Annotated in this window: 217 protein-coding genes, 4 tRNA genes and 4 pseudogenes (2 of these 225 running past the window's edge); 103 read left to right on the forward strand and 122 right to left on the reverse strand. The window is 67.0% G+C overall.

Translation table 11 applies throughout. The features are described from left to right. A protein-coding gene (locus BACI71_RS01495) for an alpha-N-arabinofuranosidase (RefSeq protein WP_159754101.1) crosses the window boundary here: on the forward strand, positions 1 to 1,418 show its 3' portion. Its footprint begins 190 nt before the window's first position; 1,418 of the gene's 1,608 nt are visible here — the last part of the coding sequence; its start codon lies off the left edge, out of view; its stop codon occupies positions 1,416 to 1,418. A 284-nt stretch (positions 1,419 to 1,702) separates the two neighbouring features. Here the strand turns inward: BACI71_RS01495 and BACI71_RS01500 are convergent, their stop codons facing one another. From BACI71_RS01500 to BACI71_RS17790, 3 genes are read right to left on the reverse strand one after another with little or no spacing between them, the layout of a single operon-like run. After that, positions 1,703 to 2,290, reverse strand: coding sequence for a PEPxxWA-CTERM sorting domain-containing protein (locus tag BACI71_RS01500; protein ID WP_159754104.1), 588 nt, complete (start codon positions 2,288 to 2,290; stop codon positions 1,703 to 1,705). Between the two features lie 59 nt (positions 2,291 to 2,349). Beyond that, positions 2,350 to 4,167 (reverse strand): DUF6055 domain-containing protein, encoded by a 1,818-nt coding sequence (locus tag BACI71_RS01505; RefSeq protein WP_159754107.1) that lies wholly within the window; start codon positions 4,165 to 4,167, stop codon positions 2,350 to 2,352. A gap of 50 nt (positions 4,168 to 4,217) precedes the next feature. Then, on the reverse strand, positions 4,218 to 4,838 hold the full coding sequence (locus tag BACI71_RS17790; protein ID WP_236553090.1) for a hypothetical protein: 621 nt from the start codon (positions 4,836 to 4,838) through the stop codon (positions 4,218 to 4,220). A 31-nt stretch (positions 4,839 to 4,869) separates the two neighbouring features. Here BACI71_RS17790 and BACI71_RS01510 point away from each other — a divergent pair, with 31 nt between their 5' ends. Together BACI71_RS01510 and BACI71_RS01515 are read left to right on the forward strand one after the other, a co-directional pair. Beyond that, complete coding sequence (locus BACI71_RS01510; RefSeq protein WP_236553047.1) at positions 4,870 to 7,587, forward strand: TonB-dependent receptor domain-containing protein; 2,718 nt, start codon at positions 4,870 to 4,872, stop codon at positions 7,585 to 7,587. A 155-nt stretch (positions 7,588 to 7,742) separates the two neighbouring features. Continuing rightward, positions 7,743 to 9,047: an NF038122 family metalloprotease gene (locus BACI71_RS01515; RefSeq protein ID WP_236552763.1), complete on the forward strand. Its 1,305-nt coding sequence runs from the start codon at positions 7,743 to 7,745 to the stop codon at positions 9,045 to 9,047. Here BACI71_RS01515 and BACI71_RS01520 read toward each other — a convergent pair. The 3 genes from BACI71_RS01520 to BACI71_RS01530 all read right to left on the reverse strand — a co-directional run bounded on the left by BACI71_RS01520 (position 8,996) and on the right by BACI71_RS01530 (position 12,357). Continuing rightward, the gene (locus BACI71_RS01520; protein ID WP_159754113.1) at positions 8,996 to 9,853 is read right to left on the reverse strand and encodes a DUF4394 domain-containing protein; all 858 of its coding nucleotides are present in this window, start codon (positions 9,851 to 9,853) and stop codon (positions 8,996 to 8,998) included. The genes BACI71_RS01515 and BACI71_RS01520 overlap by 52 nt on opposite strands. Positions 9,854 to 10,255: 402 nt before the next feature. After that, on the reverse strand, positions 10,256 to 10,966 hold the full coding sequence (locus BACI71_RS01525) for a DUF2161 domain-containing phosphodiesterase (protein WP_159754115.1): 711 nt from the start codon (positions 10,964 to 10,966) through the stop codon (positions 10,256 to 10,258). Further along, complete coding sequence (locus BACI71_RS01530; protein ID WP_201297269.1) at positions 10,963 to 12,357, reverse strand: hypothetical protein; 1,395 nt, start codon at positions 12,355 to 12,357, stop codon at positions 10,963 to 10,965. The genes BACI71_RS01525 and BACI71_RS01530 overlap by 4 nt, the downstream gene beginning before the upstream one ends. Before the next feature lie 142 nt (positions 12,358 to 12,499). On the opposite strand from BACI71_RS01530, the gene BACI71_RS01535 reads away from it, so the two are divergent. Together BACI71_RS01535 and BACI71_RS01540 are read left to right on the forward strand one after the other, a co-directional pair. Further along, positions 12,500 to 12,901, forward strand: coding sequence for a hypothetical protein (locus BACI71_RS01535; RefSeq protein WP_159754118.1), 402 nt, complete (start codon positions 12,500 to 12,502; stop codon positions 12,899 to 12,901). A gap of 566 nt (positions 12,902 to 13,467) precedes the next feature. Then, a complete protein-coding gene (locus tag BACI71_RS01540) occupies positions 13,468 to 14,877 on the forward strand; it encodes a tyrosine-type recombinase/integrase (protein ID WP_159754121.1) in 1,410 nt (469 codons plus the stop codon). Between the two features lie 83 nt (positions 14,878 to 14,960). Here BACI71_RS01540 and BACI71_RS01545 read toward each other — a convergent pair whose 3' ends face one another. Then, positions 14,961 to 16,505, reverse strand: a complete 1,545-nt coding sequence (locus tag BACI71_RS01545; RefSeq protein WP_159754124.1) for a Fic family protein — start codon at positions 16,503 to 16,505, stop codon at positions 14,961 to 14,963. A 291-nt stretch (positions 16,506 to 16,796) separates the two neighbouring features. On the opposite strand from BACI71_RS01545, the gene BACI71_RS17795 reads away from it, so the two are divergent. From BACI71_RS17795 to BACI71_RS01590, 9 genes are all read left to right on the forward strand, one after another. Continuing rightward, the gene (locus BACI71_RS17795; RefSeq protein WP_236552764.1) at positions 16,797 to 17,219 is read left to right on the forward strand and encodes a helix-turn-helix domain-containing protein; all 423 of its coding nucleotides are present in this window, start codon (positions 16,797 to 16,799) and stop codon (positions 17,217 to 17,219) included. Continuing rightward, on the forward strand, positions 17,216 to 17,470 hold the full coding sequence (locus BACI71_RS01555; RefSeq protein WP_236552765.1) for a hypothetical protein: 255 nt from the start codon (positions 17,216 to 17,218) through the stop codon (positions 17,468 to 17,470). The genes BACI71_RS17795 and BACI71_RS01555 overlap by 4 nt, the downstream gene beginning before the upstream one ends. A gap of 220 nt (positions 17,471 to 17,690) precedes the next feature. Further along, complete coding sequence (locus tag BACI71_RS01560; RefSeq protein WP_159754127.1) at positions 17,691 to 18,353, forward strand: DNA methyltransferase; 663 nt, start codon at positions 17,691 to 17,693, stop codon at positions 18,351 to 18,353. 303 nt (positions 18,354 to 18,656) lie between these two features. Further along, complete coding sequence (locus BACI71_RS01565) at positions 18,657 to 19,403, forward strand: LuxR family transcriptional regulator (RefSeq protein ID WP_159754130.1); 747 nt, start codon at positions 18,657 to 18,659, stop codon at positions 19,401 to 19,403. Between the two features lie 134 nt (positions 19,404 to 19,537). Beyond that, entirely contained in the window at positions 19,538 to 20,173 is a 636-nt protein-coding gene (locus tag BACI71_RS01570) for an acyl-homoserine-lactone synthase (RefSeq protein WP_159754133.1), read from the forward strand. Beyond that, complete coding sequence (locus BACI71_RS01575; RefSeq protein ID WP_159754136.1) at positions 20,170 to 21,084, forward strand: phytanoyl-CoA dioxygenase family protein; 915 nt, start codon at positions 20,170 to 20,172, stop codon at positions 21,082 to 21,084. The genes BACI71_RS01570 and BACI71_RS01575 overlap by 4 nt, the downstream gene beginning before the upstream one ends. Then, positions 21,081 to 21,686: a GntR family transcriptional regulator gene (locus tag BACI71_RS01580; RefSeq protein ID WP_159754139.1), complete on the forward strand. Its 606-nt coding sequence runs from the start codon at positions 21,081 to 21,083 to the stop codon at positions 21,684 to 21,686. Before BACI71_RS01575 ends, BACI71_RS01580 begins: the two co-directional genes overlap by 4 nt. A 295-nt stretch (positions 21,687 to 21,981) precedes the next feature. Beyond that, positions 21,982 to 22,299 carry a helix-turn-helix transcriptional regulator gene (locus BACI71_RS01585; RefSeq protein ID WP_236552766.1) on the forward strand — a complete coding sequence of 106 codons (318 nt, stop codon included), beginning with the start codon at positions 21,982 to 21,984 and terminating at the stop codon, positions 22,297 to 22,299. Next, complete coding sequence (locus BACI71_RS01590) at positions 22,296 to 23,597, forward strand: type II toxin-antitoxin system HipA family toxin (RefSeq protein WP_159754145.1); 1,302 nt, start codon at positions 22,296 to 22,298, stop codon at positions 23,595 to 23,597. Before BACI71_RS01585 ends, BACI71_RS01590 begins: the two co-directional genes overlap by 4 nt. A gap of 222 nt (positions 23,598 to 23,819) precedes the next feature. Here BACI71_RS01590 and BACI71_RS01595 read toward each other — a convergent pair whose 3' ends face one another. Genes BACI71_RS01595 through BACI71_RS01605 form a run of 3 tightly spaced genes read right to left on the reverse strand, consistent with a single transcriptional unit; the run spans position 23,820 to position 26,874 of the window. Continuing rightward, complete coding sequence (locus BACI71_RS01595) at positions 23,820 to 25,214, reverse strand: hypothetical protein (RefSeq protein WP_159754148.1); 1,395 nt, start codon at positions 25,212 to 25,214, stop codon at positions 23,820 to 23,822. Then, positions 25,211 to 26,278, reverse strand: coding sequence for a hypothetical protein (locus BACI71_RS01600; protein WP_159754151.1), 1,068 nt, complete (start codon positions 26,276 to 26,278; stop codon positions 25,211 to 25,213). Before BACI71_RS01600 ends, BACI71_RS01595 begins: the two co-directional genes overlap by 4 nt. Next, entirely contained in the window at positions 26,278 to 26,874 is a 597-nt protein-coding gene (locus BACI71_RS01605; RefSeq protein ID WP_159754154.1) for a hypothetical protein, read from the reverse strand. The genes BACI71_RS01600 and BACI71_RS01605 overlap by 1 nt, the downstream gene beginning before the upstream one ends. Positions 26,875 to 27,417: 543 nt before the next feature. Between BACI71_RS01605 and BACI71_RS18180 the strand changes: the two genes are divergently transcribed. From BACI71_RS18180 to BACI71_RS17800, 3 genes and pseudogenes are all read left to right on the forward strand, one after another. Further along, the gene (locus tag BACI71_RS18180; protein WP_443018444.1) at positions 27,418 to 27,609 is read left to right on the forward strand and encodes a transcriptional regulator domain-containing protein; all 192 of its coding nucleotides are present in this window, start codon (positions 27,418 to 27,420) and stop codon (positions 27,607 to 27,609) included. Between the two features lie 229 nt (positions 27,610 to 27,838). Continuing rightward, complete coding sequence (locus BACI71_RS01610) at positions 27,839 to 28,174, forward strand: DUF2285 domain-containing protein (RefSeq protein WP_236553048.1); 336 nt, start codon at positions 27,839 to 27,841, stop codon at positions 28,172 to 28,174. A gap of 97 nt (positions 28,175 to 28,271) precedes the next feature. Beyond that, a pseudogene (locus BACI71_RS17800) lies at positions 28,272 to 28,499 on the forward strand (helix-turn-helix transcriptional regulator); the annotation flags it as partial. Here BACI71_RS17800 and BACI71_RS01615 read toward each other — a convergent pair. Continuing rightward, positions 28,446 to 28,682 (reverse strand): annotated as a pseudogene (locus BACI71_RS01615) (MFS transporter); the annotation flags it as partial. The pseudogenes BACI71_RS17800 and BACI71_RS01615 sit on opposite strands and share 54 nt — an antisense overlap. A gap of 267 nt (positions 28,683 to 28,949) precedes the next feature. Beyond that, positions 28,950 to 29,024, reverse strand: a tRNA-Thr gene (locus BACI71_RS01620). A gap of 87 nt (positions 29,025 to 29,111) precedes the next feature. Here BACI71_RS01620 and BACI71_RS18015 point away from each other — a divergent pair. Then, a complete protein-coding gene (locus tag BACI71_RS18015) occupies positions 29,112 to 29,246 on the forward strand; it encodes a hypothetical protein (RefSeq protein WP_268894052.1) in 135 nt (44 codons plus the stop codon). Positions 29,247 to 29,256: 10 nt separating this feature from the next. Here BACI71_RS18015 and BACI71_RS01625 read toward each other — a convergent pair whose 3' ends face one another. After that, positions 29,257 to 31,056, reverse strand: coding sequence for an aminopeptidase P family protein (locus BACI71_RS01625; protein WP_159754160.1), 1,800 nt, complete (start codon positions 31,054 to 31,056; stop codon positions 29,257 to 29,259). Between the two features lie 462 nt (positions 31,057 to 31,518). Here BACI71_RS01625 and BACI71_RS01630 point away from each other — a divergent pair, with 462 nt between their 5' ends. The 9 genes from BACI71_RS01630 (at position 31,519) to BACI71_RS01665 (ending at position 38,278) form a co-directional block, all read left to right on the forward strand. Beyond that, positions 31,519 to 32,088 (forward strand): HNH endonuclease, encoded by a 570-nt coding sequence (locus BACI71_RS01630; protein WP_159754163.1) that lies wholly within the window; start codon positions 31,519 to 31,521, stop codon positions 32,086 to 32,088. 16 nt (positions 32,089 to 32,104) lie between these two features. Continuing rightward, entirely contained in the window at positions 32,105 to 32,533 is a 429-nt protein-coding gene (locus tag BACI71_RS01635) for a hypothetical protein (RefSeq protein WP_236553049.1), read from the forward strand. A 72-nt stretch (positions 32,534 to 32,605) separates the two neighbouring features. After that, entirely contained in the window at positions 32,606 to 35,278 is a 2,673-nt protein-coding gene (gene ppc / locus BACI71_RS01640; protein ID WP_159754169.1) for a phosphoenolpyruvate carboxylase, read from the forward strand. Between the two features lie 3 nt (positions 35,279 to 35,281). Then, the gene (locus BACI71_RS01645; protein WP_159754172.1) at positions 35,282 to 35,911 is read left to right on the forward strand and encodes a LysE family translocator; all 630 of its coding nucleotides are present in this window, start codon (positions 35,282 to 35,284) and stop codon (positions 35,909 to 35,911) included. A gap of 63 nt (positions 35,912 to 35,974) precedes the next feature. After that, entirely contained in the window at positions 35,975 to 36,937 is a 963-nt protein-coding gene (locus BACI71_RS01650) for a glycoside hydrolase family 43 protein (RefSeq protein WP_159754175.1), read from the forward strand. Between the two features lie 167 nt (positions 36,938 to 37,104). After that, on the forward strand, positions 37,105 to 37,230 hold the full coding sequence (locus BACI71_RS18020) for a hypothetical protein (RefSeq protein WP_268894053.1): 126 nt from the start codon (positions 37,105 to 37,107) through the stop codon (positions 37,228 to 37,230). Continuing rightward, the gene (locus tag BACI71_RS01655) at positions 37,227 to 37,487 is read left to right on the forward strand and encodes a hypothetical protein (protein ID WP_159754178.1); all 261 of its coding nucleotides are present in this window, start codon (positions 37,227 to 37,229) and stop codon (positions 37,485 to 37,487) included. Before BACI71_RS18020 ends, BACI71_RS01655 begins: the two co-directional genes overlap by 4 nt. Further along, positions 37,468 to 38,097: a hypothetical protein gene (locus tag BACI71_RS01660; protein WP_159754181.1), complete on the forward strand. Its 630-nt coding sequence runs from the start codon at positions 37,468 to 37,470 to the stop codon at positions 38,095 to 38,097. Before BACI71_RS01655 ends, BACI71_RS01660 begins: the two co-directional genes overlap by 20 nt. 10 nt (positions 38,098 to 38,107) lie before the next feature. Next, positions 38,108 to 38,278, forward strand: a complete 171-nt coding sequence (locus BACI71_RS01665; protein WP_159754184.1) for a hypothetical protein — start codon at positions 38,108 to 38,110, stop codon at positions 38,276 to 38,278. A gap of 323 nt (positions 38,279 to 38,601) precedes the next feature. Here the strand turns inward: BACI71_RS01665 and pepN are convergent, their stop codons facing one another. Further along, complete coding sequence (gene pepN / locus BACI71_RS01670) at positions 38,602 to 41,199, reverse strand: aminopeptidase N (RefSeq protein ID WP_159754187.1); 2,598 nt, start codon at positions 41,197 to 41,199, stop codon at positions 38,602 to 38,604. A 118-nt stretch (positions 41,200 to 41,317) separates the two neighbouring features. Here pepN and BACI71_RS01675 point away from each other — a divergent pair, with 118 nt between their 5' ends. Together BACI71_RS01675 and BACI71_RS01680 are read left to right on the forward strand one after the other, a co-directional pair. Then, a complete protein-coding gene (locus tag BACI71_RS01675; protein ID WP_159754190.1) occupies positions 41,318 to 42,958 on the forward strand; it encodes a M28 family peptidase in 1,641 nt (546 codons plus the stop codon). 59 nt (positions 42,959 to 43,017) lie between these two features. Then, on the forward strand, positions 43,018 to 43,608 hold the full coding sequence (locus BACI71_RS01680) for a hypothetical protein (protein WP_159754193.1): 591 nt from the start codon (positions 43,018 to 43,020) through the stop codon (positions 43,606 to 43,608). A gap of 150 nt (positions 43,609 to 43,758) precedes the next feature. Here BACI71_RS01680 and BACI71_RS01685 read toward each other — a convergent pair whose 3' ends face one another. Together BACI71_RS01685 and BACI71_RS01690 are read right to left on the reverse strand one after the other, a co-directional pair. Next, positions 43,759 to 45,060 (reverse strand): UDP-glucose dehydrogenase family protein, encoded by a 1,302-nt coding sequence (locus BACI71_RS01685; protein WP_159754196.1) that lies wholly within the window; start codon positions 45,058 to 45,060, stop codon positions 43,759 to 43,761. Between the two features lie 84 nt (positions 45,061 to 45,144). Then, on the reverse strand, positions 45,145 to 45,531 hold the full coding sequence (locus BACI71_RS01690) for a hypothetical protein (protein ID WP_159754199.1): 387 nt from the start codon (positions 45,529 to 45,531) through the stop codon (positions 45,145 to 45,147). Between the two features lie 89 nt (positions 45,532 to 45,620). Here BACI71_RS01690 and BACI71_RS01695 point away from each other — a divergent pair, with 89 nt between their 5' ends. After that, positions 45,621 to 46,691: a polysaccharide pyruvyl transferase family protein gene (locus BACI71_RS01695; RefSeq protein ID WP_159754202.1), complete on the forward strand. Its 1,071-nt coding sequence runs from the start codon at positions 45,621 to 45,623 to the stop codon at positions 46,689 to 46,691. After that, positions 46,684 to 48,045, forward strand: a complete 1,362-nt coding sequence (locus BACI71_RS01700) for a Coenzyme F420 hydrogenase/dehydrogenase, beta subunit C-terminal domain (protein ID WP_236552767.1) — start codon at positions 46,684 to 46,686, stop codon at positions 48,043 to 48,045. Before BACI71_RS01695 ends, BACI71_RS01700 begins: the two co-directional genes overlap by 8 nt. Positions 48,046 to 48,093: 48 nt before the next feature. On the opposite strand, the pseudogene BACI71_RS18115 reads toward BACI71_RS01700, so the two are convergent. The 10 genes and pseudogenes from BACI71_RS18115 to BACI71_RS01745 form a co-directional block, all read right to left on the reverse strand. Further along, a pseudogene (locus tag BACI71_RS18115) lies at positions 48,094 to 48,201 on the reverse strand (PEPxxWA-CTERM sorting domain-containing protein); the annotation flags it as partial. 186 nt (positions 48,202 to 48,387) lie between these two features. Continuing rightward, a pseudogene (locus tag BACI71_RS01705) lies at positions 48,388 to 49,584 on the reverse strand (esterase-like activity of phytase family protein); the annotation flags it as partial. A 111-nt stretch (positions 49,585 to 49,695) separates the two neighbouring features. Continuing rightward, a complete protein-coding gene (locus BACI71_RS01710) occupies positions 49,696 to 51,369 on the reverse strand; it encodes an FAD-dependent oxidoreductase (protein ID WP_159754208.1) in 1,674 nt (557 codons plus the stop codon). Then, the gene (locus BACI71_RS01715) at positions 51,366 to 52,178 is read right to left on the reverse strand and encodes an aldo/keto reductase (RefSeq protein WP_159754211.1); all 813 of its coding nucleotides are present in this window, start codon (positions 52,176 to 52,178) and stop codon (positions 51,366 to 51,368) included. Before BACI71_RS01715 ends, BACI71_RS01710 begins: the two co-directional genes overlap by 4 nt. Continuing rightward, positions 52,175 to 53,041, reverse strand: coding sequence for a glycoside hydrolase family 16 protein (locus tag BACI71_RS01720; protein WP_236552768.1), 867 nt, complete (start codon positions 53,039 to 53,041; stop codon positions 52,175 to 52,177). The genes BACI71_RS01715 and BACI71_RS01720 overlap by 4 nt, the downstream gene beginning before the upstream one ends. Before the next feature lie 8 nt (positions 53,042 to 53,049). Then, positions 53,050 to 53,943, reverse strand: coding sequence for a glycosyltransferase (locus tag BACI71_RS01725; protein ID WP_159754218.1), 894 nt, complete (start codon positions 53,941 to 53,943; stop codon positions 53,050 to 53,052). Next, positions 53,940 to 55,238, reverse strand: coding sequence for a lipopolysaccharide biosynthesis protein (locus tag BACI71_RS01730; RefSeq protein WP_159754221.1), 1,299 nt, complete (start codon positions 55,236 to 55,238; stop codon positions 53,940 to 53,942). Before BACI71_RS01730 ends, BACI71_RS01725 begins: the two co-directional genes overlap by 4 nt. A 34-nt stretch (positions 55,239 to 55,272) precedes the next feature. Continuing rightward, the gene (locus tag BACI71_RS01735; RefSeq protein WP_159754224.1) at positions 55,273 to 57,390 is read right to left on the reverse strand and encodes a GumC family protein; all 2,118 of its coding nucleotides are present in this window, start codon (positions 57,388 to 57,390) and stop codon (positions 55,273 to 55,275) included. A gap of 32 nt (positions 57,391 to 57,422) precedes the next feature. Beyond that, positions 57,423 to 58,748: an outer membrane beta-barrel protein gene (locus tag BACI71_RS01740; protein WP_159754227.1), complete on the reverse strand. Its 1,326-nt coding sequence runs from the start codon at positions 58,746 to 58,748 to the stop codon at positions 57,423 to 57,425. 17 nt (positions 58,749 to 58,765) lie between these two features. Further along, positions 58,766 to 59,347, reverse strand: coding sequence for a polysaccharide biosynthesis/export family protein (locus BACI71_RS01745; RefSeq protein WP_159754230.1), 582 nt, complete (start codon positions 59,345 to 59,347; stop codon positions 58,766 to 58,768). A 229-nt stretch (positions 59,348 to 59,576) separates the two neighbouring features. On the opposite strand from BACI71_RS01745, the gene BACI71_RS01750 reads away from it, so the two are divergent. Continuing rightward, a complete protein-coding gene (locus tag BACI71_RS01750) occupies positions 59,577 to 60,713 on the forward strand; it encodes a glycosyltransferase (protein ID WP_268894072.1) in 1,137 nt (378 codons plus the stop codon). 90 nt (positions 60,714 to 60,803) lie between these two features. Next, positions 60,804 to 61,796, forward strand: coding sequence for an NAD-dependent epimerase/dehydratase family protein (locus BACI71_RS01755; RefSeq protein ID WP_159754236.1), 993 nt, complete (start codon positions 60,804 to 60,806; stop codon positions 61,794 to 61,796). 42 nt (positions 61,797 to 61,838) lie between these two features. Here BACI71_RS01755 and BACI71_RS01760 read toward each other — a convergent pair whose 3' ends face one another. The 4 genes from BACI71_RS01760 to BACI71_RS01775 form a co-directional block, all read right to left on the reverse strand. Beyond that, on the reverse strand, positions 61,839 to 63,230 hold the full coding sequence (locus tag BACI71_RS01760) for an oligosaccharide flippase family protein (RefSeq protein ID WP_159754239.1): 1,392 nt from the start codon (positions 63,228 to 63,230) through the stop codon (positions 61,839 to 61,841). 105 nt (positions 63,231 to 63,335) lie between these two features. After that, complete coding sequence (locus BACI71_RS01765; protein WP_159754242.1) at positions 63,336 to 64,664, reverse strand: DUF1996 domain-containing protein; 1,329 nt, start codon at positions 64,662 to 64,664, stop codon at positions 63,336 to 63,338. Continuing rightward, positions 64,661 to 66,025, reverse strand: coding sequence for a DUF1501 domain-containing protein (locus BACI71_RS01770; RefSeq protein ID WP_159754245.1), 1,365 nt, complete (start codon positions 66,023 to 66,025; stop codon positions 64,661 to 64,663). Before BACI71_RS01770 ends, BACI71_RS01765 begins: the two co-directional genes overlap by 4 nt. A 12-nt stretch (positions 66,026 to 66,037) precedes the next feature. Beyond that, entirely contained in the window at positions 66,038 to 67,987 is a 1,950-nt protein-coding gene (locus tag BACI71_RS01775; RefSeq protein ID WP_159754248.1) for a DUF1800 domain-containing protein, read from the reverse strand. 52 nt (positions 67,988 to 68,039) lie between these two features. Between BACI71_RS01775 and BACI71_RS01780 the strand changes: the two genes are divergently transcribed. Next, on the forward strand, positions 68,040 to 68,249 hold the full coding sequence (locus BACI71_RS01780; protein WP_159754251.1) for a hypothetical protein: 210 nt from the start codon (positions 68,040 to 68,042) through the stop codon (positions 68,247 to 68,249). Positions 68,250 to 68,504: 255 nt separating this feature from the next. After that, on the forward strand, positions 68,505 to 69,125 hold the full coding sequence (locus BACI71_RS01785) for a hypothetical protein (protein ID WP_236552769.1): 621 nt from the start codon (positions 68,505 to 68,507) through the stop codon (positions 69,123 to 69,125). A gap of 36 nt (positions 69,126 to 69,161) precedes the next feature. On the opposite strand, the gene BACI71_RS01790 is transcribed toward BACI71_RS01785, so the two are convergent. The 3 genes from BACI71_RS01790 to BACI71_RS01800 form a co-directional block, all read right to left on the reverse strand. Next, a complete protein-coding gene (locus BACI71_RS01790; protein WP_236552770.1) occupies positions 69,162 to 69,854 on the reverse strand; it encodes a sugar transferase in 693 nt (230 codons plus the stop codon). 145 nt (positions 69,855 to 69,999) lie between these two features. After that, on the reverse strand, positions 70,000 to 71,109 hold the full coding sequence (locus BACI71_RS01795) for an acyltransferase family protein (RefSeq protein WP_159754257.1): 1,110 nt from the start codon (positions 71,107 to 71,109) through the stop codon (positions 70,000 to 70,002). Positions 71,110 to 71,184: 75 nt separating this feature from the next. Next, entirely contained in the window at positions 71,185 to 71,655 is a 471-nt protein-coding gene (locus BACI71_RS01800; RefSeq protein ID WP_159754260.1) for a PilZ domain-containing protein, read from the reverse strand. Between the two features lie 163 nt (positions 71,656 to 71,818). On the opposite strand from BACI71_RS01800, the gene BACI71_RS01805 reads away from it, so the two are divergent. Then, positions 71,819 to 72,013 carry a hypothetical protein gene (locus BACI71_RS01805; protein WP_159754263.1) on the forward strand — a complete coding sequence of 65 codons (195 nt, stop codon included), beginning with the start codon at positions 71,819 to 71,821 and terminating at the stop codon, positions 72,011 to 72,013. Positions 72,014 to 72,053: 40 nt separating this feature from the next. Here the strand turns inward: BACI71_RS01805 and BACI71_RS01810 are convergent, their stop codons facing one another. The 4 genes from BACI71_RS01810 to BACI71_RS01825 all read right to left on the reverse strand — a co-directional run bounded on the left by BACI71_RS01810 (position 72,054) and on the right by BACI71_RS01825 (position 76,299). Then, positions 72,054 to 73,328: a DUF1996 domain-containing protein gene (locus BACI71_RS01810; RefSeq protein ID WP_159754266.1), complete on the reverse strand. Its 1,275-nt coding sequence runs from the start codon at positions 73,326 to 73,328 to the stop codon at positions 72,054 to 72,056. Positions 73,329 to 73,473: 145 nt separating this feature from the next. Further along, the gene (locus tag BACI71_RS01815) at positions 73,474 to 74,124 is read right to left on the reverse strand and encodes a hypothetical protein (RefSeq protein WP_159754270.1); all 651 of its coding nucleotides are present in this window, start codon (positions 74,122 to 74,124) and stop codon (positions 73,474 to 73,476) included. Positions 74,125 to 74,128: 4 nt separating this feature from the next. Then, positions 74,129 to 75,322: a glycosyltransferase family 4 protein gene (locus tag BACI71_RS01820; RefSeq protein WP_159754273.1), complete on the reverse strand. Its 1,194-nt coding sequence runs from the start codon at positions 75,320 to 75,322 to the stop codon at positions 74,129 to 74,131. Beyond that, positions 75,319 to 76,299 (reverse strand): glycosyltransferase family 2 protein, encoded by a 981-nt coding sequence (locus BACI71_RS01825; protein ID WP_159754276.1) that lies wholly within the window; start codon positions 76,297 to 76,299, stop codon positions 75,319 to 75,321. The genes BACI71_RS01820 and BACI71_RS01825 overlap by 4 nt, the downstream gene beginning before the upstream one ends. 128 nt (positions 76,300 to 76,427) lie before the next feature. On the opposite strand from BACI71_RS01825, the gene BACI71_RS01830 reads away from it, so the two are divergent. After that, a complete protein-coding gene (locus BACI71_RS01830) occupies positions 76,428 to 77,534 on the forward strand; it encodes a glycosyltransferase family 4 protein (RefSeq protein WP_159754279.1) in 1,107 nt (368 codons plus the stop codon). A gap of 69 nt (positions 77,535 to 77,603) precedes the next feature. Here the strand turns inward: BACI71_RS01830 and BACI71_RS01835 are convergent, their stop codons facing one another. Continuing rightward, the gene (locus tag BACI71_RS01835) at positions 77,604 to 78,560 is read right to left on the reverse strand and encodes a UDP-glucuronic acid decarboxylase family protein (RefSeq protein ID WP_159754282.1); all 957 of its coding nucleotides are present in this window, start codon (positions 78,558 to 78,560) and stop codon (positions 77,604 to 77,606) included. A gap of 120 nt (positions 78,561 to 78,680) precedes the next feature. Further along, positions 78,681 to 79,859 (reverse strand): glycosyltransferase family 2 protein, encoded by a 1,179-nt coding sequence (locus BACI71_RS01840; RefSeq protein ID WP_236552771.1) that lies wholly within the window; start codon positions 79,857 to 79,859, stop codon positions 78,681 to 78,683. Between the two features lie 253 nt (positions 79,860 to 80,112). Here BACI71_RS01840 and xrtV point away from each other — a divergent pair, with 253 nt between their 5' ends. Next, on the forward strand, positions 80,113 to 81,036 hold the full coding sequence (xrtV, locus tag BACI71_RS01845) for an exosortase V (protein ID WP_159754285.1): 924 nt from the start codon (positions 80,113 to 80,115) through the stop codon (positions 81,034 to 81,036). Next, on the forward strand, positions 81,026 to 81,724 hold the full coding sequence (gene epsI, locus BACI71_RS01850; protein ID WP_159754288.1) for an exosortase-associated protein EpsI, V-type: 699 nt from the start codon (positions 81,026 to 81,028) through the stop codon (positions 81,722 to 81,724). Before xrtV ends, epsI begins: the two co-directional genes overlap by 11 nt. 19 nt (positions 81,725 to 81,743) lie before the next feature. Here epsI and BACI71_RS01855 read toward each other — a convergent pair whose 3' ends face one another. Next, on the reverse strand, positions 81,744 to 81,992 hold the full coding sequence (locus tag BACI71_RS01855; RefSeq protein ID WP_159754291.1) for an XrtV sorting system accessory protein: 249 nt from the start codon (positions 81,990 to 81,992) through the stop codon (positions 81,744 to 81,746). Positions 81,993 to 82,086: 94 nt separating this feature from the next. On the opposite strand from BACI71_RS01855, the gene BACI71_RS01860 reads away from it, so the two are divergent. Both BACI71_RS01860 and BACI71_RS01865 read left to right on the forward strand, forming a co-directional pair. Further along, the gene (locus BACI71_RS01860; RefSeq protein ID WP_159754294.1) at positions 82,087 to 82,938 is read left to right on the forward strand and encodes a SurA N-terminal domain-containing protein; all 852 of its coding nucleotides are present in this window, start codon (positions 82,087 to 82,089) and stop codon (positions 82,936 to 82,938) included. 105 nt (positions 82,939 to 83,043) lie between these two features. Beyond that, the gene (locus tag BACI71_RS01865; protein WP_159754297.1) at positions 83,044 to 84,126 is read left to right on the forward strand and encodes a DUF5694 domain-containing protein; all 1,083 of its coding nucleotides are present in this window, start codon (positions 83,044 to 83,046) and stop codon (positions 84,124 to 84,126) included. A 36-nt stretch (positions 84,127 to 84,162) separates the two neighbouring features. Here BACI71_RS01865 and BACI71_RS01870 read toward each other — a convergent pair whose 3' ends face one another. From BACI71_RS01870 to BACI71_RS01885, 4 genes are read right to left on the reverse strand one after another with little or no spacing between them, the layout of a single operon-like run. Beyond that, on the reverse strand, positions 84,163 to 84,963 hold the full coding sequence (locus BACI71_RS01870; protein ID WP_159754301.1) for a CpsD/CapB family tyrosine-protein kinase: 801 nt from the start codon (positions 84,961 to 84,963) through the stop codon (positions 84,163 to 84,165). Further along, positions 84,963 to 86,438 (reverse strand): GumC family protein, encoded by a 1,476-nt coding sequence (locus BACI71_RS01875; protein WP_159754304.1) that lies wholly within the window; start codon positions 86,436 to 86,438, stop codon positions 84,963 to 84,965. The genes BACI71_RS01870 and BACI71_RS01875 overlap by 1 nt, the downstream gene beginning before the upstream one ends. Continuing rightward, on the reverse strand, positions 86,435 to 87,667 hold the full coding sequence (locus BACI71_RS01880; RefSeq protein WP_159754307.1) for a hypothetical protein: 1,233 nt from the start codon (positions 87,665 to 87,667) through the stop codon (positions 86,435 to 86,437). The genes BACI71_RS01875 and BACI71_RS01880 overlap by 4 nt, the downstream gene beginning before the upstream one ends. After that, positions 87,667 to 88,284: a polysaccharide biosynthesis/export family protein gene (locus BACI71_RS01885; protein WP_159754310.1), complete on the reverse strand. Its 618-nt coding sequence runs from the start codon at positions 88,282 to 88,284 to the stop codon at positions 87,667 to 87,669. Before BACI71_RS01885 ends, BACI71_RS01880 begins: the two co-directional genes overlap by 1 nt. 183 nt (positions 88,285 to 88,467) lie before the next feature. On the opposite strand from BACI71_RS01885, the gene BACI71_RS01890 reads away from it, so the two are divergent. The 12 genes from BACI71_RS01890 (at position 88,468) to BACI71_RS01945 (ending at position 100,903) form a co-directional block, all read left to right on the forward strand. Next, on the forward strand, positions 88,468 to 89,910 hold the full coding sequence (locus BACI71_RS01890; RefSeq protein ID WP_159754313.1) for a tetratricopeptide repeat protein: 1,443 nt from the start codon (positions 88,468 to 88,470) through the stop codon (positions 89,908 to 89,910). Between the two features lie 41 nt (positions 89,911 to 89,951). Beyond that, on the forward strand, positions 89,952 to 91,391 hold the full coding sequence (locus BACI71_RS01895) for an undecaprenyl-phosphate glucose phosphotransferase (RefSeq protein WP_236552772.1): 1,440 nt from the start codon (positions 89,952 to 89,954) through the stop codon (positions 91,389 to 91,391). After that, a complete protein-coding gene (locus BACI71_RS01900) occupies positions 91,381 to 92,160 on the forward strand; it encodes a WecB/TagA/CpsF family glycosyltransferase (RefSeq protein ID WP_159754320.1) in 780 nt (259 codons plus the stop codon). The genes BACI71_RS01895 and BACI71_RS01900 overlap by 11 nt, the downstream gene beginning before the upstream one ends. Positions 92,161 to 92,195: 35 nt before the next feature. Continuing rightward, positions 92,196 to 92,711 (forward strand): hypothetical protein, encoded by a 516-nt coding sequence (locus BACI71_RS01905; protein WP_159754323.1) that lies wholly within the window; start codon positions 92,196 to 92,198, stop codon positions 92,709 to 92,711. 344 nt (positions 92,712 to 93,055) lie between these two features. After that, positions 93,056 to 93,595 carry an FxDxF family PEP-CTERM protein gene (locus BACI71_RS01910; protein ID WP_159754326.1) on the forward strand — a complete coding sequence of 180 codons (540 nt, stop codon included), beginning with the start codon at positions 93,056 to 93,058 and terminating at the stop codon, positions 93,593 to 93,595. A gap of 167 nt (positions 93,596 to 93,762) precedes the next feature. Next, positions 93,763 to 94,794: a beta-1,6-N-acetylglucosaminyltransferase gene (locus tag BACI71_RS01915; protein WP_159754329.1), complete on the forward strand. Its 1,032-nt coding sequence runs from the start codon at positions 93,763 to 93,765 to the stop codon at positions 94,792 to 94,794. Positions 94,795 to 94,809: 15 nt separating this feature from the next. Beyond that, positions 94,810 to 95,580 carry a metallophosphoesterase family protein gene (locus tag BACI71_RS01920; RefSeq protein WP_159754332.1) on the forward strand — a complete coding sequence of 257 codons (771 nt, stop codon included), beginning with the start codon at positions 94,810 to 94,812 and terminating at the stop codon, positions 95,578 to 95,580. Positions 95,581 to 95,623: 43 nt separating this feature from the next. Next, positions 95,624 to 96,091: a dihydrofolate reductase gene (locus tag BACI71_RS01925; protein ID WP_159754335.1), complete on the forward strand. Its 468-nt coding sequence runs from the start codon at positions 95,624 to 95,626 to the stop codon at positions 96,089 to 96,091. A gap of 24 nt (positions 96,092 to 96,115) precedes the next feature. Then, complete coding sequence (locus tag BACI71_RS01930) at positions 96,116 to 97,042, forward strand: bifunctional riboflavin kinase/FAD synthetase (RefSeq protein WP_159754338.1); 927 nt, start codon at positions 96,116 to 96,118, stop codon at positions 97,040 to 97,042. 24 nt (positions 97,043 to 97,066) lie between these two features. Beyond that, complete coding sequence (gene ileS / locus BACI71_RS01935; RefSeq protein WP_159754341.1) at positions 97,067 to 99,943, forward strand: isoleucine--tRNA ligase; 2,877 nt, start codon at positions 97,067 to 97,069, stop codon at positions 99,941 to 99,943. Next, positions 99,940 to 100,443 carry a signal peptidase II gene (lspA, locus tag BACI71_RS01940; RefSeq protein ID WP_159754344.1) on the forward strand — a complete coding sequence of 168 codons (504 nt, stop codon included), beginning with the start codon at positions 99,940 to 99,942 and terminating at the stop codon, positions 100,441 to 100,443. The genes ileS and lspA overlap by 4 nt, the downstream gene beginning before the upstream one ends. Continuing rightward, entirely contained in the window at positions 100,436 to 100,903 is a 468-nt protein-coding gene (locus BACI71_RS01945) for a DUF3035 domain-containing protein (protein ID WP_159754347.1), read from the forward strand. Before lspA ends, BACI71_RS01945 begins: the two co-directional genes overlap by 8 nt. A gap of 181 nt (positions 100,904 to 101,084) precedes the next feature. Here BACI71_RS01945 and BACI71_RS01950 read toward each other — a convergent pair whose 3' ends face one another. Genes BACI71_RS01950 through BACI71_RS01960 form a run of 3 tightly spaced genes read right to left on the reverse strand, consistent with a single transcriptional unit; the run spans position 101,085 to position 104,409 of the window. Beyond that, positions 101,085 to 102,392 carry a mechanosensitive ion channel family protein gene (locus tag BACI71_RS01950; protein WP_236552773.1) on the reverse strand — a complete coding sequence of 436 codons (1,308 nt, stop codon included), beginning with the start codon at positions 102,390 to 102,392 and terminating at the stop codon, positions 101,085 to 101,087. After that, positions 102,371 to 103,564 (reverse strand): cystathionine beta-lyase, encoded by a 1,194-nt coding sequence (gene metC / locus BACI71_RS01955; RefSeq protein ID WP_159754350.1) that lies wholly within the window; start codon positions 103,562 to 103,564, stop codon positions 102,371 to 102,373. Before metC ends, BACI71_RS01950 begins: the two co-directional genes overlap by 22 nt. Then, positions 103,561 to 104,409 (reverse strand): sulfurtransferase, encoded by an 849-nt coding sequence (locus BACI71_RS01960; RefSeq protein ID WP_159754353.1) that lies wholly within the window; start codon positions 104,407 to 104,409, stop codon positions 103,561 to 103,563. Before BACI71_RS01960 ends, metC begins: the two co-directional genes overlap by 4 nt. A 75-nt stretch (positions 104,410 to 104,484) precedes the next feature. Here BACI71_RS01960 and queF point away from each other — a divergent pair, with 75 nt between their 5' ends. From queF to BACI71_RS01975, 3 genes are all read left to right on the forward strand, one after another. Then, positions 104,485 to 104,931 (forward strand): preQ(1) synthase, encoded by a 447-nt coding sequence (gene queF / locus BACI71_RS01965; protein WP_159754356.1) that lies wholly within the window; start codon positions 104,485 to 104,487, stop codon positions 104,929 to 104,931. Positions 104,932 to 105,056: 125 nt separating this feature from the next. After that, on the forward strand, positions 105,057 to 107,330 hold the full coding sequence (locus tag BACI71_RS01970; protein WP_159754359.1) for a glycosyltransferase family 4 protein: 2,274 nt from the start codon (positions 105,057 to 105,059) through the stop codon (positions 107,328 to 107,330). 46 nt (positions 107,331 to 107,376) lie between these two features. Continuing rightward, complete coding sequence (locus BACI71_RS01975) at positions 107,377 to 108,657, forward strand: glycoside hydrolase family 130 protein (protein WP_159754362.1); 1,281 nt, start codon at positions 107,377 to 107,379, stop codon at positions 108,655 to 108,657. A gap of 223 nt (positions 108,658 to 108,880) precedes the next feature. Here BACI71_RS01975 and topA read toward each other — a convergent pair whose 3' ends face one another. Continuing rightward, a complete protein-coding gene (gene topA / locus BACI71_RS01980; protein WP_159754365.1) occupies positions 108,881 to 111,448 on the reverse strand; it encodes a type I DNA topoisomerase in 2,568 nt (855 codons plus the stop codon). A 146-nt stretch (positions 111,449 to 111,594) separates the two neighbouring features. Here topA and BACI71_RS01985 point away from each other — a divergent pair, with 146 nt between their 5' ends. From BACI71_RS01985 to BACI71_RS01995, 3 genes are all read left to right on the forward strand, one after another. Continuing rightward, on the forward strand, positions 111,595 to 112,089 hold the full coding sequence (locus BACI71_RS01985; protein WP_268894073.1) for a shikimate kinase: 495 nt from the start codon (positions 111,595 to 111,597) through the stop codon (positions 112,087 to 112,089). Beyond that, on the forward strand, positions 112,086 to 113,186 hold the full coding sequence (gene aroB, locus BACI71_RS01990) for a 3-dehydroquinate synthase (protein ID WP_159754368.1): 1,101 nt from the start codon (positions 112,086 to 112,088) through the stop codon (positions 113,184 to 113,186). Before BACI71_RS01985 ends, aroB begins: the two co-directional genes overlap by 4 nt. Positions 113,187 to 113,342: 156 nt before the next feature. Further along, positions 113,343 to 114,167 carry an alpha/beta fold hydrolase gene (locus tag BACI71_RS01995; RefSeq protein WP_159754371.1) on the forward strand — a complete coding sequence of 275 codons (825 nt, stop codon included), beginning with the start codon at positions 113,343 to 113,345 and terminating at the stop codon, positions 114,165 to 114,167. Between the two features lie 250 nt (positions 114,168 to 114,417). Here the strand turns inward: BACI71_RS01995 and BACI71_RS02000 are convergent, their stop codons facing one another. Then, positions 114,418 to 114,732, reverse strand: coding sequence for an FtsB family cell division protein (locus BACI71_RS02000; protein ID WP_159754374.1), 315 nt, complete (start codon positions 114,730 to 114,732; stop codon positions 114,418 to 114,420). Positions 114,733 to 114,777: 45 nt separating this feature from the next. Continuing rightward, positions 114,778 to 116,058, reverse strand: a complete 1,281-nt coding sequence (gene eno, locus BACI71_RS02005) for a phosphopyruvate hydratase (protein ID WP_159754377.1) — start codon at positions 116,056 to 116,058, stop codon at positions 114,778 to 114,780. A gap of 134 nt (positions 116,059 to 116,192) precedes the next feature. Between eno and BACI71_RS02010 the strand changes: the two genes are divergently transcribed. From BACI71_RS02010 to BACI71_RS02030, 5 genes are all read left to right on the forward strand, one after another. Beyond that, complete coding sequence (locus BACI71_RS02010) at positions 116,193 to 116,729, forward strand: hypothetical protein (protein ID WP_159754380.1); 537 nt, start codon at positions 116,193 to 116,195, stop codon at positions 116,727 to 116,729. Between the two features lie 4 nt (positions 116,730 to 116,733). Next, on the forward strand, positions 116,734 to 117,072 hold the full coding sequence (locus BACI71_RS02015; protein WP_159754383.1) for a phage holin family protein: 339 nt from the start codon (positions 116,734 to 116,736) through the stop codon (positions 117,070 to 117,072). Then, the gene (locus BACI71_RS02020) at positions 117,069 to 117,401 is read left to right on the forward strand and encodes a hypothetical protein (protein WP_159754386.1); all 333 of its coding nucleotides are present in this window, start codon (positions 117,069 to 117,071) and stop codon (positions 117,399 to 117,401) included. The genes BACI71_RS02015 and BACI71_RS02020 overlap by 4 nt, the downstream gene beginning before the upstream one ends. After that, entirely contained in the window at positions 117,398 to 117,847 is a 450-nt protein-coding gene (locus BACI71_RS02025) for a hypothetical protein (protein ID WP_159754389.1), read from the forward strand. Before BACI71_RS02020 ends, BACI71_RS02025 begins: the two co-directional genes overlap by 4 nt. A 185-nt stretch (positions 117,848 to 118,032) precedes the next feature. Further along, positions 118,033 to 118,263, forward strand: coding sequence for a DUF4170 domain-containing protein (locus tag BACI71_RS02030; RefSeq protein WP_159754392.1), 231 nt, complete (start codon positions 118,033 to 118,035; stop codon positions 118,261 to 118,263). Positions 118,264 to 118,362: 99 nt separating this feature from the next. Here BACI71_RS02030 and BACI71_RS02035 read toward each other — a convergent pair whose 3' ends face one another. The 4 genes from BACI71_RS02035 to carA form a co-directional block, all read right to left on the reverse strand. After that, the gene (locus BACI71_RS02035; protein ID WP_159754395.1) at positions 118,363 to 119,142 is read right to left on the reverse strand and encodes an APH(3') family aminoglycoside O-phosphotransferase; all 780 of its coding nucleotides are present in this window, start codon (positions 119,140 to 119,142) and stop codon (positions 118,363 to 118,365) included. A gap of 1 nt (position 119,143) precedes the next feature. Beyond that, positions 119,144 to 119,620, reverse strand: coding sequence for a transcription elongation factor GreA (gene greA / locus BACI71_RS02040; RefSeq protein WP_159754398.1), 477 nt, complete (start codon positions 119,618 to 119,620; stop codon positions 119,144 to 119,146). Between the two features lie 87 nt (positions 119,621 to 119,707). Then, positions 119,708 to 123,052, reverse strand: coding sequence for a carbamoyl-phosphate synthase large subunit (gene carB / locus BACI71_RS02045; protein WP_159754401.1), 3,345 nt, complete (start codon positions 123,050 to 123,052; stop codon positions 119,708 to 119,710). Positions 123,053 to 123,359: 307 nt separating this feature from the next. Next, on the reverse strand, positions 123,360 to 124,556 hold the full coding sequence (carA, locus tag BACI71_RS02050) for a glutamine-hydrolyzing carbamoyl-phosphate synthase small subunit (RefSeq protein ID WP_159754404.1): 1,197 nt from the start codon (positions 124,554 to 124,556) through the stop codon (positions 123,360 to 123,362). A 95-nt stretch (positions 124,557 to 124,651) separates the two neighbouring features. Here carA and BACI71_RS02055 point away from each other — a divergent pair, with 95 nt between their 5' ends. From BACI71_RS02055 to BACI71_RS02080, 6 genes are all read left to right on the forward strand, one after another. Then, positions 124,652 to 125,104: a GatB/YqeY domain-containing protein gene (locus BACI71_RS02055; protein WP_159754407.1), complete on the forward strand. Its 453-nt coding sequence runs from the start codon at positions 124,652 to 124,654 to the stop codon at positions 125,102 to 125,104. Positions 125,105 to 125,358: 254 nt separating this feature from the next. Beyond that, complete coding sequence (dnaG, locus tag BACI71_RS02060; protein ID WP_159754410.1) at positions 125,359 to 127,254, forward strand: DNA primase; 1,896 nt, start codon at positions 125,359 to 125,361, stop codon at positions 127,252 to 127,254. Beyond that, positions 127,254 to 129,281 (forward strand): RNA polymerase sigma factor RpoD, encoded by a 2,028-nt coding sequence (gene rpoD, locus BACI71_RS02065; protein ID WP_159754413.1) that lies wholly within the window; start codon positions 127,254 to 127,256, stop codon positions 129,279 to 129,281. The genes dnaG and rpoD overlap by 1 nt, the downstream gene beginning before the upstream one ends. Positions 129,282 to 129,469: 188 nt before the next feature. Continuing rightward, positions 129,470 to 130,129 (forward strand): DUF6975 family protein, encoded by a 660-nt coding sequence (locus BACI71_RS02070; protein ID WP_236552774.1) that lies wholly within the window; start codon positions 129,470 to 129,472, stop codon positions 130,127 to 130,129. Positions 130,130 to 130,200: 71 nt separating this feature from the next. Next, on the forward strand, positions 130,201 to 131,052 hold the full coding sequence (locus tag BACI71_RS02075) for an AAA family ATPase (RefSeq protein ID WP_159754416.1): 852 nt from the start codon (positions 130,201 to 130,203) through the stop codon (positions 131,050 to 131,052). Beyond that, a complete protein-coding gene (locus BACI71_RS02080) occupies positions 131,052 to 132,230 on the forward strand; it encodes a vWA domain-containing protein (RefSeq protein WP_159754419.1) in 1,179 nt (392 codons plus the stop codon). The genes BACI71_RS02075 and BACI71_RS02080 overlap by 1 nt, the downstream gene beginning before the upstream one ends. A gap of 230 nt (positions 132,231 to 132,460) precedes the next feature. Here BACI71_RS02080 and BACI71_RS02085 read toward each other — a convergent pair whose 3' ends face one another. Further along, a complete protein-coding gene (locus BACI71_RS02085) occupies positions 132,461 to 132,859 on the reverse strand; it encodes a hypothetical protein (RefSeq protein WP_159754422.1) in 399 nt (132 codons plus the stop codon). Between the two features lie 135 nt (positions 132,860 to 132,994). On the opposite strand from BACI71_RS02085, the gene BACI71_RS02090 reads away from it, so the two are divergent. Further along, positions 132,995 to 136,147 carry a TRCF domain-containing protein gene (locus BACI71_RS02090; protein ID WP_159754425.1) on the forward strand — a complete coding sequence of 1,051 codons (3,153 nt, stop codon included), beginning with the start codon at positions 132,995 to 132,997 and terminating at the stop codon, positions 136,145 to 136,147. A 429-nt stretch (positions 136,148 to 136,576) separates the two neighbouring features. Here the strand turns inward: BACI71_RS02090 and BACI71_RS02095 are convergent, their stop codons facing one another. From BACI71_RS02095 to BACI71_RS02115, 5 genes are all read right to left on the reverse strand, one after another. Beyond that, the gene (locus BACI71_RS02095; protein ID WP_159754428.1) at positions 136,577 to 137,878 is read right to left on the reverse strand and encodes an OmpP1/FadL family transporter; all 1,302 of its coding nucleotides are present in this window, start codon (positions 137,876 to 137,878) and stop codon (positions 136,577 to 136,579) included. 107 nt (positions 137,879 to 137,985) lie between these two features. Beyond that, positions 137,986 to 140,313, reverse strand: a complete 2,328-nt coding sequence (locus tag BACI71_RS02100; protein WP_159754431.1) for a 3-hydroxyacyl-CoA dehydrogenase/enoyl-CoA hydratase family protein — start codon at positions 140,311 to 140,313, stop codon at positions 137,986 to 137,988. Beyond that, a complete protein-coding gene (locus BACI71_RS02105) occupies positions 140,313 to 141,449 on the reverse strand; it encodes a thiolase family protein (protein WP_159754434.1) in 1,137 nt (378 codons plus the stop codon). The genes BACI71_RS02100 and BACI71_RS02105 overlap by 1 nt, the downstream gene beginning before the upstream one ends. Before the next feature lie 211 nt (positions 141,450 to 141,660). Further along, the gene (locus BACI71_RS02110; RefSeq protein WP_159754437.1) at positions 141,661 to 142,386 is read right to left on the reverse strand and encodes a TorF family putative porin; all 726 of its coding nucleotides are present in this window, start codon (positions 142,384 to 142,386) and stop codon (positions 141,661 to 141,663) included. A gap of 7 nt (positions 142,387 to 142,393) precedes the next feature. Then, on the reverse strand, positions 142,394 to 142,828 hold the full coding sequence (locus BACI71_RS02115; RefSeq protein ID WP_159754440.1) for a hypothetical protein: 435 nt from the start codon (positions 142,826 to 142,828) through the stop codon (positions 142,394 to 142,396). A 155-nt stretch (positions 142,829 to 142,983) separates the two neighbouring features. Here BACI71_RS02115 and BACI71_RS02120 point away from each other — a divergent pair, with 155 nt between their 5' ends. From BACI71_RS02120 to BACI71_RS02130, 3 genes are read left to right on the forward strand one after another with little or no spacing between them, the layout of a single operon-like run. Continuing rightward, positions 142,984 to 143,433, forward strand: coding sequence for a DUF2721 domain-containing protein (locus BACI71_RS02120; RefSeq protein ID WP_159754443.1), 450 nt, complete (start codon positions 142,984 to 142,986; stop codon positions 143,431 to 143,433). A gap of 25 nt (positions 143,434 to 143,458) precedes the next feature. Then, positions 143,459 to 145,258 (forward strand): copper resistance system multicopper oxidase, encoded by a 1,800-nt coding sequence (locus tag BACI71_RS02125; RefSeq protein WP_159754446.1) that lies wholly within the window; start codon positions 143,459 to 143,461, stop codon positions 145,256 to 145,258. Then, on the forward strand, positions 145,255 to 146,313 hold the full coding sequence (locus BACI71_RS02130) for a copper resistance protein B (RefSeq protein ID WP_236552776.1): 1,059 nt from the start codon (positions 145,255 to 145,257) through the stop codon (positions 146,311 to 146,313). Before BACI71_RS02125 ends, BACI71_RS02130 begins: the two co-directional genes overlap by 4 nt. A 77-nt stretch (positions 146,314 to 146,390) precedes the next feature. Here BACI71_RS02130 and lldD read toward each other — a convergent pair whose 3' ends face one another. The 3 genes from lldD to BACI71_RS02145 form a co-directional block, all read right to left on the reverse strand. Further along, a complete protein-coding gene (gene lldD, locus BACI71_RS02135) occupies positions 146,391 to 147,536 on the reverse strand; it encodes an FMN-dependent L-lactate dehydrogenase LldD (RefSeq protein ID WP_159754449.1) in 1,146 nt (381 codons plus the stop codon). 171 nt (positions 147,537 to 147,707) lie between these two features. Beyond that, complete coding sequence (locus BACI71_RS02140) at positions 147,708 to 148,520, reverse strand: TrmB family transcriptional regulator (RefSeq protein WP_159754452.1); 813 nt, start codon at positions 148,518 to 148,520, stop codon at positions 147,708 to 147,710. Between the two features lie 192 nt (positions 148,521 to 148,712). After that, positions 148,713 to 148,799 (reverse strand) — tRNA-Leu (locus BACI71_RS02145). Positions 148,800 to 148,971: 172 nt separating this feature from the next. On the opposite strand from BACI71_RS02145, the gene BACI71_RS02150 reads away from it, so the two are divergent. The 6 genes from BACI71_RS02150 (at position 148,972) to gltB (ending at position 157,629) form a co-directional block, all read left to right on the forward strand. After that, positions 148,972 to 149,901 (forward strand): complex I NDUFA9 subunit family protein, encoded by a 930-nt coding sequence (locus BACI71_RS02150; RefSeq protein ID WP_159754456.1) that lies wholly within the window; start codon positions 148,972 to 148,974, stop codon positions 149,899 to 149,901. A gap of 35 nt (positions 149,902 to 149,936) precedes the next feature. Next, positions 149,937 to 150,746 (forward strand): undecaprenyl-diphosphate phosphatase, encoded by an 810-nt coding sequence (locus BACI71_RS02155; protein ID WP_159754459.1) that lies wholly within the window; start codon positions 149,937 to 149,939, stop codon positions 150,744 to 150,746. Between the two features lie 155 nt (positions 150,747 to 150,901). Further along, positions 150,902 to 152,341, forward strand: a complete 1,440-nt coding sequence (locus tag BACI71_RS02160) for an NAD(P)-dependent oxidoreductase (protein WP_159754462.1) — start codon at positions 150,902 to 150,904, stop codon at positions 152,339 to 152,341. Further along, complete coding sequence (locus BACI71_RS02165) at positions 152,338 to 152,634, forward strand: hypothetical protein (protein WP_159754465.1); 297 nt, start codon at positions 152,338 to 152,340, stop codon at positions 152,632 to 152,634. Before BACI71_RS02160 ends, BACI71_RS02165 begins: the two co-directional genes overlap by 4 nt. Then, positions 152,631 to 153,122 carry a nucleotidyltransferase substrate binding protein gene (locus BACI71_RS02170; protein ID WP_159754468.1) on the forward strand — a complete coding sequence of 164 codons (492 nt, stop codon included), beginning with the start codon at positions 152,631 to 152,633 and terminating at the stop codon, positions 153,120 to 153,122. The genes BACI71_RS02165 and BACI71_RS02170 overlap by 4 nt, the downstream gene beginning before the upstream one ends. After that, positions 153,109 to 157,629 (forward strand): glutamate synthase large subunit, encoded by a 4,521-nt coding sequence (gltB, locus tag BACI71_RS02175; protein WP_159754471.1) that lies wholly within the window; start codon positions 153,109 to 153,111, stop codon positions 157,627 to 157,629. The genes BACI71_RS02170 and gltB overlap by 14 nt, the downstream gene beginning before the upstream one ends. Before the next feature lie 82 nt (positions 157,630 to 157,711). Here gltB and BACI71_RS02180 read toward each other — a convergent pair whose 3' ends face one another. The 7 genes from BACI71_RS02180 to BACI71_RS02210 all read right to left on the reverse strand — a co-directional run bounded on the left by BACI71_RS02180 (position 157,712) and on the right by BACI71_RS02210 (position 164,838). After that, the gene (locus BACI71_RS02180; RefSeq protein WP_159754474.1) at positions 157,712 to 158,224 is read right to left on the reverse strand and encodes a hypothetical protein; all 513 of its coding nucleotides are present in this window, start codon (positions 158,222 to 158,224) and stop codon (positions 157,712 to 157,714) included. A 228-nt stretch (positions 158,225 to 158,452) separates the two neighbouring features. After that, the gene (mmsB, locus tag BACI71_RS02185) at positions 158,453 to 159,349 is read right to left on the reverse strand and encodes a 3-hydroxyisobutyrate dehydrogenase (protein ID WP_159760754.1); all 897 of its coding nucleotides are present in this window, start codon (positions 159,347 to 159,349) and stop codon (positions 158,453 to 158,455) included. A 10-nt stretch (positions 159,350 to 159,359) separates the two neighbouring features. Further along, positions 159,360 to 160,136, reverse strand: a complete 777-nt coding sequence (locus BACI71_RS02190) for an enoyl-CoA hydratase (protein ID WP_159754477.1) — start codon at positions 160,134 to 160,136, stop codon at positions 159,360 to 159,362. 297 nt (positions 160,137 to 160,433) lie between these two features. Then, the gene (locus tag BACI71_RS02195; RefSeq protein WP_159754480.1) at positions 160,434 to 161,474 is read right to left on the reverse strand and encodes an enoyl-CoA hydratase/isomerase family protein; all 1,041 of its coding nucleotides are present in this window, start codon (positions 161,472 to 161,474) and stop codon (positions 160,434 to 160,436) included. A 109-nt stretch (positions 161,475 to 161,583) separates the two neighbouring features. Then, positions 161,584 to 162,729 carry an acyl-CoA dehydrogenase family protein gene (locus tag BACI71_RS02200; RefSeq protein WP_159754483.1) on the reverse strand — a complete coding sequence of 382 codons (1,146 nt, stop codon included), beginning with the start codon at positions 162,727 to 162,729 and terminating at the stop codon, positions 161,584 to 161,586. 10 nt (positions 162,730 to 162,739) lie between these two features. Beyond that, positions 162,740 to 163,291: a hypothetical protein gene (locus BACI71_RS02205; protein ID WP_236552777.1), complete on the reverse strand. Its 552-nt coding sequence runs from the start codon at positions 163,289 to 163,291 to the stop codon at positions 162,740 to 162,742. 14 nt (positions 163,292 to 163,305) lie between these two features. Continuing rightward, positions 163,306 to 164,838, reverse strand: coding sequence for a CoA-acylating methylmalonate-semialdehyde dehydrogenase (locus BACI71_RS02210; protein ID WP_159754489.1), 1,533 nt, complete (start codon positions 164,836 to 164,838; stop codon positions 163,306 to 163,308). Positions 164,839 to 164,919: 81 nt separating this feature from the next. Between BACI71_RS02210 and BACI71_RS02215 the strand changes: the two genes are divergently transcribed. The 4 genes from BACI71_RS02215 (at position 164,920) to BACI71_RS02230 (ending at position 167,942) form a co-directional block, all read left to right on the forward strand. Next, on the forward strand, positions 164,920 to 165,819 hold the full coding sequence (locus tag BACI71_RS02215) for a LysR family transcriptional regulator (RefSeq protein WP_159754492.1): 900 nt from the start codon (positions 164,920 to 164,922) through the stop codon (positions 165,817 to 165,819). Positions 165,820 to 166,034: 215 nt separating this feature from the next. Further along, positions 166,035 to 166,679 carry a PEPxxWA-CTERM sorting domain-containing protein gene (locus tag BACI71_RS17805; protein ID WP_236552778.1) on the forward strand — a complete coding sequence of 215 codons (645 nt, stop codon included), beginning with the start codon at positions 166,035 to 166,037 and terminating at the stop codon, positions 166,677 to 166,679. Next, positions 166,676 to 167,269: a L,D-transpeptidase family protein gene (locus BACI71_RS02225; RefSeq protein ID WP_159754495.1), complete on the forward strand. Its 594-nt coding sequence runs from the start codon at positions 166,676 to 166,678 to the stop codon at positions 167,267 to 167,269. Before BACI71_RS17805 ends, BACI71_RS02225 begins: the two co-directional genes overlap by 4 nt. 142 nt (positions 167,270 to 167,411) lie before the next feature. Further along, a complete protein-coding gene (locus tag BACI71_RS02230) occupies positions 167,412 to 167,942 on the forward strand; it encodes a CAP domain-containing protein (RefSeq protein ID WP_159754498.1) in 531 nt (176 codons plus the stop codon). 282 nt (positions 167,943 to 168,224) lie between these two features. Here the strand turns inward: BACI71_RS02230 and BACI71_RS02235 are convergent, their stop codons facing one another. Beyond that, on the reverse strand, positions 168,225 to 168,476 hold the full coding sequence (locus BACI71_RS02235) for a DUF2171 domain-containing protein (RefSeq protein WP_159754501.1): 252 nt from the start codon (positions 168,474 to 168,476) through the stop codon (positions 168,225 to 168,227). Positions 168,477 to 168,535: 59 nt separating this feature from the next. Here BACI71_RS02235 and BACI71_RS02240 point away from each other — a divergent pair, with 59 nt between their 5' ends. Together BACI71_RS02240 and BACI71_RS02245 are read left to right on the forward strand one after the other, a co-directional pair. Further along, positions 168,536 to 168,745 carry a hypothetical protein gene (locus tag BACI71_RS02240; RefSeq protein ID WP_236552779.1) on the forward strand — a complete coding sequence of 70 codons (210 nt, stop codon included), beginning with the start codon at positions 168,536 to 168,538 and terminating at the stop codon, positions 168,743 to 168,745. Between the two features lie 54 nt (positions 168,746 to 168,799). Beyond that, positions 168,800 to 169,858: a ribonucleotide-diphosphate reductase subunit beta gene (locus tag BACI71_RS02245; RefSeq protein WP_159754504.1), complete on the forward strand. Its 1,059-nt coding sequence runs from the start codon at positions 168,800 to 168,802 to the stop codon at positions 169,856 to 169,858. Positions 169,859 to 170,099: 241 nt separating this feature from the next. Here the strand turns inward: BACI71_RS02245 and BACI71_RS02250 are convergent. After that, positions 170,100 to 170,176 (reverse strand) — tRNA-Arg (locus tag BACI71_RS02250). An 83-nt stretch (positions 170,177 to 170,259) separates the two neighbouring features. On the opposite strand from BACI71_RS02250, the gene BACI71_RS02255 reads away from it, so the two are divergent. After that, positions 170,260 to 170,760: a hypothetical protein gene (locus BACI71_RS02255; RefSeq protein ID WP_159754507.1), complete on the forward strand. Its 501-nt coding sequence runs from the start codon at positions 170,260 to 170,262 to the stop codon at positions 170,758 to 170,760. Here BACI71_RS02255 and BACI71_RS02260 read toward each other — a convergent pair. From BACI71_RS02260 to hemB, 4 genes are all read right to left on the reverse strand, one after another. Beyond that, entirely contained in the window at positions 170,757 to 172,949 is a 2,193-nt protein-coding gene (locus tag BACI71_RS02260; protein WP_159754510.1) for a fused MFS/spermidine synthase, read from the reverse strand. The genes BACI71_RS02255 and BACI71_RS02260 overlap by 4 nt on opposite strands. Further along, positions 172,942 to 173,478, reverse strand: a complete 537-nt coding sequence (locus tag BACI71_RS02265) for a GNAT family N-acetyltransferase (protein ID WP_159754513.1) — start codon at positions 173,476 to 173,478, stop codon at positions 172,942 to 172,944. Before BACI71_RS02265 ends, BACI71_RS02260 begins: the two co-directional genes overlap by 8 nt. A 585-nt stretch (positions 173,479 to 174,063) precedes the next feature. Next, the gene (locus BACI71_RS02270; protein ID WP_236552780.1) at positions 174,064 to 174,585 is read right to left on the reverse strand and encodes a GNAT family N-acetyltransferase; all 522 of its coding nucleotides are present in this window, start codon (positions 174,583 to 174,585) and stop codon (positions 174,064 to 174,066) included. Then, the gene (gene hemB / locus BACI71_RS02275; RefSeq protein ID WP_159754516.1) at positions 174,582 to 175,574 is read right to left on the reverse strand and encodes a porphobilinogen synthase; all 993 of its coding nucleotides are present in this window, start codon (positions 175,572 to 175,574) and stop codon (positions 174,582 to 174,584) included. Before hemB ends, BACI71_RS02270 begins: the two co-directional genes overlap by 4 nt. A 77-nt stretch (positions 175,575 to 175,651) precedes the next feature. Between hemB and BACI71_RS02280 the strand changes: the two genes are divergently transcribed. Further along, the gene (locus BACI71_RS02280) at positions 175,652 to 176,533 is read left to right on the forward strand and encodes a diacylglycerol/lipid kinase family protein (RefSeq protein WP_159754519.1); all 882 of its coding nucleotides are present in this window, start codon (positions 175,652 to 175,654) and stop codon (positions 176,531 to 176,533) included. A 142-nt stretch (positions 176,534 to 176,675) separates the two neighbouring features. Here the strand turns inward: BACI71_RS02280 and BACI71_RS02285 are convergent, their stop codons facing one another. The 3 genes from BACI71_RS02285 to xseA are packed head-to-tail and all read right to left on the reverse strand — an operon-like array spanning position 176,676 to position 179,132. Continuing rightward, positions 176,676 to 177,503, reverse strand: coding sequence for a M23 family metallopeptidase (locus tag BACI71_RS02285; RefSeq protein ID WP_159754523.1), 828 nt, complete (start codon positions 177,501 to 177,503; stop codon positions 176,676 to 176,678). Then, entirely contained in the window at positions 177,503 to 177,703 is a 201-nt protein-coding gene (locus BACI71_RS02290) for a DUF2093 domain-containing protein (protein WP_159754526.1), read from the reverse strand. Before BACI71_RS02290 ends, BACI71_RS02285 begins: the two co-directional genes overlap by 1 nt. A gap of 13 nt (positions 177,704 to 177,716) precedes the next feature. Beyond that, positions 177,717 to 179,132, reverse strand: coding sequence for an exodeoxyribonuclease VII large subunit (gene xseA / locus BACI71_RS02295; RefSeq protein ID WP_159754529.1), 1,416 nt, complete (start codon positions 179,130 to 179,132; stop codon positions 177,717 to 177,719). Here xseA and purD point away from each other — a divergent pair. From purD to BACI71_RS02310, 3 genes are read left to right on the forward strand one after another with little or no spacing between them, the layout of a single operon-like run. Continuing rightward, a complete protein-coding gene (gene purD, locus BACI71_RS02300) occupies positions 179,131 to 180,390 on the forward strand; it encodes a phosphoribosylamine--glycine ligase (protein ID WP_159754532.1) in 1,260 nt (419 codons plus the stop codon). The genes xseA and purD overlap by 2 nt on opposite strands. Positions 180,391 to 180,421: 31 nt before the next feature. Continuing rightward, complete coding sequence (locus tag BACI71_RS02305; protein ID WP_159754535.1) at positions 180,422 to 181,117, forward strand: hypothetical protein; 696 nt, start codon at positions 180,422 to 180,424, stop codon at positions 181,115 to 181,117. Then, positions 181,114 to 181,578 (forward strand): GreA/GreB family elongation factor, encoded by a 465-nt coding sequence (locus BACI71_RS02310; protein ID WP_159754538.1) that lies wholly within the window; start codon positions 181,114 to 181,116, stop codon positions 181,576 to 181,578. The genes BACI71_RS02305 and BACI71_RS02310 overlap by 4 nt, the downstream gene beginning before the upstream one ends. Before the next feature lie 441 nt (positions 181,579 to 182,019). Here the strand turns inward: BACI71_RS02310 and BACI71_RS02315 are convergent, their stop codons facing one another. Further along, positions 182,020 to 183,315 (reverse strand): hemolysin family protein, encoded by a 1,296-nt coding sequence (locus tag BACI71_RS02315; protein WP_159754541.1) that lies wholly within the window; start codon positions 183,313 to 183,315, stop codon positions 182,020 to 182,022. 145 nt (positions 183,316 to 183,460) lie between these two features. On the opposite strand from BACI71_RS02315, the gene BACI71_RS02320 reads away from it, so the two are divergent. After that, a complete protein-coding gene (locus BACI71_RS02320; protein WP_159754544.1) occupies positions 183,461 to 184,144 on the forward strand; it encodes an OmpA family protein in 684 nt (227 codons plus the stop codon). A 9-nt stretch (positions 184,145 to 184,153) separates the two neighbouring features. On the opposite strand, the gene BACI71_RS02325 is transcribed toward BACI71_RS02320, so the two are convergent. Both BACI71_RS02325 and BACI71_RS02330 read right to left on the reverse strand, forming a co-directional pair. After that, positions 184,154 to 184,603, reverse strand: a complete 450-nt coding sequence (locus BACI71_RS02325) for a nucleoside deaminase (protein WP_236552781.1) — start codon at positions 184,601 to 184,603, stop codon at positions 184,154 to 184,156. A 139-nt stretch (positions 184,604 to 184,742) separates the two neighbouring features. Further along, on the reverse strand, positions 184,743 to 184,970 hold the full coding sequence (locus BACI71_RS02330; RefSeq protein ID WP_159754549.1) for a hypothetical protein: 228 nt from the start codon (positions 184,968 to 184,970) through the stop codon (positions 184,743 to 184,745). A gap of 142 nt (positions 184,971 to 185,112) precedes the next feature. Between BACI71_RS02330 and rpmB the strand changes: the two genes are divergently transcribed. After that, entirely contained in the window at positions 185,113 to 185,409 is a 297-nt protein-coding gene (gene rpmB, locus BACI71_RS02335; RefSeq protein ID WP_159754552.1) for a 50S ribosomal protein L28, read from the forward strand. Positions 185,410 to 185,480: 71 nt separating this feature from the next. On the opposite strand, the gene BACI71_RS02340 is transcribed toward rpmB, so the two are convergent. Beyond that, entirely contained in the window at positions 185,481 to 186,419 is a 939-nt protein-coding gene (locus tag BACI71_RS02340; RefSeq protein WP_159754555.1) for an esterase-like activity of phytase family protein, read from the reverse strand. Between the two features lie 171 nt (positions 186,420 to 186,590). On the opposite strand from BACI71_RS02340, the gene BACI71_RS02345 reads away from it, so the two are divergent. Then, positions 186,591 to 186,959: a glycine zipper 2TM domain-containing protein gene (locus BACI71_RS02345; RefSeq protein WP_159754558.1), complete on the forward strand. Its 369-nt coding sequence runs from the start codon at positions 186,591 to 186,593 to the stop codon at positions 186,957 to 186,959. Positions 186,960 to 187,388: 429 nt separating this feature from the next. Here the strand turns inward: BACI71_RS02345 and phbB are convergent, their stop codons facing one another. Genes phbB through BACI71_RS02360 form a run of 3 tightly spaced genes read right to left on the reverse strand, consistent with a single transcriptional unit; the run spans position 187,389 to position 191,385 of the window. Then, the gene (gene phbB / locus BACI71_RS02350) at positions 187,389 to 188,111 is read right to left on the reverse strand and encodes an acetoacetyl-CoA reductase (RefSeq protein WP_159754561.1); all 723 of its coding nucleotides are present in this window, start codon (positions 188,109 to 188,111) and stop codon (positions 187,389 to 187,391) included. 56 nt (positions 188,112 to 188,167) lie between these two features. Beyond that, positions 188,168 to 189,172 carry a ferrochelatase gene (gene hemH / locus BACI71_RS02355; RefSeq protein WP_159754564.1) on the reverse strand — a complete coding sequence of 335 codons (1,005 nt, stop codon included), beginning with the start codon at positions 189,170 to 189,172 and terminating at the stop codon, positions 188,168 to 188,170. Next, complete coding sequence (locus tag BACI71_RS02360) at positions 189,172 to 191,385, reverse strand: xanthine dehydrogenase family protein molybdopterin-binding subunit (protein WP_159754567.1); 2,214 nt, start codon at positions 191,383 to 191,385, stop codon at positions 189,172 to 189,174. The genes hemH and BACI71_RS02360 overlap by 1 nt, the downstream gene beginning before the upstream one ends. 290 nt (positions 191,386 to 191,675) lie before the next feature. Between BACI71_RS02360 and BACI71_RS02365 the strand changes: the two genes are divergently transcribed. Both BACI71_RS02365 and BACI71_RS02370 read left to right on the forward strand, forming a co-directional pair. Then, on the forward strand, positions 191,676 to 192,584 hold the full coding sequence (locus BACI71_RS02365) for a hypothetical protein (RefSeq protein WP_159754570.1): 909 nt from the start codon (positions 191,676 to 191,678) through the stop codon (positions 192,582 to 192,584). A gap of 106 nt (positions 192,585 to 192,690) precedes the next feature. Then, positions 192,691 to 193,920 carry an alpha/beta hydrolase gene (locus BACI71_RS02370; protein WP_159754573.1) on the forward strand — a complete coding sequence of 410 codons (1,230 nt, stop codon included), beginning with the start codon at positions 192,691 to 192,693 and terminating at the stop codon, positions 193,918 to 193,920. A gap of 233 nt (positions 193,921 to 194,153) precedes the next feature. Here the strand turns inward: BACI71_RS02370 and BACI71_RS02375 are convergent, their stop codons facing one another. Beyond that, entirely contained in the window at positions 194,154 to 195,833 is a 1,680-nt protein-coding gene (locus BACI71_RS02375; RefSeq protein ID WP_201297274.1) for a class I adenylate-forming enzyme family protein, read from the reverse strand. 65 nt (positions 195,834 to 195,898) lie between these two features. Between BACI71_RS02375 and lgt the strand changes: the two genes are divergently transcribed. The 5 genes from lgt (at position 195,899) to BACI71_RS02400 (ending at position 199,344) form a co-directional block, all read left to right on the forward strand. Further along, the gene (gene lgt, locus BACI71_RS02380; RefSeq protein WP_201297275.1) at positions 195,899 to 196,786 is read left to right on the forward strand and encodes a prolipoprotein diacylglyceryl transferase; all 888 of its coding nucleotides are present in this window, start codon (positions 195,899 to 195,901) and stop codon (positions 196,784 to 196,786) included. Then, positions 196,786 to 197,820, forward strand: coding sequence for a class I SAM-dependent methyltransferase (locus tag BACI71_RS02385; RefSeq protein WP_236552782.1), 1,035 nt, complete (start codon positions 196,786 to 196,788; stop codon positions 197,818 to 197,820). The genes lgt and BACI71_RS02385 overlap by 1 nt, the downstream gene beginning before the upstream one ends. Beyond that, positions 197,817 to 198,332, forward strand: coding sequence for a GNAT family N-acetyltransferase (locus tag BACI71_RS02390; protein ID WP_159754576.1), 516 nt, complete (start codon positions 197,817 to 197,819; stop codon positions 198,330 to 198,332). Before BACI71_RS02385 ends, BACI71_RS02390 begins: the two co-directional genes overlap by 4 nt. After that, entirely contained in the window at positions 198,329 to 199,090 is a 762-nt protein-coding gene (gene pgeF / locus BACI71_RS02395) for a peptidoglycan editing factor PgeF (RefSeq protein ID WP_236552783.1), read from the forward strand. Before BACI71_RS02390 ends, pgeF begins: the two co-directional genes overlap by 4 nt. A gap of 104 nt (positions 199,091 to 199,194) precedes the next feature. Continuing rightward, a complete protein-coding gene (locus BACI71_RS02400; RefSeq protein ID WP_159754579.1) occupies positions 199,195 to 199,344 on the forward strand; it encodes a hypothetical protein in 150 nt (49 codons plus the stop codon). Here BACI71_RS02400 and BACI71_RS02405 read toward each other — a convergent pair. From BACI71_RS02405 to hslV, 4 genes are all read right to left on the reverse strand, one after another. Then, a complete protein-coding gene (locus BACI71_RS02405; RefSeq protein WP_236552784.1) occupies positions 199,323 to 200,156 on the reverse strand; it encodes a PEPxxWA-CTERM sorting domain-containing protein in 834 nt (277 codons plus the stop codon). The genes BACI71_RS02400 and BACI71_RS02405 overlap by 22 nt on opposite strands. Positions 200,157 to 200,280: 124 nt before the next feature. Further along, the gene (locus BACI71_RS02410) at positions 200,281 to 201,390 is read right to left on the reverse strand and encodes a helix-turn-helix transcriptional regulator (RefSeq protein ID WP_159754582.1); all 1,110 of its coding nucleotides are present in this window, start codon (positions 201,388 to 201,390) and stop codon (positions 200,281 to 200,283) included. Between the two features lie 36 nt (positions 201,391 to 201,426). Continuing rightward, on the reverse strand, positions 201,427 to 202,728 hold the full coding sequence (hslU, locus tag BACI71_RS02415; protein ID WP_159754585.1) for an ATP-dependent protease ATPase subunit HslU: 1,302 nt from the start codon (positions 202,726 to 202,728) through the stop codon (positions 201,427 to 201,429). A 198-nt stretch (positions 202,729 to 202,926) separates the two neighbouring features. Beyond that, positions 202,927 to 203,484, reverse strand: coding sequence for an ATP-dependent protease subunit HslV (hslV, locus tag BACI71_RS02420; protein ID WP_159754587.1), 558 nt, complete (start codon positions 203,482 to 203,484; stop codon positions 202,927 to 202,929). Positions 203,485 to 203,624: 140 nt separating this feature from the next. Between hslV and BACI71_RS02425 the strand changes: the two genes are divergently transcribed. Then, positions 203,625 to 203,813 carry a hypothetical protein gene (locus BACI71_RS02425; RefSeq protein WP_159754590.1) on the forward strand — a complete coding sequence of 63 codons (189 nt, stop codon included), beginning with the start codon at positions 203,625 to 203,627 and terminating at the stop codon, positions 203,811 to 203,813. A gap of 138 nt (positions 203,814 to 203,951) precedes the next feature. Here the strand turns inward: BACI71_RS02425 and BACI71_RS02430 are convergent, their stop codons facing one another. The 5 genes from BACI71_RS02430 to folE form a co-directional block, all read right to left on the reverse strand. Then, complete coding sequence (locus BACI71_RS02430) at positions 203,952 to 204,359, reverse strand: 3TM-type holin (protein ID WP_159754592.1); 408 nt, start codon at positions 204,357 to 204,359, stop codon at positions 203,952 to 203,954. A gap of 2 nt (positions 204,360 to 204,361) precedes the next feature. Continuing rightward, the gene (locus BACI71_RS02435; protein WP_159760774.1) at positions 204,362 to 204,913 is read right to left on the reverse strand and encodes a glycoside hydrolase family 108 protein; all 552 of its coding nucleotides are present in this window, start codon (positions 204,911 to 204,913) and stop codon (positions 204,362 to 204,364) included. A gap of 172 nt (positions 204,914 to 205,085) precedes the next feature. After that, positions 205,086 to 205,436 (reverse strand): dihydroneopterin aldolase, encoded by a 351-nt coding sequence (locus BACI71_RS02440; RefSeq protein ID WP_159754595.1) that lies wholly within the window; start codon positions 205,434 to 205,436, stop codon positions 205,086 to 205,088. Next, a complete protein-coding gene (locus BACI71_RS02445; protein ID WP_159754598.1) occupies positions 205,429 to 206,157 on the reverse strand; it encodes an SDR family oxidoreductase in 729 nt (242 codons plus the stop codon). Before BACI71_RS02445 ends, BACI71_RS02440 begins: the two co-directional genes overlap by 8 nt. 5 nt (positions 206,158 to 206,162) lie before the next feature. Further along, positions 206,163 to 206,789: a GTP cyclohydrolase I FolE gene (gene folE, locus BACI71_RS02450; RefSeq protein WP_159754601.1), complete on the reverse strand. Its 627-nt coding sequence runs from the start codon at positions 206,787 to 206,789 to the stop codon at positions 206,163 to 206,165. A gap of 102 nt (positions 206,790 to 206,891) precedes the next feature. Here folE and BACI71_RS02455 point away from each other — a divergent pair, with 102 nt between their 5' ends. Next, positions 206,892 to 207,098 carry a DUF2945 domain-containing protein gene (locus BACI71_RS02455; protein ID WP_159754604.1) on the forward strand — a complete coding sequence of 69 codons (207 nt, stop codon included), beginning with the start codon at positions 206,892 to 206,894 and terminating at the stop codon, positions 207,096 to 207,098. 199 nt (positions 207,099 to 207,297) lie between these two features. Here the strand turns inward: BACI71_RS02455 and pncB are convergent, their stop codons facing one another. From pncB to rplN, 26 genes are all read right to left on the reverse strand, one after another. Next, positions 207,298 to 208,602 (reverse strand): nicotinate phosphoribosyltransferase, encoded by a 1,305-nt coding sequence (gene pncB / locus BACI71_RS02460; protein WP_159754607.1) that lies wholly within the window; start codon positions 208,600 to 208,602, stop codon positions 207,298 to 207,300. Positions 208,603 to 208,604: 2 nt separating this feature from the next. Beyond that, positions 208,605 to 209,888, reverse strand: coding sequence for an Hsp70 family protein (locus BACI71_RS02465; protein WP_159754610.1), 1,284 nt, complete (start codon positions 209,886 to 209,888; stop codon positions 208,605 to 208,607). A gap of 20 nt (positions 209,889 to 209,908) precedes the next feature. Next, positions 209,909 to 209,985, reverse strand: a tRNA-Arg gene (locus BACI71_RS02470). A gap of 51 nt (positions 209,986 to 210,036) precedes the next feature. Further along, positions 210,037 to 210,384 carry an ArsC family reductase gene (locus tag BACI71_RS02475; RefSeq protein WP_159754613.1) on the reverse strand — a complete coding sequence of 116 codons (348 nt, stop codon included), beginning with the start codon at positions 210,382 to 210,384 and terminating at the stop codon, positions 210,037 to 210,039. Between the two features lie 37 nt (positions 210,385 to 210,421). Further along, positions 210,422 to 211,024 (reverse strand): anthrone oxygenase family protein, encoded by a 603-nt coding sequence (locus tag BACI71_RS02480; protein WP_201297276.1) that lies wholly within the window; start codon positions 211,022 to 211,024, stop codon positions 210,422 to 210,424. 128 nt (positions 211,025 to 211,152) lie between these two features. Further along, positions 211,153 to 211,722 carry an NMCC_0638 family (lipo)protein gene (locus BACI71_RS02485; protein WP_159754616.1) on the reverse strand — a complete coding sequence of 190 codons (570 nt, stop codon included), beginning with the start codon at positions 211,720 to 211,722 and terminating at the stop codon, positions 211,153 to 211,155. A gap of 387 nt (positions 211,723 to 212,109) precedes the next feature. Then, positions 212,110 to 213,663, reverse strand: coding sequence for a glutamine-hydrolyzing GMP synthase (guaA, locus tag BACI71_RS02490; RefSeq protein ID WP_159754619.1), 1,554 nt, complete (start codon positions 213,661 to 213,663; stop codon positions 212,110 to 212,112). 190 nt (positions 213,664 to 213,853) lie between these two features. Next, positions 213,854 to 214,633, reverse strand: coding sequence for a type I methionyl aminopeptidase (gene map, locus BACI71_RS02495; RefSeq protein WP_159760778.1), 780 nt, complete (start codon positions 214,631 to 214,633; stop codon positions 213,854 to 213,856). A gap of 5 nt (positions 214,634 to 214,638) precedes the next feature. Further along, positions 214,639 to 214,833, reverse strand: coding sequence for a ParD-like family protein (locus BACI71_RS02500; RefSeq protein WP_159754622.1), 195 nt, complete (start codon positions 214,831 to 214,833; stop codon positions 214,639 to 214,641). 254 nt (positions 214,834 to 215,087) lie between these two features. Continuing rightward, complete coding sequence (gene rplQ, locus BACI71_RS02505; RefSeq protein ID WP_159754625.1) at positions 215,088 to 215,513, reverse strand: 50S ribosomal protein L17; 426 nt, start codon at positions 215,511 to 215,513, stop codon at positions 215,088 to 215,090. 260 nt (positions 215,514 to 215,773) lie between these two features. After that, positions 215,774 to 216,838, reverse strand: a complete 1,065-nt coding sequence (locus BACI71_RS02510; RefSeq protein WP_159754628.1) for a DNA-directed RNA polymerase subunit alpha — start codon at positions 216,836 to 216,838, stop codon at positions 215,774 to 215,776. A gap of 94 nt (positions 216,839 to 216,932) precedes the next feature. Next, positions 216,933 to 217,322, reverse strand: coding sequence for a 30S ribosomal protein S11 (rpsK, locus tag BACI71_RS02515; protein WP_019516037.1), 390 nt, complete (start codon positions 217,320 to 217,322; stop codon positions 216,933 to 216,935). An 82-nt stretch (positions 217,323 to 217,404) separates the two neighbouring features. After that, positions 217,405 to 217,773: a 30S ribosomal protein S13 gene (rpsM, locus tag BACI71_RS02520; RefSeq protein WP_056637528.1), complete on the reverse strand. Its 369-nt coding sequence runs from the start codon at positions 217,771 to 217,773 to the stop codon at positions 217,405 to 217,407. 165 nt (positions 217,774 to 217,938) lie between these two features. Continuing rightward, positions 217,939 to 218,196: a hypothetical protein gene (locus tag BACI71_RS02525; protein WP_159754631.1), complete on the reverse strand. Its 258-nt coding sequence runs from the start codon at positions 218,194 to 218,196 to the stop codon at positions 217,939 to 217,941. Positions 218,197 to 218,439: 243 nt separating this feature from the next. After that, positions 218,440 to 219,096: an adenylate kinase gene (locus BACI71_RS02530; RefSeq protein WP_159754636.1), complete on the reverse strand. Its 657-nt coding sequence runs from the start codon at positions 219,094 to 219,096 to the stop codon at positions 218,440 to 218,442. A gap of 43 nt (positions 219,097 to 219,139) precedes the next feature. Then, positions 219,140 to 220,486 carry a preprotein translocase subunit SecY gene (gene secY / locus BACI71_RS02535; protein WP_159754639.1) on the reverse strand — a complete coding sequence of 449 codons (1,347 nt, stop codon included), beginning with the start codon at positions 220,484 to 220,486 and terminating at the stop codon, positions 219,140 to 219,142. A 217-nt stretch (positions 220,487 to 220,703) separates the two neighbouring features. Beyond that, complete coding sequence (gene rplO, locus BACI71_RS02540) at positions 220,704 to 221,225, reverse strand: 50S ribosomal protein L15 (protein ID WP_159754642.1); 522 nt, start codon at positions 221,223 to 221,225, stop codon at positions 220,704 to 220,706. Between the two features lie 96 nt (positions 221,226 to 221,321). Beyond that, positions 221,322 to 221,501 (reverse strand): 50S ribosomal protein L30, encoded by a 180-nt coding sequence (rpmD, locus tag BACI71_RS02545; RefSeq protein ID WP_028966606.1) that lies wholly within the window; start codon positions 221,499 to 221,501, stop codon positions 221,322 to 221,324. A 6-nt stretch (positions 221,502 to 221,507) separates the two neighbouring features. Further along, positions 221,508 to 222,290, reverse strand: a complete 783-nt coding sequence (gene rpsE, locus BACI71_RS02550; RefSeq protein ID WP_159754645.1) for a 30S ribosomal protein S5 — start codon at positions 222,288 to 222,290, stop codon at positions 221,508 to 221,510. Between the two features lie 3 nt (positions 222,291 to 222,293). Then, positions 222,294 to 222,644, reverse strand: a complete 351-nt coding sequence (gene rplR, locus BACI71_RS02555) for a 50S ribosomal protein L18 (RefSeq protein WP_159754648.1) — start codon at positions 222,642 to 222,644, stop codon at positions 222,294 to 222,296. Then, entirely contained in the window at positions 222,644 to 223,177 is a 534-nt protein-coding gene (rplF, locus tag BACI71_RS02560) for a 50S ribosomal protein L6 (RefSeq protein WP_159754651.1), read from the reverse strand. Before rplF ends, rplR begins: the two co-directional genes overlap by 1 nt. Further along, positions 223,177 to 223,572: a 30S ribosomal protein S8 gene (gene rpsH, locus BACI71_RS02565; protein ID WP_159754654.1), complete on the reverse strand. Its 396-nt coding sequence runs from the start codon at positions 223,570 to 223,572 to the stop codon at positions 223,177 to 223,179. Before rpsH ends, rplF begins: the two co-directional genes overlap by 1 nt. Before the next feature lie 9 nt (positions 223,573 to 223,581). Next, positions 223,582 to 223,887: a 30S ribosomal protein S14 gene (gene rpsN / locus BACI71_RS02570; RefSeq protein WP_028966611.1), complete on the reverse strand. Its 306-nt coding sequence runs from the start codon at positions 223,885 to 223,887 to the stop codon at positions 223,582 to 223,584. A gap of 35 nt (positions 223,888 to 223,922) precedes the next feature. Continuing rightward, positions 223,923 to 224,507: a 50S ribosomal protein L5 gene (rplE, locus tag BACI71_RS02575; protein WP_028966612.1), complete on the reverse strand. Its 585-nt coding sequence runs from the start codon at positions 224,505 to 224,507 to the stop codon at positions 223,923 to 223,925. Further along, positions 224,500 to 224,817, reverse strand: coding sequence for a 50S ribosomal protein L24 (gene rplX, locus BACI71_RS02580; protein WP_159754657.1), 318 nt, complete (start codon positions 224,815 to 224,817; stop codon positions 224,500 to 224,502). Before rplX ends, rplE begins: the two co-directional genes overlap by 8 nt. Then, positions 224,817 to 225,090, reverse strand: the 3' portion of a protein-coding gene (rplN, locus tag BACI71_RS02585; RefSeq protein WP_007406105.1) for a 50S ribosomal protein L14. Its footprint extends 95 nt past the window's final position; 274 of the gene's 369 nt are visible here — the last part of the coding sequence; the start codon falls outside the window, past its right edge; the stop codon is at positions 224,817 to 224,819. Before rplN ends, rplX begins: the two co-directional genes overlap by 1 nt.

The raw sequence follows: 225,090 nt of genomic DNA on the forward strand, positions 1-225,090 counted from the left end.
ATTCGCCGATCCCGAACGTCCGCGGCATCCGCACCGATGTCGTGGCGGCGCTGAAGGCGCTCAAGGTGCCGAGCGTTCGCTGGCCCGGCGGTTGCTTCGCTGACGAATATCACTGGCGGGACGGCATCGGTCCGCGCGCGAAACGCGCTGTCACGGTGAACGGCAGCTGGGGCAACGCGCTCGAGAAGAACGACTTCGGCACCGACGAATTTTTCGACTTCATCGGCCAGATCGGGTCGGAGGCCTATCTATCGGTCAACATGGGATCGGGCAGCGTCAAGGAGGCCGCCGACTGGATGGCCTATATGACCGCCGATCCGGGCACGACGGCGGGCGCAGAGCGGGCCGCCAACGGTCATCGGGCGCCCTATCGCGTGAAGTTCCTGGGGCTCGGCAACGAGAGCTGGAGCTGCGGCGGCGCCTATACTCCGGATTACTATGTCGACGAAATGAAGCGTTACGCCCGCTTCGCGCGCAACCTGAACCTCCAGCAGAACGGCACCGACAATCCGGCGGGCGGATCGGTAGCGGGGTCCGACCCGATGCGGCGCATCGCGGTGGGTCCGGGCGGCCCCGACACCGCCTACACCGAAGCGGTGATGCGCGCCTGGAAGGGGCACGATTGGGCGTGGAGCATCGAGGGGCTATCGATGCACCAATATACTTGGGTCGCCTGGCCGCCGAAATTTGCCAGCACCGGCTTTGGCGAGCGCGAATATGCCACGCTCGTCAAGGACACGCTGAAGATGGAGGATATGATCCGCATCCATTCGGCGGTCATGGACAAATACGATCCCGAGAAGAAGGTGCCGCTGGTCATCGACGAATGGGGCGTCTGGCTGGCAAAGCTGCCGGGTAGCCGGGACGGCTTCCTCCACCAGCAGAATTCGATCCGTGACGCGATCATCGCATCGATCAATCTCAACATGTTTACGCGCCACGCCGACCGCGTCCGCATGACCGCAATCGCGCAGATGGTTAACGTGTTGCAGGCGATGATCCTGACCGACGGGCCAAAGATGGTGCTGACGCCGACCTATCACCTATTCAGGATGTATGTGCCGTTTCAGGATGCGACGCGGCTGCCGATCACCTTCGATGCCGGTACCTACCGCCTCGGCGACGTCACGCTGCCCCGCATCGACGCGATCGCCGCGCGCGCCACCGACGGAAAGCTTTGGCTTGCGCTGACGAATGTCGATCCCGATCAACCCGCCCCGATCGACGCGCGGATCGATGGTATTCGTGTCGGCGCTGCGTCGGGCACTGTGCTGACGGCCGACCGGGTCGATGCGATCAACACTTATGACCGGCCGGACATGGTCGCGCCGCGGCCGATCACCGCACGCGTGGAGCAGGGCAGGATCGCCGTCACCCTGCCACCCAGATCAGTCACCGTCCTTTCCGTGTCGCAATAGGAGGATGGCAGAGCGATCGGTTCGGCTCTGCTTCTTCAAACCTTTGAAGCAACCACATGAGACGACGGCGCTATCTGATCGACCCAGAATCCAGTCGGCTTGCCAGATGGAAGCGTTAAGGATCCAAGCGACAATGGCCTGTCGACCGATCGTCAGCAGGCGCTTCCCAGGCCCTTGGCGCCAGGCGGAAGGCATATCGGGAGAAATGATGGGCGTCAGGACTTACGCTCGAGGCAGCTGCGGCTCCCCTTAAGAAGGGTCGATGCTTCGCGGGAAGGTCGTGTTTAGCAGAGCCGCAGTCGGTTCCCCGAGGCTGGCCGGTATCGGCGCATTGCTGCGCCGGCCAGCGCGAAGCCCAGCACCATCGTCAGCCATGTTGCGGGTTCGGGCACGGCGGAAGGGCTTTCATAGTCGACGTTGAACCAGCCCTTCCAGTCGCTGTGATACGTCGTGCGGTCAGTGTTGTAGTAATCCGCCCAGTTATCGGCGAATTGCAGCCTGAGAATACCGTCGTCCTCAAGCCAGAAGTCGCTGTCGATGGCCCGCAAGTCGATCCTGCCGGAATATATCGCCGTACCGATTTCTTCATTTGAGCGGTCAGGCCTAAATTGCACAAATGCATCGCTTGTCGAGCCGAACCAGATGAGGGCGCCTCCGAGCCCGGTCGGCGATGTTAATGTCACCGAATAGCTGATTCCCTTGATCCGGCTATAGGGATCAAGCTTGGTTTCAATGGTCGTATTCTCATCCGAATAGTCCACTGCCGAATAACCATGCGCATCGTTCACGTCGATAAGGATAGTCGCCGCCTGCGTGGAAGGCGCGAGGACAAGAGTCGAGAATGCAAGAGCTGCCCTGACGAAGGTGTTCATCGTCGATCATCCTTGAGAGAGGAGAGAATTGGTCTGTTCCATCGTCGATTGGGGGCAGCTCAGCAGGGCCACCAGCCTCCACCATTGCCGTTCAGATTCCAGTTCCCGGCCCAGAGGCCCGGAGCGCTGTCGAGATCGCAGGAACGGGCGGCTGCGATCCATGGCGTCGCGCCCTCAATCCGAACGGAATAAGGGAAGCGGGTCCCCACCGCTGGCTCCCCGGCCGGCTGGTCTGGCAGGCTCTCATACTTATACGGCGTCGCGGTGACGGCCAGATAGGCCTTGGCGCCAGCGGGGATCGTGAGCGATGCCGCGCCGCTGCCCGTCCCCTCCGCCTTGGCGAGCGCCGAATAGACGGGGACGTCACCGGGCTTAACCGTCACCAACGCGAAGCGCCACGCGGCCTGATTGCGGGTCGTGCCACCGGTCAGCGTGACCGTGACGCGTCCGCCGGCCGGCGTCAGCGGAATGATGTGGGTGCCCCATTCGAGCAGCGAGCGTTCGGCCGGCGCGGTATAGACGGTGGGATCGTCGCCGGAACGTGCGAGTGGCGTATGGAAATGCCCGATCGACGAAGTGGTCTGGGTCGGACGCATCCCGTCGAGCAGGAGGCGCTGGTTGAAAAAGTCCATCGCCACCAGCCGGGCGCCGTACCAGCCCATTTCTTCCGCGAAGGACTTGTAGCCGAGCGGGAGGAAACCGCTCCGCTGCCCCGATGCCACGACCTGGTCGATATAATCGCGGGGACGGGCACTCCAGCCGTTGGCTGACTTCAAAGCCTTCCAGACGTTCCACACGAGATCGCGCGTCCGGTCGTTCTCGTAGAGATAGGTCATGAACGGATGCTGGTCATAGCGCGGATGGGAGAAAGCCGGTCCATATTCCAGCTGATTGAGATAATTGTCGTACCAGTTGAAGCTGGGGCTGATGACGAAGGAATTGAAATTGGCACCCGTTTCCACGAACCCGATATTGCCCCCATAGCTTGGGTAATTGCCTGCGCTGAACTGGATCAGGTGGCTGAATTCATGGGCGAGAGACTGGGATCCCTTCTTCATCGCCCAGCCGGAGATCGACATGACCTGCCCGGAGACACTGGCACCGCAGCCGCCATGGTCCCCGTCCGGAACGTCGGGACGCCCGGTGCCGCAGATGACGATGTTCAGCTTCTGCTTCTTGCCGGCGTCCGCGAAGGGCATCGGCGCGTTGATGACGTCGCGGCTGATGACCCATGCTTTTTCGAGCCATTCGCCGGTTTCCTGCAACGCGGTTTCCAGGCTGCGGTTGTCCCAGCCCATCGTCCGCATGAAGTCGTAGCTGTCGTCCAGGCCATTGCCGTACCAGAGCGCGAAATGCTGCGTCTCGTAGACGTGAAGCTGGCCGTTCGCGAGTTGTTCGGCGGTCGCCGACTGCTGGTCCGCGTCTCCCCCGAGATTGACCCGCTCATAGGTGGCCGGGTCTATGGCGGCGGGATGCTGGTCGATTTGCGTCTGGATGTAGCTGTTGTCGTCATCGGAGAAGAAACTGGCCAGATATTGCCGGCGGCAGCCATCCTCCTGTTCGACGATGAAGGATCGGTGCGCCTGGCCGTAATCCTCGCCATAAGCCTGTATGAGGCGGCCCTGAAATGGCGGGCTGTTGGGAGCGCCCGCGGACGCGTTCGGATGTTCGGGAACGCTCGCGACGTTCGGCGTCCAAGTTCTCAGTTCGCCCTTGCCCCACGGGTAGCGGCTCGAGCGTGCCTGGCAGCCAAAGGATACCTCCTCATCCAACGTGTGATGCGCGATGCCGCCGAGCGCCGCCCCCATCTTGCTGCCAGAGAGAGTATGCGCTGTATCGCCATTATCCGGCCCACAGCTTGTCAGCAACGCCAGCATGGCTGCCCCGACAAAAAGTTTTGATCGTCCCACTTTATTCCCCTGTCGGACTAACAGGGGCAGATCATCATCGATAGATAATGGGTGTCAACTCTCACGCGCTTCGGGTTTAAGACATCTGGTATCGGATCGATGGCAGTACATACTCGCTCATGAACGCAGGAACGTGAGGGTTGCGGAATAAGGGCTGCGGTGATGCATTGTATAACATAGGGTTGCGCAGCGGCCTCATGGATGAACGGACCGATGGCATCGTCGTGATCGATGCCTATCCTGTCAACAGTCAGACGATAATGAATGAATAGTTTGGCTGAGACAAGATAAAGCATATTCAGTTGAACAAACTGGCTGGCAATATCCGCCCCCGGGAAGCAAAAGGGGGGAATTGTGCCAATATACTGTAGAGCATTGCTTTTATGCGGCGCCGCGGTCGTCGCGAGTTCGTCAGCGCAAGCCCGGTCGGGGTCGGATGGGGCGAATAGCCCATCGGCGTCCTCGGTGATCGCCGACCGGCAGATCTCAACGAGACGCCAGTCCCAGAACGCGACCAGCGCTGATGCCGACGTACCGCCCGACAACCCTGAGCAGGCTGACCGCGCAACCTCCGACATCGTCGTAACGGGCACGCGAATCGTTCGGCCGAACCTGAAGAGCAATGCGCCGATCACCACGATTGATCAGTCGTATCTTCGGGAACGAGGTCTGGCCCGGATCGAGGATGCGCTATCACAGCTGCCGCAGATCACGCCGATGCTGGGGCTGCAGGGGAACGGCGTCACGCAGCGCACCGAGGTCAACCTGCGCAAGCTGGGCGCCGGGCGCACGCTGACCCTGTTGAACGGCCAGCGTGTCGATAACGACGTGAGCATCATTCCCGGCGCGCTGGTCGAACGGATCGACATTCTCACGGGCGGCGCCTCCGCGGTCTACGGCTCGGACGCGATCGCGGGCGTGGTCAATTACGTCCTCAAGCGCCGCTTCAACGGCATCGTCCTCGATGCGGAGACCAACGCGTTCCAGCATCGCAACGACAATCGCGCGATCCTCGATGCAGCGAAAGAGGCAGGCTATGCCCTGCCGCCACGCAACTATTTCGGGCGGAGCGACGAATATGCTTCGCTTGCCGCCGGTACCGATCTGTTTGATAAACGCCTCAACATCAGCGGCTTCGTCGAATGGAGCCATATCGAGCCGATCCGGGCCTCGTCGATCGACACGGTGGCCTGTCCGCTGTTGATGAACCCGCCCGGGGTCAAGCCGGTCCGCAACGATCACTGGTCCTGCAACCTGCAGGACTATTCACGCTATGGTCAATTCACGCTTGGCAACTACGCGACCGACTTTGCGCTGGCGCGCGACGGATCGCGCGCCTGGCGCACCTACGATCCGAACGACATGATCCGGACCCCCAATCACGATTATCTGCAACGCGCCGACACGACGGTGACTGCTGGCGCGTTCGCCACCGCCGACCTCCCCGGATCGCTGCGGCTAGACGCGAGCTTTCTGCGCACGCACTTTCGGCAGGGGTCGCAGAAAGACCAGAGCAACTACCCTTACTTCGCAGAAGGAGCCTCGATCACCTGCGACAACCCGTTCCTCGGCCGGCAACAGGCGGAAATGCTGTGCGGTGAGGCGGCGGGTCAGCCGGTTCTTTCCGATCCCGTCTCACTACAATTCTGGCGTCCCGCGATGCCGGAAAGCCTGGTTCCGACCCTGACGGACTGGCGCGGTTCGGCGCAACTCTCCGGACCGGTGACCGACAAGATCCGCTTCGAAGTCGGGTATCAGCGATCACGCAACAGCTTTTCGAATCAGTTGACCAACGTCAATGATTATACCTCTGGCGAAAGATTGCCGCGTGGGTTGCAGGTCCGGAACGTCAATGGCGTGCCGACCTGCCTGTCGAAGATTGACGGCACCGATCCGACCTGCCTGCCCGTCGACGTCTTTTCGTCAACCGCAACCTTGGCTCCGGAAGTCTGGCACTGGCTCACCGCCAACGGCGTCTTCCACGACAAGCGCGACAGCGAGATCATCAGCGGCGTCCTCTCGGGTACGCTGGAGGAATACGGCCTGAAAAGCCCGTGGGCGCAGAGCGGCATCGGTTTTGCGCTGATTGGCGAACAGCGCCGCATCCATATCGATTCGGGCGGCACGGAGGGTCTGGAAGGCGTGCACGACTATGCCGCCGGCGCGCGCGTTCGCGAGATTGGCGGGGAGCTGGACGCCCCGCTGATCGAGGACAAGCCGTTCGTCCGCTCCCTGTCCGTCAATGGTGGCTATCGCCTGTCGCGCTACACCACCTACGACCGGCTGGTGCCGACTTGGAAGATCGAGGGCAGCTATGCGCCCGTCGAGGGGGTACGTGTGCGCGGCAGCGTCAACCGCGCGGTGCGGGTGGCTATGCTGGAACGGCTGGAGGCCGAAACCTATCAAGGCAATACAATGGCGCTCGATCTGTGCGCGCCGCCGCGCGACGGGAGCACCAAGACGCGATATACCTATGAGCAATGCCAGTTCGGAGGCGTGACCCGCGAGCAATATGAGGCGCTGACCGATTATCATGGCTGCGACCGCAATGGCGCGTGCCCGGGCCGGCTGATCTACGGCGGCAATCCGAACCTCCAGCCGGAGCGCGGCCGTAGCTATACGCTCGGTCTGGTGTTGCAGCCCACCGGCGTCCCCGGCCTCACGGGATCGGTCGACCTGTACGATATCCATGTCGAGAAGGGCTTCGAGTCCGCACGCTGGGAAATGGCGTTCGATGGCTGCTACACCCAACGCGTCTCGTTCTGGTGCAGCTTCTATCGTCGCGATCCGAAGACCGGCGTCCTCAAGGACATCGACGCGCGCTGGACCAATGGCGGCGACGTCCACAGCCGCGGTGTGGATTTGGCGCTCAACTACGCACTCGATCCCAAAAAGATCGGCGTGCACGGCGAAATCGGCTCGTTCGCCGTCAGCCTCAACGGCTCGCTGGCGACCCGCCAGGATTATCAGATCGCGCCGGGAACCCCGATGCGGGCCTGTTCGGGCTATTTCGGGTTCCTCTGCGGCAGTCCCACGCCGAAATGGCGCCATGTCGTCGGCCTCCACTGGCGGATGCCGCAGGATCGTGGCGGTATCGGGCTGACATGGCGCTATACCGATGCGGTCAGGCTGACCACAGTGTCGCGACCGGTCGATGTGCCGTTTCCGCTGATTAGCCGCATCCCGGCCTACAGCTATTTCGATGCGTCTGCCAACGTACGAGTCACCCGCTTTCTGGATCTGCGCGTCAATGTCCAGAACCTGTTCGACAAGGACCCGCCGCTGCTCGAAACCGGCGCCGTGTGGAACGGGTTCTGGAACACCTTCCCGGCCTATTACACGGTTACGGGCCGCGTGATCCGTGCCGGTTTGACGGCACATCTCTGACCGAAGCGCATGGGTGCCCGGCAGTCGGAAATGCCAAGGATCCTATTCGGGTTCTTTGGTCCGACGTGTTGATCGGTGTGCCGGGGCCCCAGCCTCCAATCACGAATTCAACCGAAGGTGTCCGGTTCGAACCGGACTTGGAAAGGGGATCAGCGATGCGGCTGAACATACGACGTGTGATGCTTGCCTGTGGTGCTGCAATGATAGCGCTGGTGCCGACAATCGGCGAGGCCGCGACTATCAACCTGGTGGACATCGGGGGCGTTGCGGGTTCGCGTGCGGAACAGGGCTTCAACATCGCAGCCGCTTATTGGGGGTCGGTGCTGACCAACAATGTCACGATCAATCTGGGCGTCGGCTTCTCCCATCTGGGCGACGGGGTGCTCGGTGCGACGGACGTAACCGTAACTGACTACAACGTCCGCGACTGGGAAGGCGCGGTAGGCAACAGCAGGAGTAGTTCGACACTGGATCGTACCGCGATCCTGCCGGCCCTGAATGCCGAGGGCGGAGTGAGTTTCATCTCCACCGGACTGAATGCCGATGGCAATGACGATGCGCGGAACGTGGATTATATCGCGGGCGACACGGTCAGCAGCCGGACGCTTTCCCTGAACACGGCGTTGGTGAAAGCCATAGGGGGTACGACCGACGCGCTGACTTCCGCGCTGGACGGAGCGATGGCGTTCAGCAACAGGTTCGCGTTCGATTTCGATCCGATCGACGGCATTTCGGCAAATTGCATCGACTTCCTCGGCACCGCGATCCATGAGATGGGTCATGCGCTGGGTTTCATTTCCGGTGTCGATACTGTCGATTATTACAGCTACCCGGATGGAGCAGAGGCGGGCACGCTGGGGTCCAGCGTGAACGAGGCGGCGATCTACAGCGCGCTCGACATGTTCCGGTATAGCAAGGACTCGGCCGGTCTGCTCCGTGGCAGTGATGGCGTGCTCGATCTGTCGGTCGGGACCGAAAGCTACTTCTCGATTGACGGCGGCAAGACCGCGCTGTTCGACAACGGTTTCGCCACCGGCGGCTATAATGGCGACGGCGGTCAGGCGTCGCATTGGAAGGACTCGATCAGCGGTCCGCAACTTGGCGTCATGGATCCCACGATCGGTTACGGCCAGATGGGGGAGGTCACCGCGCTGGATCTTGCCGCCTTCGATGCGATCGGTTGGAACATCTCCTTCGATGTGCTGACCAGGCCAGACTATCGGGCGACGAGCTCCGCGATCTACGCCACCTTCGCCCCCCCGGCCGTGCCGGAACCGCCGACGTGGCTGACGATGATCCTGGGCTTCGGCCTGATTGGTGGCGTTCTGCGCCACCGCGGGCGCAAGGTTCGCCTGAGAAAGGCAGAAGCGCCGCGGCGCAGCCGAATGCTGACCGCGGCGCTTCCGCTTCAGACGATCTGCTGCGTGAAGCGGGCCCGTGGGCGGCGACGCATCGTGTAGCCGATCACCCCGAAGCCGAGGATCATCATGCCCCAGGTTGCGGGCTCGGGTACGGGCGCGACAGCGATCCCGAAGAGCTGGCGTGAGGTGTTGCCCAGCGACGACAGCGCACCGGTCGACAGGTTGACGCTGTACAGTGACTTCCCGTTGAACGCGAAAGCGTCGTTGCCGGCGATGTCGAAGCTCGTGCGCGAGCCGAGGTCGACGCCCACCCCACCGACGGTCGTCAGCACGCCGCCATTGTTGTTCTGCTTGGCGAGCACGTCGAGATCGGTGTCGAGCACGTAGAGCTGCGTGGAAGTGCCCGGCGCGCCGAAGCTCGACGTTGTGTAGGCGGCGCCGCTGACGCCCGGATCGCGCCCTTCGTTCGGGTCGCCGGCCGCATAGCCAAGCGGGCTGGTCGTCGGCGAACCGGTCAACGATCCGTCGTTCGGATTGTAGACGTAATTGTTGTTGGTGTTGCTGACGACGCGAACGCGATCAATCGTCGGGTTGAAGTCGAAACCGAAAACGGTCCCCTCGACGCCAAGCTTCGCACTGGCAGCGGTGGCGACACCGGTCAGCGCGTTGATCGTGTAGACGATCCGGTCGACGCCCAGTCCGTAAAGCATCCCGTTAAGCGGGCGAAAGTCGAGCGCCTCGATACTGCTGCTGGTCCCGGTAATCTTCACCGACGAGGTGAACGTCCCCGGCGCTGCACTGTTGAAGGTGACCAGCTGGTTGTTCTCATCTACGCCGAAGATGGTCGCCGCCGACGCGACCCCGGGCGCGAGCAATGCTGCGGCAGCCAGTGATAAAGTCTTCATCATAACCACAGTCCCTCTGTTATGCAGGGCAAGAAGCCGGCTCGGAAATGAGCTGAGTCGCTTTCGCCGGTGAGCAGAAGTTTATCGATTAACAATGTGTTGATGTCTGAACGACCAAATAACGTCTTTTTAAGATTACATTTTGTGTCCGGCGTTGCGGTGCATCTATTACCGTCTGAGGCCCGTATCTGTTCTTTTTGCATCAAGACTGCCGGCGTCCTCTCGGGCCAACCCGCAATTCGAAGCCGAGTGGATCAGAGCAGCCGCTTGGGCTGCCCTTTCCTTCTGTTATCACCGATCGATCGCTGCGCGCCGGTGCCGTGTCGTCGCGGTCGCGATGATCGATCATCGACTTCTCCTCCGCCGCTCAGGCGCAACGGGGGCGCGGCTCGTCCAGACCGGTCACGGCGCCGCCGGCCTTGCGTCTGCGGCACGCGCGATCATCGCTCTTCCTTGCTCTGACAACCGATAATGACCCGGCCGCACCCGCTCGAACCAGCCGTAGACGTTGCGCGACAGAATGGTGCCGGCGTCCTCCGCCAGATGCCGCAAGTCACGCGGCCGCGCGCCGACATCGCGCATTGCCGCAGCGCAGGCGAGCGCGCGCTGGCGATAGGCGGTCATGATCGGCTGGCGCGACGATCCCCCGGCGTTCGGGTCGCCCTCACGCATGGTATGCTCCCGCACGAGCCGGCGGCGCAGCGGCAGGTTGGGGCGCGGCCGGTAAGGAACGGGTTCGCAGAGAACCGCGACCCGGTCGAGCCGCAGGTCGACCGCGAGCAGCCCCACGCCCAGCAGGCGACACAGGCGTGTGACCCGCTGGTCCTGGTCGCGCCCGCGGCGCGAAGCGATCACCGCGAGATAGACGATGTCGGCACCGCGCATTCGGTCGACTGCCTGGAGGACCAGCTCAAGCGTGAATGAAAGCTTGAGCTCCGCAATCACGATCAGCGGCGGGTCGCCGGCGCGAAGGCCGACCGCGTCGCAGCCGCAGACCTCACCCTTCACCGCGAAACCTTGTGCCTCGAGGAATGCCTTGACCGGAGCGTACAAAGCGGTCTCGCGCCAGTCGAGGTTGCGAGGCGGGCACCCGGTCGCGTCTGCCACGCTCATGCCACCCCACGCACCGCGACCGCGAGATCGCGCCGGACCCGGCCCACGGCGGCGAGGAGCTTGCCGCCAGCGCTCTCGGCGCGAGAGTGGTCGATCACAGCGCCGCTAAGCGTGTCGTAGCAGACGACGTCATACGCGCCGTCGGCCAGCCCCTGGACCCGGAGCAGGGTGGCTTCCGCATCGTCGCGCGGGCGGATCATGCCGTCAGCGCCGGTCGCGTCGGTCCGCACGAGCCATGCGAGCGCCTGCCGGGCATCGCCGCAACCGATCGTCGCGACGCCGCGATCCGTGCACCCCAGTTCCGCGGAGAGATTGCGCCGGTAAAAGGTGTTCCAATTGATGTGCGGCAGGAAGTCCGCCAGCGCCCTCTGGGCCTCGCGCATACCCGGGGTGAGGACATGCGGATGACGGTTGGGCCAGCGCATGCCACCGCCCGCGCCGCCGCTCGCCAGGTGCGCCCATTGAATGTGGCGGAAATATTCGTCGTCAAAGGCGCTCGGCAGCGTTCGCTTCCGATCCTTGAAGCTGTGGATCGGCCCGTGTTCCGAGTCGAACACCGGCCGCGCCGGTCCAGCGGCCGTCACCGCGTCGCGCATCAACCGGGCGGCGGCGAGCGCGGGCGCTACGGTGTCCCGCGGGTCGTCGATCGTGCCATGCTCGTAGAGGTGCGTGTTGGCGAAATCGAGCGAGGGATGGCGGAAGATCGGCTCCGCCAGCGCGGGGTAGCGGATCAGCTCGGGTCCGAAGATCGAGACGGTCTGGAGATTGGCATGACCAAGCCGTTCGCGCTCGTGCGCGCGTAGCCATGTCGAGAGGTCGTCGATGAAGGGCGCGATGGCGGCGGGGTCGTCGCCGCCATGCGCCGGGTGGATCTCGTTCCATAGGTCCCAGGCGAACAGCGCCGGGCTACTGCCCCAGCGGTCGCTCGCGAACGCCAGCCGGTGCTTGATCGCGCGCCGCGTGTCGGGGCAGGTCAACCACGTGTCCCGACCGCCGCATGGGCCACCGTTCGCGCGCGCATAGGGGTGACGTTGCCAGCGGATCCACATGAAGAAGGTGTCGTAGGGCGTGAGCAGCACCCTGAGCCCGACCCGCTCGAGCAGCTGGAACAAGTCATCCCACAAGCGCACCATGGCCGGTACGAAGCGCCCCGCGGGCCGTTCGAGATAGCGGTGTTCGCCATGGCAATATTCCAGCATGAGCCGGATACAGGTGACGCCGTGCGCGCGCAGCTCGAGCAGGTGCCGCTCCACTGCCGCCAGGTCGCGGCGGCGAAATAGCGGTGAGAGATCGGGCCAGGTGATCGCGTCATTGTGCCCGACCGGGGTCCAGGACGCGCCGTCCTCGGTGATGAAATAGGGCGAGCCGGGCACCACACGGATGCGGGCCATCGCCGGAGCGAGCGAACCTAGCGGAACATGCACCGGCGCCGAGTAGACACTCCGCCGTGCCGGCACCATCGAGAAATCACCGAAGCAACGCAGCGGCTCGGCTTACTTGATGTCGAGCAGTGAGATTCTCGATGGATAGGAGGTGGTTCGACAGCTCTCCACGCCCGGCCCATCAGCCAGCCGCTTCCGTCAGCGCCGCCAACGCCGCCTGTCCGGCCTGTTCGAGAGCGCGAATGTCGTCGGCAACGCCAAGCTGTTCTACACGCTCGGCCCGGTCACGGTGGAAGGTGCCTCGAACCTCCTGTCGTCGATCCGCTACTCGGTCTCGTCCATCGATCCGCTGGGCGACCGCCGCTACGCACCGAGCGACCTCTTCGACGCGCAATTCCGCGTGAAGATGAGCCGGCTCTCGATGATCGTCGCGCAGGGCGAGAACCTGACCGTTTTCCAACCGCAGCGGTTGTTCGGCCCGGGCTTCGGGCTGCTCCGCGAGGAGATCGACAACGGCCGCGCCTTCTACGTCGAGGCGCTGGTCTGCTACTGAGAGGTTTTGCCGCGCCGCCAGGCGCTAACCGTAGGCGCAGCGGCTCGACGATGCGCGACGTCGAGGACCTGCTCGCCGCCTGCCACGAGGAAGCGCTCCGCGACGATGCGCTGGCGGGGGGGGGGGGCGGAACCGTCTGACGCACCACGCGCGAACGCCGCACCCGTATGCTCGTCACGGTCGCCCTGATTACGCAGCACTCGCTCTACGCGATCGAGAACGCGCGCCCCGTCGGCTACGCCGGCCAGCTGCGCCAGGTCGCTTGGAGGCGGCTGGCCATCACGACTCGCACCCCACACAGCGGAGCGGCAACTCACTGACAAATTCTAGAAAATGATGCTGCCGGTGAGGATTGAACTCACGACTTAAGCCTTACCAATTTGGGAAATATAGTTCGCCATTCTACGCTACATTTCGCTAAAGCACTTTAGTTAAACGACTATTCCAAATTGATCCTACGCCACTGATCTCTACGAAACGCTGCGTTTTTATCGAATCTGCTGACAATATGCTTACAATTTTGCCCCTCCGCGCTATTGTCAGCAAAACGCGCGGAGGTTTTGCTTATGGCGAGGCTCACCAGGACCCGGATCGAGGCGCTGCCCATCCCGGCGTCCGGACAGGAAACACACTGGGACAGCGAGTTGCGCGGCTTTGGCGTGCGTGTCCTCCCGTCCGGGCTCAAGACGTTCGTCCTTCAATATCGCAATGCCGATGGCCGCAGCCGCCGTCTGACGCTTGCCCGCTATGGCGTACTGACAGTCGAGCAGGCGCGGGTCGAGGCGAAGAAGCGGCTGGGGGACGTTGCGCGCGGCGACGATCCGATCGAGACGCGCGATGCCGCACGGGCGGCACCCACCGTGGCAGACATCTGCGACTGGTATCTGGAGGAGGCGGAGAGCGGCCGGTTGCTGGGGCGGCGCCGGCGGCCGATCAAGATGTCGACGCTGCGGATGGATCGCAGCCGGATCGAACGGCACATCAAGCCACTGATCGGCACCCGCAAGGTAAAGTCGCTGGCACCGCCCGACATCGCCGCCTTTCAGGCTGATGTGGCGCAGGGCAAATCGTCCCGCTCACGCGGGGTCGGACGCGGTCGTGATACGATCGGTGGCGTCGGTGCGGGCTCGCGGAGCATCTCGACACTTCATGCCGTGTTCGAGCACGCGCTGCGGCTCGGCAAGATCGACAACAATCCGGCGCGGGGCGTCCGGAGGCTGGCGAGCGGTCAGCGGACGCGCCGGCTGTCGGTCGCGGAACTCGCCGCGCTGGGTGAGGCGATGCGGACCGCCGCGGAGCAGGGCGAGCATCCGGTCGGCCTCGCCGCGGTGCGGCTGATCCTGTTGACCGGCTTCCGCCGCAATGAGGCGCAGGCGCTCCAGCGCGGCTGGGTCGACTTCGATGCCGACTGCGTGATGTTCCCCGACACCAAGAGCGGCGCGCAGGTCCGCGTCGTCGGCGCGGCGGCGATGGAGCTGATCGAGGCACAGGCCGAGCAGCCGGGCAATCCTTACGTCTTCCCCTCCGACTGGACGGGCACGTGGTACAAGCAGGTGCCCGATCTGGTCGAACGGCTGTGCAAGACGGCGCAGATCGAGGGCGTCACCCCGCACGTCTTCCGCCATACCTTCGCGAGCATCGCGGGCGAGCTTGGCTATTCCGAGCTGACAATCGCCGGCCTGCTCGGGCACGGCAAGCGCGGCGTGACGCAGGGGTATATCCACATCGACGACCTGCTGCGCTCGGCTGCCGATGCGGTGGCGGCCAAGATCGCCGCCGTGCTGGATGGAAAGGAACGGAGCATTGCGCCCCGGCGGCGGACGGCTCCTCAGGTGCCGGCGCGGCCGGTAAGCCGGTCGATGCCTGCCGAGGTGGACGACAACATGCTTATCGCCACACTGGCTGCGCAGTTTGCGGGCGGCGGTATCGATGCCGATCAACTCCGGTCGGCAGTGGCGCGGCTTACCGCGGGGTGAGTAACAGTCCTTGCCCAACGGCTTCTGTCCGAAATTTGTAGGCATTTTTCGGACGAGGTGTGGATGCCGATATTTGATTCGTCTCAGTCCGGACCTCGCCCGAAGGTGTCGCCATAGAGCGCCTCGATCCGCATAGCTTCGCCATCGTCCAAAGCCGCGAACTCCTTTGTGCGTGCGCGCTGCGACAGCCTGCCGTCGTTCTGATCAAGGAACTTGTGCAGCAACTCGACGTGCGTCGTTGGCATATCGACGATCTGTTGGATGCCCTCGGAGAATCGATCGAACGCCTGGAGGAAATGCACCTCTTCCGGCAGATCGTGCTCGACCGTTTCCTCGACGCAGCCATAGAGGAATACCGCATGGGCCGTAGCGTCGAAGTAGCGGTAGAAGGCGGCGGTGTCGTTCAGCACCTCGACGTTGCCCGACGCGGTTGGGCGCCATTCGATGAACGGCAGGAGCGGCGTAGACCAGGACTCCAGAACCGCACGATAGGGATCGATGTGGCGCAGGATTGCGGCGCTGACAGGAAAGACAAGGCCGGGAGGACTGTAGGCGGCGGCGGCCAGCGCATGGTGGATCAGCCAGCGATGCAGGCGTCCGTTCCCATCCACATAGGGATGGATGTAGACGAAGCCGAAGGCGAGGCACGCAGCCGCTACTACCGGGTCCATCACGCCGCGCACCGCCCGGTCGGCGAAGGCGATCAGTCCGTCCATCAGGCTTTGGAGATCCTCGTGCCGCGCACTGATGTGATCGGGCACGGGCATGTTGGTGTCGCGGTCATGCATGCCGATGAAGCCGCCTTCGTCACGCAGCCCGAGGCGGACGAACCGGTCGTCGCCGATAACGATACGCTGGAGGCGATCGAATTCGCCGAGGCTGAGCGGACGGATACCGGCCTGCGCAATGGCCTGTCCCCAGCGCGCCGCCCGCTGCCCGGTCGGGCGCTCGCCTTCGATGGCAAAGGACGACTTTGAATCGTTGAGCAGGATGAACGCTGCGGCTCGTGCCACCAGGTCGGGCCGGACGCGCCCCATCGCCTCGCGTGCCCTGTCTCCGAGAGCCTTCGCCGAGAAGGCGGCGAGGTCGGGCGTCCGACGCACCAACGGACAGAAGGCTGGCGTGCCGGGCAGGTTGTTCATGACCTTATGCCGGGGCGACGGATCGCCCTCGGCAAGCGCATATTGCTGATCCGGGTCGAGTATTGAAACCAGCCGCACCTTACCGGGGTCTGGCACATCAAGCTGCCTGCTGGTCAGCCATTCGTAAAGGAACCACAGGCGGCGAGCGAAGGCGCCGGTCGGCGTCGCCCGGACGATCGCCTCCACCTCGTCGGGTGCGACCGCCTGAAACAGAGCGGCAAGTACCTGAAGGTCGAGGCCTTCGTATCGGAAGGCAAAGACGAGTTGCGGACCGAGCGCCGCTGCGGGTCGATGGCGCGGCGTCAACATCAGCCACGCATCCGTCGAGATCGGGTGGTGGCGTCCGGCGATCGCCGCCATCCTTATCGGAAGTAGCAGGGCAAGGTCGTATCTCGCGATCAGCGCGGCATAGCCGACCGGCTCCCCTCGTTCGGGAAGCGGCCGTCCGTGAAAATCCATCACGTCGTGCGCAGGCCATTCACCCATCATCATTTCCGTGAAAAGAGATCACTTGGTCTAGATCGGATTGCTCAAACCATTCACCAGCTGCGAATATCTATCACTTTGTGCCTCTTGCGTGAATAGCTATCACCACAAGGGCGTTATATCTTCCCAGCCGCTCATCATCACGCAGACGTGAACCTGCTGAGGAGGGCCAATCCGCTGCCGCGCAGCCATGCTAAGTGGAAATGCACGGAACGTTGCGCCCACGCAGCGCCTCGCGCAGCTGCCGGTGCGTTCGGTGAAGGAGTGGCCCCTGCAGACGTCGACGACAACATGCTGATCGCCACAGTGGCGGCGATGTTTGCTCACGGTAGCATCGATGCCGCCCAGCTTCGTGCGGTTGCAGGACGCTTGAACGGAGGACAACGGTCTTTCCCAATTGGGAAAGGAGCCCTTGATTTTAGAAAGTATTTGAGCCATCTTTCCCGTTCGGGAAAGGGCAGCCTGATGAATCGCGCTGATACCGAAAACGACGCGGTTTGGTTTTCTCGCCGCTTTGGCGCGCTCGTCCGGGAACGCCGGCAGCAAATGGGGCTTACTCTCGAAGATCTGGCAACCGTCGCGGGCGTTGGCATCCGGTTCGTCCACGAACTCGAAAAGGGCAAGCCGACCTGCCAGATCGGCCGCGCCCTCGTTGTTGCCGGACTGGTCGGGCTGGACCCGGTCGCCCTGCTAGAAGCGCAGAGAGCGTCATGAACCGCGACGACTATCTGAAGCGCAGGGACTGGCTGCGGCTCGCAGCGGCTTGCGGACTCGGCGCTGCGCCGACCATCCGCCGCGTCCGCGCGTTGGCGACACGGTGGTGGCCAATGTTGATCGTGCGCGGACCGATGTCGAAGCCATGCCCACCCGGGGGTGACACCACCCTGCCGATACTCGTCACCGCGGTGGCGGCACGGTGCCGTGCGATCATGGCCAGTCTCAATGACATGGAAGGCGTAAAGTAGGCCGTTTTTGATCGCGCCACTGTTGTGGAGCGGGGTGCTTAGGGCCAGCCCTCAGCGCCCTTCGGATCATCTTCCGCCCAGCTTCCTCCACCCGCTGCGCGCGTTCCGTGCAGCAGGGTCCCCGCGAAGACGCCCCTCCGGTTGCACACCCGGTCTCGCCGACGGGCAGGGGTTGCAGCGCGAAAGCTGCTGAACCCCGGATCGAGGAAGGACCAGCATCATGACCGGCAACGCTCCCCGCAATATGATCTTCAACGGCGATTGCATCGACGTGATGCAGGCGTTCAACACCGGCAGCATCGACTTCATCCTGACCGACCCGCCGTATGTCACCCGCTACCGCGACCGGCAGGGCCGCAGCGTCGCCAATGACGACAACGGACGCTGGCTGAAGCCTGCCTTTGCCGAGATGCACCGTGTCGTGAAGGACAGTGGCTTTGCGATCAGCTTCTACGGCTGGAACAAGGTGGACCTGTTCATGGAGGCGTGGCGCGCAGCCGGTTTCCGCGTCGTCGGGCATCTGGTGTTCCGGAAGCGGTATGCGTCGTCATCGCGATTTCTGCGCTACGAGCACGAGCAGGCGTATCTGTTGGCGAAGGGCAATCCCCGGATGCCGTCGCGAATCATCCCCGACGTGATCGACTTTCCCTATTCCGGGAACCGTTTGCACCCGACGCAGAAGCCGGTCGAGGCGCTGACCCCGCTGGTGGAAGCGTTCACCAGACGGGGCGACCTCGTGCTGGACCCGTTCAGCGGATCGGGATCGACACTGGCGGCGGCACGGGCGCTTGGCCGCGACTGGGTCGGAGTGGAACTGGACGCCAGCCATTACCGCACCGCGGCCCGCCGGCTTGGGCAGGCGCAGCGCATGGACGCCGCATAGGCTTCAAAATAGCGCGAACTTGGCCGCCGGCCGCTAGCCGGCGGCGATCGCGCTTCCCAAGGTTCGCGCGATAGCCGGTAAGTCGTGCTGCGCAAAGATAATAACAGCGATCGATACAAGCGGCTGGTAGTATGATGATCATCACAAAAGGTTGTCTATTGTCGCCGAACTATCAGGCCGTATCCTGCGCTTCCACCGCAATCGCCAGCATCGTGAGGCATGTAACGGACGAGTGCAAAGCAGGGAAGGCGCACCGCGGGTTCGCATGTTGGGCGTGCGACCCGGGGGCGACACAAGGTTGCCATGAGTCGCTTGCGGCTTGTGGAGGCGTTCGCAGCGACGCTTTCAGAAGTTAGGACAGCCGATGCGTTACATGAAGCGCTCGAAGCCATATCAAACGATATGGGCTTCGACTTCTTTGCGCTTGCACATCATCCAACTATTCTCAATCCCGATGATCCCGGCGTTCGTTTGCACAACTATCCGCTTGAGTGGGTAAAGGTCTATGACGACAGCGGATTTGGCGTCAGCGATCCGGTGCGGCGCGCAAGTAACCGGCGGCTGGTTGGTTTCGCATGGAGTGATATCGCGCGCCTGATTGCGGTTACTTCCGGGGATCGTCATGTCCTTGCGCGAGGCTGGGAACACGGGATCGGCGACGGTTACACCATTCCGGCAAATGTGCCCGGTGAGGTGATCGGCTCATGCTCTTTCGCGGTCATGGCTGGCCGATCGCTACCGGCTGATCAGATCATGGTGGCCGAACTGGTTGGCGGTCTTGCGTTCGAATGCGCCCGCCGCATCCATGGGGACTTTCCGGCGCCGTCATTTCCACGACTGACGTACCGGCAAACCGAATGCGTTCTGTGGTCCGGTCGAGGGAAGACCGACTGGGAAATCGCGCGGATCATGGGCATCAGCCATGAGACGGTCATCCAGCACCTCAAACTGGCGCGGGAACGGTACGGTGTCCAGAAGCGGGCGACACTGGTCGTCAGGGCATTGTTCGACGGCCTGTTTTCGTTCGCCGATATCCTGCGCCGACGCTGATTGCGCCCGCTTGACGTCATTCGGCTCCCAGCCGGGCGCGATGGTCCTCGTCCCGCCACCGACTACCCCCATTCCTTGGTATGTGCGTCGCCGCCACCGCACGCCAGCCTGCGCTTCTCACAAGGGAGACAGGCATGTTCACGGCGACGAGGATTTCGGGAAGCGGAGGCGAGGATGCGGCGATGCGTGCCATGTTTGCGGCGCGGACAGAGGTGTTCGTTGACCTGCTGGGTTGGCAATTGCCAATCCTGGCCGGCAAATTCGAGCTGGACCAGTTCGACAACACTGATGCCCGATACCTCGTACTGCTTGATGCCGACGGACGGCATCGAGCATCCGCCAGACTGTTGCGCACAGATCGGCCCCACCTGCTCGATACCGTATTTCCGGACCTTTGCGGAGACGTGCTGCCGACAGGTTCCACCACGCTGGAGATCACGCGGTTCTGCCTCGATCGCCGCCAATGCGCGCGAGACCGCCGCCTCGTCCGTAACCAGCTTGTCAGCGCTCTTGTCGACTACGCGCTCGCGCACGGCATCGAAGCCTACACCGGCGTGGCCGAGCAGGCGTGGCTCGATCAGGTCATGACGTTCGGTTGGGACTGCTGCACCCTCGCGCCGGCCCGGGAAAACGGGGGCCGGATGCTATCGGCGCTGCGCATTACTATCGACGAGGAGACGGTAGGGAAGCTGCGAAAGAGCGGCATCTACGCGCCGGCCTGTTCCGTCCTTGCGCCGATCGCGCCTTTCACGACGGAAATGGACTCGTGAACGCGGCCGTTCATCCCGTCGATGTCCAGCACCGGTATGAAGAGCTGAAAGAGCGCGGCTTCTGCATCATTCCCGGCGCCCTGCCGGTCAGTGTCTTGCAAGATCTTGCAACCGATCTGGCGCCCGCGTTCGAACGGACGCCATTCTGTCAGGGCGACTTCTATGGAGCCCGTACGAAGCGATTCGGACGCATACTTGCCCGGTCCGTCCATGCCGCGACCGTCGTTCAATGTCCTGCAATCCTGACGCTTGCACATCAGATCCTCGCCCCGGCTTGCGACCGGATCCAGCTGAACCTGACGCAGGCGATCGGCATCCACCCGGGGGCCCCTGACCAGTTTCCTCACCGCGACCAGGATATGTGGCAGGGCGTGAAGGGCGAGCATGAGTATCTGTTGAACGTCATCTGGCCGCTAACTCCGTTCACCGCGGATAATGGCGCCACACGGCTGTTTCCCGAAACCCATGGCCAGCGTGCACTGACTGATACCACGCCGCCGCCCGCGGAGCTCGCGATCTGCCAGCCGGGCGACGCGATCTGTTTTCTGGGTTCGACCCTTCACGCTGCCGGCGCGAACATCGCCGAGACCGAACGGCGGTGCCTCGTGACCGGCTACAGTCTGGGTTGGCTCAAGCCTTATGAAAACCAGTGGCTTGCCTATCCACCGGCGGTCGCGCGCAATTTTCCCCCCGAGCTTGCGGCACTGATCGGCTATGCCCAGCATCGGCCTAATCTCGGCAATTACGAGGGACAGTGTCCTTCGGTGCTGCTGGGCGACGATGTCCCTGAATATCTCGCAGCTATCGATGCGCTGACACCCGATCAGGCGAAAATGCTCGCCGGATATGGCAAAGCGCCGTCATCCGTCACTGGCCGGATTGATCCAGCCGGACGGGTCGACGATCGGTGAACGCTGCCTATGTGCTCGATCGAAGCTACGCCACAATCCGCCAGCGGCTTTTGACCGGAGCCTATCGACCCGGTCAGAGGCTGGAGGCCAACCGGATTGCAGGTGATATTGCGGTCAGCATGACCCCGGTACGCGATGCGCTCAACCGCTTGACCGGAGAGGGTCTGGTTGAAGCCGAGGTGGGGGAAGGGTTCCGGGTGCCGTTCGTGACCAGCGACGGGCTGCGCGGCCTGATCGACTGGAATCGGCACCTGTCCCTTCTATGCGCACGACGCATCTGTCGTTGTTCAGAACGGCAGAATGTTACGGAAGATATTGATTACGCCGATCGCGCAACGCTGCTGTTCTCGCGCTTGGCGAAAGATACCGGCCTTGCCGAAGCAGTGAGTGCGATTGATCGCCTTTCGGCGCGCCTTCACCGGGTGCGCATGATCGAAGCCGAACTGATTCCTTCTGCCACGGGGGAGATAGTCCTGCTTGGAGAAGCCTTCGATACCGGTGATCGTCGGCAGCTTCGACGTCTGCTCGAAAAATATCATCGGATGCGCCTTCGCATGATTCCGGACCTTGTCCGGCGAATACGTTCCGACCCGAAAATTTGATGCGCTGATTGGTCGCTGGTTGCGGGTAAATGAAATGAGCAATTCATGGCGTAAATGCGTAACGAACCCGGATTGCACTAAGGCTTTCCACTAATTTGTACAATGCTGCTTATCTGAAGCATTGTGACTGATTTTAGGCTATTTTGCATGAGAAGTGCAGCATTTCAGAGCCGCGCTTTCGCAGTTTGCAATTGGTGATATCTCCTCAAATTTGAAGAATTGGGGTTGAAACGAGCCCACAATTCTTCATAAATGAGGCGCTATGCGGATTGTGCCCACGATGCCCGAAACTACGATGCTGGCCGAGCTTGGCCAGCGGGCGCAGCAATATCGTGTCGGGATGAATCTCACCCAGATCGAGCTCGCGAAGCAAGCCGGTGTTTCACGAAGCACCATCGAACGCCTCGAAGCAGGCAGCTCGGTCCAGCTCGATAAATTGCTGCGGATTTTGCGAGCGCTTCGGCTGTCGGCAAATCTCGACCAGCTGATCCCCGAGACGAGCATCCGGCCGATCCAGCTCGCTGACTCGAAGGTGGAAACCCGTCGGCGCGCCTATAAGCGCAGAAGCAAAGCCACTAAAGAGCAACCGTGGACCTGGGGTGAGAAGACATGAGCACAGCCGAGGTCTGGTTGTGGAACCGTCGTATCGGTGCGGTCACACTCCCCGCCGGCGAGCGGTTCGCTAGCTTTGAATATGATCCCGCCTTCCAGCGGAGCGGAATCGAGCTGTCCCCGATAACGATGCCGCTCGGAAGCGCGGTATATCGGTTTCCGGCACTGCAGACGCAAAGCTTCCACGGTTTGCCCGGCATGCTGGCCGATGCCCTGCCCGACAAATATGGCAACGCGCTGATCGATGCCTGGCTTGCCACCCAAGGCCGGACGGGTGCAGACTTCGACGCCGTCGAACGGCTCTGCTACACCGGCACACGTGGCATGGGCGCACTCGAATTTTTGCCCGCGCACGGCCCGGCCTCGACCGCGGCAGACTCGGTCGAGATCGAGGCACTAGTCAAGCTCGCCTCCGAAGTGCTCGTCCATCGTAAGGATTTGCGTGCCACGTTCGCGGGCGACGCCAAAGCCGAAGCGCTACGCGAGATCCTGCGCGTCGGCACCTCGGCCGGCGGAGCACGCGCCAAGGCAATTATCGCCTGGAACGCCGAAACCAACGAGGTCCGCTCAGGACAGGTCCGGGCGCCAGAGGGCTTTGGCTACTGGTTGATGAAGTTCGACGGGGTCGCCAACAACAAGGATCACGAACTCGCCGACCCAAAGGGTTTCGGAACGATCGAGTTCGCCTATTCGAAGATGGCGGCACTCGCCGGCGTCGAGATGGCGGAATGTCGCCTGTTCGAGGAAGGTGGTCGCCGGCATTTTATGACCCGTCGCTTCGATCGGCTTGCCGATGGCGACAAGCTCCATATGCAATCACTGGCGGCACTCGCTCATCTCGATTTTAATGAACCGCGCACCAATGGGTATGAACAGGCCTTCACGACAATACGCGCGCTCGGGCTCGGGCAGGATGCGCTCGATCAACAGTTTCGGCGCGCCGTTTTTAATATCGTCGGGCGCAATCAGGACGATCACGTCAAAAACATCGCCTTCCTGATGGATCAGAGCGGCACCTGGAGCCTCGCGCCGGCCTTCGACATCGCCTATAGCTACAATCCGACCGGTGATTGGACCTCTCAGCACCAGATGTCACTGGCGGGCCTGCGCGATAATTTCACTCTCGACGCCCTCATTGACGGTGGCAAATCGGCCGGCGTATCGCCGCGAGCGGTCAAGGCAATTGTGCGTGAGGTAACCGAAGCCGTTGGACAGTGGCGAATGATAGCCAACGACGTCGGTGTGCCAGCCAACTTCGTCGACGACGTCGAAACTCATCTTCGACTCGACATCCGATAATAAAACTGCAGCGTCGCGCAGAATCAGCCGTTCGCTTAGTGCGAAGTCAACCATGGAGTTCGTAAACTCCTGAGATAATTGGCTCCTATATCGACAACCTCGCTATCATCTTCGCCCAGCTCCGCCGGATTTGCAGTAGACTACCGAACGTGTCGAAATGCCGATTCAGATCAATTATTGCAGGTGGCTCGGCCATGCCCTCTCAGCTGAAACCGGCGGCGCCTATGTGCGACTGATCGCCAGTGCGAGTTCGCGCTGGTGGACACCGAGGACGGGCTGCTGAGCGGCTTGCGCGAGCAGTTCGCCCCCTTGCCTGTTGAGCGCTGCGTCCGCATGCCGGAGCATGGCGCGACCAAGAGCGTAACCAACCATAGCGCGAGATGGCAGTTCTGGGTCGCAAGCGAGGGATGCGAGGCGTCGCAGATCCCTGACTCCTGCAATCGGTAACCGATGATAGAGCGTGCGCGCCGCTTTGGAAGCGGTCAGGAGGCTGCGGGCCGTTGTGCCGTCGCTGCCGACGTTTCGCACCCGTACCTGTACATCCACTCGATTGGAGACGATGCGCTGCCTTGGCCGCGGCTCGAATTCGGCCCAAATCGTATGATAGCCAGCGCGTCGGAACGCATAGCCGCCTGCCTCGCCGAAGATGCTGATGTCCCGCCGAAAGGGCCTGCCGGGAGCAATGGTTCGCGACTTGGTTGGGCCGCAATAGCGCCGCGGCGACCGCAACTTGCGCCGCGCCCCATCTGGTTCCTCAATCCAGATTGCGAACTGGTCGTAGCCATGGTCGATGCAGTCGGGCACCCGAAATCGTCGTGCGACGCCGGGCGCCACCCTGAGTTCGACATCGAGATCAACGGGCTCGAACGCCCAGAACTCGCGCAGGCTCATTGCGATGTCGAGCTCGAGCCCGAACAGTGCTGCCCTCGCGGAAGGAGGGGGCAGGTTGACATTGGCGAAGTCGCCATTGTCCCCGAACGGGGCACCGCCGGGCCAGATGCTAGGGGATACCGAGCATTTCGACAGCGCGAACGCGTGCTGCGGAAGGAAATGATAGGCCCCGTTGCCATAGGGAGCGGCTGTCGCGCTCTGGGAAAGGAAGTGCGGCTGGGGCGTGAGGACATGCGGCAAGTTGAATAGATGGCCCACCTCGTGAATGGTGGTGAACAAGGCTTCCTGCTCGGCAAGCGGCTGCGTCTTGCGCAGGTTCGCGATTGCTGACGTGAAGATTGCGCAACCCTCGCGCGGCGATGCGGTGAATGCCGGGTTGCTGTTGGGATCATCACCCGGATCGAACCCGCGATCGAACATGACGCCCAAGGCCGCCGGGTAGGGCTGGTAGAAATCCGCGATCAGGACGGCGATGCGTAGCGACCGCTTGGGTGGCTTTGGGTTCTTTGTCAGGTCACGGGTCGCCATGTGGAGGTGATAGGGCCAAAACCCGCTCTGGTTGCCCGCAAGTGGAACAACCGCTTGGGCCAGGTTGAGGGCCAGACCGATATCCTGCTGCGACGCCTGCGAGAAAATCTGCTGCAGTACCCGGGCGCCACCTTGCACAAATGCCGGCACCCAAGCTTGGCTCGTCATCCGGGCAATCACGCATTCGAGTGCTATCACCGCGCCACCGTGAACTGAACCGGCTCCTTGGAAACGGGTTGGCCGCTCGGAAGCTCGATGGCAACGTTGAAGAGATAGGTGTCGGCCGGGATGCTCTGATCGAGATTAACAACGATCGTGGGCTTGTCGGCCTTTGGATCAGGTGACGCCGAGAGGACGAGCGACGACGCCAGATTATCATCGGATCCGACCCGCTTTAGCTCCAAGCTTCCTTGGACGAGGCGCTTCAGAGCCTGATTTGAGACGAGCACGAGCTGCACTGGCTTTCCTGCCTCAACGCGCACGATACCGCCGTTGGTTGGCGTGAGGAGCAGCGCCGCAGCAGCGGGCTCGGCAGGCTTGGCAGCAATCGAAGTGGGTAGGCTTCTTGGTCCTTCGAAAGCAACCAGCTTGACGCCCAGCTCGCCGTTCCGCGGGTCTACCGGCATCACTCGGAACATGACCGGTGCCGCCGCCTCGGGCGTCGCGGGCGCTGCGACGCCGGGAGCGTTGTAGGCAAGGTTCGCGCCGCTCGCGATCGCGGCGGCGCGCTTGAGCTTAGCTTCGGCCCCTTTGAGCGCCAGCTCGGCTTCGAGCTGCTTGTCCGTAGCTGCCTTCCTTTCAATCAACAGGTCGTACTTGGCCTTGGCGATATCGAGTTCGAGCTGAGCGTCAGCTACTGCCTTGGCCTGAGCCTCCACCTTGGTGGCGACCGCCTCATCATCCTTCTTCGCAGCGTCCGACTGCGCCTTGGCAAGATTGCCGGCGGACTCGATGGCAGCAGCCGCGACCGCGTCCGACTTCGCATCCAGCGATACCTGTTTGAGCAAACCGCGCTCATCGCGCTGCACGTCGAGCGTGTGGTTCGACACGAACGAGTGGGTGCGCAGCACATAGCTATTCTTTGGATCGGAAAAATATTCGACCGAGACGTTCATCGTCCCATTGGGCTGAGGGACAACATAGATCACGGGGATCGGCAGCGAATAGACGAGACCGTCATTGGCGCCGGTGTCGCGCTCGCTCTTGAGCGTCGTGACGCAGCCGGCGAGCAGCAGGCAGGCAATGGGAAGGAGGCGTTTCATCATTGTCCCTCCTTGCCCTCGGCCGGCTTAGCGTCGGCCGGTTTCGCGGCCGCAGCGCCGGCTTTGTCCGGAGCGGAGATCGTCACGTCAATCATGCGCGGCTGACCATTGCTGTCCACGCCCGGACCGCCAACCAGCCTGGCCCCGGTGTCGGTAAACACGATGCGGAAAAGCTGTGGAGGTGGAAGCTGACCATTGGGCGTGGCGCCTGCATCGTTCAGCGTGCCGGCGAGCAGACCGGTGGCCACCTTCTCCAGTGCACCGATTACCGCCTTGGGAACAACCGTTTCGTCGATCACGCTCTTCGCTTGGGTCAACATGCCGTTCTGAAATGTGAGCGTCGAATTGTTGGATGCGAGATAGGCGAACGGATCGATGCTACGCTTGCGCGTCAAGTCGGGTAGAATGACGATCTTGCTCTGAAGGCCGCCCTTTCCATCCGAATAAACCAGTAAAAAGGGCGCCGGCTCATAATAGCGGATGCCATCGGCTGCGTTATCAGCATCTACGCCATCGGCAGTAGCGGCAATCGGTCGAACCTGTGTTCCTGCACAAGCGCCGAGAAGCAAGATGATGCACAATAGTGCGTAGCGCATGGACACCCCCCAAAGGTCTGCGACTCGCTATAATCTGTCGACTGGAGGTAAGTGTCCCCTTATCTTTGGTCGAACGCAACGGATATTTCATCCAGATCACAGCCGCTTGATCGCGTTCGCCTTGCCCAAATATTGGGGGCATCGAGGCGCCAGAGGCTGCCCCAGCGCATTGCTTCTTATCCGAGGCCTTCTCTCCAAATATCGGAATTCGTTGGAGTTGTGGGCTGCGCTTGTTGCGGCACCGATTTCAGAAAATGCGGGTGGAATGGATGGCGTTTAGGAGAAGTCGAGAGCTTCGGCAGCTTGCATGCCGAGACTTGCTGATCTCGGATAGGGTTGGGAATGGCAGGAAAAGGCTAGGGCCGGCCATGCATAGCACCGGCTACACGGCTGCGAATGTCGCAATACCCGCCAAGCCCCATACGCAATTTCCTCCGTGATGATCTACGCTGGAGCAGCTAACCCTGTCCTTCATCGGGATCTACGACGCGCGCGCGCGATCGGCTGTCGTCACAACGACGCAGTCAGCCGAAAGCATTCAAGGTGGCGATACTTGTCGAACCCGAACCATCGCGTGCGGGAAAAAACCTGTTTGACCTAGCGGACTTCGCGCAGGAGCTACTCCGGCGAAATTCGTCGTACGTCAGTCAGTGGCGGAAGGTGGATAATCACCCCCGCGAGGCTGAAGGGGGTGTGCCCAAGCAATGGGGGCTGTACTTTCCTGGTTTCTCCTGACGCTGATCCCGGCAACTGCCCGGCACTCTGGCGGCCTGATCTGCTCGGCAGCGTCGTGCTCGCCTCGATACGCGAAATCCACGACATCTTGCCTACGCTTCCCGGGAGGACCTGCGTTGATCAGATTCTCCACGGTGGACGCTACATCATCCTCAACGATGTCGGAGGACGCCACCGAATTTGGCTCCAGTCCGACGCGGGCAGTCCAGACTTGACCTTCCACCTGCCGATGGATCGCAGTTTTGCCCTCCGCTCCGATGCAACGACGCGGTTTGCCCGGCGATGTCGGGGGCTGACGGCAGGTACCCGAAGCCCGAGCCTGCCGAGCGCATTTCAGCGTCATCGACTGACACTCATGATCCGGCTGGCCGATGCGGAAGCAACCGGCGCATCCTTGCGTGAACTCGCCCGGATCGTTTCGCCAGCCATGCCGGCCATGTCGGCTGCCGCGTGGAAAGCATCCTCAGAGCGTCGCCATATACAACGCCTCCGACGTGAGACAGCAGCGATGATCGCGGGGGGCTATCGCGCGCTGCTGATGGGGGGCGACAAAAAAGCCCGGTGAAATAAAGCCGCTCCGCCGACCTTTGTCATCTGCGCCACGTCACCCGGAAGCCGCCGGTCCTTGCCGACCACCGGTGATCAAACTCCGGAGGACGATCATGGCGCATCACGTGCACTTGCCGACGCGGCACTACGTCACGACGCCGGACGCGGCGGTGCATCTGGGACTGTCCCCGCGAACACTCGAGAAGCGCCGTTGCTTCGGCACCGGACCGGTGTTCCGCAAGCTGGGCGGGCGGATCGTCTACGCCATCGCAGGACACGATACAGCCCATCAGCGTCCGCTCGATCGACCGGTCAGCCAGCCGCCCGCCCAGCGTATTCCCCATCGTCAGCCCGGTGCCGTACAGCGCCAGCATGGCGGTGACGAAGCCGGTCGAGGCCTGCGTCTCCTCGCGCAAGATCGGAACGATATAGGTGAAGACGGTGAACATAGCGCCCGCCCCGACGACGGTCAGCGCCAGCGCGGCCAGCACCGGCCCGCGCGTGAGCACGCGCAGGCCGGTGCGGGAGGCGTTCAACCCGCAGGACCGCGAGCCGCTGCACGCGCTGTTCGTCGGCGGTTCGACAATGCCGGCGCGAGTGCGGGTGTTCGTCGACTCTCTGGTTGAGCGACTCGGAGGCGAAAATGCCCCGTGAGCGGCATCCGCGGGCGCCGGAAATCATGGCAGGACGAACTTTGCTGACAATGTGCTGACAATGGCCTGTTCTGACCCATTGTAAGCAGCCTCTTTCAAGGCCCGCTTCCGCCAACCGGCAGGGAAATCAGGAAAAAATGGTGCTGCCGGTGAGGATTGAACTCACGACCTCAGCCTTACCAAGGATGCGCTCTACCACTGAGCTACGGCAGCACTTCCCACGTCATCCGCGGGAGCGGGCCTAAGAGCCGAGACGGGCTCCGTTGTCAAGCGCGTTCGGTGGCGGTAGCGATATTTGCGATGAGCGACCAGGACGAACGCGCCGCGCGGCTGGCCGCGCAACTCAGGGCCAATCTGCGGCGGCGCAAGGCGCAGGCGCGGGAGCAGATACAGCCGCTTCCGGACGCGAACGGCGGGGAAAAGGAGCAGCCCTGAGCGCGTCAGGTCACGCCGGGAGCGGTGAACAGCGCGATTGAAGCCACTCGCGGTCGGATTCGTCGAGCAACGGGGACAATTCGCGCGCCACAATAGCATGGTAATCGTCGACCCAGTGCCGCTCCGACGCCGATAATAGCCCCGTGTCGATCAGATCGGGATCAAGCGGTGCCAGAGTCAGCGTTTCGAACGCCAGCATCTCCGCCTCGCCGCCCGCGATGGTGCGCGGCGTGACCAGCAGCAGGTTCTCGATGCGGATGCCGTAGGCGCCGGCCTTGTAATAGCCGGGCTCGTTGGAGAGGATCATGCCGGGGCGTAGCGGCTCGGACGGGCCGGCGCCGGGGTAGCCGGGCTTGGCGATCCGCGCCGGGCCTTCGTGGACCGACAGGAAGCTGCCGACGCCGTGGCCGGTGCCGTGCGCATAATCGAGCCCGGCCTGCCAAAGCGACCCGCGCGCGAGCGCGTCGAGCTGCGCGCCGGTGGTGCCGTGCGGGAAGACCGCGGTGGCGAGCGCGATATGCCCCTTGAGCACGCGCGTGTAGCGGTCGCGCATCTCGGGTGTCGGCGCGCCGATCGGCACGACGCGCGTCAGGTCGGTGGTGCCGTCGTCATACTGGCCGCCGGAGTCGATCAGGTAGAGCTGGCCGGGCTTGATCGCGCGGTTCGATTCCCCGGTGACCCGGTAGTGCGGGAGCGCGCCATTCGGGCCGGCGGCGCTGATCGTGTCGAACGACAGGTCGCGCAATGCGCCGGTTTCCTGGCGGAAGCGAAGGAGTTGCGCCGCCGCCGACAATTCGGTCTGCCCGCCACGCAGGCCGGCGTCGGCGATCCAGCGCAGGAAGCGCGTCACCGCCGCGCCATCGCGCAGCGAGGCGGCGCGGTGGCCGGCGATCTCGACCGGGTTCTTGCACGCGCGCGGGACGAGGGTGGGGTCGCGCCGTGCCAGCGTCGTGCCGCCGCCGGCCTCGACCGCGTCGAAGATCGCGGCGACGGTCAGCGCCGGGTCGATTGCGACCGTCTTGCCCGCGTAATTACCGAGGGCGCCGGCGAAATCGTCGCGATCGTGGAGCCGCACCGCATTGCCGAGATGCTCGCGCACCGCCGCGCCGACCTTTCCGGGGGCGACGAACAGATCGGCGGTGCCGTCGGCATGGACGATCGCATAGGAGAGCGCGACCGGTGTGTGCTCGACGTCGCTGCCGCGGACGTTGAACAGCCAGGCGATCGAATCGAGTGCGGCGACGACGAACGCGTCGGCCCGTTCCGCGGACAACCAGTCGGCAACCTCGGCGCGCTTGGTCGCGGAGGAGACGCCGGCCAGCGCCTCGGGCTGGACGATCACCGGCGCGGGCGAGGGGGCGGGGCGATCGTGCCAGACCGCGTCGACCGGGTTGGCGTCGACCGCGACCAGCGTCACATCCTTGTTCGCCAGCGCGTCGCGCCACTCGTCGATGGCGCCGCGCGGATGGAGCCACGGGTCGTAGCCGATCCGCGCGCCGGCGGGGGCATGATCGGCGAGCCAGCCGGCGATGCTGTCTTCGGGCACGCCGACATAGTCCCAGTCGGCGGCGTCGACCTGTTCGCGGACCTGGATCGTGTAGCGCCCGTCGGTGAAGATCGCGGCGCGGTCCGCCAGCACCACCGCGCTGCCCGCCGAGCCCGCGAAGCCGGTGAGCCATGCCAGCCGCTGTGCGTAGCTGCCGACATATTCGCTCATATGTTCGTCGGTCAGCGGGACGATGAAGCCGTCGAGGGCGGCGGCGGAAAGCCGTGCGCGCAGTGCGGTGAGGCGGTCGGTGTGGGACGTCATGCGGGGACAGGTGCCATAGCGGCGGGGCGCAGTCACGCCTGCGTCTCTTTTCATCTTTGCTGTGCAGGCGCTTGCGGAGACGGGAACGACGGCGGTGGAGCATCGTCGCCCTTGCGAAGGCAGGGGCCTATGTCTCTGTCGTGCCTCGGGCCATTTGACAAAGGGGTGTCGGCCCTTGTGTCAGATCCCTCGCGGCACGTGACAGACATGGGCCCCTGCCTTCGCAGGGGCGACGGCTTCTTCTTCGTCGTCCCGGACTTGATCCGGGACCCCGCTTCTTCGTGACGGTTGAGGAAGAAGCGGGACCCCGGCTCAAGGCCGGGGCGACGAGTGGGTCAGAGGCGATGAAAGCGCCTCAATCGCCTGACTCTTGAAGCGGCCCGCGCGTGCTGTCATCATGGCGTCACGCCGCAGCGCGAAAGCACGCGGTACGACCAAGCGAGGTAAGGGGGACGTCCTGACGTGTTCCATCCCGACCTGATGCGGCACCCGGACTCCTGTCCGACCCTGGTGCTCAATGCCGATTACACGCCGCTGTCCTATTATCCGCTCAGCATCTGGCCGTGGCAGACCGCGGTGAAGGCGGTGTTCCTGGAGCGCGTCGATATCGTCGCGCATTACGAGCGCGAGGTGCGCAGCCCCAATCTGACGATGCGGCTGCCATCGGTGATCGCGCTGCGGCAATTCGTGAAGCCGTCGCAATTTCCGGCGTTCACGCGCTTCAACCTGTTCCTGCGCGATACCTTCGCCTGCCAATATTGCGGCAGCCACGTCCGCGACCTGACGTTCGATCACGTCGTGCCGCGCGCGCAGGGCGGACGGACGACATGGGAGAATGTCGTCGCCGCCTGTGCGCCGTGCAATCTGAAGAAGGGCGGGCGGACGCCGAAACAGGCGGGGATGCCGCTGCCGATCGAGCCGATACGCCCGACAAGCTGGCAATTGCAGGAACATGGGCGTCGCTTTCCGCCGAATTATCTGCATGAGACGTGGCACGACTGGCTATACTGGGATGTGGAGCTGGACGCGTAAGGGAGATGTGACGGACATGCGGGTGATGGTGGTGGTTGCAGGCGCGCTGGCGCTTGCCGCATGTTCGAAGCCCAAGGAGCCCGACGCGCAGGAGCAGGCGGCGCTCGCCAATTTCGTGCCGCCGTTCGAAATGTCGCGGCTGGATTTCGGCGGGGTGGTGGAGCGGCGTTTCCGCCGGCTCGACGTCAACAACGATGACAAGCTGACCCGCAACGAAGTATCGCAACGGCTGCAGCCGCGCTTCGACGAGATCGACCGCAACAAGGATGGCGCGATTTCGAACGAGGAATGGAGCGCATGGATGATGGCCCGCTTCGACGCGCAGGATATCAACCACGATGCCACCGTCACCAGCGACGAACGCGAGCGGGCGCATGAGCAGCAGCAACTCGATCTGCCGACACCGGCGGAGGAGCCCGCGAACACGGTCGCGCCGCGCAACTAAATATCGCCAGACCGCGTGGCCGGGCAGCAAACAATCATTGACCCGGCCCGTGCGGCAGCGCAGCAAGACCGCATGAGCACGCTGCCCCCGATCACGAACAATCCCGATGTCCGCTATCTCGGCCGCGTGCTGGGCGATGTGATCCGCGCCTATGGCGGGGAGAAATTGTACGAGCGGACCGAGGCGATCCGCTCCGCCTCGGTCGAGCGGCATCGCGGCAATCATCAGGCGTCGGCGGACGCCGAGCTGGGCGCGCTCGATCTCGACGAGACACTCGATTTCGTGCGCGGGTTCATGCTGTTCTCGATGCTCGCCAATCTCGCCGAGGACCGGCAGGGGATCGCGGCGGAAGAGGGCGCGGACGTCGCGGCGGCGCTGGCGCGGCTAAAGGACGCCGGCGTCGGCGTGGATCGCGTCCGTTCCCTCCTCGAACAGGCGCTGGTCGCGCCGGTGCTGACCGCGCACCCGACCGAGGTGCGGCGCAAGAGCATGATCGACCACCGCAATCGCATCGCGCAATTGATGGCGCTGCGCGACCGCGGGGTGGAGACGACGCCGGACGGCGACCTGGTCGACGAGGCGATCGTGCGGCAGGTGGCGCTGCTGTGGCAGACGCGCGTGCTGCGACGCGAGCGGCTGTATGTGGTCGACGAGGTCGAGACCGCGCTCAGCTATCTGCGCGACGTGTTCCTGCCGGTGCTGCCGGCGCTCTACCAGCGCTGGGACCGTGCGCTGGGCGGGCGGGTGCCGTCGTTCCTGCGCCCCGGAAGCTGGATCGGTGGCGACCGCGACGGCAATCCGTTCGTCACTGCGGACTCGCTGCGCACCGCGCTGGCCAAGGCGGCGCAGGCGGTGCTGGGCTTCTACCTCGAGCAGCTCCACGCGATGGGCGCGGAGCTGTCGATCTCGGCGCATCATGCGACGGTCGACGCGGGCGTGCAGGCGCTGGCGGATGCGAGCGGCGATACCTCCGAGACACGCAGCGACGAGCCGTACCGCCGCGCGCTGTCGGGCATCTATGCGCGCACCGCGGCGACCTATGCGAAGCTGACCGGGCAGCCGGCGCCGCGGCCGGGGCGGCTGAAGGGCGAGCCCTATCCCGATCCCAGGGCGTTGCGCGCCGATCTGATCGCGATCGCCCGTCCCTTGTCGGAGGGCGGCGACGGATTGCTGGGCAGCGGCGGGGCGATCGGGCGGCTGATCCGCGCGGTCGACGTGTTCGGCTTCCACCTCGCGACGCTTGACCTGCGGCAGAACAGCGCGGTGCACGAGCGGGTGGTCGCGGAGATGCTCAAGGTCGCGGGCGTGTGCGACGATTATGCCGCGCTCGACGAGGATGCGCGCGTCATGCTGCTGCGGCAGGAGCTGGCGACGCCGCGCCCGCTGACGACGCGCTTCGCGGACTATTCGGAAGAAACCGCGGGCGAGCTGGCGATCGTGCAGGCCGCCGCGGACGCGCACGCCACCTACGGCGCGGCGGCGATCCGGCAATATATCGTGTCGATGACAAAATCGGTGTCCGACCTGCTCGAAGTGCATCTGCTGCTCAAGGAGGTCGGGCTGTACCGCCCCGGGCCGCCCGCGAGCGCGGCGGTGATGGCGGTGCCGCTGTTCGAGACGATCGAGGATCTGGAGGCGGCGCCGGCGATCATGAGCGAGTGGTTCGCGATCCCCGAGGTGCGCGCGATCGCGACGGCGCGCGGGCATCAGGAAGTGATGATCGGCTATTCCGACAGCAACAAGGACGGCGGCTATCTGACCTCGACCTGGCAATTGTCGAAGGCGTCGACCGCGTTGAAGCCGGTGTTCGACAAGGTCGGCGTCGGAATGCAGCTGTTCCACGGGCGCGGCGGCGCGGTCGGGCGCGGTGGCGGCAGCAGCTTCGCGGCGATCCGTGCGCAGCCGCCGGGGACGGTGCAGGGCCGCATCCGCATCACGGAACAGGGCGAGGTGATCGCGGGCAAATATGGCACGCGCGAGAGTGCGGCGACCAATCTGGAGGCGATGGCCTCCGCAACGCTGATCGCCAGCCTTGAGCCCGAGGCGCTGTCGAACGGCGACAACGCGACGTTCGCGGGCGCGATGGACCGGCTGTCGGGCGAGGCGTTCCGTGCGTATCGCGGGCTGGTCTATGAGACCGAGGGGTTCCGCACCTTCTTCCGCCAGATGACGCCGATCGCCGAGATCGCCGGGCTGAAGATCGGCAGCCGTCCGGCGAGCCGCAAGCAATCCGACGCGATCGAGGATCTGCGCGCGATCCCGTGGGTGTTCAGCTGGGCGCAGGCGCGCGTCATGCTGCCGGGCTGGTACGGCGTCGGGCAGGCGATCGCGGCGTTCGAGGATCGCGCGCTGCTGCGCGACATGGCGCAGGGCTGGCCGCTGTTCGCGGCGACGCTGGCGAACATGGAGATGGTGCTCGCCAAGTCCGACATGGGGCTGGCGGAGCGGTACGCCGGACTGGTCGAGGACAAGGCGTTGCGCGACCATGTGTTCGGGCGGATCCGCGACGGCTGGCAACAGACGCATGACGGGTTGCTGGACGTGACGGGGCAGGCGCATCTGCTGGAGAAGCATCCGGCGCTGGATGCGTCGATCCGGCTGCGGCTGCCGTATATCGAGCCGCTCAACCTGTTGCAGATCGAGCTGATGAAGCGGCATCGCGCCGGCGAGGAAGACGAGCGCGTGCGGCAGGGCATCCTGCTGTCGATCAACGCGATCGCGACCGCATTGCGCAATTCGGGGTAAGTTATGGACTGGCATGCGTGGCTGGTGTTCGCGGGCGCATCGGTGGTGATGGCGATCATCCCGGGGCCGGGGGTGGCGAGCATCATCGGCTTCGCGTTCAGTTCGGGACGGCGCACCGCGCTCGCCTCGGTCGCCGGGATGGCGGTCGGCAACATGATCGCGATGACGGTGTCGCTGGCGGATGCGGGGGCGGTGCTGGCGTCGTCGGCGCTGGCGTTCACGGTCCTCAAGTGGATCGGCGCGGCGTATCTGATCGCGATCGGGACGCTGGCGATCGTGCGCAGCGGCGCGGCGGCGGGCGCGGACGACGTGCCGCGGCGCGCGGTCAGCCCGCGCGCGGCGTTCGCGACCAATGTCGCGGTCGGTACCTTTCACCCGAAGACGATCCTGTTCTTCGTCGCCTTCGCATCGCAGTTCATCCGCCCTGACGCGCCGTTCGTGCCGCAGGCGGCGGTGCTGATCGCGACCTTCACGCTGATCGCGGGGGTAAGCGACAGTCTGTACGCGCTGGCCGGATCGCGCGCGTCGGGGTGGCTGCGGCATTCGCGCGCCCGGGTGTGGACGCAGCGGGCGGGCGGCGGCGCGGTGCTGGGCGCGGGGCTCGCGATGGCGGCGATGCGCGGCCCGCGCTGACCGGTTGCGGTCGGCAGCGATCTGTCGCATCAGTGCATCAATAATAAGATTATAGGTGCGCTGATGCTGTTCGATCGCCGCGTGATCCTTGGAGCCCTTGCCAGCGCGCCGTTCGCCCCGCCCGCATTGGCGGCGAAAAGTGACGACCCGTTGCTGTTCGCCTATTTCGGAACCGGCTCGGACGAGGCGACCGGGCTGCGCTTCGCTACCAGCGACGATGGGCTGGTGTTCCGCAACCTCGGCGGCGGGGTGAGCTATCTGCGTCCCGAGGTCGGCGAGGCGAAGCTGATGCGCGACCCGTTCCTGTTCCGCGATGCCAAGCACGACGGGCTGTGGCATATGGTGTGGACCACCGCGTGGGAGGGGGTGACGATCGGGCACGCCACCAGCCGCGACCTGCGCCACTGGTCGCCGCAGCGCGCCTTGCCGGTGATGGCCGCGGTGCCGGGCACGCGCAATTGCTGGGCACCCGAGGTGATCTGGGACGCGACGGCGCGACACTATGTCGTGTTCTGGTCGAGCACGGTGAAGGGGCGCTTCCCCGAAACCGAGGGCACGTCGGAGACCGGCTACAACCACCGGCTGTGGTATGTGACGACGCGCGACTTCGCGACGTTCAGCGAGGCCAAGGTGCTGTACGATCCCGGCTTCAGCGTGATCGACGGGACGTTCGCGCGAGCGCCGGACGGCGCGCTGCACCTGATCGTCAAGGACGAGACGCTGCACCCGCCACGCAAGCATCTGCGCAGCGTCGCCGCGGCGTCGCCGACCGGGCCGTTCGGGACGCCGTCCGCGCCGTTCACCAAGTCATGGGTGGAGGGACCGATGACCGCGACGGTGCGCGGCGAGACGCTGTGTTACTGGGACATCTATCTGGAAGGCCGCTGGGGCGCGGCGGCAACGCGCGACTTCGTGACGTGGCGCGATGTGACGGCCGGGCTGTCGATGCCAAAGGGCGCGCGGCACGGATCGCTGGTGCGGGTGCCGCGTCGGCTCGTCGACGGACTGGCGGCGGGGCCGGTCTGACCGGGGCGCGATTAGGTCAAGCTGCCGATCCGTGTTAAGCCCCGCCATCGTCGGTAATTCGCCCACAAGCACCGACGGCTGAGAGACGCCCGCGCTCCCGCTTGTCACACGGGAGCCCGCGCATGGACCTCAATTACCTTTTTCATCGGCAACAAGTGTCGATGATGATGTCGGCCGCAGCCCGCGGTGCCGAGGCGCGACTGGCGCATGCGCAGCTCGCCAGCCGCTACGCGACCCAGATCGCCACGACGCAGGCGCGCATGGGCGCCGACCGGCTGTTCGTTGCCGCATGAGTGACGAACAGCCGCGCGCGACGCGCACCTTCCGCGCCGCGCGCGTCCGCTACGACCCCGAGCGTGCCGAGCGACAGAGCAAGGTGACGCGGCTGGCGATCGAGCAGTTGGGGGCGTCCGCGGCGCTGCCGTTCCTCAACGCCGATCATGAGGGGTTGGGCGCGACCCCGCTCCACCTCGCCGGCGACAGCGTCGAGTCGTGCGCGCGGGTCGAGGCGGTGATCCGTGCACTCGGTCATGGCGCGGAGGTGGCGTGATGCCACGCTGGCGCCGCTGGCTGCGCGACTGGGGACGTCGGCGGCGGGCGCGGCGCGCATGGCGGTAAGCGCGGCGGCGCGCGATCAGGCGGCAGTGACGCTGGCGCGCGCGACCGCATTCCTGCGCACGCAGATCGGTCGGCCGTGGCTCGACCAATGCTGGGACGAGAATGACCGGGTCGTGCGCTCGCGCGTGATCGGCAACTGGATCGGGGAGCTGGATCGCTTGCTCCACGTCCTGCTCGACGCCGCGGCGGATCATGCCGGACGGCCGGTGCGGGCACATCAACGCAACACGGGCAGCAAGCTGGTGACGTTTTGCGCCGAAGCGTCGTGGGGTGTCGAGCGACTGGACGGGATGGCGCGCGCCCGTGCGACGTTCCGCTACACGCAAGGTGCGGCGCGGCGCGCCGACGTGCGCGGCGGCAGCCATATGACAGTCGGCTGGTCGGGCCCCGGCGGAACATTACGCCGCTTCACGCTGGGTGAACGGATACACATGGGCAGTGAAGCGTTACTAGAGGTCTGCGACCTGTACGACGAACTGGCGGCGCAGGTTGTGCGCGTACCGCCTGAGCAACCCAAAGGGGCCGGTCATCAAAGAATATGAACGCTTCGAATTGATCGCCGCGCAACACCGCCGCGATGGACAGGAAACCACGCTGGATAACGTTCGCGAACGCTGCCAGCGCTCAGAGGATGCGTGGATGAAAATGGCCGCGCAGTCGCGCCGTACCGAGCAGCGGCGCGTTGAACGCGACGCCAAGGTGGAACTGGCCGCGGCCCTTTAAGCTGATACGTCGGCCGGCAAACGACTGGCGTCATTGCGAGCGTAGCGAAGTAATCCAGGGTGTCCTGATCCGGCCCTAGATTGCTTCGCTACGCTCGCAATGACGTGCTTATGAAGCGCGGGCCTTCGAAGGAAAATTGATCAGACGGAGGCGCGGAGCACGCGGAGACCCTCTAAGTGATCTGCGATGCTCTTCGTCATCCAGCCGCGAGATGAGGGCGCGCGTCCGCGTGAATATCGACTACCCATGCGCTTGGCTTCCACGTCGATCGGCCCCGACGGGAAGAAGCGTGGCCCCGGATCAAGTCCGGGGCGACGCGGTGTTCAGCCCTCCAGACTCTTCGACGCCAGTTCGAACAGGTCCTTGCTGATCCCCGGCGTCGCGACGATCCGCTCGAGTTCGGCGCGCATCGCCGCCGAGCGGACCGGATCGAAACGCCGCCAGCGGCCGAGCGGCGGGAGCAAGCGCGCCGAGGTCTGCGGGTTGAGCTTGTCGAGCGCCAGCAATTGCTCGGTCAGCCAGCGATAGCCGGCACCGCCCTCGGCATGAAACGCCCGTTGGTTGACCGCGAACGCTCCGACCAGCGCACGCGCGCGATTGGGGTTGGCGAGCGTGAAGTCGGGATGCTGCGCCAGTTCGGCGACCAGCGCGGGCGTGTCGTCGCGCGGCGACAGCGCCTGCGTCTGGAACCACTTGTCGAGCACCAGCGGATTATCGGCGTAGCGGGTGTAGAAATGATCGAGCGCGCGCTCGCGCTCGGGCGAGTGGCCGCTTGCCAGCACCGACAGCGCGCCCTGACGGTCGGTCATATTGTCGGCCGCCTCGAACTGCGCCCATGCCAGTGTCGCGGCATCGCTTGCGCCGGACGCGGCGAGGTAGCCGAGCGCGACGCTGCGCAGGCGGCGGATGCCCTTGTCTCCGGGCGTATAGGCATAAGCGCGGCGCAGCGCGGGATCGATGGCGGCGCGCCACCGCGCCTCCAGCTCGCAACCGAGCGTGGTGCGCAGCGCCTCGCGCGCGCGGAAGATCGCGTCGGGATCGACGACGCTCAGCTGGTCGCCGATGAAGTTTTCCGACGGCAGCAGCACCGCCTCGGCGACGAACGCGCGGTCGAGCGTCGGGTCGTCGAGCGTGTCGGCGACCGCATCGACCACCGCGCGAGGATCAGCCTCGCCCTCGACCGCGGCGGCGATCAAGGTGTCGAGCATCAATTGCTGCATCGCCTCGTAGCGCGCGAAGGAATCGTCGTCGTGGCGCGCGAGGAAGGCGAGGTCGGCGGCGCTGCGGTCGCTTTCGACGATCACCGGCGCGGAGAAGCCGCGGTTGAGCGAGACGATCGGGCGTTCGGTGACGGTCTCGAACGTCACGCTGGCGCTCGCGTCGGAGAGGATCACCAGTTGCTCGTCGCCGAGCGGCTGGCCGGTGTCGCCGCCGAACAGCCGGATGCGCAAGGGGAGCACCTGCGGGTGCTTGACCGGCTGGCCGGGCGTCTCGGGCACCTTCTGCGCGAGGTTGAGCGTCGCGCGGCCGCTGCCGGGTTCGTGCACGAGCGAGGCGGAGACGCGCGGGGTGCCGGCCTGGCTGTACCAGAGGCGGAATTGCGTGAGGTCGATGTCGCCGGCCTCTTCCATGCAGGCGACGAAATCCTCGCAGGTCGCGGCGGTGCCGTCGAAGCGGTCGAAATAGAGATCGCAGGCGGCGCGGAAGCGCCGGGCCCCCAGCATCGTCGCCATCATACGGATCAGCTCCGCGCCCTTGTTATAGATGGTGGCGGTGTAGAAGTTGCTGATCTCGATATAGCTTTCCGGGCGGACCGGGTGCGCGAGCGGGCCCGAATCCTCCGGGAACTGCGCGGCACGCAGGCCGCGCACGTCCTCGATCCGCTTGACCGCCGCCGAGCCCTGATCGGCGGAGAAACCCTGATCGCGGTAGACGGTGAAGCCTTCCTTGAGGCTCAACTGGAACCAGTCGCGGCAGGTGATGCGATTGCCCGACCAGTTGTGGAAATATTCGTGCGCGACCACGGCGGCGATCGCGTCGTAATCGTAATCGGTAGCGGTGTCGGGATCGGCGAGGATGTAGCGGCTGTTGAAGATGTTCAGCCCCTTGTTCTCCATCGCGCCAAAGTTGAAATCGTCGACCGCGACGATGTTGAAGACGTCGAGGTCGTATTCGCGCCCGTAGACGCGCTCGTCCCACGCCATCGACAGCTTGAGCGCGTCGAGCGCATGGTCGGTCCTGGGCAGGTCGCCGGTGCGCACCCAGATGCCGAGCTGCACCTCACGGCCCGAGCGGGTGGTGAAGGTGCCGCGGTTGACCGCGAGATCGCCCGCCACCAGCGCGAAGAGGTAGGATGGCTTGGGCCACGGATCGTGCCACTCCGCCCAGTGCGTGCCGTCGGCATTGTCGCCCTGTGCGACCGGGTCACCATTGGCGAGCAGCACCGGGAAGCGCGCCTTGTCGGCGGTCATCTTTACCCGGTAGGTCGCGAGCACGTCGGGGCGGTCCGGGAACCAGGTGATGCGGCGGAATCCCTCTGCCTCGCATTGCGTGCAGAGATTGCCGCCCGAGGCATAGAGCCCCATCAATTGCGTGTTGCGATCGGGGGCGATCTCGACCTCGGTCTCGACGACGTGCGCGTCGCCGGAAAGCGGGACGACGAGCTGCTCGCCCTCGATCCGCCAGTCGTTGATCGCCTGCCCGTCGACCGTCACCGACAACGGCACCTGCCCGGCGCCATCGAGGCGCAGCGGGGTGTCGTGATCGCCATTGCGGCTCACATCGAGCCGGGCGCGGACGCGCGTCGCGACCGGGTCCAGCGCGAAGTCGAGCGCGACCTGCGGCACCAGCCACGCGGGCGGGGTATAATCGCTGCGGCGCGTGGCGGCGGGCGTGACGGGGGTGGTACGGGCATCGGCCATGGCGCGGACTATGACGAAAACGCGAGCCGGGTTCCATCCGAAAGCCGCGCGATCGTCTCGACGGCAACCATCGTCGCTTCTAAGGTCAGCGATCCTTCCTCTTCCACCGGGCGTGTCCATGTTTCGTTCGTTCGCTTTCCTGCCCTTGCTCGCGCTTTCCGCCACCGCTGTTGCCGAGACGACGCCCGCCGCGCGCAACGCCGCGCTCAACGCGCCGCTGCCCGCCGATCAGGCCGCGATGAAGGCGCATGTGATGTTCCTGGCGTCGGACGCGATGAAGGGGCGCGACGTCGGCTCGCCCGAGTTCGACATCGCCGCGCAATATGTCGCCGCGCAATTCTATGCCGCGGGGCTCAAGCCGATGGGCGACGAGGGCGGCTATCTGCAGAAGGTGCCGCTGACCGGGTACAAGATCGCGGGTGAGGGGAGCGCGTCGTGGACGGGGGCAGGCGGGGCGGCGGTGTCGCTGGCGTTCGGCAAGGATTTCACCCCGGCCGCGAACCCGGCGGCAAAGGCGACCGCGCTCACCGCGCCGGTGGTGTTCGTCGGCTATGGACTGGAAGCGCCGCAATATGGGCTGGACGATTATGCGGGCGTCGACGTGCGCGGCAAGATCGTCGCCTATGTCGGCGGCGCGCCGGCGGGGCTGCCGAGCGAGGTGTCGGCAACCTTCGGCAGCGCGGCGGCGCGGCAGAGCGCGGCGGCGAAGCATGGCGCGGTCGGGGTGATCGCGATCGCCGATCTGCGCAAGGCCGGGCGCGGCGCACCGTCGTTCGCTTCGGTGACGAAGGGCTATGCCGCCGAGCGGATCACCTGGGCGCGCGCCGACGGCACCGGGAGCGCCAGCGGCGCGCCGTTGCTGGGGACGCTGTCGCCGGCCGGCGCGGCGAAGGTGTTCGGGCGCGCCTGGCCGGCGCTCGCCAGGGGGGCGGCGCGCAAGACGTTGAAGGTGCGGCCGACGACCGCCGCGGGGACGCTGTCGATCGCTAGCGCCACCAATTTTCGCGCGATTCCGAGCAGCAACGTCGTGGGGATGATCCCCGGCAGCGACCCGGCGCTGGGCAAGGAGACGGTGGTGCTGTCCGCGCATCTCGATCACGTCGGGGTCGGCGCGGCGGTGAACGGCGACACGATCTATAACGGCGCGCTCGACGACGGCATTGGGATCGCGAGCCTGATCGAGGCGGCCAAGCGCTTCAAGACCGCCACCGCGCCGAAGCGCAGCATCATCTTCCTCGCGGTGACCGCCGAGGAGAAGGGCCTGGTTGGCAGCGATTATTTTGCGAACCATCCCACCGTGCCGATCGGCGACATCGTCGCGGACGTGAACCTCGACATGCCGATCCTGACCTACCGGTTCGAGGATATGGTGGCGTTCGGCGGTGATCGTTCGACGCTGGGGCCGATCATCGCGCGCGCGGTGGCGGGGATCGGCGTCGGCCTGTCGCCTGACCCGATGCCCGAGCAGGCGATCTTCGTCCGCTCCGACCATTATCGCTTCGTGCAGAAGGGCGTGCCCTCGGTGTTCCTGTGGCCGGGGGAGAAGGGGCCGGGCAAGGCGGCGATCGAGACGTTCATGAGCAATTGCTACCACAAGCCGTGCGACGACCTGACGCAGCCGATCCTGTGGGATCAGGGGGTGCGCTTCGTCGACGCCAATTACCGGATCGCGCGTGAGATCGCCGATGCACCGCAGCGGCCGGTGTGGAACAAGGGCGACTATTTCGGGCTGCTGTTCGACGGGCCGATGGCGCCCTGAAGCGCGCTTGCCAAGCGGCGCGTTGCGGCCGATGAAGGGTGCAGGTCTGGGGAGCGACAGTGACCGACGCGCGTGACATCATCCGCCGCACGACGATCGAGCTGGGGCCGCTGCGGATCACGCGCGAATATCGCTGCGCGCCGCCGGGGCCGCATTATCCGTTCTACGAGCCGGCGCGTGCGCGGTCGGGCGGCGGCTGGCGCGCGGCGGGGGTGCTGGGCGTCGTGCTGGCGGTGAGCGCGGGCGGGCTGTCGATGGCGGCGACCCATGCGCCGCCGGTGCGCGCGATGAAGTACGCGGTAAGCGTGCCGGTGCCGCAGCGGGTGATCGCGCCCCCGCCGCCGACGGTTGCGGCGCGGGCGGTGCGGCCGGTAGCGCCGGTCGCGGCGGCAACGCCCTCGGCGAAGCCGGTCGTGGCCGACGACCTGCCGCAGGATAGCGGCAGCCGCGCGACGGCGATCGCGGCGGCGCTGCGCAGCGGCGAGGTGCAGGAATGGTATGAGTCGGCCGGGCAGGTGCACGGCTTCGTCGTCGCGGGCGAAGCGGAGGCGGACGGGGCGCGGACGTGCCGGGCACTGTCGGTGCTGACCCGCGCGCCGGGCGGGGCGGATCGGGTCGATCAGCGGCGCGCGTGTCTGCCGGCGGGGTAGGTCCACGGTTCGTCATTCCCGCGAAGGCGGGAATCAGGAACCTTGGACGGTTGCGTCTCTACTGACGGACCTCGGGAGAAGAAGCGGGGTCCCGGATCAGGTCCGGGGCGACGTACCTGGGGTGCGTCGCTCGCGCCCCGCTGTCTTCGATCAGCGACCGATGCTGGTGTAGCGGAAGCCCGCCGCCTTCACCTCGGCGGGGGTGTAGATGTTGCGCAGGTCGATCAGGATCGGTTCCTTGAGCAGCGACTTCACGCGCGGCAGGTCGAGTGCGCGGAACTCGTCCCATTCGGTGACGATCGCCAGCGCGTCGGCGCCCTCGATCGCCTGATACGGGCCGTCGCAATATTCGACATTGTCGAGCACCAGCTTGGCCTGCTCGGTACCCTCGGGATCGAACGCCTTCACCTTGGCGCCGGCGTCCTGCAACGCCTGGATCACAGCGATCGCGGGCGAGTCGCGCATGTCGTCGGTGTTCGGCTTGAAGGTCAGCCCCAGCACCGCGATCGTCTTGCCGCGCACGTCGTCGCCCATCGCATGGACGATCTTGCGGCCCATCGCGCGCTTGCGGTTGTCGTTGACCGCGACGACCGCCTCGACGATCCGTTGCGGCGCGTCATAATCCTGGCTGGTCTTGAGCAGCGCCAGCGTGTCCTTGGGAAAGCACGACCCGCCATAGCCCGGGCCAGCGTGCAGGAACTTCGACCCGATGCGGTTGTCGAGCCCAATCCCGCGGCTGACGTCCTTCACGTCGGCGCCGACCTTCTCGCACAGGTCCGCAATCTCGTTGATGAAGGTGATCTTGGTCGCGAGGAACGCATTGCCGGCATATTTGATCAGCTCGGCGGTGCGGCGCGCGGTGACGAGGATCGGCGCGGCGTTGAGGTACAGCGGGCGATAGACCTGCCGCATCACCTCGGTCGCGCGATCATCGCCCGAGCCGATCACGATCCGGTCGGGACGTTTGAAATCGTCGATCGCCGCGCCTTCGCGCAGGAATTCCGGATTCGAGACAACGCCGAACTCGGCGTTCGGCGCGGCCTCGCGGATGATCCGTTCGACCTCGTCGCCGGTGCCGACCGGCACGGTCGACTTGGTGACGATCACGGTATAGCCGGTCAGCGCCTCGCCGATTTCCTTGGCGGCGGCGAAGACGTACGACAGATCGGCGTGGCCGTCGCCGCGGCGCGTCGGCGTGCCGACGCCGATGAACACCGCGTCCGCCCCCGCGACCGCTTCCTTGAGGTCGGTAGTGAACTTCAGCCGGCCCGCCGCGACATTGCGCGCGACGAGGTCTTCGAGGCCCGGCTCGTAGATCGGCATCTTGCCGGCGAGCAGCCGGTCAATCTTGCCCTTGTCCTTGTCGACGCAAATCACGTCATGGCCGAAGTCGGCGAAGCATGTGCCTGAAACCAGGCCGACATAGCCCGAACCGATCATGGTAATGCGCAAGACGGTCGCTCCCTTGAATGAACCGCCCCCGGGCGGCATCCCAGCCTTGCCCGCTAGCGACTCGACCGCCTGTCTGGCAAGCGTTCAGGTGGTTGCAATTGGCACACCTCCACTTGCCGCCACCGGAATCGCGGTGGTTCGCACCGTCGCCGCGACGGTCTTTCGCCAGCGATGGCGCCGCCACGCATTGATCGCGGTGATCCCGGCGGGCCACATCAGCGTCAGCACGACATCGGAGATCGTGTCGGACCACGACCATTGCGGGCTGGCGGCGAGCCAGTCCATCAGCTCGTTACCCAGTTCGGCGGCGAACACGACCTGCAGCGCGACGACGCCGCCGCGCCGCTGGCGCACCACCATCAACGTCGCAAGATAGATCGCCATGCCGACATGGACGTGCAGCAGCGCCGCCGAACCGGCGAGCGCGACGATCTGGTCGATCAGCGACTTGTAAAGGTACACGATTTCCATCGCGCCGCTTTGCCAAACATAGGTTGAGGAAGCATAACCGGACATGCGCCGTCCGGAACCGCGGGCGATCCCGGAGATTGTCGCGGGTAATGATCGAATCCCCTGCGCAGGTCGGCGTGCTGACCTTTCACCGCTGCATCAATTTCGGCTCCTATTGGCAGGCACGTTGTCTGGTCGAGGGGTTGCGCGCGATGGGGCATGACGCACGCCTGCTCGATCATCACAGTGACGCGGTGGTGCGCGCGGAATGGAAGTGCGCGTTGCAGCCGACGCTGCCCGCGCGGACGCTGACGCCCGACCTCGGTGCGTACAAGGCGAAGGCGCGGAAGTTCGTCACCGCGATCGAGCAACTGCCGCGCTCGGCGACGTTCGCGCTCGACGATCCGGAGGCGCTCGCGCCGCTCGACGCGGTGGTGGTCGGCAGCGACGAGGTGTGGAATTTCCGGCATCCCTGGTATGCGTCGACGCCGTTGTTCTTCGGCGAGGGACTGACCGCGCCGCGGCTGGTGTCCTATGCCGCCAGCTTCGGCAATCACGATGCCGCCGACGGGATCGGTGACGACTGGGTGGCACGGCTGCGGCGCTTCACCGCGATCTCGGTGCGCGACGCCAACGCGCAGACGCTGGTCGGCGGCGCGCTGGGCGAGACACCGCCGCTGGTGCTGGACCCGGTGCTGCAGTTCGGTGACCGCGTGCCGCGCGGCGTGCCGGAGGGCGACCGTTACGCGCTCGTCTATGGGCATGGGTTTCCCGACTGGCTCGCCGAGGCGATGCGGCAATGGGCGAACCGGCATGACATGCGGCTGCACAGCATCGGCTATCGCAACGACTGGGCGGACACGCAGGAGATCGACGCCGGCCCGGAAGCGTTTGCCGAGCGCGTGGCGGGGGCGAGTGCGCTGGTCACCAACTTCTTCCACGGCTGCGTCTTCGCGCTGGTGCACGGGACGCCGTTCGTGACCGCGCCGTCCTCCTACCGGTTCAACAAGGTACGCGATCTGGCGGCGGCGCTCGATGCGCAGCGACATATCGTCGCGCCGGAAACCGCCGAGGCGGAGTATGACATGCTGCTCAGCGCGCCACACAATCCGCAAATCGGCGAGCGGATCGCGGAGCTTCGCGCGCAATCGACCGTCTTCCTGGGCGCAGCGCTTGGCTGAGGCGCTGCGCCCGGACGACATCGTCGGCGCAGGGCTGTGCATCGGTTGCGGCGGGTGCGCGGCGGCGATGCGGATGGACCGCGACGGGCTGTGGAAGCCCGAAGCGGGCACGACCGGCGGCGCGGACTTCGCGTCGCAGTGTCCGTTTTCGCCCGCGGCTGCGAATGAGGATGTGCTGGCCGCCGAGCGATTTCCCGCCGCACCGGCACGCAGCGAGCTGCTCGGGCGGTTCGAATCGACGTGGGTCGGGCATGTCGCGCAGCAGGCGTTCCGTGCCAACGGCAGTTCAGGCGGAATGGTCAGCTGGGTCGCTGCGGAATTGCTGCGCACCGGCGCGGTCGATGCGGTCGCGCATGTTGCGCCGGTCGCCGATCCGCAGACGGACGGGCGCTTTTTCACCTACCGCCTGTCGCACGATGCCGCCGAGATCGCGGGCGGGGCGAAATCGCGTTATTATCCGGTCGAGCTGTCGGCGGTGATTGCGGCGATCCGTGCGACGCCGGGACGTTACGCCGTGGTGGCGGTGCCGTGCTTCATCAAGGCGCTCAACCTGTTGCGCCGCACCGATCCGGTGATCGGCGAGCGGGTGACGCATCTGCTGGGGCTGTTTTGCGGGCATCAGAAGAGCGCACGGCTGGTCGACAGTTTCGCGTGGCAGCTGGAGACACCGATCGCGCGGGTGCGCGCGGTCGACTACCGGATCAAGGATGCCAGTCGCCCGGCCAATTGGTATCGCGCGCACCTGACGCTCGACGACGGCAGCGCGCGCGCCGAGGATTGGTGGCATCTGGCGGACGGCGACTGGGGGGCAGGGTTCTTCCAGAATCCGGCGTGTGACTGGTGCGACGATGTCGTCGCGGAAACCGCCGATGTCGCGTTCGGCGATGCGTGGGTGGAACCGTATTCGTCCGATGGGCGCGGGACCAATGTGGTGATCGCGCGCTCGCCGGAGATCCATGCGATGATCGCGGGGGCGGCCGCGGACGGACGGCTGGCGCTGCGCGAAGTCGATGCGGCGTTCGTCGAGCAGACGCAGGCGGCGGGGTTCCGGCACCGCCGCGAGGGGCTGGCGTACCGGCTGACGTGGCGACGCAGGGGCGATGCGGTGCGGCCGGTAAAGCGCGTCGCGCCCTCGGCGGCGCTGCCGGTGCGGCGCAAGCTGGTCTATCGGCTGCGGCACATGATCGCCCGTGAGAGCCACCGGATCGCGCGTGCCGCGCTGCGGACCGGGCGACCGGGGCTCTATACGACGTGGGCGCGCAAGGTGCTGGCCGTATATCGCGCGGTCGCGTGGTCGCACGGGCGGCTGGGCGCGTGGGTGGACCGCGTGCTGCCGGATCGTCGCGCGCAATAACGCAAGGGTCCTCGCCCCGGATGCGGCCCCGGGACGAGGGCGGGTGCCTTACACCAGCGCGCGCGGCATCGGCTTGCGGCGCCGGCGCATTGCGGCGCCGACCACGCCGAAGCCGGCGAGCATCATCGCCCAGGTCTTCGGCTCGGGCACCGCGCCCGTCAGTTTGGCATATTCGGCGGCGCTGACCTTGAAGCTGTAGACCATGTTCGGGATCAGCGTCTTGCCTTTAGGGCAGGACGCACCGAGCTTGACCTCCGCGCTGCCGCCCTTGCCCGCCAGGCCGCCGGTGCAGACGTCGAACTGCTCGCCGCTGCCCGACTGGGTGACCGAATAATCGTTGTCGGTGACGACGATCAGCGAATAGCTGCCGTCCGGCAGCCGCGGACCGAACGAAAAGCCCTCGATCTTCTCGGGCACCGGATAGCCCGCCGCCGTCAGCGCGGCGGCGATGTCGAGGAACGGAGTCTGGCTCTTGGCGACGGGGGTGACGCCGTCGGGCAGGGTGTTGGTGCCCGCAAGGCTGATGTCCTTGACGTCGGTGGCGTTGGTCAGGTCGATCTCATAGACGCGCTTGTCGCCGACCTGCTTCTTGCCGTTGGGATCGTCCACGCCGAAGCCGCGATTGTCGCGTTCCAGCACCAGCAGCTTGTTGTCGCCAACCGCCTGCAGCGACGAAACACCGATCGAGCGGCCCTGCTTGTCGGCGTCGAACTGGTTCTTGGTCAGCCCGGCGTTGATCGCGTCGACCGAATCGAGTTGATAGACATATTGCCTGGTCTGCTTGCCGGTCGCGACGTCGAATTCGACGATGCGGGTGTTGCGGCTGTAGACGCCGTTCGCCGAGCCGTCGGGCGCACGACCTTCGTTGACCAGTGGGTCCTGCAGGATCGCATAGGCGGTCTTGCCGTCCTTGCTGACGGTCAGACCTTCGAAGCCGCGATTGTCCTGCCGCCCGCTGACGATCGTGCCCGCACCGCCGACGTAATCGACGCCGCCGGTGCCATCGTGCGGCACGAGGTTGGACGGGACCTCGAACGCGCGCACGAACTGGCCATCGGTGCGGAATTCGAGGACCGACGGACCATATTCGTCGGAGACGAGGAAATTGCCGTTGGGCAGCCGCGCCAGCCCTTCGGGATCGAGCGAGCGGCCGAGCTCGGCGACACTGCCATTCAGCAGCTGCGGATTCAGGCCGTTATAATTGTTGGCACCGTCATGATAGAGAACCGTGTTGGTCAGCGTGAAGCCGTTGATCTTCCCGCCGGTGTCGATGTCGAGCGTGAAGCCCTGCATCCGCGGGGTGTAGGACAGGACGCCGCCGCCAGGCCCGCGATCGGTGGTGGCCCAGAACGTGCCGGTGCTGGCGTCGTAGCTGAGGTCCGACCCAAACCCGCCGAGGCGGTTGTCGCCGGTGTTAGGAAGGCCCGACAGGTCGGGGCCGTTGGGCACGGAGAAAGACGAGATGAGCGTGACGGCGCCGGCCGACAGCGGGGTCACGGCAGCGACGGCGGTGGCGGCGAGCAGGGCAACGGGGCGCATAGGGTTAATCTCCTGTTAACCGTGCGCCTGGCGGCTCGCTGTTACGCGGTCGTGACGTTTGCGGGACGGTATCGCGACAGTGGCGCCCCGTCCCGAATTGGGGCGCGTGGGTCACTTCACCGCTTGTAGATGCTCCGCCAGCCGCAGCGTCTGCGCGAGCAAGGTCAACGTCGGATTGGCGAAACTGGAGGTCGGGAAGCTCGCTGCGCCAGCGATGAACACGCCTCGGGTCCCGAACAGCTCGGCATTGGCATCGCAGACGCCGTCTGCCGCGCTGTCGGCCATGCGTGCGGTGCCGATATGATGGCCGCCGACCGGCACGGGATGATCGCTCCACGCCTGCGCCTCGTCGTCGGTCAGGGTGATCGTCGCGGCCCCGCTGCGGTTCACCGCCGCCGCGATCACGCGCACGCCCGCGATCATCCGCGCGCGATCCGCCGCCGTGCAGCGCCAGTCGATGATCGCGCGGCGCAGGCCGGCGGCGTCGCGCTCGGTGCCGAGCATCACGCGGCTGTCGCGGTGCGGCTCCTGCTCGCCGTTGAGGTCGAGCGGGTAGACGCCGCCCGGCTCGGCGAGCAGCACGCTGGGCAGCTTGCGCTTGGCGAGGATGCGGCGACGCGTCCAGTCGAGCGCGAACCCCGCCAGTCGCGGCGATCCGAGCAGCACGTTGCGGAAATGCGCAGCATGGAACGACGCCGAGGAGCCGCCGCGCTGCGCGCGCGCGTCATGCTCCAGCGCGGTCATCTTGCGCGCATATTCGGGGACGATCATGTTCTTGGCGAGGTACATCGCCGATAGCACCGGATGACGGTGCGCCGGGTCGACGATGCTGGGGTGCGCGGGCCGCAGCACCATGTTCGCGAGCCGCTCACGCCGCTGCGCCTCCGGCGACAGCCAGAGATAGCGGCGGCAATAGATGCCGTCGTGCGAGCGGAAATAATCGAAGCGGTCGTGCCCGGCTGGCGGGTGGAAGGCCATCGTGCCGAGCGTGCCCTCCAAATGGCATTGGTAATAGCGTCCGACCAGATCGTGCTCGTTGCCGAGCCCGCAGGCGCGCGCCTCGTCGCTGGCGAGCAGCAGCCGCGCGGTCTCGATCCCGCCCGCCGCGATCACGACGCGGGATGCGGCGATCGTCACCTTCGCGCCATCGGGCAGGCGGAGGCGGACGCCGCTGGCGATCGCGCCGTCGCTGGTGGTGAGGATCTGGTCGACGGGCGCGTTGGTCAGGACGCGCAGCCGTGGCGCGGCCTCGAGCCGCTTGCGATACCAGCCGCCGAAATCGGTCGGGTGGCTGAAACGCTCGACGCGCTCGGTGATCGCATCGTCGCCGGTGCCGGGGAGGGCGGGGTCGGCCTCGCGCGGGTCGGCGGCGGCGGCGATGACGTCGAGCGCACCCGCCTCGGCGAGCGCCATCGCCTGCGGATAGAAGCGCGCGATCTCGTCATGCGCGATCGGCCAGCGCGCGGCGGGCATCCAGTCGCGTGTTTCGAAGTCGATCGGATCAAACGGGATGCAGCGCCCGCCCCATACCGCGCTGGTACCGCCGAACTGGCGGCGGCGGTACATCTCGCCGGGCGAGTGGGAGGCGGGGGAGACCGATTGCGCGCGCAGGAAGTCCTGCCCGGCCTTGTCGAATTTGTCGCCGCCGGCCTCGACCAGCACGACGTCCCAGCCGGCGTCCGCCAGCGTCAGCGCCAGCGTGATCCCGGCCGGGCCGGCGCCGACGATCACCAGATCGGCCTCAATCCGCGCGGCCAACGCGGCGCGGCGTGCGTCGACGATCATCGTGCCGACCCGCGCGCGATCGCGGCCAGTGCGCGCAGATGCTCGGGCTTGCCGGTGCCGACCACGGTGCAGTCGACGGCGGGATGCGCGATTGCGCGCGCCACCGCCTGCGCCGGGGTGAGGCCGGGTTGCAGCGTCACCACCTCGCGCGCGAGCACCAGATGCCCGCGTGCGCGGATCAGATCGGCGCGCTTGCCGAGCGCGGTGAGTACGTCCCACGGCAGCTCCAGCACGTCATAGCCGGGCTGGTCGAGCGCGGCGTCGAGCGTGGCGAGATCGTCGCACGACACGCCGATGCGTAAGGCCTTGCCGCTCGCGCGCGCCGCGACGAGCGCCAGTGCCAGCTCGGCGTCGGCGGCGACATGCGCCGGCGGGCTGTGGAGCAGGAACGCCTCGACGCGATCGGTGCGCAGCCGCTTCAGCGACGCCTCGAGGCTGGCGACGATCACGCGCGGGCGCCAGTCCGCGCTGATCGCATCGGCGCGCTGCGCGGTGACCGCGTTGCCCGCGCCGCCACGCCGCGCGAGCACCGCGCGGATCAGCGGCTTGGCGGTGCGCAGCAGCCGGTATTTGGCGGAGAAGGTCTGCCCGCCCTTGGTGACGACGAACGCCGCGTCGCGCCGCCCGGCGATCGCGCGGCCGATGATCCGCTCGCTGTCGCCCTGACCATAGATGCTTGCGGTATCGAGCACGGTGACGCCGAGGTCGAGCGCGGTGCGCACCAGCCGTTCGCTGTCGGCGGCGGGGGCGGGGTTCGCGAAGGAGCCGAACTTGCTGCCACCGAGCCCGAGGCGTGAGACGGCGGTCACTTGCCCGCGATCCGGTACGCGCGCACCCAGTCGATCTTCATTCGCGCCGGCCACTTCTGATCGCCGCGCGGCGCGCCGGGCCAGTTGCCGCCGATCGCGAGATTGAGGAGCAGGTAGAGTGGCTGGTGATAATCCTTGTTCGGGACGCGCCGCACGGGCCGGTCGTCGAAATACCAGACCAGCTCCTTGGGCGTCACCATCATCCCGTAGGTATGGAATTGCGACAGATCGGTTCCGCTCGCCCACGGCATCCCGTCGCCCTTCTTCTGATTGTTCGGCAGGTTCGGGAAATAGGTGAAATAGAGTTTGCCGGGCTCGCCGATCGATTCGAAGATGTCGATCTCGGTCGGTCCGGGCTGCTGCTGCTTGCCATCCTGCACCGCCGGCACCGGGAGCAGCCAGAACGCCGGCCAGATGCCCTTGCCTGACGGGAAGGCGATCCGCGCCTCGACATAGCCGTAGGTAAAGTGGAACGACCGCTCGGTGGTGATGAGCCCCGACAGGTACGGCAGGTGGTTGGTGGCCGGATCGGCGCGATACGGGTTGGGACGCGCGGCGATCGTCAGCACGCCCGGCTTCCATTCAAAGGCGGACATGCCCTCGGCAGGATCGCCATAATATTCCAGCTCGCCATTGGGGACGAGCGTGCGTGGCTCCCAACCCTTGTCGGCGCGGGTCGGCTGGACGCCGAACCAGTAATTGGTCTTCCAGCGGCCGCGCGGATTCTTCTCGGCGTGCCAGAAATCGGGCGCGCGGTCGAACTCGTCGGCGAAAGCCGGGCGCAGCCGCGAGCGGTCGAGCGTGCCGCGCCGCTCGGGGGTGGCGGACCAGCCGGCCCAGACCGCCGCCGCAAGCAGCGCCATGCGCGCGATCATTTCCACACCGATCCGCCGCATTCGCGGATATAGGCGGCGGTCTGGCGCGAGATCGCCTTGCGCTGCGGCCGATCATCGCGTTTGCGCCAGTCGAGGAACTTGCGCACCGCGCCGCTGACGCTCGCCTGACCGCGCTGTCGCATCAGCAGATAGGGCGTGAAGAGCGCGGCGTTCACCAGCACCTCCGGGAAAGGCATCCGCAGATAGCTGATGATATATTTGTTCGCCAGCCGCTGCGTCTGCACGCGTTTCTTCGCGTCGCGGCCGTCGGGGTGCTCCAGCTCCTCGCAACTGATCGCGGGATCGTAGCGGATCCGCCAGCCGGCATCGATGATCCGGTACGACAGCTCGATTTCCTCCAGCCCGTAGAAGAAGTCGGGCAGGAAGCCGCCGACCTCGCGCAGGCAGGCGGTGCGGAATGCGACGCACCCGCCGACGAAGCGGAAGGTGAGGAACGGCTGCGTGAGATCGACGTCCTTGCGGGTGTGCGGGATCAGGTCGACGCGGCGGCGGGTCTCGCCGCGGACGTGCTTGCGCACGGTGATCGCGCCGAGGCGATCGTCCTCGCCGAAGCGCGCGGCGAACAGGTCGAGCATCGCCGGCGTCTCGACCAGCACGTCGTCGTCGAGCAGCACGATATACTCGCCCCGCGCGGCGTCGAAGCCGTCGTTGCGGGCGTGGACGCCCTTGTTGTTGCCGGAGAACAGATACTGGCGGTTGAGAAAGCGATCGAGCAGCGCCTCACGCGTGCCGCGCTCGACATTGTTGTCGACGAGGATCAGTTCGTAATCGTCGCGCGCGCCGAGGCAATCATGGAGCCGGGTCAGCGTGTCGGCGAGGATCTGGTCGCGGGCATAGGTGAGCACCACGACGGAAAAGCGGATCGTCATGCCGATGGCTCCGAAAGCGCGAGGCGGTTGAGGGCGTGACGCTCCGCGATGGTGAGCAACACGATATTGGCGAGCTGACTGACCGCGATCGCGATCGCCATGCCGGCGATGCCGTGCGGGATCGCGAGCACCAGTGCGGCGAGCGTGACCAGCGCGGTGGCGGCGCGGGTGACGAACATCGTACGGCTGGCGCGCAGCACGATCAGCAACGTCTCCGACGGCTGGTTCAGGCAGAACAGGAAGAAGGCGGCGCACAGCAGCTGCACGTTCTGTTCGACCCCGGCGTACTGGCCGTGGAAGACGAGCGCGATCAGCGGGTGCGCGAACAGTGCGACCAGCGCGAGATAGCCCCCGGTCAGCACGATCAGCGTGCGACGCGTGTTGCCGATCGCGCGGCGCAGTCCTGGTCCGCCATCTTTCGCGAGCGCCGCGGCGGCGCGCGGCTTGTCGGTCGAGTCGATCGCCGAGACGATGCTGACCGCCGGGTTGGTGAGCGTGCGCGCCGCGGTGAACACCGCCGCCGCACCTGGCCCGAGCAGCGCGCCGATCAGGATTACGACGGTTGCGGTGCTGTAGACGGTGTAGGGGAAGATGTTGAGCGCGAGCCAGCCCGCGAAGCGGCCATGCGGTGCGAAGCGCCGCCACGCGCGCGTTGCGGCCGGGGCGGCGGGGCGGAGCAGCAGGAGCGCGAACAAGGTCGCGAGTGTCGCGGACACGCCCCATGCCAGCGCACCGGCGACGGCATCCGGGCGGATCGTCGCGGCGACGAGCGCGCCGCCGATCAGCACGACGAAGAACAGCGCCGAGACGAGCGCCGCCAGCCAGGCGCGTTCCTGTTTGTAGAACCAGCGGCGGACGAAATCCGCGGCGAGCAGCGGCGGGGTGATCCCCGCGCCGAGCAGCAGCGGCTCGGCGAGCCAGCGTTGCGCGGGCAGCGCGACCTGCACCAGCGCCGCAATCGCGACCAGCCCGACCGCGAGCACGAGCGCGGCGGCGACGTTCAGCCACCACCAGTCGGAATGGTAGCGCCGGTCGTCAGTGGCGTCGCCATGCTCGCGATGCTCGGTGACGTACGGCAGGGTGATGAGCGAGCGGTGGAAGCCCGCGACGAAATAATAAGCGCCGATCGCAACGCCGACGGCGCCGAACGCATCCGGTGCGAGGTGGCGGCCGAGGATCGCGCTGGCGGCGATGCTCCCCAACCCCTGAAACCCCTGGTCGGCCAGCGCGAACAGTCGCGCCAGCCGCCGGTCGCGGAGCCGCCCGGTCAGGCTCTGGAGAGGAAAAGAGGCCATCGGGCGGCGCGCTGCTGATCCGGTCGCGACCGGATCACGACTGCGCGTAATAGTCCTTCATGTAATCGGCATAGCCGGACGGATCGCCATAGCCGGACTGCGACTGGACCTTAAGGTTGACCATCGTCAGCGCGACGCCGGTGACGCCCGCGCCGACCGACGAGATCTGATGCAGCGCGGCGCGCGCGGCGCGCGCCGGGGTCGAGCGCCACCGGACCAGCAGCGCGAGCGCATCGAAGTGATGCGCAAGCACACGCGTGTCGGCGACCGCGAGCACCGGCGCGGTGTCGACCACGACATGTTCGTAGCGGCGACGCAGCTCGGCGAGCAGCGCGGTGAACTCCGGTGTCTCGAACATGTGCGGCGAGGTGCTGACGGTCGGGGCGAGCGGCAGGACGTCGAGCCCGGTCTGCTCCTCGCGCAGGATCACGTCGTCGAGCGTCGCGGTGCCGGCCAGCACCTCCCCGAGCCCGGCGCGCGCCTGTGGCGCAAGCGCCACCGACACCGAACGGCGCCGCAGGTCGGTGTCGAGCAGCAGCGTGCGCGACCCTCCGGTGGCGAGCACGCGCGCGACCGAGGTCGACGTCGTGGTCTTGCCTTCCTTGGGCAACGCCGAGGTGATGCCGAGGATCTTGCCGCCCTGCACCGACGAGGCCGTGAAGCTGAGGCTGGTCGCGAGGTTGCGATACGCCTCGGTGTAGGCCGACAGCGGGTGGAGCAACGTCGCCTCGGCCGGGTCGCTGGTGCGCGGCTTCTCGATCGAGCTGGCCGGGGTCGGCACGCTGTTGAAGTAATCGACCCCGAGCATCGTCTCGATGTCGTCGACCGTGTCGAGCCCCTGCACCCAACGCTCGCGGATGTAGGCGATGGCGAGACCGATGGCGAGGCCGAGCACCGCCCCCATGAACAGCAACACCGGAACGTTCGGCGAGCTGGGCGTCAGCGGCAGCGACGCCGGCGCGGCGATGCGGCTGTCCGGGCGGACGATCGACTGCTGCGCGTTCTGCTGCGTGCTGGTGGTGAGCAGCTGCTGATAGGCATCGCGGGCGTTCTGCGCGGAGCGCTGCAGGTCGGCCAGTTCCACTGACGAGCGCACATTGTTGGTCAGCCGTGACTGCGCCGCGGCGAGGCTCGCCTCGAGCGAGGCGGTGCTCGATCCGGCGGCCTGCGAGGCATTGCCGGCCGAGCGCGACAGGTCGCGCATCTCGCGCGTCAGCTGCGCGTCGATCGAATCGAGTTCCTTGCGGGCATCGGCCAGCGCCGGATAGCGCTCACCATAACGCGACTGGAGCGAGGCGACGCGTGCTGCCACCTGCGCCCGCTGCTGGCGCAGCGACGACATGGTGGCCGTGCTGTACGGGCTGTTGTTGCCGCCGCCGACGATCGTCGAGCCGCTGGCGCTGCTGCGCGCGCGTGCGGCCGCTTCTTCGGCGCGCGCCGAGGCGAGCGCCCCGCGGATCGAGGCGATCTCCTGCTCGGCCGTTACCGAATCAGGCAGGCCGAGCAGATTATTGCGGAGGCGGAAGGAGGCAACCGCTGCATCGGCCTGCTCGACCTTGCGACGCAGCGCGTCGAGCTGGCCGTTCAGGCGCGCATCGACGTCCTTGAATTCGGAGGCCTTGGTGTCGAGATCCTCGACCATGAACGCCTGCGCGAAGGCATTGGCAACCTGCATCGCCTTGAGCGGGTTCTTGTCGGTATAGCCAACCTCGAACAGCGAGGTGGTGCCGACCCGTGCGGCGCTCAGATTGGCGAGCAACGCGCCCGCGATCGCCTGCTTCTCGGTTGCGGCATCGGTCGCAAAGTCCTTGGCGGCGGCGCGCAGCTCCGGGTCGCGGTCCAGCTTCAGCTGCTCGACAACGCGGGTCGCGACCGGCAGCGACTTCATCGTCTGCACCTCGGCGTCGATCTTCGCGTCGCGCCCGAGATCCGACAATTGCGGCTGCGGCGCACCCGCCACCGGGCTTTGCGGCGTGAACTCGAGCTGCGCAGCGGCGGTGTAGCGGCGCGGCAGCACCTTGCTGATCGCCCAGGCCGCCACCAACATCCCGACGACGCACGCCAGGATGATCGGCAAGTGCCGTTTCAGGCGGGAGAAGAGGCCGGCCAGATCCTGGCGTTCCTCGGCCCGCACATTCGTCGCTTCCGCCATCGCTTACCCTTTTGTTCTGCCTTCGCCGCGGCTCAGCGCCGCAACGTCAGGCTAAGCCCTGCGCGCAGTTCGTTGAAACGTTGTCCCACCTGCGCCCCGCTGCTGGCGCGGTTGGAATAGTCGATCGACGGCGTCAGCACCACCGACCGGTTGAGCGTGTAGAGCGCACTCGCCCCGACATGGAACAATGTGTCGTTGCGGTCGATGCGCGAGAAGTCGTCCTTTTCCAGATCGGCGCGCGCGATCAGGATCAGGCTGCGCAGCAATTCGTGATCGACCTCGGCGGTCAGCCGGAAGGCGACCAAGCCCGGCGAGCCGGCGACGATCGCGTCGCGCACGTCGCGGCGCGCCGACAGGCTGACCGTGGTCAGCTCGGTGACGAGATAATCGACCTGCGCGTCGAGCGCGAGCCCGCTGAGATCGGAAACCCCGGCGGTATCGTAATGGCGCGTCAGATACCCGACGCCCAGCCGGCTGCGGATCAGCGGCGTCACGTCGAACGCCGCCCCGCCGATCACGCGCAGCTCGTCACCGCTCCGGTCGAAGTCGAACGTAGCGGCCCTGTAGTCGTGAAGCGTGTAGATGCCCTGCACGAACAGCGAGGTGACCGGCGAGACATTGTATTCGGCCCGTCCGGTCAGGCGGGTGGCGGTGCGATCCAGATAATCCTGATCGATCACCCGGCCATCGAGCGAGCGCGTGTCGCTGTAGTTCAGCCGTGTGACGTTGACGTCGCCGATCAGCTGCAGGCGATTGAACGCCGCGGTGCCGCGCAACGACGCGACCTGCCGGTCGAGCGGTACAGACGCGGCGGCGAAGCGCGGGAAGTCGCCCGACAACTGGTTGATGTAGATCCGGTCCGCATTCACCGCGGCGCGCAGGTTCGAATCGCCGACGATGTCGAGCCGGCTCTCGACGCCGACGTCGTAGCCGTCCTCGTTCTTGATCGAGTAATCCAGGAAGCGGCGGAACGAACCCCGCGCGTGCGCCACCAGCTGATGCCGCGACCAGTCGCTGCGCGCGTCAAGCCTGGGCGCGAACGTCGCATAGACGTCCGAGTCCTTGTCGGTGGTCGCGCCGAAGACGTTGTTGGTGGCGTTGGCGGCGAGGTCGACCTGCGGGAAGATCAGGAATGCCCCGGCCCGCACACCGAGCGCATCCAGCTCGGGATGCGGGCGCTGCAACACCGTGACGCGGTCGGTCTGCGGCAGATCGAACGGGATGCCGGTATCGAGCACCGACCGCGTGGTCTGCGCGTGCGCGGCCGGCGCACCCGCGGCGAGCAGCGACGCCGCCGCCAGCAGCCGCGGCACGACCAGACGCCACCGTCGCGCACGACGGTCGTGAGCAGGCGACATAGGAGGCGTCACCGGTATCAGAAGAGCCGCTCGGCGAAGCGGATCGTATCGCCCGGGCGGACCGCCATCTCCGGCGTTGCCTCGACCTTGGTCTCGCCGCCGCCCGTTTCGGGCCGGATGAAGACGTGGTTCTTCTGCGCACGATAGGTGTAGCCACCGGCCAGCGCGACCGCGCCTTCCAGCGTCATCCCGGTCTGGTAAGGATACTGACCCGGCTTGTTGACCTCGCCGAGGATGTAGAAGGGCCGGTAGGTGACGATCGAGCCGGTCACGCTGGGATTGCGCAGGAAGCCGTCGGCAAGACGAGTGCGGATCATCGCGCTGACCGCATCGATCGTCATCCCCTGCGCCTTGATCGTGCCCGCCAGCGGCACCTCGATCGTGCCGTTGGGGTTGATCGCATAGGTGCGGGTAAGGTCCGGCTCGCCATACACGGCAAGCGCGATCTGATCGCCGACACCCAGCTGATACGTAGCGTCGACCGGCGTTGCCCGCTCGCGTCCCAGCGCGGAGGCGGGTTGCAGCGGCAGATCGCCGCCACGTCCGGCGCAGCCCGACAGCAGCGCCACTGCTGACAGCATCATCGCCAGCCTGGTCATATTGATGGTTCCCCCGGGTCTATGCCGCACGTGCGAAGTGGCGACTTGGTAAGCGAACTTCCTCCAAATGCAAGTGATCTCGCCGACGACGTGGGACAGGCACGAGCCTTCTTGCAGGAATATCTTTAACCGTTATGGCTCATGGGACGCAGCAGGGGGCGACAAAAGGCGGGCGCCGTCCCCTCTGTTGCGCTGTAAAAGGGGCCAGCGAGACGCAAGCATGATCTGGATGTATGCCATCGCTGCCGGGCTGTTGCTGCTGTTGGCGGTACATCCATTCATCATTTATCCCGTTTCGTTACGCTTCTTTCGTCGCAGGCCGGTGTCGCATCTGTCTCATGACGGGACAGGCCGGCCGGCGCTGGCGATCTGCATGTCCGCTTACAACGAGGCGCGGTCGATCCGTCGGCGGCTCGAGCGGTTGATCGAGGCCGCGGACGCGTATGGCAATGCGACGATCCACGTCTATGCCGACGGGCCACAGGACGGGACGATCGAAATCCTGCGCGAGTTCGCGGATCGCGTCGATCTGGTCGTGTCGCACGGACGCAACGGCAAGACCTACGGCATGAACCTGCTGGTGCAGCGCTCGTCGTCCGAGCTGTTGATGTTTACCGATGCCAACGTGATGCACGACATCGACGTGATCGCGCCGCTGGTCGCGCCCTTCGTCGACGCAAGCGTCGGTTGCACCAGCGCGCGACTGGTTTACGATAACGCCGACGACAGCCCCGCCGCGGCGACCGGCGCCGCCTATTGGCGCGCCGAAGAGGCGATCAAGGCGATCGAGAGCGAGACGGTCGGGCTGATCGGGGTCGATGGCGCGATGTTCGTGCTGCGTCGCGAACTTCACCGCCCGCCGCCGCCGCATCTGATCGACGATCTGTACCTGAGCCTTGTGGTATTGGCGCAGGGCAAAAGGCTGATCAGCGTGCCCGACGCGCTGGTTCACGAACGCAGCGCGACCGAGGCGGAGGAGGAACTGGTGCGCAAGCGGCGAATCGCGTGTCAGGCGATCAACGTCCACCGCGCGCTGTGGCCGCAGCTGAAGCGGCTGCCGTGGCCGGCGCTCTACGGCTATGCTTCGCACCGGATGCTGAAATGGGTAACGCCGTTTCTGCTGGCGGGCGCAGGGCTGTGCGCGCTGCCGGTAGCAGTGGCGCTGGTCGGCGCCGTGCCAGTCCTGCTGCTGGCGGTGGCCGGTGCAGTAGCGCTGACGGTCGGCAACCGGCTGCGGATCGGCATTGCGCAGAAGATCGTCGCCGCGCTGCTGAGTCTCGTCGGTGTCGCGCAGGGCGTGATAGATTCGGTATGGGGCGGAAAGACATACGCCGTCTGGCAACCCGCGGAATCGGTGCGCGACTAAGACGGGGCGAGTTGCCGTTACGGGCGCGAATCTTTAGGAGGCGGTGCAGCATAAAGGCGCCGGCCCCGGCGCGAACCAAGGAATAACAGCATGAGCGGCCGCACCGATCCGATCCTGGTCACCGGGACAGCCGGCTTCATCGGCCATGCCGTCGCGCATCGCCTGCTCGACCGCGGCGAGCGCGTGATCGGCGTCGACGTCGTCAACGATTATTACGATCCCAAGCTGAAGGAAGCGCGGCTCGCCACCTTCGAGGGGCGCAACACCTTCGCCTTCCACCGCGCCGACATCGCCGACGCCGAAGCGATGGCGAAGATCGTCCGTGAGGAAGGCGTGCGTCGCGTCGTTCACCTCGCGGCGCAGGCGGGGGTACGTTACAGCCTCGAAAATCCCTTCGCCTATGAGCGGTCGAACCTCGCCGGGCATCTGTCGATCATGGAAGCGTGCCGTCATGCCGAGGGGTTCGAGCACCTCGTCTATGCCAGCTCCAGCTCGGTCTACGGTGACAAGCCGATGGGCGGGGAGGGGTTCACCGAGGACGAGGCGGCGGTCGATCCGGTCTCGCTCTATGCCGCGACCAAGCGCGCGTGCGAGCTGATGAGCCAGTCCTATGCCAGGCTGTATGGCTTTCCGCAGACCGGGCTGCGCTTCTTCACCGTCTATGGGCCGTGGGGGCGGCCGGACATGGCCTATTTCTCGTTCACGCAGAAGATCATGCGCGGCGAGGCGATCGAGGTCTTTGGCGAGGGCAAGATGGCGCGCGACTTCACCTATATCGACGATATCGTCGACGGGATCGTCGGTGCGCTCGATCATCCGCCCGAGACGGGCGGGCACCGGGTGCTTAACATCGGCGACAGCCACCCCGTCGGGCTGATGGAGATGATCGAGGCGCTCGAGGACGCGATCGGGCAGAAGGCGGAGAAGGTGATGCGCCCCATGCAGCCCGGCGACGTCACCGCGACCTATGCCGATGTTTCGAAGCTGCACGCACTTACCGGCTATCAGCCGAAGGTGATGCTGCGCGAGGGCTTGCAGCGTTTCGCCGAATGGTACCGCGGCTATTACGGGCCGACCGCCTGAGGCGCGTTCCGTCGTTCCGGACCCGGTCCGGAACGACGGCGGTCAGCGATACATGGTGATCCGGAACAACTCGCCGGGGGCGCCGGTCAGCCCGATCATGAACGTGACCCAGCGGACCGCATAGGCGAGCGCGATCAGCGTGACGGTGGCCAGCACGTCCTGCCGGATGAACGTCACCTTCTCGCGCGCCTGCCCGACCGACAGGCAGACGTAGCGCATGATCTCCGCCAGCACCGTCGCACCCGCCGCTGCGGCGATCCCGTAGTGCGTCAGCCCGAGCGGGAGGAATATGACGAGTCCAAGCAGCTTCGCGCTGCTGCCGAAGGCGCTGTAATGCGGCTTGCCCAACCCCAGCATCAGGTTCTCGTTGAGCGTGCTGAGGATCATCAGCCACGCGGCGATCGCGACCCACGGGATCAGCTGCGCCGCTTCATGGTAGCGCGGATCGTAGATGCGGATGACCAAGTCTGAGGTGGCGATGAACCCGGCGATCGCGACCAGCGCCACTACCTGGAACTGCAACCGGCGGTGCGCCAGCTTGCGCTGCAACTCGACGCCGCGCACCGTCGCCGCGGCGACGCTGGGGAAGACCACCTCGGCGCCGAGCTTCACGCTGAACTGCGCGAAGACGTCCGATAGCGAGCGCGCGATGCCGTAGATGCCGAGCGCCGCAAAGCTGACGTAGCGCGCGAGGATCAGGCGGTCGAAATTGAGCGCGAGGAAGAACACCACCGACGAGACGAACACCCATTTGCCGAAGCCGATGATCTCGCGGGCATAGCGACGGTCGATCAGCAACCGGTGCTGGATGCCGGGCTTGATGAAATACGACGCCACGGTCGGCGTGAACGACGCAAGGATGCTGCCGGTGAGCAGCCCCCAGATGTTGGGCGAGATCCACGCCGCTGCGATCAGCCCCGCCGACGCGATCACCGCGACGGCGGCTTCGTATTTCGCGGTGCGGTCGATCGCGAGTTCCTTGATCGCCAGCGGCAGCCCGATCGAGGTGCAGCCGGTCAGGACGAAGAAGATCGTCATGAACGGCAACAGCTTCTGAAGGGTCGGGTCGCCGTAGAAATGGCTGATGACCGGCATCAGCAGCAGCGCGACGAGCCCGAGCGCGACGCCGCGCACCACCTGCAAGGTCCAGGCGGTGTTGTAGAAACGCGGGTCGGTGGCGTTGGGGCTGCTGACGACGTTCTGCGCGATGCCGATGTCGGTGAACAGCTCCAGCCCGACGCGGAGCGACGTGAGCAGGATCATGATCCCGAACAGCTCGGGCGCCAGGATCCGCGTCAGCACCAGATTGGTGGCAAAGCGGAAGATCTGCACGATGACATAGCCCGAGGTCGCCCAGCCGAGCCGCTTCAGCAGCGCCTCCGGCACATGGACGCGCGCCAGCATCCGGGTACGCAGCGTTGAGGTGTCGGCCATGAACCGGTCGGTGTCCGTCGTCAAAAGGGTCGGGCGCGGCTAATCATGCCGCGGTCGGGGCTGCAACCGCAAAGGTGCAGCGGGGGAAGGTAGAGCGGGACGATGCTAGCGGGCGGCCACCGCCGTGGCCGCCTTCGCCACGACGCCGGGGCGTGGCGGCACCGGCACGAGCCGGCGGGGGGTGGTCCAGACGAACGGCGCCAGTTCCTTCATCTGCCGGCCGTCACCCAGATCGCCGCTGTTGCAGGATTTGAGCGCGTCGATGCAGTGCGCGGTCCACATCGCCATGACGTCGTCGTCCCATGCCCCGAACCAGTCGGCGTGGAAGGTCGATCCCGCAGGCATCCGCTCCATGCCCGGCATCTCGTCGGATGACAGATACCAGCTGTCGGCGCGCTGGGCGTCGATGCTGTACCACGCGCCCATCGTAAACGACGGAATCACATAGGGGTGCGTCGACGGGCATCTCAGATACCCCCACGATCCATAGGTGGCATTGGCCGTGTGGTCGCGATGGTTGGGGCTGTCGAGCCGGACGCCGTCCCAGCAGCCGGGGGCGGAGATCACCGCGCCGAGCCGGTTCCCGGCCGGGCAATTGGCGGCGGCTTCGGTGATTGTGGTGTAGTGCCCGGATCTGGCGGTGGGGCCGTCGCAGTTGAAGTAACCGCCGCCGGTCGGCGTCTTGCCCGTCACCATGTCGTAGCCGAAGATGAACCGAAGCCCGCGCGGCAATGCGACGCATTCCTTGCCCTGCCGCCGGCACTCTGCGCTTTCCTTCGGCAAGCGCTTATAATAAACCGAGACATAGTCCGGGCGTACGACATGGCCGCGCCCGTCGAGCATCGCCGGCATCCAGTAAGCGGACCGGTTGAGGATGTTGACGCAGGTGCTGTCACCCGAGGTGCGCAGGCTGCGATAGGTGCTGTTCGAATTCGCCGCGGTGTTGCCGAACCATTGATGCAGGTGGCTCTTGCCGGGCTGGCCGGGGTAGACGATCGGATCGTCGTAGCTGACCTGCCCGGGCTCGCACAGGAAGCGGAACGCGCCGACCGTGTCGGGGGCACCAGTGGGGGCGAGGATGCCGGTCCCGCCGGTCGGGTGGATCAGCGTGCGCGACGGAACCGTGGAGGGGATGGAGGGCGGCACGTCGACCACGTCGCCGCTCAGCTGCGGCCGGACCTGATCGCCATGCTGACTGCCGACATTGTGCGACGCGTGCCCTTTCGCGGTGGCCGCGACTTCCTCGCGCCCGCGCAGTTCATAGACCGTATCGTCGGCGCGCAGCTGCGCGCGCGGCTGCGCCGGAGTCGCGGCGGCACAGCCGAGCAGCGTCATGGCGATGATGAGGCGGCGGTACACGATCGGTCTCCAGCAGGCCGCCGCCTTATAGGCGACGCGCGGCACCGCGACAAATGCCACGGCGCCGGCGATCACCCGTAGAGCCCGATCGGTCCGCGCCCGCCCGTCGACCAGGTGGACCAGTTCGGGACGACATAGGGCAGGTCGGCATCGCTGACGCCGTGCCATTTCAGGATCGCGCCCAGATATTCCTCCTGCGCGGTCGTCGGAAGGAAGCGGCCTTCGTTGCTGATATCGTCCGCGCCGCCCAGCGTCGGATCGGGGTAGCGCCCGAACACGCCACCGGCGGTCACGCCGCCGCCGATCACCAGATGGTTGTTCCCCCACGCATGGTCGCAGCCATATTGAGCATTGCCGCGATAGGTGCGCCCGAAGTCGCTCATCGTGAACGCGGTGACATTGTCCTGCAGCCCGAGCGCCTCCATCGCCTTGTAGAAGGCCGACAGCGCCAGCGCGAGATCGCCAAGCAGGTTGGCGTGCGTGCCCGCGACGACATTGCCGCCGGTCACCTGCGCATCGTGCGTGTCATAGCCGCCCTGCGAGACGAAGAACGACTGGCGCGTATGCCCGAAGGTCGAGCGCGCCTCGATCATCCGCGCGACGCGCTTGAGTTGCTGCGACACGTCCGAAGTCAGCGCCGCGCCGGTGGCGGGATCGACGAAGAACGCCTCGACGCTGCCGGTCGTCCCCAGCACCGCGCCGGTCGCGGCCGTCATCGCATAGGCGTCGCGGATCGTGTCGGCAGTCGCGGCGGTGATGTCGTCGAGCCCGGTGCCCGCCGCGAAGCTGTTCACCGCGGCGTCGACCGCGTTGCTGTTGCTGGCGGAGCGCGCGAGCACGCCCTTCGACGGGAGGACCAGCGGCTGCGCCTGCTGCCCGATCAGCGCGATATTGTTGCCGCCGAACGAGATGACCGGCGGCACCCCGCCGCCGCCCATGCGATCATGGAGCCGCCCCATGAAGCCGTCGCGGTTGACCGACTGCGCGCGCAGCCCCTGCCAATGCTCCTGCTCGTCGGAATGGCTCATCAGGTTCGACGGGCGCAGGTCGGGGCGGCTGAGATAGGTGGCCTTGGTCAGCGGTGCGGCGAGCGTGCCAGTGTTAAGCACCAGCGCCATCGCGCCCTTGTCCCAGATCGGCGCGAGGCTGGCCATCGCCTTGTGCAGGCCCAGACCGCTGCCCGCCAGTGGCACGACGCCCGAGGGCGGCAAGGCAACGGTCTGGCGCGAACTGACATAGGCCGAATAGGCCGCGGTATCGGTAGGCACGAGCATGTTCCAGCCGTCGTTGCCGCCGAACAGGAACACGCCGACCATGGCGCGAAAGCCGCTGCCCGGTGCGCCATAGGCGACGCCGCGCCCGAACATGCCGAGCGCGGCGGCGGCGCCGGCGCTCATCGCCATATGGTGGAAGTGGCGGCGGGAAATCAGGGTCATGGCAAGCGATCCTCAGCGATCGACGAGGAAATTGGGGCTGGTGGCGGCGATGTAGAGCAACGCCTGCGTGCGGCGACGCGCCTGCAGCTGCGCATTGCTGTTGGTGATCGACAGCGCGGCGTTGCGCAGCGCCTGCTTCTGCGTCTCCGTGGCGGTGTTGTTGAGCATCAACAGGTTGATCACGGCGACCAGCCGATCGGGATCGGCAGCGATCGCCTCCCATCCGCTCCACAGCGGAACGGTGTTCGCCGAGCTGCTGGTGTTGTTAAGCGAATTGTTGAAATTCCAGTCGCCGCGATTCGCGTTGCCGCCGATCGACCAGTCGTAGAGGAGGTTGTGCAGCGTGACGGTGCCCCCCGCCGAGAACAGCTTCGACGCCGGACTGACCAGCCCGCTGCTGCGGGGCAGCGGGTAGTCGGGCGGGTAGAAGTTGAAGACCGAAGGTGCCTGGAAAACCGGCTGCCCCAGCGCGGTGTCGCGCATCGTCATCGCAGCGCCATCGGTCTGGAGCCCGCTCGCGCGGACCAGCGCCATCATCGCCAGCACCGGCTCCCTGACCTTGCCGAACCCGCCCCCACGGGGTTCGTCGCCGCGCGCCTCCGGGTCGAGGAGGATCGCGCGCACCACCGCTTTCAGATCGCCACGCACGCCCGCGCCGTTGTCGACGAACACTGCCCCGATCCGCGTGACATAGGCGGGAGAGGGGTTCGACTTGACGAGATGCTGGATCAGCAGTTTCGCGAGTCTCGGCGGAGTGCTGGGGTTGTTGAACGCCGCGTCGAGCGCGATGCGCACGCTGTCGGCCGGCGCCGCGCCGGCCGGCACTGTGGCGCCGAGGAATGCCTTGGCTTGCGTGTCATACGCCCAGTTGACCGGGCGGACCACCATCGGTTGCGAATAGTCGTTGCCGGCCCAGTCGGTCCGGCCGCCGCCCTTCGCATAGGTCCAGCCGGTCAATGCGCGTGACAGGCCCTTGATGTCGTCCGGTCCGTAATTGGGAACCAGGGCGCCGTTGCCGGCGAACACCGGCGTGCCGTCGGCGCTGAGCTGCATCGGCCCCATGGTGAACAGCTGAAGCATCTCGCGCGCGTAATTTTCCGACGGGGCGCTGCGGCTGCTGTCGGCCATCGACAGATACCAGCCCATCGATCCGTGCATCGTCACCTTGCCGAGCAGATCGCGATAATTGCCGAAGGCGCCGTCGAGCAGCAATTGCTGGTATGCCGCGATCCCCGACGTGCTGTTCACGCCGTTGCCCGAGATCACAAGGATCTGCGACAGGGCGAAGGCGACCCGCTGGCGCAGCTGGTCGGGGGCGAGCGCGGCGTCGGCATAGAAGCGCGCCGCAACCGGCACACGCGTGAAATTGTTCTGCCAGCAGTTCACGATCGTGCGATCCGCGGAGCAATAATCGTTGGGCACCCATTTGACGAGGTCGGCGTAGGTGCTGCCGCGCACGCGGAACTGCTCGTCGATCCAGCCCGGTATGCCCAGTTCGGTAATCCGCGCCACCAGTTGCGGGGTCGGTCCGAACGACGCCTGGCGAGCGAGGCGCAGCACGTCGACCGGCACCGCTGCGGCGCCGTCGACGGTGGTGACCGGCTGGTTGAACGCAGTCAGCCCGCCCGACCACGGCATGCTGCTGCCGTTGGCGGTGAACAGCGCGAGGAAGCGCCAGAAGGCGTCGACGATCGACGACGCCAGCTCACTGGCGCGCGCCGCGAGATACACGAAGCCGTCGGCGGGCGCCGCTTCCTCGGGCAGCGCGATGGCGGTGGGCGTCGGCGTCGGGGCGGGGATGACGATCGCAGGAGTCGGTGTGGGGGTCGGCGTTGACGCGGGCGTCGGCGCCGGGGTGAAGACTGATGGTGTCGGTGTCGGTGTCGGTGTCGGTGTCGGCGCCGACACCGAAGTCGGCACCGGCTCCGGGAACGGGCTGACCGGGGTGGTCGGCGTCGGCACGGGGGCTGGTGTTGGCGTCGGCGTAGGTGTCGGAGCGGGAGCCGGCGTCGGCGTGACAATCACGATTCCGCCATCGCTCGGCGTCGGTGACGGCGAGGGAGTCGGCGCGACGTCCGGGCCGGCGCTTCCCGAGCCGACCGACGGGGTCGGCGTCGATGCGGGTACGACGACTACCGGGGTCGTCGACGTCGTGCCGCGGCCACTACCGCCGCCGCCGCCACAGCTCGCCAGCGCGAGCGACGCGGTCGCCAGAAGAAGATGAGTCCGTACCCGCGTCACCGCCACGATCGTCTGCCCGAATCTGAACTGTCGCCGCCGGTCTGGCGGATGGGCAGCAGCTACGCGGATCGATTGAAGACGAGGTTAATATGGAGAAAGTAAAAGGTTGCGACTCCGCATCGAACGGACGTTGTCATCATGTAACGACTGTGAAGTTCTGCGGCAGAACGTGACTTACCTCTTCTTAACAACTCTCGCTTATCACGGTTGGCCAATGCAACGACTGAGGATGGAAGCGATGCGCCGACGTGCGTCGATCGAGGACGATGTGTCGGCGGCGTTGCGCCGGGCCTTCGGCTTTGCGGGACTGTTCGGGTTGACGGCTGTGGCGGCGATCGCCTGCACCGCGCGCAACCCGCAGCCGGTTACCGGGATCGCGGCCGACCGTCTGGCCGCGCAAGAGGCGCTATGGCAGGCAGAGGTCAGCGGCACGCCCGCGATCGCGTTCCCGGCACCGTTGCTGGCACGCCGTGCCGATCCGAAGGTCGCCGGCCTTCTTGCCGGCGCGCAGCACCAGCTGGCCGCCGATCGCACCGCGGCAGCGGCGCGGCGCACGGTCGTGTTGAATCGGATGGCGCAGGTACGGGCCGATCGCGACCTGCACGAATCGCAGCGCACCGTACTCTCGCTCAAGATCGAGCAAGCCTATGGCATGGCGCAGCAACGCCGTGACGATCCGGCGCTCCAGCGCGAGGTCATGGCGCTGAAGATTCAGGCGGCGAAGGCGAACGGCGACATCGCGCTCGCCAACCGCGAGATGAACGTACTGAATGACCGGATGATGTCGCTGGCCAACGCCGAACATGCGCGCGCCGAGGGGCGGCTCGCCGCGGTTCGTGAGCAACTGCGCGGCGGCTGACGGCTGCCTGCCGCCGTCACGCCGCGCGAGGTAGCGTCAGTAGGAGCCGCGCTGGAACAGCACGCTGGGCACGGTGTAGGCGATGATCTTGACGTTCATCGCGCACGACCGCGCACGGCTGTAGGTCACGTCATAAGCGACCCGCCGACGATAGGACACGTCGTTGCGGCCGCCGACCTGCCACAAGCCGGTGATGCCCGGACGCACGGCGCAGTAATGTTCGAAATAGCGGCCATAGCGGCTGATCTCGCCGACGACGATCGGGCGCGGGCCGACCAGGCTCATGTCGCCACGCACGACGTTCCACAGCTGCGGTAGCTCGTCGAGGCTGGTCTTGCGGAGGAAGCGGCCGATACCGATCACGCGCGGATCGTCGCGCAGCTTGTGGTCGCGCTCCCACTCGGCACGCGCCTCGGGGCTCGTCTCGAGCAGATGACGCAGCCGCGCATCGGCGTCGACGACCATGCTGCGAAACTTCAGGCACGGGAACGAGCGTCCGCCGCGCCCGATGCGCTGATGCGCGAAGATCACCGGGCCGGGATCGAGGATGTAGATCACTGCGGCGACGATCGCCATCAACGGGGCGAGGATGATCAACGCAGTGACGGCAAGCGTCACGTCGAGCACCCGGCTGGCGATATCGTCCAGTCGCTGCCACTTGGCGTTTTCGATAATATCGTTCGCCACGCCGGTCCGGTCCGGCGCAACCATCACGGTCGCTTCATGCACGGCTTCGCTCCCTGACGTCACGCTGCATCGCAACAATTAAAGCAAACAGAAGGAAATGAAAACAGGAAGAAAGTCACACTTTCCTCGCTTTGCCCCGTGGTCATGCCGATCCACCGTGGCGAACGTAGAATTTCAGGTTAGCCATTTAGTTCCGCACGGGCGACGAGCCGTGGGCCCGGCGGGACGAGCTGCGCGGCAGCAGCCAGCGTCGCAGTAGCGATAACAGCGGCCGCTCGACCAGCAGGTGCAGCGCTACCCCCACCACGCCGACCGCTACCAGCGTACCGAACAGCAGGGCCGCCTGGAGCGGTATCGCTGCATCGCGGAACAAGCGCGCGGCGGCGAGCGATGCTGCTTTGATGACGAACGGGTGGATGAGATAGATGGCGTAGCTCGCCTCCCCGAGGAGCAGCGCGAGCTTGTACCGGCCGCCGCCGTCGGCACGTTCGCACAACAGCGCAGCGGCGACGATCACGACCGCCGGTATGCCCCATTTCAGGACATCCGGAACCGTCGGCCAGAAAATAGTGCCCAGCACCAGCGCGGTGAATCCGCCGGCCATCGCCGCACCTGCCGCCAGCCGTGTCGCCGATGTCACATGGCGGATTCGTTGCCATGCCATGTTGAGCCACAGCCCGGCGCCGAATTCGAGCAACAGCGGGCTCGTGTAGGTGATGCCGACCGCGCCATCCGGATCGCTGGTCGCGCCGATCGTCACCAGCAGCACCAGCGCGACGCTCAGCGCGACCAGCCGCCGCAGCCCATCCATGATGAGCAGTCCGACCGCGAACAGCGCATAGAAGAACATCTCGTAATTGAGCGTCCAGCCGGTGAAGAGCACCGGATGGATGTCGCCGGCCCCGTCCACATAGGGGATGAAGAGCAGCGACCGCGCGATCATGCCGGCATCCGGGACCCCGGCCTTGCCGGCCAGCGCAGGCGCGAACGGCCCAGCGAGGCCGATCATCAGGGTGAGGATCCAGTAAAGCGGCGCGATCCGGATAAGTCGTTTGACGAGAAACGCGCCCGGCCGTCCGGCATCGTCACGCGCCGCGACATGCTGGATGATGAAGCCGCTGATAACAAAGAAGATGTCGACCCCGGCGCGACCGAAATCCAGCGGCAATGCCTGGCCGAGCGGCGTCAGCAGCCGCGCATGGTAGAGCACGACCAGATACGCGGCGAGCGCACGGACATATTGCAGGTTCGTGAGAAGTGCGCGCGAATGGGCACCGGGAATGGCTGTAGACGACAAGGAAAGATTCTCCGCCCGCGGCATCGTGTGCCTGACCGGCGAGGTCAAGCCGGAACCCGCGGGCGCCCTACGCCGTCACAGCAGCGCCGAAATTGCCTTCACCACCCCTGCCCACAGCAACGCCGAACCGCCGACAATCACGCCGATCCTTACCGCGCCGGGGAAGCGCTGGATCTCCGGTTCGGGCAGCGGATGGGCGATCGGTGCGCTGGTCGTCATCTGGATGACGGTGCCGCCGCGGAAGGTCTGGAGGACGTCGAAGCGGCCGAGCGGATCGTTGAACTCGCAACCGTAGCCGCCGGTGACCTGCCGGACGACGCGCGCGCTGGCGCGGCCGCGGCCGGGCAGGCCGATCGTCACCATACTGCCGAGCTCCAGCCGCGAATCGGTGGCGACGCTGAACCCGGTTTCGGACAGGTCGCGCACATAGACGTCGGTCGCCTCCGCCCGCTCATCGCGGAGGGTGGAGGGTTGATTGATCGTCTGCCGCTCGGCCGAGCGACGGTCGTCCGAATCGCCTGGGAGCAATATTGCCGGTATGAGCATCGCCGCGCCTTTCGCTAAGCATCAGAAAATAGTCGGGGCAGGGCTACCAGCGGGTTAATGGGCCGCGGTTTTTGTGCCCGAGGAAACAACTTCGGTGGAGTTCGTTCATCGCCGTGCAACTTTTCTGTGCCGTTCCGGGACGGAGCAGTCGCGATGACGATAAATGGAGGGGCAGGTGCGCTTCGATCGGACGGAACGAATTGCCGCGAGTGGCGTGCCGCTGGTCTTCGATCGTTTCGGCATGATCGGCCCGTTCATCGCCGAGGTCGTCGATCCCCTGTCCGCAGCGCGGGGCATGGTGACCGGCCTCGCGCTCGCAGCGCTGCTGTGGACGATCCTCGCCGCGCTGCTGATGTGACCTCGCCGGTGGCGGCGTACGATAAATCGCCCCGCCACGATCAGCTCCGCACCGGTACGACGTGCGGCTTGGCGGTCCAGGTGAAGCCGTCGAACATCTTGAGTTGCTTGCCATTGCCCAGATCCCCGCCGTTGCAGGTCAGCAGCTTGTTGATGCAGTTCGCGGTCCACATCCGCATCACCGAATCGTCCCATGCCCCGAACCAGTCGGCATGCAGCGTGCTGCCCGGGCGCATCATCGGCATCCCTGGCATTTCGTCCGACGCCAGATGCCAGCTGGTCTTGCTGCCGTTCCAGGTTCCCGACGTGTCGAGATCCTCGTCGACGGTGTACCATGCCGCCAGCGTGAAAGATGGAATGACATAGGGGTGCGTCGCCGGGCACTTCAGATAGCCCCAGTCACCGTAGCTGGCGAAAGCGACGTGCGAGCGGTGGTCGGCGCTGTCGACGTTCTTGCCGTCCCAGCAATTCGGCGCGGTGATCACCGCACCCAGCTGATTGCCGATCGGGCAATTCTTGGCCGCTTCGACGATGTCTTCATAGTGATCGGACTTGGCGGTCGGCCCCTGACAGTTGAACCAGCCCGCACCGTATTTGACCGACATGTTTGCCATGTCGAACCCGAACACGAACCGCATCCCGCGCGGCAGGTCGACGCAGGCCTTGCCCTGACGAAGGCACTCTTCGCTGTCGACCGGCAGGCGCTTGTAATAGATGCTGATGAAGTCAGGCCGGACGACGCCGCCCTTGCCGTTCAGCATCGCGGGCATCCAATAGGCACTGCGGTTCAGCGGGCTGTTGCAGGTGCTCTCGCCGGTTTTGCGCAGACTCTCATAGGTCGAGTTGGCGTTGGCGAGCGTGTTGCCGAAGAACTGGTGGAGGTGCGAACGCCCGGGCTGGCCGGGGAAGATCACCGGATCGTCCTTCAGCTCGTGGCTGGGGTTGCAGATGAACCGGAACGCGCCGACCGTATCGGGCTTGCCGGTCTGCGCGATCTCGCCGGTGCCCCACGACGGCACCAGCTCCGAATTGACGTCGAAGTTGCTGGGGATCTCGGGATAGCTCTCGGCGGCCGACAGGCTGCCGGGGCTTACCGCATCGGGCGACGGCGTGGGGGTCGGTGCCGGAGCGGGCGTGGGCGTCGCGGTCGGGACAACCGTAACGGGCGCCGCAGCGCTCGGCGCGGCGGTGCCGCCACCGCCGCCGCTGCCCCCGCCGCACGACGCCAGCGCGAGCGCGCCGGCGAGTTGCGCGAGGGTTCGGCCGGTGCGACGCGTCAGCGTCCCCGGTGCCGCATGACGCAGCAACGATGTCATCGGAAAGCTCCATGCCCGGAGTAGCCGGACGGTGTCCGGTCGGGATGGCTCTTTCTACCGTCTGGTGGTTAGGGGTCTGTGAAACGGCATGGTTACAGGCCAGTAAACATCAGTGGCGTCCGCGGCGCGGCAAGCGATGCGGTTCTCAGCCGCGCCGCGCCAGCCGGCGCTTGATGCGCCGCGCCGTCTGCGCCGCCTGGCGCAGCACCGGCCAGCGATCGAAGAAGCGAAGTTCGGCAATGTCGGTGCGCGACGGGCGCTGGTCGGCGATCGGGGGAACTGCGAAATGCGTCACCACCGCCGGGTGCGCGCGTCGATACCAGACATAGGCACCGTCGATCGTCGGATGATCGGCGCTTGCCAGCAGCCCGCGCAGATAGGCGGCCAGCGCGGGGACGACGTCGGCGCTGAACCCCATGCAATGTGAGCCGATGATGTCCGACCGCTGGAGATCGTCGGGCCGGGCGGCGTGGTAGCCGCCGTAGAAAATCTGCCAGCCGTCCGGCAACGCGAAGTCGCGCGCGGCGGCGGTGAAGTCGGCGTCATCCTCCAGGATCAGCACGCTCGCCCCCTGCGCCGCCGCAGCCTCCAGAATGTCGAGATGGCTGTGGTAGCAGCCGCGCGCGCCGATCGAGCTGAAGGTACCGGGATCGTCGAAACGGCAGGCGGCGAAGAAGTCGACGCGCGGGTCGTCGCCGGCGCCGATCCGCCGCAGCTCGCCCAGCATTTCCGCGCGCCGGTCGGTACGATGCGCCAGGTTGACGATGCGGATTTGGTCGAAATGGTCGAACAGCATCGGATCAATCCTTACCGAACCGGCGGGCGAGCGGCAGGACCGCGGTGGCAATGTCGAATTCGCGCTCGACCTTCGCGCGCGCGGCGGTCGCCAGCCGGTCGCCGAGTGCGGGCTCGTCGCGAAGGCGGGCGATGACGCGCCGCAGGTCGTTCCAGTCGCCGGGGCGGAACAGCAATCCTTCGACGCCGTCCTCGATCAGCTCGGGCACGCCGGCCACGCGGCTGCCGATCACGGGGACGCCGATCGCCATCGCTTCCATCAACACGATCGGCAGCCCTTCCATGAAGCTGGGCAGCACGAGCAGGTCGGCGCGCGCGATCGCCGCCAGCGTCGCGGCCTCGTCGAGCCGGCCGGCGAAGCGGACGCGGTCGGTCAGCCCGTGCGTGGCGACCGCCGCCTCGATCTCGGCGAGCATCGGACCGTCGCCGACGAGCGTCAGCGCCACATCGAGCGGCGCGATCGCCTCCAGCAGCCCGAGATGCCCCTTCTCGGCGGAGAGTCGCGCGACGCAGACGATCTCGCGACGCGGGCCGGTGCGCGGTGGTGCGGCGGGGAGCCTGGGCAGGTCGAGCCCGCAGCGCACGGTGGCGAACTTGTGCCACTGTGCGGGCGCGGTGACGCGCATCGCCTGCGCGCGCCCGAACCACGACACGCACGCGGCGAAGTCGGCTGCCTCCAGCTTCGCGCCCAGCGTCAGCCCCGCGGGATAGTCGGTTTCGGAAATGCCGTGCAGCGTCAGGCTCCACGGCAGCCCGGCGAAGCGTGCCGCGAGCATCCCGACCGTCGCGCCGGCATTGGCGAAATGGTTGTGGACGTGGGTGATGCCGTCCGCGCGGAGCATCGCCGCGAGCACGACCGCCTCCGCAAAATGAAACAGCGACCAGAGCATCGCCTTCGCGCCCGGCGCCCGGTGGCGTAACGCGAATCGCAGCAGCGCGAACCACGCGCCCGGCCGCGTCCCGATCGCGCGGAGGTGGGCACCGAGCAGCGTCGTCAGACGCATCGGCAGCACGAAGCGCGTGGTGTCGAACGACGCCTTGTCCTCTGGCGCCTTCAGTTCGGCGGGTGAGGGGCGGCGGACGCTGTAGGTTCGGATGTCGACGCCGTGGCGGCGCAGGCTGTCGACCTCGCGGCGGATGAAGGTGTGCGAGGAGGCCGGATATTGGCTCACGACATAGGCGATACGCGGGTCGGTCATTTGTAGGTGATCGCCGAGGTGAGGTGACGCGCGCGCCGGTAGCGGATCACGCCCTGCAGCTCCGGGAATTTGGCGAGCATCGTGAAGAAGGCATGTGGCCACGCCATGCCGCGCGGCTGCCCGCCACGCAGCGCGATCCGCGCGACCTGCGCGACGAAAACGGCGAAGGGCAGCAGCAGAAAGGCGGGATGGACGATCAGCGCCAGCACAACACCGACGAACGGGATGATTCCCGCCCAGAGCTGCGCGCGCTTCACCTCGGTACGATACAGCGGCTGCGGCAGCGATGCGGTGGCGTCGCCGGCCTGCGCATAACCGAACCCGGTGCGCACCGCGCGCCACCACCATTGTTTGAAGCGCAGCATCGCGGCGTCGTGGCGCGTCATTTCGGCGTCCAGCCGCCACACGCGCCAGCCCGCGGCGCGCAGTCGCGCGCACAGCTCGGGCTCCTCGCCGGCGGTCAGCGTGTCGGTGAAGCCGCCGAGCGCGCGCACGGCGGCGGCGCGCATCAGCGAATCGCCGCCACACGCGCTCGCCTCGCCGACCGGCGTGTCCCACTCCATGTCGCACAGGCGATTGTAGACCGAGACGTCGGGAAAGCGCTCGCGCCGGCGTCCGCACACCACCGCCACGTCGGGGCGCGAATCGAGAAACGCGGTGGCGGTCGCCAGCCACGCGCCGTCGAGCTCGCAATCGCCATCGACGAATTGCACCAGTTCGACATCAGGCAGTGCCGCCAGCCCGGCGTTGCGCGCGCGCGCTGCGGTGAAGGGAAGGGCGAGGTCGAGATCGACCACCGTCGCTCCCATCGCGCGCGCGCGATCGGCGCTGCCGTCGGTCGAGGCCGAATCGACGTAGACCACTGCCGCGCCGCTGCCGTCGAGCGCGCGCAGGCAGCGGATCAGCCGCTCGCCTTCGTTACGCCCGATCGCGACGATCCCGATCCGCGTCGGTGTGGTGGGAGAAGGAAAAGTCATGCCGTCGCAGCGGTCGTCCAGTGAGCGTTGCGAATCAAGCCGGATTGATCCACCGCCCGTCCCTCTAGCATCGCACGTGTTAAATTCGAGGGACCGTGGAGCGTGCGCGTGCGGGTAAGGACATGACGATGCGGATTCTCTTTGCCCTGCCCGGCTTCCACCGCTTCGAGCGCGGCGCCGAGATCGCGTTGCTGTCGCTCGCCGCAGAACTGGGGCGGGCGGGCGAGCAGGTAACGGTAATTGGGTCCGGCGACGCGCGCGCGGGCACGCCCTATCGCTTCCTTCACGCTGGCTCGGTCCGCCGGGAGCGTCTGGAAGGATTGCCACGCGTGCCGGCGCTGCGCAGCGACACGGGCTGGGAGGAGGCGACCTTCGCGCCTGGCCTGCTCCGCGCCTATCGCCCGGCCGACCATGACGTGACCGTCACCTGCTCGTTCCCGTTCACCAACTGGGTGCTGCGCCGCCCCGTGCTCGGCGGCCGGCGTCCGCCGCATGTTTTCGTGACGCAGAATGGCGACTGGCCGGCGATCTCGAACGATTCGGAGTTCCGCACCTTCGGGTGCGAGGGGCTGGTGTGCACCAACCCCGATTATCTCGAGCGCAACCGCGACCGCTGGCGCTGCGCGCTGATCCCCAACGGGATCGACGCGGCGCGCTTCACGCCGGGCGCGGCGGAGCGTGCGCGGCTCGGCCTGCCCGAGCAGGGGCCAATCGTGCTGATGGTCAGCGCGCTGATCCCGTCGAAGCGCGTCGAGGACGGCGTACGTGCGGTCAGCCACATGCCGGGCGCGCAGCTCGTCGTCGCGGGCGACGGGCCCGAGCGGGAGGCGGTCGACCGGCTGGCAAGCGAGCTGCTGCCGGGGCGGTTCCGGCGGCTGACGGTGGCGGCGACCGAGATGCCGGCGCTCTATCGGTCGGCGGACGTGTTCCTGCACCTGTCGAAGGAGGAATCGTTCGGCAACGTTTATATCGAGGCGCTCGGGTGCGGCGCGCCGGTGGTCGGGCATGATTCGGCACGGTTGCGCTGGATCGTCGGCGACGATGCGGTGTTGCTCGATACCTCAGATCCGGTGGCGGTGGCGCGGGCGCTGGAACAGGCGATTGCGTCGCGCGAAACGCTGGTGCCGCGCGGCGTGGCGCGCGCGGCCAGTTTCGCGTGGCCACGCGTGGCGGCGCAATATCGGGAGTTTCTGGCGGAGGTCGTAGCGGCGCAGACCGCGTCATTGCGAGCGTAGCGAAGCAATCCAGGGCGTCCTGATCCGACCCTGGATTGCTTCGCTACGCTCGCACTGACGGCGCGATGTTCAATTCACGAAGTCGCGGAAATAGTCGATCGTCCGCTCCAGCCCTTCGCGCAGCTGCACCTTCGGCTCCCAGCCGAGCGTGTCGCGCGCGACGGTGATGTTGGGCTGGCGCTGCATCGGATCGTCCTGCGGCAGCGGGCGATAATCGAGCGTCGAGCGCGAGCCGGTCAGCTCGATCACCAGTTCGGCGAGCTCGCGGATCGTGAATTCGTTCGGGTTGCCGATGTTGACCGGGCCAGCGAAGTCGGGCGCGGTGTCCATCAGCCGCAGGAAGCCCTCGACCAGATCGTCGCGATAGCAGAAGCTGCGCGTCTGCGAGCCGTCGCCGTACAGCGTGATCGGCTCGTCCTTGAGCGCCTGCATGATGAAGTTCGAGACGACGCGCCCGTCGGCCGGGTGCATCCGCGGGCCGTAGGTGTTGAAGATGCGTGCGACCTTCACCTCCAGCCCCATCTGTCGGTGATAGTCGAAGAACAGCGTCTCGGCGCAGCGCTTGCCCTCGTCATAGCAGGAGCGGATCCCGATCGGGTTGACGTTGCCCCAATAATCCTCGGTCTGCGGATGGACGTGCGGATCGCCGTAGACCTCGCTGGTCGAGGCCTGGAAGATCTTGCACTTCAGCCGCTTCGCCAGCCCCAGCATGTTGATCGCGCCGATCACGCTGGTCTTGGTCGTCTGCACCGGGTCGTGCTGGTAATGGATCGGCGACGCCGGGCAGGCGAGATTGTAGATCTCGTCGACCTCGACATAGAGCGGGAAGCACACGTCGTGGCGCATGAACTCGAAGCGGGGATTGCTGTGCAGATGCTCGATGTTCCGCTTGGCGCCGGTGAACAGATTGTCGACGCACACCACCTCGTCGCCGCGCTCCAGCAGGCGGTCGATCAGGTGCGAGCCGAGGAAGCCGGCGCCGCCGGTCACCAGAATACGCTTACGTGACTGATAATTCCGCGCCATCCGGCCGTGATCCCCTGCTTGCCGCCTGTTCGCGAGCGCCGGGCGGCGTCGCAGGCAAAGCGTTAGTTGCCGGCTACTAAGGAGCCGTTACGCCTTGCGCAAACCCTGTTGTGGCGCGCGCTAGCGACCGGCGCGCAGCCAGTCGGTCGGGCGCTTGCGCGCCAGCCCGAGATAAAGCGGGATCTTCCAGAGGATGTAGAGCGGCAGCCGGATCGCCGCGGCGCCGGAAAGGAACGGTCGTCCGACACGCGCCCACGCCGCGACCAGCGCCGCCAACGCCAGCAGCAGCAGCGCACCGAGCAGCAGCGCCGGCCACGCCGCCGCGCCGAGCAGCATGAGCAGCGCGAGCACCGCCAGTCCTGCCACATCGAGCAGCAGCAGCAACGTCAGCGGCGGCACTGCGAGGCTCAGCCCTGCCCACAGTGCGCGGAGCTTGCCGGCGCGCAGCCCGGCGGCGATCGCGGGCAGCGCGTGGCGGCGCGAGGTGGCGAGAAAACCGCCCTCCCAGCGCGTCCGCTGTTTGAGTGTCCCTTCGGCGCTGCTCGCCGCACTCCACACCGTCGCCCCCGCGGCGAAGCGCGGCGGCGTGCCGCGCTGCGCAAGGTCGAGCCCGAGCGCGAGATCTTCGACGATGTCGTCGGTCGCCAGCGGCGCGTCGCGGAAGACCGGCCACGGGAATGCCATGCCGGTGCCGGTCAAATTGACCCGCCCGGCCAGCCGCTGCAGCCCGCGCTGCCGCACCAGATTCTTGATCGCGAATGCGAAGTTCGACACCTGTACCATCGGTGCGGCGCCGGGCTCGGGGCGCATCAGGTAACTGGCCTGCGCCGGCGTGTGTCGCGCCGCTGCGGCGAGCGCGGCGAGCGAGGCGCGGTCGATGGTGCAGTCAGCGTCGAGCACGATCGCCACGGCGCAGGGTAGCGCGTGCGAGGCGAGATGGTCGCGCGCATGGGCGAGCGCGAAGCCCTTGCCGCGATGAGCGGGGTCGTCGCGGCGGAGCACCGTCGCCCCGGCCTGCTCGGCAAGCGTGGCGGTATCGTCGGTGCAATTGTCCGCTACCACCAGCACGTCGAACCCCTCGGGCAATTCGGCGGCGAGCAGCGTCAGGGTGCGGGTGATGACCGCCGCCTCGTCGTTGGCGGGCATGACGATCACCACCGGCGCGCCGCCGCTACCGCGCTCTTCGGCAGCCGTGCGCATCGTGCGCAGCCCGGCGATCACCTCGACCGCGAAGGCCGCGGTGAGGATCGCGAGCGGTGCGGCGAGCGCCGCTGCCACGATCGTCGCGATCACCTCCATAGTCCAACCCCCTGATTGCGCTGCCCCGCCGGCTCCGCCTGTAGGCGCTCGTGCGACGCTCCGCCATGCCACGCGAGAGTTTACCGGACCTTGAGAAAGACGCCGCCATAGCGCGGCGTCCCGCGACGGGAAGCGCCACCATGGTCGCGCCGTTGCGTTGGTTGCAGCGGGGTTCGGGAATGTCTAAAAGGATCAAGCCGGATGGGGCGCCGGTGCCAACCAGGATTGTGCCCGCGCGTCGGAAGCAGACAAGGTGAATAACGAAGCCGTCGGAACATGGGAGGGCGCGGACCGCCAGCCGTCGCGACGCCGCGCCGCGCCGCTGCGATGGCCGAAGCTGCCGCTGTCCGCATGGCTGTTGATCATTGGTGTGATCGCGCTCGGCATCCCGACCATGCTCACCGTCGCCCGCGTCAGCTGGTCGACCGAGCAGGGCGGCCATGGACCACTGGTGCTGGCCACCGGGCTGTGGCTGATGTGGCGCGAGGTGCCGCACGCGTTGCGGCTGCGCACGCCCGGCAATGCGGTGCTCGGCGGTGCGTTCGTCGCGCTGTGCCTGCTCGCCTACCTCGTCGCCCATATTACCGGCATCATCGAGATCGAGGGCTTCGCCTTTTATGGCGCGCTGCTCGGCGCAGGTTATCTGCTGTTTGGCGGCCCGGTGTTGCGCGAACTGTGGTTTCCGCTGCTGTACCTCGGCTTCATCTTTCCGCCCCCCGATCAGGCGGTGGCGATCATTACGCAACCGATCAAGATCGCGATCTCCGAGCAGGCGGTGAACCTGCTCTACGCGCTTGGGTATCCGATCGGCAGCTCGGGCGTGTCGATCCAGATCGCGCAATATGACCTGCTGGTCGCGGCGGCCTGCGCGGGGCTGAACTCGATCATCAGCCTGACCGCGATCTGCCTGTTCTATATCTACGTGCGGCACCACGCGAACTGGCGGTACAGCGCGCTGCTGATGCTGACGATCATCCCGATCGCGGTCTTCGCCAATTTCGTGCGGGTTATCCTGCTGATCCTCATCACTTATTATTTCGGCGACGCCGCAGCGCAGGGCTTCGCGCACGATTTCGCCGGATTGGTCATGTTCCTGATCTCGGTGCTGACAATCTTCGCGATCGACGGGCTGGCGGCGCCGCTGCGGCGCGCTTTGGGGAACGGCCATGACGACTGATCGCGCGCACGACGATCCCGTGTTCAGCCGGCGCCAGGCGATCCTGGGCGGGGCGTTTCTGCTGACCGCGGGAACCGCAGTGGCGCGGGTGCCGCATCACCACATTGACCTGCTGGGCGATCGCAAGATCGACAAGCTGATCCCGCAGAAGATCGGGGAGTGGGAATTCTACTCCAAAAGCGGGCTGGTCGTCCCGCCCGCCGACCAGTTGAAAGACGCGCTGTATTCGCAGCTGATGACGCGCGTCTATGTCGCGGCGGACGCGCTGCCCATCATGCTGCTCATCGCGCAAAGTGGCGGGCAGACCGGCGTGCTGCAGGTGCATCGTCCCGAATATTGCTACCCGGCCAGCGGCTTCACGTTGATGGAGCGGACGGTGCTGCCGATCGCGCTGCCCGGCAGCCGGCTGGAGGCAACCGCGATCACCGCGAACGCCGACGATCGTACCGAGCAGTTGCTCTACTGGACGCGCGTCGGCGAGGACATGCCGCTTACCTGGGCGCGACAACGCTGGTCGGTGGCCCGTGCCAATCTGAAGGGCGACGTGCCCGACGCAGTGCTGGTGCGCGTTTCGGCGCTGACCCCGGATCGGGAGGCGGGCGTGGCGGCGCTGACCCGCTTCGTGCAGGCGATGTTCGCAGCGGTTCCGCCCGACGTGCGCCGCTTCCTCGATATCGCCGCTCGCTGATCCGTGCGGCGACCCGCCGTCAGGATCGGCGCGGCAGCTCGATCGGCTTGAGCACCAACAGGATGAAGGCGAGGTTGGCGACGATCAACAGGCTTGCCAGCAGGTCATGCCCTTCATTGCCGAGATAATTGGCGAGCGCACACATCGCCGCCCCCGCGAGATAGGCGATCATCGAATCCTGATGATCGTCCGCCATCGAACGCTGCAGGAACAGCACGACGAGGCCGGCAAAGATGGCCAGTGTGACCCAATCGTAGACCGTTTCCATGGAAGGTTCCCAATTACCGTCCCGGGGCACTACAGGATTTGATCCGCCGGTGCTAGTAACGGCGCAATGTCGAAGTGTCCCAGGGGGAAATCATATGTTGAAGCGTGGTGCATTGCTGGCCGTGACCGCCCTGTCGCTCGTCACCGCGGCATGTGATCGCAAGCCGACCGGGCAAAGCGTTGCCGTTGTGAACGGTGAGGAAATTTCCGCCGGCGAGCTGAACGGCGAGCTGCAGATGGCGAACGTGCCGCCGAGCGCAGACCAGAAACTGGCGCGTCAGCAGTTGTTGCAGGGCCTGATCGACCGCCGGTTGCTGGCGCAGGCCGCGCGCAAGAACGGCGTGGACAAGTCGCCGGAATTCCTCAGCCGGCAGCGTCGCCTGACCGACGAATTGCTGATTGCCATGAACGCGGAGCGGCAGGCCGGCAGTCAGAAGCTGCCCGACCAGGCCGCGGTCGACGCGTTCATCGCGCAGAATCCGTATCAGTTCGGTCAGCGTCAGATCCTGGCATTGCAGCAGATTGCGATCGACGCGCCGTCCGATCCCAAGGCGCTCGCGCCGCTGGCGGATGCGCACTCGCTCGATGCAGTGGCGGCGGTGCTGACACGGCTGAAGATCCCTTTCACGCGCACCAGCGGACGCCTCGACACCGCCAGCGTGCCACCGGAGGCGCTGCAGCGCATCTTCGCGCTGCCCGCGACCGAGCCCTTCGTGCTCCCCGCCAACGGCAAGCTTTACGCCAACATCATCGCCGGGCGTGAGCCGGTGCAGATGTCGCAGGACGACATGCGCAAGGCGGCGATGGCGGCGCTGCGCCAGCAGGGCACGCGAAACGGGCTGGCGTCGGACGTCAAGCAGCTGCGCTCGACCGCGAAGATCGAATATCAGCCCGGCTATGCGCCGGTCGCGAATGCGTCCCCGGCGGCCGCAGCGGCCAAGAAGTAACCTTTCATGGCGGGGCCGGCAGCGACGCCGGCCCCGCCCTTGATCGCGGCTTGCCGCCGGGCGTGCCATCTGCATAATACACCTGGGAAAAGCCGGGGGGACAAGATGCGGATCGGGACGGGGCTGACATGCGGGATCATCGCACTGGTGGCGGGCAGCCTGCCGATCGCCGCGGCGGCACAGCAATATGTGCCGAGCTTCCACCCGGAGCGACTCAAGGGGCCGCCGCCGGGGCCGTTCAACCAGGTGCTGGTGCTCGGCTCCGCGCATCTTTCCGCGTTCAGGACGCTGCGCCGGGATGCGCTCTCGCCGTTGCTCGACCGGCTTGCGGTATGGCAGCCGGAGGTAATTGCGACCGAGGATCTGTCGGGGCTGCAGTGCGACTCGATGCGGCGCTATCCATCCCGCTATGCCGACAGCATCGCGACCTATTGTCCCGACCCTTCGCCGTGGGGGCAGGCGCTGGGACTGGACGTGCCGGCGGCGAATGCGGCGGTGGAGCAGACGCTCGCGATGTGGCCCACCGCCCCGACCGCCACGCAGCGACGGCGGCTGGCGGCGTTGTTCCTCGCCGCGGGCGAACCGGCGTCGGCTTTGGTGCAATGGTTGCGGCTGCCGGCGCGCGAGCGCCGCGTCGGCGACGGGCTCGACGCCGCGATGCTGGCCGAACTCGGGCGGCGTTGGGACCGCCCGGGAGAAACTCAATGGGTGGGGGTCGCGCTGGCGGTGCGACTGGGGCTGGAGCGCGTTCATGGCGTGGACGATCACACCGCGGATGCCCTCGACGCGCCCGGATTCGGCACGGTGATCGGGCGCGTCTGGGACAATATCGCGACGCACGAACGACAGGCGTTCACCGACTCGCTGGAGCGGGGTTTGGCACAGCCGGGCGGCGTGATCGCGCTCTATCGTGGCTATAATGCGGCGCGCGCGCAGGAGCTTGCCTACCGCAGTGATTTCGGCGCGACCTTTGTGGAGCCGTCCCCGCAGCGCTTCGGCCGCACGTATCTGGGCTATTGGGAGACGCGCAACTTGCGGATGGTGGCCAATATTCGCGACGTTCTCGCGCCGCATCCGGGCAAGCGCCTGCTCGGGATCGTCGGTGCCTCGCACAAGGGCTATTATGAGGCGTATCTACACCAGATGCATGACGTGCGGCTGGTCGACGCTGAAAAGGTACTGCGATGATCGCGGCGGGCGCCGTACCGGCGCCCGCCGCCCGGGTTACTTGTTGTAATAGTCGCTATAGCCTGCGCCATAGCCATAGCCGTAATTGTCGGTCAGCAGCCCGCCGTCGAAGCGGTTGAGTACCACGCCGGCGCACGGCGCCTGATCGAGGACGTGGAGCGCGTCCTGGATCTGCTTGCGGGTCGTGCGACCTTCCTCGACGATCATGATGAACGCGTCGAGCTTGGTCGTCACGATCGTCGCATCGTCATTGGCGAACACCGGCGGCAGATCGCACAGGAAGATGTTGTGCGTCGGGCGTGCGCGCATCGCGGCGACCATCGCATCCATCCGCGGCGACGACAGCAGTTCGGCGGAGCGTGCCGGCGCGTTGTCGGTCGGCAGGATCACCAGCCGCTCGCCCTCGGGATGCACGGCCACGTCGCCGAGCGCCGGGATGGTGCCCTCAAGGAAGTCGCGCATGCCACGCTCGACGGTCAACCCGAAGTTGGTCGCGATCGAGCCGCGGCGCAGATCGAGATCGACCAGCGTCGTGTCGATGCCCGGCGTACGCGACAGCGCCGCGGACAGGTTGGTTGCGACGAACGACTTGCCCACCGCCGGCGTCGCCGAGACGATCCCGAAGAGTCGCCAGCCCTTGTTCCGGTGCAGCTTCAGCAGCCGCGATCGAAGCATGTTGAACGGGCGCGAGCGCACGTCCCGGCTGTCAAAGCCATAAATGCCGCGCTGCTTGGCCTCGGCGGGAGACCAGGCGAAAGGGCGGGCCTCCTGCAATGTGGGCAGCGGGGTTTCGGGACGCAGGTCGCTGGCGATCTTGGTCATTACATTCTCGGTCATCACAGCGCCCCCTGCGGCTCGCCAGCCGCGCGACGTCGCCGACGCAGCGCCGGCAGACGGAAGAAGCGGCGGCGCGGCTTCCCGCCGGGCGGAAGGTCGGCGACGAAGGTCGGCACCAGCGCGAGCGGCTCGAGCCCCAGGCTCTGGATCTGCGCGACACCGCGGATCGGACGCAGCAGGAACTCCAGCGCCAGCGCCAGTACGAGGCCCAGCCCGAGGCCACCCGCAATCCCGCCGCCGATCAGAAGCAGGCGGTTGGGCGACACCGGCTTGTCGGGCGCGGAGGGCGGATCGACGACCGACAGTCGTTCACCCTTCTGTTCCTGCGCCATCCGCGCGGAATTCTGCGCGCGCAGCACGTTGCCGGAGACTTCGCGCAGCTGGTCGCGCAGCGTCGAGGCGCGTGCCTCCAGCTGAGACACCTCCTCCTGCAACACCGGCGCGCGCGACTGCGCGGCCATGCCCGCGGCGGCGCGAGCCTCGTCGGAGGCGCGGTATTGCTGGAGCTGCGCAATCTGGGCGTTGTTCGCCTGGATCTGGCTCTGGACCAGCGAATTGTCCGACCCAGTGCCCTGCGAGGCAGCGATCTCCTTTGCCTGTTGCAGCCGGGCCTTGGCCCGAACCACGTCGGGGTGGCTCTCGGCGAAGACCGCCCGCGCGGCGACCAGCGCCGACTCGGCCTGCTGGACCAGCGGATCCTTGCCGCCGCTGCGCTGGACTTGCGCCATCAGCTGCCGGTTCTCGCTCTGCAGCTGCGCGATCTGCGCGCTGTAGGTGCCGGTATTGGCGGGCATGACCATCCCGCCGGTAGCCAGCGCGGTGCCGTTGCGCGCCTTGATCGACGTAATCTGGCCTTCGATGCGGTTGATTTCGCCGGTCAGCTTGCCCGCCTGATCCTGGAGGAAATCGACGGTGTTGTTCGCCTGCGCCGCCATCGTCGTGGCGTCGATCTCGAGGAAGCGACTGACGAAGCTCTGCATGACCGCCTGCGCCTTGGCAGGATCGGAATAATCGTAGCTCATCGTGAAGGCGATGGTGTTGGTGCCGCCCGACGGACCGCCGCCGCCGAGGTCGCCGCTCACCGCCTCGAGCTTGGTCGATTCCTGCATCGAGGTCACGATCGACGACAGCGGCTTGGAGCGCCGCTCCTTCTCGTAAAGATTGTTCTGCTCGATCAGCTGGATCAGATCGCCACGGCTGAGCACCTGTTCACGGATCTTGGCGATCCGCTGATCGATGATCGTGTTGATCGGCGAGGTGACGAGCGCCGAGGGAAGTTCCTGTGACTCGACGAGCAGCGTCGCGCTCGACCGGTAGATGCGCGGCAGCACGAACGCGGTCACAATGCCGGCGATCGACAGGAGCACGAACGGCACGATCACGAACCATTTGCGCTCCCACAAGATGCGGGGAATGTAATTGATGAAGCCACCGCCTGCGGCAGCCTGGTCTTCGGTGTCTACGCTGTCACTCACCGGATATCGCCCAATCTGGTTCGCAGGAAAAGCCGGAAGGTCACGTCGTTCGGCGTGCCGAAACCGGTGACAGTGGCCTGGCGGTAGCCGACCGACGCGCCTGCGGAGACGCGCCGCGTCAGACCGCGCTCATAGCTGACCAGCGCGGTCAGATAGTCGGTCCGCGGCGCCTGCAACGTGGTGTCCGACGTGGTGGTCAGCCGTGAATATTCGATCGAGCCGCGCACGAGATCGAACTCGCGGAGCCGATACGAATAGTCGAACGACGCCGCCATGCGCCGGGAGACATCGCCCAGCCCGGTCGGCTGCGCGTCGCTGCTGGCGCGCAGGCACTGGACCGAGCGACCGGCGTTGCGGCAGCCGCTGAAATTGCCCGCGAAACCCGTGCTGGTCGATGTGCCGCGCGGCGTGGTCGACGAAACGAACACCGCCCCGGCGCCGGCCGACAGGCTCACCTGCTGGCTGAGCTGATAGTTCAGCGTCGCCTGCGGCGAATACGTATGCCCGGAATAGGTGGGATTGTCATAGTCGATCCACGACCCCGAGCCCTGTACGCCGATGCTGAGCCGCTCCGACAGCGACCGGCTGTAGCCGACCGACGCGGCGGTCGTGCGCGACGAGAGCAGCGCGAGATTGCTGCCGCGGCCACCGCCACCGTAGCTGATGCGGGTGAGGCTGACCTGCCCGTTGACGGTATCGCGCGTGCTGAGGCGGTAGTCTGCCCCCAGCGAGGAGATGATCGAATTCTGACGCTGGTTCAGCCCGATCAGCGTGATGTCGGGCGCACCGACGACCGGGCTCGGGGTGAGGACCGGATCGACAACGCCGACCACGCCCAGCCCGTTCTGTCCGATGATCGAGCTTTGGTACGAAAGATCCGCGCGAAGATTGAGTCGCGTGCTCATCGCGCGCCGCCCGAGCGCAGAGAAGCCATAGGCCTCGGCGGAATTGTAGCGCGTCAGATAATCGCTGCGACGATAGAACGCGACCAGCGACGCCTGATCGCGCTCGTCGACGAAGCTGACCTGCGGGGTGATCGCCAGTTCCGTGGACAGGGCGCCGTCACCGCCGCCGCGCACCAGAAACGGGTTGGTCGAATAGGCACCGCCGGCCGACACGTCGACCGACGCGCGCGTTTCCTGCGCGGCGACGGGCGTCATCGGCACCACGATGACCGCGGCGGCGAGCAAGAGCCCGGCGCCGCTGCGTGCGACACTCCGGCTGCGCATCACGGGACGATGACCGTATCGCCGCCACGCACCAGCGGCAGCGTCTCGTTGTTGACGTCGCTCACCTGCCCCTTGAGGATGTCGCTCAACCGGACGCGGATCGCCTGGACACCGGTCGGAGTCTTGCGGAGGATGACGACGTTGCTGAGCTGCGCAAATTCGCCCGGGCCGCCAGCGAGGCTGAGCGCCTCGAGAACGTTGACATAGCGGCCGGGGTTGAAGGAGCCGGGGCTCTTCACCTTGCCCAGCACCGAGAATTGCAGTCCGGCCGGCATCTTTACCGACACTGTCACCTGCGGGACCGCGGTGCGATACTGCGATTCCAGACCCTTGGTGATCCGCGCCTCGATCTCGCTCGGCAATGCATTGAGCGCGTCGACCTTGCCGACGAGCGGGAAGGAGAAGGTGCCGTCCGGCAGGACGCGCTCGGTGCGTTGCAGCCGCTCCTCGCCCCACACGAAGATGTCGAGTTCGTCGCCCGGGTTGATGCGGTACGGAACCAGCGCGCCCGGCGCAGCAGCGGCGGCGCGCGCCGGCGCGCTGGCAGGCTGTTGCGCCAGCGCCGGCGTCGCCGGAAGCAGCAACAGGCTGATGCCGCAGAAAAGCTTGGTGTTCATGTCGTTCCCCCATGCCGACGTACTGGCGCCCGCGACGCTGCCTGCACCCCGGCCGCTTCCATCGTTTGCCAGCCCGTCCCTTATCGGGTAAAGCGCCGACCGTCAGGTGCCTTACAGCATTTTCCTTACGAAGTACGTACGAGATTGTTGGGGATGGGCAGCATTCTTGTGCGGGGGGAAACGGTGAGACGGACCCCGGATCGACGGGCGAAAAATCGGCGGCTTGTCGCTGCGTCGGCACTCGCGCTGGTGTTGCTGGCGGGGTGTCGCTCGCGCGAGGAACGTGCCGCCAAGTTCGCGGCCGTCTACGAGGCCGCCATGGCCAACAACGATCCCGTTATGGCACGGCTGGCGATGCAGCAGGCGGTCGGCTTCGACGATGCCAATCCCGATTATTGGCAGCAGCTGGGCGGAGTCGAACTGGCGCTCGGCGACTATTCGGGAGCGTTCAACGCCTATTTGCGCGCCAATGAGCTGGATCATAGCCGGCCGCAGGTGCTGCAGGCGCTCGCCGATCTGGCGGTCGTCGGCGGCCACACCGAGGATGCGCAGCGGTATGCCAAGCAGGTGTTGTTGCTGCGCCCCGACGATCCCGGACCGCAGACGACGCTCGGCTTCGTCGCGCTGCGCAACCGCGACTATGACTCCGCGCTCAAGCGCGCTGACACGGTGCTGGCGTCGCGGATCGACGATTCCAACGCGACGATCCTGAAGGCGCGGGCGCTCGCGGGGCTGGGCAAGCCCGACGCGGCGCTGACCCTGCTGCGCGACTTCGTTGCCGGTCATCCCAGCGATCCGACCGCGCTCGACGCGCTCGGCGACATGTCCGGGCGGTTCGGCAATCTGGCCGGGCAGAAGGATGCGCAGAGCCGCGAACTCGCGATCCGTCCAAAAGACGTGACGCTGCGGGTCAATTATGCGCGCACGCTCTACCGGCTCGGGGAGCGGGCAGAGGCGCACGACCTCACCTATCCGCTGGCGAGCAGCGGGGAGCATGAGGGACGGCTGATCGATATCCTTGGCCTGTGGCTGCAGTATGAGCCGCATGCCCGGGCGGTAGCGGAGGTCCGGCAACTGGCGGCGCAGGCGTCGCCAGCCGACAAGATGCGCTATGCCTATTTCCTGATGCTCGCCGGGCAGCCGGCGGAGGCGGAGGCGCTCGTCGCGCCGGTCGTCGCGCTGCCGGTCACCGCCGCCAATGCCGCGCCGCTGGCGCTGCTGGCGCAGACGCAGGCGATGCAGGGCCGCGATGCCGAGGCGCTCAAGCTGCTCGACGCGGTGCTGGCGTTCGACGACGGCAACATCCTCGCGCTGCGTGCGCGCACCGATCTGCACCTGCGCACCGGACGCGGGCGGCAGGCGGTGTTCGATGCGCAGCGGCTGGTCGCCAGCAAGCCGCGCTCGGCCGACGATCGTGTGCGGCTGGCGCGCGCCTACACGCTGGCCGGGCAGCCGCAGCTGGCCGAAAATACCTATCGTGCCGGGATCGAGGCGATCGGTGGCGCCGACCCTTTGCTGTTCGGCGGCTTGCGGAAATTTCTCGGCGACGCGGGACGATCCGACGAGCTGGCCGATCTTCAGCAGCAATTTGTTGAGCAAAAGCGGTTAGCGCGGGCGCAATGGTAGCGCGGGGCGGCAACGACCCGGTGGAGTCGGGACGGGGGCGGGTGGCGGGTTCGCAAACGGTGCAGGGGCGGCGCTTCACGTCGAACGTGATTCCGTCGATGGTGATGACGGTCGACCTGCTGTGCCTGCTGCTCAGCGCGCCGGTCGCAGTGATCCTGTACACGTTGGTGTTCCAGCAGACGGTGGTGCCGGGGGTGCATACCGCCGCCGGCTTCATCGCGGGTGTCGCGTTCTTCCTGATCCGGCAATCGCGCGGCGTCTACAGCCAGTCGTTCGTGATCCTGCAATCCGGCGACACTGCGGTTGCGGTCGACTATCTGATGTCGGCGTTGCTCAGCAGCGCGATCGTCTGGCAGTTCGGGCTGGTCGACGAATTCTCGCGCGGGCTGACGCTCGCCTATGTCGGCTCGGTCACCGTTTTGTTGTTCGTCAGCCGCTTCGTGCTGCGCGCGGCGCTGCGCCGGCTGGCCAACAGCGGACGGATCCGGCAGCGGGTCGTCCTGTATGGCGCCGACAAGGAGACGTTGACCCGCACCTGCCGGATGCTCGACTTGCAGGCGTTGCCGCAATTGCTGCTGGTCGGGGTGGCGGACGATTATACCCGCACCACCGCACCCGAGGCGGTGGACGACTTGCCGTTCATCGGCGGCTTTCCCGAATTGCTCGCGAAGGCGCGTGACGGCGAGGTCGACCAGGTACTGATCGCGCTGGCCGACATGACACGCGAGCGCATCGAGATGATCATCGAGAAGCTCAGCGAAGTGGCGGTCGATGTCTCGCTGATCCCGCGCGAGGCGATCGCGCTCGCGCCCGACTATCGCGTCAATTTCGTCGGGCAGATTCCGGTGCTGACGCTATGGCAGCGGCAGATGCGCGACGGCAATACGATCGTGAAGGACGTCGAGGATTTCGTCGTCGCGACGCTCGCGCTGGTTTTCCTGTCGCCGCTGTTGCTGGTGACGGCGCTGGCCATCAAGCTGACCAGCCATGGCCCAGTGATCTTCAAGCAGCCGCGCTTCGGGTTCAACAACCGGGAGATCATGGTCTGGAAGTTCCGGTCGATGTACACCGACCGGCAGGACGTGAGCGGCGCGGCGCGCACCACCAAGGGCGATCCGCGCGTGACGCGCGTCGGGCGGCTGATCCGCAAGCTGAGCATCGACGAGCTGCCGCAGCTCTGGAACGTGCTGCGCGGCGAGATGTCGATCGTCGGACCGCGCCCGCATGCGACACATATGAAAGTCGGCGATCATTATTACTTCGACGCGGTGCGCGGCTATGCGGCGCGTCACCGCGTGAAGCCCGGGATCACCGGGCTGGCGCAGGTGCGCGGGCTGCGTGGCGAGATCCAGACGATCGACCGTGCCAAGCGCCGCGTCGAGCTGGATCGCTACTATATCGATAATTGGTCGCTGATGCTCGACCTGCGCATCATGGTCGAGACGATCGTCAATCTGGCGTTTGACAAGAATGCCTATTGATCCTGCGCCGGCCGCGCGCCGCGCGTTCGTCGGCATCGATTTCGATCCGCTCGATACCGACGCCGCCGCGGCATGGCTGACCCGAATCACGCCCGCCTCGCCGTTCCGCTATGTCGTGACACCCAACGTCGACCATATCGTGCGGCTGGAAACGCTTGGTGAGCGCGACGCGGCAGGGCAGGCGCTGTGGCGCGCCTATCGTGGTGCGGCGCTGGTGCTGTGCGACAGCCGGGTGCTGGCACGGCTCGCGCGGTTCTACGGCATCGTGCTGCCGCTGGCGCCGGGCAGCGACCTGACGGTACGAATATTTGCGCAGGTGGCACAGCCGGGCGACCGGATCGCGATCATCGGCGGCGACGCGCCCCTGCTCGCGGCGCTGCGGGCCCGCTACCCCGCGCTCGACCTCGTCCAGCATATCCCGCCGATGGGGATGCTCCGCAACCCGGCGGCGCTGGCGGCGGCCGCGGCGTTCGGGCGCGACTCGGCAGCCCGTTTCCTGCTGCTCGCGGTCGGGTCACCACAGCAGGAAGTGCTCGCGGCGCGGATCGCCGATGATGGCGGCGCACAGGGCTGCGCATTGTGCATCGGCGCATCGCTCGATTTTATCGTCGGTCGGCAGCGTCGTGCACCGCAGCTGGTGCAGCGGCTCGGGCTGGAATGGGCGCATCGGCTGGCATCGCAGCCTGGGCGGCTCTGGCGACGCTATCTCGTTGATGGCCCGCGAATCTTCCGACTCGCGCACCGCTGGTATCGCGGACGCGTGCGGTGAGCGGTCGCTGGACGCCGGGGATCGGTGATCCCGGCGTGGTCGGCTGGGCGACGGCGATCCTCTATCTGATCGCAGCGGGCCTGTGTGCCGCGGTGTCGACTCGCGGCGCGCGCGGCGAAAGACGCTTCTGGGCGGTGGTCGCCCTGGCCATGCTGGCGCTGGGGATCAACAAACAACTCGATCTCCAGTCCTTGTTCACGCAGCTGTTGCGCGACGATGCGCTCCGCCATGGCTGGTTTGCCGAACGTCGTTCGCTTCAGCTTGCGTTCATCCTCGCGGTCGCCGCCTTCGGAGCAATATCAGTGCTGGTTCTCCGACGCCGTCTTTCCGTGCTGCGGCGCAACATGCGACTGGCCGCCGGAGGTGTTTGCTTGGTCTATACTTATGTCTTGATCCGTGCAGCTTCATTTCATCATGTCGATCGCTTCATCAACGCGGCTGTACTTGGCGCGCGCTGGAACTGGATCATCGAGATCGGCGGCATCCTGATCGTGGCGATCGCAGCGCTGCGCGAGCTTCGCGTGCCGTTGCAGGAGGCGCCAGCCCCGTGAAAGCGGCGGCAAACCTGCGTCTTGTGTCGATTACCTTCTTATCGTCCGATCTGCTCCATACGTCCCAAATCTGGACTATGTCGCTGATGTTGCGACGCATCGAAACGGCGTAGAAGCCGGTTTATCGGGTCGTATCGCTGGGTGTCGCGGTCCAGGCAGTGCAAAATCGGCACCGCGCAAGGAAGGCGAGACTTCGATAAAAAGATGATGGTTTTCGCTTCGTTAAGGTGCGATACATCGAATCATCAGGTGGCCGGTAAAAAACGGGTCACTACCGCCTGATCGGGGCGGGTCGCGTGAGTGGTACGGACGGACGTCAACAGGGTTCAAGGGGAGTTTCGAGCATGAAGAAGATTTTCGCGACCGCGATCATCGCGGCGGCAGTTGCAGCGACGCCAGCGATGGCGGCCCAGCAGATCAACACCAACATCGGCCTCTCGCAGTCGGCTCCGGGTGTGTTCACCGGGTTGTTCGGCAACACGGTGACCAGCGCCGACGTCAACTCGAGCAGTGTCTACACTGATACCTATCAGTTCATCGTTCCGACCGCGGGCATCGTCGGTGCGAGCGCCGTGACGCTGACCTTCGACGGCTCGCTGACGTTCAGCGAAGTGCTGCTCAACGGCGTGAAGCTGGTCATCCGCCGGACCAACGGCGTGTATCTGGCGACCTCGCCGCTCGGCGGACTGGCATCGGCGGAGAACCCGCAGAAGCTGTCGATCACCGGCAAGCTGACCGGTGCCACCGGCACCTACACCGGCAACGTCCGCTTCGAGAGCGCCGTTCCGGAGCCGGGCACCTGGGCGCTGATGATCCTGGGCTTCGGCATCGTCGGCTACGCGATGCGTCGCCGCCCGTCGGTTCGCTTCGCGCAGGCGATCTGATTGCGACATCGCACCGGTGCTTCGGCGCCGGGGCGGTGACGAAAGAAAAGGCGGCGGCGTACCCGATCGGGTGCGCCGCCGTTTTTCTATGCGGTGCCACCGTCGTCGGTCAGGCGAGCCGAACCGACGCACGTCGTGGTCGACCGCGGCGGTAGGGTACGGTTAGGATGGCGATGCTATCCCTGTGTCGTGACCGGAGCCTTCCCCCTGCCGAATCAGTCGATCCGACGCCGTTCGCCCTTGGTCGCCGCGCGCTGCGGGGCGGGACGATGATGAAGATCGGGTTCGTCATCCTGTCGCACCGCGACCCCGGGCAGCTGTTGCGGCTCGTCGTCACGCTGAACCGGCTGTACGATCACCCGCCGATCGCATGCCATCATGATCGCGCACAAAGTCCGATCGACACGAGCATCTTCCCGGGCAACGTCCGTTTCGTCGATCCGAGCATCCGCACCGGCTGGGCGAAATGGTCGGTGGTCCGCGGCTTCTTCGCGGCGCTACGGCTTTTGTACGATCATGACGCGCCCGACTGGTTCGTGCTCTTGAGCGCAGGCGACTATCCGGTGCGGGATGGCGCGGAGGTGCGCGCCGATCTTCTCGCGCTGGGCGCCGATGCGCTGATCGACTACCGTCGGACCGGCGATACGGCCGCACAGGCCGCCGCGCAGTTCGGCCCGCACAATCCCGGGCTGGCTCATTTCGAGAGCGACGGCAATCGTCGGCTGGCGCGCGACCGGTACGAAAACGCCGAGCTGTGGCTGCCGATGCTGCGGTTCAATGACGGGGGTCGGCGAGTCCGGCCGGCCCGGCTGACCGTCTCGCTGCCATTCGGTACGCCCTTGGGCCCGTTTTCGCGCGATTTCCGCTGCTTCTATGGCGACCATTGGTTCACCGGCAACGCGCGGGTAGCGCAGCTGCTGCTCGCGCCGACGGCGCATCACCGGCGACTGCAGCAGCATTTGACGATGCGCACCAGCCCGGACGAATGCTATTTCCAGACGGTCTTGTGCAACGAGCCCGGTTTGCGGCTGGTGCGCGACAACCGTCGATATGCGCAGTGGAATGGCGGTGGCGCGCACCCGCAGACACTGACAGAACGCGATCTCGCCGCGATGTTTGCGTCGGGCGCGCATTTCGCGCGAAAGTTCACGCCCGATGCGCCGGTGCTCGACCGGATCGACGCGCGGTTGTTCGGCTGAGCCGCGCGCACCGCGATGGGACGATTTCGGCAATGGCTCGGATGGCCCCCGCCGCGCCGTGCCGCGGTGCCGGCCGGTACGCGCGTCTATGCGGTCGGTGACGTGCATGGCCGCGCGGACCTGTTGGAGCCGTTGCTCGGCTGGATCGCCGCGGATCATGCCAGACGCGGTGGCGAGGCCAGGCTGCAGATCGTCTTTCTGGGTGACCTGATCGATCGGGGGCCGGCGTCGGCAAAGGTGATCGACCTGCTGATCGGTGCGGACCGTAGCGGCGCTGACCATCACGTGCTGAGCGGCAATCACGAGGAAATGCTGCTGACGATCCTCGCCGGCGAGAGCGACGGCGTGGGAGCGTGGCTCGATCATGGCGGTGCCGAGACGCTGGAGAGCTACGGCGTCGACCCGGCGCGTTTCTGGGACGACCCCGAAGCACTGCCGCGCGTGCTGCGCTCGGCGATCCCCTCACGCCACCTCGCATTGCTGCGCGCGATGGGCGATCAGGTACGCATCGGCGACTATCTGTTCGTTCATGCCGGCATTCGCCCCGGCGTGCCGCTCGACGAGCAAACCGGGCGCGATCTGCGCTGGATCCGCAAGGACTTTCTGAGCAGCACCGCCGATCACGGGCCGGTGGTTGTGCACGGGCACACGATCGTGCCGACTGTCGAATATCACCGTAACCGCATCGCGATCGACACCGGTGCGTATCGCACCGGGCGGCTGACCGCGCTCGGGCTGGAGGGTGAGGCACGCTGGACGCTGACCAGCCGGCTCGACCGCGCGTGATGCGCGCTTTCCTCGCCCGCCGTTCGCGCCTAGCGCGGCGCGCATGATGATCTTCGTTCTCGCACGCGCCGACAATGGCGTCATTGGCGTCGACGGCCGGCTGCCGTGGCGGCTGCCGGAGGACCTCAAGCGCTTCAAGGCGCTGACGATCGGCACGCCGATGGTGATGGGGCGCAAGACCTTCGAAAGCTTTCCGGCACCGCTGCCGGGACGGCGGCACATCGTTCTGACGCGCGACCGCGACTGGTCGGCGGCGGGGGCGGAGGTGGCGCATGATGTCGACGCCGCGCTGGCGCTCGCCGGTGGGGGCGACGTCACGGTCGTGGGCGGTGCGGAAATCTACGCACTGCTGCTCGATCGTGCCGACCGGATCGAACTGACGGAAGTGCATAGCGCGCCTGACGGCGATGCAACCGTGCCGGCGTTTACCGGCTGGCGCGAGGTGGCGCGCGTGGCGCATCCGGCGGAGGGCGAGCGGCCCGGCTATGATTTCGTGACGCTGGTACGGTGACGGTGCAGGCGCTAAGGGCGGCCGATGCAGCGGCTTGACGGCGGCGCGGCGGTGCCTGACGCCCTGGCGGGCGCGATCGTTGCGTTGGGCAATTTCGACGGTTTTCACCTGGGGCATCAGGCGGTTGTCGCGCGCGCGGTCGATCGGGCGCGTGCGGAGGGACGCCCTGCGCTGGTCGCAACCTTCGATCCGCATCCGGTCCGCCACTTCCGCCCCGATGCCGAGCCGTTCCGGCTGACCACGCTTGACCAGCGCGCGCGATTGTTCGCCGAAGCGGGCGCGGACGGCATAGTGGTGTTCCACTTCGACGCCGCGCTCGCCGCGCTGCCTGCCGACGTGTTTATCGCCGAGCGGCTGACCGGGGCGTTGCGGGTCGCGGGCGTCGTGACCGGAGAGGATTTCACCTTCGGTCACGGCAAGAGCGGGAATATCGCGACGCTGCGCGCGGCGGGCGAACGCGCCGGATTTGTGGTCGATACGGTCGGCGCGGTGCTGCTGGATGGCGAGCCGGTGTCGTCGACCCGCATCCGCGCAGCGCTCAGGGGCGGTGATCCGCGCGGTGCGGCGCGGCTTCTCACGCGGCCGTTCGCGATCGAGGGCGTCGTCCAGCACGGCGACAAGCTGGGGCGGACGATCGGTTACCCGACCGCGAACCTCGACATGGGGCCGTATCTGCGTCCGGCGTACGGGATCTATGCCGTGCGCGGACGGCTTGCGGACGGCCGGGTGCTCAAAGGTGCCGCGAATTTGGGCGTCCGGCCCACGTTCGATCCGCCCAAGGAGTTGCTGGAGCCGTATTTCTTCGACTTCGCCGGCGACCTGTACGGTCAGGTGATCGAAGTCGAGCTCATCGAGTGGCTGCGCGCCGAGGCGAAGTTCGACAGCCTCGACGCGCTGGTCGCGCAAATGGACCTGGACTGCGCCCGCGCGCGCGAGTTGCTGGCGGACTAACCCGCCGTTAAGGCTAAGAGACATATGGCCGACGCATCCGACACTTCGCGCGACTGGCGCGACACCGTATTCTTGCCGCAGACCGGCTTTCCGATGAAGGCCGGGCTGGCGCAGAAGGAGCCCGCGATCTTCGACCGCTGGAAGCGGATCGGGCTCTACCAGCAGCTGCGCGAGCAGCGGCTGGGGCGTGAGCGCTTCATCCTCCACGACGGACCGCCCTATGCCAATGGCGACATCCACATGGGCCACGCCATGAACAAGGTGCTGAAGGACGTGATCGTCCGCAGCCGTTCCCTGATGGGCTATGACGCGCCGTACGTGCCGGGCTGGGACTGCCACGGGCTGCCGATCGAGTGGAAGGTCGAGGAAGCGTATCGCGCCAGGAAGCTCGACAAGGATCAGGTGCCGGTCGCGCAGTTCCGCGCCGAATGCCGCGCCTATGCCGAGAAATGGGTGGCGGTGCAGCGCGACGAGTTCGAGCGGCTGGGCGTGATGGGAGATTGGGACGATCCCTATCTGACCATGAAGTTCGAAGCCGAGGCGACGATCGCGGGCGAGCTGCTCAAGTTCGCCGAGAGCGGCCAGCTGTATCGCGGTGCCAAGCCGGTGATGTGGAGCCCGGTCGAGAAGACCGCGCTGGCCGAGGCCGAGGTCGAATATGAGGACGTCGTCTCGACGCAGATCGACGTCGGGTTCGAGGTGATCGACTGCCCGGAATATCCGGGGCTGGCCGGCACGCTGGCGGTGATCTGGACGACGACGCCGTGGACGATCCCGGTCAACCAGGCGCTCGCCTATGGCTCGGCGGTCGACTATCTCCAGTTCGAGCATGACGGGCGGCGCTATCTGGTCGCCGAGCCGCTGATGCCCGCGTTCATCAAGCGCACCGGCATCCCGATGGGCAAGATCATCGCGCTCATCAAGGGGCCGGTGCTGGAGGGCGCGACCGCACGGCACCCGATGCATCAGCTGGGCGGCTTCTTCGCGACTCCGCGGCCGTTCCTCGAGGGCGCGTTCGTCACCATCGATGCCGGTACCGGGCTGGTCCATATGGCCCCCGACCACGGCGAGGACGACTTCCTGCTGTGTAAGGCGCACGGGATCGAGCCGGTGTTCGCGGTCGACGGCGCGGGCATGTACCGCGCCGACTGGGCGTGGCTCGGCGGGCAGGGCAGCGTCATCAACAAGAAGTTCGTCGGCGCCGATGGGCCGATCTGTTCGGACCTGCGCGCGACGGGTAACCTGCTGTCGGCGAGCGACGATTTCGCGCACAGCTATCCGCATTCGTGGCGGTCGAAGGCGAAGGTGATCTTCCGCGCGACCCCGCAGTGGTTCATCCCGATGGATGGCCGATCCACTCTCCCCTCCCCTTCAGGGGAGGGGCCGGGGGTGGGGTCGAGTGGGAAAGAGCCCGCTCTACAACTACCCCACCCCAACCCCTCCCCTGAAGGGGAGGGGCTTGAAGGGGGCAACGCCGCCACGCTCCGCGAACTCGCGCTCGATGCGATCTCCCGCACGCAATGGGTGCCGACGCGTGCCGAGAACCGCATCCGCGCGATGGTCGAGGGGCGTCCGGACTGGGTCATCAGTCGCCAGCGCGCCTGGGGCGTGCCGATCGCGCTCTATGTGCATCGTCAGAGCGGGCAGTATCTCAACGATCCCGCGGTCAACGCGCGGATCATCGCCGCCTTTCGCGAGAGCGGGGCGGATGCGTGGTTCACCGCCGACCATCAGGCGCTGCTCGGCGACACATATGACCTCGCCGATTACGAGCCGGTCAACGACATCCTCGACGTGTGGTTCGACTCCGGTTCGACGCACGCGTTCGTCGTTGAGGCGCGCTATGGCGAGGGGACGCGCGCGAACCTGTATATCGAGGGCTCGGACCAGCATCGCGGCTGGTTCCAGTCGTCGCTGCTGGAGAGCTGCGGGACGCGCGGGCGCGCGCCGTATGACGCGGTGCTGACGCACGGTTTCGCGCTCGATGGGCAGGGACGCAAGATGTCCAAGTCGCTCGGCAATGTCGTCGATCCATTGAAGGTGATCGGCGAATCGGGGGCGGACATCCTGCGACTGTGGGCGGTGTCGACCGACTATTTCGACGACGTGCGGATCGGCAAGGAGGTGCTGGCGACCTCGTCGGACGCCTATCGCAAGCTGCGTAACACCTTCCGCTATCTGCTCGGCGCGCTCGACGGGTTCAGCGATGACGAGCGGGTGCCGGTCGCCGGGATGCCCGAGCTGGAGCGCTATATGCTCCACCTGCTCCATGCGCTCGACCGCGAACTGAAGGAGGCGGCGACCGCCTACGAGTTCAACCGCTACGTCCGCCGCCTGACCGACTTCTGCAACGAGGATCTGTCGGCGTTCTTCTTCGACGTGCGCAAGGACTCGCTGTACTGCGATGCGCCGACCGACGTGAAGCGCCGCGCGTATCGCACGATGCTCGACGTGCTGTTCCATGCGCTGGTCCGCTATGCCGCGCCGGTGCTGGTCTTCACCGCCGAGGAAGTGTGGCAGTCGCGCTTCCCGGCCGACGACAGTTCGGTGCATTTCCTCGAATGGCCGACCTTGCCCGACGAGGCCGGTGAGGATGTCGCGCAGCGCTGGCTCGAGGTGCGTCGCCTGCGAGAGCGCGTGACCGAAGCCATCGAGCCGCTGCGTCGCGAGAAGACGATCCGCTCCAGCCTGGAGGCGGAAGTGACCGTCCCCGAGCTGCCGCTGCCTGCCGATGCGCTGGCGGAGCTGTTCATCGTCGCGAAGGTGAGCGAGGCGGCGACGGTCGATGTGGCGCGCACCGATTACCAGAAGTGCGGGCGCTGCTGGCGGCATCTGCCCGAGGTGACGAGCGATGGCGAGCTGTGCGCGCGCTGCGCCGACGTGACGGGGACGGGGGCGTGATTCCCCGCGCCGGATTGCTGCTGGCCGGGGTTGTCTTTGCCGTGGACCAGTTCGTCAAATGGCTGGTCACCGGGCCGCTGCGGATCGACTTTCTCGGCGCGTATCGCACGTTGCTGCCGATCTTCGACCTGCGCTTCACCAAGAACGAGGGCGTGTCGCTGGGCATGTTGCGTGCCGAGACCGACACGACGCGCTGGCTGCTGGTCGCCTTCACCGCCGCGATCGCGATCGCGGTGGCGGTGTGGATGCTTCGTGAGCGCAAGCGCGCCGACCAGCTCGCGCTCGGGCTGGTGCTGGGCGGCGCGCTCGGCAATATCGTCGATCGCGTGCGGCTCGGCTACGTGGTCGATTTCGCGGATCTGCACTTCGGCGAATGGCGGCCGTTTCTGGTATTCAACGTCGCCGATGCCGCGATCACGATCGGCGTGCTGATTCTGCTGGTGCGCGCGCTCCTGATCCGCGAGAAGCGCGACGATGTTTCGGAGAATGTCCATGCGTAAGTCTGTGGTGGTGGTGGCCGGGATGGCGGCGCTGGGGCTGCTCGCCGGCTGCGGCAAGCGCGGTTACGACCGCGCCCGCCCCGACGAGTTCGCGGTGGCGCGGCAGGCGCCGCTGATTATCCCGCCCGATTTCGCGCTGGTCCCGCCGCAGCCGGGCGCCGCGCGGACGCAGGGGAACAACCCGCAGGCGCAGGCGATCGAGGCGCTGTTCGGCGGGCCGGCGGCGCGCAGCGCGGGCGAGGCGGGCGTGGTCGAGCAGGCCGGCGGCGCTAGCGCGTCGACCCCGGGTATCCGCTCGGGTGTGGGCGATCCGGCGACCAACGTCATCGACAAGGGCCAGACCACCAGCGACATCGTCGCCGCGCCGCAGGGCGATGGGCAGGATGCGCGGGCTTCGGTCGGTGGGGCGGCTGCTGCACCGGCGCAGGCGGCTACGGCGCAACCCACGCCGCAGCAGTAAGCTCGACGTCGCCCCTGCGAAGGCAGGGACCTATGTCTGTTTCGTCATAGTGAGCCATCTGACACAGGCGCGTGATGCCTTGTGTCAGATGGCTCTTTTGCATTCGACAGAGATAGGTCCCTGCCTGCGCAGGGACGACGGTGTCCGTCTCGTCGGTGGCGAAGGAGCAGCGGGGCCCGGATCAGGTTCGGGGCGGCGGATCGGCCGGCGTCTCGCCGCCGGGCCAACTCCGCACGTAGATGTCGCGTTGCGCAAACGGCATGCCGATCCCGGCATCGCGGAACATCACCCACAGACGGTTGAGCACGTCCGACCGGACGTTACCGACCCCGCTCTCCGGATCGCTGATCCACGCCAGAATCTCATGCTCGGCGCCATCGGTGCCGAACGCGGTCAGCCACACGTTCGGCCGCGGCGAATCGAGCACACGCGGCGACTCGCGTGCGGCACGCAGCATCAGCCCCTGCGCCGCCTTCAGGTCGCAATCATAGGGGACGCGCACCGGGATGCGGACGCGGACGTTGCGGTCGGTGTAGGACCAGTTCTCGACCTCGCGGGTCATCAGATCCTCGTTCGGGATCAGATGTTCCTTGCCGTCGCGGGTCACCACCGACACAGCGCGGACGCCGATCTTGTTGACCCAGCCGAAGCTGGTGCCGACCGCGATCACGTCGCCGGGCTTGATCGAGCGGTCGAGCAGCAGGATGATCCCGGCGATCAGATTGCCGATCGTCTTCTGCATGCCGAAGCCGACCGCGAGCCCGAACGCGCCCGAGAAGACCGCGAAGGCGGTGAGATCGATCCCGAGCAGGTCGATCCCGAACAGGAAGGCAAAGACCACGACGACGATCCCGGCGATCTTCTGCGCCAGCACCTTCTGCGTCGGGTCGAGCGCGCGGGCATGCGCGATGGTATGCGCGGTCAGGCGGTTGGCGACGCGCACCGCCGCCATCAGCGCGACGACGATGACCAGGAACTCGATCAGCGAGAGCAGCGACAGGCGGCGGCTGCCGACCCGCACCCCGATCGCGTCGAGCGTGGTGGTGATCGGCTCCAGCCCGCCGACCGCGTGGCTGAACAAAGCGGTGAACACGACCAGCTCGACGACATAGGCCGCCCAGCGCGGGATGCCGACGCCGCGCATCAGCTGGTGCGCGGTCAGCGTGCCCGCCGCGGCCATCGCGAAACCGATCGCGGCGGCGGGTAACGGTCCCCACGGCCACACCGCATAGGCCAAGGTCAGCAGCAGCGCGGCGGTGCCGTGGCGGATGATCGTCGCGACGCGCGGCCCGAGCCCCTCGACCTGCGCGCCGACGCGGTCGCGCCACCATGCCGCGGCGCGCGTGCCCACGCTGCGTTGCGCGAGCACGCCGAGCGCGAGCGCGACGAGCACCAGCGCGCCGCCCGCGGCCAGCTCGATCAGGTCGGCCTGCGCCGGCACCATCGCCAGCAACGAGCCGAAATCGGTCACGCCTGCGCTGCGCGCCACGCCGCCAGCCCGCGTTCGAGGTCGGCGATCAGGTCGTCGGGGTCTTCGAGCCCGATCTGCAACCGCACCAGCGGGCCGGCGAAGTCGGGGGTGGTGGCGGTGCGGTGGCGCTGCGGATCGATCGGGACAGCGAGGCTCTCGAACCCGCCCCAGCTATAGCCGATCCCGAACAGGTCGAGGGTGTCGATCAACGCGCAGCGCGCCGCATCGCCGCCGCCCGCCAGCACGAACGCGAACAGCCCCGCCGCGCCCTTGAAGTCGCGCTGCCAGATGGCGTGGCCGGGGCAGGAGGGAAGCGCGGGGTGGAGGACGCGTGCCACTTCGGGGCGTGCCACCAGCCACTCGGCGATCCGCAGCGCGCTCGCCTCGTGCCGCTCCAGCCGCACCCCCATCGTGCGCAGGCCTCGGCCGGCGAGATAGGCGTCGTCGGCGCTCACCACCTGCCCGAGCTGGAAGCTGGTGTCGCGCAACGCGGCGAACCGCCCCGGCCCGGCGGTGACCGAGCCCATCATCACGTCGGAATGGCCGCCGATGTATTTGGTGCAGGCGAGGATCGAATAATCGACGCCGAGTTCGACCACCGGAAAGAGCAACGGCGTCGCCCAGGTATTGTCGATCACGGTCGCCACTCCGCGCGCCTTCGCGGCGGCGACGATCGCGGGGACGTCCTGCACCTCGAAGGTCAGGCTGCCGGGGCTCTCCATGAAGATCACGCGCGTGCGCTCGCCAATCAGCCCGGCGATGCCGGCGCCGATCAGCGGATCGTAATAGCGAGTCGTCACTCCCATGCGGGCGAGGAGCTTGTCGGCGAGCGCGCGGGTCGGGTCATAGGCGCTGTCGACCAGCAGCATTTCGTCGCCGGGCGACAACAGCGTCAGCAGACACGCCGACACCGCCGCGACGCCGGACGGATAGAGGAACGTGCCCTCGGCGCCGGGCTCCAGCTCGGTCAGCGCGTCGGCGAGGCTCCATTGCGTCGGCGTGCCGCGGCGGCCGTAGAACAGCCGGTGGTGGGTATCGCGCGCGCCGGTCGCGCGCAGGTGCGCGACATCGTCGTAGAGGATCGTCGAGGCACGCCACACGGGCGTGTTGACCACGCCGGCGGTCCATTCCTTGCGGCGTCCGCCCGTGACCAGCCGTGTTGCCGGTCGAATATCGTCACGCGCGCTCATGCGTCCCCCGTCGCCTTGGGCGTGGCGGGATCGCCGCCCCATTCGGTCCAGCTGCCATCGTAGACCGCCGCGTCGCGCCCGAGCAGGTGCGCGCCGAACGCGAGCACGCTGGCGGTAATGCCCGAGCCACAGGTCATTGCCAGCGGACGGTCGAGATCGACGCCCGCTGCGGTGAAGGCGGCGGCGAGCGCGTCACCCTGCTTCCACGTACCATCGGCGTTGAAGAGCTGCGGATACGGCAGGTTGCGCGAGCCGGGAATGTGGCCCGGTGCGACGCCGGGGCGCGGATCGGCCTCTGCGCCGGAGAAGCGTGCCGCCGAGCGGGCATCGACGATCTGCGTGGCGCCGCCCTGCTGGATCGCGCGCATCGCGGCGAGATCGAGAAGGCCGATCCCCGATGTGGGCCGGTCGACCGTCGTCGGCGCGACCAGCGTTGCGCCTTGCTCCAGCGGACGCTCCTCCGCCTTCCACTTCGCCAGCCCGCCGTCGAGCAGCGCGACGTCGGTGAAGCTGAACGCGCGCAGCATCACCCACGCGCGGGCGGCAGTCCGGTGCGGGGCGTCGTCATAGAGCACGATCCGTGCGTCGGCCCGCAGCCCCAGCGGTCCCGCCTGCGCCGCGAAATGCGTGGCGTCCGGCATGGTCGACGGCAGCGGCGCGTCCGGCGCGTTGAAGCCGGCGAGATCCATGAAGGTCGCGCCCGGTATATGTCCGGTGGCGAAATCGGCGGCGGCGTCGCGCGGCGCTTCGCCGGGCAGGCCGACGTGATAGCTCGCATCGAGGATGAGCAGCCCCGGCGCGGCCGGGTGCGCGGCGAGCCATTCGGTGGAGACGAGAGCGGTCATGGCCTTCTCCATAGCGCCAGCGCGACGGCTTGGAACAGGTCGCAATTACCCACGTCGCGTCTTATGTGCGCGCACATGACCCCGATGCATCTTGGCCAGGCCAGCACATTGCCCGCTTCCCCGGACGAAGCGGTGCTCGATTACGTCCCCAATCCGCGTCCGGCGCAGACCTATCTGGTGCGTTTCACCCAGCCCGAGTTCACCTCGCTGTGCCCGGTGACCGGCCAGCCCGATTTCGCGCATCTGGTGATTGATTATGCGCCCGCCGCGACGATCGTTGAGTCCAAGTCGCTGAAGCTGTTCCTCGGCTCCTTCCGCAACCACGCCGCCTTCCATGAGGATTGCACCGTCGGGATCGGCGAGCGGCTGTTCCGGGAGATGCAGCCGCAATGGTTGCGGATCGGCGGCTATTGGTATCCGCGCGGCGGGATGCCGATCGATGTCTTCTGGCAATCGGGGGCGGCGCCGACGGGATTGTGGCTGCCGGAGCAGGGCGTCGCGCCGTATCGCGGGCGTGGATGATTGACTCGGATCAATTGGTTCGGTCATGCTGCAACGCGGAATTCGGGCAACTTTTCGTCTGAATAACGGTTCATCATTACGAACACGCGCGCATTGGGCGCCGTAGCCATCGCAAAGGTAAGGGGATGAAGCAGTCGACCGGAGCGCTGGACGTCGGGCATATCGCGCTGATCGGTAACTTCCTGCCGCGAAAGTGCGGGATCGCGACCTTCACCACCGACACCTATCAGGCGCTGCGGGCGCGCTTCCCCGACATGCAGGTCGACGTCTATGCGATGGACGACCATCCCGGCCGGTATGATTATCCCGCGGCCGTCGTCGGTGCGATCCCGCAGCACGATCGCGACGCCTATGTCGCGACGGCCCGCGCGATCGAAAACAGCGGCGCGCAGGTGCTGTGGCTCCAGCACGAATATGGCATCTTCGGCGGTGAGGCGGGTGGCCACATCCTTACGCTGCTCGACCGGGTGTCGTTGCCGTTGATCGTCACCCTCCATACCGTGCTTGAAAAGCCGAGTGCTGCCGAGCGCACGGTGCTGGAAGGGCTACTGCGCCGCGCTGCCAAGGTGATCGTGATGGCGGAGCGCGGGCGGGAGATCCTCGAGCGCGTCTATGGCGCAAACCCCAAGCAGATCGCGACGATCCCGCATGGTGTCCCTGATCGCCCGTTCGCCGAGCCCGATACGTTTAAGGCGCGCTTTGGCTGGGACGGTCGCCGCGTGATCCTGACCTTCGGGCTGCTCGCGCCGGGCAAGGGGATCGAGACGATCATCGAAGCGATGCCGTCGGTGGTCGAGCGGCACCCGGAGGCGATGTACGTCGTGCTCGGCGCGACGCATCCCAATCTGGTCGCGCATGAGGGCGAGAAGTACCGCGACTCGCTCAAGTCGCGTGCTGAAGAACTGGGAGTGGGCGCGAACGTCGCGTTCATCGATGCGTTCGTCGATCACGACGACCTGATCGATTATCTGCAGGCCGCCGACATCTACGCCACGCCGTATCTGAATCCGGCGCAGATCACGAGCGGCACGCTCAGTTATGCAGTCGGCGTCGGCAAGGCGGTGGTGTCAACGCCTTACGTCCATGCCACCGAAATCCTTGCCGATGGGCACGGCGTTCTGGTCGATTTCCGCGACCCGGCCGCGTTCGCACGCGAGATCAACGACCTGCTCGGCAGCGCGCGCAATCTCGCGCGGTTGTCGGCCCGGGCTTATGCGCGGGGCCGGACGATGATCTGGCCACGCGTCGTGGAGAAGGCAATGGACGAACTGATGGCCAGTCTGTCGACGCGGACGCAACGGCTTCCGCACCCCGGCAAGGCCGACAAACAGGTGTTGGCTCCCGATATCTCGGCCGTCGAGCGGATGAGCGATGCGACCGGGATGCTCCAGCATTCGATCTTCTCGGTTCCCGATCGCCGCCACGGCTATTGCATCGACGACAATGCGCGCGCCCTGATGCTGATGAGCGCGATCGACGATCTCGATGCCGAGACGCGCGACAAGTGGATGACCATCTATGCGTCGTTCGTGCAGTTTGCGTGGAACCCGGATGCACGGCGCTTCCGCAATTTCATGAACTTCGACCGGACGTGGTGCGAGGACGTCGGGTCCGAGGACTCGAACGGCCGTGCGCTCTGGGCGCTGGGAGTCACGGCGCGCGACGCGCATGAGCCAAAGCACCGCGACTGGGCGACCGCGATGTTCGACAACACCGCGAGTCTTGCACTCGACCTCGGCAGTCCGCGCGCGCAGGCGTTCGCGATGCTCGGCGCGGCGGCGATGCTTGAGGCATCGCCGGGGCATGAGATGGCGCTGCAGATTCTGCGCCGCTTCCCTGACGAGCATCTCGCTTTGCTCGACGCCGCGCGGCGGCCGGAATGGTGCTGGTTCGAGATCGTGCTTGCCTATGACAATGCGCGGCTCCCGGAGGCGATGTTGCGCGCCGGGCTGGCGCTCAACCGTGCCGATCTGATTGCGTGCGGGCTCGATACGCTCGACTGGATCGTCGGGCGCCAGACCGCACCGGAGGGGCATTTCCGGGCGGTCGGCTCGGAAAGCTTCGGTCGCGCCTATGAAGATCCCTTGCCTTTCGACCAGCAGCCGCTGGAGGCGCAGGCGACAATCGACGCGTGCGCCGCAGCGTTCGACGCGACGGGCGACGCACGTTGGTATGACGAGGCGAAGCGCGCATACGACTGGTATCTGGGGGTCAACGACCTCGACCTGCCGCTGGCTACGCAGCGCGATGGCGGCTGTTTCGACGGGCTGATGCCAACCGGGCTGAACCGCAACCAGGGCGCGGAATCCATTCTTGCGCTACAAATGGCGTCCTGCGCGATTTCGGGGCTTTCAAAGCGCGTCGGAAAAGTGGCAGGGACGGTGCGCGTCTCCGCCTAACGGCGGCGACGTTCGCGTTCGACGTCCCTAAAGACGAGGCTGGTCCTTGGAGCTGTTCAACCACCGGCTGCGTTTGCATGCCGATCCGTCGCGCGTCGTGGTGCGCCCCTTTCACATCGGCTGGATTGCCAATGCCAATGGCGTCAGTCGCTCGCAGCGGTTGATCAGCGAGGTCATGGACATGTCGCCGCAGGAGGCGCGTGACCAGCTCGATCTGGTGCTGAAGGATTTCGAGGCGCGCCACTGGCAGACGCGTCGCGTCTTCATGACCCGTTACGACGAGATCGCGGCGGCGCATGACCTCGACGGCAGCCGTATCTCGGACGAGAAGCGACAGCTGATCGGTGCGTATTTCTGTCACGAATACAGCTATGCCGCCGCTGCGCTGATGAATCCCAGTGCGGTGCCGCATCCTGACCAGACGGGCATGGAGGATGGCGCACAGCGGATCGTCATGTCGCTGCGCGCGGTGGGCGAGGGGCATATCTCCTCGGTCGCGTTCCGCGAGGGGATCATCACCAGCAACAACGAGCTGAAGCTGGCGCCCGAACCGCCGTTCGCGACCGCAACCGATGCGACCGGCACCGACGAGGAAGCGCCGCCGAGCGGGCCGGTGACGGTCTATCGCCATCGCGACAGCACCTTGTCAGGCACGGTGATCTTTCCGATCACCGATGCGCAGTCGAAGGGGCTGGAGGATCTGCGACTCGTGCATTTTACGCACGACGACGGGACGCAGGAATGGCTGGGGACGTACACCGCCTATAATGGCGCGACGATCCAGTCCGAACTGCTCCGCACGCGCGATTTCCGTGCGTTCGATCTGATCCCGATGAGCGGCAGCGCGGCGCGCAACAAGGGCATCGCGCTGTTCCCGCGCAAGGTCGGTGGGGAGTATCTGTCGATCGGGCGACAGGATGGCGAGAACCTCTATCTGCTGCGCACCGATAATCTGACGCATTGGGATGACGGCGAGCTGATCCTCAAGCCGGTGTTTCCGTGGGAGTTCGTCCAGATCGGCAATTGTGGGCCGCCGATCGAGATTGACGAGGGCTGGCTGTTGCTGACGCATGGCGTCGGCGCGATGCGGAAGTATTCGATCGGCGCGGCCTTGCTCGACAAGGAAAATCCGGCGCGCGTCATCGGGCGCACGCGCTCGCCGATCCTCGCGGCGGCGGATCAGGACCGTGAGGGCTACGTGCCCAACGTGGTCTACACGTGCGGCGCGATGAAGCATGGCGACAAGCTGTTCATGCCGTACGGAATTGCCGACAGTTCGGTCGGGTTTGCGTTCGTGTCGATCAAGGAATTGCTGGGCAAGATGTGACCGGTCGCAGCCGCGGCCACGCCCGCGGCGGTGCGGGACCCGTGGGCCGCGCAGTGACCGGTCCGGCCGGCGGGTCGGCATTGCCAATCCCGTCCTACGTTAGGCCGGCGGCTTTTGGGCTGTCCGTCATTGCGAGCGTAGCGAAGCGATCCAGTGATGGCCCAGGACGCCCTGGATTGCTTCGCTACGCTCGCAATGACGGTTTTGGGTAACGGCTTGCCGGTTACGCCTTTGCCGCGGTCTTCTTGGCCGGTGCCTTCTTCGCGGCGAGCTTTTTCTCGGCCGCGGGCTTCTTCGCCGCAGCCTTCTTCACCGGCGCCTTCTTCTTCGGCTTCGCTGGTGCCGCCGCCGCGCGGTCGTCGATCAGTTGTGCGGCTTCCTCCAGCGTCAGCTGGTCCGGCGCGATCGTCTTGGGGAGCGTCGCGTTGGTCGTGCCGTCAGTGACATAGGCGCCGTAGCGACCCTCCATCAGCTTCAGCTCCGCCTCGGTACGCGGATGCGCGCCGAGCACCTTGAGCGGCGCGCGGGCCGCACCGCGCGCCGGGCGACCGCCGCCCGCCGCCGCTTCGGCGAGCTTGACCACCGCGGCGTTCATGCCGGTCTCGAACACCTCCGATGTTGACGAAAGTCGCGCATATTTGCCGTCGTGCACGAGGTACGGCCCATAGCGGCCGATGGCGGCATTGATGGGGAGACCCGTCTCCGGATGTTGCCCGATGGTGCGCGGAAGGTTCAACAAACGCAGCGCCATCTCAAGGTCGAGTTCGCCGATGTCCTTTGGAATGGAGGCGCGCTTCGCCTCCTTGCCCTCGCCGAGCTGGATGTACGGGCCGAACCGCCCGCTCTTGCGCTCGACCGGCAGCCCGGTCTCGGGATCCTGCCCGAGCGTCTCCGGCCCGGCATCCTCCGCCGCCGCATCGCCGCCCTGCGCGAAGCGACGCGTGAACTTGCACTCCGGGTAGTTGCTGCACGCGATGAACGCGCCGAACTTGCCGCCGCGGAGCGCGAGCTGCCCGGCATGGCACGCCGGGCACAGCCGCGGATCGCTGCCATCGGCCTTTTCGGGGAACAGGTATGGTGCAAGGAACTGGTCAAGCGCGGCGGTGACCTCGCTCGGCTTCTGCTCCATCACCTCGGCGGTGCGCGGCTTGAAGTCGCGCCAGAACGCCTCGAGCACCGCCTGCCATTGCGCACGGCCGCCGGACACGTCGTCCAGCTCCTCTTCCAGCTCCGCGGTGAAGTCGAAGCCGACATATTTCTCGAAGTAGCGTTCGAGGAACGCCGTCACCAGCCGCCCGCTCTCCTCGGCGAAGAAGCGGTTCTTCTCGACACGCACATAGGCGCGGTCCTTCAGCGTCTTGATGATCGAGGCATAGGTCGACGGGCGACCGATCCCCAGTTCTTCCATCCGCTTGACCAGTGACGCCTCTGAGAAGCGCGGCGGCGGCTGGGTGAAATGCTGCTCGGCGAGCACATCCTTCTTCGCCGGGCTGTCGCCCTCGCGCATCCGCGGCAGACGCTTGGCATCCTCGTCTTGCGAGTCGTCCTGGCCTTCCTCGTAGAGCGCGAGATAGCCGGGGAAGAGCACGACCTGACCGGTGGCGCGCAGCATGTTGCGGCCGGTGCCGTCGGCCAGTTCGATCGTGGTGCGCTCCATCCGCGCCGACGCCATCTGCGACGCGAGCGCGCGCTTCCAGACAAGCTCGTACAGCCGTGCATGGTCGCCCGAGCCGACGCGGTCCTTCGTAAAGTCGGTCGGGCGGATCGCCTCGTGCGCTTCCTGCGCGTTCTTGGCCTTGGTCTGGTACTGGCGCGGCTTGTCGGGTACGTAGCCGCCGTCGTAGCGGTCGGCAATCGCGGCGCGCGCGGCGGAGATGGCGCTGCCGTCCATCTGCACGCCGTCGGTACGCATGTAGGTGATCGCGCCGTCCTCGTAGAGCTGCTGCGCGATCCGCATCGTGTGATCGGCGGAGAAGCCGAGCTTGCGCGCCGCCTCCTGCTGGAGCGTCGAGGTGGTGAAGGGCGGCGGCGGGTTGCGCGTCGCCGGCTTGGTCTCGACCGACTGGACCGAGAAATTGCCGGCCTCGACGTCCGCTTTCGCCTTGAGCGCGTCGCCCTCGTTGCCGATCGACAGGCGGTCGAGCTTCTTGCCCTGCCATTGCACCAGCCGCGCGGCGAACGGCGTGCCGTCCTGCTCAAGCTGCGCGATCACCGACCAATATTCCTGCGAACGGAACGCCTCGATCTCGCGCTCGCGATCGACGATCAGGCGCAGCGCGACCGACTGGACACGCCCCGCCGATTTGGCGCCGGGCAGCTTGCGCCACAGCACCGGCGAGAGCGTGAAGCCGACCAGATAGTCGAGCGCGCGGCGGGCGCGATACGCGTCGATCAGGTCGGTATCCAGCTCGCGCGGCGCCTGCATCGCCTGCGTCACCGCCTGTTTGGTGATCGCGTTGAAGGTGACGCGCTGGACGTCCTTCGGCAGCGCCTTGCGCTTGGCCAGCACCTCCTGAACGTGCCACGAAATCGCCTCGCCCTCGCGATCGGGATCGGTGGCGAGGATCAGACGGTCGGCGGTCTTGGCGAGATCGGCGATCGCCTTGAGCTGCTTGGTCTTGTCGGCGTAGTTTTCCCATTCCATCGCAAACCCCTCGTCGGGGTTCACCGAACCGTCGCGCGGCGGCAGGTCGCGGACGTGGCCGTAGCTGGCGAGGACGCGATAGTCCGAGCCGAGATACTTCTCGATGGTTTTGGCCTTGGCGGGCGATTCGACGATGACGAGCTGCATTGTTGCCTAACTAGGGAGCCTCACACGTACGTGCGAGGGTGAAGGGGAGCGGCGGGGGGCGTCAAGGGGTATAAGAGACAGGGCAAAGCCCGCCCGTCCCGTCCCGCCGCCCGTCGCGCCGTCCGCCCCGCTGGACCGGCCGCCCGATTGTGCTGGTCGGATTGATGGGCGCGGGGAAATCGACGGTCGGCCGCCGGCTCGCGCTGCGGCTGGCGCTGCCGTTCGTCGATGCCGATACCGAGATCGAGGCCGCGGCCGGCATGTCGATCGCCGATATCTTCGCGCAATTCGGCGAAGATTATTTTCGCGATGGCGAGCGCCGCGTGATCCAGCGGCTGATCGACGGCCGACCCAAGGTGATCGCGACCGGCGGCGGTGCGTTCGTCAATGACGAGACCCGCGCGCTGATCCTGTCCGACGCGCTGGCGATCTGGCTCGACGCGCCGGTCGAGGTGTTGGCAGAGCGCGTCAAGCGCCGCGACACCCGCCCACTGCTTCGCGGCAAGGACCCCGCGACCGTGCTGCGCGAGCTGGCGGCGGTCCGTAACCCGCTCTACGCGCTCGCGCATCTGCGCATCCCCAGCGCCAATACCCCGCACGACGTGACGGTGCGCGCGATCATGGAGGCCCTGAGCAAATGACGACCGTGAACGTGGCGCTCGGCGACCGCAGCTATGACGTGCGGATCGAGCCGGGGCTGCTGGCGCGCGCAGGCGAGGCGCTCGCGCCGATCGTCGGTACGCGCCCGGTGGTGATCGTCGCCGACGCCAACGTCGTTCCGCATCTCGCCACGTTGACCGCTGCACTCGACGCCGCCGGCATCCGGCACGCCGAGATCGTGCTGCCCGCCGGCGAAGGTTCGAAGAGCTGGGCGACGCTGGAGCGGCTCACCGACGAATTGCTCGCGCTCGGCGTCGAGCGCGGCGATCATGTGGTGGCGCTCGGCGGCGGGGTGATCGGCGATCTGGTCGGCTTCGCGACCGCGATCCTCAAGCGCGGCTGCGGCTTCGTGCAGATCCCCACCACGCTGCTCTCGCAGGTCGATTCGTCGGTCGGCGGCAAGACCGGGATCAACGCCCGCGCCGGCAAGAATATGATCGGCGCCTTCCATCAGCCCAAGGTCGTGCTGATTGACCCCGACGTGCTCGACACCCTGCCCGCACGGCAGGTGCGCGCCGGCTATGCCGAGGTCGTCAAATACGGCCTGATCGACGATGCCGGTTTCTTCGCGTGGTGCGAGGCGAACGGCGCGGCGCTGCTGGCAGGCGACCCGGACGCGCGCGTCCATGCGATCGCCCACGCGGTGGCCGCCAAGGCGCGGATCGTCGGCGAGGACGAGTTCGAGACCAGCGGCCGCCGCGCGCTGCTCAACCTCGGCCACACCTTCGGCCATGCGCTGGAAGCAGAGGCAGGCTTCTCCGACCGGCTGTTCCACGGCGAGGCGGTCGCTGCGGGCTGCGGCCTGGCCTTCGCCTTCTCCGCCGCGACCGGGCGGTGTTCTGCAGACGACGCCGATCGCGTCGCGGCGCACTGGCGCGACAGCGGCCTGCCCGACGGCCTCGCCGCCTCGGGCATCACCGCCCCGCCCGCGCGGCTGGTCGAGCATATGCGCCACGACAAGAAAATGGCGGCGGGTACTTTGCCCTTCCTGCTCGCGCACGGCATCGGACAGACCTACCTCGACAAGACGGTGGCACTGGACGAGGTCGAGGCGTTCCTCGGCGAACCGGGGCGGTAATAGGTCAGCGCCCAACCCTGCATCGTCATTGCGAGCGCAGCGAAGCAATCTAGGGCAGCGGGCGGAACACTGGATTGCTTCGCGGCGCTCGCAATGACGTACCGCGGAACGCCACCACAAACCGCCCGTTACGGCTGCTCTGCCAAGGAGAGCCACATGCCGTATGTGAAGACGCGCGACGGGACCGACATCTACGTCAAGGATTGGGGCGAGGGTCGCCCGGTCGTCCTCATCCACGGCTGGCCGCTGTCCTCGGACAGCTGGGACCCGCAGATGAAGGCGCTCGCCGACGCCGGCTTCCGCGCGATCGCCTATGACCGCCGCGGCTTCGGCCGCTCGGGCCAGCCGTGGTCGGGCTATGACTATGACACGCTGACCGACGACCTCAACGACGTGCTGGAAGCCGCCGGCGCGACGCAGGACGTCACGCTCGTCGGCTTCTCGATGGGCGGCGGCGAGGTCGCGCGCTACCAGAGCCGCTACGACGGCAAGGGCGTGATTTCGGCGGCGCTGATCAGCTCGGTCGTCCCGTACATGCTCAAGACCGACGACAACCCCGACGGCGTACCCGAAGAGACGCTGCAACAGATCGCCGACGGCATCCTGAAGGACCGGCCGAACTTCTTCCGCACCTTCTTCAAGGACTTCTTCGGTGTCGGCTACGTCACCAGCCCGGTCAGCGAAGCGGTGCTCGACTGGGCGCAGGGACTGGCGATGCAGGCCGGGCTGCAACCGACGCTGAAATGCGCCAAGAGCTTCGGCCATACCGATTTCCGCCCCGACCTGCCCGCCTTCCGCGTGCCGACACTGGTGCTGCACGGCACCGCCGACAAGACCGTCCCGATCGACACCAGCGGCCGCGCCGCGGCGGCCGGGATCGCGAAAGCGCAATTGGTGGAATATGATGGCGCGCCGCACGGGCTGTTCGCGACGGAAAGCGACCGGCTGACCGAGGACCTGCTGACGTTCCTCGGAAGGTAAGCTCGTCATCCCGGACTTCATCCGGGATCCCGCTTCATCCGTCACTGGCGGAAAGCAGGCGGGGTCCCGGATCAAGTCCGGGACGACGAATTGGGCGGATCGTCTTCGATCCCGACAGGAACAACCAACCTTCGTCATTGCGAGCGCAGCGAAGCAATCCAGGGCCGGATCAGGACGCCCTGGATTGCCGCGCTACGCTCGCAATGACGGAGAAGCTTTCGTCTACGATCGATCTATCGATCGAGAACCCTCACTTCAAAGGAACGATCACCTCGTCCGGGTGCGCGACGTTCAGCTCCTTGCGCACCAGCTCGTCGACCATGTCCGGGTTCGCGTGGCGCGGGTCGAGCAGCGTCACGCGGTTCTGCAACATCGCCCGCCGCTGATCGAGCGCCGCATATTGCCTCTCACGCGCCACCAGCTGCCGCTTGTAATCGCCCAGCGCGATCAGTCCGTTCGGCCCCAGCACCGCATAGGCGCCGAAGAACACCATCACCGCCACCGCGAGGGCGGGGACGGCGGCACGCCGGAGCGTTTGCGAGAGGCGGTTGGACGGGCGAGGCATAACGCCAGCGATTCTCGCGAGTCGCCTCGCCCTTTGCAAGCCCTATCAGCGGTTCCGCAACACGTCCCGGCCCGCATAGCGCGACATCGTGCCCAATTCTTCCTCGATCCGGATCAGCTGGTTGTACTTGGCCAACCGGTCCGACCGGGCGAGGCTGCCGGTCTTGATCTGCCCGCAATTGGTCGCAACCGCCAGATCGGCGATCGTCGAATCCTCGGTCTCGCCCGAACGGTGCGACATCACGGCGGTATAGCCGGCGCGCTCGGCGACGCGGATTGCCTCCAGCGTTTCCGACAGCGTGCCGATCTGGTTGACCTTCACCAGCAGCGAATTGGCGAGCCCCTGTCCGATGCCGTCGCGCAGCCGCGTCGGGTTGGTGACGAACAGATCGTCGCCGACGAGCTGCACCTTCTTGCCGATCGCGTCGGTCAGCGCCTTCCAGCCCTCGAAATCGTCCTCGGCCATACCGTCCTCGATCGAGAAGATCGGATAGCGCGCGGCAAGATCGGCGAGATATTCGGCCATCGCGCCCGGCTCGAGCGTCAGGTTCTCGCCCGAGATGACGTATTTGCCGTCCTTGAAGAATTCGGTCGCCGCGCAGTCGAGCGCCAGCATCACGTCGTCGCCCGGCGTGTAGCCCGCGCGCTCGATCGAGGTCATGATGAAGTCCAGCGCGTCGGTGGTGCTGGCAAGGTTCGGCGCGAACCCGCCCTCGTCGCCGACCGCGGTCGCCAGCCCCTTCTCGCTCAGCCCCTTCTTGAGCGTATGGAAGATCTCCGAGCCGCAGCGCACCGCCTCGGCCAGCGACTCCGCGCCGACCGGCACGATCATGAATTCCTGGAAGTCGATCGGGTTGTCGGCATGCTCGCCGCCGTTAATGATGTTCATCATCGGCACGGGCAGCACATGCGCCGCGACGCCGCCGACATAGCGGTACAGCGGCACTCCGCGCGCATCCGCCGCCGCCTTCGCCACCGCCAGGCTCACGCCGAGGATCGCGTTCGCCCCCAGCCGGCCCTTGTTCTCGGTGCCGTCCAGCTCGATCATCGTCTGGTCGATCTCGAGCTGATCCTCGGCGTCCAGCCCGATGATCGCGTCGGCCAGCTCGTCGTTGACCGCTTCGACCGCACCGTCGACGCCCTTCCCGCCCCAGCGTGCCTTGTCGCCATCGCGCCGCTCGACCGCCTCGTGCGCGCCGGTCGATGCGCCCGACGGAACCGCCGCGCGACCGAAGCTGCCATCGTCGAGCAGGACGTCGACCTCGACGGTCGGATTGCCGCGGCTGTCGATGATCTGGCGTCCGTGCAGGTCGATGATTGCGGTCACGAAACGATCCTCCTATTTTCTGCCGTAGCGGCAGGACATCGCGCCTCCTAGCGGGCGCCCGGCGATGCTGCAACGCGATGGAACCGGCGGCCCGGCCACCGGGTTGTTGAACTTCGACCAGGGAAGGATGAATCATGGCCGACGAGCAGGATCGCGACACGCTCCAGCATTCCACACCGGCGGACGCTGCACCGCCACCCGCCGACGCGTCATTCACGCCGGCCGAGCCGCTGAAGGATGCCGGCGTCGACTTCACGCCGGAAGACACGACTACTGCCGGCAGCGGCAGCACGCTGGCCGACGCCAAGCAGTCGGTGCGCGACCATGTCGCCAAGGGCCGCGAACAGGCTGCCGACAAGGCGCGCGGCTTCGCCGAGGACGGCAAGGCCAGGGCGACCGACGCGCTGACGCAGCTCTCGCAAATGCTGACCGACGCTGCCGGGCAGGTCGATGAGAAGCTCGGCGGACAATATGGGCAATATGCCCGCTCCGCCGCGGATCGTGTGCAGGGCTTCTCCAGCGCAATCGACCAGAAGAGCGTCGACGATCTTCTCGACGATGCGCGTGAGTTGGTCCGCAAGAGCCCCGAACTGGCGGTCGGGCTCGCAGCCGGCGTCGGCTTCGTGCTGGCGCGGCTGATCGGGTCCGCCGTCGACCAGCGCGATGCCTGACCCAATGGACGTTCGTGACCGCGTGCTCTCCGAAAGCATCCCGCAATTGGTGACGCAGCTTGCCACCGATGCGCGCGACGTTGCGAAGGCGGAGATCGCGCTGGCCAAGGCCAGGGCGCTCTTCGCGGTCACCCGTTACAAGGCTGCGGCGATCCGCTTCGCGATCGCGGGCGTGCTCGGTCTCGCGGCGCTGATCGCGCTGCTGGTCGGCGCGATCCTGTCGCTGGCGACGCTGATCGGCCCCGGCTGGGCGACGCTGGCGGTCGTCGGCGTCGTCCTGCTGATCGCCGCGTTGCTCGCGCTGTCGGGCAAGTCGGCGCTGCGCGCGGGGCCGGGCGCATGACCGCCGCTGATGTAACCTTGGCCGAGGCGCGCGTCGCGGAGGCGCGGCAGCGGCTCGACGGCACGATCGAACGTTTGCAGACCGAACTGGAACCACGTCGCCTCGCCCGCGTCGCGCTGGCCGAAGTGACCGAGGGCGGCGAACGCGCCGTGCGTGTCGGGACCGAGGTCGCGCGCCGCAACCCCGGCGTGCTGGCAGGCGGCGTGACGCTGCTGTTCGCCCTCGTCACCGGGCGACAGGTCGCACGCCTGTTCGGCAAGAAGAAGCGGCAGAAACGCCTGCCCTCCCCAGAAGATACCGCCACACCCGCCGAAAGGATCGGATCATGACCGAACATACCCACGATCAGGAAGAGCATGGCCGGTTGCGCGACGGCGTCGACCAGGCACGCGAGGCCGCCTCGCACGCGCTCGACACTGCACGCCACCGCGCCAGTGATGCGGCGCACGCTACTGCCGAGACGCTCGAGTCCAACCCGCTCGGCGTGCTGGTCGGCGGACTGGTGCTCGGCGCGGCGGTCGCGGCCGTCCTGCCGCGTAGCCAGCGCGAAAAGGAGCTGCTCGCCGGCGTCGGCCGCAAGATCAACGCCGCCGCGGTGGCCGCGCTGGCTGCTGCCAAGGATGCCGGGCGTTCCGAACTCGACCAGCTCGGCCTCACCCCCAACGCCGCGCGCGATCAGGCGCGTTCGCTGTTCCAGGGCGTGCTGAAGGCTGCCGGCACGGCCGGTTCCGCGGCAGCGCAGGCCGGCAAGGAACAGGTCAAGAGCGCATCCTGACCCCTTCAAACCACGCGCGCATCGCGCTAGGGAAGGGTCAGGCCGACCGCCCGACCGCGGCGCCGAGCAGGTGACGAGGGAGAGCCGCGGGGCAAGCGATCGCGCTGCCCGCGGCTTTTCCGTGTCTCCCCGGCGAGGCAGTCGGGCGGTGCGGTGATGGTTCAATCCCAAGCGGGAGCGCGTGCATGAGCAAGCTTCATCTGGTGTTCGGCGGTCGTGTCAGCGATCCGCGCACCCTCGAATACAGCGACCTGTCGTCGATCGATATCGTCGGCGTCTTCCCCGACTATGCCAGCGCCGAAAAGGCATGGCGCGCCGCCGCGCAGCGCACCGTCGACGACGCCGAGATGAAATATGTCGTCGTCCACCTCCACCGCCTGCTGGAGCCCGACCTGCTCGCCAAGCCGGCAGCGTAAGCCTCCTGTCATCCCGGAGTTGATCCGGGATCCCGCTTCTTCTGCCCAGCCCGTCAACGAGAAGCGGGACCCCGGATCAACTCCGGGGCGACGGACAGGTCAGAACAGTTCGTCGAGCGCATGATGCAGCGCGCGCCGTGGCGCGTCGAACCCGGTCATCCCCAGCTCGGCGAGGAAAGCCTGCTGCGCAGCCGCGCCGAACCCGCCCAGATCGCGCCAGCCAATGAAGATGTCGCGATACGGATCGCCGACCCCCGGCCGACCGACATCGATACAGCCGGCGATGGTGCCGTCCTCCGCGACGAGGACGTTGCCGAGCGAATAGTCGCCGTGCACCACCACCGAACCGCGCGCATGGCCGGCCAGTTCCTCGACCCTGTCGAACACGCGCGCCGCGCTCCACCCGTCGTGCTCGGCATCGAAATCCCTGATGTCGACCAGATCATCGGCAACCAGTCGGCGCACCACCGGCAACCACGCCGCCACGCTCGAATCGAACGGACAGTCGTCCACTGACAGACCGTGAAGTCGCCGGAGAAACGCCGCCATGCGCCGCGCGACCGGCACGCTCCGCACGGCCCGGTCCATCTTGATATAATCGCCGGCCGGCATCCCGGGCACGGCGCTGGTCAGCAGCCACGCGGTGGCGCCATCGTCCAGCGTCGCGAGAACCGATGGCGCCGCGACGCGCCCGGCGAGCCACTGCAACCGCGCTGACTCGTCGACGACCAGCGCGCGCGCCGCATGTCGGCCGATTTTGAGGTAGAGCGTGGTCCCGTCGCCCACGAAGCGAAAAACCTCGGCGCCGGATCGCCCGGCCGTGACGGGTTCCGGACGACGATCGCCAACCTTTAAGGCGATCGCGTCCGGCAGTTTCACATCAGATGAACTCGATCTTCGAGACCTGATAATAACGCTCGCCCGCCGGCACCGAAACCTCGATCTCGTCGTCGAGGCTACGCCCGATCAGCGCGCGGCCGAGCGGCGAATTGTAGCTGATCCGCCCGGTCTTCGCATCGGCCTCGGTCTGGCCGACGATCTGATACTTCACGGGCTTCTCGTCCTCGTCGAGCAGGGTGACGGTCGCGCCGAACACGATCTTGTCGCCCGACAGGTCGCGCGGATCGATGATCTGCGCGCGGCTCAGCTTGTCCTCGATGTCGGCGATCGTCGCCTCGACCTGACCCTGCCGCTCCTTGGCGGCGTGATATTCGGCGTTTTCCGAAAGGTCGCCGTGCGCGCGCGCTTCCTCGATCGCATCGACGATCAGCGGGCGTTCGGTCTTCAGCCGCTTCAGGTCGGCAGTCAGCTTTTCATAGCCTTCCTGCAACATCGGCATCTTCTCGACCGTCGCCATCGCCCTTGTCCTTCGTAAAAACGCGTCCCCGGAAGCGGCCCTCTCCCTGCGAAGGCCGCCCCCTACATCAGCACATATGTCCGGGGATCAGTCGTGCGGCTGCGAATAATAGGATTGCAACGGCCGTACTTCAAGGTTGCTTGCACCATCGCCCTTGACCGCGGCATGGATTGCCTGTGCCGCCTGCACCGCCGCCGAGGCGGTGGTGAAGTACGGCACCTTGCCGTTGACCGCCGAGGCGCGGATCGGCTGCGAGTCCTTCAGGCTCTGCCAGCCCTCGGTGGTGTTGAAGATCAACGCGATCGCGCCGTCCTTGATCCGGTCGACGATATGCGGCCGCCCCTGCGCGACCTTGTTTACCGTCTCGACCGGCAGACCGGCACGCGACAGGTGATCGGCGGTGCCGGTCGTCGCCACGATCGTGAAGCCCGCGTCGACCAGCGCCCGCACCGCAGGAACGATCAGATCCTTGTCGCCAGCCTTGACGCTGACGAACACCGCGCCGCTGGTCGGCAGGACGGTACCGGCGCCAAGCTGCGACTTGGCGAAGGCGGTGGTGAAATCGGGCGAGATGCCCATCACCTCGCCGGTGCTCTTCATCTCCGGCGACAGCACCGGGTCGATCCCCGGGAAGCGCGCGAACGGGAACACCGCTTCCTTCACCGCGAAATAATCGATGTCGCGGTTGATCTTCGGCAGGTCGCGCAGCTTCTCGCCCGCCATCACGCGGCTGGCGATCTTGGCGATCGGCGCCCCGATCGCCTTGGCGACGAATGGCACCGTGCGGCTGGCGCGCGGGTTGACCTCGATGAGGTACACCTGCCCGTCCTTGACCGCGAACTGGATGTTCATCAGCCCGACGACGCTCAACCCGCGCGCCAGCGCCTCGGTCTGCCGCTCGATCTCGGCGATGATCTCGGCGGGCAGCGAGTACGGCGGAATCGAGCAGGCGCTGTCGCCCGAATGGACCCCGGCCTCCTCGATATGCTGGAGCACGCCCGCGACCACCACGTCCTCGCCATCGCAGATCGCGTCGACATCGACCTCGATCGCATCGCGCAGATACTGGTCGATCAGCACCGGCGCGTCGCCCGACACCTGCACCGCCGTCTGGATATAGTCCTCAAGCTGCTGGTCGCTGTCGACGATCTCCATCGCGCGCCCGCCCAGCACATAGCTCGGGCGCATCAACACCGGATAGCCGATGCGATTGGCGACGTTCAGCGCCTCGGCGCGGCTGCGCGCGATGCCGTTCGACGGCTGGAGCAGCTTGAGCCGGTTGACCATGGCCGCGAACCGCTCGCGGTCCTCGGCCAGATCGATCGCATCGGGGCTGGTGCCGAGGATCGGGATCCCCGCCTTCTCCAGCGCGCGCGCGAGGTTCAGCGGGGTCTGCCCGCCGAACTGCACGATCACCCCGACCAGCTCGCCCTTCGACTGTTCGACGTGCAGGATCTCCAGCACGTCCTCGGCGGTCAGCGGCTCGAAATACAGCCGGTCCGACGTGTCATAGTCGGTGCTGACCGTCTCCGGATTGCAATTGACCATGATCGTCTCATAGCCCGCATCCGCCAGCGCGAAGCAGGCGTGGCAGCAGCAATAATCGAATTCGATCCCCTGCCCGATCCGGTTCGGCCCGCCGCCCAGGATCACGATCTTGCGGCGATCCGACGGCTGCGCCTCGTTCTCGGGCTCGCCGAACGACGGCGCTTCATAGGTCGAGTACATGTACGGCGTCTTGGCGTCGAACTCGGCGGCGCAGGTGTCAATCCGCTTGAAGACCGGACGCACGCCCAGCTTCAGGCGATGCGCGCGCACCTCGTCCTCGGTGACGCCGCCGGTCATCGCCTTGACCGCCTCGTGGATCAGCCCAGAGCCGCGCGCGATCCCGCGCTCCATGCCGCGCAGATTCGCCGATTGCAGCGCCAGCCACGCCAGCCTTTTGTCGGAGAAGCCCATCGCCTTCAGCCGGCGCATCCCCGCCGCGTCGATCGGCAGCCCGTCCTTCATCACTTCGTTCTCGGCGGCGACGATCTCCGCGATCCGTTCGAGGAACCACGGATCGTATTTGGCGATCGCATTCACCTCAGCGACGGTGAAGCCCTCGCGCAGCGCCTGCGCCGCGACCAGCAGCCGGTCGGGTGTCGGCGACGCGAGCGCCGCCTCGATCTCGGCGCGCGGGGCGCCGACCAGCCGCTCGACATGGTTGAAGCCCGACAGGCCGGTCTCCAGCCCGCGCAGCGCCTTCTGCATCGACTCGTGAATGTTGCGGCCGATCGCCATCACCTCGCCGACCGACTTCATCGCGGTCCCCAGCACCGCCTCGGCGCCCTTGAACTTCTCGAACGCGAAGCGCGGGATCTTGGTGACGACATAGTCGATCGTCGGCTCGAACGACGCCGGGGTCGCGCCGGTGATGTCGTTCTCGATCTCGTCGAGCGTGTAGCCGACCGCCAGCTTGGCGGCGACCTTGGCGATCGGGAAGCCGGTCGCCTTCGATGCCAGCGCCGACGAACGCGACACGCGCGGGTTCATCTCGATCACGATCAGGCGGCCGTCCTTCGGATTGACCGCGAACTGCACGTTCGATCCGCCGGTCTCGACGCCGATCTCGCGCAGCACCGCGATGCTGGCGTTGCGCATGATCTGATATTCCTTGTCGGTCAGCGTCAGCGCCGGCGCGACCGTGATCGAGTCGCCCGTATGGACGCCCATCGGATCGACATTCTCGATCGAGCAGATGATGATGCAATTGTCCGCACGGTCGCGGACCACCTCCATCTCATATTCCTTCCAGCCGAGCAGCGATTCCTCGATCAGCACCTCGGTGGTCGGCGAGGCGTCGAGCCCCTTGCGGACGATCTCGATGAATTCCTCGCGATTGTACGCGATGCCGCCGCCGGTGCCGCCGAGCGTGAAGCTCGGGCGGATGATCGCGGGCAGCCCGACCTTCTCCAGCCCTTCCAGCGCTTCCTTCTCGGTATGCGCGATATGGCTGCGCGCGCTTTCCAGCCCGATCTTGTCCATCGCGTCGCGGAACTTCAGCCGGTCCTCGGCCTTGTCGATCGCATCGGCATCGGCGCCGATCATCGTTACCCCGAACTTCTCCAGCGTGCCGTCGCGGAACAGTGCAAGGGCAGTATTGAGCGCGGTTTGCCCCCCCATGGTGGGAAGAACCGCGTCCGGACGCTCACGTTCGATGATGCGTGCGACAACTTCCGGCGTGATCGGCTCAACATAGGTCGCGTCGGCCAGCTCGGGATCGGTCATGATCGTCGCCGGGTTCGAATTGACCAGGACGATGCGATAGCCCTCTTCCTTGAGCGCCTTGATCGCCTGCGTGCCCGAATAATCGAATTCGCACGCCTGCCCGATGATGATCGGGCCGGCGCCGATGACGAGGATGGACGAGATGTCGGTGCGTTTGGGCATTATCTCTCTCTAGTCCCACAGATCGGGGGGTCGAAACGACCCGTCAGCTTCAGGCCGGCTTGCTGGGCCGAGTAAATGAAATCCGCGATTTCACGGTAGGTGGTTTCGGGCAGATACTGGAAGAGCACGTGACGTTCTCCGTTCCGCATCTCATCGGAAACTACCTGCCACTTCGCCGCATGTATCTTTGCGACAACAGGCTCTACCGCGGGCGTAGACCCCGCAATGTCTTGAATGGCCTGCGCCTGCTCGGCAGCCGCGGATCCCGCGTCGACGCATCGCTCGATCAAGGCAGGCGGAAGTGCGATCACGCCAGACCCGCGACCGAGCGGACAAACCGCTCGAACAGGTACAAACTGTCTTGCGGCCCCGGGCTCGCCTCGGGGTGGTACTGCACCGAGAACGCCGGCCGGTCGGTCAGCTCGAGCCCCGCATTCGATCCGTCGAACAGCGAAACATGCGTCTCGCGCGCGTTCGCGGGCAGCGATCCGCGCTCGACTGCGAAGCCGTGGTTCATGCTGGTGATCTCGACCGCGCCGTCGTCGACGCGCTTGACCGGATGGTTCGCGCCGCGATGCCCCTGGAACATCTTCGTCGTCCGCGCCCCGACCGCCAGCGCCAACAACTGGTGCCCGAGGCAGATGCCGAACAGCGGCTTGCCGGTGTCGAGCAATTGCCGGATCACCGGCACCGCGTATTCGCCGGTCGCCGCAGGATCGCCGGGGCCGTTCGACAGGAAGATGCCGTCCGGGTTGAGCGCCATGACCTCGTCGAACGTCGCATTCGCCGGTACGACCGATACCTTCGCGCCGGCCTGAACAATGTTCCGGAATATGTTGAACTTGCTGCCATAGTCGATCGCAACGACATGTGGCCGTGCGTTGCCTTGAGCCGTTTCTGCGGCACCTTCGCCAACATCGAACCCGAAACCGAGCTTCCAGATGCCGCCCGCCCACGTCCCGTGCGTCGCGCGGGTCACGTCCTTGGCGAGATCCATCCCCTCCAGCCCCGGCCAGCCGCGCGCCATCTGGAGCAGGGCGTCGAGGTCGAACTCCCCCGTCGGCGAATGCGCGACCACGCCGTTAGGCGCCCCGCCCGAGCGGATGCGCCGCGTCAGCGCACGCGTGTCGACGCCGGCCAGCCCGATGCGCGTGTGGCGCTTCATCCAGCCGTCGAGATTTTCCATCGCGCGGAAATTGCTTGGCGCGGTCGGGTCCTCGCGGACGATCATGCCCAGTGCGTGCGGGTTGTCCGCCTCGACGTCGTCGGGGTTGGCGCCGACGTTGCCGATATGCGGGAAGGTGAAGGTGATGATCTGCCCGGCGAACGACGGGTCGGTCATGATTTCCTGATAGCCGGTCATTGCGGTGTGGAAGCACACCTCGCCGACGGCGGCGCCCTCCGCCCCGAAGCCGCGCCCCCATGCGACCTCTCCATTGGCCAGAACGAGGACGCCGGTGGCGCCTTCGGGCATGGGGGCGTGCGGAAACTCTGGCTCGGCCATGATGGGCGGGCACTCCTTGAAAGGGTCGGCAATGTCGCTAAGCCCCGCCCGCTAGAGACGCATCGGCGATGCGTCAATCTGTTAAGGACGAGTAGATGATTCGCGACGACATCAAGGCAGCGCAGATCGCGGCGATGAAGGCCGGCGACAAGGAAGCGCGCGGCGCTATCAGCTTGATTCAGGCGGCGATCAAGAATCGCGACATTGAGGCGCGCACCGGCACCGCGCCGAGCGACGACGACGCGCTGGTGATCGAGGTCCTGCAGAAAATGGTGAAGCAGCGCCGCGAATCGATCGCGATGTACGAACAGGGCGGCCGCGCCGAACTGGCGGCGGCGGAGGCCGCCGAGGTCGCGGTGATCGAGCGCTTCCTGCCAGCGCAGATGAGCGAGGACGAGACGAAGGCGGCGATCGAGTCGATCAAGGCCGACCTCGGGGCGAGCGGCATGAAGGACATGGGCCGCGTGATGACCGAGCTGAAGGCGCGCCATGCCACGACGCTCGACATGAGCAAGGCGAGCGGGCTGGTGAAGGCGGCTTTGGCCTGATCCGGTAGAAGAAGAAGGTTGGTTCGCGCAGAGGCGCGGAGGCGCAGAGAGGTGGCGGCTGCCGCGTCGATCCGAGCCGCCTTGGCGGCTCCTCAAGTCTCATCGTAGCAAGGGGAGACGCGCTGGCGTGCAGCGTGACCTCTCTGCGCCTCCGCGCCTCCGCGTGAACCAGATCTTCTTAACTTCCGGCCTGAAACCGAACAGCCGTTGCCGACTCTCCGCGGATCAGCCATAAGGGCCGGTATAATGCGAAGGTGAGTTTGACCCCCGCCTTCCTCGATGAGCTTCGCGCACGCACCTCGCTGACCGCGCTCGTCGGCAAGACGGTGAAGCTCACGCGCGCCGGCCGCGAGTCGAAGGGCTGCTGCCCGTTCCACAACGAGAAGACGCCCAGCTTCTACGTCAACGACGACAAGGGCTTCTATCACTGCTTCGGCTGCTCGGCGCACGGCGACGCGATTCGCTGGCTGACCGATCATCAGGGCCTGCCGTTCATGGATGCGGTCAAGGAACTCGCCGCCGCCGCCGGCATGGAGGTTCCTGCCCCCGACGCCCGCGCCGCGGAGCGCGCCGAGAAGGCGAAGTCGCTCCACGACGTGATGCAGGCCGCCGCCGACTGGTTCACCCAGCAACTCGGCGGGATCGACGGCGCGGAGGCGCGCGCGTTGCTCGACCGGCGCGGGATCAAGGACGCGACGCGCAAGGCGTTCGGCTTCGGCTACGCCCCCGATGCGCGCGGCCGGCTGCGTACCGCGCTCAAGGACTTCGGCGACGACATGCTCGTCGAGGCCGGGCTGCTGATCCAGGTCGAGGGCAAGGAGCCCTATGACCGCTTCCGTGGCCGCTTGATGATCCCGATCCGCGATCCGCGCGGGCGCGTGATCGCGTTCGGCGGGCGGATCATCGGCGAGGGCGAGCCCAAATACCTCAACTCGCCCGACACCCCGCTCTTCGACAAGGGCCGCACGCTCTACAACCTCGATCGCGCGCTGCCCGCCGCGCGCAAGACCGCGCGGCTGTTCGTGGTCGAGGGCTATATGGACGCGATTGCGCTGGCGCAGGGCGGGATCGGCGAGACCGTCGCCCCGCTCGGCACCGCGCTGACCGAGCAGCAGCTCGAACGGCTGTGGCGGGTGGTCGACGTGCCGATGCTGTGCTTCGATGGCGACAAGCCGGGGCAGAAGGCCGCGATCCGCGCCGCGCACCGCGCGCTGCCGATGCTGGCGCCCGGCCGCAGCCTCGGCTTCGCGACACTGCCGGAGGGGCAGGACCCCGACGATCTGATGCGTGCCAAGGGCGCACAGGGCTTCGAGGCGCTGGTGCGCGAGGCGGAGCCGCTGGTCGATCGCCTGTGGAAGCACGAACTCGCCGCCGAACCGCTCGACACGCCGGAGCAGCGCGCCGGCCTGAAGAAGCGGCTGAACGATCTCGCCGAATTGATCGCCGACCCGTCGGTGAAGTCGGAATACAAGGCCGAATTCCGGAACCGCTTCGACGAGCGCTTCGCGCGCCAGCGACAGCCGTTTCAGCAGCGCCAGCCCTTCTACCCGATGGGGCAGCGCAAGTCCGGCCAGAAATGGTCTCCGCCGTCGCCGCCGGTCACCGAGGACGCCAAGAAGGTCGGTGCCGCCGGCAATATCGACCGGGTGCTGGCCAAGGCGGTGCTCGCCGGGCTGATCCGCCATCCCGCGGAGATCGCGCGGCACATGGAGGTGCTGGGCAGCCTCAAGCTCGCCGATGGCGCGCTCGGCCGGTTGTTCGAGGCGGTGGTCGACGTTGCGCTGGAGGACCGCCGCGCCGAACCGCTTGATAGCGGCGGGCTCGTCACCATATTGGCGCGGTCCGGTTTCGAGGCGATCGCCCACGATCTCCTGCGAGCCGATACGATGCCCTATTCGTTCAGCCAGGCCGGCAGCGACGAAAAGCAGGCGCGCGAGGACCTCGACGAGGCGATCGCAGTGCTGATCGCGCGGCCGGAGGTGGATGCAGCGCTCGCCGAGGCAACCTCGGCGATGCAGACGCATTTCACCGCTGAGGCGTTCGAACGACAGGTGGCATTGGTGAACGAACAGCGCGCGCTCGACGAGCGGCTTGCAAATCTGGTGCAGGCAAACGAAGACGCCCGCGCGCTTGGACCCGAGGACGATTGATGGCGAAGATGAACGGTGGCGGTGCTGACGAAAGCGCGGAAGTGGCCGATGCTCCGCTGATCGACCTGAATGACGCGAACATCAAGAAGCTGATCGCCCGCGCCAAGAAGCGCGGCTACATCACTTACGACCAGCTCAACGAAGCGCTCCCGCAGGATCAGATGTCTTCCGACCAGCTCGAGGACGTCATGTCGGCGCTCAACGAGATGGGCGTCAACATCGTCGAGAACGAGGAAGCGGGCGAGGACGGCGAGACCGAGGAGCGCGCCGACGACGACGAGCAGGAAGCCGTCGACGGCGAAGCCGACGGCTCTGCCCCCGCGGTCGAGAAGAAGAAAGAGACGATCGATCGCACCGACGATCCCGTCCGCATGTACCTGCGCGAGATGGGAGCCGTCGAGCTGCTGTCGCGCGAGGGCGAGATCGCCATCGCCAAGCGCATCGAGGCGGGTCGCGACACGATGATCCTGGGGCTGTGCGAAAGCCCGATCACCTTCAACGCGATCATCGACTGGTCGACCGCGCTCAACGAAGGCACGATGCAGCTGCGCGAGATCGTCGATCTCGATGCGATGCTCTCCAAGGGTCCGTCGGCCGAGCAGGTCGAGGGCGCCGAGGACGATTCGGGGGAGATCAGCGCCTCGAACGCCGGGCCGCAGTTCAAGGAAGAGGAAGAGCCCGAGGAAGCGCCCGCCGACGACGATGACGACATGACCGAGCGTCGTACGCCGCGGCCGTCCGACGAGGAAGAGGAGGATAATACCCTCAGCCTCGCGCAGATGGAGGAAACGCTCAAGCCGCAGGCGCTGGAGAAGTTCGCCAACATCACTGCCATCTACCGCAAGTTCTCCAAGATGCAGGAGAGCCGGCTGGAGGCGATGAGCGGCGGGATCGAGCTGTCGACGGCCGAGGAACGCAAGTACCAGAAGCTGCGCGAGGACCTCACCGCCGAGGTCGAGAGCGTCCAGTTCCACCAGACCAAGATCGAATATCTGGTCGACCAGCTCTACAGCTACAACCGCCGGCTGACGACGCTGGGCGGGCAGATGCTGCGGCTGGCCGAGCGCCACAAGGTCAACCGCAAGGATTTCCTCGAGCGCTACATGGGGCACGAGCTGGACGAGGGCTTCATCCCCTCGGTCACCGGACTCGACAAGAAGTGGACGGCGTTCGCGACCAACGAGGTCGCGGCGGTCGATCGCATCCGTACCGAGATCAGCGAGATTTCGCAGCAGACCGGCATGGCGCTCAGCGAGTTCCGCCGCATCGTCAACATGGTCCAGAAGGCGGAGCGCGAGGCGCGCATCGCCAAGAAGGAGATGGTCGAGGCGAACCTGCGGCTCGTGATCTCGATCGCCAAGAAGTACACCAACCGCGGGTTGCAGTTCCTGGATCTGATCCAGGAGGGCAACATCGGGCTGATGAAGGCGGTCGACAAGTTTGAGTATCGTCGCGGCTACAAGTTCTCGACCTATGCGACGTGGTGGATCCGTCAGGCGATCACGCGCTCGATCGCGGATCAGGCGCGCACGATCCGCATCCCGGTCCATATGATCGAGACGATCAACAAGCTGGTGCGCACCAGCCGCCAGTTCCTGCACGAGCAGGGCCGCGAGCCGACACCGGAGGAGATGGCCGAGCGCCTCTCGATGCCGCTGGAGAAGGTCCGCAAGGTGATGAAGATCGCCAAGGAGCCGATCAGCCTCGAAACGCCGATCGGCGACGAGGAAGACAGCCATCTCGGCGACTTCATCGAGGACAAGAATGCGGTGATCCCGGTCGACGCCGCGATCCAGGCGAACCTGAAGGAGACGGTCACCCGCGTCCTCGCCTCGCTCACCCCGCGCGAGGAGCGCGTGCTGCGGATGCGGTTCGGGATCGGGATGAACACCGATCACACGCTTGAAGAGGTCGGGCAGCAATTCTCGGTTACGCGTGAGCGTATCCGCCAGATCGAGGCCAAGGCATTGCGCAAGCTCAAGCATCCGTCGCGCAGCCGCAAGATGCGCAGCTTCCTCGACCAGTAAATGATGGCGGAGAGCGGGGATCGTCCCGCTCTCCGCGCCGACCGCGATCATCGATCCGGGTCAGCAATCGCAATTGAACGGCCCACGTCCGCGCGCCGTAAACCGCCCCTTTACATCCCCACGCTAACGCTAACTCCCGACCGCCGTGCCGCTGCTGGCGCGGAGGGCGCCACCGAGCGGAGGAAAGCGTGACCATCGCCATCGAAAAGCGGCCTCAAGGCTGCGCCGGCACGATCCTCGCGATGGTCGCCAGTGACGGCACCGCTGCGGCGCCGCAGGCGCGTGCCTTGACGCAGCCCAATGCCACGCTGCGCGACATCGCCGATGCCGTCCACGCGCTATGCGTCCTGCACGGCGCCTTTCCGGGGATCGTCGACCATGCCAGCAACGGCTGCGCCGATCCGTTCGCGCGTGACTGGCTGGTGCAGGCGGCCGGGGCGATCAGCGCCGAACGCGCGCTGCTCGTCCGCTTGACCGCCGCTGTCGGTCCGCTGCCCTCGACCCCCGGTCAGGCCGCCTCGCAGACCGCAATCCTGAATCAGCGCAACGCCCTGGAAATGCTGTCTCGCTCCGACCGCGCCGGCTGCGCGACCGGCACCGCGCTCGCCTTCGTGCTCGACTGGGTCGCGGTGCGCGCCGTGCTGGACAGTTGCGCGCGGCGCATGGCGTTGCCGGTCGGCGATCCGTTCACCGCCGCCGCCAGCAGGGCGCTCGCCTTGCTCAAGGTGATCGAGGCGAGCGCGTCTGTCGAACGCGCGATGGCGTTCGGCGCGCAGCAAATGCTCGCCCAACATCGCGGGTTATGGCAGTTGCTGGAGGCTCGCGCCGCCGCGCGCCAAGCGATGTAACGCTTCCCCATTGCACGCCCGATCGTGGCCGCTATTCCATACCCGATCTTCGATGAAGGACGGGATGGGTGATGCAGCGCTTCGACGGCACGCAGGATTATGTCGCGACGGAGGACTTGAAAGTCGCGGTCAACGCGGCAGTAACGTTGCGCCGCCCGCTGCTGGTCAAGGGCGAGCCTGGCACCGGCAAGACCGTGCTCGCGCAGGAGATCGCACGCGCGGTCAATGCCGAGCTGATCGAGTGGAACGTCAAGTCGACGACCAAGGCGCAACAAGGCCTTTACGAATATGATGCGGTTGCCCGGCTGCGCGACGGGCAGTTGGGCGATCCGCGCGTCCACGACATCGCCAATTACATCCGCCGCGGCAAATTGTGGGAAGCGTTCACCCGCCCCACCCCGCCGGTGCTGCTGATCGACGAGATCGACAAGGCCGACATCGAATTCCCGAACGACTTGCTTCAGGAACTCGATCGGATGGAGTTCCACGTCTACGAAACCGGCGAGACGGTGCGCGCCGTCCAGCGCCCGATCGTCGTCATCACCTCGAACAACGAAAAGGAGCTGCCCGACCCCTTCCTGCGCCGCTGCTTCTTCCACTATATCCGCTTCCCCGATCGCGAGACGATGCAGGCGATCGTCGACGTGCATTTCCCCGGCATCCAGAAACTGCTGGTCGGCCGCGCGCTCGATATCTTCTACGAGGTGCGCGAGGTGCCCGGGCTCAAGAAGAAGCCCTCGACCAGCGAGTTGCTCGACTGGCTCAGGCTGCTGCTCCACGAGGACATGCCGCTCGACGTGCTCCAGAACCGCGACCCGACCAAGGCGATCCCGCCGCTGCACGGCGCATTGCTGAAGAACGAGCAGGACGTGATGCTGTTCGAGCGGCTTGCGTTCATGGCCCGCCGGGGTCAGCGCGGCTGATGTTCCTCGGCTTCCTCGACCAGTTGCGTGCCGCCGGCATTCCGGCGGGGATGAAGGAGCATCTGCTGCTGCTCGAGGCGTTACAGGCCGAGGTGATCGAGCGTAGCCCGGAGCAATTCTACCATCTGTCGCGCGCGATCTACGTCAAGGACGAGGGGCTGTACGACCGCTTCGATCGCGTGTTCGCACAGGTGTTCAACGGGCTGGAGACGAGCTTCGCCGAAGCCGGCGCGGCGATCCCCGACGAATGGCTGAAGGCGATCGCCGAACGCTATCTGACGCCCGAGGAGATGGCGAAGATCGCGGCGCTCGGCTCGTGGGACGAGATCATGGACACGCTCCGCCAGCGGCTGGAGGAGCAGCACGCCCGGCATCAGGGTGGGTCGAGATGGGTCGGCACCGGCGGCACCAGCCCGTTCGGCAACGGTGGCTACAATCCCGCCGGCGTGCGGATCGGCGGCGAGTCGCGCCACCGCCGCGCGATCAAGGTGTGGGACCAGCGCGAGTTTCGGGACCTCGACAACAGCCGTGAGCTGGGGACGCGCAACATCAAGGTCGCACTGCGCCGCTTGCGCCGCTTCGCACGCGAAGGCGCGGCCGACGAGCTGGACATCGACGCGACGATCGCCGGCACCGCGCGGCGCGGCTGGCTCGATGTCGCGATGCGGCCTGAGCGGCGCAACGCGGTCAAGCTGTTGCTCTTCCTCGATGTCGGCGGGTCGATGGACCCGTATATTCAGCTATGCGAGGATCTGTTCTCCGCCGCTACCGCCGAGTTCCGGCACCTCCAATTCTTCTATTTTCACAATTGCCCGTACGAAGGCGTGTGGAAGGACAATCGCCGCCGCTTTCAGGAACGGACGCCACTCTGGGATGTGCTCCATCGCTTCGGGCACGATCACAAACTGGTGCTGGTCGGCGATGCGTCGATGAGCCCCTACGAGATCACCCAGCCGGGCGGGTCGGTCGAATATATGAACGACGAGCCCGGCGCGGTGTGGATGCAGCGACTGACCGCCACCTACCCTGCGGCCGCGTGGCTCAACCCGCTGCCCGAGGCGCACTGGAACTATACCGCCTCGGTCGGCCTGATGCGCGAGCTGATGGGCGGGCGCATGTATCCGCTCACGCTCGACGGGCTGGATGCGGCGATGCGCGAGTTGACCCGCAAGCGCTGAACGGTTGCGCCTCGCGCACCCATCATCGCGCAGGTTGCAATTGCTGCATCACGCTTCCTTCACCAAATGGCTGGCACACGCTGCACCGCAGCAAACCACCATTCTGTGAGGCCGTGATGCTCTATCTCGTTTACCTGATCGCCCAGTACCGCAATCAAGCTCGCGCGCGCGCCGAAGCGGTCAACGACACCGACGTTCGTCGCGCTGCCTGATCCACGACAGCGCAGCGCCTATCTGGCGCGGCTGCGCACATAGGGAGTGAAGTTGCCGAGCAGCAGCGACGCCTTAGGAATACGCGACCCGCGGTTAAGCGGACGCACCTGATCGTTGCGGCACAACTGCCCGCCGAATGGCTCGGTAATCAGGATATCGTCGTCATCGAGCGTCTCGGCACGCGCCTGCGGCACGTTGACATAAATGCGCGAGCCGATCCGCCACGCGAGCGCACGCTCCGAGATGATCTGCACCGAATTGCCGTCGGTCGGGCTCACCGGAATGCAGCGCACCGGCGCCTCCGCCACCCGCCCCTTGAGCAGTCTGGCGAGATCAGCATCCGGGCTGGATCGCGCGGCCTGAGCGGGGGCGGCGATGGCGGCGACCAACGCCGCGGCGACGATCAAGTTTTTCATGGACACCTTCCTGACACACGCTCGCTGAACCAGCGCTGACGCCATGTCGATCCACGGCTGATCTGAAGCAAGCCGATGACCCGGAACGGCGAAGGCCCGCGACCCGTTCGTGGGGTCTATGGACGCTTTCCGCTGATGCCCGCCGCCGACCAGGCCGCTTCGATCTCCGTCGCCGAACAGGCCGCGATGCTTGCCGACTTGCTGGCAAAGCAGGACCTCATCGTCGCGCTCGCCGACGATGTCCGCGCCGGCGCCGTTGCGCAGGCGCTGGAGGCTGCGATGCCTGAGGCCGCAGTGCTGTTCTGCCCCGGCAGCGACGCACTGCCCGGCGAGGATGCGCCCCCCTCCCCCGCCAATGTCGGCCAGCGTGTTTCGGCACTGGGTCGGGTGCGCCGGCTCATCGCCGAGAAGCACCCGCCGCGGATCGCGCTCATCACTACTGGCGAGGCGCTGGCGCGCGCCTATCCCGCGCCCGCGGCCTTCGACTTGATGCCGCCGACCGTCAGGCACGGCGCGGCGCTCGATCTCGCCACGTTGTTCGCCGAACTCGAAAACCTCGGCTACATCAGCGACGAGCGCGTCGACGAGCCCGGCGAGGTCGCGCTACGCGGGCAAGTGCTCGACGTCTTCCCCGCCGACGCAGCACTGCCGCTACGTATCGAGGTGGCCGACGGCACGGTGGTGGCGCTGCGCTGCTACGATCCCGCCGATCAACGCTCGATCGACGATGTCGCAGAGCGCGAACTGGGCCGCGTTGCCGAGCCCGCCCCCGGTGACGACCGCACCACCTTGCTCGACCATCTGCCCGGCGCGACCGTAATCGTCGACGATGTTGCCGACGACCGGCGCCGCCGGTTCCTGATGCTCGTCGCCGACGCGACCCGCCGCGCGCCCAAACGGGCGGCGCGCGACGTGATCGACGATGCGGCATGGCTGAAGGCGATCGACGTGCGCGAACGACAGACGCTGACCCGCGAAGGAGAGCCGCCGCCACGCTTCGCCGAAAACAAGGCGCCGCTACGCGCTTTTGCCAAGCTGGCGAAAGAAGCGCGCGAGGCAGGCGACCGCCTCGTCTTGCTCGGCAGCGCCCGCGACCTGCGTTTCCTGCGTAAGCGGGTTGCCAAGGCACTTGGCGACGAGCCTGCCGCGGTCGACGCATGGGCCGAGGTGGCCAAGGCAAAGCGTGGCGCGTTGCTGGCGCTCGAATGGGCAGCCGATCGTGGCTTCCGTCGCAAGGGCGTGCTCGCGATCGCGGCCGCCGACCTGCTCGGCAGCCGTGCCGAGCGCGAGCAACGCGCCGGCGCGCCGACCGATGCCGGTCTGCTCGACTTCGGCGAGATCCGGATCGGTGATGTCGTCGTCCACGAGGATCACGGGATCGGCGTCGTTGCCGGTCTGGAGCAACTGCCCGACGATGGCGGCGACGCGATCAAGCTGACCTATGCACAGGACGGCGTGCGGCTCGTGCCGGTCGGCGAGGCCGACCGCATCTGGCGCTACGGCGCAGAGGCGGATGCGGTGACGCTCGACCGGCTCGACGGATCGAGCTGGCAGAAGCGGCGCGGCGAGATTGACGCCGCGATTGCGCAGAGCGCGCGCGACCTGACCGCGCTCGCCGAGGAACGCGCCGCGCGCGACGCACCGGTGCTCGACCCGGACCCTGCGGCCTATGAGCGGTTTGCGGCCGCCTTCGCCTTCACCGAAACCGCCGATCAGGCCAAGGCGATCGCCGCGGTGCGCGCCGACCTTGCCGCCGGGCGACCGATGGACCGACTGGTGATCGGCGACGTCGGCTACGGCAAGACCGAGGTCGCGTTGCGCGCCGCGGCGCTCGCCGTGCTGGCGGGCAAGCAGGTCGCGATTGCTGCGCCAACCACCGTGCTCGCGCGTCAGCATCTCGAAACCTTCACCGCACGCTTTGAGGGCAGCGGCATCGAAGTCGCCGGCCTGTCACGGCTGTCAAGCGCCGCCGAGAAGAAGCGCGTCAAGGCCGGGCTGGCCGACGGCTCGATCCAGATCGCGGTCGGCACCGGCGCGGTTGCGGGCAAGGGGGTCGAATATAAGGACCTGGCGCTGGTCGTGATCGACGAGGAGCAGCGCTTCGGCGCGGCGGACAAGGACAAATTGCGCGGGCTGTCGGCCGGGCACGTCCTGGCGCTGTCGGCGACCCCGATTCCGCGCACGCTGCAATCGGCGTTGGTCGGGCTCCAGCAATTGTCGATCATCGCCACCCCGCCCGCGCGCCGCCAGCCGATCCGCACCGCGGTCGGCAGCTTCAACCCCGAGACGCTGCGCGCCGCGCTGCTGCGTGAGAAGAGCCGCGGCGGACAGAGCTTCGTGGTGGTGCCCCGGATCGCCGACATGGCGCCGCTCGCCGAACAGCTCGGCAAGCTCGTCCCGAACCTCGACGTGATTGAGGCGCATGGCAAATTGCCCGCCGACGATCTCGATGCGGCGATGGTGCGCTTTGGCCGCGGCGAGGGCGACGTGCTGCTCGCCACGAACATCATCGAGGCCGGGCTCGACGTACCGCGCGCCAATACGATGGTGATCGCGCATGCCGACCGCTTCGGGCTGTCGCAGCTCCACCAGCTACGCGGGCGTGTCGGACGCGGCAGCCGGCGCGGGCAGGTCTTGCTGTTCACCGATCCGGAGCATGAGATCGCGCCGCGCACGCTCAAGCGGCTGCGGACGCTGGAGGCGTTCGACCGGCTGGGTGCCGGCTTCGCGATCAGCGCGCGCGACCTCGACATGCGCGGCGCGGGCGACCTGCTCGGCGAGACGCAGGCCGGGCATATGAAGCTGATCGGGATCGATCTTTACCAGCAGTTGCTCGAAGGCGCGCTGCGCCGCGCGCGCGGCGAGGAGGTCGAGCGCTGGACGCCCGAGCTGCACCTCGGGATTGAGGGGCGCTTGCCCGAGACGTGGATCCCCGACGAGGAACTGCGCGTGACGATCTATGCGCGGCTGGCGCGGATCACCGAGGCGGCGGCGCTCGACGCGCTGGAGGAGGAACTGGAGGATCGGTTCGGTGCGCTCCCCGACGAGGCGCGCACCCTGCTGGCGACCGCGCGGCTGCGCGTCGACGCGCGCGCGGCGGGGATCGCCAAGGTCAGCGCGGGGCCGGCGGCGGTGGCGCTGGAGCCGCATAACGGTACGGCGATCGATGCGGCGGCGTTCGGGCTGGAGCAGAAGGAACGGCGCTTCCTGCTGCGCGAGCGGATCGACGATCCGTTCGCCCGGCTGGAGCGTGCGGGCGAGCTGGTGCGCGAGCTGGCCGAGGCGTAAACGCGCGGATGTTGGCGAAGGTGGCGCAGAACGGGGGGTAGAGCGCGTGTCCAGTGCCGCGGTTTTGCGCGGAGCGACTCTCAGGATAGCAGTTGTTGGACGGTGTAGGACAGCTGCGTCTGCCTCTAGGTTGTCATTCCCGTGAAGGCGAAACCTCTGCAAAACTCCCCTTCTTGTACCCCGGCGAAGGCCGGGGCCCAGGTGGGGGAGGTTTGTAATGAGCTGAAACACCTTGCCAACTGGACCCCGGCCTTCGCCGGGGTACGGCGTGCAAGGGGCATGGTCCTGCGCTTTCGCGGAAGCCTCGCGAAGGCGGGAGTCCAGAACCCTTTGACGTCGCGGCTCCTGCAACGACATGCGCGTCTGGATTCCCGCCTTCGCGGGAATGACGGGGCGGGGAGGAAGAAAGCTTCCTCCCCTCTACGATCCTTAGAAGCGCACGCGGCCGCCGAGCGACAGGACCACCGCGCGGGCATCCTCCAGACGGCCGTTGACGAGGATCGGCGTCTGCACCGCAGTGCCGGCATAGGCCGCCGTCGTACGGTCGATCGTCGTGTCGGCGAAGTCGACGTAATTGGCGGCAGCATCCAGCGAGAAGTGCGGCGTCACGTCGAACGACGCACCCAGCGCGTAATTCCAGCGGTTCGCATCGGGCACGCGCGCGTCACGCTCGCCGTCGCGGGTCGGGGTCAGCGTGCGCTGCGCACCGCCGCGCAACGTCAGCCGCGGCGACACGGCGTAGTCGATGCCCGCGGCATAGCTCCAGATGTTGCGATAATTCTCGGGCAGCGCGGCGTTGATCGGTGCGCCGAGCCGGATCGCGTCGAACTTTTCCCAGGTCGAGCGGATCGTCTGCGCGTTGAGCGTCAGACGGTCGGTGGCGCGGAAGCGGCCGCCGACCATGATCTGCGCGGGCGTGTAGAACGTCGCCTCGACGCCGTTGAGGACGCGGTTCTGCCCGGCAAGCGGCCCGAGCAGCCCGCTGACGGTCAGGTCACCCTTGAGCGTGTGCTTGATCGCCGACTTGTAGCTGACGCCGACCGTCGCCCAGTCGTTGTGCATCTGGAAGCCCGCGCTCCAGCCCACATCCCAGCCATCACCCTTCAACGTCTGATTGCCGTCGGGAAGCGTCGACGAAAGGTTGGGCAAAGCATTGCCGAGGCTGGCGTCGACGTGCTCGACATTGGCGGCACCGCCGACGCGCAGCCAGTCGGTGACCGCCACTGCGACCGACGGCTGGATGTCGAAGGTGCGCAGATAGGTGCGGTCGGCGCTGTAGCGCGCCCAGCTGTCGCTGCTGTAATCGGTCGTGAAGCTGTACGGCGACGTCACCGCAAGCCCGACCGCGAGCCGGTCGCCGAGCGGCACCGCCACCGCGCCGGAAGGCAGCACGCCCTTGTTGATCGGGTCGCGCGACGTCGACGCGCCGCCGACCGGCGCGAACGTGCCGCCCGGACGGCGGATCACGGTGCCGTTATCGACCACATCGCCCTTGGGGAGGATCACCGACGCGCTGACCGTCGCCTCGGCGCGCTCGATCCCGGCGATCGCCGCCGGATTCCACCACAGCGACGCCGCACCGGTGTCAGCGGTCTCGCCCGAGAAGGCGCGGCCCGCGCCGCGCGCCGCCTGCTCCTGAAGGTAGAAAGCCTGCGCGTGCGCGGCGCCGGCCAATGCGGACGAACCGGCCAGCACGGCCAGTGAGGCGATGATGCGGTGACGGGTGTTCATGGCGATCCTCATGTCTTTTTGTGTCTGGGCCCGGTGTTCCTGCGCCCCGTTCCGTTGAACGCAGGATGAACTGTCTCCCCCGCCCGGACCGGCGGGGAGGATGTGGGTCAATTGCGCAACGGCTTGCCGGTCATCAACATGCTTTCGACGCGGGCGTGGGTACGCTCGTCATGCGCGCTTTCCATGAAAGCCTCACGCTCCAGATCGAGCAATTGCTGCTCGGTGACGGTGTCGACCAGATCGGCCTCGCCGCCCGTCAGCACGTTGGCGAGCCGCCCCGCGACCACCTCGTCATAGGCGGTGGCAACGCCCTTGCGGCGGAAGTCGGCGACTGCGCCCGCCAGCCCGGTGCGCCCGCTCGCGCCCGGCAGGCGGAAGGTCGGCGGCTCGGGCGGGGTGTAGCCATCGACCAGCGCCAGCGCCCTCGCCTTGGCATCGGCGAGCAACCGGTCGCGGTTCATGGTAATGCCGTCGGAGGGACGCAGGAACGCCATCTCCCTGGCCTGCGCCGCCGAACGCGACACCTGCGCGGTTGAGATCAGCTCGAATGCCTTCATGACGGCCGGCATCGGCCCGCGCGGCATCCCCTTCGACTTGGCAAGCCGGTCGAGCAACTCGCCATGCCCGCCCCAGCCCGGCACCAGCCCGACGCCGGCCTCGACGAGCCCGATATAGCTCTCGGCATGCGCCTGCACCGCGTCGGAGTGGAGCAGCACCTCGCAGCCGCCGCCCAGCGCCATGCTCGCGGGCGCGCTGACCACCGGGAACGGTGCGTATTTCAGCGCCTTGAACGCCTGTTGCCCGCCGCGGATCAGCTTTTCGATCTCGCCCCATGCCCCGGCCTTCACCGCGAACAAGGCGAGCCCGAGATTGGCACCGGCCGAGAAGTTGCTGCCTTCGTTATAGATCACCAGTGCCTTGTACTGCTCCTGCACCAGCGGGATCGCCTGCTGGATCAGGCTGGCGACCTCGCCGTCGAGCGCGTTCATCTTGGCGGTGAATTCGAGGCACAGCACGCCGTCCCCGATATCCCACAACGCGGCGGACGCGCTCTTCGCCACGGGCTGCGCGCGACGCTTGATGTCCTCGAGCAGCACCACGCCCTCGGCGCGCGGGACGTCGTGATAGGCACCGTCGCTGCCGAGATACTGCCGCACCCCGCCTTCGACGCGGTAGAACGGGCGGTCGCCGGCGGTGTCGAGGATTGCGGGCACGGCGCGGCCCTCGGCGCGCAGCCGCTCGGCGAGCTTGCCCGGCCCGAGCCGGTCGATCAGCTCGAACGGGCCCAATTTCCAGTTATAGCCGAGCTTCATTGCGTCATCGATCGCGACGACGTCATCGGCAGCCTCGCCGACCAGCATCGCGGCGTAGCTCAGCACGTTGCCGAGGATCGTCCACGCATAATCGCCGACCTTGCCGGGCACGGTGACGAGCGCGGCGAGGTCCTTCTCGGCGGCGGCGGGCAGCGCCTCGGGCTTGGCCTCGGGGCGGTATTCGCCCGAGGTCAGGTCGATCGCCAGCTTGGTGCGCTTGCCGTCCGCGCTTTTGTCGAGGCGGTAGAAGCCGCCCTTGCCCTTGCGGCCGGTGAAGCCCTCCGCGATCATCCGGTCGACCAGCGGCAGCGGGCGGACGGTCGCGAAATACGGATCGCCCTCCGGCAAGGTGCTCGACAGGCTCTTGGCGAGCAGCGGCATCAGGTCGACGCCGACGAGATCGATCAGCGCGAAGATGCCCGTCTTGGGCACGCCCATCGGGCGACCGCCGATCTGGTCGGCTTCCTCAACGGTAAGCCCCTGATCGATCGCGGCATTGACCGCGACCGCCAGCCAATAGGTGCCGATGCGATTGGCGATGAAGCCCGGCGTGTCCTTGGCGCGGACGATGCGCTTGCCCATAAAGCGGTCGACGAAATCCTCGACCTTGCCGGCGGTGCCGGCGTCGGTGTCCGTGCCGCGGACGATCTCGACCAGCCGCATGTAGCGCGGCGGGTTGAAGAAGTGCGTGATGAGGAAGTCGCGGCGGAACTGTTCGCTCCGCCCCCCGACCAGCCGCTCGAGCGGGATCGTCGAGGTGTTCGACGACACCGCGGTGCCCGGACGCTTCAACGCCTCCAGCTTCGCATAGAGCGACTGCTTGATGTCGAGCCGCTCGACGATCGCCTCGACGATCCAGTCGCATTCGGAAACCCGTGCCAGATGGTCGTCGATGTTGCCCGTCTCGACCAGTCTGGCTGCCGCATTGGACATGAAAGGTGCGGGTTCGGTCTTGAGCATCTTCGCGACCGCGGCCTTGGCGACCGCATCGCGATCGTCGCCTTCGCGGGCGGGGATGTCGAGCAGCAGCACCGGCACGCCGGCATTGGCGACCTGCGCGGCGATGCCCGCCCCCATCACGCCTGCGCCGATCACGCAGACCTTTCGGATGTTGTCACTCATCACACGCGCTCCAGCACGGTGGCGATGCCCTGCCCGCCGCCGATGCACTGGGTGGCGAGCGCATAGCGCTTGCCCTCACGGGCGAGCAGCGCGGCGGCCTTGCCGACGATCCGGGCGCCGGTCGCGCCGAGCGGGTGGCCGATCGCGATCGCGCCGCCGTCGAGGTTGATCGTCTCTTCCTTGAGCCCGAGGTCGCGAATGCAGGCGATCGCCTGCGACGCGAACGCCTCGTTGATCTCGACAATATCGAGGTCGCTCGACGAGATGCCCGCACGCTCCAGCGCCTTCTTGGACGCGCCGATCGGGCCGAGCCCCATCGTCTCGGGATCGCAGCCCGAAACGCTGATCGCCTTGATCCTGGCGAGGATCGGGAGGTTGTGCTGCTTCGCAAACGCTTCCGAGGTGACGAGCACTGCGCTCGCGCCATCGGTGAGCGGCGAGGAAGTGCCCGCGGTTACCGAGCCGTCCTGCGAGAAGGCCGGCTTGAGCCCGGCGAGCGCCTCGGCAGTGGTGTCGGGGCGGAGCGTGCCGTCCTGATCGACCGCGCCGGCCTTCGTCTTGATCGCGACGATCTCGTCGGACAGGCGACCATCCTCACGCGCGGCGGCGGCCTTCTGCTGGCTCTTCACCGCAAAGGCTTCCTGCTCGGTGCGGGTGATCTGGTACTTTTGCGCGACGTTCTCGGCGGTCTGCCCCATCCCCATGTACGCACCCGCGCTCTTCGCGGCGAGGTCGGGATTGGGGAGCGGATTGTAGCCACCCATCGGCACGCGGCTCATCGATTCCAGCCCGGCGCAGATATACGCCTCGCCCGCGCCGACCGCGATCTGGCCCATCGCGATATGGATCGCGCTCATCGACGAGCCGCAGAAGCGGTTGACGGTCATGCCGCCGACCGACAGCGGGAGATCGGCGAGCAGGCCGATCATGCGCGCGACGTTCAGCCCCTGCTCACCCTCCGGAAAGGCGCAGCCGAGCACGATATCCTCGATCAGCGCGGCGTCGACGCCGGTCTTCTCGATCAGCCCCCGGATCGTCTGCGCAGCAAGGTCATCGGGCCGGACCCGCGCCAGCGCGCCCTTGCCCGCCAGATGGAACGGCGACCGGGCATAGCCGGCAATCACGACGTCGGTCATCGGTAACCCTCTCGATGCGATATGTTGGCTACCGTTTACGTCAACGTCAGCGGACGCTCAAGGGGGTTTTGCTTCGTCGCCCCTGCAGGCAGGGCCTATGTCTGTCGCGTGTCGCGGATGAACTGACACAAGGATGTCGTCCGTGTGTCGGATGTTTCAGTTCGACGATGCAGACATGGGCCCCTGCCTGCGCAGCGGCGACGGTGATCGGTCAAATCCCCAGCGAGATCCGCGCCGCCAAGCGGTCGCCGGCGTGTTCATGCACCGCGAACCGCGACACGTCCGGCGCATCGCGGATGTCGGTGCCGGTATATTCAAGTCCCACGGTCAGCGGTCCGGTGATATGCTGCACCCCCAGCGACCAGTCGCGATAGGTCCCGCCCGGCCGCAGCCGCGCCGCGCGGATCGGATCGTCGACGCTGCCCGATGACCGCCCGGCGCTGCCGGTCACCGTCCACGGCGTCGCCGGGATGCCGACGCGCCCGCGCACGCCGAGATAGAGATTGTCGCCGCCGATCGCGCTCTGCGAGGGGGCGTAGCGCGCCTCGACCCCGGCCTGTGCCGGGCCGAGCGAATAGTTGAGCCCTGCGCCCAGCTCGCCGTAATCCATCGCCCCACGCGCGCCGGTGAAGAAATGCCCGGTCGCGAATGCATCGAGGCGGAAGCCGGCGAGGTCGCGCGAATAGCCGAGCGTCGGCTCGATCACGCCGTCCGCGCCGTCGTGGCGCGCGTCGCCGCGCGTGGCGAGCACGCGCGCGCCGAGATCGAACCCGGCGGGCAGGTCGATCCGCGCATAGGCGGACGGCGCCGCCTTGCCCTCGCTCCAGCTGATCCCGCGGCGGCGCTCGTCGGTGGCGAGTTCGACGCCGGCCTGGACCTGCGCCGCGGCGGGCAGCGCCGCCACGCCCAAGAGCATGGCGGCGATCACATGATGCATCCGCACCTCAGCCGCGGACCCGGTCGTGCGCGGCGTCGAGTTCGGCGACCAGATGATCCTGATCGCGCGCGGCGACCGCCAGCAAATGGTCGCGGACCTTGCTGCTGCGTGCCGCGACATCCTGCGCGATCGCGTCGCGCTGCGTCGCGCACCAGCCCGGCCGGCTGCCGGTCAGGGCTGTGTCGGCGCTGATCGTGCGCGCCATCACATGCCCGGCGGCATGGCGTGCCTCGCGGTGGACGTCGACCGAGGCGGTCCATGCGCAGCGCAAGCCGCTGGGGCGACCGGGTGCGCCGACCGCGCCGATCTGCTTGTGCGTGACGCCGACCGCGCTGCGATAGGTGACGTCGACCTGTTGCCCGCGGTGATCCATCTGCACGCGGTGCGCCTCTTCGGCGATGGGGGTGCCGAGCAACAGCCCGGCGACGATCGAGACGATCATTGGCGTTTCTCCTTGCGTCGGCCCCGGACCATGCTGCCCGGTGACCGTATCCCGAGATACGTACGCGCCGCGCCGCTTCAACGATCCGGTCGCGTTCGTAACAATTTGTCATCCAGCGTTGTCGATCGCGCCACGACACGCCACAACATGCCGCAATGCCGTATGCCCCCGCCCTGCCCACCATCGCCGAGGCGATCCAGGCCTCGCTCAGCCCGGTCTTCGTGCTGACCGGCATCGGCGCGTTGCTCAACGTGCTGACCGGCCGGCTGTCGCGCGTGATCGATCGCGTCCGCGTGCTGGAGGAGCGCCACCCGCAGATCGGGGTCGACGAACGCGCGCGGCTGGTGTGGGAATTGCGCCGCCTTGCCAAGCGGATGAGCGTCATCAACTTCGCGCTGTTCCTCGCCGTGGCCAGCGCGGTGGCGACCTGTATCGTCGTCGCTTTGCTGTTCATGGGCGCACTGACGCATAGCCATATCGGTCCGTATGTCGCGGTCAGCTTCATCCTCGCCATGTCGCTGCTGATCGCGGCGTTCGTCGCGTTCATGATCGAGGTGCGGCTGTCGAGTCGCGCGATCCGGGTCCGCGACGAACTGCTGCATTGATGCGCGGACGCCTTATATGACGCGCATGACGAGCGATCATGACACGGCGGCCCGGTTCGGCCGCCGCGACCTTCTGCGCGCCGGCGGCGTGCTGGTGGCGAGCGCGTGCGCGCCCGCATGGGCTCAGTCCGGCAGCGTCGGGATCGCCGCGTCTCCCGAGGTAGCGGGCGACGACATCCATCTGCGCATCGCACACCAGATGATGACGATCGACGGCCGGCAAAGCCATGCAATCGGCATCAACGGCCGCGCCCCCGCGCCGCTGATCCGGCTCCGTGAGGGGCAGACGGTGCGGCTGCACGTCGAGAATGCGCTGGACGAGGAAAGCTCGATCCACTGGCACGGGCTGCTCGTGCCGTTCCAGATGGACGGGGTGCCCGGCGTCAGCTTCCCCGGCATCGCGCCCGGTGCGACCTTCACCTACGAATTCGCGGTGAAGCAGGCCGGCACCTATTGGTACCACAGCCATTCGGGGTTGCAGGAGCAGATGGGGCTGTACGGCCCGATCGTGATCGACCCCGCCACCCCCGACCCGGCCGCGTCGCCGCGCGAGCATGTGATCCTGCTCTCCGACCACAGCCAGCTCCACCCGCACGCGATCTTCCGCAAGCTCAAGCAGCAGGGCGGCTATTTCAATTACCAGAAGCAGACGCTGGCCGGGCTGCTCGCCGGTCGCGACCAGCCCGCGGGCGAGCGGCGGGCGTGGGGCAAGATGCGGATGGACCCGGCCGACATCGCCGATGTGACCGCCGCCACCTATACCTATCTGGTCAACGGCCACGGTCCGCGCGACCCATGGACGGGTCTGTTCGCGCCGGGCGAGCGCGTGCGGCTGCGGCTGATCAACGCCTCGGCGATGACGACCTTCAACGTGCGGCTGCCGGGGCTGGCGATGACGGTGGTCGCGGCCGACGGGCTGGCGGTGCGCCCGGTGCCAGTCGACGAACTCCAGATCGCGGTCGCCGAGACCTATGACGTCATCATCACGCCGGGCGACGACCGCGCCTATGCGCTGGTCGCCGAGAGCGTCGATCGCTCGGGCATGGCGCTCGCCACGCTGGCGCCGCGCGTCGGGATGCGCGCCGCCGCCCCGTCGCTGCGCCCGCGTCCGCTCGCGACCATGAAGGACATGGGGATGGGCGCGATGGCGATGGGCGGCGCCGATGCCACGCCGCCACACGACATGAGCGCTCACGACATGGGCGCCATGAGCGGTCACGACATGGCCGGTCAGCGGATGGACGGCCCCGACATGACCGCGATGAACCATTCGATGCGCGACTTCGCCAATGCGCCCGAGGTGAAGCGCACGCCCAGCGTCCAGACGATCGCCCCCATGCCGGTCGACCGCACCGGCGAGCCCGGACAGGGGCTGGCCGATGTCGACCACCGGGTGCTGACCTACCGCGATCTCGTCGCCGCGACGCGCAACCCCGACGTGCGTGCACCCGACCGCGCGCTGCGCATCCATCTGACCGGCAACATGGAACGCTATATGTGGGCGTTCGACGGCGAGAAGCTGAACGAGGTCGTCGCGCCCTTCGCGTTTCTGGAGAACGAGCGCGTGCGCGTGACGCTGGTCAACGACACGATGATGGGGCATCCCATTCACCTGCACGGCCATTATTTCGAGCTGGTCACCGGGCACGGCGATTACGCTCCGCGCAAGCACACCGTACAGGTCCAGCCCGGGGGCATCGTCACCTTCGACCTGACCGCCGATGCGGTCGGCGACTGGGCGTTCCACTGCCACATGCTCTACCACATGCACGCCGGGATGATGCAGGTCGTCACCGTCCGCCCGCGCGGCGAGACCGCGGCATGAGCGTGACGCTGGCGCTCGCGCTCGCCGCCGCGCAGATGCCGGGGATGGAGCATGCGGGGCACATGCCGGGCATGACAATGCCGATGCACAAGCCGGCCGCACGGCCGAAGCCGCGGCGGCGCACGACGAAGCACGTAATGCGGCCGAAGGCGGCGGCGATGAGCATGCCCGAGGTCGCCGCCTGCTCGCCCGAGCTGGCGGCGATGGGACATTGCGAGGCGCCCGCAGCGCTCCCGGCGACCGGACCGTCCGAGCCCTGCCCGCCCGAACATGCCGCAATGGGACATTGCCGCGCCGCGCCGAACGATGCCGCGGCGAGCGGCACCGCGCTGCCCGCTGGCGACGCACCGGCTCCTGCGGCGCCGGCTCCGACCTATGCCGACCGCGTCTGGGGCGCCGCGGCGATGGCGCCGGCGCGCGCGCGGTTGCGCCACGAACATGGCGGGATGACCTTCACGCAGGTGATGCTCAACATCGCCGAGCTGCAACCGCGCGCGGGGCGCGACGGCTATCGGTGGGACGGCGAGGCATGGTTCGGTGGCGATGTCGACCGGCTGGTGGTGAAGAGCGAGGGCGATGGCCGCTTCGGCAACCGTGCCGGTGGCGAGGTGCAGGCGCTCTACAGCCGCGCGATCGGGCCCTATTTCAACGTGCAGGGCGGCATCCGGCAGGAGATCGGCGCGGACCGCCGCTATGCCGTCGCCAGCATCGAGGGGCTCGCGCCCTATTGGTTCGATGTCGAGGCGACCGCCTTCCTCTCCGACCGCGGCGACCTGCTGGCGCGCGTCGAAGGCTATTACGACCAGCGGATCACGCAGCGGCTGATCCTGCAACCGCGCGCCGAGCTGAACCTGGCGGCGCAGGACGTCGCGCGGGACCGGATCGGCGCGGGGCTGGTCGATGCCGAACTGGGGCTGCGGCTCCGCTACGAACTCCGCCGCGAATTCGCGCCCTATGTCGGCGTGTCATGGGAGCGCGCGTTCGGCGCGACGCGGCGGCTGCGCGGAGGCGGTGACGGCGCGGTCGTGGCGCTGGGGGTGCGGGCGTGGTTTTGACGTCATTGCGAGCGTAGCGACGCAATCGCTACGCTCGCAATGACGATCGTCAGTCGCTGTCGGCTACCAACCAGCGCTCACCGCACCAGCGCGTCCCCGGTGATCCTGTCGATGCTCGTGCAGCTGGTCAGCGCCATCGCCACCCGCATCTCGGCCTCGACGAGTTGCAGCATGTGGCTCACCCCCGCCTCGCCGCGCGCCGCCAGCGCATAGACCCACGCGCGACCGAGCAGCACGCCATTCGCGCCCAGCGCCAGCATCCGCACCACGTCGAGCCCCGAGCGCACCCCGCCGTCCACCAGTACCGTCATCCGGTCGCGCACCGCCTCGGCGATCGCGGGCAAGGCGCGCGCGGTCGAGGGCACGCCGTCGAGCTGCCGCCCGCCGTGATTCGACACGACGATCCCGTCCGCGCCCAGCCCGGCGGCGGCCAGCGCGTCCTCGCGATCGAGGATGCCCTTGATGATCAGCGGCCCGTCCCAGCTGTCGCGGATGAACTCCAGATCGCGCCACGAGACGCTCGGGTCGAAATTGTTGCGCATCCAGGCGAAGAAATCCTCCAGCCCGGTGTTGCGCCCCAGCACCGGCGCGACGTTGCCGAGCTGATGCGGACGCCCGCGCACCCCGACGTCCCATGCCCAGTGCGGGCGCAGGACGGATTGCCACGTCCGGCGGATCGCCCCCGCCAGCCCCGGCGCGCCCGCCAGCCCGCTGCGATAATCGCGATAGCGCGAGCCCGGCACCGGCATGTCGACGGTGAAGATCAGCGCGCTACACCCCGCGGCGCGCGCCTGCGCGAGCAGGTCCTTCATGAACGCGCGGTCACGGATCATGTAGAGCTGGAACCAGAACGGTGCGTCGGTCTGCGCCGCGACCTCGCCGATCGGGCAGGCCGAGACGGTCGACAGGCAGAACGGCACCCCGGCCTTGTTCGCGGCGCGCGCTGCCTGCACCTCGCCGCGCCGCGCGTTCATTCCCGCCAATCCGATCGGCGCAAGCGCGACCGGCAGTGCCTGCCGCCGCCCGAACAATTCGGTGCTCAGGTCGAGCGTCGAGACATCGGTCAGGACGCGCTGGCGCAGCGCGATATCGGCGAGATCATCGACGTTGCGGCGCAGTGTCGCCTCGGCATAGCTGCCACCATCGATATATTCGAACAGGAACCGCGGCAGCCGCCGTCGCGCCAGCTCGCGGTAATCGAGCGCCGATGCCGCCTTCGCCATGTCCTGTCGGGTCCTCCGTGGTGGTTGAGCGCTTGCCTAGCCGAGGATGGTTGCGATGCCACCCCAAAGCCGATTTCACCGTCGCCCCGGACTTGATCCGGGGCCCCGCTTTCTTCTGGCTGCCGCGAAAAAGAAGCGGGATCCCGGATTAGGTCCCGGATGACGGAGCGATCAGGTGTCGCGCTGCGCCATCAGCATCTGCAACCCCGGCGGCTGCGCCTGCTGCAACGACAGCTCGCGCAACGGGTCGGACGGATCGGCACGGAACGCCACGAGCCGGATATGCGCGGCGACATAGGAATGCAGGAAGCAGCTCTGGAAGATGCTGTCGCTCCACAGGCCGTTGAGGACATGCTCCATGTCGAGCGACAATTGCGCCATCAACTGCTGCGCGCCGTCGGCGACCACCAGCACGCCGACCCCCGGCCAGCCATCGCCGACGAAGGCCGCGGCCTCGCGGTTGAACGGCACGGTCGGCCCGGCATGTTCCTCGCGATAGGCGATCCCGGCCACCGTCACGCCGCGCGCGCGCGCCGCTTCCATGTCCTCGGCGAACAGGTCGAAGACGGCCGGGAACAGGTCGAACAGCACGATCTCGCGCGCCTCGGCGATCATCGCGCGGACGCGTTCGATGACGTGCGGCACCGAACGGAGCTGGAAGAATTCCTCGGCGCGAGTCGGCTGATAGACCGCGCTCAGCGACTTGAACGCCTCGGTGTGACGACGGTCGAAATCACGCTTGAGCGAGGCGAACAGCTCGGTGGGCGGGATCGGCGTATAGGTGACCGGATCGCTACTGTTGCTGGCGAGCAGCACGCCCTTCTGCTCCATCACCTTCAGCGCCTGATAGACGTTGGCCGGCGCCTTGCCGACGCGCTGCGACAGGCGATAGCCGGTGGCGGGCGCCTGCCGCAGCAGCTCGGTATAGAGCGATGATTCGAGATCGGTGAATCCGAAGGCGCTGAGCGCGGTGTTCGGCTGCATGAGGTACTCCGGGAAAACGGGCGGGCGCCTTGTCCCGGCCGACCCGCTGCGGCGCTATATAGCAGATTTCCCATCGATCCAGCGCGCTGGATCCGCGGGTCGCCAGCGTTCGCCGCGGCGGCACACGCCACAAGCACGTCGCGCGACCCCCGTTTTTCACGATGATCGCGCGTCGATTTCCTGCCAGGAAAGTGGTGCCCAGAAGAGGACTCGAACCTCCACGACCTTGCGATCGCCAGCACCTGAAGCTGGTGCGTCTACCAATTCCGCCATCTGGGCACGGGGTAGGCCGGTGCCTCTATGGGCGGGTGCCGGGGGTGTCAACACGATTTTGTCGCGGCCTCGGCACTTTTTTGCAGCGCGGCATTGAAAGCGGCTAAACCTTGTCAACGCCGGGTGCGGCGGGCAAGGCACGTGCACGGGCTAAAGGGCTTTCGAGATGAAGGACGGCATGGACAACAAGCTGGTGACGCTGATCGGCGGCGGGGGGTTCCTCGGTCGCTATATCGCGCAGGCGCTGCTGTCAGCGGGCGCGCGGGTGCGCATCGCGCAGCGCGACCCGCGGCAGGCATTCTTCCTGAAGCCGCAGGGCGGGCTGGGACAGACGCAGTTCGTCGCGGTCGACGTGACCCGGCCCGAGACGATCGCCAATGCGGTTCACGGCGCGGACGGCGTCGTCAATCTCGTCGGCACGTTCGCGGGCAATCTGGCGCGCGTGCATGTCGATGGCGCGCGGCATGTCGCCGAAGCGGCGGCGAAACACGGCGCGGCGCTGGTCCATGTCTCCGCGATCGGCGCGAACGCCAGTGGCGACTCCCTGTATGCGCAGACCAAGGGCAAGGGCGAGGACGCGGTGCGCGCCGCCTGCCCGTCCGCGACGATCCTGCGCCCCTCGACCGTGTTCGGGCGCGAGGACCAGTTCGTGAACCGCTTCGCGGGCATGATCGCGCGGCTGCCGGTGGTGCCGGTGCTGAAGCCGAACGCGCGCTTCCAGCCCGTCTTCGTCGGCGACGTCGCACGCGCGGCCGTGACCGCGCTGGCCGATCCCGAGACGCTTGGCGGGCGCCCCTTCGAGCTGGGCGGCCCGGAAGTGCTGACGATGCTGGAATTGCAGCAGCGGATCGCGCAGCATATCGGCCGCGCGCCGCATTTCGCCCCCCTGCCCGATGCGTTCGGTGGCCTGCTCGCCGCGCTGCCCGGCACGCCGATCACCGCCGACCAGTGGAAGCTGCTCGGCCACGACAGCGTCGTCGGCGCCGGGGCCGAGGGGCTGGCGGCGCTGGGCATCGGCGCGACCCTGCTCGATGCGGTCGCCCCCGACTGGCTGGTGCGGTACCGCAAGGCGGGCCGTTTCGGCATGATCGAACGCGCGGCGGGCTGACGCCTGCCGCCGCCATCCACTAGCGGGGACCGCGCGTGAACGACCTTCTGACCATCATCCTCCTCGGCATCGTCGAGGGGGTCACCGAATTCCTGCCGGTCTCCTCGACGGGCCACCTTGTGCTTGCCGGCGCACTGCTCGGCCTGTCGGAGGGTGACGCGACGTTTGATATCGTCATCCAGCTCGGCGCGATCCTCGCCGTCGTCGTGCTGTTCTGGCGGCGGTTCATCCGCGTCGGCACCGGGCTGCTGCGTCGCGATCCGTCGGCGATCCAGTTCACGCGCAACGTGCTGCTCGGCTTCCTGCCCTCGGCGGTGGTCGGCGCGATCGCTTACTCGGCGATCCGCGCGCTGCTGGAGGCGCCGGGCACCGGACCGTTCGTGGTCGCGGTGGCGCTGATCGTCGGTGGCGTCGCGATCCTGTTCATCGAGCGGGTCGCGCCGCGCGCGGTTGGCGGTTCGGTCGAGACGATGTCGTGGAGGACCGCGCTGTCGATCGGCGTGGTGCAATGCCTGTCGATGATCCCCGGAGTCAGTCGCTCGGGCGCGACGATCATGGGCGCGCGCGCGATGGGCGTCGATCAGGAGACGGCCGCCGAATTCAGCTTCTTCCTCGCGATCCCGACGATGATGGGCGCGACGACGCTGGCGCTCTGGAAGAGCCGGCACGAACTGGGCGACGCGCACCTTTCCGCGATCGCGATTGGCTTCGTCGTGTCGTTCGTCGTCGCGATGGTGGTGATCCGCTGGTTCATGGCGATCGTCACCAGGCACGGCTTCGCACCGTTCGCCTGGTACCGAATCATCGTCGGGGTGGCTGCGCTCGCCGCCCTGGCGATGCGATAAGCATCAAAGCGGACCTTTATTGTTGTTCTTGTTGCAAGCTGGTCGCAGCTACTAGCATCAATAGCATGTTTTTAGGGCAGCGATGCTGTCCTGAATGCGAAATCGGGCGTGACAGCGCCCGATCCATGTGAGAGGTCGGCAATCGGAGGACACCGATGGCCGACATGCTCAAGTTCGTTGAACGCCCGCAATCCTATCCGGCAAAGCGCGCCGCCGAGGCGCGCGCCGAGGATTTCCGCGAGATCGCCGAACGCTACGCGACCCCGAACGCCGAGGATCAGGCCGGGCGCTGCTCGCAATGCGGCGTGCCCTATTGCTCGGTACATTGCCCGCTCCATAACCACATCCCCGACTGGCTGCGCCTGACCGCCGAGGGACGGCTGCGCGAGGCCTACGAGCTGAGCAACGCCACCTCGACCATGCCCGAGATCTGTGGCCGCATCTGCCCGCAGGACCGGCTGTGCGAGGGCAATTGCGTCATCGAATTCAGCGGCCACGGCGCGGTGACGATCGGCTCGGTCGAGAAGTTCATCACCGACACCGCCTGGGAAGAAGGCTGGGTCGAGCCGCTCGTCCCCGGTCCGGCGCGCGGCCAGTCGGTCGGCGTGATCGGGGCGGGTCCCGCGGGGCTCAGCGCCGCCGAATATCTGCGCGGCCACGGTTACGAGGTGCACGTCTACGACCGCCACGACCGCGCCGGCGGGCTGCTGACCTATGGCATCCCCGGCTTCAAGCTCGAAAAGCCGGTGGTGATGCGGCGCGTCGAGCGGCTCAAGGCGGGCGGGATCGTCTTCCACGAAGGCTTCGAGGTCGGCCGCGACGCGACGCTCGACGAACTGCGATCGCGCCATGACGCGCTGCTGATCGCGACCGGCGTCTACAAGGCGCGCGCGATCGACGTGTCGGGCAACGACCTGAACGGCGTCGTCGCCGCGCTCGACTATCTCACCGCCTCCAACCGCAAGAGCTTCGGCGATGCGGTGCCCGAGTTCGAGGACGGCCGGCTCAACGCCGCGGGCAAGAACGTCGTCGTGATCGGCGGCGGCGACACCGCGATGGACTGCGTCCGCACCGCGATTCGGCAGGGCGCGACGTCGGTGAAGTGCCTGTATCGTCGCGACCGCACCAACATGCCGGGGTCGCAACGCGAGGTCGCCAACGCCGAGGAGGAAGGCGTCGAGTTCGTCTGGCTCTCGGCCCCGGCCGGTTTCTCGGGCGAGGACGGCAAGGCGACGACGGTCCGCGCGAACCGGATGCGGCTCGGCGCCCCCGACGCGAGCGGCCGCCGCGCACCCGAGGTCGATCCCGGCGCGGCGGAGGACATGCCCGCCGATCTGGTCATCAAGGCGCTCGGCTTCGATGCCGAGGAGCTGCCGCGGCTGTGGGGCGCCCCCGAACTCGGCGTGACGCGCTGGGGCACGGTGCTGGTCGACAGCAAGACGCTGATGACCTCGCTCGACGGCGTGTTCGCGGCGGGCGACATCGTGCGTGGCGCGTCGCTGGTGGTGTGGGCGATCCGCGACGGTCGCGACGTCGCGGCGACGATGCACCAGCATCTGAAGGCGAAGGCCAGGGCCGCGAAGGTGGCGGCGTGAGGCTTGAGTCCGGCGAAGCGGAGGCGATCCGGCGCGCCGCGCGTCGGGCGTTTGGCCCCTCGGCCGTCGTCCGGCTGTTCGGCAGTCGCACCAGCGATGCGCGCAAGGGGGGCGACATCGACCTCCACGTTGAAGTCGAGAAAGATATCAACGAATGGTCCGCGCGTGCGCGCTTCGATGAGGCATTGTTCGCGCAAATAGAAGACCAGAAGGTTGACGTTGTAATGCATCGTCGCGGCGAGCAGCCGTCCGCAATAGACTTGATCGCGCTACGCGACGGCATCATTTTGTGACACGCGACGGTGAAATCGCGATGCTGCGTGAGCATTTGGCGACGGTCGCCCGTCTTGCCGACCGGCTGGTCGTGTTGCGCGCCCGGCTGGAAGCGATCATGCCGATTGACGCTGATCGGATGCGCAGCCTTGATCCGGACCGCGACATTAACGTGCTGGCCTTCCTGAAAACGTTCGAGCAACTGGAAGATACGCTCGGCCGCACCCTGAAAACGATCGCCATGCTGATGCAACTCGGCAAGGTCGAGCGACTGACGCCGCGTGACGTGGCCCAGCGCGCCGCCGCACTTGGCGTGATCGACGATCCGAAGGTCTGGGCCGATGCGGTGCGGGTCCGCAATGAATTGGCCCACGAATATCCCCTGCGTCCCGACAAGCAGGCCGCGCAGGTCAACGCCGCATGGGAGAAGAGCGAGATACTCTTCGACACGCGGGTATCCATTAATAATTTTGTAGAGCGGGAAAGGCTTCTCCATGGCGACATCTGATCGCGACCGCCAGTATCTCGCCGAACACGGCATGTACCGCCCTGAATTCGAGGGCGATGCGTGCGGTGTCGGCCTCGTCGCCGCGACCGATGGCAAGCCGTCGCGCCGCGTCGTGCAATCCGCGATCGACGCGCTGAAGGCGGTGTGGCACCGCGGCGCGGTCGACGCCGATGGCAAGACCGGCGATGGCGCCGGCATCCACGTCGACCTGCCGGTGCGCTTCTTCGACGATTGCGTCGCGGCCAGCGGGCACAAGGCGATGCCGAACAGACTCGCGGTCGGCATGGTGTTCCTGCCGCGCACCGACCTGTCGGCGCAGGAAACCTGCCGCACGATCGTCGAATCCGAAGTGATCGGCGCGGGCTATACCATCTACGGCTGGCGGCAGGTGCCCGTCGACGTGTCGGTGATCGGGATGAAGGCGCAGTCGACGCGCCCCGAGATCGAGCAGATCATGATCGCCGGCCCGCTGCCCGGCGACGTATCCGCCGAGGAGTTCGAGAAGAACCTGTATCTCGTCCGCCGCCGCATCGAAAAGCGCGTGATCGCGGCGCAGATCCAGGGCTTCTACGTCTGCTCGCTGTCGTGCCGCTCGATCATCTACAAGGGGCTGTTCCTCGCTGAGAGCCTGTCGGTCTTCTACCCGGACCTGACCGATGCGCGCTTCGAAAGCCGCGTCGCGATCTTCCACCAGCGTTATTCCACCAACACCTTCCCGCAATGGTGGCTGGCGCAGCCGTTCCGCTGCCTCGCGCATAACGGCGAGATCAACACGATCCGCGGCAACAAGAACTGGATGCTCAGCCACGAGATCCGCATGGCGTCGATCGCGTTCGGCGAGCATTCGGAGGACATCAAGCCGGTGATCCCGGCCGGCGCGTCGGACACCGCCGCGCTCGACGCGACGTTCGAGGCGATCTGCCGTTCGGGCCGCGACGCGCCGACCGCCAAGCTGATGCTGGTGCCCGAGGCGTGGCAGAAGAGCACCGACACGCCCGAAAGCCATGCGGCGATGTACAATTATCTCGCCTCCGTGATGGAGCCATGGGACGGCCCCGCCGCGCTGGCGATGACCGACGGGCGCTGGGCGGTCGGTGGCGTCGACCGCAACGCTCTACGCCCGCTGCGCTATACGCAGACCGCCGACGGACTGCTGATCGTCGGGTCGGAAGCCGGGATGGTCGTGGTGCCGGAGAGCACCGTGCTCGCCAAGGGCCGACTCGGACCGGGGCAGATGATCGCGGTCGACCTTCAGGAAGGCCGCGTGCTGCTCGACCGCGAGGTCAAGGACCGGATCGCCGCCGAGCAGGATTATGCCGCGATGATTGGCGAATTCTCGACGATGGCCGATCTGCCCCCCGCCCCCGCCGACAGCGTCACACGCTTCGAGCGCGCCGAACTGGCGCGGCGGCAGGTCGCCGCCGGGCAGACGATCGAGGACATGGAGCTGATCCTGTCGCCGATGGTCGAAACCGGCAAGGAAGCGATCGGCTCGATGGGTGACGACACGCCGTTGGCGGTCATCTCCGACAAGCCGCGGCTTATCAGCCAGTTCTTCCGGCAGAATTTCGCGCAGGTCACCAACCCGCCGATCGACCCGCTGCGTGAGCGCTACGTCATGTCGCTCAAGACGCGCTTCGGCAATCTCGCCAACATCCTCGACACCGAGGACCGGCGCGAGCGCGTGCTGGTGCTCGACAGCCCGGTGCTGACCTCGACCGACTGGGCGCGGCTGAAAGCCTATTTCGGCAATGCCGCGGCCGATATCGACTGCACCTTCGAAACTGGCGGCGGCGCGGAGCGGCTGCGGGCGGCGATCCAGCGCATCCGCAACCAGGCCGAACAGGCGGTGCGCGAGGGCAAGAGCGAGCTGTTCCTCACCGATGAGCGCATCGGCGAAGACCGCGTCGCGATCCCCGGCGTGCTGGCAGCAGCAGCGGTGCACACCCATCTCGTCCGGCGCGGCCTGCGCTCCTACGCCTCGATCAACGTCCGCGCCGCGGAATGCCTCGACACGCATTATTATGCGGTACTGATCGGGGTCGGCGCGACGACGGTGAACGCCTATCTCGCCGAGGCGGCGATCGCCGACCGCCATGCACGCGGGCTGTTCGGCAAATTGTCGATGGAGGAATGCACCAGCCGCCACAAGAAGGCGATCGAGGAAGGCCTGCTCAAGATCCTGTCGAAGATGGGGATCGCGGTGATCTCCTCGTACCGCGGCGGCTATAATTTCGAGGCGGTCGGACTCAGCCGCGCCCTGGTCAACGACCTGTTCCCCGGCATGCCCGCCAAGATCAGCGGTGAGGGCTATGCCTCGCTGCACGTCAACGCGACCGATCGGCACGAGGCGGCGTACGATCAGGCGGTGGCGACGCTGCCGATCGGCGGCTTCTATCGCCAGCGCCACACTGGCGAGGCGCACGCGTATTCCGCGCAGCTGATGCACCTGCTCCAGACCGCGGTGTCGACCGACAGCTATTCCAGCTACCTGCAATTCTCGCGCGGGGTGTCGGACCTGCCGCCGATCTATCTGCGCGACCTGCTCCAGTTCAACTTCCCGAACGAAGGCGTGCCGGTCGATCAGGTCGAGGCGATCACCGAGATCCGCAAGCGCTTCGTCACCCCGGGCATGTCGCTCGGCGCGCTGTCGCCGGAGGCGCATGAGACGCTGGCGATCGCGATGAACCGGATCGGCGCGAAGGCGGTGTCGGGCGAGGGCGGCGAGGACAAGATCCGCTACACGCCGTATCAGAATGGCGACAACGCCAATTCGGTCATCAAGCAGGTCGCGTCGGGCCGCTTCGGCGTGACGGCGGAATATCTCAACGCCTGCGAGGAAATCGAGATCAAGGTCGCGCAGGGCGCCAAGCCCGGCGAGGGTGGGCAGCTGCCCGGCTTCAAGGTCACCGAGTTCATCGCCAAGCTGCGCCATGCGACGCCGGGCGTGACGCTCATCAGCCCGCCGCCGCACCACGACATCTATTCGATCGAGGATCTGGCGCAGCTCATCTACGACCTGAAGCAGATCAACCCGCGCGCGCGCGTCTGCGTCAAGCTGGTGTCGTCGGCCGGGATCGGCACCGTCGCGGCGGGCGTGGCGAAGGCGCATGCCGACGTCATCCTCGTCTCCGGTCATGTCGGCGGCACCGGCGCCAGCCCGCAGACCAGCATCAAATACGCCGGCACGCCGTGGGAAATGGGGCTGTCCGAGGTCAATCAGGTGCTGACGCTCAACGGCCTGCGCGGGCGGATCAAGCTGCGCGCCGACGGCGGGCTCAAGACCGGGCGCGACATCGTGATCGCCGCGATCCTCGGCGCGGAGGAATTCGGGATCGGCACGCTCAGCCTCGTGGCGATGGGCTGCATCATGGTCCGCCAGTGCCACAGCAACACCTGCCCGGTCGGCGTCTGCACGCAGGACGAGGCACTGCGCGGCAAGTTCGTCGGCACGCCCGAGAAGGTCATCAACCTGATGACCTTCATCGCCGAGGAAGTCCGCGACATCCTCGCGCGGCTCGGCGTCCGCAGCCTCGACGAGATCATCGGGCGCACCGAACTGCTGCGGCAGGTCAGCCGCGGGGCCGAGCATCTCGACGACCTCGACCTCAATCCGATCCTTGCCAAGGTCGACGCGACCGATGCCGAGCGTCGCTTCAGCCTGTCGACCTTCCGCAACGAAGTGCCCGACAGCCTCGACGCGCAGATCATCAAGGATGCGTCGGCGGTGTTCTCGCGCGGCGAGAAGATGCAACTCACCTATTCGGTGCGCAACACGCACCGCGCGGTCGGCACGCGGCTGTCGAGCGAGATCACCCGCACCTTCGGCATGTCGAAGCTCGCCGAGAACCATGTCACGATCCGGCTGCGCGGCTCGGCGGGGCAATCGCTCGGCGCGTTCCTGTGCAGCGGCGTGACGCTGGAGGTGTTCGGCGACGCCAACGATTATGTCGGCAAGGGGCTGTCGGGCGGCAAGATCGTCGTCCGCCCGGCGGTGTCCTCGCCGCTGCGCAGCCAGGACAACACCATCCTCGGCAACACCGTCCTTTACGGCGCGACCAGCGGCAAATTGTTCGCGGCGGGTCAGGCCGGCGAGCGCTTCGCGGTCCGCAACTCGGGCGCCACCGTGGTGGTCGAGGGCTGCGGCGCGAACGGCTGCGAGTATATGACCGGCGGCACGGCGGTGGTGCTGGGCGAGGTCGGCGCGAACTTCGGCGCGGGCATGACCGGCGGGATGGCGTTCGTCTACGATCCGACCGGCAGCTTCGCACGCCGCGCCAATCCCGAGAACATCGTGTGGCAACGCGTCGCCGCCGCGCACTGGGAGGACGTGCTCCGCGCGCTGGTCGCCGAACATGCCGTGGTGACCGACAGCCGCTGGTCGCGCGGGCTGCTCGACGACTGGGATCGCGCCTTGGGCTCGTTCTGGCAGGTGATCCCGCGCGAGATGCTCACCCGGCTCAGCCACCCGCTCGACGATGCCGAGACGCTGCAAGCGGCGGAGTAACGTCTACGTCACATCATTGCGACCCCGGCGAAAGCCGGGGGAAGCAATCCAGAGCCGGACCAGGACGCCCTGGATTGCTTCGCTACGCTCGCAATGACGTGCGACGCACGCGCCACCGCCACACCAGCCACATCGCCGCCGCGGCGAGCGCCAGTACCGGCCACCCGCCATCGGTACGCCACAGATAGCCAGCCCCCGCCACCACCACCGCGAGCGTCAGCAGCGCGGCGGTCGCCGGCGCGTGGAGCCGCCGCGCCAGCCACGCCGCCAGCGCCAGCGCGGCCAGTGCGTTGAGCGCGAGCCACAGATATGACTGCCCCGGCGACAGCGCACCGACGAACGGCAGCTTGACCGTCGCATAGCCGATCATCCGGTTCGGAAAGGTATCCGCAGCAAGGTGCAACCCGGTCCCCGCCCCGACCCCGCACGCCGCCGGATACCAGCGCCGCCGCGCGAGCAGCGCGCACGCCGGCACGATACTGTGCGTCAGCGCGCTGCGATGCCCGAGCCACAGCCGCAGGTCGAGATCGGGCAACGTCAGCCCGATCAGAAAGGCGACGAAGGTGACGAGCGCGGCGATCAGGGCAGGCGGCATGTCGGCGCAGGTGGCACGCCCGCGCGGTGGCGTCCACCACCCGTCATTGCGAGCGCAGCGAAGCAATCCAGGGCCGGACCAGGACGCGCTGGATTGCTTCGCTGCGCTCGCAATGACGGTGCTTTGCCGGAAGCCAGGCCCTCCCGTCCAGTACTCCGTCGCCCCGGACTTGATCCGGGGCCCCGCTTCTCCCTCCCGACCAAGAAGAAGAAGAAGCGGTATCCCGGATCAGGTTCGCGATGACGAGGGAGATTTTTCCAGCATCCGGATGATCCCGGAGAAATCCAGCCCGCCCTGCCCGGCATCGACGAACTGCCGGTACAGGTCACGCGCGCGCGTCCCCATCGGCACCTGCGCCGTCGCGCCGGCCGCCGCCGCCATCGCCAGCTCGAGATCCTTGAGCATCAACGCCCCCGCGAACCCGCCCTGATACTCCCGATCGGCAGGCGACTCCGGCCCGACCCCCGGCACCGGACAATATGACGTCATCGACCAGCTCTGCCCGGTCGCCTTGCTCGAAATGTCGTAGAAGGTCTGCGCATCCAGCCCGAGCTTCTCCGCCAGCGCGAACGCCTCGCACGTCGCCGCCATCGTCGCGCCGAGGATCAGATTGTTGCACATCTTGGCGACCTGCCCCGCGCCGCTGTCGCCGGCATGGATCACCGCCTTGCCCATGTCCTGAAGGAACGGGCGCGCCCGCTCGAACGCCGCCGCCGGGCCACCGACCATGAAGGTCAGCGTCCCCGCCTGCGCCGCCGCGATCCCGCCGGACACCGGCGCATCGACCGCCGCGATTCCCCGCGTCGCCGCCTCGCCCGCGATCCGCTGCGCCGAGGCGAGGTCGATCGTCGAACAGTCGATCAGCACCGTGTCCATCGCGACATCGCCGAGGCTCTCGGCATAGACCTGCGCGACATGGGCGCCAGCGGGGAGCATCGTGACGACCGCTTCCGCCCCGTCAGCAGCCTCGCGTGCGGAGGCCACCGGCAGGCACCCCGCCGCCTTCGCCGCATCGAGCGCCGCCGCCGACAGATCGAAAGCGCGGACGTCATGCCCCTTCTTCGCGAGGTTGGCGGCCATCCCGCCGCCCATATTGCCCAGCCCGATGAACCCGACGCGCGCCATCATGCCTCTCCTATTTGCCCGTCCACTGGCCGGGGCGCTTCTCGACGAACGCCGCCATGCCTTCCTTCTGGTCGGCGGTGCCGAACAGCCCGTGGAACAGCCGCCGCTCGAACTGCACGCCTTGCGCCAGCGTCGTCTCGAACGCGGCGTTGACCATTTCCTTGTTCGCCAGCACCGCCAGCGGCGCCATGTCGGCGATCGTCTGCGCGGTCTTCACCGCTTCCTCGACCAGCTCGGCGGCGGGGATGATCCGGCTGACCAGCCCGGCGCGTTCCGCCTCGACGGCGTCGATCATCCGCCCGGTCAGGCACATTTCCATCGCCTTGGCCTTGCCGACCGCGCGCGCCAGCCGCTGCGATCCGCCCATGCCGGGCGTCACCGCCAGCTTGATTTCGGGCTGGCCGAACTTCGCGGTATCGGCGGCGAGGATGAAATCGCACATCATCGCCAGCTCGCACCCGCCGCCCAGCGCATAGCCCGCCACCGCCGCGATGATCGGCTTGCGCGTCTGCGTCAGCCGTTCGTAGCCGCCGAAGAAATTGCCGCCGTACATCTCGGCAAAGCCCTGCGCCGACATTTCCTTGATATCCGCGCCGGCCGCGAACGCCTTCTCGCTGCCGGTCAGCACCGCGCAGCCCTGCGACGCATCGGCATCGAAGGCGGCGAGTGCGGCGAGCAGGTCGGCCAGCACCTGCGAATTGAGCGCGTTGAGCGCCTTGGGGTGGTTGAGCGTGATGAGTGTCACGCCCCCGCGCTGTTCGACCAATAGGGTGTCGTATTCGGCCATCCGCCACTTCTCCCGTCGCCCCTGCGCAGGCAGGGGCCTATGTCTGTCCAGTCTTCAACCAACGGTCTGACACACAAGTCCGCCGCGCGTGTGTCCGGGGTTTCACGAAACGCCACAGACATGGGCCCCTGCCTCCGCAGGGGCGACACGGGTGGCGGGACGGAAACGCTCCTATCACGCCGTCGCTCCTGCGCAGGCAGGAGCCCATGTCTGTCCAGTCCTCCAACCCGGCCTGACACACGGCTACCGTGCCTGTGTCCGCGGCCGCGCGACGCGCTACCGTCGCACGCCCACCCATCACCCCGGCGTCCACGCCTCATCCTCCGGCAGCGGCGCGAAGATGCGGTCGATCATATGATCGCTCACCCCCGCGACGGTCGCCGGCTCCCAGCGTGGCGCATTGTCCTTGTCGACGATCAGCGCGCGGACGCCCTCGACGAAATCGGGTCGCTGCACGACGCGGCACGCGACCGCATATTCCTGCCGCATCTCGTCGGCGAACGTCGCCATCCCGGCGGCGTCCTTGAGCAATTTGAGCGACACCTTCATCGCCTGCGGCGACCTGGTGGCGAGCGTCGCCAGCGTCGCCTGCGCGAACGCGCTGCCGTCCGCGTGCAAGGTGGCCAGCACCTCCTCCAGATCGTCGGACGCGAACAGCCGGTCGATGACGTCACGCTGCGGGAGCAGCTTGGCCGCGGGTGAAGCCTCGGCCAAGCCGGACAGCGCCGCCTCGATCGCCTCGGGCTCGGCGGCGATCCGCGCCTTCGCTTCTTCCACCCGCGCGGCGGGCAGGTAATGCGTCGCCAGCCCGAGCGCGAGCGCCTCCGCGCCGTCGAGCCGTGCGCCGGTCAGCGCCAGATACTGCCCGATCCGCCCCGGCAGCCGCGACAGATACCAGCCGCCGCCGACGTCGGGGAACAGGCCGATCCCGGTCTCGGGCATCGCCAGCCGCGTGTTCTCGGTCGCGACGCGGTACTTGCACGGCTGCGACACGCCGACCCCGCCGCCCAACGTCACCCCGTCCATGAAGGCGACCGTGTCCTTCACATAGGTGAACAGCCGGTGGTTCATGCGATATTCGGTGTGGAAGAACGCGCGCGCCTCGGCGCCATCGCTCGCGCCGCTACCCGCGAGCATCCGGATGTCGCCGCCCGCGCAGAAGCCGCGTCCCTCGGCATGATCGATGACGACGCAGCGCACCGCCTCGTTCCCGCGCCATGCCTCCAGCGCATCGAGGATGCCCTGACACATCGCGGTGTTGAGCGCGTGCAGCGCCGTGGGCCGGTTGAGCCGGATGCGCCCGACGGCGCCCTCCGCCGCAACGATCAGATCGCTCATGCCACACCCTTCCCCATCGTCATTGCGAGCCTTAGCGAAGCAATCCAGGGCGTCCTGATCCGGTCCTTGATTGCTTCGCTACGCTCGCAACGACGGAAACGCGTGACGCTCACTGCCGCACCAGCTCGCGGCCCACGATCATCCGCATCACCTGGTTGGTGCCCTCGAGGATCGAATGGACGCGCAGGTCGCGCCAGAAACGCTCGATCGGATAATCCATCAGATAACCGTAACCGCCGTGCAGTTGCAGCGCACGATCGACGACGCTCGACCCGGTATCGGTCGCCAGCCGCTTCGCCATTGCGGCGAAGCGCGTCTTGTCGGGGGCACCCGCGGTCACCTTGGCGGCGGCGACATAGAGCAGGCAGCGCGCCGCCTGCAACTCGGTCTCCATGTCCGCCAGCATGAACTGCGTGTTCTGGAAGTCGCTCACCGCCGTCCCGAACTGTTTCCGGTCCTTCGTATAGGCGATCGCCTCGTCAAGGCAGCGTTGCGCCCCGCCCAGCGAGCACGCCCCGATGTTGAGCCGCCCACCGTCCAGCCCCGCCATCGCGAAGCGGAACCCCTCGCCTTCCTGTCCGACGCGGTTGGCGACCGGCACGCGGACGTTATCGAACGTCACCGCGCGGGTCGGCTGCGCATGCCAGCCGAGCTTGCGCTCGTTCGCGCCGAACGAAACGCCGGGCATGTCTTTCTCGATGACGAGGCAGGAGATGCCTTTCGGACCTTCGGCACCGGTGCGCACCATCGTGACGTAAAGCTCGTTTTCTCCGGCACCGGAGATGAACTGTTTCGTGCCGTTGACGATATATTGGTCGCCGTCGCGGTACGCGCTGGTCCTTAACGCCGCCGCATCTGATCCCGAGCCCGGCTCGGTCAGGCAATAGCTGGCGATCCGGTCCATCGTGACGAGATCGGGCAGATAGCGCGCCTTCAGCTCCGCCGAACCGTAGCGGTCGATCATCCAGCTCGCCATATTATGGATTGAAATGAACGCGCTGGTCGCCGGACAGCCATAGGCCATCGCCTCCATGATGAGCGCGGCCTCAAGGCGCCCGAGGTTGATCCCGCCGCTTTCCTCGCTGACGTAGATCGCGGCGAAACCCAGCTCCGCCGCCGCCTTGATCGTGTCGCGCGGAAAGATGTGCCTTTCGTCCCATTCCGCCGCGAACGGCGTGATGCGATCGGCGGTAAAGCGTTGCGCGAGCGCCTGAATTTCGCGCTGCTCGTCGGTCAGGTCGAACTGGTCGGTCATCGTCATATCCTCAGCAGCGGCGATAGCGCTGCGTGGCGGTCGGGCTGATACGCACCAGCATGGTGCCGCCGGCGTCGAGCCGGTAGACCTCACGCGCATGGAAGCTCTGCCCCTCGCCGGAAAAGCGCAGGTCTACCGCGACTTCCTGCGGGCTGCGGCGGTCCATGCGCTGCACGCGGGCGCGTGAATCGTAGAAGCGGATCGTGTCGGCATCGATGTTGATGCGGCCGGTCGCGGCGGTATTGGCCAGCTCGCAATCATTGTCGCCCGCGCCCCAATAGCCAAGGAATTCCGTAGGAAAGGCACGGTCGCGCGCGGCATTGGGCGTGCTCTTCGCGATCGGCACACCCGTGCGCGCGGTCGAGGCGGCGCCGTTCTGCGCCGCCGCCTGCTCGATCGCCGCCTGCGCCGCGGCTTCCTTCTCGGGCACCTCGACGCGGTTGTAGTCGGCGTCGTGGCTGGAGCAGGCGGCGAGCAACGTCATGAAAACGATCCCGTTCGCCGCGACCAGCCGTCGCGCGAAGCCGCCGTGGTGCGTCTCGATAAGAACGGAAGAAAGCATCGACATCGCGTCCCTCACCCCATGGTCGGGATCACGAACGCATCCTGCAGGCGGCTGGGTCCGCCATCCTCGCTGCCGCGCGACAGCGCCGATCCATCCGGCCAGCGCTGCGTCACCGTCTTGATCCGGGTCCAGAATTTGACGCCCTCGATGCCGTGCTGGTTGGTGTCACCGAACCCGCTGCGCTTCCATCCGCCGAAGGTATGATAGGCGACTGGCACCGGGATCGGCACGTTGATTCCGACCATGCCGACATTGACCCGCGCCGCAAACTCGCGCGCGGCGTGGCCGTTGCGCGTGAAGATCGCGACGCCGTTGCCGTATTGATGCTCGCTCGGCAGCCGCACCGCGGTTTCGAAATCGGGCGCGCGGACGATCTGGAGGACGGGGCCGAAAATTTCCTCCTTGTACGCCTGCATGTCGGGGGTGACATGGTCGAACAGGCTGGGGCCGATGAAGAAGCCCTGTTCGTGCCCCTGCAACGTGAAGTCGCGCCCATCGACGACCAGCTCGGCGCCCTCGGCAACGCCGGTCTGAATCCAGTTGGCGACACGCGCGCGATGCGCGGCATTCACCACCGGACCGTAATGCGCCTCGGCATCGGTCGACACACCGACGCGCAAGCCCGCGATCGCAGGGAGCAATTTCTCGCGCAACGCCTCCGCGGTTTTGTCGCCGACCGGCACGACGACCGGCAACGCCATGCACCGCTCGCCAGCCGACCCGAATGCTGCGCCGGACAGATCGGCGACGACCTGGTCAAGATCGGCGTCGGGCATGACGATGCCGTGGTTCTTGGCGCCGCCCATCGCCTGCACGCGCTTCCCCGCGGCAACGCCTCGGCGGTACACGTAATGCGCGATGTCGCTCGACCCGACGAAGCTGACCGCGCCGATCGCGGGATGGTCGAGGATCGCGTCGACCATCTCCTTGTCGCCGTGGACGACCTGCAACACGCCCTCGGGCAGCCCGGCCTCGCGCATCAGCTCGGCGAGCCGCACCGGGACGCTCGGATCGCGCTCGCTGGGTTTCAGGATGAAGGCATTGCCGCACGCGATCGCGACACCGAACATCCACATCGGGATCATCGCCGGGAAGTTGAACGGGGTAATTCCCGCGCCGATCCCGATCGGTTGGCGCATCGAATAAACGTCGATCCCTGGCCCCGCGCCCTGCGTATATTCGCCCTTGAGCACATGCGGGATGCCGCAGGCGAATTCGATCACCTCCAGCCCGCGCTGGATGTCGCCCTTTGCATCGGCGATCACCTTCCCGTGCTCGGATGACAGCAGATGCGCCAGCGCATCCATGTTCGTCTCGACCAGTTCCTTGAAGCGGAACATGACGCGCGCACGGCGCTGCGGATTGGTCGCCGCCCATCCCGGCTGCGCCGCCTGCGCGGCCGCGACCGCGCGATCGAGATCGGCGGCGGTACCGAGCACGACCTGCGCCTGCACCTGCCCGGTGTTGGGGTCGAAAATGTCGGCGGTGCGCGCCGGGGCCGCACCGCCGCCGCTGCCGGCGATATGATGGTCGAGCTGGCGCATCGCATCTCTCTCCTGTGTCAATGCCGGTTTGCGCCCACGAGGATTTGCCGGCAAGCGACAATTCTGCAACGCTCACCTGCAATGACGCAGCCCTTGCCCTGGAACGACTTGCAGGATTTCCTCGCGGTCGCGCGCGCCGGGCAGATTGCGCGGGCAGCGGTGCTGGTCGGCGTCGATGCCACCACGATCGGCCGGCGGCTGCGACGGCTGGAAGCGCGGCTCGGCCGCACGCTGTTCGAGCAGACGCGCGAGGGACAGGTGCTGACCGAGGCCGGCGAGGCGCTGCTCGCGCAAGTCGAGGAGATGCAGAACGCCGCCGAGCGAATCGTCGAGACGCGCGGTCCCGCCGAGACGCTGTCGGGGCTATTGCGCGTCAGCGTCTCGGAAGGCTTCGGCACCTGGCTGGTGGCCGAACATCTTCATGAATTCGCGACCCTGCACCCGGCCCTGACGATCGACCTCGTCGCGAGTTCGGGATTTCTCAGCCCGTCGCGGCGCGAAGCGGATGTCGCCGTGCTGCTCGCGCGCCCGCGGCATGGGCCGGTCGTCGCGGGCAAGCTGTCGGACTATGCGCTGCATCTCTACGCTGCGCCGGCCCTGATCGACCGGCACGGGGCGGTCACGCGGGAATCGCTCGGCGCACGCCATCCGGTGGTCGGTTATATCCCCGACCTGCTCTATGCGCCGGAGCTGCGTTTCGTCGACGATCTCGGCGCGCTCCCGGCGCCGACCGTCCGCAGCTCCAGCATCAATGCGCAGGCGCGGCTGATCGCGACCGGCGCTGGGGTCGGGGTGCTGCCGCATTTCATCGGCGGCGCGCTGCCCGGACTGGTGCGGGTGTTGCCCGCGGTGACGATCCATCGCACCTTCTGGTTGGTAACGCATCGCGATACGCGACAATTACGCCGGGTTCGGGCGTTTTCGACATGGCTCGGCGGGCTCGTCGCAAAGCACCACGCGCGACTCGACCCACCTCGTTAACTCTTTGCCCGCGGCGTTAACCTTTCGCTCAATTGTTAACGCAGCGCGCTCAGAGCTTGGTAGCTTGCGGTTCGTCGGTGGCGGATCGGCCACACAGCCCCGGCATTGTACCAGATGTGGTAGCTCCACCTCAGATTCTACTGGACTTGCGGAGACGGTGCAGCGCACAAGCGTTGCACCGCCTTCGGACTATTTCACGGGATTCGGTCGACGGGATGAAGAACTGGCGCTCCCTTATCACCTCGCTCTCGCGCGCGACGCTGGTTCGCGCTGCGGTGGCGCTGGGCGTCGGCGGATCGGCGATCGGCGGCTACGCTGGGCTCGGCATCATCGGCGGTACCGTGCCGTTCGCAGAGGCAATGAACCTGCCGGCCGCGCTGGCGGTGCTCCCCGACCCGCTGTCGATCATGACCGCGCGCTCGCCCGGTGAGCGCGGTCATGGCGCGATGTTCAACATCAAGCAGATCAAGCGCCCGCGCCAGCTGGCCAACGTTCGTCCGCGCGGACCGCGCGAGCGTGTGCTGAGCAACGTGCGCGAGCGGACTCCTGCGGGCATTGTTCCAGGTGGGGACCTGCCGATCACGCCGGGTGGCTTCGTCCCCGATCTCGCGCCGGTCACGCCGGACGCGCTGGGCCCGGTCGGCCCGGGGGGCGGGAACGGCTTTGGCCCGCCGCCGGTCTTCCCGACCGGTCCGGGCGGCAACATCCCGGGTGTCCCTGGCCCGACGCCGACGCCGACGCCGACCACCCCGGTTCCGGCCGTACCGGAGCCAGCGACCTGGGCGATGATGGCGCTAGGCTTTGCGATCACCGGCCTGACGGTGCGACGCCGCAAGCGGACGCGCGCCATCGTCGCATGACCCGACTGCGGCTCGGTACTGCCGTCCTCGCGCTGGCGACTGCGGGTGTCGTCGCGCCGATGGCGCGGGCGACCACCACCGCCACGACGATCGGCAGTTATGGCGCGCGCTTTCGCTATCCGGAAGGGCGCGAGGCTGCGCTGGCAATGGCCGGCGCGCAGCCATTGCGGGTCCGAAGCGTGCTCGCGATCCGCAAGCCGATGCGCTTCGGCGATTATGTCTGGAACGATCTCGGCGTGCCGACGACCGGCACGGTCCGTGTCCGGGTCGATCTGCCGCGTCAAACAATCTCGGTCTTTCGCGACGGGCATGAGATCGGCACCGCCGTCATCCTTTACGGCACCGACCACAAACCGACGCCGACCGGCACCTTCCCGATCCTGATGCGCGCGCGCCAGCATCAATCGTCGCTGTACGATGCGGAAATGCCGTACATGCTGCGGCTCACCAACGATGGCGTCGCCATTCACGCCAGTTCGGTCCGGCGCGGCTCCGCGACGCACGGCTGCATCGGCGTCCCCCTGTCCTTCGCGCAATTGTTGTTCGATCAGGTCGCACGCGGCGATCTGGTGACGATCGTCGGCGCGTAATCTGGCAAGATCTGCCGGAGCCCCGGCAAGTTGACTTGCGGCGCGTCACAGGTGTGAAGACGCGCTAACCAGATTCCCTAACCGGCGGTAAGGACCGCGCCCGGTACTTTCTCCTGGTCATCAGGAAGAGGTTACCCGGCCCATGCCGCGTTCCACCCCGCGTCGCCGCCCGTTGCTCGTCGCTCTCGCCGCCTTGCTGTGCGTGCCGGCGCTGACCGGTGCGGCAAGCTATTCGAACACATTCGACGCCCGCGTGCTCGCGGCGCACAATGCGGAACGCGCCGCGCTGGGCATCCCGCCGCTGCGCTGGAACGCGGAACTGGTCGAGTCGGCACATGCCTGGGGCCAGTATCTCGCCACCACCGGCCGGTTCGAACACGCGCCCGAGCGGCGCATGGATCCGGAGGGCGAGAATCTGTGGGCCGGCACGCGCGGCTATTACACGCCCGAGGCGATGGTCGACGGCTGGACGCGCGAGAAGCGCTACTTCAAGCCCGGCGCATTTCCGAACAACAGCACCACCGGTCGTGTCGCCGATGTCGGCCATTATACGCAGCTGATGTGGCGCGACACGGTCGAGGTCGGCTGCGCGCTGGCGCGTGGCCACGACGAGGACGTTCTGGTCTGCCGCTACAAGAACGCCGGCAACTACCGCGGCGAGCGCCCGTTCTGACGCGCCGCTCGACCGACGATCTGGTGTTTGGTCCGATTAACGCCCACAATCTGTAGCGTCTGCGGCCACCTTCGCGTAGAATGGCCCTGACATCATCGTGACTCGGCGGGTGTCCGTCGATCGCGGTGACGGGCTCCGCGGGGAGCACGATGCAGGCGCAGGAGCGGGCGACAGCGGATGGACGACGACACGCCTCGGCAGGCAAACGAAACCCCGGCGCGCCGTGCGGCGGCCGGGGCTGTCGTGCGCGGCCGGGCGGTCAGCGCCGCCGCGGCGAGATGGTCATTCCGCCTCTTCGAACATGTCCTGCGCGTTCTGCGCGGTCGCGGACAGACGCACCGTGTCACCCTCGACGTCGGCGACCAGCCCGAGGGGCAGGTAATGATGCTTCGCGCCCTGCCCGTCCTCGGTGGACGGCGAGTCGTTTTTGGTCAGCTTGATACGGTCGCCATCGACATGGTCGACGATACCGACGTGTACGCCGTCCGCACCGATCACTTCGGCATGTTCCTTGATCTGGCTGGCATCGACCATCGTCGTTCTCCTTGGTTGGGCTCGGGCGGCAAACGCGCCGCTGCGACTTTGGTCGCATGATGGCGACGCTGCCGCTGCAATCCGCGATCATGTTCGCAGTCGCCGCCGTCTTCGTGCTGGTCGGGGCGTGGCTGCTGGTGCAATTGCGTCATCCGCAGGGACCGGCGCGCGTCTATGTCTATCGGATGGCCGGGATCATGGCGCTGGCGGGGGGCAGCGTGCTGGCGATGTCGGCCTGGGCGATGTGGCAATGGAGCCTCGAAGCCTGATCACACCCGTTATTTGATACGTTTTTCGTAAATATCTCTCACCGGAGTAACCCCATGCCGCTTCTTCAGGCGTCCAAGCAGTACAAGCCCTTCGAATATCCTTGGGCATTTGAATATTGGAAGCGCCAGCAACAGTTGCACTGGCTGCCGGAGGAAGTGCCGCTCGGCGAGGATTGCCGTGACTGGGCGCAGAAGCTCACCGATCACGAGCGCAATCTGCTGACGCAGATCTTCCGCTTCTTCACGCAGGCCGACGTCGAGGTGCAGGATTGCTACCACGAAAAGTATGGCCGGGTGTTCAAGCCGACCGAGATCAAGATGATGCTGACCGCGTTCAGCAACATGGAGACCGTGCACATCGCCGCCTACTCGCACCTGCTCGACACGATCGGCATGCCGGAAAGCGAATATGGCGCGTTCCTCGAATATGCCGAGCTGAAGGAGAAGCATGATTACATGCAGAACTTCGGCGTCGACAGCGACGAGGATATCGCGCGGACGCTGGCGATGTTCGGCGGCTTTACCGAGGGCGTGCAGCTGTTTGCCAGTTTCGCGATGCTGATGAACTTTCCGCGCTTCAACAAGATGAAGGGCATGGGGCAGATCGTCACCTGGTCGATTCGCGACGAGAGCCTGCATTGCGAGGGCATCATCAAGATGTTCCACACCTTCTGCGCCGAGCGGCAGTGCCTGACCAAGGCGGTGAAGGACGACATCGCCGACGTGTGCCAGACGACGATCCGGCTCGAGGACAATTTCATCGATCTCGCCTTCGAAATGGGCCCGGTGAACGGAATGACCGCGAAGGACATCAAGAAGTATATCCGCTACATCGCCGACTGGCGGATGGGGCAGTTGGGGCTGAAGCCGATCTACATGATCGACGAGCATCCGATCCCGTGGTTGATCCCGATGCTGAACGGCGTCGAACATGCCAATTTCTTCGAGACGCGCGCGACCGAATATTCCAAGGCCGCGACGCGCGGGCAGTGGAACGACGTGTGGGACAGTTTCGACAAGCGCCAGAAAGCAAAGGTCATCACCGCCGCGGCGAACGAGGATCCAACCGAGATGGGCGACATGTTCGCGCGCGCGGGGGTCGCCGCCGAATAATCGTGATTAACCCGGTGACCGAGGAAGGCCGCGCGTAGCGACACGTCGCGGCCTTTCGCGTGAAAGTGGGCGAAGCTCAGCGAGGGCAGCCGAAAGATCAGCCCGTTGCGTGTGCAGTCCACGCGTGGGCAGCAGATCAATCAAGGGCTGTAGAAGGGCAGGCGCCGGAACAATGCGCATCAAAAAAGGGGCAGCTTTCGCTGCCCCTCTGTTTCCACTGACTTCCTCCCGGGAGAGAAAGTGGTGCGCCCGGAACGATTCGAACGTCCGACCCTCAGATTCGTAGTCTGATGCTCTATCCAGCTGAGCTACGGGCGCCCTGTGGAGCGGCGCTGTTACGCGGCGAATCAGATACGCGCAAGGGCATTGCGCCACTTTTTTTGCGCCTCTAGGCAAAAAGCATGCTCCGCGCTTACGCCCCGCTCGCTGCCCTCTGCCTGCTCGCCGCCTGCGCGAGCGACCCGACCGTCTATCCGTCGCTCGCGCCGCGTCCGGTCGAAAAGTTCGGTTTCGCGGAGCCGGCGACACCGCCGCCCGCCCCTGCGGCGCAAGATCCTGCACTGGATAAGGAATTGACGGCGATCACGGCCAAGGGCGACACTGCCGCACGCGATTTCGACCGGGCGGCGGCGCGAGCGGAGACGCTCGCTCGCGCCGCAAAGGAAGCAAAGGTCGGGAGCGATGCGTGGATCGCGGCGCAGACGGCGATTGCGGATCTGGATGCGCTGCGGTCGAGCTATGGCGATACGGTGGGGGCGCTCGATGACCTCGCCAGCACGCGCGCGGCGGCGCTGCAGCCCACGTATCCCGCGCTGGAACAGGCACTTGCCGCCGCCCGCGCGACCGCGCAGGCGCAGACGGCGCGGATCGATGCGCTCGCAGGCTCGCTGCCGGGCGCCTAGAAGCTCAGCAGCGGCAGGATGCTGGCGTACTCGTCGGTCCACGGCGCAAACCCCGGACGGCGCACCAAATTTTTCCAGTCGCCCTTGCCGCCCGCCACCAGGGCGAGCGTCCAGGGATCGCGGGTCATCACCACCCAGGAGGACGGCGTTTCCTCTTCCTGAAGCAGCGAGGGGCGGTGGTCGAGGATCAGCGCCTGCCATCCGCCGGCGCGCGCTGCGGCAGCGACGACGGGGCGCAAATTGACGAAACGGTTCGAGATGTGGACCGCCAAAACACCGTGCGCTGACAGAACGCGCGCGTAGACGGCAAAGGCTTCGCGGGTCAGGAGGTGCATCGGGACCGCGTCGGACGAAAATGCGTCGAGTGCGAGCACGTCCAGGCTCGCAGGGGACGCGCGTTCGAGCGATAATCGCGCGTCGCCGAGCACCATCGTCGCATCCGGTGCGCAATCCGCAACGAACGTGAAGCGTCGGGCGCGAGTCAGTGCCACCATCACGGGATCGATCTCGTAAAAGCGCCAGTGCTGCCCCGGCTGCGCGTAGCAGGCGAGCGTGCCGGTGCCGAGACCGACCACCCCGATCCGCGCGCCCGGCCCGAACAGCATCGGCGCGGCACGCATCACGTGCCCGACGCCGGAGTCGGGGGTGTAATAGGTGGTCGGCGTTCGCTCGCGCGCGGGCGTGCCGGTCAGTTGCACGCCGTGGAGCGTGGTGCCGTGGATCAGCGTGCGGCGGCGCGCCTCGTCGGCGACGGTGTAGACGCCGAAATAGCTCCGCACGCGTGCGCCCGGTTCGAGCGAGAGCGACAGCGAGCGCACGCCGCCGAACAGCAGCAGCCCGCTGGTCAGCACCAGCAGATACGGGAGACGCGCCCCGAGCGACGCCAGCCCGCCGAGCGCCACCAGCGTGAAGATCACGCCCGGATGCCGGACCTCGCGGAACCCGGCCGGGTCGCGCGACAGCACCAGCACCGCGAGGCAGAGCGCGCCGATGATCAGCACTGCCCCCGCGACCGTCATGCCGCGGCGATGCCAGAAGGCGCGCAACGCTGGCGTCAGATAGGTCTGCGGCACCAGCGCGCCCGCCGCGACGATCAGCAGCGGATATTCCCACGTCCAGTCGAACAGGGTCGGCGCGATCAGCCCGGCGAACACCCCGCCCAGCGCGCCGCCGAACGACATCGCGAGATAGAAGCCGGTCAGCCGCGCCGGCTCGGGGCGCAGGCGGTAAAGCTGGGTGTGGAGCGCGACCGAGATCATGAATAGCAGGATCAGCGCGGTGATCGCGCTGAACGTCGCGCGCTCGGCAAACCCGCCCATCAGCACGCCGCCGAACAGCACGATCGTCACCGGTGCGGTGTTGGTCAGGAAATCGGCGACTCCGCGCCGCGCGGCGAAGGCAATCGAGAAGCTGAGCAGGTAGAGCGCAAGCGGGATAACCCACAGCAGCGGCATCGCGACCAGATCGGTGCTGACGAAGGTGCTGGTCGCCAGCATCATCCCCGACGGCACGAAGCCGAGCGCGATCCAGCGCGCCACCCGCGCGCGGCCCGGCGCCGGGTCCGCCGCCTGCGCGCGCGCGGGCTCGCGTCCGGCGGGCAGCAGCCGCGCACAACCGGCGACGAGCAGGATCAGCAGCAGATAGCCCGCGCTCCACAGCCAGCGCTGGCGCGAGACGCTCAGTAGCGGCTCGACGAGCAGCGGAAAGGCAAGCAGCCCCGCGAAGCTGCCGAAATTGGAGGCGGCATAGAGCGCATAAGGATCGGTGCCGGGGCGGGCGCTGGCGAACCAGCGCTGCATCAGCGGCGCCTGCGCCGAGACCGCAAAGAACAGCGGGCCGATCGAGACGACAAAGAGGTACGGCACCCACAAGGCCGGCTCGGCGCCGGCGGGGAGCACGCGGTCGCTGAGCCCGATCGGCAGGAACGCGCAGGCGGCGAGCAGCACGAGCAGGTGGACGATACCCTGTCGCCGCGGCGCGATCCGCCCGAGCAGATGCGCATAGCCGTACCCGCCGAGCAGCAGCGCCTGATAGACGAGCATCGCCGAGTTCCAGACGGCAGGCGCGCCGCCGAGCCGCGGCAAGGCGATCCGCGCGATCATTGGCTGGACGAGGAACAGCAGGAACGATCCGGTCAGGATCGTTGCGACGAACAGCCCCCGTTCGCGCGCCGTGGTGGCGTCAGTCATTCAGCGGGCGGTCGATGCGGTAGAGGACATGGCGGCGCAAGGGACTGTCCGGAGCAAGATCGGGATGGTCGAAGTCACCATCCTCAACGCGCGTCATGCCGAGCCGCTCCATCAGCGCACGGCTGCGCTGGTTGGCGATGGTCGTCACAGCGAACACAGCGGGGGTGCCGCGAGCCCATTCGGCCGCCAGCACCGCGCGCGCCGCCTCGCTCGCCAGTCCCTGCCCCCATGCCTCGCGCGCCAGTCGCCAGCCGATCTCCGGCCGTCCTGCGATCGGACTGCCCGCCGGGCCCGGCTCAACCCCGCAGAAGCCGATGAAGGCGCGATCCGACCGCCGTTCCAATGCCCAGAAGCAGCGGCCGGTGATTTTAGCGATGTCGTTCGCTTCGCGCATCATGGCGTGCGCGCCGGCGTCGGTCGTCGGCGGGCCGAGGTAGCGCATCACCTCGGCGTCCTGCCCCATTGCGTGAAAGGGCGCGACATCGTCATCGCGCCACGCGCGCAGGATCAGTCGTTCAGTAACGATCACAGACGGATGATCCTGTGCGCCATCGTACCGGCGCGCAACGGACCAAGCAGGTAAGCCGGAGGTACATAGTCCGTGTCGGGCACATGCGGCACCCCTGATCTTGCCATCGATATCGGGCTGACGGCGCGCTCACGTCCGTCTGATTCAAGCCGCCACCGCACCTCCGACAAGGCCGCGCGAATACCCCACTCCCTCGGGCCACGGCTGCGGCGGTCAGTCGCGCGAAAGCGGTATCGGTGCCGTGTTCCCACGGTGTCATCAGTACGGGCCGCCACGCGTCGCTTGCAAGCCCCAGACCCAAGCCCCCGAACATGGGTCACCCGACATTTAGATCATGATGACGTGAGGCCGACTATGCCGTTCGTCATTGCGAGCGTAGCGAAGCAATCCAGGGCGTCCTGGTCCGGCCCTGGATTGCTTCGCTGCGCTCGCAATGACGGCTGAGTTGCGCAAAGAAGAAGCGGGGCCCCGGATCAAGTCCGGGGCGACGGAGGATGGTTGTTCGGCTCGCAGGACCGTTGACGCTTTCGGGAAACCTTCATGTCAATCACGCCACGCACGCGGGCCTAGCCGTACCCTTTCCGACTACGGTCGATCGATCCGGTACGTCACGCTGTCGGCAAGCGCCGGGTCGTCGGGATATTTGGGGTGCATGAAGTCCATCTCGGGCACATGCCGCATTCCGAGCCGGTCCATGACCCGCTGGCTGGCGATGTTGCGCCGCCCGGTGATCGCGTAGACCGCCGCATCGTCGCGGTTCGCCCATGCCCAGTCGAGCCAGCCCGCCGCTGCCTCGGGCGCATAGCCCGCGCCCCACCAGTCGCGGCCGATCATCCAGCCGATTTCCAGCAAGCCTTCGATCGGTGTGTCCGGTGCGCCCGGCTTGAGCCCGACATGCCCGATCACCTGCCCGTCATCGCGGCGCTCGACCACGCCGAAGCCGAGCGGCGCGTAGCCGGCGTGGCGCTCCAGCACCGCAAGGCACGCCGCCTGATCCTTCGGTCCGCCGAGATCGGCCGTCACCAGCGGATCGCTCCACATCGCGAACAGCGCGGCATGATCCGCGGCGGTCGGCATCCGCAGGATCAGGCGGGCAGTCTCGATCACGCGCCGAGCAACCGCGCCGCCAGCGGCGCGTGATAGGTTAGCACGCCCGAACAGCCGGCGCGCTTGAACGCCAGCAGCGTCTCCAGCACCATCGCGTCGCGATCCGCCGCACCCGCCGCCACCGCGGCCTCGATCATCGCGTACTCGCCGGACACCTGATAGGCGAACACCGGCACTGCGAAGGCCTGCTTCACCTTCGCGACAATATCGAGATACGGCAGGCCGGGCTTGACCATTACGCTGTCGGCGCCCTCGGCGAGATCGAGCCCGACCTCACGCAATGCTTCTTCGGCATTGGCCGGGTCCATCTGATAGGTGGTCTTGTCGCCCTTCAGCAGCCCGCGGCTGCCGACCGCGTCGCGGAACGGGCCGTAGAAGGCCGAGGCATATTTGGCGGCATAGGCCATGATCTGGACGTTGACGAAACCCTCGCGCTCCAGCGCGGTGCGGATCAACCCGACGCGGCCGTCCATCATGTCGCTGGGCGCGATCACGTCCGAACCGCTACGTGCCTGGTTGAGCGCCTGCTCGACCAAGGCGTCGACGGTGCTGTCGTTGGTGACATAGCCGCGCGCATCGACCAGACCATCGTGGCCGTGGGTCGTATAGGGATCGAGCGCGACGTCGGTGAGCAGGCCGATGTCGGGCACCGCATCCTTGATCGCACGCAACGCCTGACACATCAGATTATCGGGGTTGAGCGCCTCCGCGCCATCGTCGCTGCGCCGGCCCGATTGCGTATTGGGAAAGAGCGCGAGACACGGGATGCCGAGCGCGGCGGCTTCCTTCGCGCGCGCGACGATCCGGTCGACCGACCAGCGCGAGACGCCGGGCAAGGCGGCGATCGGTTCCTCGACGTCCCTCCCCCCGGTGATGAACAGCGGCCAGATCAGATCGGCCGGAGTGAGCACATTCTCGGCGTGGAGCCGGCGGCTCCAGGCGGCGGCACGGGTGCGGCGCAAGCGCAGCGCGGGATAAGCGGCGTGCATGGGTGCGCTTTCCCGCAATCCGACTTTCCATGCAAGCGTTACGGAAGCGAAACGCGCGCTGATGCGTTCATCGATTTATGAGAGAGATTCGATCCGCCGCTCTGATCGTCAACGCCAAGTCACGTCGTGGCCGCAAGCTGTTCAAGCGCGCATGCCGGCGACTGCGCGACCTGCCGTTCGGGGTGACGCCTTACGCGGTGAAGGACCCGAAGCATCTCGACCGGACCGTGCGCAAGGCGCTGGAGAAAAAGCCCGATCTGGTGATCCTCGGCGGCGGCGACGGGACGATCAGCGGGCTGGTCGACCTGCTGGTCGGGCATGACGTGATCCTCGGCGTGCTGCCGCTGGGCACCGCCAACAGCTTCGCACGCTCGCTGGGGCTGCCGCTCGACATCGACGGCGCAATCGACGTGCTGCGCGACGGGGTGGCGAAACGGATCGATCTGGGCATGATCGACGATGATTATTTCGCCAATTGCGCGGCGATGGGGCTGAGCCCGCAGATCGCCGAGACGGTGCCGCACAATCTGAAGAAGGTGCTGGGGCGGGTCGGCTATCTCGGCTGGGCAGGGTATCAGCTCACGCGGTTCCAGCCGTTCACGCTTTATGTCGACGACGGCTCGGGCGAGAAGAAGCTGCGCGTCGTCGAGGTGCGAATCTCGAACGGGCCCTATCATGGCGGGACGTGGGTGGTCGACGAGGCCGGCATCGCCTCGGGCGAGATCGTCGTGCAGGCGGTGCGCGGGCATTACAAGCGGCGGCTGGTGCGCAACTGGGCGTACAGCTTCCTCGGGCGTAGCGAGCGGCACCACGATACGGTCAGCTTCTCGGGCAAGTCGATCAAGGTGCGCACCGACCCGCCGCTGCCGATCTCGATCGACGGAGAGGTGCTGGCGCATACGCCGGTGACCGCGCATGTCGCGGCGGGGGTAATCGAGGTGATGGTGCCCAAACCATAACTCGTCATTGCGACGCGCACGTCGCGGCGGGGGTAATCGAGGTGATGGTGCCCAAACCATAACTCGTCATTGCGAGCGGAGCGAAGCAATCCAGAGCCGGACCAGGACGCCCTGGATTGCTTCGCTCCGCTCGCAATGACGGTTAGGGCATCGGTCCCGCGATAAGCAGCGGGTCGATGCGCGCGCCGTTCCATGTCATCGCCCAGTGCAGATGCGGACCGGTCGCGCGGCCGGTGCGGCCGACCAGCCCGATCGGCTGACCCTTATGCACCCGCTCGCCGACGCGCACGTCGATCCGCGACAAATGCAGGAAGGCGCTGGTGACGCCATGCCCGTGGTCGAGGATCAGCAGCCGGCCTTCGAGCGTGAACGGCGGATCGGCGGCGAGCGTCACCACGCCATCGGCGGGCGCGACCACCTCGGCTCCCTCGGGCTTCGCGACATCGACCCCGCCGTGATAGCTGCCCGGCTCTCCGGCATAGATGCGTTGCGCGCCGAACAGCCCCGAAATCCGCCCGCGCGCCGGCCAGACGAAGCGCTGCCGCCAGCCGTCGGCGTCGCTGCCGGTCGCGCGCGCGGCGACGATCTGCGCCAGTTCGCCGGACCGCTTGGCGGCAAATTCGGCGTCGGGCAAAGGGATCTTGCGCAGCGTCGGCAACCGCTCGAGCCGCCAGTCGCCGGGTGCGATCGACAGCGTCGCGGTCTGCGTCGTGCCGTTTGACAGCCTCGCGGCGAGCAGCGCCTGCGGTTTGGCATCGCGGTCGAAGGCGATCACGAAGCAGCCGTCCGCGGCGATGGCGACCGGCGCATCGTCGAGCGTCAGGCGTGTCGTGCCTGCGGGTGCGGTGCCGAGCACCAGCGCGCCCTGCCGCAAACCGTCGCTGAGGCCGAAGCGCGCGGGCGGGATCGTCTGTGGCGATGCGGCGGCGGCGATCGCGAGCAGCGGCGCCAGTAACGCGATCCGGCGCATCACCGCGGCGCCAGTTCCTCCATCGCGATCGAACCGCTGGCGAACGGCCGCTGTGTCGCCACGTCCCAGTAGCGCAGGTCCTCCAGCGCGATCCGCGCGCCGCTGACCGCGCATACCACGTGGTCGCCCGGCGCCAGGATGCGGAAGCCGTTGGCCATATAGTGCAATTTGGCGGCGCGGTCGGTGTGGGACATCAACATCGGGATCGGGCTCTCAGATCAGGCGGGGCTGCTCGGGTTTGTCAGGATAGGCGCGGCGTGGGCTTCGCTCAACCTTTGCCTCGGGTTTTGCCTCGGGTGGGGCGCTCCCGTCGACCTGCACCGCCACCGCCCCGTCGCGGAAGCGCAGATTGAGCGCGCCCGCGGTGCGCGCGGCTTCGGCGGTCGTCACCGTGCCGCCCGCCACCGCCTCGACCCGCGCATAGCCGCGTTCGAGGATGCGATCGGGGTTGAGGCTGTCGACCAGCCGACCGACATCGGCGAGTTGTCGCCGCGCCGCTTCCAGCCGGCGTTCGAGCGTCGCGGGGCGGATCGCGCCCGCGGCATGGGTCAGCTCGCCGCGCGCGCGCGCCACGCGCCGCTCCAGCGCGCGGTCGCCGCGCATGCCGAGATCGTCGAGCCGCTGCCGCTGCGGCCCGAGCAGCCGGTCGCGGGTCGGCATCACCCGCACCAGCGCCGCGAGTTGCTCGCGCCCGCGCTCGACATAGCGGCGTGCGCAGCGCTGCGTGCGGTTCGCCATCGCGTCGAGCGTCAGCCGCAGCTCGGCGAGCACCGGCACCGCGATTTCCGCCGCCGCCGTGGGAGTGGGCGCGCGCAGGTCGGCGGCGTGGTCGCACAGGGTCGTGTCGGTTTCGTGCCCGACCGCGGAAATGATCGGGATCGAGCAGGCGGCGACCGCGCGCACCACCGGTTCCTCGTTGAACGCCCACAGATCCTCGATCGACCCGCCGCCGCGCGCGACGATCACCAGATCGGGGCGCGGGATCGGACCACCCTCGGGCAGCGCGTCGAACCCGCGCACCGCCGCCGCGACCTCCTCGGCCGCGCCCGCGCCCTGCACCTTCACCGGCCAGACGATCACATGCGTCGGGCAGCGGTCCTCGAGCCGGTGGAGGATGTCGCGGATCACCGCGCCGGTCGGCGAGGTGACGACGCCGATCACGCGCGGCATGAACGGCAGCGGCTTCTTCCGCTCTGCGTCGAACAGCCCCTCGCCCGCCAGCTTGGCCTTGAGCTTTTCGAGCAGCGCCATCAGCGCGCCCGCGCCGGCCAGCTCCATCCGCTCGATGATGATCTGGTATTTGGAGCGTCCCGGGTAGGTAGTCAGCCGCCCGGTCGCGATCACCTCGACGCCGTCCTCGGGGCGGAACGCCAGCCCGCCGGCGCTGCCCTTCCACATCACACCGTCGATGACCGCGCTTTCGTCCTTGAGGCAGAGGTACAGATGCCCGGAGGTCGCGCGCTTGTAGCCCGAAATCTCGCCGCGCAGCCGGACATGGCCGAACTCGCCCTCGACCATCCGCTTCAGTCGCCCCGACAGTTCGCCGACGCTCAACGCCATCGCATTGTCGCCGGGCGTCGGCTCGGCTACCAGCCGCCCCGCCTGAGTATCGTAAAGGGGGTCGGCCATGAACATCCTGCTGGTGGGGTCGGGGGGACGCGAACATGCGCTCGCCTGGAAACTGGCGCAGTCTCCGACGCTGGATACGCTCTTCGCCGCGCCGGGCAACCCTGGCATCGCTGAACATGCGACGATCGCCGAGCTGGACGTGACGGACCACCGCGCGGTGGTGGATTTCGTGCGTCGTCATCGGGTTGGGCTGATCGTGATCGGACCAGAGGCGCCGCTGGTCGATGGCCTCGCCGACAATATCCGCTCGATCGGCGTGCCCGTGTTCGGCCCCGGTCGCGAGGCGGCGAAGCTGGAGGGGTCGAAGGGCTTCACCAAGGATTTGTGCGCGCGGATGGGGATTCCGACCGCGCGTTATTTCCGCGTCACCTCGAAGGACGGCGCGCTCGCCTGCCTCGACGATTTCGGCGACGCGTGCGTCATCAAGGCCGACGGGTTGGCGGCGGGCAAGGGTGTGGTGGTCGCCACGTCGCGGGCCGAGGCCGAGGCGGCGATCGCCGATCTCTACGCGCACGGCCCGGCAGAAGCGGTGATCGAGGAGATGCTCGAAGGGCCGGAGGCGAGCCTGTTCGTGCTGTCGGACGGCACGACGACCGCCGCATTCGGCTCGGCGCAGGACCACAAGCGCGTCGGCGACGGCGACACCGGCCCCAATACCGGCGGGATGGGCGCGTACAGCCCGGCGGCGGTGCTGACGCCGGAACTGGAAGGGCGCGCGCTTGGCGAGATTGTCCGACCGACGATCGATTGTCTCGCCGCCTCGGGGACGCCCTATGTCGGCGTCCTTTATGCCGGGCTGATGCTGACCGCCGATGGCCCCAAGCTGATCGAATATAACGTCCGCTTCGGCGATCCCGAATGTCAGGTGCTGATGATGCGTTACACCGGCGATCTCGCCGCGCTGTTGCTGGCGGTCGCGGAGGGGCGGCTGGCCGACGCGCCCGCGCCGGCCTTCTCCGACGAGGTCGCGCTGACCGTCGTGATGGCGGCGGAGAACTATCCCGGCACGCCGCGCACCGGCGGCACGATCGCCGGGATCGACGCCGCGCAGACGGACGGCGCGGTGGTCTTTCAGGCGGGGACGGCGATGAAGGACGGGCAGTTGGTCTCGGCGGGCGGGCGTGTGCTCGCGGTGACTGCCACCGGGGCGGATGTGCCCGCCGCGCAGCGCGCAGCCTATGCCGCGGTCGAGAAAGTCGACTTCCCGACCGGCTTCTTCCGTCGCGACATCGGAGCCAAGGCGGTGATCGACGGTTGAGCGCGCAGCACTTTCGGCGCAGGACCGGCTCATGAACTCAGGCAGCTTCAATCTCGATCCTATTTCCCAGAACGGCGTGCTCGTCACGATCGCGCTCGCGCTGGTCGCGGTACTCGCCGTGCTCACGATCATCGCGATGGTGTGGGGCGCACGACTGAAGCGCCAGCGCCGCGCCGCCGAGGAGGAAGAGCAGAGGCGGATCGAGGAACTGAAGGCGGACGGCGTCGAGGTGACGAACACCGCCGAGGGCGGCTCGCCAGTTGTCACGGCGGCGGCTCCTACGCCGTCGGCGCCGCCGCGGCCTGCCCCTGCGCCAGCCGCCCCGGTGCCCGCTCCTGCACCGATCGCGCCGACGCCGGCCGAGCACGTCGCGGAGGATCATCAGGCAGCGCTCTCTGACGAGCCGATCGCTGCGGCGGCACCGCTCGATGCGACACCCGCCAGCGTCGCCGCCGACGCGCCGATCGCTCCCATCGAGGAGGGTGGCGCGCAGTCGGTGACGATCCTCAAGGGGCTCGGGCCGAAGATCGCGACACGATTGTCCGAGTTGGGGATTACGCGGCTCGACCAGTTGGCGTGGCTCGACGATGCCGAGGCCGAGCAGCTCGATGCGCAGCTCGGCGTCTTTCAGGGGCGCATGGAGCGCGACCGCTGGCGGGAACAGGCGCGGCTGCTCGCGCAGGGCGACCGTGCCGGCTATGAAGCGCAGTTCGGCAAGCTGGGATGAGCGTCGCTTTCCGCCGCGAGGGCGATGACGAACATCTCGAGCCGAAGTTCGAGCTACCGATCCCGCCCGGCCCCAATCTGGTGACGCCGCGCGGGCGTGCGCTGATCGAGGCGCGTGTGGTGGAGCTGGAGGCGACGCTGGCGGCGACGGCCGATGCCGAGGCAGGCAAGCCGATCGCGCGCGACCTGCGCTACTGGAAGACGCGGCGCGCGACCGCGATCGACACCGCGCCGCGGGGTGACGGGGTGGTCGGGTTTGGCAGCCGGGTACGGTTCGCTCTGGCGGGCAAGGAGCGGGAGGTGACGCTGGTCGGGGACGACGAGGCCGATCCGCCGGCCGGGTTGCTGTCGTTCTCCGCGCCGCTGGCGCGCGCACTGATGGGCGCGGAGGCCGGGGAGCTGGTCGCGTTCAACGGGCGCGAGGATGCGATCGAGGTGCTGGAGGTCGGCGCGGCGGAGTAGCGGCGGCTGGTACACGTCCCTTGCCCGGACCCTAGACGCTCGCCCGTCACCCCGGCGCATGCCGGGGCCCATCCCTTGGCCTTTGTGACTGCGCGCATCGCTCCCTCACCGCGGCCTTCCCAACTGGGCCCTGGCCTTCGCCGTGGTGTCGGCGGGGGAGCGCGTGTCTTTCAATTACTTCGTCGCCTCGCGCTTGATCCGTGGGCGCGCTTTGCCCCTTAGCGGTCCGCTGAGTACGTAATGACGTCAACTCTATCCGTCATTGCGAGCGCAGCGAAGCAATCCAGAGTCGGACCATAACGCCCTGGATTGCTTCGCTGCGCTCGCAATGACGATCGGTGTGTTCGTCCTGCTGCGTCGTGATCCGGCAGCGGGGTCCCTAATCAGCCTGTCATGAGCTTGCCAAACGGTCCGGACGACGGCCAAGTTCAGAGCTTGTTGCTACGCCTCGCTGACGAGCAGCTTGTCGATCCGTCGCCCGTCGAGATCGACGACCTCGAAGCGCCAGCCCTGTTCCTCGAAGCTTTCCCCCTCTTCGGGCAGCTTGCGGAACGCCGCCAGTGCGAGGCCGGCGACGGTTGCGTAATCGCGGTCCTCGGGCAGATCGATGCCGAGCCGCTCGGCCAGCGCATCCGCGGCCATCGTGCCGGCGACCAGCAAAGACCCGTCGTCGCGGATCACGACGTTCGGGCTTTCCTCGGGGTCGATGTCCGACAGGAACTCGCCTGCGATTGCCGCGAGCAGGTTGGCCGGAGTGACGATCCCCTCGAAATGTCCGTATTCGTCATGGATCAGCGCCATCGGCACCTCGGCGCGGCGCAGCGCGACGAGCGCGTCCATAGCGTCGATCTGATCGATCACCACCGGCGCCTTGCGGACCAGCTTCTCCAGATCGAGCGTCTCGTCGCGGAACAGCGCCGCGGCGACGTCACGCGCCTGCACCACGCCGACCACCGCGTCGATCGAGCCGCGCGCGACCGGCAGGCGGCTGTGCGGAGATTCGCGCAGCTTGACGCGGATCGCCGCGTCATCGAGCGATATATCGAGCCAGTCGACCTCGGTGCGCGGGGTCATCACCTCCCGCACCGGCCGATCCGCAAGCCGCACCACGCCCGAGATGATCGAGCGTTCATGTTCCTCGATCACGCCGGACTTGCTGGCCTCCGCGACGATCAGGTGCAGTTCCTCGGCGGTGACCTGCTCCTCGTTCTCGCGGTTTAGCCCGAGGATGCGGAACAGCAGCGCACTGCTCGCATCCAGCACCCACACCACCGGCTTGGTGAATTTGGCAAGCCACCACATCGGCAGCGCGACCAGGGACGCGACCGCCTCGGGCTTGCGCAGCGCAAATTGCTTGGGCACCAGTTCGCCCACGATCAGCGAGGCATAGGTGGTGAGCGCGATCACCAGCGCAAAGCCGGCGCTGACCGCCGTCTCGTGCGCCATCCCCACAGCCTCGAAACGCGCCGCGACCGGCGTGCCGAGGCTCGCGCCCGAATAGGCACCGGTGCCGATGCCGATCAGCGTGATGCCGATCTGCACCGTCGACAGGAACTTGCCGGGATCGGCCGCCAGCTCGATCGCGGTGGCGGCGCCCTTGCGGCCGCTGCGTGCCATCGCCTCCAGCCGCGCCTTGCGCGCGGACACGATCGCCAGTTCGCTCATGGCGAACACGCCATTGAGCGCAACGAGCGCGAGGATGATGATGACGTCGACCCAGGGGAACGGCGGTAGCATGGTGTGCGCCCCTCTTGGCGGTAAAGCGCGCGCACGACAATCGCCAATTTGTTGCCGGGCGCGCTTCAGCGACCATTCAGTACGCAGGCGGAACCATGGGCGCGGGCGTCGGGTTGATCGATGTCAGGTATCGAAAGGGAAGATGATGAAGCTGTCGTCGAAGCTGGCTGCCGCGCTGGCGTGCGTGTCGCTGTTGGCCGTATCGGCGTGTACGACGGACCCGGATACCGGCGAGCGGCGCATCTCGAAGACCGCGATCGGCGGGATCGGTGGCGCGCTGGGCGGCTATCTGCTCGGCGATCTGGTCGGCGGGCGGCGCGATCGGACCGAGAAGATCATCGGCGCGGGGCTCAGCGGCATCGCCGGTGCCGGAATCGGCGCCTATATGGACAAACAAGAGCGTGAATTACGGGAGCGAACCCGCGGTACGGACGTGGAAGTGACGCGTCAGGGCGACGATTTGCTGCTCAACATCCCGTCGGGGATCAACTTCGCGTACAATTCGGCGAACGTGCAGCCGCAGTTCCGCGCGACGCTCGACAAGGTCGCCGGCGTACTCGCCGATTACAAGGAGACCTATGTCGACGTGTACGGCCACACCGATTCGACCGGCAGCGATTCATACAATCAGGATCTGTCGGAGCGGCGGGCGCGGTCGGTAGCGGATTATCTGTCGAGCCACGGCGTGCAGGACGCGCGGATCGCGACGCGCGGCTTCGGCGAGACGCAGCCGATCGCCTCGAACGAAACCGAGGCCGGGCGCGCCGAGAACCGCCGCGTCGAAATCAAGATCGTCCCGATCTCGAAGAATGACCTGCCGCCGCGCTGACCTTCTGCGTCAGCGGCGTGCGGCGAAGAAGTCGCGCAGCAGCGCCGCCGCTTCCCCCGCTCCGATGCCGGCGAACAACTCGGGGCGGTGGTGGCAGGTCGGCTGGGTGAAGAAACGCGGGCCGTGCTCGACCGCGCCGCCCTTCGCGTCGTCGGCGGCGTAGTACAGGCGGGCGATTCGCGCATGCGCGATCGCGCCGGCGCACATCGCGCAGGGCTCGAGTGTCACCCACAGCTCGCAATCCTCGAGTCGGTCGCGGCCGAGCATCTGCGCGGCGGCGCGAATCGCCAGCATCTCGGCATGGGCGGTCGGGTCACACAGCTGGCGCGGGGCGTTGGCGGCAACGGCGACGATCTGACCGGCGTTCACCACCACCGCGCCGACCGGCACTTCGCCGGCCGCCGCAGCATCACGGGCGGCATCGAGCGCGACGCGCATCGGGTGGGGCAGCGGGAACATCGCTGTTGCCTACGCCGCGGTGGCGCAGGGGCAAAGGCCCCGGCGTTCGTCATCCCGGACTTGATCCGGGATCCCGCTTCTTACCTTCGCCGCAAAGAAGAAGCGGGACCCCGGCTCAAGGCCGGGGCGACGGCTTGCCTCAGCGCTGTTCGCCGGGCTTCTGGACCTCGACCTTCGGGACCTCGACGGTCTTGTTTTCGGTGCCGACGCGGACCTTCGCGACGTCGGCATCGAACTTCGGCGCCTGCCCGCCCTCGAGTCGCGGCAGCTGCGCCGTCTGCGTCTGGTCGAACTTGACGAAGCCCAGCAACAACGCCGCCAGAAACACCAAAGCGACAATCCCGATCAATACCAGTAGCGCGCGCATCCTTTTTCTCCCGATCCCTGTTGATTCGCTGCCGCAACAACGCGGCCGTGCCGGGCTGGTTGCAGCGCCGGTGACTTGACCAATCGTCAGCCACGGGTTACTGGCGCCCACTTTCCGGGCAACCGAAATCAGGATTATTCACATGTCGCGCATTTGCGAGCTGACCGGCAAGGGCCGGCAGGTGGGCAACAACGTTTCCCACGCCAATAACAAGACCAAGCGGACGTTCCTGCCGAACCTGCAGAACGTCACCCTGCTGTCCGACTCGCTGGAGCGGTCGATCCGCCTGCGTGTCTCCACCCACGGTCTGCGCTCGGTCGAGCACAACGGCGGGCTGGACAATTGGCTGGTGAAGACCGCCGACGACAAGCTGTCGCTGAAGGCACGCCGCCTGAAGCGCGACGTCGTGAAGAAGCGTTCGGCCGCCGTCGCGGCCTGACGCTTACGGCTCTGCCCGCGTTGCCGCGGCCTGCCGTCCTCCCGGACGGCGGGCCGTTGTGCGTAGGGCCATCAGCCGCGCCAGCGGAATTTGGCGAGGATCGTTCGCCGCCAGAACGCGCCGTCATCGTCGGTGACGAGCCAGATCATCGTCTGCCCGCGCTCCTGCGAGACTGCCAGCCCCTCGGCATTCTCACGACCCATCGTGTCGCCGAATCGGGCGACGACCTGACCGCGAAGCAACGCGCCCGGCCGGATGCTGCGCGCGATGATCCGGACCAGCGTCATTTCGAATCGCAGCGGCAAATGGACGCGACGGTTGAGCACCAGCACATCGCCGTTCGGCAGCACCGCCGCGTCGCTGGGGGAATGATGCGGTGGGGGGCGATAGCGGAGCGGCACGGCGGGCGTGTCGTACAGCGCCGGATCGCCGTAGAAGAGCAATGCGGCGCGCGCCCCGTTCTGCCACAGCCCGCCTTCACGGAAGGCGAGGAAGCGCCCGTCGTTCAGCCGGACCAGCGATTCGATGCCGCTGTTCACGCCCCAGTCGCGCATGGCCGGCGGCGGACTGGCGGCATCGGCATGCTCGAAGTCGGGAGCATAGCGCCAGATCATGTTGATCCGCTCATAGCCGATCCACGCCCGGCCCGTCTGCGGATCGAGCGCGAGCGACTCGGTATCACGTGACGCCTTGCGCCACGCGGTCTCCGGGCCATCCGAGAGGTCAGCGGTGCCGAGCGTCCGTAATTTATCGCCCGCGATCCGCAGCCGCACCACCAGCCCGCCATCACTGAGCAGGATCGCCTGCCCCTTGTGCAGCGCCAGCGCCGAAATCCCGCCGAACGCGCGCTGATTGGCCGACAGCGACACCGCCCCGACCGGCTCCAGCGCACCGATGCGAGGTGGCCAGCCGCCACGCGGCACGAATGGCGTGGCAGTGAGGCGCAGGCCGGGGTCGAACAGCGCGCGCCGGCCGTCGCCCGTAAACGGCGGCACCAGCAGCAATACCATCGCAAGGGTGATCGGCCATCGCACCCACTGCGGGTAAACCACCGCTTCGTCACGGCAAAGGATGAACGCCCGATAACGGACGCATTCAGCGTCGGCTCAATGCGAATCGGGCAAAAGCTATTTCATCGACGGGAAAGCCCGCCGACCGGAACAGCAAACGGGAGACTGCTCATGTTCAAGAATCTCGCCCTTGCCGGTGCCGCGCTCGCGATGGGCGCCGCCGCCGTGGCCCCGACTGCCGCCGACGCGCAGCGTTATTACGGCGACCGCTACAGCCGCTACAGCGACAACCGCGGTTACAATGATCGCCGCGATTATGACCGTCGCGATTATCGCGGCAACGACCGCCGCTACAATTACAACCGCCGCTGCTCGAATGGCACGACCGGCACGGTGGTCGGTGCGATTGCCGGTGGCCTGCTGGGTCGCGTGATCGACTCGCGCGGTGACCGAACCCTCGGCACGGTGCTGGGCGGCGTCGGCGGCGCGGTCGCGGGCAACGCGGTCGAGAAGTCGAACAACCCCCGGTATTGCCGCTGACGGGCGAAGGCCGGGAGCCATGCTCCCGACCGGTGCGCCCCGCGCATCGCCCGGCACGGCCGGCGGGTCGGCAGCGCCGATCCGACCGACGACGGCCAAGCCGTCGTTCACCCCTTCCCTCGCGTAGCGTATGAGGGCGCGAGCCCGGTGCCGGATGGTGCCGGGCTCGTGTTATTTCTGGGTCCCTGACATCAATCAGGCTCGTCATTGCGAGTGCAGCGAAGCAATCCAGAGCCGGACCAAAACGCCCTGGATTGCTTCGCTGCGCTCGCAATGACGGGCGGAGGATGTCACGGAGCATCAGAGGCACGCCGCGGGCAAAGCCCGCGTTGTCGGTCGGGTCGGCGCGGGGCCGACCCGCCGGCCGTGCCGGGCCGCGCTGCGCGGCGGCGCCGTACCCGGCGGCGCCGGGCGACGCGCCTCGGCCCGTCAGTACATATGCTGCCCGCCATTGATGCTCAGCGTCGAGCCGGTCACGAACCCTGCCTCCTCCGAACACAGGAACGCCACGCCGCGCGCGATCTCCTGCGCCTGCCCGAGCCGGCCGACGGGGATCTTGGCGACGATCTTCTCCAGCACGTCCGCAGGAACCGCGGCGACCATGTCCGTGTCGATATAGCCCGGCGCGATCGCGTTGACGGTCACCCCGGCGCGCGCGCCTTCCTGCGACAGCGCCTTGGTGAAGCCATGGATACCGCTCTTCGCCGCGGCATAGTTCACCTGACCATATTGCCCGGCCTGCCCGTTGATCGAGCCGATATTGACGATCCGCCCCCATTTGCGGTCGCGCATGCCCGGGAACACCGCCTTGGCCATGTTGAAACAGCCGCCGAGATTGGTGTCCATGACCTCCTTCCACATCTGGTAGGTCATCTTCAGGATCGTGCCGTCGCGGGTGATGCCGGCATTGTTGACCAGCACGTCGACCGGCCCCAGCTCGGCGGCCACCCTTGCGCAGCCTTCCTGACACGCCTCGTGGTCCGCCACATCCCATTTGTACGCCGCGATGCCGGTACGCTCGGTGAAGTCGCGGGCGCGCTCGTCGTTGCCGGCGTAATTGGCCGCGACCGTCATGCCGGCATCCCTCAAGGCGACGCTGATCGCTTCGCCGATGCCACGCGTTCCCCCGGTGACGATCGCCACTCGTGCCATAACATCCTCTCCCGTCGCCCGCCCGAAATGAGGCGGTATCTCAAATGCAGATCAGCCTAGGCGGCGCTTACCCACCCTTCAAGTTCACGTGCCAGTAACGTCCGCAGCATCGCAATGCCCGCGGCGCCGTCATTCAGGCACGGCAGATAGGCGAAATCCGTCCCGCCGGCCGCGACGAAGCTCTCATGCCCCCGGATCGCCAGCTCCTCGAGCGTCTCGAGGCAGTCGGCGGAAAAGCCCGGGGCGAGGATCGCGACCTTGCGGATGCCCTGCGCGGGCATCGCCTCCAGCGTGGTGTCGGTGGCGGGCTCCAGCCACTTGGCGCGGCCGAAACGCGACTGGAAGGCGACGGTCAGCGGGCGGCCAAGCGCCTCGCCGAGCAACCGCGCGGTCTTGCGGCAATGGCAATGATACGGATCGCCGAGTTCCAGGGTCCGTTGCGGCATGCCATGGAAGCTGGCGACGATCGCGTCGGGTGCGAAGTCGAGCGTGGCCAGCGCGTCGGTGACGTTGCGCGCGAGCGCGTCGATATAGACGGCGTCGCCGTAATAAGGCGGGAGCGTGCGGATCGCGGGCTGCCAGCGCATCTTCGCCAGCGCCAGAAACGCCTTGTCATTGGCGGTCGCGGTCGTCGCCGCGCAATATTGCGGATAGAGCGGCGCGAGCAAAATGCGTTCGCACCCGGCGTCCTTCATGGCTTGAAGGCGGTCGCCGATCGCGGGATTGCCGTAGCGCATCGCCCAGTCGACCAGCACCTCCGCTCCGAACGCGTCCTTGAGCGCCAGCGCCTGCGCGCGGGTTACCGCCGCGAGTGGCGAGCCCTGGTCGGTCCATACCTGTTGATAGGCGTGCGCCGACTTCTTGGGACGTGTGGTGAGGATCGCGCCGCGCAGGATCGGCTGCCACAGCAGCTTCGGGATTTCCACGACGCGGCGGTCGGAGAGGAACTCCGCGAGATAGCGGCGCACCGCGCGGGTGTCCGCCGCATCGGGGGTGCCGAGGTTGACGAGCAGCACGCCGATGCGCGGCCGGGGAATGGACGGGTGATCAGGGGGAAGCATCACACGCTCCTGAACGGCAAATGGCGCCACCGCGTTCCGCCGGCGGCGAACAGTGCGTTGGCGATCGCGGGGGCGACGGCGGGGACGCCGAGATCGCCGACGCCGCCGGGGTCGGCGGTCGAGGCGATCAGCTCGACGGTAATTTCTGGCGCGTCGGCGAGCGTCGGGAGCCCGACGTCGCCATAGCGGCGGATACTCGCCAGCCCGTTCCGATAGCTTGCCGCCGCGCCTTGCGTCGTCGCCGCGCCGAAGATCAGCCCGCCCTCGATCTGCTGGCGGACGATGTCGGGGTTGATCGCACGGCCGCAATCGACCGCCGCGACCAGCCGGTCGACGCGCGGGCGACCGGCAGCGTCGAACCCGGCCTCGGCGAGCACCGCGATCATGCTGCCGGCCATGCGATAACAGGCGATCCCCTGCCCGCTGCCCGGCACGCCGCCGCTCCACCCCCCGAGCGCCGCCACCGTCGTCAGGCAGCGCGCCAGCCGCGGCTCGCCACCGAGCAGGCCGACGCGGTACGACATCGGTTCGGTTCCGGCGACGCGTGCCAGTTCGTCGAGGAAGCATTCGGTGAAGAAGGCGGTGTAGCCGTCCGCGCCGCCGCGCAGATGCCCGGTCGGCAGGTCGAGCGCGACCGGGTGATGCCAGACCTCCGACGCGCCGACGCGGTACGGCGGCGTCGCGCCGCGCATCGCATAGCTGTCCGCGCCCGCGGGCAGCGCGGAGGCGAGCCGCCGCAGCGGATCGTCGGGCAGGAGCCGTGCGGCGAGGTCGCGCCCGGTCGCCCCCACCGCGATCCGCGCGCGCCAGCCAAGGATCGCGCCATTGGGGGCGAGCCGTGCCGCCATCCGCGCACGCGCCGGGGCACGCACCCGGTCATGGAGCAACGCCTCACCGCGCGACCACGCCAGTTGCACCGGGCGGCGCAGCTCCTTCGCGAGGATCGCCGCCTGTTCGACGACATCGACCTCCAGCGCCACGCCGAACGATCCGCCGCTCAGCATCGGGTGGAGGATCACCTGCGCCTCCGCCACGCCGATCGCACGCGCCGCCGCCGCACGGGCGAGTGAGGGGGCCTGCGTCGCGGCCCATAGTTCCAGCCGCTCGTTCTGCCAGTGCGCGGTCGCGGCGGGTGGCTCGACCGCGGCGTGGAGTGCCGGCGCGACTTGGTATTCGGCCTCAATCAGCCGCGCGCCGGCAAAGACCCCGTCGACGTCGTCGGTGCTGGCGACGCGATGGCCATCGGCATCGAGCGCCGCGCCGAGCGCGCGGTCGATCGCCGCGTCGTCGGGCGGAACCGGTCCTTCGAAGCGGGGCGCGAGCGCGTCCACTGCGCGGTTGGCGGCCCACCAATTGTTCGCGACCGCCGCGATCCAGCGATCGTTGCGGACGACGTGGAGCATCCCCGGCACCCGTTCGGCCGCGGCGACATTCGCCGAACGCAGCCGCGCGTCGCGGTGCGGCGCCTGGCGGATGCTCGCGAACACCATGTCGGGCAGCCGCACGTCGGCGACGAAATTGGCCGAGCCATCGACTTTTGCGGGCACGTCCAGCCGGGGCAGCGCCTCGCCGGTCAGCCGCCCTTCGTCGCCGATCCGGTACGGCAGTTCGGCGGGTATGCTGCCCGACGCCGCGGCCTCCGCCAGTTCGCCGAAGCGCAACCGCCGGTTGCCCTGCACGACGAAGCCGTCGGCGGTGGTGCAGTCGCGCCAGTCGACGTCCCAGCGCCTTGCCGCCGCCTGACACAGCAGCACGCGCGCCGTCGCGCCCGCCTCGCGCAGCGGTGCCTCGAAGCGACGCACCGAGGTCGAGCCGGCGGTGAGCATCAGCGCGTCGCGGGTCCAGTGCTCGTCTTGCAGCCGCTCGGGCACGCCCGTGAACCCGTCGCCGAACAGCCCGTCGGCGGCGAGCGGGTTGGCATAGAGTGGCGATACCGGCGCGGCCTCGACCCCGACCGTTCGCCAGTCCGCGCCGAGTTCGTCGGCGACGATCTGCGGCAGCGTCGTGAACACGCCCTGTCCGTGCTCGCATTGCGGGACCGCGACGATGATCTTCCCGTCGCGCGCGATCTTCAGAAAGGCGTTGAAGACGCGCTCGTCGGGCGCGGCGGCGAGATTGGGCAGATAGGTGCGCGGCCACGCCGCCCAGGCCACGACCAGCCCCGCGCCGACACCACCGGAAACGAGAAGCCTGCGCCGCGTGATCTCCGCCATACGCCGGGGGTTAGCGGGCGCGAGGGTGTGGCGGAAGGGGTTTGTCGGCGATGGTTACGCCAGCGTGTGGCGCGGCGGCGCGGGCCAAGCAACGAGTCGATCGAGATCAGCCGCGCATACTATTTCTAACCGGCTGTATCCAATAATTTGACGGCCTTCACTTGCCTCTTGAGCAAATCGGATGAACGATGCAAGATTAGGAGACTGTTGCAAGCTTGGCCGCCAAGATTACTTACATGCATTCTGTACATTCCTTCGCGGCCGGCTGCCGCTTTTCTGACAGCTGACGTATGCGGAGCCTTGTCCTTCAGAACGTCGTGGCGGCGGGGATCGCAGCGGCGTGGATGCAGGTTGCGCCAGTGACACAGAACCTTGCCTCGTCGATCACTGGCCAGTCGGTCATCCATGCCGGCATCGACTATGACAGCGAGGGCGGCACGCTCCGCTCGTGCCGGCTGCGACGGCCGACCGGCGACCGGGACGTCGATACTGCCATCTGCGAGCTGGTGCGGCGCTGCGTGGCGGAGACGCCGTCCAGCGACGGGCAGACGGGCGCATGCGTCAGGCACCGGATTGCCCAACTCGCGACGCTGGTCGATCAGGGCCTGCTCAAGACACCGACCGACCAGAGCGGCGATGGCGCGTTGGACGAGGTGACCGTCACGGCGGTCCGGTCGCCGCCCCCGCAGGCCGGCCAGTGGCGCTTTTCCGAGACGGGCACGCGCCAGCAGATCGCCGGGGGCAATTACCGGGAGCTGTTCAAGATGGTCAGCCTGCCGCCGCGATACTGGCGGCTGTGCATCAGGGACGACCAGCTCACCGCGATGCTGGCGGCGATGCTGCGTGAGGATCGGTACCGCACCACGGCGTCGCCGTGCAGCTGGACCGTCACACCGCGGGTCGACCATTTCGAGGGCACGCAAAAGTGTACGGTCCGGAACGCGCTGCTGCGCGGCAGGCTGACCGGCTCAAACGACGCAACCAGCTTCTCCGCGGCGAAGGAGACGCGGATCACCACGCTTTCCAGCGGTTTGAGGCTCGGCGGTCACGCCCCGCTCGATGCCTCGATGCCGTCGTCGCGGGAGCGCACGGCCGATGCCGACGACGGCCGCGAAGGCGGTCGCGGCGATCCCGCGCTCGGACCGCCGGCCTTCCTCGAACGCACCGTCGTCGAGGGGCATCGGATCGGCACATGCTGACCGGCGGGGCGGGACAGCCCGGATCGCGTCCATCGCTCCCCGATCCGGGCCAGCCCCCGCAAGCGAGGCTTGTCGGACCGGTGACCGGACACGCTATGGGAGTGCGATGCGAAACCTGCCCGCCCTGCTCGCCCCCGCGCTGCTTGCGCTCCTGCCCGCAATGTCCCTCGCCGCACCGGGCGCCGCCGCCTCGACGCGCGCGATCGCCGCACTCGGCTCGTGGCGCGCGCAACCGCATGCGTCGCTCGACGACCTGCGGCTGCGGCTGCCGTTGAGCCGCGAGGAGGCGGAGCGCGCGTGGGGACGGCTGGCCCTCGACCGCCAGCGCGAACTGACGATCCGCTATGCCGACGCAGTCAAGGCGCAGAAGCTGACGATCGGCGACAAGACGCTGCGCTGGACCCACAAGGATTTCGGCAATGCCGCGCCCGGGCAGCGCAGCCTGTGGATCTCGCTGCACGGCGGCGGGAACGCGCCAGCCGAGGTCAATGACGGACAGTGGCAAAACCAGCTGCGTCTCTACGAGCCGGCCGAGGGCATCTATCTCACGCCGCGCGCGCCGACCGATACGTGGAACCTGTGGCACGAGGCTCATATCGATCCGCTTCTTCAGGAATTGATCGACGCGCAGGTGGCGGTGAACGGGGTCGACCCGGACAAGGTGTTCCTGATGGGCTATTCGGCGGGCGGCGACGGCGTCTGGCAGCTCGCGCCGCGGATGGCGGACCGCTTTGCTGCCGCAGCGATGATGGCGGGGCACCCGGGCGACGCCTCGCTGCTGCCGCTGCGCAATCTGCCGTTCGCGATCTTCGTCGGGGGCGACGATGCCGCCTACGACCGCAACAAGCTGGGCGCGGAGAAGGCGGCGGAACTCGACCGCCTCGCCGCCGCCGATCCCGGCGGCTATGTTCATATGTCGCGCATCTATCCGAGGCTGCCGCACTGGATGAATCGCAAGGACGCCGAGGCGGTGCCGTGGATGGCGCACTACCGCCGCAATCCGTGGCCGGCGCGGGTGATCTGGGTGCAGGACGACGTGCGCAGCGATCGCTTCTACTGGCTGAAAATCCCGGCTGCGGCGACGGTGAAGCCGGGCGATACGATCACCGCGAGCGTGGTTGGCCACACAATCACGCTGAGCGGCGCGGTTCCGGCGGGCACCATGTTGCGGCTGTCCGACCGGCTGCTGGACCTCGATCGTCCAGTGCGCGTGGTGGTGAACGGCCGCACGGTCCATAACGGCAAGGTGCCGCGCACCGCCCGGGCGATTGCGGAGTCGCTGCGCGAGCGGTTCGACCCGAATGCGGTGGCGACCGCGTCGCTGACGGTGGGATAGGCTGAGGGCACTCCTGCCCGTGGCCGTCATCCCGGACTTGATCCGCAATCCCGCTTCTTGCCTTGGGTGTAAGGAAACCGAAGGATCGAGCCTGTCTTCTGATCGATCGTTCGAGAGGAAAAGCGGGATCCCGGATCAAGTCCGGGATGACGAAGGGCACGCGTGATCCGTGAGGCTCGATCTGGCCGATCCAATCGCCGACTTCATCCTCGGCAATTACGACCGGCTGCGCCTCAGCCCGCCACCAACGCCGCATAGGTGTCGCGCAACGACCGTTTGTCGATCTTCTCCGTCCCCAACCGCGGCAGCGGATCGGGGCTGAGCCACAGCCGTTGCGGGACCTTGAAGGCGGCGAGATGCTCGCCGAGGAACGCGATCAGCGCCGTATCGCTGGTGGAATCCGGGTCGGCGAGGTGGACGACCGCGCACGGTACTTCGCCGAGTCGCTCGTCCGCCATCCCGAACACCGCCGCCTCGGCAACCGCACCATGCGTGTAGAGCGCCGCCTCGACCTCAAGGCAGCTGATATTCTCGCCACCGCGGATGATGATGTCCTTCTTGCGGTCGACGATGAACAGATAGCCGTCGGTATCGAGATAGCCGAGGTCGCCGGTGCGGAAGAAGCCGTCGGCGGTGTAACAGGCCGCGGTGTCGGCGGGGCAGCCCCAATAGCCCTCGAAACACGCCGCCGAGCGGATGCCGATCTCGCCTACCCCGCCCAACCGCACCTGTTGCCCGGCGTCATCAAGGATAGCGAACTCGACGAGCGGCGCGGAGGCACGTCCGGTCGAGGCGGGCTTGGCGAGATAGTTGCTGCGCCAGTTGCCCGCGCCGACCGCGTTGGTCTCGGTCAGCCCATAGCCGATCAGCGGCGAGCCGGGCAGTTCGGCGTCGAGCCGCCGGACGTGCTCGACCGGGCGCGGCGCGCCGCCGGCCGCGAAGTCCGTGACGGTCGACAGGTCATAGGCGTCGCGACGCGGATGGTTGAGCATTTCGAGGCTCATCAGCGGCACCCCGACGAAATAGGTGACCTTCTCGCGCTCGATCAGCCGCATCGCTTCCTCGGCGTCCCAGCGCGACATCAGCACCAGCTTGCGCCCCATTGCGAAGCTTTGCAGGAAGGTCGGCACCATCGCGGTGACGTGGAACAGCGGGACGTTGAGCAGCGTCGCGGGTTGCGCGGCCATCGGCTTGCCGTCCTGCGCCGAGATCGCGAGCATCATCATCGCCGAGGCGAGGAAGTTGAAGGTGCCCTGCACGACCTGGAAATGCGTCGACAGCGCGCCGCGCGCGCGCCCGGTCGACCCCGAGGTGAAGAGGATCGTCGCGTGATCGTCGGTCTCGACCGTCGGCAGCGTCGCGCCCCTGGCACGGGCGAGCAGCGCATCGAGCGCCTGTTCGAGCGGGAGCGTGTCGTCGAACGGCTCGACCGGCACAATGCTGTCCGCGAGCCGCCTGGCGCGTGGCGGGTCGGCAAGGATCAGCGACGGAGTCGATTCTGCTATTGCCGCCGCGAGTTCCTCGGCCTGCCACCAACCGTTCAGCAGCGTCGCGACACCCCCCGCCATGACGATCCCCATGTAGAGGACGATCCACGCCGCCGAGTTGCGCGCGGCGAGCGCAACACGGTCGCCGGGCGCGATCCCATAGCCGTCGACCAACGCCTGTGCGACGCGAGTCGCGGCGTCATGTGCCTGCCCGAAGGTCAGCCGCTCGTCGCCACAGACCAGAAAGATCTTGTCGCGATGCTCGGCGCAGAAGTGTGCGAAATAGGCCGGCAGCGTCGGCGGCGCGGTGGCGATGCACGGCAGGGTGCGGCCGAAACGCGCAATCGATCCCAACGCGAGCGGACCGCCCTCCCCCGTCAGGGCGGCCATCGTGGCATCCATGCGTGCGTCAAGCTCGGTCCGCATCACTCTCTCCGCTTGGGTTTGTCTTATTCGCCCCTTATGGAGGCGCGATTCACGAGGGGAAAGCCTTGATCCTGCCCGCGCTCACGGCTGCCGTAGCGGCAAGCCACATACATTTTTCCGATCTGGGGCTGCACCCCGACGTCTTCTCGATCGGGGTGTTCACGCTGCGCTGGTACAGCCTGGCGTATATCGCCGGAATCGTCATCGGCTGGTGGTATCTGCTCAGGTTGCTCGACCAGCCGGGCGCCCCGATGGCGCGGCGTCATGCCGACGATCTGGTCTTCTACGCGACGCTGGGGATCATTCTCGGCGGGCGGATCGGCTATGTGCTGTTTTACGCCCCCGAGATGCTGACGCGCCCCTTGTCGATCCTGCGATTGTGGGACGGCGGTATGTCGTTCCACGGCGGGGTGATCGGCACCTCGCTGGGGCTGATCTGGTTCGCGCGCAAGCATGGGCTCAACTGGTTGCGCGTGCATGATTATGTCGCGGCTTGCGTGCCGTTCGGGCTGTTCTTCGGGCGGCTCGCCAATTTCGTGAACGGCGAACTGTGGGGCAAGCCCGCCGACGTGCCGTGGGCGATCGTGTTCGAGCGGACGGTGCCATTCGGCGTGCCCGAGCCGGCGCGCCATCCCAGCCAGCTGTACGAGGCGGGGCTGGAGGGCATCCTGCTGTTCGCGTTGCTGTGGTTCTTCTTCTGGCGCACCGATGCGCGCTACCAGCCGGGCAAACTGGTCGGCCTGTTCCTGACCGGTTACGGCCTCGCCCGCTTCACCGCCGAGTTCTTCCGCGAGCCCGATGCGCAGCTCCGCCAGTTCGCCGAGGCGACCGGGCTCCACATGGGTCAATGGCTGTGCGTGCCGATGATCGTCGCCGGGCTGTTCCTGATCCTGACCGCACCGGGTCGCCGCACGCGCGTCGAGCCGATCGCCGGCCCGGACGCGGTCGCCTGATGAGCGAAGCCGGGTCCGGACCGCTGCTCGCGGAACGACTGGCGCGCGCCATCGCGCTGGGCGGGCCGATTCCGGTCAGCCAGTTCATGGCCGCCGCCAACACGCATTATTACGCGACGCGCGACCCGCTGGGCGCGGGCGGCGACTTCACGACCGCACCCGAGATCAGCCAGATGTTCGGCGAGCTGATCGGCGCGTGGGCAGCGGATCTGTGGGAGCGCGCCGGGCAGCCGGCGGTGGCGTGGGTCGAGGCGGGGCCGGGCCGGGGCACGCTGAGCGCCGATGCGCTGCGCGTGATGGCGCATGCCGGACTGACCCCGCCGGTCCATTTCGTCGAGACGAGCGCGACGATGCGCGCGGCGCAGTCCGAGCGGGTGCCGGGCGCGACCTGGCACGATTCGATCACGACGCTGCCCGAGGACGTGCCGCTGATCGTGGTCGCGAACGAATTCTTCGACGCGCTTCCGATCCGCCAGCTCGTGAAGCGGGGGCAAACGTGGCACGAGCGACTGGTGGCGTGTCAGGACACGTTGTTCCTGCCGATCGCCGGAACCAGCGTGCCCGACACGATCATCCCGCCCGCGCTGGCCTCCGCCGCATCGGGCGCGATCGTCGAGACATCGCCGACCAGCGTCGCGATCATGGCCGACCTGTCGGCGCGGATCGTCGCGCAGGGCGGCGCGGCGCTGGTGATCGACTATGGGTATGACGGGCCGGCCGTCGGCGACACGCTGCAGGCGGTGCGTGGCCATGCGTATGCCAATCCGTTCGAGGCGCCGGGCGAGCAGGACCTGACCGCGCACGTCGATATGGCGACGCTGCGACTGGTCGCGAGCGCGTCGGGCGCGGCGACGTTCGGCACGACCGCGCAAGGCGCGTTCCTGCGCACATTGGGGATCGACCAGCGCGCCGCGGCGCTGGGCGAGAGGGTGGCCGGCGATCGTCGCCGGCTGGTGGACGACATGGGGGAGCTGTTCAAGGTGATTGCACTGACACATCCAAACTGGCCGCAACCGGCGGGGTTCGGGGCATGACACGCCGTGCCACCATGCGCCGCGCCACCGCGAAGGATGCCGCCGATCTGGCCGGCGTCGCGCGCGCGACCTTCACCGAGACGTTCGGGATGCTGTATTCGGCCGCCGACCTCGCCACCTTCCTCGAACAGCATACGCCCGAGGACTGGGCGCGCGAGATCGCCGACCCGGCCTATTCGGTCGCGGTGGTCGAGGAAGGGCATATCGTCGTCGGTTATGTGAAGCTCGGCCCGCCGCGTCTGCCGTTCACGCCCAAGGAGGGCGCGATCGAGTTGCGGCAATTCTATCTGCTCCAGCCTTGGCAGGGCGCGGGCATGGGGCCGAAGATGATGGACTGGGCGCTGGAGGAAGCGCGCGCGCGCGGGATGCGCGAGATGTACCTGTCGGTCTTCGTCGACAACGAGCGCGCGCGGCGCTTCTACGCCAAGTACGAGTTCAAGGACGTCGGCCGTTACGCCTTCATGGTCGGCGATCACGAGGACACCGATGTCGTGATGCGGCGCGCCTTGTGACGCAGCCGGTGCCGTTCCGCGCGGCCCTGCTGGACGGCGTGGCGCACGGCTTCTTCGGACGACAGGGCGGCGGGTCTGCGGGGATCCATGCCGGGCTGAACGTCGGGCTCGGCTCGGCGGACGATGACGAAGTGGTGCAGGCGAACCGCACCGCCGCGGTCGAGGCGGTCGCGCCGGGATCGTGCTTGCTGACGCCCTATCAAATCCATTCCGCGACCTGCGTGACGGTCGACGCACCCTTTTCCGAGCGGCCGCAGGCGGATGCGCTGGTCACCGATCGCGCCGGCCTGTCGATCGGCGTGGTGACCGCGGATTGCGCGCCGGTGCTGCTCGCCGACGGCGCGGCGGGGGTGGTCGGCGCAGCGCACGCCGGGTGGAAGGGTGCGCTGGCCGGGGTTACCGATGCGACGATCGCCGCAATGGTCGCCCGCGGCGCGCGGGCGGAGCGGATCGTCGCGGCGGTCGGGCCGTGCATCGCGCGCGCCAGCTACGAGGTCGATGATGCCTTCCGCCGCCGCTTCGAGGAAGCGGACGCGGCCAACGAGCGGTTCTTCGCCGATGCGCGCGCCGGCCATCACCGCTTCGATCTGGAAGGCTATGTCGTCCACCGGCTGGCGGCAGCAGGGGTGACCCGCGTCGCTGCGCTGGGGCTAGATACCTATGCCGACGAGGCGCGATTCTTTTCATATCGCCGCGCCACGCACCGCGGCGAACCGGATTACGGCCGGCAGATCGCGATCATCGCGCCCGCTGCCTAGCCCGTCGCCCCTGGGTCGGGGAGGACAGGCTGGCCCCGGTGACATTCTTCGCCGGGATCGTTCCGCCGTGCCGCCGGTTGGTGCGGCGACACGGGAGAACGATCATGGCCGACAATATTGTGCGCGACGAGCTGCGCGAGGGCCCGACCTTTAACCGGAAGGCGAAGCGACCGATCAAGGGCGGGCTTTATTATCTCGCGTTTCTACTGGTCGCCGCGATCCTGATCCTGTTTTACGCGGGCAATTTGATCTGAACGCCGCGGCGCTGACGCAGCGCGGCGCCGACCAGACCGAAGCCGAGGATCATCATCGCCCACGTCGCCGGCTCCGGTACCGCGCCGGTGATACCGTTCAGCGAAAAGCCGATCGAGCGATCATACTTGTAGGCCTGCGTGCCCAGGCCGATCACTTGCGCATCGGCAGTAGCGAAGCCGGTACGTGGCAGCGTGTTGACCGACACCTTGTAGCTGGTGTTCGCCTGGAAGGTCTTCGTCGCGGTCGCAGCGGCGGTATAGTCGGCGAGCGTGCCGGCGAAGACCAGCGCGTCGTTCGCGCCCTGATAGATGTTGATATAGTCGAGCGCGCGGCTGGCGAGCGCCCCGGTGCGCGTGTCGATGTCGGTCGCCGCGGCGATATAGCCGATGTTGAGCAGCCCGGTCTGGTTGAGAAGGAACGTGGTGACCGCCGCGTGCCCGATCGACGCCGATGCCGATGCCGCCGCCGAGGACGACGCCGTCGACAGATCGTCGGTGAAGCGCGCGACCCAGCTGTCGGGCGAAACGGTCGTCACGAAGGTCTGGCCACTGCCGGTCGCGGTAGCGACGGCACCGCCGGTGAAGCTGCCCGACACCGCGGCCTTGTTCGTACCCTGACCCGTGAACGAGCCACTGCCCGACTTGGGAGTCGCATCCTGATCGCGCGTCCCGGCATCATCCTTCTGCTGCGCGCCGAGCAACAGGTTGACCGAGAAATCGACCGCGCTGCTCGACACGACGGTCGCCGCATAGGACGGCGCCGCCACCGTCACCGCCGCAGCCGTAAGTGCTGCCCGCATAACGAATTTCATGCTCGTTTCCCCCAAAATATCCAATGTCTGGCCCTGAGCTGAACCATCGGGGATGCCTTTAGGTTTTATTAAGGAGTCGTTCCCTCATCTATTTGGAGTAGGCGGCAGTATAGAACGACCTACATTACCCAAAACGGGACAGCAGCTGCATGAGTTCTGCCTGCCGCGATGTATGCGTCTTGGCAAATATCTGCCGCAAATGCACACGGATAGTATTTATCGTGATCCCGAGCGCCGCCGATGCTTCCTCAAGCGTGCGCCCTGAAAATAATTCTGCCGCCAGATCCGCTTCGCGGGTCGTCAGGCCGAATGCGGCGCGCCACAGCCCGACCCGCGGCGTCGGTGTGGCGAGCGGGTCGAGCAGGGTCAGCAACACCGCCGCGCGATCGGGCACCAGCGCGCGCCGCTCCGCCACCAGCGGCCACGCGCAGAGCACATAGCCGGCGCGATCGTCGGCGCGCTCGATTCGCGTGGCCGCCGCACTCGCACCGTGCGCTGCGGTTGCGCGATCGAGCAGCGCGGCCAGCCGCTGCTGGCTCGCAGCGTGCGTCGCGAACAATCGCCCGTCACGAACGCGCAGGCCGTCGTTGCGGCGCAGCGCCGCCTCGAAATCGGGCGTGGCGCGCAGCACCACGCCCTGGTCGTCGAGCAGCGCGGCGGGCTCGCCGCTCGCATCGAGGCGCGCGCGCCACCATTGCTCGCGCAGCTTCTCGGCATGGAGCACTCCGAAGGCGAGCGTCTGTTCCAGCGTTCCGGCCAGGGAGGCGAGCCGCCGCCATTGCTCGTCATCGATCTCGCCGCGTGTCACGTCGTTATGAACGGACAGCCCGCCGACCCAGCGACCGTCGCCGATCACCGCCGCCGAGGTGACGAAATGGCGGGTGCGGCTGTACGCCTCCATCCAGCGCAAATAGACGGCGACCTGCGGATCGTCGCGGTCGAGGACGTCGGTGTCGCGATAGAGCCGGCTCCGCTGGAGTTGCGCGACGACCGGCACCTGCGGGTCGAGCAGGTGCATCCCGTCCGCGGCATAGCGGACCGGCGCGGCCGGATCGACGTGGTGGATCGCGTTCCACGTCAGCACGCCTTTTGCGCGATCGACCATCGCCAGATAGCCTGCCACCCCGCCGATCCACTCCGACGCGCGGCGCAGCCACGGCGTCCAGCCCTCCGCCCCGTCGTCCATCGCCGCCAGATAGGCGCCGTGGATCAGCGCCTCGCGTTCGTCGTCCATGCCGCCCCCCAGCGATCGCAGGGGGGCTGACGTAAGTTACAGCACGAAGCGACTCAAGTCGGAGTTGCGCGCCACGCTGGACAGCTGCGCCTCGACATAGGCGGCGTCGACGGTCACCGCCGCGCCCTGCCGATCCTCGGCATTGAAGCTGACCTCCTCGAGCAGTTTCTCCATGACGGTCTGCAACCGACGCGCGCCGATATTCTCGATCTCGCCGTTCACCTCTGCCGCGATTTTCGCGATCGCGCGGATGCCGTCGTCGGTAAAGTCGACCGCAACGCCCTCGGTAGCGATCAGCGCCTGGTATTGCGCGGGCAGCGATGCCTTGGTGTCCGACAGGATCGCGACGAAATCGTCCTCGGTCAGCCCCTTGAGTTCGACGCGGATCGGCAGGCGCCCCTGAAGCTCGGGCAGCAGGTCGCTGGGCTTGGCGACGTGGAACGCGCCCGAGGCGATGAACAGGATATGGTCGGTCTTCATCGGGCCGTATTTGGTCGAGACGGTCGTGCCCTCGATCAGCGGCAACAGATCGCGCTGGACGCCCTCACGGCTGACCGAGCCGCCACGCACGTCGCTCACCGCGATCTTGTCGATCTCGTCGAGGAAGACGATGCCATTCTCCTCGGCGTCCTGCAGCGCGATGCGGCTGACCTCGTCCTGGTCGAGCCGCTTGTCGGCCTCTTCCTCGACCAGTTTCTCCCACGCCGCCGGGACGAGCAATTTGCGGCGCTGCTTCGGCCCGCCGCCGAACGCCTTGCCCATCATCTCCGACAGATTGATCATGCCCATCGAGCCCTGCCCGCCCGGCAGCTCGAACGGCATCTGCGGGGTCTGCTGCAGCTCCAGCTCGACTTCCTTGTCGGCGAGATGGCCCTCGGCGAAGCGCTGGCGGAAGCTGTCGCGGGTCGCCTGGCTGGCGTCCTTGCCGACCAGCGCGTCGAGCAGCCGGTCCATCGCCGCGGCCTCGGCCTTGTCCTTCACCGCGACGCGGCGACGTTCCTTCTCGAGTCGCACGGCCTCCTCAACCAGATCGCGCGCAATCTGTTCGACGTCGCGCCCGACATAGCCGACCTCGGTGAACTTGGTCGCCTCGACCTTCACGAACGGCGCGTCGGCCAGCTTGGCAAGCCGGCGGCTGATCTCGGTCTTTCCGCAGCCGGTCGGTCCGATCATCAGGATGTTCTTGGGCGTCACCTCGTCGCGCAGATCGGGCGCGAGCTGCTGGCGGCGCCAGCGGTTGCGGAGCGCGACCGCGACCGCGCGCTTGGCGTCCTGCTGCCCGATGATGTGCGCGTCGAGCGCGGCGACGATCGCCTTGGGGGTGAGATTATCGTTCATGGTTTTTCAAAGCCCTGATCGGCGAATGTTGCGAATGTTGAGACGGTGGCGGGGTGCGCCGTCGCTCCTGCGGAGGCAGGAGCCTATGGCTGTGGCGTCGGTCGGGAGGTCTGACACAGGGGCGTCATTCCCGTGTCAGCCGCTTCGCGAGACGTGACAGACATGGGCCCCTGCCTGCGCAGGGGCGAGGGGTGGCCGTCACGTCGTGCTGTCCAGCGTCTCGATCGTGACGCGATCGTTGGTGTAGACGCAGACCTCGGCGGCGATCTTCATCGCCTTGCGGCACAGCACCTCGGCGTCGTTTTCATATTCGACCAGCGCGCGGGCGGCGGCGAGCGCGAAATTGCCGCCGGAGCCGATCGCGGCGACCCCCGCTTCGGGCTCGAGCACGTCGCCGTTGCCGGTGAGGATCAGCGTCACCTCCTTGTCGGCGACGATCATCATCGCCTCGAGGTTGCGGAGGTATTTGTCGGTGCGCCAGTCCTTTGCCAGTTCGACCGCGGCGCGCATCAGATTGTAGCCGTGGCGCTCCAGCTTGGCCTCCAGCCGTTCGAACAGCGTGAAGGCGTCGGCGGTCGCGCCCGCAAAGCCGGCGATGACCTTGCCCCCCTCCGTTCCCTTGGCGCCCAGCGTGCGGACCTTGCGCGCGTTGGGCTTCATCACGGTCTGGCCCATCGAGACCTGACCGTCGCCGATGACGACGACCTTGCCGCCGCGCCGTACCGAAAGAATGGTGGTGCCATGCCAGACCGGCATGGAGTGTGGATCGTTCCCGTTCATAGGCCCCGGATTTGGGGCGCGAAGGTGTCCCAGGCAAGGGCAACGAAAGTTTGCACGCCGGCGATGGTATCGCCACGCGCAAGCGACCATATGGCGCGCGGAGAGTGAGTGCGTCGATGATAACCGATAAGGACCGTTTGTACTTCCAGACGCGCGCCGAGGCCGAACTCCGGCTGGCGGCGGAGGCGGAAGATCCCGTCGTGTGCCGGGCGCATTATGCGATGGCCACCGAATATCTGGAGCAGGCGCACGGCGCGAACATGCGCCTGCCGCCCGATCCTCAGCGACTGGCGCGATCTGGGTAAGGAAAGCGGCACCACTTCAGTCCGTCACCCCGGGCTCGACCCGGGGTCCCGCTTTTTGCCACGGCTGAAGGAGAAAAGCGGGATCCCGGATCAAGTCCGGGATGACGGGAGAAGTTGGCAATGGGTGGCGACCAGCGTCTATTTCGCCTTCGCCTTCCCCCATTCGCGCGCGACGGTGTAGCCGAGATAGCCGGTCGCGAAGAGCGTGTAGAGCGGTTCGGGCAGGCCGGAGAGATAGGCATTCATCGCCTGCGCAATCGCCGCCGCCGCCTGGGGGCGGACCGCGGCGATCAGTCCCATCGGGATGCTCCACAGCAGCAGTGCGTACATGACGTAGAGGAAGCCCGGTCGCGCGCGGCTGGTCCACGGATCGGTGGCCTGCGCCTCGGCGAGGATCGCCGCCATTTGCGTCTTGACGCGCTCCAGCTCCTGCGTGCCCTCCATCCGCAGCAGCTCGCGCTGCGCCGCCTCGCGGGCGCGGGGGTCGGGGATGAGCTTGTCGAGCAACCCGGCAACGGGCGCGATGATCGTGTCGACGACCGCCATCCTCAATGCTCCCCGCCGCCAACGCGGTTGGCGAGCCAGCCGTACAGGAACGCCTCGTTGGCGGGACGATGCTCGGCGAGCGACAGATAGCGTTCGCCCTGCAACGCCTCGACCGCGCGGATCAGCACCGTCTCGGCGGTCGGGCCGCGCGTGGCGAGGAAGCTGGTGAGCGCGTCGAGCGTCTGCGCGCCGATCCGGCCATCGCAGGCGAGGTCGGGATAGTCGCGCCCGCCCCGATTGAGCGCAGTCAGCGCGCGTTGCAGGAAGGTGGCGGCGACCGCCGGTCCCATGTTGACCGCGGTGTCGAACAATTCGGCGGCGAGCCGCGGGGCGTGGGTCGCGACCCGGTCGAGGCCGGGGGCGAGCCAATAGAGCCGCCGGTAGATCGCAGCCGCCGCCGGGCGCGCGAAATGGCGCATGTCGCCGCTGTAGCCGTTGGCGCGCGCGACCGCCTCGGTGATGCCGAAGCGCGTCGCGCCACCGCGGTCGGAAGGGTTGTTCACGAACCCGCCCTCGCGGTCGATCACCGCGTCGATGAGGTCGTCGATCATGATGGACGTTCTCCTTGGTTGAGCGGAGAACATATCAGGTACGATGCTGTGTAGGACAGGTGGCCTCGCCGTCATTCCCGCGAAGGCGGGAACCCAGAACCTCCGACGCCCGCGCTTCTATCGACGGACCCGCGCGTCTGGCTTCCCGCCGTCGCGGGAATGACGATAAGGGAGGTTACCGCCGCCGCACGATCTCGCAGCCGACGCGCGCGTCGGGGTAGACGTCGGGCTTCATCGAGCGGACGCGTACCTCGCGGACGCGCGGGTCGGCGAGGCAGAAGGCGGCGATGCGCTCCACGAGCGTTTCCTGCAACGCAAAGCCGTCGCCGGCCGCGAGCGCGTGGATGCCGTCGCGGATCGTGTCGTAGTCGAGCACCTCGGCGATCGTGTCCGCGCCGGGCGTCCGCGGATAGTCGACGGTCAGCCGCACCGACACCAGCACGCGCTGCGGCGCGGCCTCGTGCGGGTGGATGCCGAGCCGCATCTGCACCGCGAGATCGTCGAGAATGATCGCATAGTCAGCCATGATCGGTCCCGAACATCACATCGCGCCCGCTCTTTACGAAGCGCTGGCCGCAATCCACGAAGATGGTCTGCCCGGTGACGCTGGACGCCGCGAGCAGCCACACCACCGCGTCGGCAATCGCCTCCGCGCCGACCGGGCGCTGTAGCAGGTTGGCGCGCGCGACCGCGTCGAACTCGGCGTCGGTCTGGTCGCCGCTCGGCAGCGTCAGCCCGGGGGACACCGCGTTGACGCGGACGCGCGGGGCGAATGCCTGCGCCATCAGCACCGTCGCCTGTGCCAGCGCGGCCTTGGTCAGCGTGTAACTGTAGAAGTCGGGGTTGGGATTGGCGAGCTTCTGGTCGAGCAGGTTGACCACCGCGCCCGCGCGCCCCTGCCCCGCCAGCGCGGCGACGAGCAGCGAGGGCGCGACGACGTTCACCGCATGGAGCCGCGCGGCGAGCGTCGCGTCGGGCCTGGCAGGCGCGTCATATTCGAAAAGCGAGGCGCTGTTGACCAGCCCGTCGATCGGGCCGCCCGCGCAGGCGCGGGCGAAAAGCGCGGGGACATCGCCGAGATCGGCCAGATCGCCCTGCACCGTCGCTCCACCGAGTTCGGTGGCGAGCGCCTCGGCCGCGCGCTGTGACGCGCCATAGTGGATCACCGGCTCATGCCCCGCCGCGGCGACCGCACGCGCGATCGCCGCGCCGAGCCGCTTCGCGCCGCCGGTCACCAGCACCCGCATCGCGGTCAGCCGAGACCCATCAGCGACAGCACTTCCTTGCGGCTGCGGTCGTCGTCGCGGAACACGCCCATCATGCGGCTCGTCACCATGTTGACGCCGGAGGTGCGGACGCCGCGCGCAGTCATACAGGCGTGGCTCGCCTCGATTACCACCGCGACGCCCAGCGGCTTGAGTCGGTTCCAGATGCAGTCGGCGACCTCGGCGGTGAGCCGCTCCTGTACCTGCAACCGCCGCGCATAGCCGTGGAGCACGCGCGCCAGCTTCGAAATGCCGACGACATGGTTGCGCGGGAGGTAGGCGATATGCGCCTTGCCGATGATCGGCGCCATGTGATGCTCGCAATGCGACTGGAACGGAATGTCCTTCAGCAGCACGATCTCGTCATAGCCGCCGACCTCCTCGAACACGCGCGCCAGATGGACGCCCGGGTCCTCGCCATAGCCCGCGCAATATTCCTTCCACGCGCGCGCGACGCGCTTCGGCGTGTCGACCAACCCCTCGCGCGTCGGATCGTCGCCGGCCCAGCGCAGCAAGGTGCGCACCGCGTCCGCCACATGTTCGGGCACCGCGATCTTGCCGTCCGCCGCCACCAGATCGCCGTCGTCGGGCGTCGCCTGACCCTTGTCGTTCATCATGTCCTCGTTCGTATCGATGCCGGCTGTAGCACGAATTGATCCAGCGCAACCCTGTGCGTTCCCCGCGTGTTGCACCTTCCACAACGAAGGAGACGGACGATGGCGGACAATCTGAAGAAGGGCGATGACGTGACCTGGAACTCGCACGGCGGCACCGCGCACGGCACGGTCGAGAAGAAGCTGACCTCCGAAACCGCGATCAAGGGCCACAAGGTCAAGGCGTCGAAGGACGATCCGCAATATCTCGTCGAAAGTGACAACGGCGGAAAGGCGGCGCACAAGCCCGCTGCGCTGAAAAAGGCGTGATCGTATCAAGTCGAACAACCTGCAGAACCGGCGGCGCGCTTTATTGCCACTGTGCTCACTAAGATTACCGACAAGCGTGTGCTCTGGCGCGAATTATTGATCCGTCATTGCGGGCGGAGCGACGCAATCCAGTGCCGGACCAAGACGCCCTGGATTGCTTCGCTACGCTCACAACGACGGGGCCGGCCCCGCCCCGCGCTCAAACCGCCACCGGCATCGCCGCGCGTGCCTCATCGCCGAACACGCGGAGGTAGCGGGTGATCTCGTCCGGGGTGCCGGTCGCCTTGGCGGGATTGTCCGACAGTTTGACCGCCGGGCGACCGTCCGCGCTCATCACCTTGCAGACCAGCGAGATCGGCTCCAGCCCGGTCGCGCCGTCGGGGTCGCAACCGCGGAAGTCGTTGGTGAGGTTCGTGCCCCAGCCGAAGCTCATCCGCACCCGACCGTGGAAATGACGATACGCCGCCTCGATTGATGCGGTGTCCATGCCGTCGGAGAAGATCAGCAGTTTCTCGCGCGGGTCGCGGCCATGCGCCTGCCACCAGGCGATGATCCGCTCGCCGGCTTCGATCGGCGGCGCGCTGTCGGGGCGGAAGCCGGTCCAGTCCGCCACCCAGTCGGGCGCGTCGCGCAGGAAGGCGGCGGTGCCGAACGCATCGGGCAGCGCGATCAGCAGATTGCCGCCATAGGCCTGCCGCCAGTCGTCGAGCACGCGATACGGCGCCTGCGCAAGCGCGGCATCGTCGGGCGCGAGCGCGGCGGCGACCATCGGCAGCTCGTGCGCGTTGGTGCCGATCGCCTCCAGATCGTGATCCATCGCAAGCAGCACGTTCGACGTGCCGATGAAGCGCTTGCCCAGCCCTTCCTTGAGCGCCTCGACGCACCAGCGCTGCCACAGGAAGCCGTGGCGGCGGCGCGTGCCGAAATCGGACAGCGCGAGGTCGGGCAGTTGCTGCAACCGCTCGACCTTCTCCCACAATTTCGCCTTGGCGCGCGCGTAGAGGACGTCAAGCGTGAAGCGCCCCTTGCCGCGCAACGCCGCGCGCGCCCTCAGCTCGTTGACGATCGCGAGCGCGGGGATCTCCCACATCGTCGTGCACATCCACGGGCCCTCGAAGTGCAGCTCGAACTGGCCATCGACGGTGCGCAACTCATATTCGGGCAAACGGAAGTCGGCGAGCCACGCGAGGAAATCGGCCGCGAACATCCGCGCCTCGCCGTAAAAGCTGTTGCCGGCCAGCCAGATCAGCTCTTTCTTGGTGAAGCGCAGGCCGCGCGCATGATCGAGCTGGGCGCGCAATTCGCTCTCGTCGATCACCTCGGCCAGCCGGACGCTGTGCGTGCGGTTGATGAGCGCGAAGGTCGCGTGCGTGTCGCGATGCCGCCGCCAGATCAGTTGCAGCATCAGCAGCTTGTAGAAATCGGTGTCGAGCAGGCTGCGCACGATCGGATCGAGCCGCCAGCCATGATCCCAGGTGCGCGTCGCGATATCGGTATAGACCACGCTCACGCCTCCCACGGCGTGATGTCGGGCTCGGCACCGATCAGCGCGAGGCCGTGCGCGATTGAGGTCAGTTCTCCGCCGGTCGCGATCCGCTCCGCACCAAAGCGACGGTCGAAGATCGCGCGGATCGCCGGAATCAGCGACGAGCCGCCCGTCAGGAACACGCGGTCGATCGCCCCCGCCTCGACTCCGCCGCGCGCCAGTGCGGCGTCGAGCGCCGCCTCGATGCGGGCGAGATCGTCGGCAATCCAGCGCTCGAAATCGGCGCGCGTCACGTCGGCGGCGATGCGGATCCCGCCGCCCTCGAAGGCGAACTCGGCATGGTCGGCGCTCGACAGCGCGCGCTTGAGCCGGCCGACCGCGTCGTAGAGCGGGAAGCCCTGCTCCTCCTCGACCAACGCGATCATCCGCCCGATCGCATCGGGATCAAGCGCGTCGCGCTGCAGCTTGCGCAATTCCTCGAGCGTGCGGCGGTTGCGCATCATCGCCAGCCGCGACCAGTCCGCGACATCGTTGAAGAAGCCGCCCGGAATGTCGAGCACCTTGCCGAACGAGCGATATTGCCCGCCCTTCCCCAGCAGCGGCAGCACCAGTTGCGACACGATCCGCTGGTCGAAGCGGTCGCCGGCGATCCCGACGCCGGTCGAGGCGAGCGGGACGCAGCGGCGTTCGGCACCGGGTGCGGCGACGCGCACCAGCGAGAAGTCGGTCGTCCCGCCGCCGAAATCCGCGACCAGGATCGTCGCCGGCTCGGTCAGCCGCGCCGCGAAGCTGTGTGCCGCGCCGAGCGGTTCGTAGACGTAATGGACCTCGGCGCCGAATTCACGGAGCATCAGGTCGTAGCGTTGCCGCGCCAGCGCTTCGTCGGGGCGCGCGCCGGCATATTCGACCGGCCGCCCGACGATCACGCGCGCGGGGCGGTCATCGAGCTGCCCGCCGGCGTGGCGCACCAGCTTCTGGAGCAGGAGCCGACCGAGATCCTCGAAGCGCATCTGGCGGTTGAAGATCGTCGTCCGCTCGAACAGCGGGCTGGCCGCGACGGTCTTGAAAGACTGGACGAAGCGGCTGTCGAGCGGTGCCTCGAGATATTCGGCGATCGCCCACGGCCCCGCCTCATTGGCGACGCCGTTCCAGCCCTGCTCGTCCTCCCAGAAGCACAAGGCCGAGCGGAACACCGCACCGGTCGCTTCCTTGCCGGTGAACTCGACCAGCCGCGCGTCGCCGTCCTCGGCAAGCGCGACGACGGTGTTGGTGGTGCCGAAATCGAGGCCAAGCGCACGCGCCACGTTTTGCTCCGTCGCAGGTGTGGTGCCCCCGGCGAGATTCGAACTCACGGCCTGCGGTTTAGGAAACCGTCGCTCTATCCTGCTGAGCTACGGGGGCACGGGCGGTTTTCCTAGGTTTCCGCGCGCGCCCGGTCAACGGCGAAGCGGGTCAGGCGAACAGCGCCGCGTATCGTTCCGGCTTGAAGCCGACCTCGACGCGGTCGCCGTCGACCAGCACCGGGCGCTTGATCGTGGATGGATGCGCGATCATCAGCGCGCGCGCTTTCGCGGCATCGATGTTGGCCTTGTCGGCGTCGGGCAGCTTGCGAAAGGTGGTGCCGGCGCGGTTGAGCAGCGGCGCCCAGCCGAGCTGCGCGATCCATGCGCCGAGCGCTGCTTCGTCGACACCGGCTTTTTTATAGTCGTGGAAGGTGTGGGCGACGTCATGCTCGGTCAGCCACGTCCGCGCCTTCTTGACGGTGTCGCAATTGGGGATGCCGTAGAGAGTGGCGGTCATCGGGGTTCCTGTGTGTTCGGCTGGAGCGTGTAGCGGGTTATAGCCCGGAGACGAACCAGATGACGAACCCCGCCACGCCCGCCAATGCGAGCGCGAGCACGATACGGATGATCGCGCTATCCCGCGGCGCCACATCCTGTGGCCATGGCGCCGTAAGCGCCGTGAGCGGCGCGACGAAGGCCGCGGTTGCTCCCGCCACGCGGAGCCAGTCGAGTGCCACCCATCGCCGCGCCATGGCGATCGCCTGCGCGTCGGTGATCGTGTCCTTCGGCGAGCCGATGCCATGATAATAGAGCGCGGCATTCATCGGCCAGAACGCCGCGACCGTCAGGATCAGCAAGAGCAGGATGCCGACCGACGGCAGGCAAAGCAGCCAGCGATAGCGCCACGGCGTCCGCCATCCCGCGATCAACGCGCCGAAGCCGGCGACGAGCACCCCCGCCGAGAAGGGGATGAAGAAGACGCCGGTGTCGACCGGCCACGCCTTGCCATAGGGCATCATCGCGAGCGACTCGGGCGGGTCAGCGCTCCACGCGCCGGCGAGCACCAGCAGGTCGAACAATTTGGCACCGAGCAATGGGCCGCCCAGCAGCACCGCAAGCCAGAGAAACGCGCGAGCAAGAGTCTTCCTGCTGGTCATGCTGCCCCCACCCGACTTCCTTGACGATCATCCCGGCGAAACGTGTCGTCGGCAATCCGTCGCGACCGGTTTTCGGAACCGGCATGACTGCACGACCTGCAGGTTCCGCTGGTCCGGTCACCCGCTTCCTACCGTCGCTGTGGCGTTACCAATTGCCTTACCATGCGAATCTCGGTCGCGAACCCGGGCTGTTTCGGCGAGCTGCGGATCAGGTAGATCGCCTCGGCCGCGCCGCCCGGTCCCTGCTTCTGGACGCCGCCCACCTGCGAGCGGATGCCGCCGGTCTCGAAGGTCTGCGGCGGCAAAGTGACGAAGCCGCCGCCGCTACGCGCCTGCGCCGCGGTGAGCAGCTGCTGCCATTTGCCCTCGTCGATCGCGCCGTCGGTGTTGGTGATGCGGACCGTGCAGGAATGGATCGGCGGCGCCTCGATCGTGACGACGATCCGGCTGGTGCCCGCCGGCATGACCCACCCGCGACCGGGATCGTCCTTCAGATAGGTGCGGAGTTCCTCGGGCGTCAGCGGGCGCGCGCCGGAAATACTGGCCATGCCGGCGGCGACCCGCGCGTCATCCGGAAAAATGCGACCGCAGATCATGTCGAACATCCGCATCTGCCCCTCCCCGCGGAAGGTCGGCGCGCCGGATGGCTGCGGTAGCGGCGCGGCTTGCAGCGCGAGAGACAGAAGGGCGGCGATCATCGGTGATTCCATCGTGGTCGCGGTGGTTGTGGCACGGTTGGACAGCGGCGACCACTCGAACGTCATTGCGAGCGTAGCGAAGCAATTCAGGGCCGGACCAGGACGCCCTGGATTGCTTCGCTACGCTCGCAATGACAATGGGATGTATCGCGCCGCATAAAGTGGCCGCGACGTCAGCGCTCGCGGCCTATCGGCATCTGGCGATGCCGAATGATGTGGCCGCGATCCCGCCCCGCGGGATCAGCGCTCGCGGCCCAGCGGCATCTGGCGATGCCGAATGATGGGGCCGCGATCCCGCCCCGCGACATCAGCGCTCGCGGCCCAGCGGCATCTGGCGATGCCGAATGATGTGGCCGCGATCCCGCCCCGCGGGATCGCGAGTCCACATCATTCCCATTCAATCGTGCCGGGCGGCTTGGAGGTATAATCGTAGGTGACGCGGTTGATGCCCTTCACCTCGTTGATGATCCGCGTCGCGACACGTGGCAGGAAGTCGCCGGGGAACTGGAATGCCTCGGCGGTCATGCCGTCGACCGAGGTCACCGCGCGCAGCGCCAGCACGCTGTCATAGGTGCGGCCGTCGCCCATCACCCCGACCGAGCGCACCGGCAGCAGCACCGCAAAGGCCTGCCAGATCGTGTCGTAGAGCCCGGCGTTGCGGATTTCCTCGAGATAGATCGTGTCGGCCTTGCGCAGGATGTCGCAGCGCTCGCGCGTCACCTCGCCGGGGATGCGGATGGCCAGACCGGGGCCCGGGAACGGATGGCGGCTGACGAACACCTCGGGCAGCCCCAGTTCGCGGCCGAGCGCGCGGACCTCGTCCTTGAACAATTCGCGCAGCGGCTCGACGAGCTTCATGTTCATGCGCTCGGGCAGGCCGCCGACATTGTGGTGGCTCTTGATCGTCACCGACGGGCCGCCGGTAAAGCTGACGCTCTCGATCACGTCCGGGTAAAGCGTGCCCTGCGCGAGGAAGTCCGCGCCGCCGATCTTCTTGGCCTCGGCCTCGAACACGTCGATGAAGGTCTTGCCGATGAACTTGCGCTTCGCCTCCGGGTCGGTGACGCCCGCCAGCCCGTCCATGAACAGGTCCTGCGCCTGCACGTGCACCAGCGGGATGTTATAGGCGCCGCGGAACAGGCCGACGACCTGCTCGGCCTCGCCTTCGCGCAGGATGCCGCCATCGACGAACACGCAGGTGAGTTGCTCGCCGATCGCCTCGTGGATCAGCACCGCCGCGACCGCCGAGTCGACGCCGCCCGACAGGCCGCAGATCACGCGCCGGTCGCCGACCTGCGCGCGAATTTCGGCGATCTTGACGCTGCGGAACTCGGCCATCGTCCAGTCGCCCGCCAGCCCACAAACGTGGCGCGCGAAATTGGCGATCAGCTTCGCGCCGTCGGGCGTGTGGACGACCTCGGGATGGAACTGCATCCCGTAATAGCGCCGCTGTTCGTCCGCGGTGATCGCGAACGGCGCGCCCGGCGACGAGGCGACGGGGGCGAAGCCGGGGGCGAGCGCCGCGACATGGTCGCCGTGGCTCATCCACACCTGATGCTTTTCGCCCGCCTGCCACAGCCCGTCGAACAGCGCGCAAGTCTGGTCGACCTCCACGAACGCCAGCCCGAACTCGCCCGACATGCCCTTTTCGACACGCCCGCCGAGCTGGGTGTTCATCACCTGCTGCCCGTAGCAGATGCCGAGCACGGGCACGCCGGCGTCGAAGATTTCCCGCGGGGCGCGCGGGCTGTTGTCGTCGACCACCGACGCCGGGCCACCCGACAGGATCACGCCCTTCGGCTTCAGCCGCGCGAACGCCTCAGCCGCGGACTGGAAGGGCGCGACCTCGCTATAGACCCCCGCCTCGCGCACGCGACGCGCGATCAGCTGGGTCACCTGGCTGCCGAAATCGACGATGAGGATGTTGTCGGGATGCTCCATGGCGGGCCTGTAGCGGGATGGCGCGCGGGGGGAAAGAGGGAGCGGCAGGTCGTCAGCCTCACTCTCTCCGTTCGTGCTGAGGAGGCATTGAGCTTGTCGAAATGCCGTATCGAAGCACGTCGTCGCGCGTGCCCTTCGAGACGGAGCTTCGCCGTTGCTCAGCCCCTCCTCAGGGCGAACGGCTGTGGAGTCAGCTCCGCACGCCCTTCGGCACCGTCTCGCCTTCACGCAGCGTCAGCACCTCGACGCCGGTCGGGGTCACCGCCACCGTATGCTCGAATTGCGCCGAGAGCTTGCCGTCGCCGGTGACCACCGTCCAGCCGTCGTCGCGCGTCGCGACCTTGCGCGTGCCCTGATTGACCATCGGCTCGATGGTGAACGTCATTCCTTCCTGCAGCAGCGGACCGCTGCCGGGGCGGCCGTAGTTGAGCACCTCCGGCGCCTCGTGCATCTCGCGACCGATGCCGTGGCCGCAGAAATCGCGGACCACCGAATAGCCGTGCTGCTTGGCATGGCGGTCGATCGCCGCGCCGACATCGCCAAGCCGCGCCCCGGCGCGGACCTGCGCGATCCCCTTCCACATCGCCTCCTGCGCTACGCGGACCAGCCGGCGCGCCGATGGGACCACCTCGCCGACGAGATAGGTCTTGCTCGAATCGGCGATGAAGCCATTCTTCTCCAGCATGATGTCGAGATTGACGATGTCGCCATCGCGGATCACGTCCGCGCCGTTCGGTACGCCGTGACAGACGACCTGATTGATCGAGCTGTTGAGGACGAACGCGAAATCATACTGCCCCTTGCTGGCGGGGCGCGCGTGCAGCTCGTCAACGATGTAGCGCTCGACCCGATCGTTGATCGCCAGCGTCGATTGTCCGGCAAGCGTCTCGCGGTCGAGCATCGTGAACACCTGCGCGAGCAGCCGGCCCGCCTCGCGCATCAGCGCCACCTCGTCGGGGGTCTTGAGGATCGCGGTCATGCAGCGTCCGCTATCGGCGCGGCAGCGCGCTCGCGGGCGACGATCTCGTTGAACGACAAGGTCGGGTTCGCCTCCGCAAGCATCCCGATCTTCATCCAGAACTCCGCCTGCGCGTTGATCGAGCGGCACATTACCGCGCTGGCGCGACGCGCCTCCTCGTGGAGCTGGTCGTCGATCTTCACAATGCCCACACACGTTCTCCACCGAATTATCAACATACGAAACGTATATGGTGTGAATGGTCGCTCGTCATGTTATCCGTCATTCCCGCGCAGGCGGGGGTCCAGAGCCCACGTGGCTTCGGAACGGTGGCAGTGCCAGCGCGTCTGGCTTCCCGCCTTCGCGGGAATGACGATGTGGAACGGCTGTCGGGCCATGATGCACCGGCACGAAAAAGGCCGCTCCGTTGCCGGAGCGGCCTGTTCGTTTCAGCGCGGTCGCCCGATCAGGCGGCGGCGTCGAAATCCTCGTCGTCGTTCATGACCGGGCCCGAGTCCTGACCCTTGGCCGAAACGTCACGATCGACGAATTCGATGATCGCCATCGGCGAGGCGTCCGACGCGCGGATGCCGGCCTTGATGATGCGGGTGTAACCGCCGTTGCGATCGGCGTAGCGCTTGGCGAGCACGTCGAACAGCTTGACGAGCTGCGCGTCGTCCAGCAGCCGCGCGTGCGCCAGACGGCGGTTCGACAGGCCACCCTTCTTGCCGAGCGTCACCAGCTTCTCGATGTACGGACGCAGTTCCTTCGCCTTGGCGACGGTGGTGGTGATCTGCTCATGCTTGATGAGCGCGGCCGACATGTTGCGGAACAGCGCGATGCGATGTGCCGAGGTACGCTGCAGCTTACGACCGCCTACACGATGGCGCATGATAGTCTTCCTTCTCGTTCGTCAGAGGGCCGTTCGACGGAACCCCGGGACAGGTGAGGACGGTGGCTCACCCGGATGTACCGTCGCCCCTGCGGAGGCAGGGGCCCATGTCTGGTCCGGCGTTCGGGACGCCGGTCTTAGTCGCAGGAGGTGGCCGGGTGGCGACGCGGCGGAGCCGCGTCGTCGGTCGGGAGCCGTTTGGCTCCCGCCGGCCGAGGTAATCGCCGCGGCGTGGATTAGCTCGCGCTAATCCACTGCGATCACCCCATGATTTCCTGCTCGAGCTTCTTGGCAACTTCCTCGATGTTCTCGGGCGGCCAGCCGGGGATTTCCATCCCGAGCCGCAGCCCCATCGACGACAGCACTTCCTTGATCTCGTTGAGCGACTTGCGGCCGAAGTTCGGCGTACGCAGCATCTCGGCCTCGGTCTTGCCGACCAGATCGCCGATATAGATGATGTTGTCGTTCTTGAGGCAGTTCGCCGAACGGACCGACAGTTCCAGCTCGTCGACCTTCTTGAGCAGGTAACGGTTGATCTGCGCGGTGTCGCTGGGGGCTTCGCCACCCGTCGTCGCCGGAGCCGCGACGCCGATCGGCGCCGAGCGGGTGACCGACGAATCGTCGAAGTGGACGAACAGCGCGAGCTGGTCCTGAAGGATGCGACCGGCATAGCCGACCGCGTCTTCCGGGGTCACGGTGCCGTCGGTCTCGATCGTCAGCGTCAGCTTGTCGTAATCGAGGTCCTGCCCGACGCGGGTCGGGTCGACCTTGTACGATACCTGACGTACCGGCGAGTAGAGCGCATCGACCGGGATCAACCCGATCGGCGCATCCGCCGGACGGTTGTTGACCGCCGCGACATAGCCCTTACCGACGTCGGCGGTCAGTTCCATGTTGAACGTCGCGCCCTCGTCGAGGTGGCAGATGACCAGCTCGGGGTTCATCACCTCGATGTCGCCCGACACCGCGATGTCGCCCGCCTTCACCTCGGCCGGGCCGGTCGCGGAAAGCTGGAGCCGCTTCGGGCCTTCGCCCTGCATCCGGATCGCGATCTGCTTCACGTTCAGGACGATGTCGGTCACGTCCTCCCGGACGCCCGCCAGCGAGCTGAATTCGTGGAGCACGTTCTCGATCTTGATCGACGTCACCGCCGCGCCCTGCAGCGACGACAGCAATACGCGGCGCAGCGCGTTGCCGAGCGTCAGGCCGAAGCCCCGCTCCAGCGGTTCGGCGACGAAGGTCGCCTTGCGCTTGCCGTCACCGCTCTTCTTTTCGAGCTGGTTGGGCTTCTTCAGTTCTTGCCAGTTCTTTGCGTTGACAGACAAGCTCTCGTCCCCTGGGGTTGGGCCGAACGCGGGGGACGCGTACGGCCGGGTAATGAACGTAGCCGCTCGTCAGCGGCCACGCGAAGCGTGATCGTCAGACGCGACGGCGCTTGGACGGGCGAACGCCGTTGTGCGGGATCGAGGTCACGTCGCGGATCGACGTGATCTGGAAACCGACCGCCTGCAGCGCGCGCAGCGCCGACTCGCGACCCGAACCCGGACCCTTGACCTCGACCTCGAGCGTCCGGACGCCGTGCTCGGCAGCCTTCTTGCCCGCGTCCTCGGCAGCGACCTGCGCCGCATACGGGGTCGACTTGCGGCTGCCCTTGAACCCCATCATGCCGGCCGACGACCAGCTGATCGCATTGCCCTGCGCATCGGTGATGGTGATCATGGTGTTGTTGAAGCTGGCGTTCACATGCGCGACGCCTGCGGTGATGTTCTTGCGCTCGCGCCGACGAATGCGCTGCGGTGCCTGTGCCATATGGTATTCCTGACCTTATCTTACAACGCGGCCGGGAGGCGCGAACCTGCAACCGGCCAACGGAGAGGAAGAGCGCTTGCGCTTACTTCTTCTTGCCGGCGATCGGCTTCGCCTTGCCCTTGCGGGTGCGCGCGTTGGTGTGCGTGCGCTGACCGCGGACCGGCAGGCCCTTGCGGTGACGCAGGCCGCGATAGCAGGCCAGATCCATCAGGCGCTTGATGTTCATCGCGGTCTCGCGACGCAGATCACCCTCGACCGTATGGTCGGCGTCGATCGTCTCGCGGATCTGCAGCACTTCCTGATCGCTCAGGTCCTGCACGCGGCGGTCAGCGGCGATGTTCAGCTTCGTGGTGATTTCCAGCGCCTTGGCCGGACCGATGCCGTGGATATAGGTCAGCGCGATCAGAACGCGCTTGTTGGTCGGGATATTGACACCCGCGATACGTGCCATGGAATTTTTCTCCTGTGCTCCACGGAATGCGGCATGGCTGCCACGCATCCCATCTCGTCGCATTGCAATTCCGCCCCGCCGTTTCCCTATGTCCTGCCCGCGAACGCGGCAAAACGGCAGGCACGAACGTACCGCCGGGAATCGGTGGATTGGAAGGAAGAGCGGTTAGGCGGGCGGTAACGTCGTGTCAAGCGACGGGTTCCGCTCGATTCGCCGCAACTGGGCCCAGCGCCGCAACGCCACGACGAACCACGCCAGCTCGACCAGCCCAAACGGCCACGCACCTTGCAGGAAACCATAGGCCGATCCCAGCAGACACCCGATCGCGAACAGCAACGTCCAGAACGCCGCGCGGGCCTCCAGCGCATAGCAGACGAGTGTGAAGCTGACGGCGAACAGGCCAAAGGCGGTGAGCGCATCCATGCGCGGCCTTGTGACCCAATGGCGGCACGAGGGCCACCCCGCCTGGTACGAAAAGAAAAGGGCCGGCGGAAGACAGGGAACCTCCGCCGGCCCATCGCCGCCCTTCGGGAGTTCAGGCGACGATCAGGACCGTCGCCTCGGGAGAGAGGAGCGACGGGGCAGCGTCTGTCTCGCTGCCGACCCGCTCGCCTCTACACGCCCCCACCCCACGATCGCCTTACGCGACCATGACATTTCCGTCACTTATTGCGCAGAGGCCGCCAAGAGGATCGCTTCGATCTGCGTGGCGACCGCGTCCATCGCGCCCATGCCGTCGACGCGCGACACCAGCCCGCGCGCCTCGTAGATCGGGATGATCGGCGCGGTTTTCGCACGATATTCGGCCATCCGCGTCCGCACCGTCTCCTCATTGTCGTCCGGGCGCCGCTTGAACTCATGCGCGCCGCAGACGTCGCAGGTGCCCTTGACCTTCGGCTGCTTGAAACGGTCATGATAGCCCGCACCACAAGCGCCGCAGGTGAAGCGCCCGACGATCCGCTCGACCAGCGCGTCCTCGTCGACCTCAAGCTCGATCACCGCGTCGAGCTTCTGACCGCGCTCGTCGAGCAGCAGGTCGAGCGCGTCGGCCTGCGCGGACGTGCGTGGATAGCCGTCGAAGATCGCACCGTTTGCAGTACCGGCGTCGAGTCGCTCGCCGATCAACGCCGAGACGATCGCATCGCTGACCAGCTCGCCGGCCTCCATTACCGCCTTGGCCTGCAGGCCGACCGGCGTGCCTGCCTTCACCGCGGCGCGCAGCATGTCGCCGGTCGACAGCTGCACCAGCCCATGATGCTCGACCAGCCGTTGCGCCTGGGTTCCCTTGCCCGCCCCCGGCGGCCCCAGCAGAATGATGTTCACCAAACTCTCCCCTTTGCGCCCGTCCCTGTCGGGCGTCATTGCCTCAGCGGCGGCGCGCGCCCTTCAGCTTCGCCTTCTTGATGAGATCGCCATATTGGTGCGCCAGCAGGTGCGACTGGATCTGCGTCACGGTGTCCATCGTCACGTTGACGACGATCAGCAGGCTGGTCCCGCCCAGATAGAAGGGGATCGACAACGCCGACACCAGATATTCGGGCACCACGCAGATGAAGGTCAGGTACGCCGCGCCGATCACGGTGATCCGGGTCAGCACGTAATCGAAATAGCTCTCGGTGTTCTTGCCGGGGCGGATGCCCGGGATGAACCCGCCGTAGCGCTTCAGATTCTCGGCCGTCTCCTCGGGGTTGAAGACCACGGCGGTGTAGAAGAACGAGAAGAAGATGATCCCGGCGGCATAGAGCGCCATGTACACCGGCGAGCCGTGCTGGAGATACTGGTTCAGCCCGATGAGGATGTCGCCGAAGCGGCTCTCGCCAGCAACGCGGTTGCCCGCGAACTGCGTGATCGTCAGCGGCAGCAGCAGCAGCGACGAGGCGAAGATCGGAGGGATCACGCCCGCCGTGTTGATCTTCAGCGGCAAGTGGCTGCGATCGGCCTGCATCCCGCGCTGCGTCTGGCGCTTGGGATATTGGATCAGGATGCGGCGCTGTGCGCGCTCCATGAAGCAGATGAGCAGGATCAGCCCGACGACGACAACGACGATCGCGACGATCGACACCGCGCTGGTCGACCCCGAGCGCCCGCCCTCGAGCAGGTTGAGCAACGTCGTCGGCAGATGCGCGACGATGCCGGCCATGATGATGAGCGACACACCGTTGCCGATGCCGCGGCTGGTGATCTGCTCACCCAGCCACATCAGGAACATCGTGCCCCCGATCAGCGAGATCACCGCACCGACGCGGAACAGCATCCCCGGCTCGATCACTGCGCCGCCGGCCTCGAGCCCGCGTGCGATGAAATAGCCCTGCACCGCGGTCAAGCCGACGGTGCCGTAGCGGGTGTACTGGTTGAGCTTCTTGCGGCCCGATTCGCCTTCCTTCTTGATCGCGGCGAGCTGCGGGCTCAGCGAGGTCGCGAGCTGCACGACGATCGACGCCGTGATGTACGGCATCACGCCCAGCGCGATCAGCGACGCGCGCGACAGCGAACCGCCCGAGAAGGTGTTGAAGAAGTCGAGCACGCCGCCCTTCATCCGCTCGGCCAGCACGCCGAGCTGCGTCGGGTCGATCCCCGGCAGCGGAACGTAGCTGAGCAGACGGAAGACGATCAGCGCGCCGATCGTGAACCACAGTCGCTTCTTGAGGTCGGTAGCCTGCGAAAACTTCGCGAGGCTGATGCTCTGCGCCATCTGGTCGGCTGCGGATGCCATCGTGTCGGTGTATCCTGGAAACGAAGAACGGCGGGATGCGTTTATACCGCCCCGCCGCTCATATAGGCGCTTGGCGCGCCTTGTCTAACCCGGTGAGGCGCGAACGGCGGGAAAGCCGGTAGGTCGGGCCGTCCCGCGCGCGCGATTGCCGCCCGCCATCGGCCCGGAAACGAAGAAGGGGCGCGGACCCAGCCCGCGCCCCTTCCCCGATTCGGCGTTACGCCTGCTTGCGCGCGGCCTGCGCCGTACGGTGCTTGGCCTTGGCCTTGTCGGCAGCCGCCACGATCTCCGGCACGGTGACCGAGCCACCCGCCTTCTCGACCACTTCGCGCGCCGACGACGACACGCCCGCGACGGTGAAGTTCAGCTTGGCCGAATACTCACCCTTGGCGAGCAGACGGACGCCGTCCTTGCCGCCACGCGCCAGGCCGGCCGCCTTCAGCGCATCATGGTCGATGTCGGTCGCGGTCAGCTTGCCCGCATCGATCGCCTTCTGGATGGCGCCGAGATTCACCTCGGCATAATCCTTGGCGAAGATGTTGTTGAAGCCACGCTTCGGCAGACGCATGTGGAGCGGCATCTGGCCGCCCTCGAAGCCGGCGATCGAGACGCCTTCGCGGCTCTTCTGACCCTTGACGCCGCGGCCGCCGGTCTTGCCCTTGCCCGAGCCGATGCCGCGACCGACACGCATCCTGCGGTGACGGGCGCCCTGGTTGTCGCTGAGTTCGTTGAGCTTCATGTTATGCACTCGCTTTCGCTTTTTACGCGCTGAAATAAGGAAGGGGGCCGGTTAGCCCCCTTCACTCGTCTTGTCATCACCGAAGTGACGAAGGGCTCAGCCCTCCACCACCTCGACCATGTGCTGCACCTTGCGGATCATGCCGCGGACCGACTCGGTATCTTCGAGTTCGGACACCTTGTGCATCTTGTTGAGGCCCAGCCCGACGAGGGTCGCGCGCTGGTCCTTGGTGCGCCGGATCGGCGATCCGGTCTGCTTCACCTTGATGGTCGCCATGTCGCCTTACTCCACCACGGCCGCGGCATCCGCCTCGGCGGTCTGCGCATCGGCACCGTGCGCGCGGCCCAGCAGGTCGGCAATCTTCTTGCCGCGACGCTGTGCCACCGACTTCGGCGAGGTCTGGTTGCCCAGCGCCTCGAACGTCGCACGGATCATGTTGTACGGGTTCGACGTACCGACCGACTTGGTCACGACGTCGTGCACGCCCAGGCTCTCGAAGACGGCGCGCATCGGGCCGCCCGCGATGATCCCGGTGCCCTGCGGCGCCGAGCGGACGGTGACGCGACCGGCACCAAAGTGGCCGTTCCCGTCATGGTGCAGCGTGCGACCTTCCTTGAGCGGAACGCGCAACATCTTCTTCTTGGCAGCGGCGGTCGCCTTCGAGATCGCCTCCGGCACCTCGCGCGCCTTGCCGTGACCGAAGCCGACGCGGCCCTTGCCGTCACCCACGACGACCAGCGCCGCGAAGCCGAAGCGCTTGCCGCCCTTCACCGTCTTCGAGACGCGGTTGATGTGGACCAGCTTCTCGATCAGCTCTTCGCCGCCGTCATCCTGGCCACCACGACGGTCGTCACGACGACCGCCGCGGCCGTCACGGCCACCGCCGCGATTGCCGCCGGGGCCACCGCGACCGCCACCGCCACCCGGGCCGCCGCGACCGCGGCCACCGCGCGCACCGCGCTCGCCGCCACCCTGGTAGCCACCGCCGGTATTGCCGTCCTGCGGCGCCGCCGCGGGGGCTTCGTTCTCCGCAGCCTGCGGCTGCTGGTTGTTCTCGTCAGCCATGTCTTAGAACTCCAGTCCGGCTTCGCGCGCTGCCTCGGCCAGCGCCTTCACGCGGCCGTGAAACAGGAAGCCGCCACGATCGAAGACGACCTGCGTGACGCCAGCGGCCTTGGCCGCTTCCGCAACGCGCTTGCCGACGGCAGCAGCCGCCTCGGCATTGGCGGTCTTGCCGTCGTGGTTGGACAGCGTCGACGCAGCGGCCACGGTGCGGCCCTGCGCGTCGTCGATGACCTGCGCATAGATGTGCTTGCCCGAACGGTGCACCGACAGGCGCGGACGGGTGCCCGCACGCGCACGCAGCGCGGTACGGTTGCGGCGACGCCGCTTCTCGAAAAGTGAAAGACCCTTGGTCATTACTTCTTCTTCCCTTCCTTGCGGAAGATGAACTCGCCGTCGTACTTGATGCCCTTGCCCTTGTACGGTTCCGGCTTGCGCCAGCGGCGGATCTCGGCGGCCAGCTGACCGACCTTCTGCTTGTCCGCACCGCTGATCTCGACGGTGGTCGCGTCCGGCGTCTTGACCTCGATGCCTTCCGGCACGTCGATGTTGACGTCGTGGCTGTAGCCAAGCTGCAGCTTCAGGTTGCGGCCCTGCGCCGCGGCGCGATAGCCGACGCCGGTGATGAGCAGCTTCTTGGTGAAGCCGTCGGTCACGCCGGTCACCAGGTTCTGCACCATCGTCCGCTGCATCCCCCAGAACGCGCGCGCGCGCTTGGTGTCGTTGGCCGGCTGCACCGAAATGCCGTCGCCTTCGATCGTGTAGCTGATCTCGTCACGCAGCGGCATGGTGAGGGTGCCCTTCGGCCCCTTTACGGTGATGATGCCGTTGTTGATCGTCGGGGTCACGCCCGCAGGGACGACGACCGCCTTCTTGCCAATGCGGCTCATCAGAACACCTCCGCGAGCACTTCGCCACCGACGTTCTGCTCACGCGCTTCCGCATCGGAAAGCACGCCGCGCGGCGTCGAGACGATGGTGATGCCAAGGCCGTTCATCACGCGCGGCAGCTCGGTGGCGCCGGAGTAGATGCGACGGCCGGGCTTGGAGACGCGCGCGACATGCTTGATCGCGGGCTGGCCCTCGAAATACTTCAGCTCGATGCGCACGCCGGCGGCGGGGCCCATCTGCTCTTCGGAATAGCCACGGATGTAGCCTTCGCGCTGGAGCACGTCGAGCACGCGGACGCGCAGCTTCGACGACGGCGAAAGGACGCTGTCCTTACGCGCGCGCTGGCCGTTGCGGATACGGGTGAGCAGGTCACCCAGGGGATCGGTCACTGCCATCTTACGTCCTTACCAGCTCGACTTGGTGAGACCCGGGATCAGGCCCTTGTTGGCCAGATCGCGCAGCATCACACGGGCAAGCCCGAACTTGCGGTAGTACGCACGCGGACGACCGGTCAGCGCGCAGCGGTTGCGGATACGCGTGGGGTTCGCGTTGCGCGGCAGCTCGGCCATCTTCAGGCGCGCGATGAGACGCTCGGTCTCGTCGAGCGACTGGTCGTTGGCCTGCGCCTTCAGCTTCGCCAGCTTGGGCGCATATTGCGCCACGAGCTTCTTGCGACGCTCGTTCTTGTTCACGGAACTCAGTTTCGCCATGGACTTAAGCTCTCTCTATCAGACCAGAAGAGCGGTCATGCCGCCTTCTTCTCGGTCGTTTCTTCCTCGATCGGGAACGGGAAGCCGAACAGACGCAGCAGCTCGCGCGCCTCGTCATCGGTCTTCGCGCTCGTCGTCACGATCACGTCCATGCCGCGCACCTTGTCGACGCGGTCATAGCTGATCTCCGGGAACACGATCTGCTCCTTGATGCCGCAGGCGTAATTGCCACGGCCGTCGAAGCTCTTCGGGTTCAGCCCGCGGAAATCGCGGACGCGCGGGAGCGCGATGGTGATGAAGCGGTCGAGGAACTCGTACATGCGCTCACGGCGAAGGGTAACCTTCACGCCGATCGGCATGCCCTCACGCAGCTTGAACTGCGCGATCGACTTCTTCGCCTTGGTGATCACCGGCTTCTGGCCCGCGATCAGCTCCATTTCCGACGCGGCCTGGTCGACGCGCTTCTTGTCCTGCGTCGCTTCGCCCACGCCCATGTTGAGCACGATCTTTTCGATGCGCGGGATTTCCATCGCATTCTTGTAACCGAACTTCTCGGTCATCGCCGCGACGATGCGATCGTCATAGATCGCCTTCATGCGGGGCTTGTAGGCATCAGCCATCGATCTTCTCCCCGGTCTTGACGGCGACGCGGACCTTCTTGCCGTCCTGCGTCTCGAAGCGGACGCGGGTCGGCTTGCCGTCGGCGGTGACGTGCGCCACCTTCGAGATGTGCATCGGCGCCTCGATCTTCTCGAGACCGCCCTGCGGGTTCGCCTGGTCCGGCTTGCGGTGACGGGTCGCGACGTTGACGCCGCCCACGATCACCTTGCCGTCGCGCGGCATCGCCGCGGTGACGGTGCCGGTCTTGCCCTTGTCCTTGCCGGACAGGACGATGACCTGGTCACCCTTCTTGATCTTCGCGGCGGCCATTACAGCACCTCCGGCGCAAGCGAGATGATCTTCATGTGCTTCTTGCCACGCAGTTCGCGAACCACCGGGCCGAAGATACGGGTGCCGATCGGCTCCTCGTTCTTGTTGACCAGCACCGCGGCGTTGCCGTCGAAACGGATCACCGAACCGTCGGCGCGACGGATGTCCTTGGCGGTACGCACGATCACCGCCCGGTGAACGTCGCCCTTCTTCACGCGGCCACGCGGCTGCGCTTCCTTCACGCTGACGACGATGATGTCGCCGACGCTGGCC

This window comes from Sphingomonas sp. 8AM (assembly GCF_902506455.1).
In the GTDB taxonomy this organism is placed as follows: domain Bacteria; phylum Pseudomonadota; class Alphaproteobacteria; order Sphingomonadales; family Sphingomonadaceae; genus Sphingomonas.

Excerpts from the sequence above, each read along its gene's own strand:
- BACI71_RS01500 (WP_159754104.1), bottom strand. The coding sequence starts at position 2,290 with ATGAACACCTTCGTCAGGGCAGCTCTTGCATTCTCGACTCTTGTCCTC.
- BACI71_RS01505 (WP_159754107.1), bottom strand. The coding sequence starts at position 4,167 with ATGCTGGCGTTGCTGACAAGCTGTGGGCCGGATAATGGCGATACAGCG.
- BACI71_RS01515 (WP_236552763.1), top strand. The coding sequence starts at position 7,743 with ATGCGGCTGAACATACGACGTGTGATGCTTGCCTGTGGTGCTGCAATG.
- BACI71_RS01520 (WP_159754113.1), bottom strand. The coding sequence starts at position 9,853 with ATGAAGACTTTATCACTGGCTGCCGCAGCATTGCTCGCGCCCGGGGTC.
- BACI71_RS01525 (WP_159754115.1), bottom strand. The coding sequence starts at position 10,966 with ATGAGCGTGGCAGACGCGACCGGGTGCCCGCCTCGCAACCTCGACTGG.
- BACI71_RS01530 (WP_201297269.1), bottom strand. The coding sequence starts at position 12,357 with ATGGCCCGCATCCGTGTGGTGCCCGGCTCGCCCTATTTCATCACCGAG.
- BACI71_RS01540 (WP_159754121.1), top strand. The coding sequence starts at position 13,468 with ATGGCGAGGCTCACCAGGACCCGGATCGAGGCGCTGCCCATCCCGGCG.
- BACI71_RS01545 (WP_159754124.1), bottom strand. The coding sequence starts at position 16,505 with ATGGGTGAATGGCCTGCGCACGACGTGATGGATTTTCACGGACGGCCG.
- BACI71_RS17795 (WP_236552764.1), top strand. The coding sequence starts at position 16,797 with ATGCTGATCGCCACAGTGGCGGCGATGTTTGCTCACGGTAGCATCGAT.
- BACI71_RS01555 (WP_236552765.1), top strand. The coding sequence starts at position 17,216 with ATGAACCGCGACGACTATCTGAAGCGCAGGGACTGGCTGCGGCTCGCA.
- BACI71_RS01560 (WP_159754127.1), top strand. The coding sequence starts at position 17,691 with ATGACCGGCAACGCTCCCCGCAATATGATCTTCAACGGCGATTGCATC.
- BACI71_RS01565 (WP_159754130.1), top strand. The coding sequence starts at position 18,657 with ATGAGTCGCTTGCGGCTTGTGGAGGCGTTCGCAGCGACGCTTTCAGAA.
- BACI71_RS01570 (WP_159754133.1), top strand. The coding sequence starts at position 19,538 with ATGTTCACGGCGACGAGGATTTCGGGAAGCGGAGGCGAGGATGCGGCG.
- BACI71_RS01585 (WP_236552766.1), top strand. The coding sequence starts at position 21,982 with ATGCTGGCCGAGCTTGGCCAGCGGGCGCAGCAATATCGTGTCGGGATG.
- BACI71_RS01590 (WP_159754145.1), top strand. The coding sequence starts at position 22,296 with ATGAGCACAGCCGAGGTCTGGTTGTGGAACCGTCGTATCGGTGCGGTC.
- BACI71_RS01600 (WP_159754151.1), bottom strand. The coding sequence starts at position 26,278 with ATGAAACGCCTCCTTCCCATTGCCTGCCTGCTGCTCGCCGGCTGCGTC.
- BACI71_RS01605 (WP_159754154.1), bottom strand. The coding sequence starts at position 26,874 with ATGCGCTACGCACTATTGTGCATCATCTTGCTTCTCGGCGCTTGTGCA.
- BACI71_RS01610 (WP_236553048.1), top strand. The coding sequence starts at position 27,839 with ATGGATCGCAGTTTTGCCCTCCGCTCCGATGCAACGACGCGGTTTGCC.
- BACI71_RS18015 (WP_268894052.1), top strand. The coding sequence starts at position 29,112 with ATGAGCGACCAGGACGAACGCGCCGCGCGGCTGGCCGCGCAACTCAGG.
- BACI71_RS01625 (WP_159754160.1), bottom strand. The coding sequence starts at position 31,056 with ATGACGTCCCACACCGACCGCCTCACCGCACTGCGCGCACGGCTTTCC.
- BACI71_RS01635 (WP_236553049.1), top strand. The coding sequence starts at position 32,105 with ATGCGGGTGATGGTGGTGGTTGCAGGCGCGCTGGCGCTTGCCGCATGT.
- ppc (WP_159754169.1), top strand. The coding sequence starts at position 32,606 with ATGAGCACGCTGCCCCCGATCACGAACAATCCCGATGTCCGCTATCTC.
- BACI71_RS01645 (WP_159754172.1), top strand. The coding sequence starts at position 35,282 with ATGGACTGGCATGCGTGGCTGGTGTTCGCGGGCGCATCGGTGGTGATG.
- BACI71_RS01650 (WP_159754175.1), top strand. The coding sequence starts at position 35,975 with ATGCTGTTCGATCGCCGCGTGATCCTTGGAGCCCTTGCCAGCGCGCCG.
- BACI71_RS18020 (WP_268894053.1), top strand. The coding sequence starts at position 37,105 with ATGTCGGCCGCAGCCCGCGGTGCCGAGGCGCGACTGGCGCATGCGCAG.
- BACI71_RS01655 (WP_159754178.1), top strand. The coding sequence starts at position 37,227 with ATGAGTGACGAACAGCCGCGCGCGACGCGCACCTTCCGCGCCGCGCGC.
- BACI71_RS01660 (WP_159754181.1), top strand. The coding sequence starts at position 37,468 with ATGGCGCGGAGGTGGCGTGATGCCACGCTGGCGCCGCTGGCTGCGCGA.
- pepN (WP_159754187.1), bottom strand. The coding sequence starts at position 41,199 with ATGGCCGATGCCCGTACCACCCCCGTCACGCCCGCCGCCACGCGCCGC.
- BACI71_RS01675 (WP_159754190.1), top strand. The coding sequence starts at position 41,318 with ATGTTTCGTTCGTTCGCTTTCCTGCCCTTGCTCGCGCTTTCCGCCACC.
- BACI71_RS01690 (WP_159754199.1), bottom strand. The coding sequence starts at position 45,531 with ATGGAAATCGTGTACCTTTACAAGTCGCTGATCGACCAGATCGTCGCG.
- BACI71_RS01695 (WP_159754202.1), top strand. The coding sequence starts at position 45,621 with ATGATCGAATCCCCTGCGCAGGTCGGCGTGCTGACCTTTCACCGCTGC.
- BACI71_RS01710 (WP_159754208.1), bottom strand. The coding sequence starts at position 51,369 with ATGATCGTCGACGCACGCCGCGCCGCGTTGGCCGCGCGGATTGAGGCC.
- BACI71_RS01720 (WP_236552768.1), bottom strand. The coding sequence starts at position 53,041 with ATGGCGCTGCTTGCGGCGGCGGTCTGGGCCGGCTGGTCCGCCACCCCC.
- BACI71_RS01725 (WP_159754218.1), bottom strand. The coding sequence starts at position 53,943 with ATGACGATCCGCTTTTCCGTCGTGGTGCTCACCTATGCCCGCGACCAG.
- BACI71_RS01730 (WP_159754221.1), bottom strand. The coding sequence starts at position 55,238 with ATGGCCTCTTTTCCTCTCCAGAGCCTGACCGGGCGGCTCCGCGACCGG.
- BACI71_RS01735 (WP_159754224.1), bottom strand. The coding sequence starts at position 57,390 with ATGGCGGAAGCGACGAATGTGCGGGCCGAGGAACGCCAGGATCTGGCC.
- BACI71_RS01740 (WP_159754227.1), bottom strand. The coding sequence starts at position 58,748 with ATGTCGCCTGCTCACGACCGTCGTGCGCGACGGTGGCGTCTGGTCGTG.
- BACI71_RS01745 (WP_159754230.1), bottom strand. The coding sequence starts at position 59,347 with ATGACCAGGCTGGCGATGATGCTGTCAGCAGTGGCGCTGCTGTCGGGC.
- BACI71_RS01750 (WP_268894072.1), top strand. The coding sequence starts at position 59,577 with ATGTATGCCATCGCTGCCGGGCTGTTGCTGCTGTTGGCGGTACATCCA.
- BACI71_RS01755 (WP_159754236.1), top strand. The coding sequence starts at position 60,804 with ATGAGCGGCCGCACCGATCCGATCCTGGTCACCGGGACAGCCGGCTTC.
- BACI71_RS01760 (WP_159754239.1), bottom strand. The coding sequence starts at position 63,230 with ATGGCCGACACCTCAACGCTGCGTACCCGGATGCTGGCGCGCGTCCAT.
- BACI71_RS01770 (WP_159754245.1), bottom strand. The coding sequence starts at position 66,025 with ATGACCCTGATTTCCCGCCGCCACTTCCACCATATGGCGATGAGCGCC.
- BACI71_RS01785 (WP_236552769.1), top strand. The coding sequence starts at position 68,505 with ATGCGCCGACGTGCGTCGATCGAGGACGATGTGTCGGCGGCGTTGCGC.
- BACI71_RS01800 (WP_159754260.1), bottom strand. The coding sequence starts at position 71,655 with ATGCTCATACCGGCAATATTGCTCCCAGGCGATTCGGACGACCGTCGC.
- BACI71_RS01805 (WP_159754263.1), top strand. The coding sequence starts at position 71,819 with ATGGAGGGGCAGGTGCGCTTCGATCGGACGGAACGAATTGCCGCGAGT.
- BACI71_RS01810 (WP_159754266.1), bottom strand. The coding sequence starts at position 73,328 with ATGACATCGTTGCTGCGTCATGCGGCACCGGGGACGCTGACGCGTCGC.
- BACI71_RS01815 (WP_159754270.1), bottom strand. The coding sequence starts at position 74,124 with ATGCTGTTCGACCATTTCGACCAAATCCGCATCGTCAACCTGGCGCAT.
- BACI71_RS01820 (WP_159754273.1), bottom strand. The coding sequence starts at position 75,322 with ATGACCGACCCGCGTATCGCCTATGTCGTGAGCCAATATCCGGCCTCC.
- BACI71_RS01825 (WP_159754276.1), bottom strand. The coding sequence starts at position 76,299 with ATGACTTTTCCTTCTCCCACCACACCGACGCGGATCGGGATCGTCGCG.
- BACI71_RS01830 (WP_159754279.1), top strand. The coding sequence starts at position 76,428 with ATGCGGATTCTCTTTGCCCTGCCCGGCTTCCACCGCTTCGAGCGCGGC.
- BACI71_RS01835 (WP_159754282.1), bottom strand. The coding sequence starts at position 78,560 with ATGGCGCGGAATTATCAGTCACGTAAGCGTATTCTGGTGACCGGCGGC.
- BACI71_RS01840 (WP_236552771.1), bottom strand. The coding sequence starts at position 79,859 with ATGGAGGTGATCGCGACGATCGTGGCAGCGGCGCTCGCCGCACCGCTC.
- epsI (WP_159754288.1), top strand. The coding sequence starts at position 81,026 with ATGACGACTGATCGCGCGCACGACGATCCCGTGTTCAGCCGGCGCCAG.
- BACI71_RS01855 (WP_159754291.1), bottom strand. The coding sequence starts at position 81,992 with ATGGAAACGGTCTACGATTGGGTCACACTGGCCATCTTTGCCGGCCTC.
- BACI71_RS01860 (WP_159754294.1), top strand. The coding sequence starts at position 82,087 with ATGTTGAAGCGTGGTGCATTGCTGGCCGTGACCGCCCTGTCGCTCGTC.
- BACI71_RS01865 (WP_159754297.1), top strand. The coding sequence starts at position 83,044 with ATGCGGATCGGGACGGGGCTGACATGCGGGATCATCGCACTGGTGGCG.
- BACI71_RS01870 (WP_159754301.1), bottom strand. The coding sequence starts at position 84,963 with ATGACCGAGAATGTAATGACCAAGATCGCCAGCGACCTGCGTCCCGAA.
- BACI71_RS01880 (WP_159754307.1), bottom strand. The coding sequence starts at position 87,667 with ATGCGCAGCCGGAGTGTCGCACGCAGCGGCGCCGGGCTCTTGCTCGCC.
- BACI71_RS01885 (WP_159754310.1), bottom strand. The coding sequence starts at position 88,284 with ATGAACACCAAGCTTTTCTGCGGCATCAGCCTGTTGCTGCTTCCGGCG.
- BACI71_RS01900 (WP_159754320.1), top strand. The coding sequence starts at position 91,381 with ATGCCTATTGATCCTGCGCCGGCCGCGCGCCGCGCGTTCGTCGGCATC.
- BACI71_RS01910 (WP_159754326.1), top strand. The coding sequence starts at position 93,056 with ATGAAGAAGATTTTCGCGACCGCGATCATCGCGGCGGCAGTTGCAGCG.
- BACI71_RS01915 (WP_159754329.1), top strand. The coding sequence starts at position 93,763 with ATGGCGATGCTATCCCTGTGTCGTGACCGGAGCCTTCCCCCTGCCGAA.
- BACI71_RS01920 (WP_159754332.1), top strand. The coding sequence starts at position 94,810 with ATGGGACGATTTCGGCAATGGCTCGGATGGCCCCCGCCGCGCCGTGCC.
- BACI71_RS01925 (WP_159754335.1), top strand. The coding sequence starts at position 95,624 with ATGATGATCTTCGTTCTCGCACGCGCCGACAATGGCGTCATTGGCGTC.
- BACI71_RS01930 (WP_159754338.1), top strand. The coding sequence starts at position 96,116 with ATGCAGCGGCTTGACGGCGGCGCGGCGGTGCCTGACGCCCTGGCGGGC.
- ileS (WP_159754341.1), top strand. The coding sequence starts at position 97,067 with ATGGCCGACGCATCCGACACTTCGCGCGACTGGCGCGACACCGTATTC.
- BACI71_RS01945 (WP_159754347.1), top strand. The coding sequence starts at position 100,436 with ATGCGTAAGTCTGTGGTGGTGGTGGCCGGGATGGCGGCGCTGGGGCTG.
- metC (WP_159754350.1), bottom strand. The coding sequence starts at position 103,564 with ATGAGCGCGCGTGACGATATTCGACCGGCAACACGGCTGGTCACGGGC.
- BACI71_RS01960 (WP_159754353.1), bottom strand. The coding sequence starts at position 104,409 with ATGACCGCTCTCGTCTCCACCGAATGGCTCGCCGCGCACCCGGCCGCG.
- queF (WP_159754356.1), top strand. The coding sequence starts at position 104,485 with ATGACCCCGATGCATCTTGGCCAGGCCAGCACATTGCCCGCTTCCCCG.
- BACI71_RS01970 (WP_159754359.1), top strand. The coding sequence starts at position 105,057 with ATGAAGCAGTCGACCGGAGCGCTGGACGTCGGGCATATCGCGCTGATC.
- topA (WP_159754365.1), bottom strand. The coding sequence starts at position 111,448 with ATGCAGCTCGTCATCGTCGAATCGCCCGCCAAGGCCAAAACCATCGAG.
- aroB (WP_159754368.1), top strand. The coding sequence starts at position 112,086 with ATGACGACCGTGAACGTGGCGCTCGGCGACCGCAGCTATGACGTGCGG.
- BACI71_RS01995 (WP_159754371.1), top strand. The coding sequence starts at position 113,343 with ATGCCGTATGTGAAGACGCGCGACGGGACCGACATCTACGTCAAGGAT.
- BACI71_RS02000 (WP_159754374.1), bottom strand. The coding sequence starts at position 114,732 with ATGCCTCGCCCGTCCAACCGCCTCTCGCAAACGCTCCGGCGTGCCGCC.
- BACI71_RS02010 (WP_159754380.1), top strand. The coding sequence starts at position 116,193 with ATGGCCGACGAGCAGGATCGCGACACGCTCCAGCATTCCACACCGGCG.
- BACI71_RS02015 (WP_159754383.1), top strand. The coding sequence starts at position 116,734 with ATGGACGTTCGTGACCGCGTGCTCTCCGAAAGCATCCCGCAATTGGTG.
- BACI71_RS02020 (WP_159754386.1), top strand. The coding sequence starts at position 117,069 with ATGACCGCCGCTGATGTAACCTTGGCCGAGGCGCGCGTCGCGGAGGCG.
- BACI71_RS02025 (WP_159754389.1), top strand. The coding sequence starts at position 117,398 with ATGACCGAACATACCCACGATCAGGAAGAGCATGGCCGGTTGCGCGAC.
- BACI71_RS02030 (WP_159754392.1), top strand. The coding sequence starts at position 118,033 with ATGAGCAAGCTTCATCTGGTGTTCGGCGGTCGTGTCAGCGATCCGCGC.
- greA (WP_159754398.1), bottom strand. The coding sequence starts at position 119,620 with ATGGCGACGGTCGAGAAGATGCCGATGTTGCAGGAAGGCTATGAAAAG.
- carB (WP_159754401.1), bottom strand. The coding sequence starts at position 123,052 with ATGCCCAAACGCACCGACATCTCGTCCATCCTCGTCATCGGCGCCGGC.
- carA (WP_159754404.1), bottom strand. The coding sequence starts at position 124,556 with ATGGCCGAGCCAGAGTTTCCGCACGCCCCCATGCCCGAAGGCGCCACC.
- BACI71_RS02055 (WP_159754407.1), top strand. The coding sequence starts at position 124,652 with ATGATTCGCGACGACATCAAGGCAGCGCAGATCGCGGCGATGAAGGCC.
- rpoD (WP_159754413.1), top strand. The coding sequence starts at position 127,254 with ATGGCGAAGATGAACGGTGGCGGTGCTGACGAAAGCGCGGAAGTGGCC.
- BACI71_RS02075 (WP_159754416.1), top strand. The coding sequence starts at position 130,201 with ATGCAGCGCTTCGACGGCACGCAGGATTATGTCGCGACGGAGGACTTG.
- BACI71_RS02080 (WP_159754419.1), top strand. The coding sequence starts at position 131,052 with ATGTTCCTCGGCTTCCTCGACCAGTTGCGTGCCGCCGGCATTCCGGCG.
- BACI71_RS02085 (WP_159754422.1), bottom strand. The coding sequence starts at position 132,859 with ATGAAAAACTTGATCGTCGCCGCGGCGTTGGTCGCCGCCATCGCCGCC.
- BACI71_RS02090 (WP_159754425.1), top strand. The coding sequence starts at position 132,995 with ATGCCCGCCGCCGACCAGGCCGCTTCGATCTCCGTCGCCGAACAGGCC.
- BACI71_RS02095 (WP_159754428.1), bottom strand. The coding sequence starts at position 137,878 with ATGAACACCCGTCACCGCATCATCGCCTCACTGGCCGTGCTGGCCGGT.
- BACI71_RS02100 (WP_159754431.1), bottom strand. The coding sequence starts at position 140,313 with ATGAGTGACAACATCCGAAAGGTCTGCGTGATCGGCGCAGGCGTGATG.
- BACI71_RS02105 (WP_159754434.1), bottom strand. The coding sequence starts at position 141,449 with ATGACCGACGTCGTGATTGCCGGCTATGCCCGGTCGCCGTTCCATCTG.
- BACI71_RS02110 (WP_159754437.1), bottom strand. The coding sequence starts at position 142,386 with ATGCATCATGTGATCGCCGCCATGCTCTTGGGCGTGGCGGCGCTGCCC.
- BACI71_RS02115 (WP_159754440.1), bottom strand. The coding sequence starts at position 142,828 with ATGATCGTCTCGATCGTCGCCGGGCTGTTGCTCGGCACCCCCATCGCC.
- BACI71_RS02120 (WP_159754443.1), top strand. The coding sequence starts at position 142,984 with ATGCCGTATGCCCCCGCCCTGCCCACCATCGCCGAGGCGATCCAGGCC.
- BACI71_RS02125 (WP_159754446.1), top strand. The coding sequence starts at position 143,459 with ATGACGAGCGATCATGACACGGCGGCCCGGTTCGGCCGCCGCGACCTT.
- BACI71_RS02130 (WP_236552776.1), top strand. The coding sequence starts at position 145,255 with ATGAGCGTGACGCTGGCGCTCGCGCTCGCCGCCGCGCAGATGCCGGGG.
- lldD (WP_159754449.1), bottom strand. The coding sequence starts at position 147,536 with ATGGCGAAGGCGGCATCGGCGCTCGATTACCGCGAGCTGGCGCGACGG.
- BACI71_RS02140 (WP_159754452.1), bottom strand. The coding sequence starts at position 148,520 with ATGCAGCCGAACACCGCGCTCAGCGCCTTCGGATTCACCGATCTCGAA.
- BACI71_RS02150 (WP_159754456.1), top strand. The coding sequence starts at position 148,972 with ATGGACAACAAGCTGGTGACGCTGATCGGCGGCGGGGGGTTCCTCGGT.
- BACI71_RS02160 (WP_159754462.1), top strand. The coding sequence starts at position 150,902 with ATGGCCGACATGCTCAAGTTCGTTGAACGCCCGCAATCCTATCCGGCA.
- gltB (WP_159754471.1), top strand. The coding sequence starts at position 153,109 with ATGGCGACATCTGATCGCGACCGCCAGTATCTCGCCGAACACGGCATG.
- BACI71_RS02180 (WP_159754474.1), bottom strand. The coding sequence starts at position 158,224 with ATGCCGCCTGCCCTGATCGCCGCGCTCGTCACCTTCGTCGCCTTTCTG.
- mmsB (WP_159760754.1), bottom strand. The coding sequence starts at position 159,349 with ATGGCGCGCGTCGGGTTCATCGGGCTGGGCAATATGGGCGGCGGGATG.
- BACI71_RS02190 (WP_159754477.1), bottom strand. The coding sequence starts at position 160,136 with ATGGCCGAATACGACACCCTATTGGTCGAACAGCGCGGGGGCGTGACA.
- BACI71_RS02195 (WP_159754480.1), bottom strand. The coding sequence starts at position 161,474 with ATGAGCGATCTGATCGTTGCGGCGGAGGGCGCCGTCGGGCGCATCCGG.
- BACI71_RS02200 (WP_159754483.1), bottom strand. The coding sequence starts at position 162,729 with ATGACCGACCAGTTCGACCTGACCGACGAGCAGCGCGAAATTCAGGCG.
- BACI71_RS02205 (WP_236552777.1), bottom strand. The coding sequence starts at position 163,291 with ATGCTTTCTTCCGTTCTTATCGAGACGCACCACGGCGGCTTCGCGCGA.
- BACI71_RS02210 (WP_159754489.1), bottom strand. The coding sequence starts at position 164,838 with ATGCGCCAGCTCGACCATCATATCGCCGGCAGCGGCGGCGGTGCGGCC.
- BACI71_RS02215 (WP_159754492.1), top strand. The coding sequence starts at position 164,920 with ATGACGCAGCCCTTGCCCTGGAACGACTTGCAGGATTTCCTCGCGGTC.
- BACI71_RS17805 (WP_236552778.1), top strand. The coding sequence starts at position 166,035 with ATGAAGAACTGGCGCTCCCTTATCACCTCGCTCTCGCGCGCGACGCTG.
- BACI71_RS02225 (WP_159754495.1), top strand. The coding sequence starts at position 166,676 with ATGACCCGACTGCGGCTCGGTACTGCCGTCCTCGCGCTGGCGACTGCG.
- BACI71_RS02230 (WP_159754498.1), top strand. The coding sequence starts at position 167,412 with ATGCCGCGTTCCACCCCGCGTCGCCGCCCGTTGCTCGTCGCTCTCGCC.
- BACI71_RS02235 (WP_159754501.1), bottom strand. The coding sequence starts at position 168,476 with ATGGTCGATGCCAGCCAGATCAAGGAACATGCCGAAGTGATCGGTGCG.
- BACI71_RS02240 (WP_236552779.1), top strand. The coding sequence starts at position 168,536 with ATGGCGACGCTGCCGCTGCAATCCGCGATCATGTTCGCAGTCGCCGCC.
- BACI71_RS02245 (WP_159754504.1), top strand. The coding sequence starts at position 168,800 with ATGCCGCTTCTTCAGGCGTCCAAGCAGTACAAGCCCTTCGAATATCCT.
- BACI71_RS02255 (WP_159754507.1), top strand. The coding sequence starts at position 170,260 with ATGCTCCGCGCTTACGCCCCGCTCGCTGCCCTCTGCCTGCTCGCCGCC.
- BACI71_RS02260 (WP_159754510.1), bottom strand. The coding sequence starts at position 172,949 with ATGACTGACGCCACCACGGCGCGCGAACGGGGGCTGTTCGTCGCAACG.
- hemB (WP_159754516.1), bottom strand. The coding sequence starts at position 175,574 with ATGCACGCCGCTTATCCCGCGCTGCGCTTGCGCCGCACCCGTGCCGCC.
- BACI71_RS02280 (WP_159754519.1), top strand. The coding sequence starts at position 175,652 with ATGAGAGAGATTCGATCCGCCGCTCTGATCGTCAACGCCAAGTCACGT.
- BACI71_RS02285 (WP_159754523.1), bottom strand. The coding sequence starts at position 177,503 with ATGCGCCGGATCGCGTTACTGGCGCCGCTGCTCGCGATCGCCGCCGCC.
- BACI71_RS02290 (WP_159754526.1), bottom strand. The coding sequence starts at position 177,703 with ATGTTGATGTCCCACACCGACCGCGCCGCCAAATTGCACTATATGGCC.
- purD (WP_159754532.1), top strand. The coding sequence starts at position 179,131 with ATGAACATCCTGCTGGTGGGGTCGGGGGGACGCGAACATGCGCTCGCC.
- xseA (WP_159754529.1), bottom strand. The coding sequence starts at position 179,132 with ATGGCCGACCCCCTTTACGATACTCAGGCGGGGCGGCTGGTAGCCGAG.
- BACI71_RS02305 (WP_159754535.1), top strand. The coding sequence starts at position 180,422 with ATGAACTCAGGCAGCTTCAATCTCGATCCTATTTCCCAGAACGGCGTG.
- BACI71_RS02310 (WP_159754538.1), top strand. The coding sequence starts at position 181,114 with ATGAGCGTCGCTTTCCGCCGCGAGGGCGATGACGAACATCTCGAGCCG.
- BACI71_RS02315 (WP_159754541.1), bottom strand. The coding sequence starts at position 183,315 with ATGCTACCGCCGTTCCCCTGGGTCGACGTCATCATCATCCTCGCGCTC.
- BACI71_RS02320 (WP_159754544.1), top strand. The coding sequence starts at position 183,461 with ATGAAGCTGTCGTCGAAGCTGGCTGCCGCGCTGGCGTGCGTGTCGCTG.
- BACI71_RS02325 (WP_236552781.1), bottom strand. The coding sequence starts at position 184,603 with ATGTTCCCGCTGCCCCACCCGATGCGCGTCGCGCTCGATGCCGCCCGT.
- BACI71_RS02330 (WP_159754549.1), bottom strand. The coding sequence starts at position 184,970 with ATGCGCGCGCTACTGGTATTGATCGGGATTGTCGCTTTGGTGTTTCTG.
- rpmB (WP_159754552.1), top strand. The coding sequence starts at position 185,113 with ATGTCGCGCATTTGCGAGCTGACCGGCAAGGGCCGGCAGGTGGGCAAC.
- BACI71_RS02340 (WP_159754555.1), bottom strand. The coding sequence starts at position 186,419 with ATGGTATTGCTGCTGGTGCCGCCGTTTACGGGCGACGGCCGGCGCGCG.
- BACI71_RS02345 (WP_159754558.1), top strand. The coding sequence starts at position 186,591 with ATGTTCAAGAATCTCGCCCTTGCCGGTGCCGCGCTCGCGATGGGCGCC.
- phbB (WP_159754561.1), bottom strand. The coding sequence starts at position 188,111 with ATGGCACGAGTGGCGATCGTCACCGGGGGAACGCGTGGCATCGGCGAA.
- hemH (WP_159754564.1), bottom strand. The coding sequence starts at position 189,172 with ATGCTTCCCCCTGATCACCCGTCCATTCCCCGGCCGCGCATCGGCGTG.
- BACI71_RS02360 (WP_159754567.1), bottom strand. The coding sequence starts at position 191,385 with ATGGCGGAGATCACGCGGCGCAGGCTTCTCGTTTCCGGTGGTGTCGGC.
- BACI71_RS02365 (WP_159754570.1), top strand. The coding sequence starts at position 191,676 with ATGCGGAGCCTTGTCCTTCAGAACGTCGTGGCGGCGGGGATCGCAGCG.
- BACI71_RS02370 (WP_159754573.1), top strand. The coding sequence starts at position 192,691 with ATGCGAAACCTGCCCGCCCTGCTCGCCCCCGCGCTGCTTGCGCTCCTG.
- BACI71_RS02375 (WP_201297274.1), bottom strand. The coding sequence starts at position 195,833 with ATGCGGACCGAGCTTGACGCACGCATGGATGCCACGATGGCCGCCCTG.
- BACI71_RS02385 (WP_236552782.1), top strand. The coding sequence starts at position 196,786 with ATGAGCGAAGCCGGGTCCGGACCGCTGCTCGCGGAACGACTGGCGCGC.
- BACI71_RS02390 (WP_159754576.1), top strand. The coding sequence starts at position 197,817 with ATGACACGCCGTGCCACCATGCGCCGCGCCACCGCGAAGGATGCCGCC.
- BACI71_RS02400 (WP_159754579.1), top strand. The coding sequence starts at position 199,195 with ATGGCCGACAATATTGTGCGCGACGAGCTGCGCGAGGGCCCGACCTTT.
- BACI71_RS02405 (WP_236552784.1), bottom strand. The coding sequence starts at position 200,156 with ATGAAATTCGTTATGCGGGCAGCACTTACGGCTGCGGCGGTGACGGTG.
- BACI71_RS02410 (WP_159754582.1), bottom strand. The coding sequence starts at position 201,390 with ATGGACGACGAACGCGAGGCGCTGATCCACGGCGCCTATCTGGCGGCG.
- hslU (WP_159754585.1), bottom strand. The coding sequence starts at position 202,728 with ATGAACGATAATCTCACCCCCAAGGCGATCGTCGCCGCGCTCGACGCG.
- hslV (WP_159754587.1), bottom strand. The coding sequence starts at position 203,484 with ATGCCGGTCTGGCATGGCACCACCATTCTTTCGGTACGGCGCGGCGGC.
- BACI71_RS02425 (WP_159754590.1), top strand. The coding sequence starts at position 203,625 with ATGATAACCGATAAGGACCGTTTGTACTTCCAGACGCGCGCCGAGGCC.
- BACI71_RS02430 (WP_159754592.1), bottom strand. The coding sequence starts at position 204,359 with ATGGCGGTCGTCGACACGATCATCGCGCCCGTTGCCGGGTTGCTCGAC.
- BACI71_RS02440 (WP_159754595.1), bottom strand. The coding sequence starts at position 205,436 with ATGGCTGACTATGCGATCATTCTCGACGATCTCGCGGTGCAGATGCGG.
- BACI71_RS02445 (WP_159754598.1), bottom strand. The coding sequence starts at position 206,157 with ATGCGGGTGCTGGTGACCGGCGGCGCGAAGCGGCTCGGCGCGGCGATC.
- folE (WP_159754601.1), bottom strand. The coding sequence starts at position 206,789 with ATGAACGACAAGGGTCAGGCGACGCCCGACGACGGCGATCTGGTGGCG.
- BACI71_RS02455 (WP_159754604.1), top strand. The coding sequence starts at position 206,892 with ATGGCGGACAATCTGAAGAAGGGCGATGACGTGACCTGGAACTCGCAC.
- BACI71_RS02475 (WP_159754613.1), bottom strand. The coding sequence starts at position 210,384 with ATGACCGCCACTCTCTACGGCATCCCCAATTGCGACACCGTCAAGAAG.
- BACI71_RS02480 (WP_201297276.1), bottom strand. The coding sequence starts at position 211,024 with ATGACCAGCAGGAAGACTCTTGCTCGCGCGTTTCTCTGGCTTGCGGTG.
- BACI71_RS02485 (WP_159754616.1), bottom strand. The coding sequence starts at position 211,722 with ATGATCGCCGCCCTTCTGTCTCTCGCGCTGCAAGCCGCGCCGCTACCG.
- guaA (WP_159754619.1), bottom strand. The coding sequence starts at position 213,663 with ATGGAGCATCCCGACAACATCCTCATCGTCGATTTCGGCAGCCAGGTG.
- rplQ (WP_159754625.1), bottom strand. The coding sequence starts at position 215,513 with ATGCGCCATCGTGTAGGCGGTCGTAAGCTGCAGCGTACCTCGGCACAT.
- rpsK (WP_019516037.1), bottom strand. The coding sequence starts at position 217,322 with ATGGCACAGGCACCGCAGCGCATTCGTCGGCGCGAGCGCAAGAACATC.
- rpsM (WP_056637528.1), bottom strand. The coding sequence starts at position 217,773 with ATGGCACGTATCGCGGGTGTCAATATCCCGACCAACAAGCGCGTTCTG.
- BACI71_RS02525 (WP_159754631.1), bottom strand. The coding sequence starts at position 218,196 with ATGGATGCGCTCACCGCCTTTGGCCTGTTCGCCGTCAGCTTCACACTC.
- secY (WP_159754639.1), bottom strand. The coding sequence starts at position 220,486 with ATGGCATCCGCAGCCGACCAGATGGCGCAGAGCATCAGCCTCGCGAAG.
- rplO (WP_159754642.1), bottom strand. The coding sequence starts at position 221,225 with ATGAAGCTCAACGAACTCAGCGACAACCAGGGCGCCCGTCACCGCAGG.
- rpmD (WP_028966606.1), bottom strand. The coding sequence starts at position 221,501 with ATGGCGACCATCAAGGTGAAGCAGACCGGATCGCCGATCCGGCGCACC.
- rpsE (WP_159754645.1), bottom strand. The coding sequence starts at position 222,290 with ATGGCTGACGAGAACAACCAGCAGCCGCAGGCTGCGGAGAACGAAGCC.
- rplR (WP_159754648.1), bottom strand. The coding sequence starts at position 222,644 with ATGACCAAGGGTCTTTCACTTTTCGAGAAGCGGCGTCGCCGCAACCGT.
- rplF (WP_159754651.1), bottom strand. The coding sequence starts at position 223,177 with ATGAGCCGCATTGGCAAGAAGGCGGTCGTCGTCCCTGCGGGCGTGACC.
- rpsH (WP_159754654.1), bottom strand. The coding sequence starts at position 223,572 with ATGGCAGTGACCGATCCCCTGGGTGACCTGCTCACCCGTATCCGCAAC.
- rpsN (WP_028966611.1), bottom strand. The coding sequence starts at position 223,887 with ATGGCGAAACTGAGTTCCGTGAACAAGAACGAGCGTCGCAAGAAGCTC.
- rplE (WP_028966612.1), bottom strand. The coding sequence starts at position 224,507 with ATGGCTGATGCCTACAAGCCCCGCATGAAGGCGATCTATGACGATCGC.
- rplX (WP_159754657.1), bottom strand. The coding sequence starts at position 224,817 with ATGGCCGCCGCGAAGATCAAGAAGGGTGACCAGGTCATCGTCCTGTCC.